This is a genomic window from Deinococcus koreensis (genome assembly GCF_002901445.1).
GTDB lineage: Bacteria > Deinococcota > Deinococci > Deinococcales > Deinococcaceae > Deinococcus > Deinococcus koreensis.
On sequence record NZ_PPPD01000001.1, the window covers coordinates 559,018 to 783,967 of the forward strand.

Sequence of the window (224,950 nt, forward strand, 5' to 3'; positions counted from 1 at the left end):
ACGAGCTTTTTGGCTCCTCCCCTCTTGTGGGGGAGGCTGGGACTCGGAGAGCTGCGGAGCAGAGGGGGGGAACGGAGATGACGTCCCAGACAGCACTAACGGAGTTGTTCTGCGATAGCGTTATGAAACTGTCCGCACCATTGCTCTGAAGGGAGCTGACTCTGCTCAGGCCTCGTCGGGCATGTGGCGCTCGGCGGGCACGCTCAGGTGGGACTTGTCCACCGATTCGGTGGCCGGAGACAACTCCGGCGACTCCTGCGAGAGCTTCCTCATCTCCTCGTCGGCCGCTCTGGAGACGTCCGGCGTCCACTCCCCGCGCTTGGTACGATTGTCGGAGCCTTTCGGATCGGGGGTGGAGGAGGTTTTCTTCATACCCCAGTCAAGCGCGGGGAACTGGCCAACGGACAAGAACCCGGCCTCCAGATGCGGAGCAAGGGTTCATGTCGGGCCGATCGGGGTTCTCGAAGTCCAGTCGGAAAAAAATGGGGACGCCCGCGAGCGTCCCACTTTCGTCTTAACTTTCCCCTATCTTCTACCTTTCACCAGCCAGGCGTGTTCCTCGATGCCCGCCGACTGGTTGGCGGCGCGGGCCATCACGAACAGCAGATCCGAGAGGCGGTTCAGGTAGACCTGTACCTGCGCGTTGGCGTCCTCCTCGTGCAGCAGGCGGATCACCTCGCGCTCGGCGCGGCGGGCCACCGTGCGGGCCACGTGCAGGGCGGCGGCGGCGGGCGTCCCGCCCGGATGCACGAAGCCCGTGAACGGCGGCGCGGCTTCCTGGTACCGGTCGATCATGGCCTCGACGAAGGCCACGTCCTGCTCGTCCATCCGGACGATCCTGGTCTCGTAGATGGTGCCGGGGCGGGTGGCGAGATCGGCGCCCACGTCGAACAGCGCGTTCTGCAGGTACTCCAGATCGGTGTCCAGCGCGGGGTCCGGCTTGTGGCTGCGCGTGTTGTGCGCCCGCGCCAGCCCGATGGCCGAGTTGAGTTCGTCCACGGTGCCGTAGGCTTCCACGCGGATGTTCGCCTTGCTCACGCGGTCGGCCCCGTAGAGTCCGGTGGTGCCGCCGTCGCCGGTTTTGGTGTAGAGCTTCATATGGACAGCCTAGAGCAGAGAGCGGAGGGCAGAGAGCAACATCTTTCGCCCTCTGCCCTCCGCTCTCTGCCCCCGGCGCCCTACCGTCCCGTTTCCTCCGTCAGCGCCCGCAGCGTGCTCGCCAGATCGGGGCGCAGGTCGGCGGCCGAGTAGCGCCAGGTCCAGTTGTGGTCGCCGGTGGTGCCGGGCAGGTTCATGCGGGCCTCGGTGCCCAGGTTGAAGATGTCCTGCAGCGGCACCACCGCCAGGTTCGCGCGGCTCTCGAAGGCGATGCGCGTGAGCTGGGGCGCGAACGTCTCCTCGCTGGGGTCGGAAGATGTGTACACGCGGAAGTTGTGCTTCTCCTGCTCCTCGGCGTGAACCCACCAGCCGCGCGTGGTGTCGTTGTCGTGGGTGCCGGTGTACACCACCTGGTTCTCGCGCAGGTTGTGGGGCAGAAAGTCGTTCACCGAGAAGTCGCCGCCGCCGAAGGCGAACTGCAGGACGGCCATGCCCGGAAATTCGAAGTCGTCGCGCAGCTTCTCCACGTCCGGGGTGATCACGCCCAGATCCTCGGCGATGATCGGCAGCACGCCCAGGGCCTCCCGTACGGCCTCGAACATGGCGTGGCCGGGGGCGGGCACCCAGCGCCCGTGGATGGCGGTCTCGGCCGGAAAGGGAATTTCCCAGGACGCCGCGAAGCCCCGGAAGTGGTCGATCCGGATGAGGTCGTAGAGCTTCAGGCTGCCCTTAAAGCGCTCGATCCACCAGGCGTAGCCGTCCTTCGCCATCTCGTCCCAGTGGTAGAGCGGATTGCCCCAGAGCTGGCCGGTTTCACTGAAATAGTCCGGCGGCACGCCCGCGACCACGGTGGGCTGGCCCTGGTCGTCGAAGTAGAACTGGCTGCGGCCCACCCAGGCGTCGCTGGAATCCATCGCCACGAAGATGGGAATGTCCCCGATGATCTGGATGCCGCGTTCCTGCGCGTAGGCCCGCACCGCGTCCCACTGCCGGAAGAACAGGAACTGGATGAACTGCACGCGCTCGATGGCCGGGGCCAGCGACTCGCGGGCGGCGGCCAGGGCCTGCGGCTGCCGGTCGCGCACGGGGGCCTCCCAGGCGTTCCAGGGCAACCCCCCGTGCGAGCCCTTGAGGGCCGTAAACAGGGCGTAATCGTCCAGCCAGGCGGCCTCGGCCTGCCTGAAGGCGTCGAAGTCGGCCCGCAGGGCAGGCACCTCGCCGGCCGCGAAATGGGCGTAGGCACGGGCCAGCATCTGGTTGCGCCAGACATACTGCAGGCCGAAATCGACCTTGGTGGGATGGAAGGCGGGCAGGCCCTGGAAATCCGTGTCCTGCAGCAGGCCCTCGGCCTTCAAGGTGGCGAGGTCGATCAGGTAGGGGTTGCCGGCGAAGGCGGAGAAGGCCTGGTACGGGCTGTCGCCGTAGCCGGTGGGGCCCAGGGGCATCACCTGCCAGTACTTCTGACCGGCGCTGTGCAGCCAGTCGACAAAGGTGCGGGCCTGAGCACCCAGTTCCCCGATGCCGTAGGGGCCGGGGAGGCTGGTGGGGTGCAGCAGTACGCCGCTGGAACGCTGGATCGTCATGGAAAACCTCCGGAAGAGTGGGGCGGGGAGTCTGGGTGGAAGGGTTTCCAGATGGCTCAGAGAATAATGCAAAGCTCGCCGCGCCGGCCCCCGCCTTCGGCCCCGGGCCGGAGGGCGGCGAGAATCAGAGGCTTGTGAGAAGCCCCGTGCTACCACGGAGGACGTGCGCCGTCTCCTGCTCTCCTCCCTGACCCTCCTGAGCCTCGGGGCATCGACCACGGCGCTCGCCGTCCCCACCGGGCCACCCGGCGCCCCGCCCTCCGCCGTGACGGGGGCGGACAGCGAGGTGCTGGCGGCCCTGCACCTGTACGTGGCCAGCTTCCAGCCGGTCGGCGGTGAGACGTCGCTGCTGGCCTACGCGCGGCGCGAGGCGCTGGACTGGACGGCCGTTCAGAACCTGTGGGCCAGCCAGTTCAGCGGCGGGGCGGGCCGTTTCCTGGAATGGCGCGGCCACAGCCAGACGCCGGGCGGCAGCGTGTTCACGACCCTGCGGGCGGCCCTGTACGGCACGCCGGGCAGCGGGCTGCTGGTCGTGAACCGCGAGTGGTGCAGCGCCGGAAGCTGCCAGGCCCGCACCGCCTTCGCCTGGCAGGACGCCGGCGGCCTGCGCGCAGTCAGGGACAGCACCGTCATCCCCCTGATCCGCGACGCCGATTTCTACCCCGGCGACGTCCCCGAGTGCCTGCAGGGCGTGGTGCTGAATGTGAGCTATGTGCCGTCCTGGCAGGGGCAGACCCTCTCGGCCACGGCGGTGCTTCCCCGCGCTAGTGCCCAGCGCTGCGCCGCGACCGGCGTCTCGCCAGAGGCGGTCACCCGGCCCCTGCGGCTGAACTGGACGGCCAGCGTGGGCAAGTTCCGCCGGGGCTGGTGAGGGGCCGGCCGCTCAGCGCGAGGCGATCTTGACCCGTTTTTCGAGCTGATCGGTGAACAGGGTCATGACCGTCGTGAGCGCGAGGTACACGACCGCCACGGTGGTCAGCACCGGGATGGGCTGGAAGCTCTCCGAACTCACCCGCGAGCCCGCCAGGGTCAGTTCGAGCAGGGCGATGCTGGACGCCAGCGAGGAGTCCTTGAGCAGCGCTACGAGGTTGTTCACCAGCGGCGGCACCACGATCCTGAGCGCCTGGGGCAGCACTACCGTATTCATGGTCTGGGCGCCGCTCAGGCCCAGGCTGCGGGCCGCTTCGGTCTGCCCGCGCGGAATCGCCAGGATGCCGGCGCGGATCACCTCCGCGTTGTAGGCGCCCACGTTCAGGGCCAGCGCGATCACCGCCGACCAGAACTCGTTGAGCTGCACGCCTATCCCGATGGATTGCAGGAGGGGCGGCAGGGCGTTGTACACGAACAGGATCTGCACGAGCAGCGGCGTGCCGCGCACCAGCCACACGAAGAAGTTGGCCGGCGCGCGCACCCACGCGCTGGCACTCGTCTTCTGGATTCCGGTGAGCATGCCCACCACCAGCCCGATCAGGCCACTGACCACCGTGAGCTGCAGGGTCATGCGCGCGCCCTCCACGAACAGGTCAGCGCGGGGGCCGATGGGGTCGGGCATCTGGCGCAGGATCACGGTGATCAGGAAGAACAGCGCCAGGAAGGCCAGCACCGCTCCACCGATCCAGAGCAGCAGCGAGCCGCCGCCCAGGGGCTGGGCGCGGGGGGATCTGGCCGTCATACGCCCGTCCTGGCAGGCCGGGAGACGCGCTGCGGAGCGAACCGGAACAGTGTGCAAGAGGACATTTCAGGGATCATCGCACAGAGGCCGGGGGTGGAGAAGAGGTCGGAGGGTTCGGGTCGACAACAACCTCACACGCGCCACCTCCGAATGAATCCAAAACGGCCCCACCCGTCAAGGAGTGTGAGGCCCAACCCCCCACCGCTCTCCCGTCCTCATCAGGACACAGCAAGCCGGGCGGCGCCCATCCAGACGCCGCCCGGCCCACTCCTGCGTCCTCAGCCCCGGCAGCGCACGTCCTGGCCGAAGTACTTGCCGCTCAGCTTGGCGTATGAACCGTCGCTGAGGCTCTTGGTCAGGGCCGAGTTCAGCTCCTTGAGCAGCCCGGTGTTGCCCTTCTTGACCGCCATGCCGATGCGCTCGTTGAACAGCAGCGCGCCCTGCATGACCTTGCCCTTCTGGGCCTTGACCAGATCGAGACCGGTGAACTTGTCGCCCACCCAGGCGTCGACCCGGCCCGCCATCAGCGCGGCCTGGGCGTCGGTGTCCTTGGGGAAGGTCTTGACCTCACCCACGCCGGAGACCTTCTGCACGTTCTCCAGATAGGTGGTGCCGACCTGTACGGCGACCTTCTTGCCGGCCAGCGCGGCGGCGGTCATGGGGCCGCCCGGCTTGGCGACGATGGCGCCGCCCGTGCAGTAGTGCGGGCTGGCGAAATCCACCGCTTTGGCGCGCTCGGGCGTGATGCCGTGGGAGGCGATCACGAAGTCGTAGCGATCCTGGTTCAGGCCGATCAGCAGGTTGTCGAAGGGCTGGGTCACCCACTGCACCTTGAGGCCCAGCTGCCGGGCCAGCCCCTCGGCCAGCTCGACCTCGAAGCCGGTCAGCTCCTTGCCCTTCAGGATGTTGAAGGGCGGGAAGGCGCCCTCGGTGGCGATCCGAACGGTGCCGGACTTCTTGATGTCGTCCCAGGAACGCGCCTGGGCGGTCGTGGCGAGCAGGGCGAGGGCGGTCAGGGTCAGCAGGGCTCGTTTCATGGGGCTCCTTGAGAACAGGTTCAGGCACGGAGACCTGGGATGTGGATGTGGGCGAGTCTAGCGGGCAGACCGGGCCGGGTAAAGGCCCAGCCCGCAGTGGCCCGTCTGGCACAGCAAAAACCGCCGCCCCCAGCCTCTGGGAGCGGCGGCCCTAAAGGGCGCTTCAGTCGGCGCTGACGGCGCCAGCGGCGTACTCGTAGCCCAGGCCGGGCGTGTCGGCCTGACCACGGGTGCCGGCGGGCGTGCCCCGGTCGATGGCGGCCTCGGTGGCCGGATCGAAGGCGTGCAATCTGGTCTGGTCGAGCAGGATGTCGATATCGTCGCCGGGCTGTACGAGGGCCTGACCCTCCACCTTCACGGTCATGTCCTGGCCCGCCACGTTGATGATCAGATCCGTCTGGGCGCCCAGCGGCTCGACGACCACGACCTTGCCGCGCAGCTGGTTGACGCCGTGGGGCAGGTCGGAGATGCCGGGCAGGCCGACGTGCTCGGGGCGCACGCCCATCACGACGTCCTTGCCCTCGTAGGCCTTCAGGCTCTGGGCGAGGCGGCCCATGGGCGCGACCTGCCCGTCGCCGATCACGAAGTTGCCGTTCTGCACGCGGGCGGTCAGCAGGTTCATGGACGGGCTGCCGATGAAGCCGGCCACGAACTTGTTCTGCGGGAAGTCGTAGAGGTTCATGGGCGTGTCGACCTGCATGATCACGCCGTCGCGCATCACCACGATGCGGTTGCCCAGCGTCATGGCCTCCACCTGGTCGTGGGTCACGTAGACGATGGTGGCGCCCAGGCGGCGGTGCAGCTGGCTGATCTGCGAGCGCATCTCGACGCGCAGCTTGGCGTCCAGGTTGGAGAGCGGCTCGTCCATCAGGAACACTTTCGGCTCGCGCACGATGGCGCGGCCCATCGCCACGCGCTGGCGCTGACCGCCCGAGAGTTCCTTGGGCTTGCGGCCCAGCAGATGCTCGATCTGCAGGATCTTGGCGGCGTCACGCACGCGGCGGTCGATGTCTTCCTTGGGGGTCTTGCGGAGCTTCAGGCCGAAGGCCATGTTCTCGTACACGTTCATGTGCGGGTAGAGCGCGTAGTTCTGGAAGACCATGGCGATGTCGCGGTCTTTGGGCGGCACGTCGTTGACCACCCGGTCGCCGATCTTCAGGATGCCGTCACTGATGTCCTCCAGGCCGGCGATCATGCGCAGCGTGGTGGACTTGCCACAGCCGGACGGCCCGACGAACACCATCAGTTCCCGGTCCATGATGTGCAGGTTGAAATCCTTGACCGCGTGGTGCTTGGTGCCGTAGCGCTTGTTGATGTGCTCCAGGACGACTTCTGCCATGCTCAGTCCCTACCTTTCGCCCCTACTCTTGCCCGTGAATGTGCGCCACCGGGGTGGACGCTGCTTCGGGCAACCGGGGTACGTGAACGAGAAACCCGGGGTGTACGCTGACGCCTTGCTGACAAGCGGCAGTGTACCACCCGGCGTTCGGGCATGAATTAGGACACGGAACCGGGGCCGGCGGGCGGCCCTCAGTACGCGGTGCCGGACTTGGTGACCATCAGCTTGAGTTCGTGCGGGCTGGTGGCGGCCGAGAGGGCCTCGTCCATGGTGATCAGGTGGTTGCGGTAGAGCTGCACCAGATGCTGGTCGAAGGTGTGCATCCCGCGGATGTTGTCCTCGATCAGCGCGTCCTTGATCAGGGGGGTCTTTTCCTCGTCCTTGATGTATTCCTGCACCAGCGGGGTGTTCAGCATGACTTCCAGCGCCAGCACGCGCCCCACGCCGTCCGATCTCTTGAGCAGCCGCTGGCTCACGATGCCCACCAGCGACTCGGAGAGCTGGATGCGGATCTGGTCGCGTTCGTAGGGCGCGAAGAAGTCGATGATGCGGTTGACCGAGCGCACGGCGTCCTGGGTGTGCAGCGTGGAGAGCACGAGGTGGCCGGTCTGCGCGGCCGAGAGCGCGGCCTCCACGGTGTCCTTGTCGCGCATCTCGCCGATCATGATGACGTCCGGATCCTGGCGCATGGCGTACTTCAGGGCCGAGCGGAAATCGCGGGTATCGCTGCCGATCTCGCGCTGCACCACGATGCTCTTCTTGTTCTTGTGCAGGATCTCGATGGGATCCTCGACCGTGACCACGTTGTAGGCGAAGGTGCGGTTGATGTGGTCGATCAGCGAGGCCAGCGTGGTGCTCTTGCCGCTGCCGGTGGGGCCGGTGACCAGGATCAGCCCGCGCGGGGCGTCGGCCAGACTGCGCATCAGGTCGGAGGGCAACCCCAGCGACTCGAAGCCCGGAATGGCGTCCGAAACGATCCGCATGACGATGCCGATGGCGCCGCGCTGGCGGAACACGTTGCAGCGGAAGCGGCCCAGCCCGGAGACCGAGTAGGCGACGTCCAGCTCGTGGCGGTATTCGAAGTCCTCCCACTGCTCGGCGGGCATCAGCGCCTGCGCGAGCATCTGGGTGTCGGGGGGCATCAGGGCCTGGGTGCCGAAGGGCACGAGCTGGCCGTCCACCCGGCCCATCGGCGGGCTGCCGGCCTGCAGGTGCACGTCCGAGGCGCGGCGGGTGACCATCTCGCGCAGCAGTTCGTCCAGGGTCACGCCGGGCCTCCGGCGCCGGCAGGGGCCGAGTCGTGGGCCGGCGCGTCGAGGGGGAGGGCGTCCAGAGGCAGGTTATCGATCAGGCGCACGCCGAACATCCGGGCAGCCACGAGCACGCGGGTCATGGGATCATTGTCCACACGCGCTCTTTCCAAGCTGTCACGGCCCTGCATGTCGCGGCCCACGATCTCCAGATACTCCACCTGCGCTTCAGGCTCCTGCGCGAGCACGTCCAGCCCCGCCTGACGCAGGGCCCGGGTGCGGCGCTCGCCCCCGGCGTAGGCCGCCTGAACGGCCCGGAGTGCGCGGATCAGCACCACCGCGCGCTCCCGCTGCCCGGCGCTGAGGTATGAGTTGCGGCTGCTCATCGCCAGTCCGGACGCCTCGCGCACAGTCGGCACGCCCACGACCTCCGAAACCACGTTCAGGTCGGTCACCATACGGCGCAGCACCGCCAGCTGCTGCCAGTCCTTCTCACCCAGGAACACCCGATCCGGGCGCACCAGATTGAGCAGCTTGAGCACCACGGTCGCCACGCCCACGAAATGGCCGGGCCGCGCGGCGCCGTCCAGCGGCTCGCTGACGCCCGAGACGACCACGCGGGTGTCGAAGCCCGGCGGATACATGGTCTCCACGTCCGGAAAGAACACGGCGTCCACACCGGCCTCGGCGGCCACGCGCAGGTCGCGTTCCAGGTCGCGCGGATAGCGGGCCAGATCCTCCCTGGGGCCGAACTGCAGCGGGTTGACGAAGATGCTGAGCACCACCGTGTCGCAGCCCTGCCGCGCCTGCCGGATCAGGGTGGCGTGGCCCTCGTGCAGGTAGCCCATGGTGGGCACGAATCCGACGACTCCTCGGCCCTGCAGGGCGGCGCGCAGCTGGGCCGGATCACGGTAGACGGCGGGGGTGGTCAGGGGCAGGGTCATGCGGGGCCGCTCAGTCCCGCGTGCCGTCGAGGCCCAGCGCGCCGACGATGGCGTCCAGCACCCAGGAGATGACCGTCAGGATCAGCGCGCCGATGATGGCCGCCCCGAAGCCGCTGACGTTCAGGCTGGTCACCGCCGCCACGAGATACAGCACCACGCCGTTGACGACCAGGGTGAACAGGCCCAGCGTGAGCAGGTTGATGGGCAGCGAGAGCAGCAGCAGCACCGGGCGAACCAGCGCGTTCACGATCCCCATGACGAACGCCGCGATCAGGATGCCGACCAGATCGGCACCCGGCGCGAAACTGACGCCGACGTACACCCGCGTGAGCAGATACAGGGCCAGGGCATTGACCAGCAGTCGGATGATGAATCCCATGGCGACAGGATACGGGATGGCACCCAGGGAAAGGCCGCTGTAAGACAGGGCCAGTCAGCATCGACCCACCATGAAACCGGTCATCCTGTGGGCTCCCTTCCTTCTGCTTGTTGCCTGCGCGCCAGCGACGACGACCACCTCCACCCTGCTGCCAGTCCAGCCCGGTCAGACCTGGCGTATCGAGGCGCAACCGTCCAGCGGCGGGACACCAGCGGCGATCAAGGTCGGTTCGATCGAGTCCGGGACAGGCGACCTGTCCTCCATGCGCTACAGCCCCAGCTTCGACGCGCTGTTCGCCCTCGCGTTCGATGAAACGGCCCCAGGCGCCCTGTCCTACAACACCCAGAACAGCGAACTCCGCTTTCTCTGGAGGATGGGGAATCCATCGTCGCTCTACACCTGCAAGATCACTCGGCCCGATGTGGCGGCCCGTCGATGGGCAGGCGAACTGCGGTTGGCGGGCGAGCCTGCCGGATCCTGTACAGCCACACTCCAATAACGACCTGACCTGGAGAGGGCCCCTGCAGGCTCTCTGGGCGCGCCTACAGCCCGAAGCGCCGGTAGATATCGTCCACGTGCCGGAGATACCACTGCAGGTCGAAGGCGGCGTCCAGATGCGCGTCGTCCAGGGGGTTTTCCGGATCGGCCCGCAGCAGGTCGCGCAGGCCCTCGCCGGTCTCCCAGGACTTCAGGGCGCTCCGCTGCACCAGGGCGTAGGCGGCCTCGCGGCTCATCCCCTGCTCGTCGATCAGGGCGTGCAGCACGCGCTGGCTGAAGACCAGACCACCCAGGTCGTTCAGGTTCCTGAGCATCCGCTCCGGGAACACGACCAGATCACGCAGGACGCCGGTCAGGCGGCGGGTGGCGTAGGAGGCGGCGCTCGTGGCGTCGGGCAGGATCACGCGCTCGGCGCTGGAATGGGAGATGTCGCGCTCGTGCCACAGCGCCACGTTCTCCAGGCCGGTGGTCAGGAAGCCGCGCAGCAGCCGCGCGAAACCGGTCACGTTCTCGGTCAGGATCGGATTCTTCTTGTGCGGCATGGACGAACTGCCGGTCTGCCCTATGCTGAAGGGCTCCATCGCCTCGCGCACCTCGCTTCGCTGCAGGTGGCGGATCTCCACCGAGATGCGCTCCAGGGTGGTGCCCAGGATCGCCAGGGCACTCAGCACCTCGGCGTGGCGGTCACGGGCCAGGGTCTGGTTGGTCACGGGCGCGGCCTGCCAGCCCCACATCTGCGCGACCTCCTCCTCCACCTGCGGGGACACGTGGGCGTAGGTGCCCACGGAGCCGGAGAGCATCACGACCTGCATCCGCTTTCTGGCCGCACCCAGGCGCTCCAGATCCCGGTCGAGGGTCGCCATCCAGTTCAGGAACTTCAGGCCGAAGGTCATGGGCTCGGCGTGGATGCCGTGGGTGCGGCCCACCGTGGGGGTGTGCCTGTAGGCCACCGCCTGCACGCGGCAGACCTCGCGCAGCGCCCGGACGTCGGTCAGGATCAGGCCCAGCGCCTCGTCGAGCAGCAGGTTCTGGGCGGTGTCCACCACGTCGGTACTGGTCAGGCCGTGGTGGATGAACCGGGCTTCGTCGCCGTAGCGCTCGCTGAGCGCCCGCGTGAAGGCCACGATGTCGTGGCGGGTCACGGCCTCGATCTCGGCGACCCGGGCGGCGAAGGCCTCGTCCAGCGGATCGGCCTGGCTCTTTCCGACCAGCACGGTGTGGGCGTCTCTGGGCACCTCGCCGTGATTGGCCTGGGCGTCCATGGCGGCCAGTTCCACCTTCAGCCAGGCGCGGTACTTGCCCGCCTCGCTCCACAGGGCCTTCATCTCGGGGGTCAGGTAGCGGTCAATCACGCCCGGAGCGTAGCACCCCCCCCGGCGGCCCCCCCTGGCCGTGGGTAGGCAGCGCGGTTCCTGCACAGACCGCGCCCGGCCCCCCCCTGCATACTCGGCCCAGACCCCCGGAGGTATCCATGAATGTCCGCGCCCTTGCCGTCCTCAGCGTGCTGAGCCTGCCCCTCGCCGCCGCCCAGACGGCGCCCCCGGTGCCCGCCACGCCCCCGGCCCCCACGGCCCCCGCCCCCACCCCGCTCCCCGGCCACGTGCCGGCCGGACTGACGACCACCTGGACGGCGTTCCTGGCGGGCGGCGGCACGGCCGAACTGCTGGGCGCGGACGGCAGCGTCATCGGCTCCGTGAATGCCGACGGAACCGTGACCCTGAGTGGCACGCTGACCCTGAGCGACGTGAAGGCCGTGCGCGTGACCCCGCCCACCGGCCAGGGCGACGCCACGACCTTCGCCCTCACGCGTGACCTCTCCAGGCCCGGCGCCATCAAGCTGGCCTGGACGGGGCCGAACGGCAAGCTGCAGTCGCTGCCCCTGCCCGCCCTGCTGCACCGTCAGGCCGACGGGAAAGCAGCGGACAAGCCCAGGGAGGAGGCCACCGCCCCCGCCGAGACGGAGGATCGGGACAAAGCTGCAGGTGGCAAAAAAGCCGGGGAGGCCCCGAAGGAGCCCCCCGCCCAGGGCAAAGGGAAAGGCAAGAAGTAGGTCGCCGTCACCCCAGGGCGCGGCCCACACCACGGTGGCCGCGCCCTCCCCTGTTCCCGCCCTTCCTCATGGCTCACAGCTCATAGCTCATGACTCAGCGCTCATACCTCAGCGCTCACCCCTCACACCCGCTCGACCGGCACCTCCAGCTCTTCCTGCGTGCCGACGACGGGCACGTGGCGGGTGGTGAGCAGGTCGCCGGGGCTGATCCGGCCGTCGCCGCTGAAATCCACGTGGGCGCGGATGGCGCACTGCCGGCCGCCCAGGTCGGGGACGTGGGACAGCGTGAACTCCACCCGGCCCCCCGCGAGCGCCACGTCCCGCAGGTCGGCCTGGGCCAGCAGCGGGGCGGGGGCGTCCTGCAGCCCCACGTCGCGCAGCTCGACGAGCACCCGTGCGGCGCGCTCCGGCACCGCTCCCTCCACAGGCCCCCCCGCCGGCCCGTCAGGCAGGCGCAGGTGGCCGCGCAGGGTGCTCATCCGGCTGCGCTCATACGCCGACCGGCTCCCGCACGCCGCGGTCGGCCATCGCGCACAGCTGATCGGCGACCGCCTGGCTGATGGGCAGGCCCGTGCGCTCCTCGACGAACATCCACTGTCCGGCGGGGTTCACCTCCAGGAACAGGTAGTCGCCGTCCGGGGTGCGCCGCATGTCGATGGCGCCGTAGACCAGCCCGAGCCGGCGCTGCAGGGCCAGCAGCTGGGCCTCCAGGCGGGCCGGCAGCTCCACCGGCCGGACTTTCGCCTCACCGATCACCATCCGCATGTCCACCGGGTACGAGGTGTCCTGGGCGTCCAGCTCGGCGGTGTAGAAGCGCTCCCCCACGTGGATGATCCGCAGATCGACGCCGGGCACGTACTCCTGGAAGATCACCGGGGCCAGCCGCACCGAGTCCAGGTGCGCCAGGTCGCTCTCCTCGACCAGCCTGGTCTCCCGCCACGCCTCCAGCATGGCGATGAAGGCCTTGAAGACCACCTTCCCCACGCCGATCTCAGCGATGAACGCGCGGGCGTCGTCGGGGCGGCTGGTGACCAGGGTGCGCGGCAGCTGCAGCCCTACCTGCCGGGCCACCGCCCACTGCAGCGGCTTGTGGTGGGCGGCGCTGTCGGCCTCGCGGGGGTTCATCCACGGGCAGCTCAGCGCGTCCAGCATCCCGCTGACCGCCTCGTTGGTCTCGCTCATGGCGAAGGCCATGGCGTCTGGATCACTCATCAGGGGGTCGAGGGTATGCGCCCGCACCCGGCGCCACCACGCGGCCCGCGCCCCGGCCAGATCGACCGTGCCGCCGGGCGTCTGGATGAGGTAGCGCTCGGGCGCCCCGACGTCCCAGGAGCAGCTCAGGCCGGAGGCGGCGGGAAAGTCGGCCAGGTCGATCCGCACCACGTCGCGCCCGGCCCGCTGCAGCCGGCCCACCACGTCGTCGGTGTGTTCCTCGCCGGGATAGGAGATGACCAGGATCACGCGTCCGGCCCCCCTCAACCCTGTCCGAGGGCCTGCACGGTCTGCACGGCGGCCTCGTAGGCTTCCAGCACCTGCGCGTAGTGCGCCTCGGCCTCGGCCAGCGCGGTTTCCAGTTCCTGCAGCTGGGCCACCGCCTGATCGTAGTCGCCCAGCATCCCGGCCTCGTCGTAGCCCTGGCCCGGGTAGCCCTGGGTGGCGTAGCCCTGGGAGTCGTACCCGGGGACGCGGCTGGGCGTGGCGAGCACGAAGGGGGTCAGGCCGGCGCCGTACTCACCCGCCCCGAAGTCCTGACCGGGGCGCGGCAGGAAGGGGCCGGGCAGGTCGCCGGCGGGGCCTTTGGGCAGCCCGTCGAAGATCGGATCCTTGCGGACTTCCTTGATCGTGTCGCGGATCGGGTCCTTGCGGATCTCCTTGATGGTGTCGCGCACCGGATCTTTGCGGATGTCCTTGATCCCGTCCTTGCGCAGATCCTTGATGGTGTCCTTGATCCCCTCCTTGCGGATGTCCTTGATGGGGTCTTTCACGCCGTCCTTGCGGATCTCCTTGATGGGATCCTTGACGGCCTCCTTGCGGATGTCCTTGATGGGGTCCTTGCGGATTTCCTTGATGGTGCCCAGGCCCGGATACATGGCCCGCACCCCCGCGATGTCGCCCGCCGAGAGCCCGCTGCGCTGGCCCATCACCACCCCGGCCGGCAGCGGCATGCGCGGCACGATGGTCGGCTGCCCGTTGACCGAGAAGGCGTTGGGCGGGTAGTGCATGATCGAACCGTAGTCGTAGGCGCCCAGGTCGTCGCCGTCCTGGATGTGCTGGGTGAAGTTGTGCTGGGTGGGCGGGTCGATGTTGGCCCAGCGGATCTCGATGAAGGTGTCCCTGTCCTGGCGGCTCTGTTCGTGCCACAGGCCCACGGTATGCCCGATCTCGTGGATGGCGTTGCCGGCCGAGCAGCCGTTCCCCAGCGTGATGTCCTGGCGGCCGCCCCGCATCCCCACCATCGAGGAGCAGCCGCCGCCGCCCACGAAACGTACCCAGTTGGCGTGGGCCGCCGTGCGCGGCACGAAGCGGATCGGCGTGTGGGCGTGCCAGTGCGCTATGGCGTCCGTCACGCGCTGCTGGTTGGGCATGGCGGCGTCGATCTCGAAGGGGATCTGCCCGCCCGGCCAGCGGAACTGCTGCCCGGTGATGCCGATGGACTGCAGCGCGGCGCCGGCCCCCTCACCACCCCCGTCGCCCTGGGCGCCCGCGAGTTCCTCGGCGCTGCCCAGGATGATGTCGCCCTCGAAGATCGCCAGGCCGTCCACCTCGGCGTAGGGCAGGCCCACTTGCGCGAGCTTCGGCCCGCTGACGAGCGCGGTGCCCGCGAGTGGCCCGCTGCGGAATTCGCCGCGCGTCTCGCCGCCGGACGGGGTGGAATCGTTGCTGGCGCGGCTGGCGGGGGTGGTCTTGCGTTTGGGATTGGTCATGTGACTGTCCTCCTGGGTAACCGTCCTCCTGGGACGACGGGGCTGGCCCACGCCAGCCCCGGTCCGGGGTCGGCGCAGCACCGGGTGGTGACCACAGCGGCGGCGGCAGGTCGCGGCGGCCCGTGGTCAGACGGACGTGGCCCGGCTGCAGGCGTGTCTCAGCTCCAGATTCGGTTCAGCAGATTCGGTTCAGCGGCCGAGATGCCTCAGCTGGAGCTACGGCTCCGCAACCAGGGCGGCGACAGGTTCGCCCTGTCCCCGCTCAGGCGGGCAGCGGGCCGGGTGGCCCCCACGGGCAAAGGTTCTTCCGGGGACGGACGACGACGGGCACGCTCATACCGGGCTGGCTGACAACGGGCTGTCTGACAACAGGCACTCTCAAGATGCTTCCCCCCTTCAGGTGCGGGCGTCCTCCAGGCCCCCCCGGGCCGCGCCGCACCTTGACCCGATCATCCCCTCCGGGCGTGATCAGGCCATGACCGACCCGGGGGCCAGTACAGGGGCCAGTGCAGGCCCGGTGGGCAGACCCCGTTCGCACACTCAGTTGGTCTTCAGACCCCGCACCTCGTCCAGCTTCCGCACGCCCACCCAGACGACCCTGTTGGTAGGCACGCCGAGGGCGCCGCCCGGCAGGTGGGCATTCCAGCGGGTGTTGCGCGGGACGACGTCCGGCAGGCCCAGCGCTCGCTGCAGGGCGTTCTGGTAGGTGGCGCAGTCGTAGGCGCGGTCTTCGCCGTTCAGCAGATAGGGCGCGCCGCGCAGCCGCTCGACCTGGGCGTCCAGGGCCGCGAGCTGACCCTCGCGCACCCCCACGTCCAGCACGAAGATCACGTCGCGGTCGAGCAGGCTCGTCAGGGGCCGGAGGCGAGCGCCGATGCCCAGGGCGCCGGTTTCCTCGCTCAGCAGCGCCGGCCCCACCTTGCGCGTGACATGGGTACACAGGCCCCACACGGCGCTGGGCTGCTGGCAGGCGACGATCACGCTGCCCAGCGGGGCCAGTTCCAGGGCCTCGGGCAGCGGGCGCAGCAGGCTGCGGGGCACCTCGCCGCGCTCCAGCAGATCGGCGGGCTGCCAGGGGCGCTGATCCGGGAGGGCCTGCAGGTTCAGGTGGCGGGGGCCGGGCAGGGCGGCGGGCGTACAGGCACACAGGCTCAGGCCGAGCAGCATCAGGGCGGGGCGCACAGCCCACAGTCTGCACATAAACTGGCCGGGTGAACATGGGCGGCGCGGGCGCGCTGGGGGGGGTGGGGGCATGCTGTTGGGTCTGCTGATCCTGGTGCTGCTGAGCGTGAACCTGGGCGGGATCTTCAGCCTGAGCATGCAGTTCGGCCGGGGCGAGTGGCTGGGCGGCCTGGGCTCGCTGGTCTTCCTGGCCGGGCTGGACGTGCTGGGCTTCTGGCTCCTGCGGGGTCTGCGCTCGGGCGAGTGAGCCCCCGCGGCCCCGGCGTTGGTGGGCCCGCATCCCGTGCGCCCAGGCGCCACGCGGCACAATCGACGCGTGCCGCCCGCCGCCCATCCCTTCCGCGCCTACTCCCCCGCCGACCACGGGTTTCCGCTGCCCGAAGGCCACCGCTTCCCGTACTACAAGTATGCCGGGGTGCGTGAGCGCCTGCGCCCGCTGCTGCCGGTGCTGGACACGCCCGCGCTGCCCTGGGCCGAGGCCGCCCGCACTCACGACCCGCACTGGCTGAGGCGCTGGCGCCGGGGCGAGGTCGGGCGTGCCGAGGAACGCGCCTTCGGCCTGCCCTGGTCGGCGGGAGTGGTGGAGCGGGCGCGCCGCGCGGCGGGCGGCTCGCTGGCGGCCCTGCACGACGCCCTGCGGGTGGGCTGGGGCGCCAATCTGGCGGGCGGCACCCACCACGCCTTCCGCGAGCGCGCCGAGGGGTTCTGCCTGATCAACGACGCGGCGCTGCTCACGCGCGTGGCGCTGGAGGACGGGCTGGCGCGGCGGGTGGCGATCATCGACCTCGACGTCCACCAGGGCAACGGCACGGCGGCGCTGCTGGGGGCCGAGGCGCGGGCCTATACCCTGAGCATCCACGGCGAGCGCAACTACCCCTTCCGCAAGGAGCTCAGTTCCCTGGATCTCGGCCTGGGCGACGGCGTGACGGACGCCCAGTACCTGGCGGTGCTGCGCGCGCAGGCGCTGCCGGCCCTGGACGCCTTCCGGCCCGATCTGCTGCTCTACCTCGCGGGGGTGGACGTGCTGGCGGGCGACCGCTTCGGCCGCTTCGCGCTCACGCTGGACGGCGTGCGCGAGCGGAACCGGGCAGTGCTCGGCTGGGCCCGCGCGGCCGGGGTGCCCGTGGTCACCATGATGGCCGGCGGCTACAACCACGACCACGCCCTGACCGTGGAGGCCCACGCCAGCGTGGTGCTGGACGGGCTGGACGTGCTCTCCGGGGGCTGACCTGGGCGAGCGGCTATCCCGCCCTGGCCGGGGCGGTTTCACCTAGCGGAACCCCACGGGCGAGTGGGCTGGATCGGACGGGCCGACAGGCTGCTGCTGAGGCGGCACCTCCCGCCGTCCGGTCTTCAGACGGGTTCATGACCGTCCTGATGGGGCCAACCGCCCCGGCCTTAGGCCGACGTTCAGACTTGCTCTCATGGTTTGACCTGGGTTGTACAAACCTTATACAGTCTGGGAACCAATGAGGTGACCGAACGTGACAGGTGCGGCCTCACAGGAGTGGATATGACGTATACCAGCCCTACCGCCCCGTCCTACCCCCACCACCCGGAGTTCACCACCCGCACCGTCCGCAGGGGCCAGACCCTGTACTACGCCGGAGATTCCGCGCCCAGCCTGTACCGCCTGGAAAGCGGCCTGATGCGCGCCGTCCGGCTGACCCCCCAGGGCCGCAACCTGACCGTGCGCCATATCCGTCCCGGCGACATTTTCGGTGAAGAGACCCTGCACGGCCAGGCCCGCGCCCATCAGGTGGTCGCCCTGACCGACGCCGTGCTGACCCCGATCCACCCGCAGCACCTGGGGCCGGCCGAGGTCTGGGATCTGACCCGCAGCCTCTCGGCCCAGCTCCAGCGCATGATGACCGACGGCGTGCACATCCAGGACGGCGACCTGCGCGAACGGATCGCAAGGTACCTGCTGAACCTGGCCGATTCCACCCTGGGCGGCCAGCACGCCGACGGGGTGCGCTACGTCCGCGCCACCCACGAACTGATCGCCGAGGGCACCGGCGCCACCCGCGAGAGCGTGAGCAAACTGATCGGGGAGATGCGCGACGACGGCCTGCTGACCCCCGCCTACCGCTGCCTGACCCTGACCGACGAAGACCGCCTGAGGATGCTCAGCGGCTACCACGGGTAAAAAGGGTCGAACAGTCCAAAGGTCGAACGGTCGAACAGGTGACACTGTTCGACCGTTCGACTGTTTGACCTTGAGACGCCCCGCCCCCGGCGGGGCTCCGAGCCTAGAATGGCTCCAATGAGAATCCGCCTCGACCCCTGGCCCGTGGACATAGAGGGCGGGCAACTCGCCCTGACGCCCTTCGACGGGCAACTGATCGATATCGAGACCGCGCGCTGGGCCGCGCTGCCCGTGCGCGCCATTCCCGAGCGCCTGCGTACCGTCTACGTGGTGGACGGCAAACGCCGCATGGAATCGCGGGTCTTCGTGGAGGATGACGACGGGGGGTCGGGCATGGGCGGCTTCGGGGCCTACGTGGTGGGCGCGGTGGAGCTGTGCCCGCACGGTTCGAAGCAGGCGGCCCTGAAGGACGTGAAGGCGAGGCGGGTGCTGGCCCACGCGCCGGGGCTGCGCCTCGACCCGGCCACCCTCTCGCCGCGTGACCCCCACACCGGCCACCTGACCTACCATCCGGTGCCCACCGGGGGGAACGACCCCCAGTCGCCGCTGCACACCCTGCAGGGGCTGATGCTGGCGGCCGAGCAGGAGCTGTCGCACGGGCTGGCCTCGGCCGTGCCCTTCGACGAGCAGGACGACCGCGAGTGGCTGACCGCGCTGACCGTGCAGGACGGCACCCTGCGGAGCACCAACCTGGGCGGCGCGGTGGTGGGCTGTGTCAAGACCATCCAGACCATGTATCTGCCCGCCGACCGGGTGGGGCTGCTGAGCCACCTGAAGCCCGGCGAGCGCACCCCGATCCTGCACATGACCTCCGAGCACGGGCGCACCACGCGCTTCATCTGGTACGTGCGGCTGTGCGAGGCGGCCTTCTACCAGCACCCCATGAGCGGTGTGATGCGCCTGGAGATGTACGCCCCGGAGGAACCCGACTTCCTGCCGCCCATCGTGCGGGCGGTGGCGAACCTCTCGGGCGCGCTGCTGTGTCGCCTGGGCAGCGCGCCCCACAAGGACGCCCGCGCGCCGCAGAACCTGATTCCCACCGCCGCCCTGGAAAACGCCATGGGCCGCGCGATGGGCAGCCCGGAACTGGTCACCCGCCGCATCCGCGCGCATATCGCCGCCGAGCACGGGCGGGAGGCGCTGGCGTGAGGGGGAGGGGCATGGTCGATGGTCGATGGTTGATGGCACAAGAGTTTTTGACGATCAACCATCGACCATCGACCATCAACGCGGCCCGGAGCCGCCCATGACCGCCCGCCCCGCCGCCATCGGCATGGTGCTGGGCACCGAGGACGCCACGCCGGTCGCGTTCTGGTTCTCGGTGCTACCGGGCTCAAGCGTGCAGCTCGATGATCTGGTGGTCGTGGAGACCCGCAAGCCGGACGGCGCCCCCGTACACTTCTACGGGCTGGTCGACCATGTCCGCACCCGCCACGAGGGCGTGAGCTTCGACTCCGATGTGCAGGACGTCATGGCGGGGCTGCTGCCGGCCTCCGTGAGCTACGCCGCGCGGGTGCTGGTCACGCGGGTCGATCCCGAGAACTTCATTCCGCCGCAGCCCGGCGACAGCGTGCGCCACGCCCGCGGCGACGACCTGAAGATGGCCCTGAGCGCCGACAAGATGAAGGGCGCGGGCTTCCCCGGTGGCCTGCTCGCCGACGGGCAGGTGCTGCCGCTGAACTACCGCTTCGTGAACGGCGAGAACGGCGGGCACATCAACATCTCGGGGATTTCTGGGGTAGCCACCAAGACGAGTTACGCGCTGTTCCTGCTGCATTCGATCTTCAGGAGCGGCGTGATGGGGGTCTCGCAGGGACGGGCGCTGATCTTCAACGTCAAGGGCGAGGATCTGCTGTTCCTCGACCAGCCCAACCGCGAGGTCGCCGCCATTGAGGCCGACATGCAGGTGCGCAAGGGTCTGTCGAAGTCCCGCTACGAGGTCATGGGCCTGCCCGCCCAGCCCTTCCGCGACGTGCAGTTCCTGGCGCCGCCGAAAGCTTCCGGCGAGGGCGGGGTGATCGTGCCCAACGTGGAGCAGCGCCAGGGCGGCGTCACGCCCTTCCTGTTCACCCTGCGCGAATTCTGCACCCGCCGGATGCTGCCCTACGCCTTCTCCGACCGCGACGCCAGCCTGAACCTGGGCTTCGTGATCGGCAGTGTCGAGGAAAAGCTGTTCCGGCTGGCCCAGGGCGCCGACACGCCCTACCTGAGCGTCGAGGACTGGCAGCCCGACGTCGAGCTGCTGCTGGACGACGACGTGAGCTTCGACGAGATGGGCAAGGCGCGCATCTCCAGCTTCTCGCAGCTGGTGTCGTACCTGGACTACAAGCTGCTGGAGCAGAACGACGGAGCGGGCGATCCCCGCTGGGTGGGCAAGCAGAACGCCGGCACGCTGATGGCCTTCATCCGGCGGCTGCGGGGCGTGCAGAAGCACCTCAACCCCCTGGTGCGCGGGGACATCAGCGCCGCGCAGGCCGAGCAGTACCGCCCGAATCCCCTCAAGCCCGGCATCCAGACCACGGTGGTGGACATCCACGCCCTGTCGGGTCACGGGCAGATGTTCGTGGTGGGCGTACTGCTGCGCGACCTCTTCGAGCACAAGGAGAAGGTCGGGCGCCAGGACACCGTGTTCGTGGTGCTCGACGAGCTGAACAAGTACGCCCCGCGCGACGGCGAGAGTCCGATCAAGGACGTGCTGCTGGACATCGCCGAGCGTGGCCGCTCCCTGGGCATCATCCTGATCGGCGCGCAGCAGACGGCCTCGGAGGTCGAGCGGCGGATCGTGAGCAACGCGGCCATCCGGGTGGTCGGGCGCCTCGACCTGGCCGAGGCCGAGCGGCCCGAGTACCGCTTCCTGCCGCAGAGCTTCCGCGCCCGCGCCGGCATCCTGCAACCCGGCACCATGCTGGTCTCGCAGCCCGACGTGCCCAACCCGGTGCTCGTGAACTATCCCTTCCCCGCCTGGGCCACGAGGAAGGACGAGGTCGACGACCTGGGCGGCCGGAAGGTGGAGGAAGTGGGCGAGGACTGGCTGCGCTAGGTGGGCGGGGCCGTTCCGGGCGTAGCCTGGGGCATGACCTCCTGGGTGCAGTACGCCGTGATCTCCATGGTCTTCGCCGGCTTCACGTCGGTGATCGCCAAGCAGGGCCTGAGCGGCATCTCCGGCGAGCTGGGCCTGACCGTCCGCACGGTGTTCGTCTTTATCTTCGTGCTGGCCTTCGCGCTGCTGTTCGTGTCCAGGCGGGAGTTCGCCGGGCTCCAGGCGCGCAACTACCTGTGGCTGGGCGCGTCCGGCCTGACCACGGCGCTGTCGTGGATCTTCTACTACAAGGCGCTCAAGGCCGGCGACGTGGCGACCGTGGCCCTGATCGACAAGGGCAGCGTGGTCGTGGCGATGATCCTGGCCGCGCTGGTGCTGCGCGAGCAGATCACGCCGCGCATGATCCTCGGCGCCGCGCTGATCGTCGGCGGCCTGCTGGTCATCGCCCGCAGGTAGGGGGCCGCTACACTCGGGCCATGACCCGCCTCCTGATCACCGGCATGTCCGGCACCGGCAAGACCTCGGTGCTCGGGGAGCTGCAGGCACGCGGCTTCGAGACCGTCGAGACCGATGTGGACGACTGGTGCGTGTGGGGCGCCCTGCCCGGATCGGCGGACGAGGGCTGGCTGTGGCGTGAGGGCAGGATGCGGGAGCTGCTGGCACGCCCGCGCACCCGCCCTCTGTTCATCAGCGGCTGCGTCGCCAACCAGGGGCAGTTCTACCCGCTGTTCGACCATGTGGTGCTGCTCAGCGCACCGGTCGACGTGATCCTTGAGCGGGTCAGGGCCAGAACCCACAATCCCTACGGAAAGACGCCGGAACAGCAGGCGGAACTCCTGAACCATCTGCGCGACGTGGAGCCGCTGCTGCGGGCGGGGGCCGATCTGGAGCTGGATTCGTCACGGCTGGGTGTGGGGGAACTGGCCGACGCGCTGATCGAGTTAAGCGCCCGCTAAAGATGGGGCCCCGGCGTCCTCTCAGAACCCTCAGGAACGATACGGGGGTCGCGCGACCTCGAACTCACGTCCTTCGTCTGTGCCAGCCCCTCTGTGCCAGCCGCCCCTCACACCTCGCCGGAGGTCTCCCCCGTGGATCAGTCCGACCTGCTGGCCCGCCTGCACGCTCTGTTCCCGGACGCCGAGTTTCTGCAGGCCGGCGAAACCGTGTTCGTGATGTACGACCCCGACCATCGCCTGACGCCCGAGCGGCGCCGCCCCTTCCTGACCCTGGTGGCCGACGACGCCCACGACCGCGCGTCGAACCTCTCGCGGCCCGGCGTGTACCGGCTGAACATCGAGCTGACGCCGGAGGAATACCGAGACCGTTTCGGCCCCCACCCACGCAGCGGGCCGGACGGGCTGGTGGACACCGGGCACGATTTCACTGCGCTGGACACGCTCATGCCGCATCCGGTCTATGCGCCGATGTCGTGGGCCTGCGTGCTGAGCCCCGGCGCCGCCACCCTGGGTCATCTGCTGCCGCTGATCGGGAACGCTCATGCACGGGCCGTGCGGCGGCATGGTCTGGCGGCACCGTCCACCGGCATCCCTTCTGGCGGCCCCGGCTGACCTACACTGCCTCCCGTGACCGACGCCGCCCCTCCCTTACACCTGATCGCCACGCCGGGCCGCCTGGACTCCGTGCTGTCTGCACTCACCGGCCAGAGCCGGTCGCAGGTGGCGGGCTGGATCGCGGAGGGGCATGTGCAGATCGACGGACTCCCGGCCCTCAAGCCCAGCCAGAAACTGCGCGGCGGCGAGGCCCTGGCGCTGCACATCCCGCCGCCGCCCGACTCGCGGGTGGAGCCCGAAGACCTGCCGCTGGAGGTGATCTTCGAGGACGAGCACCTGATCGCCGTGAACAAGCCGCCGGGCATGATCACCCACCCGGCGCCGGGGGTCAGCAGCGGCACGCTGGTCAACGCCCTGCTGGGCCGCATGGCCCTGCCCGAGCAGGACGGCTTCGACGGCCCGGACGGTTTCCGCCCCGGCATCGTGCACCGGCTGGACAAGGACACCAGCGGCGTGATCGTGGTCGCCAAGACCGTGCAGGCGCACGCGCGGCTGGCCGCCGCCTTCAAGGACCGGGACACCCGCAAGACCTACCTGGCGATCGCGGCCGGCACCTGGAAGGCCGATCAGCCGGTGCAGGTGGACGCGCCCATCGGGCGGCATCCGGTGCAGCGCCAGCGCATGACCGTGGGCGGCGTGCAGTCGCGCGAGGCGCAGACGCTGTTCACCCCGCTCGCCGCGCACCGGGACGGGCACGGCCGCACGCTGGCGCTGGTGCGCGCCCAGCCCCGCACCGGGCGCACCCACCAGATCCGGGTTCACCTGCTGCATCTGGGCAGCCCGCTGCTGGGCGACCCGGTGTACGGCCGGGCCAGCGAGATCATGGCCCGCCACGCCCTGCACGCGCAGTTTCTGGACATTCCCCATCCGGCCACCGGGAAGATGCTGCACCTGCACGCCTCCGCGCCGGACGACCTGCTGAGCGCCTGGATGGCGCTGGGCGGCGGTGTGCCGGAGAACCTGGAACGCCCCTGAGCGGCGGCGGGCGGGCCGGTCGTCTGCGGCCACCTTCCAGTTGACGTGCATGGATTAAGCTCAGATGAACGTGCACGCAGCCTCCGCATTGGACTCCCAGCGGGCGCCGGGCCTATAACTGTGAGTGTCATCACTACGGCATCCTGACCGCTTACAGCCACACCGCTGGCCGTAGGGACGACTCTTCGTTGTCCGGGAACGTCCTCCGTCTTCCCTGTGCGCCCCTGCGTGAGATCGGCTCCTGGCACCACCGGAGGCTGACAGACTCCTCGCGCCGCGCAGGCCGCGGGCTGGGGTCGAAGCCTGGGTTGAGGTGGAACCATGAAGCGAACGACGCCGTGGAGTTCCCGCACACCGACGCCGCTGGTTCAGGAGGCCCGCACCCGCAGGCCAGCCGGCCGCGGGCGGGGCCTGCTGGTCGCGGGGCTGGGTCTCGCCCTGCTCAGCGCGTGCAGCGCGCCCAGCCCGGACGCCGCGCAGCCCGCGGCCCTGGACAGCCTGATGGCCGCCGGGCGGCCGACCCCCACCTTCAGCGAGCCGGCCGCCTTCGACGTGTCGCCGGCCTTCGGCACGCTGGCCCGCCGGATGGGGCCGGCCATGCCCTCCGATCCCCTCGCCGAGCCACTGGACATCCGGCCGGAGCGCGGGCCGGTGCAACGAGACCTCGGCTTCTCCGGCGACGCCGCCCTGCGGGACGACACCAGCGCCCTGCGGAGTGCCCGGCCCCCGGCCAGCATCTCCGCGCCGCTGGTCACCTTCGAGGGCCTGAGCAACCAGGACAACTTCAACCTGCTGGGCTTCCGGGTCAATCCACCGGATCCGGTGGGCGATGTCGGGCCCAACCATTACGTGGAGATGACCAACCTGGCCTTCGCGGTCTACGACAAGCAGGGTCGGGTGCTGCTGGGGCCCTCCAAGATCGGTGACCTGTGGGCAGGCTTCGCCGTGCCGGACTGCACCGACGCCTCGGGCGACCCCATCGTGGTCTACGACCAGCTGGCCGACCGCTGGATTCTGAGCCAGTTCACCACGCGCGGCCTGAACGACCCGGCGCTGCCCTTCTACAACTGCGTGGCGATCTCGGCCACGGGCGACCCGACCGGCACGTACTACCGTTACGCCTTCACGAGCGGCAACTTCTTCCCCGACTATCCCAAATACGGCGTTTGGACCGACTCGTATATCCTGACCACCCGCGAGTTCGGGCCGACGGTCGAGTACGGCATCGGCGTGTACGCGCTGGAGAAGAACAAGATGCTGGCCGGCGATCCCAAGGCCCGCGCCGTGCGCTTTTTCCTCGACTCGGCCGTGGTGCCGATCAACCTGATGGGCGACGGCCTGCTCCCGCCCGACATCGACGGCACCCGGCGGCCTCAGGCGCGCATCGCCGCCCCGATCGTCGGCACGCAGGACGACGGCGGCCCCTACGGCGCTGACAAAGACGCCCTGAACATCTACGAGCTGAGCGTGCAGTGGAACTCCAAGCCGCTCGCGTCCTTCGGGCTGGCCGCGCAGGTGCCGGTGGCGGCCTTCGACTCGATCTTCCCCTGCGCTCCGACCTCCCGCGACTGTCTGGCCCAGCCGGGGCTGACCAATCCGGATCAGAAGATCGACATCCTCTCCTACCGTCAGCGGCCGACCTTCCGGCTGGCCTACCGCAATTTCGGCGAGTACGAAGCGCTGGTTACCGGTCAGTCGGTGGAGGCCCGGCCGGGCGTGGCCGGGATGCGCTGGTACGAGATCCGGCGCTCGGGCGGCCGCTACTCGGTCTATCAGCAGGGTACCCACGCCCCGGACGACGGCGTGCAGCGCTGGATGGGCTCGGTGGCCATGGACCGGGCAGGCAATATGGCCCTGGGCTACAGCGTCGTGAACGGCGTGGACGTCTTCCCCGGCATCCGTTACACCGGCCGCCTGCGGGGCGACCCCCTGGGCCAGATGACGCTGGGCGAGGGCACCATCATCAATGGTACGGGCGTGCAGCGCAGCGTCAACTCGCGCTGGGGCGATTACTCCTCCCTGAACATCGACCCCATCGACGACTGCACCTTCTGGTATGTCAACGAGTACTACAGCGCCGCCGGACAGGCCTCCAGCGTGGTCGGCTGGCAGACCCGCATCGGCAGCTTCAAGACCCCCGAATGTAAACGCAAGGAGGATTAGGGCGGGGTACCGTCCGACGCCTTCCAGAGTGGGTGAAGTTCAGTCCTGACCCTCTGGCAAGGGGCGGATTACGGCAATGGAACACCGCAGGAAGCGGGAACAGGCGACAGGCGCTGTTCCCGCTTCCTGTGTAGCGTTCAGCGCAGTGACCGGACAGCCCGGTGCCGGGGGTTGATCTGGCGGCCACCACCTTCACCGTCGCCCCCAACCTTAAAGTCGTCGGGGCGTTTCTCCCACCTGTGCAGGCGCGCCGCTGCCTATGCTCTATTCAGACAGTGCTCGGCCCAGACTCACCGCAGGAGGTACACCCCATGACCAGAAATCCTTCAGACCCCCAGGGCGGCCTGCCCGACGACGCCGGCAACGGCATGAGCGAGCGCAGCGGCTACACCGGCGACTCCGTGACCGGCATGACGGACACGCCAGTCGGCAGCGGCGCCCCCTCTGAACGCAGCTCACGGGGCGACCAGGCGGACAGCGACGGTTCGGGCACGACCTTCGATGGCGGCAGCGCCATGCCCGAGCGCTGACGGCAAGCAGACGGGCGCGCCGGCACGGTTGACCGGCGCGCCTTCCCTGTACACTGACGGGCTGATGGCCGCCTCGCCCGCCCACCTCCCCCACCGCCTGCCCCCGCACCGGCTCAGCGTCGCGCCGATGATGGACTGGACGGATCGGCACTGCCGGGTCTTTCACCGCACGCTGACCCGGCAGGCGCTGCTGTACACCGAGATGGTCACGACCGGCGCGATCATTCACGGCGACCGCGAGCGGCACCTGGGCTTCGACCGCGCCGAGCATCCGCTGGCCCTGCAGCTGGGCGGCAGCGACCCGGCGGCGCTGGCCGAGTGCGCCCGGCTGGCCCAGGAGTGGGGCTACGACGAGGTGAACCTGAACTGCGGCTGCCCCAGTGACCGGGTGAGCAGCGGCCACTTCGGCGCCTGCCTGATGGGCACGCCCGACGTGGTGGCCCGCGTCGTGGAGGCCATGCGCGGCGCGACCTCGCTGCCGGTCACGGTCAAGCACCGCATCGGCATCGACGACCTGGACTCCTACGCGCACCTCACGGACTTCGTCCGGACGGTGGCGGCGGCGGGCTGCGAGACGTTCATCGTGCACGCCCGCAAGGCGTGGCTCTCGGGCCTCTCGCCCAGGGAGAACCGCGAGATCCCGCCCCTGCGCTACGAGGTGGTGCAACAGTTAAAGGCCGATTTTCCGGCACTGACGGTGGTGCTCAACGGCGGGGTCCTGAACCTGGAGACCGCCCAGGACGCGCTGGGCTGGGCCGACGGCGTGATGATCGGCCGCGCCGCGTATTCCGACCCGTTCATCCTGGCGAGGGTCGACCAGGACATCTTCGGCGAGGCCACGCCCCCCGTGACCCGCCGCGGGGCCATCGAGGGGTTCCTGCCCTACGTGGCCGCCCAGCTGGAGGCCGGCCAGCCCCTGCCCCGCATGATGAAGCACACCCTGGGCCTGTTCGCCGGCCAGCCGGGCGCCCGGCACTGGAAGCGCACGCTCTCCGAGGGGGGGCACCGGCCGGGGGCCGGGCTGGCCCTGGTGCACGAGGCCCTGGCCGGCGTGCCCGATGGGGTGCTGGACGCGCGGCCCGGGCCTGGAGAAGTTCAGCCCGCCTGAAGCTCAGCGCAGGAAGCTGGGCGACTCCTCGACCCTCCGCAGCCACGCGGCGATGATGTCGATACAGGCCCGGACGTCGCGCACGTCGATCATCTCGCTGGGGCTGTGCATGTAGCGGTTGGGAATGCTGACCACGGCGGTCGGCACCCCGCCGCGCACCAGTGTCAGGGCGTCGGCGTCGGTGCCGGAATAGTTGCCGGAAGCGCTGAGGGTCAAGGGGATGCCGTCCTCGCGAGCGGCCTCGGTGAGCTGGCGCATGAGCACCGGGTTGGTCATGGGGCCCACGCTCAGGTTGGCGCCGCTGCCAAAGGGCACCACGCCGTACTTCTGCTCCTTCACGCCGGGCTGCTTGGTCTCGTGGGTCACGTCCACCACGATCCCGGCGATGGGGTCGAGGCGGTGCCCGCTGACCTGGGCGCCGAACACCCCGATCTCCTCCTGGCTGGTGCCGACCGCCACGATGCGGTGGCGCAGCGGCGCGTCCTGGATGGCCCGCAGCGCTTCGAGCACGATGAACGCGCCGATGCGGTTGTCGATGGCGCGGCTGACGATCCGCTCGCCGACCATGATCGGCGGCTGCTCGATCACGCCGTAGGTGCCCACGGGAATGCGTTCCTGCACCTCGGCCTTGTCCAGTCCGGTGTCGATCCACAGCTCGTCGAGCTTGCTGGCCTTGGCACGGTCCTCGGTTTCCATGACGTGGATGGCCTTCTTGCCGACCACACCGATCAGGTCGCCGCCCGGTGCCAGCAGCCGGATCCGCTGGCCCACCAGCACCTGGGGATCCCAGCCGCCGACCCCCAGCACGCTCAGGAAGCCCTCGTCGCCGATGTGCGAGACGATCAGCCCGATTTCGTCCAGGTGGCCCATCAGGGCGATGGCGGGGGCACCCTCGGGGCCGAGTTCGGCGTACACGTTGCCATAATGGTCCTCGCTGGTGCGGGCGAAGCCGGCGGCCTCACGCAGCCACACGTCCGCCGCACGGCGCTCGGCACCGCTGGGCGCGGCTTCCCGCAGCAGATCGAAGAGAAAGTCCTTGTTGATGGTCGTCACTCGGAAAAGTGTAGGGCACGCGGGTATGCTGACCACCATGAGCCGTCCCCCCGCACCGGACAGCCCGGTTCCCGATGTGCAGGTCAGCGTCGAGACCCGGCACTTGAGCACCCACAGCACGCCGGATCGGCAGCTGTTCACCTACCTGATCCGCATCGAAAATCGCAGCGACGAGACCTGGAAACTGCTGGCCCGGCACTGGGACATCCTCGACGCGACCGGGCGCGAGACGGTGGTGGACGGCGAGGGCGTGGTGGGCGAGCAGCCGACCCTGGCCCCCGGCGCGACCTTCGTGTACGACTCCTTCGTGACCGTGGAGGCCACGCCGGGCCGCATGGGCGGGTATTACGTGATGCAGGACGCCTGGGGCGCGACGGCCCGGGTGCCCATTCCGGCCTTCGTGCTGGACGTACCGGGCAGCCGGGTACTGAACTGAGCGCCGGACAGGGGGCCTAGGCCTGGGGCATCTCGGCCTCGATCACCGTGCCGTGGCCGGGCGCCGACAGGATGCGGTAGTGGCCGCCGCGCGCCTCGATCCGTTCACGCATCTGCATCAGGCCCAGGCCGCCAGCCGAGGAGACCCGGCCGCTGGTCTGCTCGGGGTCGAAGCCCACGCCGTCGTCCTTGACGCGCAGGGTAACCACCGCGCCGCCGTGCAGGGTCACGCTGACCTCGCGGGCGCGGGCGTGCTTGGCGACGTTGTTCAGGCTCTCCTGCAGGATCCGGAAGATCACGGCCTCGTCGCCGGGCGAGAGCTGGATCTCGCCGGTCACGTCCAGGGTGCTCCGCACGCCGTTCTGCTCGCCGAAGTCCAGCACGTAGCGGCGCACCGTCTCCAGCAGGCCGTAGCGTTCCAGGTCGATGGGCCGCAGCGCGAAGATCGAGCGCCTGACCTCGCGGATCTGTTCGCGCAGCAGGGCGGTGGCGCCCCGGATCTCAGCCTCGGCCTGGGCCGGATCGGCGCGCAGCTGCCGGGCGATCACGTCCAGCTTCAGGGCCGCGAAGGCCAGCGACTGCGCCACGCCGTCGTGGATCTCCCGCGCGATACGGGCGCGTTCGTCGCCGATGGCGAGTTCCTCCGAATACAGGTAGGCGCGGGCGTTGCGCACGGCCAGGGTCGCCTGCCCGGCCATCAGGGCCAGCAGGGGCAGCCTCGCGTCGTCGAAGGCGCCCGCGTCCGGGTGGCCGAAGACGAGCACGCCCACCAGCCCCTCGTCGTCGCGCATGGACAGGCCCAGCACGGAGCGCGAGCCCTGGAAGACCTCGCTGGCCGCCTGGCCCTCGCTGATCAGCGGCACGGTGGAGCGCGCGACCTGCTGGGCGAAGGCCGGGGCGATCATGCCGCCGTGCGCCTCGCCCGCCCGATCCTGGGCGTATTCGAGCCGCAGCACGCCGTCCTGGTCGCTCAGGTAGGCGGCGCGGGCATCGGCGCCCACGCGCTCGGCCATGGTGCGGGTGATGCGCGAGAGCAGGCGGCGCATGTTGCGTTCGGCGCGGATGCTCTGGTCGACCGAATACAGCGTCATCAGGTCCTGGGTGCGCTGCCGGGCCGCCTCAATGCTGGTGGTGACCTCGGCGGCCAGGGCCTGGGCCAGCGCGCGGGTGTCGGGCGTGGGCGGGGTCTCGAAGTGCAGCAGCAGGGCGCCGCCGCCCACCAGCCCCACGCTCAGCGGGTGCAGGGTGGCGCTGGGCGACGAGAGCAGGGTGTCGCCCCGGGCGCTGCCGCTCAGGCCGCCGGGCACGCTCAGGGTGGCGTGGGTGGCGCCGGTCACGCGCACGGCGCCGCGCACCGCGACCTCCAGCACCGCGCCCATGTCGGGGGCGCCGCCCAGGTCACGCATCAGTTCCTGCACGTCCTGCAGCCGCGCGTGCGAGGCGCTGAGCTGGCCGTAGAGGTCGCGCAGCTCGCGCTCGGCGCGCTCGCGGGCGCGGGTGCCCTCGGCAATCCACTCCACCGAGAAGTAGGTCACGGCCGGGCCGACCAGCCCGTAGAACATCAGGTGCGCCCAGAGTTCGCGGCCCGAGTCCGGCAGGCGGGAGATCAGGAACTCGACCAGCCCGACCACCAGGATGATCAGCGGCGGCAGCACATTGCGAACCACCCGCACGCGGTCGGACAGCCGGACGCGGGGTGACTTGGCCGGTGGGCCCAGCGGAGAGGGAGTGGTGATGGGGGCCTGCATCCTGGCCCGCAGTGTAGGCGTCAGGCGCCGCCCGATCTGTAGCCTCCGCCCGCCGGACAGGCCGCGAGGATCAGGCCCGGAAGCCGCTGACTTCAACCCGGCTGGTCGGGGCCTGGAACGCCGGGGCTGGGGCGAGCGGCGTCCGGCGGATCGGAGGTGCCGCCCTCCGAGGACGATGCCGGTGGCGGGCTCTCGTCGTCCAGCCCTCGGGCCACGTGGGCGGGCGCATTCTCCAGAGCCACCATCCCGCGCCGCGCCGCGTCGCCCACCTTCCAGTGGATCTGGCGCAGGAAGCCGCGGAACAGCCGGCTCTCGGCGGGGCTCATGAGGGCGCGGTCGAGCATGGCCCGCCACAGGCGCAGGGTGTGGCGCGCCCGCACGGCGTCGGTGTAGCCGATCAGGTGCATGGTCTCCTGCAGGTGGCCGTACATCGCCTCCATCTCCTCGCGGGTGGCCGCCCTGCGCGTCTGTTCAGGCGGGTCGTCCTGACCCTGTAGGAACTCGTAACACACCAGCAGCACGGCCTGGGCCAAATTCAGGCTGGCGTAGTTGCCGGTGGGAATCCGCACCGTGACCTGACACTGTTCCAGATCGCTGTTCGCCAGGCCGGATTCCTCGGGGCCGAAGACCAGCGCCGGAGCCGAGGCGGCGCGCACCAGCGGGCGCAGGCTGGCCGGGTGCCGGCCCGCCGGGAGGTCGGCCCGGATGCGGGCGCTGGTGCCCACGCTGAGGTCACGGTCGGCCAGGGCGTCACGCAGGGTCGGGTAGAGGCGGGCGGCACGCAGCAGCCCTTCGGCATGGACGGCCATAGCCACGGACTGCGAGTCCAGATGGTCGCAGCGGGGGGCGACCAGACGCAGATCGCTGGCCCCCATGTTCAGCATGGCGCGGGCCGCCGAGCCGATATTGCCGGGGGTTTTCGGGGACACGAGGACGACGGCGAGACTCACAGGGCGGATGCTAGCGCCTGCGGGGCCGAGCCCGGTGGAATGTCAGGCTCTGGAAGATCGGGGACAAGGCACTGAGCGGTGAGAGATCAGGGAGGAGGGCCTCAACACCAGCTCAGAGGTCGCGGCGCGGCCGAGAGTGTCGTTCGGCCCCGAAAGCGAGGGCAACCGGCGCCACAGGGGCCCCGTTCCCATGTCCAAAGGCCGCTTCTATCGAGCCCCGCCCCACGCTCAGCCCGACGCGAGGATGGGCGTCTCGTCCGTGACATGCAGGCCGAGCTTCAGGTCGTGGGCGAGTTCGGCGGGCGTGTCTCCCCAGGAATCCACGCTCAGCCGGGTCACGCCCTGGTGGCGCAGCCGGGCGTTCACGCCGCCGAGCAGCGCCCCGCGCAGGGCCGTGTGCCGCCAGTCCGGATGCACTCCGGGCGAATCGAGCCGGCCCTCTCCGCCCTCCAGCGCGACCCGGCAGATGCCGACGCCCCGCCCCTGGGAGTCCAGCGCGATCAGGCTCAGGTGCGAATCGAAGCCCCCGGCGCCGTCCAGCGCCGCCTGCGGGTTCACTGCGTGATGCCCGATGCGGTCTTCATAGGTTCGGAGCGCCTGCAGCCGCACCTCTTGGTCGGGCACGTCGGCCAGTGGGCGCAGCTGCACGCCGCCGGGGAGGTCGTGGTGGCGGTAGGGCACGCGGCCCGCGAGCCGGCGGTAGGCGCCGACCTCGCGGAAGCCCGCAGCCAGCAGCTCGGCCGGCGGAAACAGCGTGCCGTCCGCGAAGGCGTAGACCCGGCCGACTTCCTCACGCGCGGCCTGCGCCAGCGAGAGCGCCGCCACGACCTGCGCCGGGCCGGGAAAGGCCCCGCCGACCAGCTCGGCGCCGTGGTGGGGACTCGGGCGGGTGCCGACGGCGCCCAGCACCTCTCCCCCAGCGGGCAGATCCTCCGCCCAGGCCAGGAAGCCGGAGGTGCAGACCTCGGCCATCCAGGCCAGCTCCGTTTCCGGGGCGCCGTAGAGCTGCGCCAGGGCGGGCAGCAGCCCCACGGGCGGCACCTGCACCACCCTCACCGCAGCCGCCGGTACAGGTTCAGGTATTGCCCGGCGGGCCCGGCCCAGCTGAAATCCAGGCTCATGGCCTCCTCGACCCGCCGCCTCCAGTCGGCGCGGCGCTCGTATTCGGCGCGGGCCTCCCGGCAGGCGGCGCTCAGCCCCTGGGGGCTGGCCTCCGGGAAACGGAAGCCCACGTCATGCGGCACGGTGTCCACCAGACCGCCCGTCTCGCGCACCACGGGCAGCGTGCCGTAGCGCATGGCGATCATCTGCGACAGGCCGCAGGGCTCGAAGCGGCTGGGCATGGCGAAAGCGTCGGCGCCGGCGTAGATGCGGTGGGCCAGCGGCTCGTTCATGCCGCTCACGAAGGTCACGCGGGGGTGCTGCGCCCAGCCGGTCAGGGCCGCCTCCAGCAGCGGGTCGCCGCCGCCCAGCACGACCACGTTCCAGTCCTGCACGAGTTCCGGCAGCGCCTCGATCAGCAGATCCATGCCCTTCTGGTCGGCCAGCCGGCTCACGGCGGCCAGGAGCGGTGCGCCGTCCAGGCCGAACTCGGCGCGCAGGGCGGCGGTGGCCCTGGCCTTGCCGTCCGGGTTCGAGTAGGTCTCGATGTCGGGGTCGATGCGCGGATTCCAGCGCTCCTGATCCAGCCCGTTGATGATCCCGCCCAGGCGGCCGTCCAAGGTCAGCCGGATCAGCAGGCCCTCCAGGCCCTCGCCGTACTGGGGCGTGGTGATCTCGCGGGCGTAGGTGGGGCTCACGGTGGTCACCTGATCCGCGAAGACCAGCCCCGCCTTCATCAGGTTGAGGTCGCCGTGGAACTCCAGCGTCTCGGGCCCGAAAGCCCACTCGGGCAGGCCGGTCCAGCGGGCGCCCTCGGCGATGTTCCACTTGCCCTGGTACTGCAGGTTGTGGATGCTGAACACCGTCCGGAGACCGGCCAGATGGGCGTGCGCGACCACCAGCCCGGCCTGCCAGTCGTGGCCGTGCAGCACGTCCGGCACGGCCCCGACCCGGCGCAGCGCGGGCAGCACCGCCCGGCCGAACAGGCTGAAGCGCCAGACGTCGTCGGGGTGATACAGACCGGGCCGCCCGAACTCGCTGAGCCCCACGAAGAGGTAGCGCACGCCGCCCTGCACGATCTCGCCCACCTGCACCTCGGCCGGGCCCAGCCCCTCCGGCGGCAGCTCCGGCAGCGGGCCGCGCCAGATCTCGGCGGGGCGTCCTGCCAGACTGCCGTACCAGGGCGAGACCACGGTGACCTGCAGCGGCTCTCCACCCTGCCCCTGCTGCTCGCTCAGGGCGGCCTGCTCGGCCGGCAGCGCCCCCAGCACGTCCCCCAGCCCACCCGAGCGGGAGAACGGAAAGACTTCCGAGCCCACGTGTACGACATGCATGTACGCACTGTACCCAACCTGGAGCCGTGTTCAGACCAGGAGCGGGTTCAGACCAGGGCCGTGTGGGGCGTGGGGCGGATCACGGTCACCGGGCCGTCCACGCCCCGGGTTTGACAAGCACGCCCACCACTCGCTACACTTCCCCTCGCCTCAAAGGCGGCCTTACCGGCAGACGGGCTCTTAGCTCAACGGTCAGAGCAGTCGGCTCATAACCGATTGGTTGCCGGTTCAAATCCGGCAGGGCCCACCAAGCAGGCACAGCAGGTCAGGGCGGTTAGCTCAGTGGTAGAGCATTCGCTTCACACGCGAGAGGTCGTAGGTTCAAGTCCTATACCGCCCACCAACAGAAAGACCCCGGTAGAGCCGGGGCTTTTTCATTTTCAGGTCGTCCTGCACCACCCGAGCAGACCGGCCTTCAGCGCAGGTCTAGACACTCTCCAGATTCCGGCGGGACAGATGTCAGGAACACGGCGCTCTCAGCTCCTCCCCCTTCGGATACAAGAATGCTGACGCGCAGGAGCTCGGCGCACAGGGGCGAGTGGGAAGAGCGTCCCAGACAGCAGATTCAGGACGATCAACCGAACAGGCGACGATCCTGTCCGCACCATCGGTCATCCCGCCCTCCGGCGAGGCAACGCCGCTCAGGCCGTGGACTCGCCGGAACTGGCGGCGCGGCGGTTCATCTTGCTGTGGCGCCAGAAGTGCAGGAGATCCTCGACCTGCGCCAGAAAGGCCGTGAAGTTCTCGGTCTTCACCATGTAGGCGTTGGCGTACAGGGCATAGGCCCGCTGGATGTCGGCCGGGCTCGCGGAGGTCGAGAGCACGACCACGGGGATGGGCCGCAGCAGGGGGTCTTCCTTCATTTCGCGCAGCACGTCGAAACCCGAGACCCCGGGCATGTTCAGATCGAGGATGACCATGTCCGGCAGCGCCCGCCCGGGATCGCGCAGGTGAGCCAGGGCCTGGGCCCCGCCTTCACAGGTCTCGATACTGACCCAGGCGTGGTACTCGGAGAACACTTCACGGGCCAGCATCAGATCGGCCGAGCTGTCATCAACCACGAGGATGGAAAGCGACTCGGACATAGGGCGGCATGATACCGACCCCGGTCAGCGCGGCGCCACCTCTGGGGGGCCGATGTGAACTTTCTCTCGGGAGTGGACGTGGCTTCGCCTCATGGGGCGGTCAGCTCAGGCACCCGGATGTGGGGTGGAGATGAGCCGCTCAGTCGGCGGGCAGCCCGATCACGTCCGGCGAGGGCTGCTCTTCGGGCAGGTTGCGCCGCACCTCGCGCTGGGCCGAATGGATCACGCCCAGGGCCAGACTCATGGTGAGCATGCTGGAGAAGCCGTAGCTGACCAGCGGCAGCGGCACCCCGGTGACCGGAAAGATGCCGGCGGCGACCATCAGGTTCACGAAGGCCTGCCCGACGACCATGAACATCGCGCCCGTGGCGAGGATGCTGGCGCCGTGGATCTCGGCGGTCATGGGACGGATGCGCGCGGCCAGCTGCGAGGTCTCCAGGGCGGTCTGCACGATCAGCCAGTAGGAAAAGAGGATCATGACCACGCCCAGCAGGCCGGCGGTGAAGCCCACCGAGGCGATCACCATGTCGGTGTGCGCGGCGAAATACTGGAAGCGCAGGCCGTCCGGCCCCTGCCCCAGCAGGCCGCCGAAGCTCAGGTCGCGGTGCGCCATGCCGATCTGATCCAGCCCGACGCTCATGTCTTCGCCGCGCGTGGTGTGGCCCTGCCAGCGCTCCAGGATGTAGGGGTGCGTTTCCAGGTAGCGCCCGATCAGCGGGATGGACAGCAGTCCCAGCGCCAGCATGAACCCGGCGATGTTGCTGATCCGCACGCCCGCGCCGTACATCAGGATGATGCCCAGCCCGAACATCAGCACCGAGGTGCCCAGGTCGGGCTCAATCACGACCAGGGCGGTGGTGACCACGATCATCACGGTGGCGCTGATCAGCTTGTGCTGCACACCCCGCCGCGAGAAGAACGACGCCAGCATGAGCACCAGCCCCAGCTTCGCCAGTTCCGAGGGCTGGAAGCGCAGCGGGCCCAGGTCGAGCCACCGCTTGGTGCCCGGACTGGTCTCGGTGCCCACCCCGACAAAGAACACCAGCACCAGGAGCAGCAGGGAGAAGACCCAGGCGGCCGGGCCGAGCCTGAGAAACGCCTTGGGCCGCAGCCGGGCCACCGCGAAGGTCAGGCCCAGCGCCAGCAGCGCCTTGCTGCCGTGATCTCCGATCAGGTCGGGACGCGACGCCGCCACGCCCATCAGGCCCAGGCCCAGCAGCAGCACCTGGGCGATCAGCAGCTGCAGGTTCATGCCTTCACCCCTGGCCCGGCCGGTTCAGGAGGGCCGGCGGCGCACAGGGCCCGCGCCGCCCGGCGGAAGCTCTCGCCGCGCGACCGGTAATCCCGGAACTGGTCGAAGCTGGTGCCGATGGGGGCCAGCAGCACCGTGCCCGCGCCGTCCAGGGCCTGCAGGCCCGCCTGAACCGCGTTGTCCATGCTCTCGTCTCCGCTGGCGCCGGGCACCACGTCGTAGGGCAGACCCAGGGCGCGGGCCAGCGCCTCGCCGTCCTCACCGAAGGCGATCACGCGGGTCACGCGGCCCTGCGCGGCTTGCCTGAGCGGCTCCAGCTCCGCGCCCTTGTCGCGCCCGCCGACCAGCCACGCGATGGGCGCCGCCGCGCGTTCCAGCGCCGCCTGCACGGCAATGGTGCGGGTGGCGATGGAGTCCTCGACGAAGCGCACCCCGCCCAGCCGGGCCACGGTCTCGAAGCGTCCGGGCATGGGCGCCGCGCGGCGCAGGCCCTCGGCCAGGGTGTGGGCGGACACCGGGCGGCCCAGGTGCTCCAGCAGCGCCTCGGCGGCCAGCACGGCGGCGGCGGCATTGGCCGGGTGGATGCCCTCGGGCAGCTCGCCCACGGGCAGCACCTCCGCGCCGCTCTGCAGGGCGATCCGCGCCGCGCTGAAGCGGCGAACCTGGGCGCGCGTGGGCAGGCTCAGGCCCTGCGGCAGCACCAGCACGTCGTCGGCGAGCTGCCCGGCCGTGATGTTGCGCTTGGCCGCGTGGTACGCCTTGACCGTGCGGTGGCGATCCAGATGATCCACGCCCAGGTTGGTGATCACCGCGACCGGCAGGCGCAGCCCCGGCACGCGCTCCAGCTGGAAGCTCGACAGCTCCACCGCCGCGACCTCGGCACTGTCCACCACGTCCAGCAGCGGCGGGTCGATGTTGCCGCCCTCCTGCGCGCCCAGCCCGCAGGCCCGCAGCAGGTGGGCGATCAGCACCGTGGTGCTGCCCTTGCCGGCCGTGCCGGTCACGCCGACCATCGGCAGTTCGGGCCGCGACCGCGCCGCCAGCGCGACCTCACCGATGACCTCGGCGCCCCTGGCCCGCAGGGCCACCAGATCCGGGTGGTCGATGGGCACGCCCGGCGCCGCGATCACGGTCTCGTAGGCGTGGGCCGCGTTCCCCTGCTGCAGGCCCAGCTCGGCCATCAGGGCCAGATCCTCGCCCGAGGGGCGGGCGTCGAGCCAGTGGACGCCCTGCCCCGGGCCGGCGCGGCCCTCGCGCGCCAGGAAGCGGGCCACGCCGCGCCCGCTGCGGCCCAGACCGTAGATCAGCACCCCAGTGGCCGGATTCACGCCCACACCATAAGCGAAAACCGGCGGGGTTGATGAAAGAGGCGGGGAGGACACGGGCACGCACGCTGACCACGACGGTCACGGCCTGGCACGGTCGCCTGTCCGGACAGAAGAACCGGGCACCCAGCCGGCCGGCCGCACCGTTCCCCGAACCGCCCACGGGCACGGACATTTCCGACCCCTGCCGCTCAGGCGGAGGCGTCAGCGTGTCAGCAGGAGTACCGTCCCATTCCCTATCTCCGGCCTTGCTCCTGCTCTGCGATCCCGGCTGGTCGCCCCCCACCCGCAGGTGTGCGCGATGGGTTCGGAGTCCGTGTCAGCCGGACGTGACCGCCGCAGGGGACAGCGACACGGAACCGACGGGCTCGGGGCTCGCGGGCTCCGGGCTGACGGGATCGGGGCTGACGGGCTCCGGGATCACGCGCGCCGTCACCTCCAGACCCAGTTCGTCCTGGGCCCAGGCGCCGAACGCCTCCAGGCCCCGGCGGAACAGGATGGGGCGCTTCTCGCGCTTGCCGAGCTTGCGTACCTTGCCACTGGGCCCCGGCTCCGGTGCCGGGAGTTCGGGCACCAGCGCCCAGTTCACGTTCATGGGCTGGAAACCCTTCGGGTTGGCGCTGGCGAGGTAGCGCACCAGGCCGCCCAACATGCTCTCGGCGGGCGGGGTCAGCGGGCTCAGGCCGCGCGCCAGCCGGGCGGCGTTCGTCCCGGCCAGCCAGCCAGTCGCCGCGCTCTCCAGATAGCCCTCGGTGCCCGCCAGCACGCCGGCCACGAATTTCTGCCGGTCGGCGCGCAGCTGCAGGGTCGAGTCCAGCACCTCGGGCGCGTTCAGGTAGGTGTTGCGGTGCATCACGCCGTAGCGCACGATCTCGGCGTCACCTAGGCCGGGGATCAGCTGCACCACCGCCTTCTGGTCGCCCCACTTGAGGCCGGTCTGGAAGCCCACCAGCGACCACAAGCGGCCCTCGCGGTCTTCGCGGCGGAGCTGGGCCACGGCGTAGGGCCAGCGGCCGGTGCGCGGGTCGTCCAGGCCCTTGGGCGACATCGGGCCGAAGCGCGGGGTGTCCACGCCCCGGCGGGCGATCTCCTCAATGGGCATACAGCCCTCGAAGAATTCCAGCTTCTCCCAGTCGTGCGGGGTGTGCGCTCTAGCCTGTTCCAGCGCGCCGAAGAAGGCCAGGTACTCGTCCTTGGTGAACGGGCAGTTGATGTAGTCCGCGCTCTGGTCGTAGCGCCCGGCCCGCCACGCGATCTCCAGGTCGATGCTCTCGGCGGCGATCACGGGCGCGGCGGCGTCGTAGAAGCTCAGGCGCTCGGAGCCGGTCAGCCGCGCCAGATCGGCGGCCAGCGCGTCCGAGGTCAGCGGCCCGGAGGCGATCACGGCGACGCCCCCCGGCACAGCGGTGACCTCCTCGCCCATGACCTCGATGAGCGGGTGCTCCCTCACGGCCCGGGTCACGCGGGCGCTGAACTCGTCGCGCTCGACGGCCAGGGCGTTGCCGGCGGGCAGCTTGGAGGCGTCCGCCGCGCCCACGATGGCCCCGCCCACGCTCCGCAGTTCGGCCTGCAGCAGCCCCTTGCTCTGCAGCTCGCCCTCGCCGCCCAGCGAGTTCGAGCACACCAGTTCGGCGAAGTTGCCCGAACGGTGCGCCGGGGTCATCTTCACCGGCCGCATCTCGTACAGGCGCACGCGCACGCCCTGACGCGCCGCTGCCAGGGCGGCCTCCGAACCGGCGAGGCCCGCGCCGATGACGGTGATCGCTGGGATCGCTGGGAGTGCTGGGATCGCCCGTTCGCTGCTCATCAACCGCGCAGTGTAGTGGATGGATCGCGGGGCATTTGTGGCGGGTGGACCCCCCGGCCCTCAGCGCTCCGGCGTGCCGCCCAGTGCCGCCTTCAGGCGCGAGAGGCCCTCGTAGCTCAGCACCCGCAGCGCCCACAGGCGATCCAGCGGGAGGGGCAGGGTCTGGTCGAAGCGGAACTCCTGTGCCGGCACCGACACCACGTCCACGCCCTGGCGCCTGAACAGCGCGGCGGCGCGGCGCGAGTGGCTGGGCGAGGTCACCAGCAGCACCCGTGTCCAGCCGCGTGCGCGGGCCAGCTCCCGCACGCGGGCCGCCTCGTCGCGGGTGGTCGTCACATTCGGCAGGGTCAGCACCTGCGGGCCGCCGGAGGGGTACAGAGCGCCGATGTGCCGGCGTTCCAGCGCACTCATCTTCGGGCAGTCGGGCGGGCCGAGCAGCCCGGACTGCTCGGAGACGGTGACCACCGGGGCGTACCCGGCCCGCCACAGCTCCAGCCCGCGCAGCAGGCGGCCCAGGCTGGACGTTTCCAGCGTGGCCGCAGTGCACTGCACCCCGCCGCCCAGCACCACGATGGCGTCGGCCTTCACGGGAGGCTCCGCCAGGGTCAGGGTCGCCAGCGGGCCGCGCAGGACGGGCGTGAGCAGACAGGCGACCAGCGCCAGCGCCAGCACGGTCGCGGCGGCGTTCAGCGCGCGGCGGGTCGCCGGGAAGGCGCCCGCCAGCGCCCCGGCCAGCAGCAGGGCCAGCAGGACGGGCACGCTCCCGCGCACCTCACCCAGGAACGCCGCGAGCCCGCCCAGCGCCGCCCCGATCGCCGCGCCGCCCAGGAGGCCGGACACGGGGGCCGGCAGGCGACCGGGGCTCAGGTTCGTGCGCTGGGAGGAGTCGCGGGGCCTGGTCATGTCGGGCCCAGTGTAGAGGCAGGCCGGCCCCTATACTTCCCCGCGTGAACAGACGCGTCCGCACGCCCGCCGCCCTGCTGCTGCTCGCGCTGGTCGGCCTGGCCGCCCTCTTCTTCCTGCTGCCGGGCCGTACGGCTCCGGCCGAATCCAGCCGGGAGGTGCGCTTCGTGCGCGAGATGACCCAGCACCACGTCCAGGCCATCGACATGGCCACGCGGCTGCGCGACCGCACCCGTGACCGCACCCTGCGCTCGCTGGCGCTGGACATCATACTCTCGCAGCAGGAGCAGATCGGGCAGATGCGCGGCTGGCTGACCCTCTGGGGCCGGCCCTGGGGCGGGGCGGGCATGGACGCCGCACACGCCCGCGCCATGGGCATGGCCACCCCCGCCGAGGTGCAGAGTCTGGACACCCTGAGCGTGCCCCAGGCCGAGGTGAGGTTCCTGCAGCTGATGCGCCGCCACCACCAGGGCGCGCTGGCCATGGTGCAGCCTGTCCTGAGCGGCCCGCTGCGGCCCGAGGTGCGCGCGCTGGCCCGCCAGATCGCCGCCTCCCAGGGCGCCGAGATCCGCCTGATGGACTCGCTCCTGAAGGAAAGGGGGGCCACTCCCCTGCCCGCGCCGGGTCAGGACATGGACGGCATGGACATGGGCGGCGCCGGGGAGAAGCACGACCACTGAGGGGCGCCCACCGCGTTCCTCCGGTCGCACAGGCGTGCCCAGACGGCTCAGCCTGACTTATCGATGGTTCGGACGGTGTCCAGATGGAGTCACAGGAGACGCGACGAACACGGCGGCTTTCGCCCCTCTCCCTTGAGAGGAAAGGTTTGGAATCGGCGAACTGCCCTGGCCAGGAGGATGAACCTGCATCTGGCGCCGTCCCGGATGGACGGAACTTGGACGGCAGTCTGTGTCAGACGTCCTCGACGTCCTCCGCACGGGCGGCCCGGCGGGCGCGGCGGCGCTCCTCCTTGCCGACCTTGCGTTTGGGGCGGGGCGGCAGGGTCAGTTCATAGCTACGTTCCGGACGGCAGGGAGCCGGATGTTCGCCCAGGGTCTCACCGGGGTCGGCGTCCCGGAGATTTCCGGCCAGATGGGCGTGGCGTTCGCCGCAGTACGGGCACTCGTCGACCACCCAGAACATCACCTGGGTGCCGGGCATGTCCCGCAGCGTCACGAACGCGATCCTTGGCCCCTGGCGGTCTTTCTTGCCCATAGGCGCCGAGGCTAGCAGGGAGCAGGGCGGGCATTTGTATGCCCCGTCCGTGGGGGGCCGGCGCCTCCGGAACCGCCCCCCGCCTGCGGGCTACACCTCCTCGTCGCCCTCGCGGAGGTAGGTGACCACCGAGCGGCAATGGGTCAGGCCGGCGTGCGTGTAGAGCGCGCGGGCCGGCTGCATGTGGTCGTGGGCGCGGGTACGCAGGCGGCGCAGCTCCGGGCGGGTCTGGGCCTCGGCGGCGGCCAGGGCGAGCAGCAGCTGGCCGTAGCGCTGGCCGCGCTCGGCCGGGTGCACCGCCAGGTAGGTCACGTCGGCCCGGGCGTCGTCCGGGGTGAACTCCAGTTCCGCGAAGCCCACGGTCTGGCCTCCGCGCAGCAGCGCGATCAGGCGCACGTCGTCGCGGGCGAAGTGGGCGTCATATTGCTCGGGCGTCCAGTCCAGCCGGCGGGCCCAGGTGTCCTCGCTGGCGCGGTACAGGGCGCGGTATTCGCTGATGGGCAGGGAACGCCGGATCTGGTGGCCGGCGGGCAGCACGGCCCGCCGGGCCAGCGGCTCCAGCACCGAACTGTAGAAGTCTGTGGTGTGCATGGGCGAGAAGCCCGCCGCTTCCAGCGCGTCGCGCACCCCCTGGTTATCGCGGGCGCAGAAGGCGTAGACCGGCAGACCCTCGGCGTCCTGCACCGCGCGCACCACCAGCGCGGCCAGCGGGCCGCCGTCGCCGATGGGGCCTTCGAGCACCATGCCGTCGCGGAAGGGCGACAGGGCGCAGTAGGCCCGCACGCCCTCGTCGTCCTCGTGAACCAGACCGCCGCTGTCCTCGCACTCCAGCAGCAGTTCGCCGACCTCGCGGGCGTCGGGGGCGAACACCTCACGCTCCGGAGCGTCGTCCATCCAGTGCAGCAGGGCGAGCAGGTCGGCGGCGTCGGTGGTCTGCATGGGGCGGATCATGGCGGGCAACCTCCAGGGCGGTGACAGAGGACGGTACGTGACAGGAGTCCGTGCGTGGCAGGGGTCGGGCGCGAACCCGTACGGGAGCGGACGACTCCAGCACAGCGTAGGAGTCCGCCCCCCCCGCTGTCTCCCCCCTGCCTTACGCCGGCGATGTCCCCGGCGTGCTATGCTCAGGGCATGCCCTGAACAGGGTACGCCGCCTGCCTCCCACCAAACACGAAGCCGTGTTTGAGGGGATTTTTCTTTTTGGGCGGTGGAACTGTGATCGCCCCGACAGAGAGGCAGGCGGCTGGCTTTACCGGAGGTGCCGCCGTGACGAAACAGTCGAGCAAACCGCGCCAGGCCGTTCCCATGGGCCGCTCCCGCCGTCAGGACGAGACGACCGTCCTGGGCAGCAGTGAGGTGGGCACCGACCTGCTGGCCCTGCGGGCCCAGCTCCACCGCGCCGAGAAGGCCACCCGCCGCGCCCCCACGCCGCCGCCCGTGCGCCCGCAGCGCCCGCAGCCCGTGAAGCCGCAGCGCGAGGCCGAACTGGCCGGCGTCCTGACCGACGAATTCAGCCTGCACCGCGCCCACGCCAGACTGCGCGCGGCCGTCTACGACGGCGCCTACCACCTGTGCCCCCACGCCATAGGCCACGCCCGTGCCGAGGGCTTCCTGGAACACGACATCCTGAACGTGCTGCTCTCGGGCCGGGTGCGGGCCGTGTACCCCGACGACCACCGCTGGCTGGTGTGTGGACAGTTCGAGGCCTGCGGCGTGTCGTTGCCCCTGCACGTGGTCGTGCAGCACTTCCGCAGCGGGGTTGGGGGCGGGCACATCGACATCGTGACCGCCTTCGTGCCCCGGCACCCCCACCACGTCATCAGCCGCGCCCGGCTGGCCGTCATGCTGCGCTACGACGACGAACAGATCCGCACCCACACGGCGGCGCCCACCCCGAAGGCCGGCCACCGCAGCCGGGGCCGCTGGAAGAAGAGTTCGTAGCGCAGCGGGGTCGTCCCCGGCCCCAGGATCTGGGTTCCGAACGTCAGCTGTGGACAGGCCCCGCCCCCTCTCCCCTGCTAGCCTCTAGCGCGTGACGCGTACCGGCCTCTCGGACACCATCGCCGCCATCGCCACGGCGCCCGGCAGTGCGGGCGTGGGCATCGTGCGGGTCAGCGGCCACCGGGCGCTGGAGGTCGCGGACGGCCTGTTCCGGGGGAAGAGGCGGCCCTCGAAGACGCGCGGCGGCCGCTTTCTGTTCGGAGACCTGCTCGCAGCGGATGGCGAGCGGCTCGACGAGGGGCTGGTGCTGGTCTTCCGGGGCGGACGGTCGTACACCGGCGAGGACGTGGCGGAGTTCCAGACCCACGGCAGTCCGGCGGTGCTGGGCCGGGTGCTGGCCCGCACGCTGGAACTGGGCGCGCGGCTGGCCCGGCCCGGCGAGTTCACCCTGCGCGCCTACCTCGCCGGGCGCCTCGATCTGGCGCAGGCCGAGGCCGTACTGGGGCTGGTGGAGGCGCAGACCGAGGCGGCGCGGCGCCAGGCCACCCTGGGCCTCTCCGGCGCCCTGGGGACGCGGGTGGCGCGCATCGGGGCGAACCTCACGCGCACCCTGGCCGCCCTGCAGGCCATGCTCGACTACCCCGAGGAAGGCGTGCCCGAGGAAGACCGGGAGCTTCCCCTGGCGGCGGCCCGGCGCGACCTGCTGGAACTGGTGGGCACCGCCCGCGCCGGGCAGGTCGCCACGCGCGGCGCGCGGCTGGCCCTGATCGGCCGCCCGAACGCCGGCAAGAGCAGCCTGCTCAATGCCCTGGTGGGCTTCGAGCGCTCCATCGTCACGCCGCTGCCGGGCACCACCCGCGACTATCTGGAGGCCGGGCTGGAACTCTCCGGCGTGCCGGTCACGCTGGTCGACACCGCCGGCATCCGCGAGACCGGCGACGCCATCGAGGCCGCCGGGGTGCGTCAGGCGCTGAACCTGGCGGGCGGAGCCGATCTGGTGCTGGCCCTGGAGGACGGCAGCGCGCCGCGCGAGGCCCTGCCTGCTGAATTACCGCCGGGAGCCCGCGTGATCCGGATCCGCACCAAGGCCGACCTGAGCGCCGCCTGGACAGATCCCGGCGCGCTGGACGTGAGCGCGGTGACCGGCGCCGGACTGCCCGAACTCCGGGAGGCCATGGGCACGGCCCTGCTGGGCGACGTCTCGCGCGGGGAAGCCTGGCTGACCACCGAGCGGCAGGCCGACGCGGCGCGGCGCGCCCTGGCCCACGTGGACGCCGCGAGCGCGTTGCCCGACGACCTGGCGAGTTACGAGCTGGAAGAGGCCCTGGGCGCCCTCTCGGAACTCACCGGCCGGGACGTGCAGGAGGATGTGATCGACGCCGTGTTCCGGAATTTCTGCGTGGGGAAGTAAGGAGTTCTGAGCTATGGGCTATGAGCTAAGCGCGAAAGGTTCTCGCTCATAGCCTATAGCCCACAGCCCTATTTGCCTATTTGTTCTTCGACAGCCGTTCCAGCACCAGCCGGCTGACCGTCTTCAGCGTTTCGAACACGCCCACGCCCGTGCCGGCCATCGCCTCGAAGATCTGCAGCTCACGGCTGGGGTCGATCACCGAGAGGATCATGTCGGTGGGCAGGGCGTCGGGGAGGTCGCGTTTGTTGATCTGCAGCACGATGGGCACCTCGCGGACGTCGATGCCGTGCTCGGCCAGGTTCTCGCGCAGGTTGCGCATGCTCTCGGCGTTGGCGCGCAGGCGGCCCGGCGCCGAGTCGGCCACGAAGACGATGCCGTCCACGCCGCGCAGGATCAGCTTGCGGCTGGCGTTGTAGAAGACCTGGCCCGGCACGGTATACAGGTGGAAGCGGGTCTTGAAGCCCTGCACGGTGCCCAGGTCGAGCGGCAGGAAATCAAAGAACAGCGTGCGCTCGTCCTCGGTCGCCAGGCTCACCATGTCGCCGCGCAGGTGGCCGGGCACGCGCGAGAAGACGTGCTTGAGGTTGGTCGTCTTGCCGCTCATGCCAGGGCCGTAATAGACGATCTTGCAGTTGATTTCTCTGGCCGCGAAGTTGATGGTGCTCATGAAGGTGTCTCCTGTACCCGGCCGTGGGCGCGGGGCTGCGGGGAAAATCGGCTGGACATGTCAGCCGAGCAGATCGTCAAGCAGCGCATTGACGCCCTTGTTGAAGTCGTCCCCGAGCTGCACCGCCGGTACGTCTTTGAGCTCGTCGAGCACCGCGCTCATCTGCGCGACCGCCTTCTTGGCGTAGACCTTGACCTTACCCAGCGGCACGCTGGAATCGAAGATCAGGGTCAGCAGGGTCTGGTCGCCCACGGATTCCACGTAGAGCGTGCCGTTCTCGCCCTGGTGGATCTGCTCGCTGAAGGTGCGTTCACCCAGCAGGTTGGCCAGCGCGGCGGTGGCGGCGGCGTTGCTGGCGACCAGCGTGGCCACCGAGTCCAGCGCCGGAGGGCGGGGCGCCCACAGCGCCTCCTTGTGCGAGAGCACGAAGCCTTTGCGGTCGACCAGCAGGCCGTAGCGCACGCCGGTGGTGTCGAGGAGATCCTGGAGCTGCTGATCTACGCGTTCGTAAGCGTCGCCGTACAGCTCAAGTGAGGGTTCGATCATACGCGGGCCAGTATATGAACCCATCTCACACAAGAGCCTGACGGCGGGCCGGATCGGCGTGAGGAACTTCCTACCCGGCGGCTGCGCCGCGCCCCACCCCGGGACGGCGGGCCTGCAAGGCACAGATCTTCACGTCTCCGTCAGGCCCGGGCGTTACACTCGGCCCCGTGAGTGCGCGCAGAAGGGTTTGGATGGGGGTTCTCGTGGGCCTGGGGCTGGCGGGGAGCGCTCTGGCGAGGCCGGTGGCCATCGGCGGCCTGATGCAGCCCTCGAGCCTGGATTCGCGCCTGATCGCCGGCCAGGAGATGATGGCCGCCTGGACGCTCCCGCGCCTGGGCGTGGCCGTCCGCAACGATCCAGCCGACCTGCGGCTGCAGCTGGGACAAAGGGAGCTGCGCTACGCCCCGGCCACCGGCTGGCGGGCGCTGGGCTTCGCGCTGGGAGTGCCGTTGCCGCTGCCACAGCTGCAGGGCGGCAGCCTGTACGTGCCCCTGGAGGCCCTGAGGCTGCTGGGCGTGGGCGTGCTGGCCGATACGCCGGGCCTGCTGGACTTCGCGGCGCCCACGAGCGTGCCGGTCGCCACCCTGCCGCCTTCGGCGCCGCCCAGCGCCCCGGCCCGCCCCGCCCAGAGCGTGCCCGCGCCCTCGGCCCCGGTGCGGCCCGTGCCCGTGCAGCCGGCGCCTGGGCAGCCAGCGCCGGGACAGCCGGCCCCAGCCGTGCCTACGCAACAGGCGCCGACCCAGACCCCGCCGACTCAGCCCCCGCCGACTCAGCCTGCACCGCCGCCGGCCCCGGTGGAGATCCGCCCGGTCAGCCCCCCGGCGCCGGCGGCCCCACCCTCGCCCATGCAGACCGGGATTCCCCTGCCGGTGCCTCAGCTGAGCACCCGGGCGCTGGCCCACCTGGACACCGTGCGGGTCAGCCGTACGCTCTACCGCACGGTGGAGGTGCAGCGCGTGGTGCTGGAGTTCAACGACATCGCCCCCTACAGCGTGTCGCGGCAGAGCGCCGGGCTGAGCATCCTGATGCCGGGCGTGACCTCGCAGCCCCAGACCCAGACCCTGCCGTCCGGCGACTCCCTGGACATCCAGACCACCCCCACCGGCAGCGCCCTGAACCTCACGACCTCCGGCGGTCGCAGCACGGTCTTCACCCTGGACGAGCCCTACCGGATCGTGGTGGACACCGTGACCTACACCGACGACCGGGTGCCGCCGCCCGTGAACCCGGACGCCATCCCCGAGGGCGTGACCTACCAGCAGCGCGGCGCCCTGCACGTGCTGAGCTTCGACCCGGCCCGCTTCCGGCCCCGCGTGATCAGCGCGCCGCTGGGCCGCGCCTCGGACGTGGGCGAACTGGTGCGCTCGGTGGGCGGCGTGGCCGGCGTCAACGGCGGCTATTTCGACCCGGCGAGCAACCTGCCGGTCGATCTGGTCGAGCTCAGTGGGCAGATGACCTCCGGCAGCCTGGAAAAGCGCGGCACGGTGGGCTTCACGGCCCAGGGCGAGCCGCTGTTCGGCTATCCCCGCCCGCGCTACGTGCTCTCCGGCGCCTTTGGCAGCGTGACCGTGAACAGCGTGCGCGCCCGCCCGGACGCGGCCCTGCTGACCGCCTTCGTCGGCGACGGCCGCACCAGCGTGGGCGCAGGGAACCTGACCACCGTGCTGGTCGCCCCCGGCGCGGCCGTGATCGAGCGGGCCCAGAGCGGCGAGCTGGTACCGGGCGCCGGGGTGCTCGCTTTCACCTTCGACCCCGTGCGCTTTCCCGCCCTGCCCCGGCTGGCCGGCCTGCCCCTGAGCGTCAGCCTGAACTGGCAGGCCAGCGACGCCCCCTGGGCCAGCGCCGTGGAGGCGCTGGGCGCCGGGCCGCTGCTCGTGCAGGGCGGCCGGGTGGTGCTCGATCCGGTGCGTGAGGGCTTCAATACGGCGGCCGGCATCTGGAGGGCGACCCGGCAGGTGGCCTTCGGCATCCTGAGCGGCCAGAGCGCCATCTTCTTCCTCGAACACGGCACGCCCGAGACCTTCGCCGCCGCCCTGGCCGGAATCGGCGTGCGCGACGCCGTCCGGCTCGACAGCGGCAGCAGCGCCACGGCGTACCTGTCGGGGGGCTACGGCGGCATGGGCGGCTACCTGAACACGGTCTGGAGCCGTCCGGTGCCCAACGCCATCGTGTTCGTGCCCAGGAGCGCCGACGCGCAGAAGGCCCAGCCGCAGAAATCCTCGAAGTAGGAAATTGCGGCCAGAGGCCACACAGAGGAGAGTTCAAAGGGCCGGAGCTGGCCGCGAGCCCGCAGACAGGCTCCTGGCCGCGCCCGGCCGCTTCATCTCCCTGCCACCACGCCTCCGGGGGGCGGGACTACACTGGCCCCAGAGCGCCCGATGGACGCTCAGACGGACTGCCGCTCCATTCCGTCACATCCAGAGCCGAACTGGATGTTCCTCACTTGCGGCGAAATCCGTCTTTGTTCCTTCTCCCTTCGGTCGGATGGACTCCGAACACGGAACGGAATCCATCGGAACCGGTACCACTCTCCCCGCGTCAGCCGGGGCACAGTCTGGGGGGCCAGCATGAAAGAGCGGTTCATCGTGCTCAGGCAGGGCAACGTCGCACCTTCCGATACCTCAGGGCCTGCGGAGACCGGTTCCGTCCTGCCGCCCCGAGCCGGCGCCCGACCGGAGACGCGTCCGCGACCGGGCGCCGCCCGCCCCGCTCCAGCCAGGGCCCAGCTCGGGGTGGAGACCCTGGATCGCCGCGACCTCGCCGACCTGCTGGGCGAGCGGGATGTCCGGGCCGTCGCGCCCAGTATGCCCATGCGCCTGATCTCGCCCGTGAAACGCTCCAGCAGACCCGCCGCCCAGGCCAGCGGCTCCACCTGGGGCGTGCAGGCCGTGAAGGCCGACACCAGCCCGGTGACCGGCAAGGGCGCGGTCGTGGCCGTGCTGGACACCGGCATCGACAAGGATCACCCGGCCTTCGCGGGCATGACCCTGGTTCGGCGCGACTTCACCCCCGAGGGGGAGGATGTCGAGGGCGGCGTCGACGACGAGGGCCACGGCACCCACTGTGCGGGCACGATCTTCGGACGAGATGTGGGGGGCCAGCGTATCGGGGTGGCGCGGGGAGTCGAGAAGGCCCTCATCGGCAAGGTGCTCGGCAAGGACGGCGGCGGCAGCTCCGAGGGCATCGCCCGCGCCCTGACCTGGGCCACCGAACACGGCGCCCACGTGATCAGTATGTCGCTGGGCATGGACTTTCCCGGACTGGTGGCCCGGCTGATCAAGGGGGGGCTGCCCGCCGAACTGGCGACCTCACGCGCGCTGGTGGACTACCGCGCCAACCTGGAACTCTTCGCCGCCCTGGCCCGCTACGCCCGCAGCCTGGGCGGCGACGAGGTGCCTACCCTGCTGATCGCGGCCGCCGGCAACGAGAGCCGCCGCAACCAGAATCCCGACTGGGAGGTCAGCGTGGCCCCGCCCGCCACTGCCGAGGGCTTCACGTCGGTCGCCGCCGTGGGGCTGGGGCAGGGCGGCACCCCGGACGCGAACCTGACCGTGGCCCCTTTCTCGAACACCGGGGCGGTGGTGTCCGGGCCGGGGGTGGACATCGTGTCGGCGAAGATGGGCGGCGGCCTGGCCACCATGAGCGGCACCTCCATGGCTACGCCACATGTCGCGGGGGTCGCCGCGCTGTGGGTCGAGGCGCTGAAGAAGGACAACGACCTCACGCGCAGCACCCTGGAAACGGCCCTGCGCGGCCGCGCCACCCGCACGCCGCTGATCCGCACCGTGGACAAGCTGGACGTCGGCCTGGGGCTGGTGCAGTCTCCGCAGGCCTGAGATCGGGATACGAGATAAAGGAAGGGCGCTCACGGCACGCGCGGCCCCGGTCTGCTGGAATGCCTGGACATGAAAGCCCTGGCCTGCGCCCTCCCCCTGCTGCTGAGTCTGGTGTCCTGCGGCCTGCCGTCCGGCACCGGAGTCTCTCCCTCCTCTCCAGCTCCAGCGGCTCCCACCGCGCCCCCCGCCCCGCCCGCTGCCCCCTCCGGCACCTTCGCCGCGCGGGTGATGGAACTGACCAACGCCGCCCGCGCCCAGGCCCGGAGCTGTGGAGCCGACCGGTTCGCAGCCACCACCGCGCTGACCCCCAACGCGAAGCTGGCGCAGGCGGCCCAGGCCCACGCGGCCGACATGGCCGCGAAGAACTACTTCTCGCACACCAGTCAAGACGGCCGCACCCTGCGTGAGCGCATCGACGCCACCGGCTACAGCTGGTCGGCCATCGGTGAGAACATCGCCGCCGGGCAGGCCACGCCCGACGAAGTGGTGCAGGGCTGGCTGGGCAGTCCCGGCCACTGCCGGAACATCATGAACCCGACCTTCCGGGAACTGGGGGTCGGGTACACGCCGGCCAGCGGCGGCACGTACCGCACGTACTGGGTGCAGAACTTCGGCGCCCCCCGCTGAGACGCGTTGCGCTTCATTCCGCCCCCACCGGGAGAGCGCCGGATGTTCCTCCACATCGCGCAACGCGTCCTCCTTGCCTCTCCCTTCGGTCGGGTTGAATCTCTAAAGTCTTAGCGACTGGGCCGCAATTGGTATGAGACGACGAAAAAGGCGGCGAACCGGTGTCCGCCGCCTTTCCTGGCCTGAACGCTATGCCCCGAACAGCGTCCGGTACTCGCCGTACCCTTCGGCCTCCAGCTGCCCGACCGGGATAAAGCGCAGCGCCGCCGAATTGATGCAGTAGCGCAGGCCGCCCTGCTCCTGCGGGCCGTCCGGGAAGACGTGGCCCAGGTGCGAGTCGGCCAGGGGTGAGCGCACCTCGGTGCGGGCGTAGCCGATCTTGTAATCGGTGTTCTCGGTCAGAGTCTTCTTCTCGATGGGCCGGGTGAAGGAGGGCCAGCCGCAGCCCGCGTCGTACTTGTCGAGGCTGGAGAACAGCGGCTCGCCGGACACGATGTCCACGTAGATGCCGTCGTCGGTGGTGTCCCAGTACTCACCCGTGAAGGCGCGTTCGGTGCCCTCGTGCTGCGTCACCTGATACTGGGCGGGCGTCAGCCGCGCGCGCAGTTCGGCGTCGCTGGGTTTGACGAATGCTGCTCCGCTCGTGGCCTCGGTTTTGGTCATGAACCGAGTGTAGACGGGCCGGGCCGTAGCAACCGTGGTGGACGTCGCGGGCTCAGCCGGCCAGCCGCTCGGCTCTCTCCAGCACCTCCTTCGGGTTCAGCACGCCCTTGAACCAGACCACGCGGTCGCCGAAATCGCTGGGGTTCACGCCCGCCTTCTCCAGATTCAGCCGCTCGGACACGCACACGATCACGTCCGTGCGCCCGGATTTGCGCAGCAGCTCGAATTTCTTCCGCAGGTACTCGGGCCGCCAGTAGCCCACGATCTCCACCAGCACCGACCGCTCGCCCTGCACGAGCCGGAAGTCGGGCAGGATCACCCCGCCGGGCACCGGCACCAGGTCGACCTCGCGCTCCAGCACCCAGGGGGAGTCCAGCCGGGCGAACCGCTCGGTGAAGCCGCTCTCCAGCGCGGAATCGTGCTCATCGGGCGGTTTGTAGTGACTCACGTAGCCGTCCTCGCTGGTCAGGCCGTAGTGCCATTCCTCGTCGGCCGGATCGACCCAGGCGAGGTCGCGCCGCGGCTTCAGGGCCGCCGTGAGATCCCATTTCGTGACGTGCAGCAGCGCGGGCAGGAACTTCGCCATCGCCAGCCCGTAGCGGGTAGTGCCGCCGAACAGGCTGGTGGGGCCGTCCATGGTGAGCGTGAAGCCGAAGGTGGCGTCGCCCTCCACAGTGAGCATCAGGCCGAAGAGCTTGGTGTATTTCAGCAGCTGCTTGTAGCGCGCGGGCTCGTTGCGCCGGGCCGTGATGATCAGGCTGTAGGCCCGGTACAGCAGCCCCTGCGCCTGCGCCAGGTCGTAGCGCTGGAGCAGTTCAGTGGGAGTGGGCGGATCGAAGGCCACCAGCGTCTGCTGATCCGGCAGGTCGGCATACAGGGCGCCCTGCACCTCGGCGGGCGAGAGGGGGGAATCGGCGCTCAGGCTGCGCGACGCCTGTTCCAGCACGCGCGCCGCGTTCAGGCGGCTGGGCGGGTGGGCCTGCGCCAGCGCGAAGACCCGCTCGCGCACGAAAGCGGGCTCGACCGGGCCACCAGCCTCGAACTCACCCGCCTGGGTCAGCAGGTGCGCCAGCCCGCGCAGCACCCGGAAATCCGCGCGGCCCGCCTCCAGCGCCCGCAGTTCGTCGTCCAGTTCACTGCGGCGCCTACCGATGTGGCCCTCGAAGGCAGCTATCAGCGACTCGGCCAGCGCGAGGTTCGTCGGCGTGGGCCTGATCCGCTTGGGCTCGACCACGCCCGCCTTCACGCGGAAACTCAGCAGCTCAGTGGGCAGCATGGCTAATCCGAGGCATTGAGGTTCTCCCAGAAGCGGTCGTCCGGGGTCTCCCCCGGCGTCCACTGCCCGCGCCGCTGCCTGCTCACGCGCTCCTCGGCCGTGTTCTCGGTGATGACCTCGTACAGCACGGCGTGTTTGTCGGGCGCCCGGCGCAGGATGCGGCCCAGGCGCTGGATGTGCTCGCGCTCGGTCGCGGTGCCCGAGAGCACCACGGCCACGCTCGCCTCGGGCACGTCTACCCCCTCGTTCAGCACGCGGCTGGTGACCAGCGTGCGGTACTCGCCCGCACGGAAGCGTTCCAGCACTGCGTGGCGCTCCTTCGTGGGCGTCTGGTGCGTGATCGCCGGGATCAGGAATTCGCGGCTGATGCGGTAAACCGTGGCGTTGTCATCGGTGAAGATCAGGGTACGATCCTGCGGGTGCTCGGCCAGGATTTCCTCCAGCACGCGCAGTTTGCCCTCGGTGCCGTAAGCCAGCGAGCGCGCCTCCCGGTGGGCGAGCATGGCCGCGCGCCCCTGGGGCGAGCCGCTGCTCATGACGAACTGCTTCCAACCCTCGATAGACCCCAGCCGGATGCCCGAGAGCCGCAGGAACTCGTTGCGCCGGCGGATCAGGTCGTCGTAGAGGCGCTGCTCGCCCTCGCTGAGCCTCACGCGGATCAGCACCTCGCGGTAGGCCGAGAGCGTGTCGCCGGCCAGGTCTTCGGGCGCACAGGCATAGACCAGTGGCCCCACCAGCCCGTCCAGATCGCGCTCGCGGCCGTCGCTGCGCTTCAGCGTGGCCGAGAGGCCCAGGCGATAGGGCGAGAGCAGCATCTGGGCGACCACGCGGGTGAAGTCGCCGGGCAGGTGGTGGCACTCGTCGAACACGGCCAGCGCATAGCGCCCTGCCAGTTCCTCGGCGTGGATGGCGGCCGAGTCGTAGGTGCTGACCAGAATGGGCGTCTCATCGTGGCTGCCGCCGCCCAGCAGCCCCACGGAGGCGTCCGGGAAGGCGGCGACCAGCCCCGAGTACCACTGCTGCAGCAGGTCGAGGGTCGGCACGCAGACCAGCGTGCTGCGCGGCGTATCCCGCAGGGCGAGCTGCGCCAGGAAAGTCTTTCCGGCCCCGGTGGGCAGCTGCACCACGCCCCGCCGTCCGGCCGCCTTCCACGCCTTCAGGGCCTCCGTCTGGTGCGGGTAGGGCGCCTGCTCCTTGGCAAATCCCAGTTCCAGCTTCTGGAAGGCCGACGCCTCGTCGCGCAGTTCGTACCCTGCGGCCCGCGCCGCCTCCACGACCTCGCGGTACGCCTGCCCCGGCGCGCGGAAGCTCTGGCTCCGGGCATCCCAGGTAAACAGCCCCTCCAGCACGGCCGGCACCTCACGCATGACCAGCGTGCCGCGATCCAGGCGCAACGAAGGGGACATAGGGGCTCAGCATACGATTCTGTTGTGAACGGAATTGTTGTCTGGGTCGGGGTTGGGGGGACTTTGGTTGGCTGGTGTGCTCGGGCAGGCGGCGCGGAAGACGACCCCTCCGCCCCTTCGGGGCACCTCCCCTTAAAAGGGAGGCAAGGAAAAGCTCGACTGGCACGCCCTTCTTGGCTCCCTTCTAAGGGGAGCTGGCCGCGAAGCGGACTGAGGGGTCGCCTGGTGCTGGGGCGCTCAGCGCATCCCCCGCGACCCTGCCTGTGTTCCAGACGCCTCCAAGATCGACCGCAGCGACCTCCCGCCCGTCCTCTGACGACCACGACAAAGGCCCCGGCAACCCACGCCCGGAGCCTTCCGCCATCTGCCTTGAGCCTTCTCCCTCAGTCTGCCGCCTCACCCTTGGCGTACTGCAGCCGGTGCAGCTTGGCGTAGTACCCGCCCTTCGCCAGCAGTTCAGCGTGACTGCCCTGCTCCACGATCCGGCCCTTGCGCATGACCACGATGCGGTCGCAGTGCTCGATGGTGCTCAGGCGGTGGGCGATGATGATGCTCGTGCGGCCCAGCATGACCTTTTCCAGCGCGGCCTGAATCCGCAGCTCGGTCTCGGTGTCCACGTTGGCGGTGGCCTCGTCAAGCACCAGCAGGATGTCCGGGTTCTGGATCAGCGCGCGGGCGAAGGCCAGCAGCTGCTTCTGCCCGGTGCTCAGGGTCGCGCCGCGCTCGCGGACTTCGGTGTCATAGCCGCGTTCCAGGGTCAGGATGTAGTCGTGGACGCCCACGTACTTGCAGGCCTCGATCACCCGCTCCTGTGAGATCTCAGGGTTGTTCAGGGTCAGGTTCGAGCGGATGGTGCCGGCGAAGAGGAACACGTCCTGCAGCACCACGCCCACGTGGCGGCGCAGGTCGTACTGGGCGAGGTCGCGCACGTCGTTGCCGTCCACCTTCACGGCGCCGCGCTGCACGTCGTAGAAGCGGCTCACCAGGGCGGTCACGCTGGTCTTGCCCGCCCCGGTCGCGCCCACCAGGGCCACGCTCTCGCCGGGCCGGATGTCGAGGTTCAGGCCGCGCAGGATCCAGCGGTCGTCGGTGTCGGGGGTCTCGGCGGTCACCGCGCTGTCGTAGGCGAACCACACGCCGTCGAACTCCACCCGGCCGGCGAACTGCTCCAGGCGCCGGGCCTCCGGCTTGTCGGCCACCTCGACCTCGGTGTCCAGCACGCCGAAGATGCGCTCGGAGGAGGCCATCGCCGCCTGCAGGTTGTTGAACACGTCGGCCAGATCCTGGATGGGCTGGAAGAGCTGCTGGGTCCACTGCACGAAGGCGAACAGCGTCCCCACGGTCACGGCGCCGGCCACGCCCGTGCCCACCGCCTCGGCGCCCAGGATCTGGCGGGCGCTGAAGTACAGCACCAGCGCCACGGCGAGCTGCCCCAGCACCGCCACCACCGGCATGAACAGCGAGAACCAGTGCACCGAGTTCTCGTTGGCCCGCAGCAGCGCGCGGTTCGAGCGGTCGAAATCCAGGGCCGAGCGGCGCTCACGGCCGAACAGCTGTACGGTCAGCATCCCAGTGATGTTCTCGTTGAGCTTCGAGTTCACGATGGCCTGCTGGGTGCGCGTGCCCCGGAAGGCGTCGCGCAGCCGCGTGCGGAAGAAGTTGGTGGCGAAGTACAGCACCGGCAGCACCGTGAAGGCGATCAGGGCAAGTTGCCAGTTGATGCTGAGCATCACGGTCACGAAGACCAGGATCAGGAACGAGGAGGTGATCAGCGAGATCAGCCCGCCCGTGATGAACTGGTTGATGGCGTCCACGTCGCTGGTCACGCGGGTGATCAGGCGGCCCACCGGGTTCTGGTCGAAGTAGGCCAGGTGCAGGCGCTGCAGCTTGGTGAACACGTCGGCGCGGATGTCGCGCAGCACGTTCTGGCCCAGGTAGCCCACCGCGACCGTGGAGGCGTAGTTCAGCAGGAATTCCACGATCTTCAGGGCCACGTAGCCGCCCACCACGATCAGCAGGCCCCGGTACAGGGTGTCCACGTCGCGTCCGGCGCCCGCGCCCGGCAGCAGGTAGTTGTCGATGGCGTAGCGCTGCAGCAGGGTCGGCAGGGGCTGCACGGCGGCCGTGAGCAGGGCCAGCAGCACCCCGCCGGCCGCCAGAGCCCGGTATGGCCCGAGGTAGTTCAGGATGCGCCGCGTGAGCTGGGCGTCGAAGCCCTTGGCGTAGGCGTCCTGGGGATCGGGGGGCTGGGTCACTTCTGTACCTCGGGGATGCGGGAGGGGTCGGCAGGGGCGCTCTCCAGCCGGTCAGCGGCGGCCTGGGGATCTTCGATGGGTTCGTCGTCGCTGTCCAGGTCGCTGGCGAGACGCTGCAGACGTTCCAGTTCGGCGTAGTGGCCGCCCAGGGCCAGCAGGTCGTCGTGGGTGCCCTGCTCGGTCACGCGGCCCTCGTTGAGCACCACGATGTGGTCGGCGTGGCGCAGGGTGCTCACGCGGTGGCCGATCAGGATCACGGTACGGCCCTCGCTGATCTCGCGCAGGCCGTCCAGGATGCGGCGCTCGGTCTCGGTGTCCACAGCCGAGAGCGAATCGTCAAGGATCAGGATGCGCGGCTCACGCACGATGGCGCGGGCAATAGCGGTGCGCTGGCGCTGGCCGCCCGACAGGGTCACGCCGCGTTCGCCCAGCATGGTGTCGTATTTGTTCGGAAAATCCTCGATATCGCCCGCCAGCCCGGCCAGGCGCGCGGCGCGGCTGACCCGGCCCTCGTCCGGGCTCTGTGGGATGTCCTGCGGGAAGGGCAGGCCGACCACGCTGACCCCGGTGGGCACGACCGGCAGCTCCGCGTTGCCGGTGCCGAAGCCGATGTTGTTGGCGATGGTGTCGCTGAAGAGGAAGGGCTCCTGCGGCACCACCGAGATGGAGTCGCGCAGCACCTTGAGCGGAATCAGCCGGACGTCCTGGCCGTCCACCTTCACCACGCCGGAGGTCGGGTCGATGGAGCGGGTGATGAGCTGGCCCAGCACCGTCTTGCCGGCGCCGGTCGGGCCGGTAATGCCCAGGAAGGTGCCGGCGGGCACCTGCAGGTTCACGCCGTTCAGCACGTCCAGGGTGCCGTAGCGCACGCCCACGTTCTCGAAGGCCAGGTCGCCGCGGATGGCCTTCACGGTGGTGTCGCTGCGGCCGGGGTCGTCGTAGACCTGGGCGCGGGCGTCCAGCATCTCGCGCAGGCGCAGCCAGGAGCCCAGGCCGCGCTGCGTGACGCCGGTGATCCAGCCGATCATCAGCATCGGCCAGGCCAGACGTTCCAGGGTGATCAGGAATTGCACCAGCATCCCGGTCGTGAATTCGCCCCCCGGCGAGGTCAGGATCAGCCGGCCGCCGACCATCAGGATCAGCGCGAAGGCGATCCCCAGCAGCAGCGAGGTAAAGGAGCGCAGAGGCCCGTCCACGCGGGTCAGGGCCACGTTGCGCTTCAGGAGTTCCAGGTTCATGGCCCGGTAGTCCTCAATCTCGCGGTCTTCGATGGCGTAGCCCTTGACCACCCGCGCCCCGCTGAAGTTCTCCTGCGCCCGCGCGGCGATCAGGGAGTTCTGCTCCTGCGCCGCCTTGTGCCGGGTGTTGATCAGCCGCGCCAGGTACCACAGCACGCCCACGATGATGGGAATGACCGCGATCACGATCAATGTGAGCTGCCAGCTCAGGCTGAACATCACCGCGAAGGCCGTCACGAAGCCCGAGATGATGTTCACGATCTGCCAGGCCCCGAAGCCCAGCATCTCGCGCACGGCGCTCAGGTCGCCGGTCAGGCGGTTCATCAGGTCGCCGGTGCGGGCTCGGTCGTAGTAGTACTTGTCGAGCGTCTGCAGGTGGGCGAAGATGTCGCGGCGGATCTCATACTCGGTCTGGCGCGAGGCCACCACGATCATGCGGCGCATCAGCAGCATGAAGGAGCCCGCCGTCAGCGAGGCCAGCACGATGCCCAGCGCGTATAGCCCGGCGCGCTCCAGGGTGATGCCGGGGGTCGCGGCGCTCGCGTCGACCTGCCCAGTCAGGCCGTCGATGGTGAAGCGGATGAAGTAGCCGGGCAGCAGGTTGGCGCTGTTAGCGACCACCACGGCGAGCAGGCCGATGATGTACTGGCGCCGGTGCATCATCAGGTAGGGCCAGAGTGATTTCAGACTTTCCAAGGGCAACCTCGTTGGGCGGCCAGCAGTCGGGTGCCGGCGCGTCCGTGCGGGCGTCAGCATACGCCTGGGAGGGCGCGGCCAAATGCGCGTAATGGCGCATGGGGTGTGCCTCTTAAGGAACGATTGACACCCCTGGAGGCCGGTGCTACTATTCCCAGCCGGAAGGGAACGCGCAAGCGAGAACTTCCACGCTCAGGGGCGAAGGCTTCGCTCGGGCTTCTGCTCCAGGGACGGTGCCACCCTAGCTCAACTGGTAGAGCACCCGACTTGTAATCGGAAGGTTGGGAGTTCGATTCTCCTGGGTGGCTCCACCGAAGCTGGATCTGAGCTGGACTGCTGTTGGCTGGACGATTGCTGTGGGTAGGTGGCCGAGTGGTTAAAGGCGACAGACTGTAAATCTGTTCACGTACGTGTACGGCGGTTCGAATCCGCCCCTGCCCACCACCCCTTACCCGGGTGACCCCCCTGCGGGAATAGCTCAGTTGGTAGAGCGTCAGCTTCCCAAGCTGAATGTCGCGAGTTCAAGTCTCGTTTCCCGCTTTTCTTTTCCGCTTCTGTAGCTCAGTGGTAGAGCACTCCCTTGGTAAGGGAGAGGTCGTCGGTTCAATCCCGACCAGAAGCTCCACACCCGGCGCGGCCTGCAGATCCCTCTGTGGGCCGCTCCTTCTTTCCCGCCAGGCAAGGTGGACGCTTTGTGGCTCAGCCCTTTGCGTTTGCGGGGCAGGCGAGTACACTGTCAAGGCTTGTCCGCTTGCCGGGCACACCCATTTCAGGAGGAACAAGAACATGGCGAAAGGAACGTTCGAGCGCACCAAGCCCCACGTGAACGTGGGCACCATCGGCCACGTCGACCACGGCAAGACCACCCTGACGGCCGCCATCACCTTCACGGCCGCCGCGGCCGACCCGACCATCGAGACGATGGACTACAGCCAGATCGACAAGGCCCCGGAAGAAAAGGCCCGCGGCATCACCATCAACACCGCCCACGTCGAGTACCAGACCTCGGGCCGGCACTACTCGCACGTCGACTGCCCCGGCCACGCCGACTACGTCAAGAACATGATCACGGGCGCCGCGCAGATGGACGGCGCGATCCTGGTGGTCTCCTCGGCCGACGGCCCCATGCCCCAGACCCGCGAGCACATCCTGCTGGCCCGTCAGGTGGGCGTGCCCTACATCGTGGTGTTCATGAACAAGGTCGACATGGTCGACGACGAGGAACTGCTGGAGCTCGTCGAGATGGAAGTGCGCGAGCTCTTGAGCAAGTACGAGTTCCCCGGCGATGACCTCCCCGTGGTCAAGGGCTCGGCCCTGCAGGCGCTGGAAGTGCTGCAGAAGAACCCCAAGACCCAGCGCGGCTCGGACAAGTGGGTCGACTACATCTGGGAACTGCTGGACGCCGTGGACTCCTACATCCCCACCCCCGAGCGCGACACGGACAAGCAGTTCCTGATGCCGGTCGAAGACGTCTTCACCATCACCGGGCGCGGCACCGTGGCGACCGGCCGGGTGGAGCGCGGTGTGGTGAAGGTGCAGGACGAAGTGGAGATCGTGGGGCTGCGCGACACGCGCAAGACCACCGTGACCGGCATCGAGATGCACCGCAAGCTGCTGGACTCGGGCATGGCGGGCGACAACGTGGGCGTGCTGCTGCGCGGCGTGGCGCGCGATGACGTGGAGCGCGGGCAGGTGCTGGCCAAGCCGGGCAGCATCAAGCCGCACACCAAGTTCGAGGCGAGCGTGTACGTGCTGAGCAAGGACGAGGGCGGACGGCACTCGGCGTTCTTCGGGGGGTACCGGCCGCAGTTCTACTTCCGCACGACGGACGTGACGGGCGTGGTGGAACTGCCCGAGGGCGTGGAGATGGTCATGCCCGGCGACAACATCACCTTCATCGTCGAACTGATCAAGCCCATCGCCATGGAAGAAGGCCTGCGCTTCGCCATCCGTGAAGGCGGCCGCACCGTCGGCGCCGGCGTCGTCGCGAAAGTCATCGAGTAATCCGGACTGGATTCAGGAGGGGGAGGCCTGCGGGCCTCCCCCTCTTCGTCGGTTGGTAGCATCGGGCATGGCCAAGCAGCTTCCGGCGATCAGCGAGCACCTGCGCGCCTTCATCGGGCAGCAGCACCTGTTCTTCGTGGGCACGGCCGCGCCGGATGGCCGGGTAAACATCTCTCCCAAGGGCATGGACAGCCTGCGGGTGCTGGGGCCGAAGCGGGTGGCGTGGCTCAACGTGACCGGCAGTGGCAACGAGACTGCCGCCCACCTCCTGCAGCTTCCGCGCATGACGCTGATGTTCTGCTCGTTCCAGGGTGCACCCTTGATCCTGCGGCTGTACGGCCAGACCCGCATGATCCAGCCGCCCGACACCGAATGGGCCCAGTACGCGCCCCTCTTCCCCGCCCTGCCCGGTGCCCGGCAGATCTTCGTGCTGGAGGTCGAGCTGGTGCAGACGTCGTGCGGGATGGCGGTGCCCCTGATGGAGTTTCAGCAGGAGCGGGACGACCTGAACAGCTGGGCACGGCGGCAGACGCAGGAGGAGCTGGACGCCTACCGGCAGCGGAAAAACGCGCGCAGCCTCGACGGTTTCCCCACACGGCTCCCCGCGCCCGGAGCGGCCCCAGTGGACACCTGAGCCGTCGCTGTCTATAATCGGAATGTTGCCCGCCAGAAGGCGGGCTTTTACCAGCGAGACAGTTTCCCGCCCGGCGGGCGCTGGGAGCAGCACGAGCCCTCAGGGGCAGGCTGCGAAAGGAGTACGAGCATGGCGAAAGACGGCCCCCGCATCATCGTGAAGATGGAAAGCAGCGCAGGTACTGGCTTCTACTACACGACCACCAAGAACCGCCGCAACACGCAGGCCAAGATGGAACTGCGGAAATACGACCCCGTGGCCAAAAAGCACGTGGTCTTCAAGGAGAAGAAGGTCTGATCCGGCGTCCGGGCCACGCGGCCTGGGCAGGATCGGGCTTCTCTCGTGTTGTGACGCAGGTGAATGCATGAACTTGATTCAGTATTTCCGTGACTCGCGCGCGGAACTGGCCCGTGTATCGTGGCCCACCCGGGCGCAGATCATCGAGGGCACACAGGCCGTGCTGATCTTCGTCGTGGCCCTGACGCTGGTGACCTGGCTGATGGACGTGACCTTCGGGGCGCTGATCCGTCTGGTGCTCGAAGGACGGCTGGCATGAGCATCGAATGGTACGCCGTACATACCTACGTGGGTCAGGAAGACCGCGTGGAAGCCCAGCTGATGGATCGCGCCACGAAACTCGGCATGAAGGGCACCAAGATCTTCCAGGTGCTGCAGCCCACCGAGGACGCCGTGGAACTGCGCGAGGGCGGCAAGAAAGAGACCGTCAAGCGCAAGCTGTTCCAGGGCTACGTGTTCGTGCAGATGGACGTCGAGGACGACGACGCGCCCGGTGAACTGGGCGAGTCGTGGGAAGTGGTGCGCGGCACCAACGGCGTGACCGGCTTCGTCGGCACCGCCACCCGCCCCGTGCCCCTCTCGCCCGAGGAAGTGCAGCGCCTGCTGGCTTCCGTGGGGGTCGCGGCCCAGCCGAAGGTCGAGGAAGCGCCGCGCATCAAGGCCAGCTTCAAGGCCGGCGACATGGTGCGCGTGACCGGCGGCCCGTTCGCGGACTTCAGCGGCGTGATCAGCGAGGTCAACATGCCGCAGGCCAAGGTCAAGGTGCTGGTCAGCATCTTCGGCCGCGAAACGCCGGTGGAACTCGACTTCTCGCAGGTCGCCAAGTAAGGGCCTGTCCTTCCGCACTAGGCAGGACACCCCGCACGCAGTAAAATCGAAAAGTTGCTGTCAGACCGTCCCAGGGCGGCGCAGCGCTTAGCGTCAATACCCCAGCCGCCACGCGTGGCCCGGGGGAGCTAAGGAGGAACCAAATGAAGAAAGTCATGGGACTCGTCAAATTGCAACTGCCGGCAGGGAAGGCCACCCCGGCCCCGCCCGTCGGCCCGGCCCTCGGTCAGTACGGCGCGAACATCATGGAGTTCACCAAGGCCTTCAACGCCCAGACCGCCGATAAGGGCGACGCGATCATCCCGGTGGAGATCACCATCTTCGCCGATCGCAGCTTCACCTTCATCACCAAGACCCCCCCGATGAGCTACCTGATCCGCAAGGCCGCCGGCCTGCAGAAGGGCAGCCCGACCCCCAACAAGGCCAAGGTCGGCAAGCTCAACTGGGATCAGGTGCTGGAAATCGCCAAGACCAAAATGCCCGACCTGAACGCGGGCAGCGTCGAAGCCGCCGCGAACACCGTGGCCGGCACCGCCCGCTCCATGGGCGTGACCATCGAGGGGGCTCCCAATGCCTAAACACGGCAAGCGTTACCGGGCTCTGGTCGGCAAGGTCGACCACGACAAGCAGTACACCATCGACGAGGCCGCCGCGCTGGTGAAGGACATCGCCACCGCGAAGTTCGACGAGACGGTAGAGATCCACTTCCGCCTCGGCATCGATCCCCGCAAGAGCGACCAGAACGTGCGTGGCACCGTCGCGCTGCCCCACGGCACCGGGCGCACCGTGCGCGTCGCCGTGATCACCAAGGGTGAAAACCTGGCCGCCGCCGAGGCCGCCGGGGCCGACACCGTGGGCAGTGATGAGCTGATCGAGCGCATCGCCGGCGGCTTCATGGACTTCGACGCCGTGGTCGCCACGCCCGACATGATGGCCGCCATCGGCCAGAAGCTGGCGCGTCTGCTCGGGCCGCGGGGCCTCCTGCCCAACCCCAAGAGCGGCACCGTCGGCCCCGACGTGGCGGGCATGGTGCGGGGCCTCAAGGCCGGCCGCATCGAGTTCCGCAACGACAAGACCGGCGTGGTGCACGCGCCAATCGGCAAGGCCTCCTTCGATCCCAGCAACCTGAGCGCCAACTACGCCGCGCTGCTGGGTGCGCTGGAATCCGCCAAGCCCGGCACGGCCAAGGGCGTCTTCGTGCGCTCGGCTCACCTGAGCACCACCATGGGCCCCAGCATTCCGCTGACCCTGAGCGGCGCCTCGGCGTAACGGTGATGGTCGATGGTTGATCGTAGATGGGAAAAGACCATCAACTTCTGACCATCACCCATCCCCCTCCTTTCGGCACCCCGGTGCAACTGCTGTTCGCACCTTTCCAACACGCCCTCATTCCGGCACCAAAGACAGCGGGGACGCCTAAGCCACGTTTAAAGATCCCGCCGAGTTGCCAGGCTGCGACGCTCGTGTACAAGCACTGCGAACCAACTGCACCTGGACTTGTTCCCACCTAGGAGGTACTGCGTGGCGAACGAAAAGAACCAGCAGACCCTCAGCTCCCTGCAGAGCAGCCTGACGGACATCGAGACGTTCTACGTCGTCGACTACCAGGGCCTGACCGCCGGACAGCTGAGCAAACTGCGTAAGGACATCCGCGAGAAGGGCGGGCAGCTCATCGTTGCCAAGAACACCCTGATCAACCGCGCTCTTCAGGCTGGCGGCCGCGACTTCACCGACGCCCTGAAGGGCCCCAGCGCCCTGGTGCTGGCCCAGGACGACCCCGCTGGTGTGGCGAAAGCCCTCAGCGAGGCCGCCAAGGGCAACGACAAGGGCATCCCCACCATCAAGGGCGGCTTCGTCGAGGGCAACAAGGTCGACGTGAAAGTCGTCGAGCGACTGGCCAGCCTGGGCAGCAAGCAGCAGCTTCAGGCCGAACTGGTCGGCGTGCTCAGCGCGCACCTGTCGAGCTTCGTGGGTATCCTCGAAGCCTACAAGACCAAACTCGAAGAGCAGCAGGGCGCTTAAGGCCCCTGAGGCCCGCCCGCACCACCCATTTCAATTCCGGAGGACACACTCATGGCATACGACAAAGCAGCACTGATTGACCAGCTCGGCCAGCTCACCATCATGGAACTCGCCGACCTCATCGACGGCCTCAAGGAAACCTGGGGCGTCACCGCCGCCGTGGCGGCCGGCCCCGCCGCTGGCCCCGCCGCCGCCGCCGTGGAAGAGAAGACCGAGTTCGACGTCGTGCTGGTGGATGCCGGCGCTTCCAAGATCAACGTCATTAAGGAAATCCGCGCCATCACCGGCCTGGGCCTGAAAGAAGCCAAGGACATGAGCGAGAAGGGCGGCGCGCTGAAAGAAGGCATCAGCAAGGACGAAGCCGAGAAGATCAAGGCCCAGCTGGAAGCCGCTGGCGCCCGCGTCGAACTCAAGTAAGTCTCCCCTCACCGGAGTGCAGCCCCCGCCGAAAGGTGGGGGTTTTTCGTTGAGGTGAGGTCGAACGGTCTAAACGTCGAACTGTCGAACAGAAACAGCTTCACCACTTCCTTTCATGCCAGTTGCGGCCCAGAGGGAGGAGCAAAAGCACGTGCTGTGCGGTATGGAGGAACATCCGGTGCTTTCCTGGTGGGGGCGGAATGGAGCGCAGTGCGTATCATGCCCGCTGCGTCTGCTCCAGCACCTGCCGCACGAAGAGCGACGGGTCTCGGCGCAGGCGTTCCACGCTCGTCTGGGGCAGATCCCGGCGGGCCGCGACGTACAGCCGGACGCCGTAGTCCGCGTCGGCGCTGAGGGTGCTCAGCACGGCGGGGGGCAGCTCGGGCCGGGCCGCGATCTTCGCGCGCACCTGCCAGGCACTGTGGGCGGCCAGTCCGGTCACCTCGGCCTCGCTGAGCACGCGGTTGGAGGCCAGCGCGACCTGGAACTCCGACCGGGGATGGCCCACGGCGAAACGGCGCAGCCAGTCTGGGGCGAGGTCGTGGCGGATCAGGCGCAGCAGGGTCTCTTTTGGCCAGTCCTGGATCAGTCGAGGCTGAGCCAGCCGCAGGAGCGGCAGCCCCCGGTTGCCCAGCACCTCGCCCGGACACTCGGGGGCAAGGTCGCGCAGCACGCCAGGGGGCGTGTTCGGGTGGGCGGCGACGGCGCAGCGAACCTGCGGATCCGGGTGGGTGGCCAGCCGTTCCAGCTCCCGCGAGGTCGTCCCAGCGGTCAATACCGGAGCTGGATGGGGATGTTCAGTGTCTCCTGCCATAGCGTCAGCAGCTCCCTCAGGTCGTCGTGAGGCCGGGCCTCCGGGGTGGTCGGGGTCAGTTCGTCCAGCACCTCGAAGGTCAAGGTGCCAGGGCCACTCTGCTGCCAGTCGGCCTGGAGGGCCTTGTGCCGGCAGGTGCCGGTCTGCAACTCGAATCTCGTCCGGTTCAGGATGGCGTCCAGATGCACGCTCCAGCCCAGCAGGGTGCGGCCGCTCGGTACGTGGGTGATCCGGTAGACGCCCATGCGCGGCGCCGGATCTCTGGCGGGGCGGCTCATGGGTGTTCCTCGAATGCCGGGGCAGCGAGGTGCAGGGCGTGCAGGCGGACGTCCTCGGGCCAGTCCTGCACGAGCGTCCGGAAGGCCGCGCCGTCGCCGGCGTACAGGGCGCGGCTGGCCTCCTCGGCGCCGGGCAGATCGCCGCCCATGACGGTCAGGAAGCGGTCGGTGGGCAGGGTGGCCATGCGGCGGCGCTCGGCCACCGGATCAGCCTTCCTCGCCTCGTCGATCAGGCGGCGCAGCGCGGCCGAGGCGCCGTTCGGGTGGCTCTCCAGCCAGTCCCAGTGGCGGGGCAGCAGGGAGACCTCGCGCGAAACCACCCCGAGTTTCGGGCGACCGGGGCCAGTCTTCGCGGAAACCGGCGCCTCGCGGGCCAGCACCTCGTCCAGCGTGCCACTCAGGTTGAAATCCACGGTGCGGCCGGTCTGGTCGTTGAACACCAGCAGCGGCTCGTGGGTGCGCTCCAGTTTCGTCTTCAGGTAGGTCAGGACGTCGGGCAGGGGGGCGGTCAGCAGGCGCTGGCGGCCCAGGAAGATGGTGTAGTTCGCGGCCGTGTCCATGGCTGAATATTACCCGGCTGAAATAGGATTGGTCAATATCAGCCGGGTAATATCAATGGCCTAGAGGGGAGAGCGGGCGTTCGCGTGGCCGTGGCAGGCAGCGGCGGACGGGGACGCCATGCTCAGTCGAGCAGAGGCACTCCCTGCGGGCGGCTGGAGCGGATAGAGTCACCCGATGCCGACGAAGCTTCCTCCCCCTGCCACCTCCCTGGACGCCACGTGATTCCCTGGGTGCCGCTGGCCCGCGCCGCCATTCCCGGCACGACGCAGCAGCTGTGTCTGCACCGTCGGGGAGACCTGCTGGAGTTCTCCATCCAGATTTCGGGTTATGTCAGCGAGCTGATGAACAGCCGGATGCACGCTTCGGAGGACGCGCTGGCCGAACTGGGCTGCGCGGTGATCTCAGGCCGCCCCGCCCCGCACGTCCTCGTCGGGGGCCTGGGCATGGGCTTCACGCTCGCGGCGGCCCTGAAGGCGCTGGGGCCCGGCAGCAGGGTCACGGTGGCGGAACTCGTCCCGGAGGTCGTGGAGTGGAACAGAGGCCCGCTGGGCGAGTGCGCGGCCTACCCGCTGCACGACCCCCGCACCCACGTCCATGTGGGCGACGTGGCCGAGCTGCTGCGGCAGGGCCACGCCACCTACGACGCCGTGCTGCTCGATGTGGACAACGGCCCCGAGGGCATGACGCACCACGGTAACGACTGGCTCTACTCGCCGGCCGGGCTGGCGGCCGCCCGGCGCAGCCTGCGGCCCGGCGGGGTGCTGGCCGTGTGGTCGGCCACCCCGGACGAGCGCTTTACCCGGCGGCTGCGGCAGGCCGGCTTCCGGGTCGACGTGCATACGGTGCGGGCCCGGCCCGGCAAGGGGGCCCGCCACACCATCTGGCTGGCGCACCGGACGCAGGGAGCCCCCAGCGGCCCACCACGGGTCAGGCCCGCCGACTCACGCCGCTCGCGCTAGAGCGGCCGCGTCCCTTCTATTTCAGCTCCCGCCGCAGCCCCGCCGCCATCTGGAACCATTCGCGTTCCTGTCGGCGGTAGAGATTCGTGGCACGCTGCTCGGTCTTCGCCATCTGATCCAGGATGACTTTCGCCTCCCCTCCCCGGCCCTGACGGATCAGGTAGGCGGCGTAGCGGGCGCGCGGTTCCTCGGTGGTGGCGGCGACCATCGCCTGCCGGTAGGTCTCGTCGGCCTGCGGTTTGCTCTGCGCCTCCTGGGCCTGTCCCAACAGGGTCATGGTGCGGGTGCGGGTGGCCGCGCTGGTTCGCAGGTCGACCTGAGTGAGCTTATGTTCAGCGCCCTGCGGATCGTTCCGCGCCAGGTCGAGTTCGGCGCTGGTCAGCAGCACCACCGGATCATCGGAGTAGATGCCGGCCAGCAGTGGGTTCAGGGTGGCCTGGGCGTCGTCGAGGCGGCCCGCGCGGGCCTGCAGGGCGGCCAGGTCGGCGCGGTTCTGCAGCGTGTCGCTCTCGGTCAGCTGTTCCTGCGCGTCGCGGATGCGCAGGTCGAGCGGCTTCAGGGCGTCCACGCCGCGCGCCACCGCCCGCCCCGCCGCCCGGCCGCTGCCCCGCAGGCTGGGAATCAGCACCATGAAGGCGTAGGCCACGGCGCCGATCATCCCGAAGATGCTGCCCAGCAGCGCCCCGAAGCCCAGCAGGAACATCCAGAAGATCTGCTGACGCGTGGCGATGGCGTGGATCAGGCCCACAACCGCCAGCAGGCGGAGCACGTTGAAGATCAGCGGCAGGTAGGGTTGGAGGGCGTCCACACCTCCATCCTAAAGGCACACGGCCCGGTGCTGAACCGAGCCTAAGGAACGGTCATGGGCAGCCCACGACCCGTGACCCGGAGCGGCGCCTCCTCCGCCATGCGGCCGGCCCGGCGCCGAAGGGGGTGGCGGGGAGGTCGCTCATGAGATGAAAATGGAGCCAAGACCCCTCCCGAACCACTCCCAGCCGCTGCCGGGGGTCGCGGCCTCTGTCACTCGGACTCGGCCACGGGAACCCGGTTCGAGGCGGCCTCCGTGCGTTCCAGGGGCGCTTGACCCCTTACTCCCCCGGGGGGTATACTCGCCTTTGGCCGACCATGATGGGTCAGGCGGGAGTTCATTGGTCACAGCGGGACTTCACAACTAATTCTTATTGACAGGGACGCAACCGGGAAGGGTTGCGGTTCCGACTGCGCCTTTTTGGCCCCGGAAGAACGCAGTGACCACCCAGGGTGCGCCGCGAGGTGTGCATGACGCTCAACAAGAAAGAACCCCGCATCGAACGTTTCGGTGAGATCTCGGAAGTGATTCCGCTCCCGAACCTGACAGAAGTGCAGGTGAACTCGTTCCGCGCCTTCCTGCAGGCCGACAAGGCCATGGAGAAGCGCGACAACGTCGGTCTCCAGAGCGCCTTCAAGGAAGTCTTCCCCATCGACGAGACCGAGAAGGGCCGCTCGACCGGCCTGGTACTGGACTTCCTGGAGTACCGCCTGGGCGACGCGCCCTATACCCCGGAAGAGTGCCGCGAGAAGGACCTGACCTATCAGGCGCCGATGTACGCCAAGCTGCAGCTGATCCACAAGGACAGCGGGCTGATCAAGGAAGATCAGGTGTTCCTGGGCGACCTGCCCCTGATGACCGAGGACGGCTCCTTCGTCATCAACGGCGCCGACCGCGTGGTGATCTCGCAGATCCACCGCTCGCCCGGCGTGTACTTCACGTCCTCCTACAAGGGCATCAAGAAGATGTACACCGGCGCGATCATCCCCATGCCTAAGCGCGGCCCCTGGATCGAACTGGAGTTCGCCGGCGGCATCCTGGAGATGAAGGTCAACAAGCGCAAGTTCCCGGTCGCCATGCTGCTGCGCGTGCTGGGCTACGACGACGCCTCCCTCAGGGCGCTGTTCACCGAGTTCGAGCCCGAGATGGAACTGCCCGAGGACAAGAGTGCGGGCATGGGCGCCGATGAGGCCCTGCTGCGGCTGTTCACGGTGCTGCGTCCCGGCGACCCACCCAAGCGCGACAAGGCCATCCAGTACCTCTACGGCCTGCTGGCCGACCCCCGCCGCTACGACCTGGGCGAGCCCGGCCGCTTCAAGATGAACCGCAAGCTGGGCGTGCAGCGCAAGGAGCACACCCTGCTCAACTTCCAGGACGGCAAGTTCAGCGACGCCGGGCTGGTCGATACCATCCGCTACCTGATGGCGCTGCAGTACGGCCGCGAAACCGTGCCGATGCAGGGCGAGGGCGGCGTGGTGAGCGAGGTGCCGGTGGGCGAGGACGATATCGACCACCTGGGCAACCGCCGCGTGCGAACCGTGGGCGAGCTGCTGGCCGACCAGCTGCGCGTGGGCATGGGCCGCATGGCGCGTGGCGTGCGCGAGCGCATGCTGCTGGGCAACCCCGACGCCGCGACCCCCACCAAGCTGGTGAACAACCGCCCCATCGTGGCGGCCATGCGTGAGTTCTTCGGCCGCTCGCAGCTCTCGCAGTTCAAGGATCAGACCAACCCGCTCTCCGATCTCCGGCACAAGCGCCGCATCTCCGCGCTGGGGCCAGGCGGCTTGACCCGCGAACGCGCCGGCTTCGACGTGCGCGACGTGCACCGCACGCACTACGGGCGCATCTGCCCGATCGAGACGCCCGAAGGTGCCAACATCGGCCTGATCTCCTCGCTGGCGTCCTACGCCAAGGTGAACCCGCTGGGCTTCATCGAGGCCCCGTACCGCCGCGTGAAAGATGGCAAGGTCAGCGAGACCGTCGAGTACATGACGGCCGACATCGAAGACCGCTACACCATCGCGCAGGCCAACTCGCCGCTGAACGCCGACAACACCTTCGCGGACGAGCGCGTACTGGCCCGCCGCAAGGGCGATCCGCTGTGGTACACCCATGAAGAAGTCGATTACATGGACGTGTCGCCCAAGCAGATCGTGTCCATCAACACCTCGCTGATCCCCTTCCTGGAGCACGACGACGCCAACCGCGCGCTGATGGGTTCCAACATGCAGTCGCAGGCCGTGCCGCTGATCCGCGCCGACTCGCCCGCCGTAGGCACCGGGGTGGAAACGCGCGTGGTGACCGACTCGGGCACCTCGGTGGTGAGCGACGTGACGGGCCGCGTGACCTACGTGGACGCCCGCAACATCCAGATCACGCTGAGCGAGGACTCCGCCGCCGCCGGCATGGTGAAGGGCAACGTCCGCACCTTCGAACTGGTGAGATTTACCCGCTCCAACCAGGGTACCAACCTCGACCAGCACCCCATCGTGAACACCGGGGACGACGTCAGGGCCGGTCAGGTCATCGCCGACGGCCCGGCCTCCGACATGGGCCGCCTCGCGCTGGGCCAGAACATCACCATCGCGATCATGCCCTTCGACGGCTTCAACTTCGAAGACGCCATCTGCATCTCCGAGGGGCTGGTGCGCAAGGACTACTACACGTCCGTGCACATCGAGAAAGACGAGATCGAGGCCCGCGACACCAAGCTGGGGCCCGAGAAGATCACCCGCGACATCCCCGGCCTCAGTGAAGCCGCGCTGCGCGACCTCGACGAGGACGGCATCGTGCGCGTGGGCGCCGAGGTCAAGCCCGGCGACATCCTGGTCGGCAAGACCTCCTTCAAGGGCGAGAGCGAGCCGACCCCCGAAGAGCGTCTGCTGCGCTCGATCTTCGGCGAGAAGGCCCGTGAGGTGAAGGACACCTCGCTGCGCGTGCAGTCCGGCCAGGGCGGCATCGTGGTCAAGACCGTGCGCTTCCGCCGCGGCGACGAGGGCGTGGATCTCAAGCCCGGCGTGCGCGAGATGGTGCGCGTGTACGTAGCCCAGAAGCGTCAGCTGCAGGTGGGCGATAAGGTCGCCAACCGCCACGGGAACAAGGGCGTGGTCTCCAAGATCATGGCCCCCGAGGACATGCCCTACCTGGAAGACGGTACTCCCGTCGACCTCGTGTTCAACCCGCTGGGCGTGCCCTCGCGCATGAACCTGGGGCAGATCCTGGAGACCCACCTGGGCGAGGTGGCCCGCCTGACCGGCCAGAAGTTCGAGACCCCGGTCTTCGACTCGGTGACCGAGGCGACCATCAAGGAGATGCTGGAAGTGGCCGCCGCCGAGAGGCTGCAGGGCCTCAAGGACGAGGGCTTCGAACTCGACAAGCGCGAGCAGGAAGTGCTCGACCGCGCCGGCAAGGTCGGCGTCGTGGACTCGCCCAACGGCGACTACGAGCGTGCCCAGATGCAGCTCGCCCGCACCGGCAAGAGCATCCTGTACGACGGCCGCTCCGGTGAGCCCATCAGCGGCCCTGTGGTGGTCGGCACCATGTACGTCATGAAGCTGTACCACATGGTGGAAGACAAGCTGCACGCGCGCTCCACGGGCCCGTACTCCCTGATCACCCAGCAGCCGCTGGGCGGCAAGGCGCAGTTCGGCGGCCAGCGCTTCGGCGAGATGGAAGTGTGGGCGCTCGAAGCCTACGGCGCCGCGCACACCCTGCAGGAGATGCTGACCATCAAGTCCGACGACATCGACGGCCGCGACGCCGCGTACCAGAGCATCGTCAAGGGCGAGGAAGTCTCGGGCAGCACCATCCCCGAGTCGTTCAAGGTGCTCGTCAAGGAACTCCACTCGCTGGGCCTGGACGTCGAGGTGCTCGACACGCACGACAAGAACGTGGACATCTTCGAAGGGATGATGCCGAAGCGCTGAGGCGCTGACGCGCCTGTCGATCGTTGATGGATGATGGTTGATAGTCAAGACCGCAATCCATGTTTTCTCCATCAACGATCAACCATGAACCATCACCATTCTCCGAAGGAGAATCAATGAAAGATTTCAGTAAAGTCCGTATCGCCATCGCCAGCCCGGAGAAGATCCGCGAGTGGAGCTTCGGCGAGGTCGAAAAGCCCGAGACCATCAACTACCGCACCCTGAAGCCCGAGCGTGAAGGGCTGTTCGACGAGCGCATCTTCGGGCCGCAGAAGGATTACGAGTGCGCCTGCGGGAAGTACAAGCGCCAGCGCTACGAGGGCAAGGTCTGCGAGCGCTGCGGGGTGGAGGTCACCTCCAGCAAGGTGCGCCGCTACCGCATGGGCCACATCGACCTGGCGACCCCTGCCGCACACATCTGGTACGTCAAGGACACGCCCTCCAAGATCGGCACGCTGCTCGACCTGAGCGCCGGCCAGCTGGAGAAGGTGCTGTATTTCAGCTCCTTCCTGGTGACCGACCCCCGCAACGCTCAGAAGGACGGCCGCCCGCTCAAGCGCGGCGAGCTGCTCTCGGACGACGAATACCGTGAGCTGCGCTTCGGCCGCCAGGAGACCTACACCATCCCCAACGGGCAGGAAACGGTCATCCGGGACGGCGAGTACGTGACGCGCGGGCAGATCCTGGGCGGCACCGTGGCCGCCAAGATGGACGGCCTGGCCCAGTTCCGCTTCCCGCGCCGCGCCGAGATCGCCTACTCCGAAGCGGTGGAAGCCGTGCTGCCGCTGCCCGCTGATGGGCTGGTCGAGCAGGAGAGCTTCCGCGCCGGCGAGATCATCGCCGAGCTGGAAGCCGACGTGACGATCGCGGCCCCCGTGGCCGGCACCGCCTTCCTGCACGACATGGGCGAGGACTCCGTGATGGTCGAGCTGCGCGAGAGCGCCGCCGTGCCGAACGTGAGCGCCAGCGACGAGGACGAGGACGGCGAGGACGCCGAGCCCGCCGCCCCGACCCCCGCCGGTGAGGTCATCGCCCGCATCTACATCCCGCACGGCATGGACGTGCAGGTCGCCTACGGCGAGATCGTCGAGGCCGGCGCCGTGCTGGCCCAGGCCAAGTCCGGTCAGCGCCTGCGGGTCAGCCGCGACTCTTCCCTCAGCGCCGTCACCTTCCCCAAGAAGAAGGGGGACGTGACCCTGACCGCCCACTGGACGCGCCGCGCCGAGTACCCGATCAACCCCACCATGCACGTGCTGGTCGGCGACGGCAGCAGCGTCAAGAAGGGCCAGAAGGTCATCGGCGCCATCGACAAGGAAGAGGAGATCATCGCGCAGGCCGACGGCGTGATCTCGCTGCACGCGCCCGCCTCGATCATCGTCTCCAAGGCCAAGGTCTACCCCTACCAGGACGAGCCGCTGGTCGTGAACCTCGACCGCGTGGAGCCCGGCGACGAGCTGGCCGACTCCGGCAACCTGAAGAGCGAGATCTCGGGCCGCATCGAGATCGACCTGGTGCGCAAGCAGGTGCGCGTCATCGAGTCCTACGACTTCGAGGCCAAGATGGGCGCCGAGGCCGTCAAGGAACTGCTCGACGACCTCAACCTGGACGAACTGGAAGCCGAGCTGGGCGAGCAGATGAAAGACTCCTCGCGGCACAAGCGTGCCAAGGCCCGCAAGCGGCTGGAAGTCACGCGCGCCTTCAAGCGCAGCGGCAACAACCCCACCTGGATGATCCTGAACACCGTCCCGGTGATGCCGCCCGATCTGCGCCCGATGGTGCAGGTGGACGGCGGACGCTTCGCCACGAGCGACCTGAACGACCTGTACCGCCGATTGATCAACCGCAACAACCGTCTCAAGAAGCTGATCAACCAGGGCGCGCCCGACATGATCATCCGCAACGAGAAGCGCATGTTGCAGGAAGCCGTGGACGCGCTGATCGACAACGGCCGCCGCGGCAGCCCGGTCACCAACCCCGGCTCCGACCGCAGCCTGCGCTCGCTGACCGACCTGCTGGGCGGCAAGCAGGGACGCTTCCGCCAGAACCTGCTGGGCAAGCGCGTGGACTACTCCGGCCGCTCGGTCATCGTGGTCGGCCCGCAGCTCAAGCTGCACCAGTGCGGGGTGCCCAAGCGCATGGCGCTGGAACTCTTCAAGCCCTTCCTGTTCAAGGTGCTGGAAGAAAAGGGCGAGGTCACGAACATCAAGCAGGCCCGCAAGATGCTCGAACGCTACCGCGACACGCGCGATACCGTGTGGGACGCGCTGGAAGAGGTCATCGAGGACAAGGTCGTGCTGCTCAACCGCGCGCCCACGCTGCACCGTCTGGGCATCCAGGCCTTCGAGCCGGTGCTGGTGGAAGGCCAGAGCATCCAGCTGCACCCGCTGGTCTGTGAAGCCTTCAACGCCGACTTCGACGGCGACCAGATGGCGATCCACGTTCCGCTGAGCGCCCAGGCGCAGGCGGAAGCGCGCATCCAGATGCTCAGCTCGCACAACCTGCTCTCGCCCGCCAACGGCGAGCCGAACGTCAAGCCCAGCCGCGACATCATCCTGGGGATCTTCACGCTGACCCAGCTGCGCACCGATAACCTGGGCGCCGGCACCGCGTTCACCTCCGAGCAGGACGTGCTGCAGGCGCTGGAGGACGGCAAGATCGCGCTGAACAGCCCCGTGACCCTGAACGGCGCGGAGATCACCGCCGGGCGCCTGAAGTACCACTTCTCCAGCCCCGACGAGGCCATCATGGCCGTCGAGCGCGGCGGGATCGACTACCAGGATCACGTCCGGATCCGCCTGAACGGCGTGACCCACGACACCTCCGCCGGCCGCGTGATGTTCCGCCGGCTGGTGCAGGAAGCCCTGGGCACCCAGGCGCCGCTGGTGGACACCCTGGTCAACCTGGACACGGCCTATGAGAAGGACGCCCTCAAGGACATGGTCATGGCCTGCTTCAAGCACCTGGGCATCGAGGCCACCGCCGGGCTGCTGGACGCCCTGAAGGACTCGGGCTTCAAGCTCAGCACGTCCTCGGGCATCACCATCGGCATCGACGACATCGTGATTCCGCCCTCCAAGCCCGAGATCCTGGCCCGTGCCAACGCGCAGGTCGCCGAGATCGAGCAGAACTACGAGTTCGGCTTCATGACCGAAGAAGAGCGCTACAAGCAGGTCGTGCAGCTCTGGAACGACACCAAGGACGAAGTCAAGAACGCCATGTTCAAGAACTTCGAGCAGAACTACCCCTTCAACCCGCTGTGGATCATGAGCCAGTCGGGCGCGCGCGGGAACGCCCAGCAGATCACCCAGCTGGCCGGGATGCGCGGCCTGATGGCCCGCCCCGACGGCTCCACCATCGAGGTGCCGATCCTGGCCTCCTTCCGCGAGGGCCTGACGGTGCTGGAGTACTTCATCTCCACCCACGGGGCGCGGAAGGGCGGCGCCGATACGGCGCTCCGTACCGCCGACTCGGGCTACCTGACCCGCAAGCTGGTGGACGTGGCCCACGAGGTCGTCGTGCGCGACGTGGACTGCGGCACCACCGACTACTCGGCCATCGCCCTGGGCGCCACCGACGACCGCACCGGCGAGTGGCGGGCGCGCAAGGCCAGCGAGATCGAGACCTCGATCTACGGCCGCACGCTGACCACCGACGTGGAACTCTCGGACGGCACGACCCTGCGCGAAGGCGAGATGCTCTCGCTGGAAGACGTCAAGGCCGTGACGCGGGACGCCAAGGTGCTGCGCGAGATCTTCGTGCGCACGCCGCTGAACTGCCGCGTCAAGAGCGGCGTGTGCCAGAAGTGCTACGGCTACGACCTCTCGCAGGCCAAGCCCGTGAGCATGGGCGAGGCGGTGGGCGTGGTGGCGGCCGAGTCCATCGGCGAACCCGGCACGCAGCTCACCATGCGTACCTTCCACACCGGCGGCGTGGCCGGCAGCGGCGACATCACCATGGGTCTGCCCCGCGTGATCGAGCTGTTCGAGGCCCGCAAGCCCAAGGTGCCCGCGCTGATCGCGGATACCACCGGCACGCTGCACATCACCGAGGAAGAGGAGCGCTACCTGATCAAGGTGGAGGCCGACGACGCCCAGTACAGCGGCAAGCTGCACAAGGTCTCGCGCGCCACGCGCCTCGCCCCCGAGATCCGCGACGGCGTGCGGGTGGACGCCGGGCAGCAGCTCACGCGCGGCGCCGTGAACCCCCACGACCTGCTGGAACACAAGGACAACGAGTCGGCCCAGAAGTACCTGGTCGATGAAGTGCAGCGCGTGTACCGCTCGCAGGGCGTGAAGGTGCACGACAAGCACATCGAGATCATCATCCGCCAGATGCTGCGCTACGTGGAGATCGTGGACGGCGGCGACACCGACCTGCTCGAGGGCCAGACCGTCGAGCGCTGGGAAGTGGACGCCGCGAACGACGCCCTGCCGGAAGGCAGCACCCCGAGCAGCTGGAAGCCTGTCCTGCTGGGCATCACCAAGAGCAGCCTGACGACCAAGTCGTGGCTCTCGGCGGCCAGCTTCCAGCACACCACCCACGTGCTGACCGAAGCCTCCATGAAGGGTCAGGTCGACGACCTGATCGGCCTGAAGGAAAACGTCATCCTGGGCAAGCTGATCCCCGCCGGCACCGGCCTGCTCACTGTGCGCCAGATGCAGGTGGCCGACGACCGCACGCTGGAGAAGTACGGCGAGAGCAACAACTCGACCGACTCGGTCACGGGCGACCGTTCCTACGACGACACCCGCCCCGGTGTGGTCAACGAGAACGTGACGTACACGAACTGAGCGGAAGGCTGATGGCAGAAGGCTGAAGGCCAACAGCGCAAAGGCAAGCCCCCACCTGAGAACGGGTGGGGGTTTTTCGTATGCCTGGGAGTGGGCGGGGCTCGCCAGCATCGGGCGCCCAGACGGTTAGCCCAGGTCGAGCTGCACGGTGACGGTGTCGTCCTCGTCCAGGCCCTCCGCCCGTCTCACCATCACCTTGAGGGGCAGGACGTAGCGGCGATCCTTCTCGAACATCGAGGTCGTCCACTCGGTCTCCCCTATCCTCGCGGTCACCGGGATCATGCCCCAGCCGTAGGTGAGGAGCTTCGCGGCGGCCTTGATGGCCTGGCTCTGCTCGTCCGGAACGGTCACGAAATAGAACGGGGCCGGGCCACGCCACTGCCAGACCGGGCCGCTGAACTCGAGGGTCATGGACGGAGTGTAATGGAGACCTCTCCGGCCCGCTCCTCGTACAGCCCGGCGTAATGCTGGCCCAGGCCGACCAGGAACTGCATCTCCTCGCCCGTGGTGCGGGCGCTCAGGCGCATCTCGAAGCTGAGGGTCAGGGCGCCGAAGGCCAGGGCCGCCGAGCCCAGGATGGCCAGCAGGACGGGCGCCACACCGAAACTCTGCCCACGCCCCACCAGGCTGTCCGCGCCGATCAGGATGCTGGTCAGCACCAGCAGGGCCACGGCCAGGTACATGGCGGTCATGGCGCGCACCAGCAGGCGGCTGCGCCAGGCCAGACGCGGAAGCTGCTGCACGATCAGGCGTTTTTCCTCACGGGCCAGGGGCTGTTGCTGGCCTTCCTCTCCCACCAGCACCTTGAAGCGGGCCGTGAGCTGCCGGACGCGGTCGGTCACGCGGCCCACCCGGCTGCTGGTGCTCATGAGCAGGGTGCCGGCGCCCGAGATCAGCACGGCGGGCGTGATCATGGCCGAGAGGACTTGCAGACTGGGATCGGCAATAGGGCTCCAGGCTACTTCGAACAATCTGCACCCGGCATGAATCTTCCCTGCACGCCCGCCACGCATCCTCTGGTCAGGACGGGAGGCGGAGGCCAGTTGGCCCCGCGCCCGGACACCGAGGAGACCCACCATGAACAAGACCCTGACCGCGACCCTGACCGCCCTGACCCTCGCCGCGAGCACTGCCTTCATAGGCACCGCCTCCGCCGTCACGCCAGCCGCCCAGACCTTCGCCGTGGATGAGGAGGGCATGGCCTACTCCACCCTGTACACCGAAAGCTCGTGGCTGGCCGTTGAAGTTCCGATGGCGTCCCTGGGTGAGTCCTTGCCGCGTGACCTGAGCATCGTCGTGGACGGCCTGCCCGAGGGGACGACCATCACGCTGGATGACGTCACCACCCGCGGCGAGAGTGTGCTGCTGCATGTCACGGTCGAGCGGGAGAGCACCACGACCTTCGTCAACAGTGTGGCGAACATCGGTGTGAAGTCGGGAGACACGCTGCTGACCACCGTGAGCATTCCCGTGATGGGCGCGGCCACCGGCGAGTGAGATCGGCCAGGAGCAGGAACAGCGCCAGAGCGGGCAGGACAGCCCCGTGCCCTCTCCGGAGGGCGGTGCTCCCGGTTCGGGCCTGCAGGTGTCCCTGCTCGCACAACCCGGCGCCGACGCTCGGGTGCCGCTGCCCGGGTCAGGCCAACAGGCTCCAGACCGGCTGGCCGCCCACGTAGACCGCCTGCACATTCAGTGCCCGGTCGAGTACCACGACATCGGCGCGCTGCCCCACGGCCAGCTCGCCCCGGTCGCTCAGGCCCATGCTGCGGGCAGGCACGGCGCTGAGCATCCGGCTGGCTTCCGGCAGGGGAATCCCGGCCTGCACGGCCCTTCTGAGAGCCCCGTCGAGGGTCAGCAGGCTGCCGGCCAGCGAACCGTTCTCCAGGCGCGCGGCGCCGCCGCGCACCAGCACGCGCTGGCCACCCAGTTCGCTCTCGCCCTCCGCCTGTCCGGCGGCGCGCATGGCATCGGTGATCAGCAGCACGCGTTCCGGGGCGGCGGCGCGGGCGAGCCGGAAGGAGGTGGGATGGACGTGCAGGCCGTCCAGAATCACCTCCAGAAAGGCGTGCGGGTCAGCCAGCAGCGCACCGGGGACGCCGGGTTCACGGCCCTCGATGCCCCCCATCGCGTTGAACAGGTGGGTGGCGCAGGTGCGGACGCCCGCCTCACGGAGCGCGGCGAGAAAGGCGCTGACGGTCTCGGCGTCGGCGCGGGTGTGGCCCACCCCGATCCGCACGCCGGCCCGGCCCAGGCTCAGCGCGGCCTCCAGCGCACCGGGCAGTTCGGGCGCGATGGTCACGGCCCGCACCACGTCCAGGGCCAGCACCTGCCTGATCAGCTCGGGCGTGGGCAGCAGCGTGTCCGGCGGCTGCGCGCCCAGTCGCTGCGGGCTGATGAAGGGGCCTTCCAGGTGGGCGCCGGGAATGTCGGGGCCGCCCGCCAGTGGCCCCCGTGCCCTGACCTCGTGCACCGCCTGCAGCGCCTGCAGCACGCCAGGCCAGGGATTCGTGACCGTCGTGGGATACAGCGTGGTCGTGCCGTGCCGGGCGTGGAAGCGGGCCAGCCGGCGCACCGCGTCGGCGCCGTCCATGGTGTCCGCCCCGTCGCCGCCGTGGACGTGAGTATCGATGAAGCCCGGCAGGATCAGCAGGCCCTCGGGCGCGTCTCCAGCGGGGATGACGGCCTGGATGGTGGAAGCGAATTCCAGCCGGCCGGGCCGGAGCTGATCTCCGGTCACGAGCTGGCCGCTCAGGGTGGATGCTGACATGCGAACCTCGGCAGGTGGGGGCGGGGGCGGACTCTCGCTGCAGGATAGTGATTCCGGAGCGCGGTAACTCCGGGGGGTTGGCCCTGCGGGCCGCCCGCACGTCCTCATCCCGTCCAGCCCCCTTTCCCTCCGGGCTGGTTTGCTAGGCTGCCCGCATGTGGGCTTCCAGACGAGCTTCAGGGGTACCCGGCAGCGTGTTCGCCCTGATGGACGCCGCCAAGGGGCGGGCGCGCGCCGCCGGCCTGCAGATCATCGACCTGAGCATCGGCTCCAGCGACCTGCACCCACCGGAGGCGGTGCTGGAGGCGCTGCGGGAGGCCACCCGCGACCCGGCCACCTACCGCTATCCGCTGTTCAGCGACACCCGCCCGCTGCGGGACGCGGCGGCCGGCTACCTGACGCGGCGCTTCGGGCTGACCCTCGATCCCGACACCGAGGTGCTGCCGCTGATCGGCGCCCAGGAGGGACTGGCGAACCTGCTGCTGGCCGTGACCGATCCGGGCGACACCCTGCTGCTGCCCGATCCCTGCTACCCCCCTTACCTGGGCGCGGCGGCAGTGGCGGGGCTGAACGTGGTGACCCTGCCGCTGCGCCAGGAGCGGGACTTCCTGCCCGATCTGGAGGCCGTGCCGGAGAGCGTGAAGCCGCGCGTGCTGCTGCTGAACTACCCCAACAACCCCACCTCGGCGGTGGCCGACCCGGCGTTCTTCGGGCGGGCGGCGGCGTGGTGCCGGGCGCACGGCACCCTGCTGATCCACGACCATCCCTACGCCGAGATGACCTTCGGAAGTTACCGGGCCCCCAGCGCGCTGGCCGCAAGTTCGGTGGGAGTCGTGGAGCTGCATTCGCTGAGCAAGACGCACCACATGGGCGGCTTCCGGGTGGGCTTCGCGGCCGGTGACCGGGACGCGCTCGCGGCGCTGGCCCGCGTCAAGGGCGCCATCGACTTCCACCCCTACCTGGGTATCCAGCGGGCGGCGGCCCTGGCCCTCTCGCTGCCGGACGACCGCAGCGGCGCCGAGACCTTCCAGGCCCGGCGCGACGCCCTGGTGCCCGCCCTGCGCGCGCTGGGCTGGGATGTGCCGCTGCCCCAGGCGAGCATGTACGTGTGGGCGCGGGTGCCGGGGCTGCGCGACTCGGTGGCCTACGCGGTGCGGGCCGCCGAGCGGACCGGCGTGGCCCTCAGCCCCGGCCGGGCCTTCGGCGCCCAGGGCGAGGGCTTCGTGCGTTTCGCCCTGATGCAGCCCCCGGAAGTGCTGGAGGCGGCGGCGCGGCGGCTGGCGGCGGTGCCCGTGGAGGCCCGGATGCCCGCCGCGACGGACTGACGGCGGGCACCACACAGAGGCGACCGCTTTCCGGCTACACCGCCTCGGTGGCCGCCAGCCGCTCCAGCACGCTGGGGTCTTCCAGGGTGCTGGTGTCGCCCTCGATCTCCCGGCCGGCCGCGATCTGCCGCAGGAAACGGCGCATGATCTTGCCGCTGCGGGTCTTGGGCAGGGCGTCCCCGACGATGATCACATCCGGACGGGCCAGCGCGCCGATCTCCTTGCTTACGTAGGCGCGCAGGGCCACCGGGTCGATGGTGTGGCCACCCTGGGGCAGCACGAAGGCGACCACGCACTCGCCCTTCACGTCGTCGGGCCGGCCGACCACGGCGGCCTCCGCGACCGAGGGGTGGGCCACCAGGGCCGACTCGATCTCCATGGTGCCCAGGCGGTGGCCGGAGACGTTCAGCACGTCGTCCACGCGGCCCATCACGGTAAAGTAACCGTCCTGATCGCGGCGGGCGCCGTCACCGGCGAAATACACGTGCGGAATCTCGCCCCAGTAGCTCTTGCGGTAGCGCTCGTCGTCGCCGTAGACGGTGCGGAGCATGGACGGCCAGGGACGTTTGATGACCAGCAGACCGCCGTCGTCCGGGCCGAGCTCCTCGCCCTCGTGGGTCATCAGGGCGGCGTCCACGCCGAACATGGGCAGGCCCGCGGAGCCGGGCTTGCTGGGAAAGGCGCCGGGCAGCGTGGTCAGCATGATCGACCCCGTCTCGGTCTGCCACCAGGTGTCCACCACCGGGCAGCGGCCCCCGCCGATCACGCGCCAGTACCACATCCAGGCCTCGGGATTGATCGGCTCCCCGACCGAGCCCAGGAGCCTCAGGCTGCTCAGGTCGTGGCGGTTGGGGAATTCGTCGCCCTGGCGCATGATGGCCCGGATGGCGGTGGGCGCGGTGTACAGGATCGAGACTTTATGCTTCTGCACGATGTCCCAGAAGCGGCCCCAGTCGGGCTGGTTGGGCGCGCCCTCGTACATCAGCACGGTGGCGCCGCAAAGCAGCGGGCCATACACGATGTAGGAGTGGCCGGTGATCCAGCCGACATCGGCCGTGCACCAGTAGATATCGTCGTCGCGCAGGTCGAACACCGTGCGGGTGGTCAGGTAGGTGCCGACCATGTAGCCGCCGGTGGTGTGCTGCACCCCCTTGGGCTTGCCCGTGGAGCCCGAGGTGTAGAGGATGAACAGCGGGTGCTCGCTGTCCACGGGCACCGCCTCGTGCTGGTCGCTCGCCTGCCCCACCACGTCGTGCCACCACAGGTCGCGGCCCGCCTGCATGGGCGGGTTGCTGTTCCCCCGGTTCACCACCACCATGTGCTCCAGGCCGGGCGTCTGCTGCGCGGCCTCGTCGGCGTTGGCCTTGAGATTCACGAGCTGGCCGCGCCGCTGGCCGCCGTCGGCGGTGATCAGCACCCGGCTCTGCGCGTCGTTGATGCGGCCGGAGAGCGCCGACACCGAAAAGCCCCCGAAGACGACCGAATGCGCCGCGCCGATCCGGGCACAGGCCAGCATGGCAATCGCGGCTTCCGGGATCATCGGCAGATACAGGGTCACGCGGTCGCCGGCCTGCACGCCCAGGCCGAGCAGGGCGTTGGCGGCCTTCTTCACCTCGCGCAGCAGTTCGGCGTAGGTAAAGCGGCGCACCTCGCCGTCCTCGCCCTCCCAGATGATGGCCGTCTTGGCCCCCAGACCGCGCTCCACGTTGCGGTCCAGGGCGTTGTAGGCGATGTTCGTCTGGGCGCCCACGAACCACTGGGCGTGGGGCTCCTGCCAGTCCAGCACCTTCGTCCAGGGGGTCATCCAGCTCAGCTCGCCGGCCACGTCCCCCCAGAAGGTCTCGGGGTCGTCGATGCTCTGGCGGTACAGGCGGTCGTAGTCCTCGCGCGACACGCGCGCCCGCGCCACGAAGTCGTCGCTGGAGTGGATGACGCGGTGCTCGTGCAGCATGGCGTCGATATGGTCGGATGCGGGGGTGGTCATGGAGGCCTCCGGGGATGGGGATACTGGACGCGGGCCGCCGGCAGCGGGGTCTGGAGCACGGGGGCCAGGAGCAGAGGTGCGGTGTGGCCCCAATTTAGCGTGTCTCAGGTGGGACTCCGGCCGGTCGTCACCGCGGGGGTACTGAACCCGGTGTAAGGAGCAGGGAGCTGATATGGCGGCGGCGGGCCCGGCGGCCCGAGCCCAGGTCAGCACCTCCAGTCAGCACGCACCCCCCAGGCCGGCCGCCGGGAGGGTGCGGGAACGCTCGGGCTCGCTCAGTCGTGCGCGGCGACGCTGCCGTCGGCGCCCGCACCCGTGTAGGCGCGGAACTGCATGTCCTCGAAGGCGCGCTCGTCCTCGCCCTCGTTGCGGCGCGAGGCCCCGAGCATGGTGCCCAGCACCGCGAACAGGAAGCCGGCGGGAATGGACACGATGCCGGGGTTTTCCAGCGGGAAGATGGCGGGCGCCTGCACGAGGTGGCGGCCGGTGGTCTTCTCGGGCGGGTCGATGCCCCGGACGTTGGGGCTGACCGCGATCAGCAGCAGGCAGGTCAGGATGCCGCCCGTGATGCCCCACACCGCGCCGGTGGCGTTGAACCTCTTCCAGAACAGCGTGAACAGGATCACCGGCAGGTTGCTGCTGGCCGCGATGGCGAAGGCCAGCGCCACCAGGAAGGCCACGTTCTGCGTCTGCGCCATCAGCCCCAGGATGATGGCGACGATGCCGACCCCGACGGTGGCGAGGCGCGCGACCCGGAACTCCTCACGGTCGGTCGCCTGACCGCCCCGGAAGATGCCGTTGTAGATGTCATGCGTGAACGACGTGCTGGCGCTGATGGTCAGGCCCGCGACGACCGCCAGGATGGTGGCGAAGGCCACGGCGGTCACGAAGGCCAGCCCGAACTCGCCGCCCACCGTGCCGGCCCCGCCGAACAGCGCCTGGGCCAGCAGCGGCGCGGCCATGTTGCCCGCCGCGTTGGCGGCCGTGATGACGTCCTTGCCGACCAGCACGTTGGCCGCGTTGCCCATAAAGGCGGTCATGACATAGAAGGCGCCGATCAGCACCATCGCCCAGACCACGCTCTTGCGGGCGTCCTGCGCGGTGGGCACGGTGTAGAAGCGCACCAGGATGTGCGGCAGGCCGGCGGTGCCCAGCACCAGCGCGAGGCCCAGCGAGATCAGGTCGATGGGGTTTTTGTACTTCACGCCCGCGCCCAGGAACTCGGCCCCGTTTTTCGCCTCGGCCTGACCCAGCAGGTTCGAGAAGCTCCAGCCGAAGCGGTTCAGGATCAGCACGGTCATCAGGATCGTGGCGAACATCAGGAGCACGGCCTTGACGATCTGCACCCAGGTGGTGGCGAGCATTCCGCCCACCACGACGTAGATGATCATCAGGACGCCGACCAGCGGGATCGCCACGTTGGCCTTCAGCACGCCGCCCGAGAGCAGCGAGATGAGTGAGCCGGCGCCCACCACCTGCGCGATCATGTAGAAGGTGCTCACGACGATGGTCGAGATGGCCGCATACATCCGCACCTTGGGGTCTTTCAGGCGGTAGACCAGCATGTCGGCCAGCGTGTACTTGCCGAGGTTCCGCAGCGGCTCGGCCACGATGAACAGCACGGTCAGGTAGGCGATGAACCAGCCCACCGAGTACATGAAACCGTCGTAGCCGTTCAGGGCGATCAGTCCGGTGATCCCCAGGAAGGAGGCGGCCGACATGTAATCCCCGGCGATGGCGACGCCGTTCTGCCCGGCGCTGATCCGGCCCCCGGCCACGTAGAAGTCGGCCGTGCTGGTGTTGCGCCGGCTGGCCCAGAAGGTGATGCCCAGGGTGATGGCAACGATGATCGCGGCGAGCAGAAGAGTCATCGCTGGGCCTCGGCGGCGAGGCGGTCGAAGGTGCGGGCCTTGACGATGTACACGTAGGCCATGATCCAGCCCATGGCGAACTCCGCGAAGGCGAACACGTAACCGAAGGTGACGTTGCCGAACACCTTGGTCGCCATCAGCGGCTTGTTGTATCCGGCCAGGATCGGCAGGAGGAAATACAGCACCAGGAACAGCAGGGTCATGGACACCGTGAAGGAGTTGCGCTGGGCCACCAGCTCCTGGTAGGCCGCGTTGCGGACGGGCGGGGAACTGGACTGCGCCTGGGATACGGTCATACGGCCTCCTGGAGCGGTGACTATGCAGAGGAAACGACGGGCTCGGGATCGTCGGGAACGGAATTGTATGAACTGCCGCAAGAGTAGGAGCCCCCTCCCCCAAAATCAATGAACTCGGTTCAGGAAGTTTGTCTCCGGCAGCTGGGCCCGGCCTCACCCTGGACGGCGTGCATGCCGCCGAGCCTGATGGCAGGGTCGTTTTCCGGCCCGCCCTTTCCCTGTGACTCCTGTCTAGACCAACGGCGACATCGCGTGGATCTGTCTAGGGAACCCAGGGGCCGATCCGCAGCTGGGGTCAGGCTCCGGGCGCCCACCCCGCACCGGCTCCGCTGACCCCATCCCATCACCCGAATGGGGCCCCGTCTCCGGACAGCGGCCCGCTCAGCGCGTATGGTAGGAGCAATGCTCCTGGATCAGCTCGGCCGACCCCTGCGCGACCTGCGGATCAGCGTGACCGACCGCTGTAACCTGCGCTGTACCTATTGCATGCCGGCCGAGGTCTTCGGCCCGGAGTACGCTTTCCTGCCGCGCTCGGAGCTGCTGAGCTTCGAGGAAATCGAGCGGCTCGCGCGGGCCTTCGTCTCGCACGGGGTCAGCAAGCTGCGCCTGACCGGCGGCGAGCCCACCCTGCGACGCGATCTGCCCGAGTTGATCGCCCGGCTGGCCCGGCTAGGCGGCGTGGAGGATATCGCCCTGACCACCAACGGGCTGCTGCTGCCCCGTCTGGCCCCGGCCCTCAAGGCCGCCGGGCTGCACCGGGTCACCGTCAGCATCGACAGCCTCGATCCGGAGGTCTTCGGGCGTATGAACGGGCTGGGCATTCATCCCCAGAAGGTGCTGGACGGCATCGAGGCCGCCCTGCAGGCCGGACTAGGGGTCAAGATCAACACGGTGGTGCAGCGCGGCGTGAACGACGCCGGTCTGCGCGAGCTGTGGCTGGCGCTGCGCCAGAACGCGGTCGTCCGCTTCATCGAGTTCATGGACGTGGGGAACCACAACGGCTGGAACCTGGACAGTGTGGTGCCCTCGCGCGAGGTCATGGCCCGCCTGAGTGCCGACGGCACCGGGGCCGAGTTCCAGCCGGTCAATCCCGACTACCGCGGCGAGGTGGCGGCCCGCTACCGCGCCGAGGGCAGTGAGATCGGGCTGATCTCCTCGGTGACGGCGCCCTTCTGCGGCGACTGCTCCCGCGCCCGGCTCTCAGCCGTCGGGATGCTCTACACCTGCCTCTTCGCGGGCACGGGCACCGATCTGCGGGGGCCCCTGCGCGGGGGCGCGACCGACCACGAACTGCGGACGCTGATCGGCGGGGTCTGGGGGGCGCGCCGAGACCGCTACAGCGAGGAACGCGGCGAGGCCACCCAGACCCCCCGCGCCGACAAGGTGGAGATGTCGCACATCGGGGGCTGACCCCGCGTGGTGCCGCCTCCTGCCTGCCCCGGGCCTGGGTGCCTCTGTTGTCCCCAGTGCTGGAACAGCCCAGACAACCTTGTGTACACTGGACACTAACCTTAAGATGGGCTAAAGCGCCGCCTCCAGAGGTTGGCAAGCGGCAAGTGGAGGGACGCATGGCGAAGTACCCGCTCATCAAAAGCACCTTGAAGGAACGTCTGCTGGGTGGTCACTACACCGAAGGTCTCCCCCTCCCCAGCGAGCCGCAGCTGGCCCGTGAATTCGAGGTCTCGCGCATGACCGCCCGGCGCGCCATCGACGAGCTGGAGCGCGAGGGCTACGTGTACCGGGTGCAGGGTGCCGGCACCTTCCCGACCGGCAAACGCTTCCGGCAGGGCATGTTCCGGGTGCGCCCCTTCAAGGAGTGGGCCCGCCACCCCGATCACCGCACCACCGTGCTGCGCGCCATGCAGATCGAGGCCACGCCTGAGATCGCCATCGTGCTGCAGATCCAGCCGGGCGACCCGGTAATCTTCGTCCACCGCCTGCGCACCGCCGGGGACGAGGCGCTGGTCATCGAGAAGCGCTATATCAACGCCGCGCTGGTGCCGGGGCTGCTCGACCACAACCTGGGCGTGGAGAGCATCCACGAGACCATGGTGACCCTGGGCGTGCCGCTGGCGCGCGTGGAACAGAACCTGGAGGCGGTCAATCTGCGCCAGGAGGAAGCCGACCTGCTGCGCGTGCCGCTGGGCACCGCCGCCTTCCTGCTGCGCCGCACCACCTACAGCGGTCAGAAGCGCGCCAGCTACGTGAACTACTGGGTACGAGGCGACCGCTACGCGTTTCAGGACACGTTTGAGCCATGAGCTGTGGGCTATGAGCAACAGATTCTTTCGCTCATAGCCCACAGCTCAGAGCCGAAGAAAAGCGCCGCCCCCATCAATGGAGGCGGCGCACCCTTGCTCTGCTTACTTGCCGGTCTTCGCGGCGTCCACCAGGGCCTTGAAGGCCTCAGGTTCGCGGGCGGCGATGTCGGCCAGCACCTTGCGGTTCAGGTCGACGCCGGCGCGCTTCAGGCCACCGATGAAGGTGGAGTAGTTCATGCCGTGCAGGCGGGCGCCGGCGTTGATGCGCTGGATCCACAGGCGGCGGAAGTCACGCTTCTTGTTGCGGCGGTCGCGGTACTCGTAGGTGGCCGCGTTCAGCAGGGTCTGGAAGGCGTTGCGGTACTGCTTGGAGCGGCTGCCCCAGAAACCCTTGGCGCGCTTCAGGACTTTCTTGTGACGGCGGCGGCGGGTGATCCCGGTCTTGGTGCGTGGCATCTACTTCACTTCCCCTTCGGCAGCATGAGTTTCATACGCGCCCATTCGCTCTTGGCGAGGACGAAGCCCTTGCCCTTCCCGCGAATCTCGTCGCCGCTCTTGCCGGTGTTCTGGTGGCGCTTGCCACTCTTGAACGCCATAACCTTGCCCGTGCCGGTGATCTTGATCCGGCGCGTGGCCATCTTGTGGGTCTTCATCTTGGGCATAAGCCCTCCTTGCTAGTCCAGTCGCGCTTCCTCGGGAAGGCTCCTGTCTGGGGTGCGGGCCGCTCCGCGTTGGAAGCCGTTGGTCGCCCTGCCCCACTTGACCAAGAGAGAACTATACGCGACCGGGGGGGAAGGGGGCAAGGGGGCCAGGAGGCAGGACACCGGCGGCGAGTTACTTCCGCCCCGTCCGCTTGAGCGCTTCCAGCAGCCGGCCCACCGCCTGCGCCACGCTCTCGGCCTCGCGGCGCACGTCCGGGTCGCGCGACAGGTGGCTCAGGCGGTCGGCGACCTGGCGGGCCGCGCCCAGGAGGGCCGTGGTCGGGCTGACCGGGCGGCGCGGATCGCTCACCGCAGATCCCTCATCCGGTTCCCGCTCATAGGGTCATCGGAGCGGGCGTGAGCCACAGGGCGCGGTACGGTTCCAGGGTGACTGTCGGCCGGTAGAGGCTCAGGCCGTTGCCGGTCAGGTGATCCTGAGCAAATTCGCCCAGCGCGTCGCGGAGCATGTGGGCCGGGAACTGGATACGGTGTTCGCTGAAGTTGTAGACCGCCAGGAAGCGCCCGCGCGGGTGGTCGCGGCGCAGCAGCAGCACGCAGGGATCGGGGCTGTGCAGCGCCACCGACTCCACGCTGGCGTGCAGATGGGGCAGGCCCTGACGCACGCGGATCAAGTGCCGCAGCCCGGCGTTCACCTGTCCGGCGGGCGACGCGGGATCGGCCTGCACGGCCTCCGCCTTCGCCCAGTCCATGCGCGGGCGGTGAACCCAGCGGTTGTCGGCCGCGTGCTCGGGCGTGTCGCCATACCCTTCGTCGTTCAGCAGCGCGAGTTCGTCGCCCATGTAGAGCAGCGGCACCCCGCCGAAGCCCAGCACGACCGCGTGCGCCAGCAGCAGACGCCCCACCGCGTGGCTGGTGGCCACCTCATCCCCACTCTCCAGCGCCGCCTCCAGCCCCGCCAGACTGGCCCCGGAGCCGCTGATGCGCCGGTCGCCCGTATCCGGGTTGTACTGGAAGACCAGACCCCGCGCGAACGATCCCGGAAACTCGCCGCTGTAGAAGTCCGAGAGGAAGTGCCGGTGCGCCGCGCCGTCTAAGCCCACCCGCGCGGCGTCGGCGTCGGAGATGGCCCAGCCGATGTCGTCGTGGCAGCGCACGTACATGCCCCAGGTCGTGCTGGTCGGCTTGGGCGGAAAGGCCTGCAGGGCGGCCGTCATCAGCCGCACGTCGCGCGAGGCGAGGCTGCTCCAGATCTGCACCATCAGCGAGTTGTGGTAGGCCATGTCGCTGACCTTGCCGTGGTGCTCCCCGGTGCCCAGGTAGTGGATCAGGTCGGCGGGAGAGACGATCGCCTCGGCCTTGAAGGCCACGGCGGGCGCCACGATACGCGCACAGGCCCGCAGCGCCTGGGCCAGGTGATGCACCTCGGGCTGGTTCTGCGAGTCGGTGCCCAGCCGCTTCCACATGAAGGCGATGGCGTCCAGCCGGAAGACCTCCACGCCGCGGTTGGCGAGATGCAGGATGATGTCCACGAACTCGCGGAACACGTCCGGGTTGCCCCAGTTCAGATCCCACTGGTAGGTGTTGAAGGTCGTCCACACCCACGCCCGGGCCGACTCGTTCCAGGTGAAGTTGCCGGGCGCGAACTCGGGGAAGACTTCGGGCAGGGTCTGCTCGTAGGCGTCGGGCACCGTGCGGTCGGGAAACAGGTGGAAGTAGTCGCGGTACTGCGGATCGCCGGCGCGGGCCCTGACCGCCCACTCGTGCTCCTGCGCCACGTGGTTGAGCACCAGATCGAGCACCAGGGATATCCCCCGGCCCCGCAGGTCGCGGGCCAGCGCGGACAGGTCGTCCATGCTGCCCAGGTCGTCCCGCACGGCGCGGTAGTCGGCAACAGCGTAGCCGCCGTCGTTCTCGCCGTCACGGGGCTTCAGGAGCGGCATCAGGTGGAGGTAGCGCACGCCCAGCCCAGTCAGATAGTCCAGGTGTTCACCCACGCCCTTCAGGGTGCCGGCGAAACGGTCGGCGTAGGCGACGTAGCCGATCATCTCCGGCTCCTGCAGCCAGTCGGGGCGCAGCAGCCGGGCCTCGTCGAGCTTCTTCAGGTCGGCGGGGCGGGTGTGGAAGGCGTGCAGGAGCACCGGCAGCAGGTCGTCCAGCAGACGGGCGGTACGCTGCTCGCCGTAGACCGCGCGCAGGCTCCCTTGCAGATCGGGGCCGTAGCGATCCAGGCGCAGGAAGAAGGTATCGGCGTCGCGGTCGTCGTCGAAGGCCAGACGGAGCTGCGCGGCCAGCTCGGATTTCAGCATGGGCTACAGCATACGGTGAAAGTTGGAAGGGGTTCCATTCGCTGGATGGGACGATCACAGGAGGGTGCCGCACGGGATTAGCCCCAATCCTCAGCGGCTACCCGAAGACCGCCCGGAGCGTCCAGCTCTGCTCCCAGATCCGGTGGACAACCAGAGAAGCGGGCCAGGATCGCTCCCGGCCCGCCCCTTCCTGCTCAACACTGCTCAGGTTCAGCGCTTTACGAAGTCCAGCAGCACCCGGTTGAACTCCTCCGCGTGGGTACTGTTCAGGCCGTGCGGGGCGCCCTTCATCACATGGAGTTCAGCATTCGGCTGATACTGCGGCACGCGCTGCCCGCTGGCCTCCAGCGGCACGATGCGGTCGGAATCGCCGTGGACGACGAGGGTCGGCACAGTCAGCTTGGCGAGGTCGGCGCGGAAGTCGGTGGTACCGAACGCCCGCACGCACTCCTGGCTGGCGACCGGGGACGCCTGCAGGTACATGGTGGCGGCGAAATCCAGGAATTCGTCGCCCAGCGCCGCGCCGTTCTCGTCCCAGTTCAGGAACTCCTTCGTGAAACCGGCCAGGAACTGCGGGCGGTTGGCGGCCACCTTCGCCATCATGCCCTCCACGTCGGCCTCGGCCAGCCCCCCGTCCGGGTTGTCGGCCGTCTTGAGCAGGAAGGGCGCGATAGAGGCGACCAGCATGGCGCTGCGGAGGCGCTCGGTGCCGTACAGGCCGGCGTAGCGCGAGACCTCGCCGCCGCCCATCGAGAAGCCCACCAGCGTCACGTCGCGCAGGTCGAGGGCCCCCAGCAGGTCGTTCAGATCGGAGGCGAAGGTGTCGTAGTCGTAGCCCGTGGCGGTCTTGCCGGACTGGCCGAAGCCCCGCCGGTCGTAGGCGACGACCTGGTAGCCGGCGTGCCTCAGCGCGTCGATCTGCCTCTCCCACATGCGGCCCGACAGCGGCCAGCCGTGGATCAGCACCACCGGGCGGCCCTGCCCGTAAGTTTCGTAGTAGAGCTCGGTCGCGGGCGCGCGGGTGTGCTTCGTCTGGATGGTGGGCATGGCGAAACCTCCTGCAGGGGGAATGAGGGCGTGTCCTGCACGGGCGCAGGCTGCTCTGGGGAACCCGTTCGACGTCGAAGCGTGTAGACACACCCTATGACCTGGCGGCTCCGGTGGGCTGTGAACCGCCTTGACGAGACGCTGAACTTCCGCCGACCGGCAGCAGAAAGCGCCGACCCAGATGGCGTCGGCGCTCGTCCATGCGACTCAGGCCAGGCGACTCAGCTCAGGCTGCTGCGCTCGACGTTCAGGTATACAGCCACGTCGTCCATGCTCTCCACCTGCGAGAGCGGCACGTAATGGTGCTGGCCGTCCGGGGAATCCTTGCGGGTCAGCTTGATCTGCTCGCCCTCCAGATGATCGACGGTGCCGACGTGCTCACCGTTGACGTCCCTGACCTGCAGGTGCTCTCCGCCCTGCTCCAGACGGGCCTTCAGATCTTGCGCGATGCGGTCGGTGATTTCGCCGGGCTGGGTGTTCTGGGTCATGTCCCGAGTGTCGCCCCCGCCCCCTCCGATCCGATGACGGTCAGCTTCAGGCCACCGTTAGCCGACGTTGATCGAATCGTTAGACGGCACAGATCGGCGGCCCATCCAGCGATCTCACCCCCTCCCGCCGACCTGTCACCGGCCCCGCTATCATGGCCGGCGATGACTACGGACGGCGGTAAGGGCAAGGGCGGGAAGGCGCAGCAGTACGGCGTGACGCCTCAGAGCACGGATTTCAACGACTGGTACAACGAGGTCGTGAAGAAGGCCGATCTGGCCGACAACTCCCCGGTGGCGGGCGCCATGGTCGTGCGGCCCTACGGCAGCGCGCTGTGGGAGAACATCGTGCGCTGGCTGGACGACCGCTTCAAGGCGACCGGCCACGAGTCGCTGGTCTTCCCCACCCTGATTCCCATGGGCTTCATCATGAAGGAGGCCGACCACGTCGAGGGCTTCGCGCCCGAGCTGTTCACGGTGAACAAGATCGGCACCGAGGTGCTGGCCGAGCCCTACGTGATGCGGCCGACCAGCGAGACGATCATCGGGCACATGTGGGCGGGCTGGCTCAACTCCTACCGCGACCTGCCCTTCCTGCACTACCAGTGGGGCTCCGTGTTCCGCGCCGAGCTGCGCACCAAGGCCTTCCTGCGAACGAGCGAGTTCTACTGGCACGAGGGCCACACCGCCCACGCCGACGAGGCCGAGGCGAGGGCCGAGGTGCGGCAGCTGCTGGATATCTACCACGAGTTCTGCCGGGACGTGCTGGCGCTGCCCGTGGTGCGCGGCGAGAAAACCGCCTCCGAGCGCTTTGCCGGGGCGGTGGCCACCTACTCCATCGAGGGCATGATGCGCGACGGTAAGGCGCTGCAGAGCGGCACCAGCCACTACCTCGGCCAGAACTTCAGCCGCGCCTTCGAGGTCAAGTTCCAGACCCGCGAGCAGAAGGAGGAGTTCGCCCACACCACGTCCTGGGCGATCTCCAGCCGGATCATCGGGGCGATCATCATGACCCACGGCGACGACTTCGGCCTGATCATGCCGCCCCGCATCGCGCCCATTCAGGTGGTCGTGATTCCGGTGGGCCGTAAGGACAACTTCGACGAGATGGTCGCGGAGGGCGAGAAGCTGGCGGCCGAGCTGCGTGCCCAGGGCCTTAAGGTCAAGGTCGACAAGCGCGACGGCGTGACCAACGGCTTCAAGTACAACGACTGGGAACTCAAGGGTGTGCCCGTGCGGATCGAACTCGGGCCGCGCGACCTGGAGAGCGGCGTGGTGGTCGTGAAGAACCGCAACGGCGAGGAGAAGGAGACGCTCGGCCGCGACGAGGCCGTGAGCGGCATGCCTGCTCGCCTGGACGCCATCCACGACTGGCTGTATGGCCGCGCGAAGGATTTCATGCTCACGCACACGCTGGAGGTGGACAGCTACGACGCCTTCCAGGAGGCCATCGAGGCCTCCAACTGGGCGCGCGCCTTCCACTGCGGCGGCGCCGAGTGCGAGAAGGCCATCAAGGACGACACCAAGGCCACCACCCGCAACATTCCGCTGGACGACGCCGAGTTTTTCAACGAGGGGGGCGAGGGCGCGTGCGTGCGGTGCGGTCAGCCCAGCGCCTACGGCAAACGGGTGATCTTCGGTCGGCAGTACTGAGGGTCGGCAGGACGGAACAGCACTCACAACTGATCATGTAGCTCCTCCAGGGTGTCCTCGGCCTCAGCCCCGCGCTGTCCGGGGGCACGCTGCTATGGCGGCGGCGCGTGTGGCCGCGCACTCGTTCGTGGTGGGGCCTGGATGACGTGTTGGGCGTCGTCTGCATCCAGCTGACGTTCGATTTCGTAGCTCTTCTTGAGCTGCACTTGGACATCCGGGAGAGACCGCAGGGCAGACTTCCGGGTCGCCGTGCAGGTCTGGACGGTGATGGCCCTCGTGCTGGCCGGACTGCTGGTGGCGCTGCGGCGTGTATGGTTCCCCCTTCGTCCCACCTGAGCCAATTCGGAACAGGCTCCGCAGTTCAGGGTGCCTTCACACCATTTCAAGGCCGCCTCAAGTCCGCAAACTGAGCGCTGCGCGGTGCCGGAACCTCATAGCTGGGGTTCGGAGATGTGCGGAAGGGCCCGAATTCACGAAGTCTTGGTTCATGCCGTCCCCCTAGAGGTCACCTTCCGGACTGCTGAGAATCACCCCTACCAACACCGCCCCTGGTGGGGCCACGTTGTCGCCCGTTCGTGTTCGTCCGTAGGTCTTCCGTGCGTGCCCGCATCGGCGCGCGTCCTCCCTGGCGCAGAGGTGTCGGGGAGGCCCTGAGGAGCCCCACCATGACCCACTCGCCCGTCGCCCGGCCCGTCTGCCTGCTGCTCGTAAGCGCCCTGCTCGCGTCCTGCGGCTCGCCTCAGCCCTCTCCGAATCCGGCGCCGCCCGGCGGCACGGACACCCGGCCCGAAGGCGACTACACCGACCGCTGGACGCTGCAGGAGGCCATGCAGATCCCGCTGAACAAGACCGCGCAGACCGCTACCCCGGCGATCACCGACTGGCCGACCATCAATTTTCCCCAGCCCAACCCGCGCGGCCTGCAAAAGACCCTGCCCGGCTACCACATCTGGGACACCTGGGCGATCCGCACCCTGGGCGGCGGCGTGGCTGACATCCAGCTGAACGACGGCAAGACCTACAACGTGCTGATCCACCTGAGCGTGAAAGAGGACGTGCTGCCGGGCAAACGCCACGACATCGCCACCCTGCGCTATTCGTACGCCACGGACGGCAAGAGCTGGAAGCTGGGCGCCAATGACGGGCTGGTGTTCCCCAAACAGGACTCGTTCGGCTCGCGCAACTGGGCCGGCAGCGCCGTGATCACCGATGACGGTCAGGTCTTCGTGTTCTATACGGCCACGGGCGAGAAGGGGGAGGACTTCAACGCGGCCCTGCTGCCCAGCCGTGCGGGGCGGGGGGACATCAGTTCGTCGGCCCTGCGGGGGGGCCTCCTGCCGCTCAGTGGCAGCGGCGCCGGCGACATCCAGCCCGGCATCTCCTACGAGCAGAAGATCGCCGTGGCCTGGGGCCCGAAGCTGAAGGTGGTCGGCGGCCAGGTCGTGTTCGACGGCGCCTGGAAGCACAAGGTGATCCTGCGCGCCGACGGCACCTATTACCAGACCCTCCAGCAGTCGGATGTGGGAGATCTGTATGCCTTCCGCGACCCCTGGGTGTTCCGTGACCCGGCCGACAAGAAGCTGTACATGCTGTTCGAGGGCAACGTGGGCGGCATCAAGTCGCAGCAGAAGTGCGACCCCGAGGACATCGGCGACGCGGCCTACCGCGCCTCGGTGCAGGTGCCGGAGAACGCCCGCAACTGGAACGGGGCCCTGGGTCTGGCGGTCAGTTCCGGCAACAGCGGCACGACCGGCGCCGACCTCACTGCCAGCCTGACCAACTGGAAGCTGACCCCGCCGCTGCTGACCGCCAAATGCGTCAATCAGGAGCTGGAACGGCCGCACTTCGTGTTCAAGGACAACAGGTACTACCTGTTCACGAGCAGCCACGTCAAGAAGTTCGCCGAGATCGGGGATCTGCGCGCCCGTGGGGTCGAGGGGCTCTACGGCTTCGTGGGAAACAGCATCCGGGGCAACTACACGCCGCTCAATGCCGGGGGGCTGGTGCTGAGCAACCCCTCCACCCAGGACTACCAGGCCTACTCCTACGACGTGATCCCCACCACCGACCCCAGCCGCTACCTGATCACCAGCTTCATCGACTCGCCAGGCATCGGAGACCGGGATATCGGTGAATTCTCCTCCCTGACCCCGGAGCAGCAGTTCCGGGCCTTCGGCGGAACGCTCGACAAGACCCATGTGCTGGAGATCACTGGCACGGGCACCCGCCTGAACGGCCAGCTGGACTACGGGCAGATCAAGCCCTAGGAACGGGCCGAGCGCCCACCGAGAGCAGTGCCGGAACCCACATCGATCACCGGGTTCCGGCACTGCTGTTCGCGGGCGCAGACGTTCTCCCACCCTCAGCGGCCGGACGCCATCAGGGAGATGCCGACCAGCCGCGCCAGCTGTGCGGGTCGCGGAATGCCAGCACACTGAGCAGGAAGATGAAACCCAGGCTGGGGCGGTCAAGCGCGGCGACCCCGGCGGTGGGGCCGATCTTCAGGGCGGCGAAATAGGCCAGCCAGGAACCGGCGCCGCTGATCCCGACGAGCAGCAGCAACAGCCACGCGCGGCCGGATGATGCACTCGTGGCCGTTGATGACTTCTGCCCAGGGTCACCTCCAGCATCAGGCAAGCCATGATCAGGGCGCGCAGGGTGGTCGCCAGGGTTGAGGGCACCCCCTCCAGCCCCAGGCGACCGAACAGGGTCACGCCCGCCCAGCGCCGCGAGCAGGCCCAGAACGATCCAGCCGAGGGAGAGATTCATGGCCGCATGAGGCACGCAGACGAGCATGAAGCCGTGGTCAGATAGTTTACAAATCTACTCAACTACTCTGCTATCCTTCCGGCATGAAGCGAGTCCTCCTCCCCCTCCTGACCCTTTCCCTGATCGCAAGCGCCGGTGCCCAGCAGGCCAGAGAAATCCGCCTGGGAGTTTTTCCCAATATCACCCACGCGGCCGGGCTGGTCGGCGTGCAGCGCGGCCTGTTCCAGAAGGAACTGGGCAGCGGTGTGAAGCTGGTCGTCAAGGAATTCGCCAACGGCTCGCAGGTCAGCGAGGCCTTCGCGGCGGGCGCCATCGACGCCGCCTATGTCGGCCCCGGCCCGGCCATGAACGCCTTCCTGCGCGGCGTGCCCATTCAGGTCTACGCGGGCGCCGCGAACGCCGGGGCCGTGCTGGTGGCCCGCAAGGACGCGGGCGTGCGCGGCGTGAAGGGGCTGGCCGGCAAGAAGGTCGCGGTGCCCACGCGCGGCAGCACCCAGGACATCTCCCTGCGCCACCTGCTCCATGAGAACGGCCTCAAGGCCAGCGATGAAGGCGGCAACGTAACCATCGTGCCCATCGATCCGGCGAACATGCCCGCCGCCTTCGCCGCGAAGCAGGTCGACGCGGCGCTCGTGCAGGAACCCTGGGGCGCCGTGATGGAAACCCAGGGCGCCCGGCTGATCGCCAACGAAAAGGCCATCTGGGAGGGCGGGAACTACACGACCACGGTGCTGGTCGTGAACACGAAGTTCGCCGGGCAGAACCCGGAGGCCGTGAAAGGCCTTCTGCGCGGACACCTGGCCGCCATCCGCTTCATCGGGGGCAGCAACGCCGGCGCGCAGAAGGCCATCGCCGAGCAGATCTACAGCTTCACCGGCAAGCGCCCGAACACCGCTGAGCTGTTCAAGGCTCTGGCCCGCACGAAGGTCACCTGGGACATCAACCTCAAGACTCTGGCCGAGTACGCGCAGCTGAACAAGGAGGCAGGCTTCGCGCGGGACGTGCCCGATCTGAACCGCTTTGTGGATCTGACGCTGGTACGCTCGCTGGCGAAATGAGAGGGACTCCGAAAATGTCCGTTCCAGAAATGAAATTTTCCGAGCGGAGCGAGGACGGCCTCCGACGGGTTCCGGAAAGTAGGGGAGCACCGAGCGCTCTCCCAGGTGTTTCGCAGATGGACGGAAGCCGTCTATGGAGAACGGCGTAGGCCTGCATCAGTCTTAGTCTGACGAGCAGCGTCCAGCGCAGTACAGGGCTTTACCCACCGAGGCGAACCTGAGCCGTGTTCAATAAGCCCCGCCGCTGACCTCGTACACTTTTCCCTGAGAGTTCCTGCACATCCTGGCCTGGGCCGGGATGTCGGTCTATGGGGGCGGGTAGACTGCTGGGCATGACAGGGCCAAAGAAGGGTTCAAGGGGACGCGGCCCGAAGAAGAACACCGCGCAGGGACGCGGCGGCATCACCCGCGACACCGTGAAGCCGGCGCGCGAACGCCCCAGTGAACGCAGTACGGCCGAGCGGCCCCCCGCCGAGCGCACGACCGCGCGGGGCAGCGAGATCAGCACGAGCGGAGCAGGAAAGACGTCCGGGTCGCGGTTCAGCCGATCCGGAGGGGCCTCGGGCCGCAGCGGGGCCGCCGCCCGGCCGGGCGCCAGCACCAACCCGGCCCGCCGGAAACCGGCCGAGCGTGGCGATTCGGAGGGCGCCGCCCGTCCGAAGAAGGCAGGGGGCGGGTCGTCCGCTTCGCCGCGTCCAGGCGGCAGCTCCGGCTCGGGCCGCAGGCCGCCGCCCAAGGTGGGCCGCAAGCCCATGCCTGAGCTCAAGCGGGTGGTGCTGGACGCCCCCGCGCCGGACACGGTTTTCCGCGACCGCGACGGCGAGCCGCAGAGCTTCCCCGAGAGCAACCTCAAGCGGGTGGCCGCCCGAATCCTGAGCGAGAGGAACAAGGCCTGGCGCTACCGGCCCTTCTCGTTTCCGCTGTTCACGGACAAGGGCAACGAGCAGGCCTTCCACTTCGACTTCTATGTCTACGATTTCGAGGACAGCGTGATCCGCCTGATCCTGGTGATCCCCTTCGAATCGCGCGAGGTCTGGGACAGGGTCGGCCGCTTCAAACGGCAGTACCCGATGTACACCTATGAACTCTGGACGCCGGAAAAGCTGGCGCATCTGGATGGCCCGCGCGGGCGGCTGGAGTTTTAGAACGTCTCACTGATCCGGAGGCACCTTCGGCGTCCGGTATCCGGCAGCGGAGCAGACGTCTCTCCTCCCGATGGCTTCCAACCAGCCTCCCCGACCCTGACGTCCGGGAGGCTCGTTCAGGGGGGTAAGGGTGGCACCGAGCCCCCGCCCCTCACCTGAAATGTGGTGTAATGCCCACTTGCGGCCACGCACCCGATATGCTGGGTTCAGCTGATGACCCAACAGTCAGCAGCGCTCATGTCGCTTTAATACTTCAACTGAACCTGTAGCCTCTCCAATTTTCTGGATGAGAATCGTCTGGTAGCGTTTCCAGCACAGGTGAGCCACCGGGTCACTCCGGCCACCCCCTGATCCTGAATGACCCCCAGACCTGCGCCGGGCCGCGTCACCGCCCCCGAGGAGTTTCCTGCATGACCATGACCACTGAACCCACCCCGACCGTCCGCCTCCGACCCGGCGCTCCCTACCCGCTGGGCGCGACCTGGGATGGAAAGGGCACCAATTTTGCCCTGTACTCCGAGAACGCCAGCGCCATCGAACTCTGCCTGTTCGACGAGCAGGGCCACGAAACCCGCTACCCCCTGACCGAACAGACCGCCTTCGTGTGGCACGGCTATCTGCCCCAGGTCGGGCCGGGCCAGCGCTACGGCTACCGCGTTCACGGCGAATACGCCCCTGAGAAGGGCCTGCGCTTCAACCCGAACGTGGTGCTGCTCGACCCCTATGCCAAGGCGCTGGACGGCACCGAGCAGTTCGACGAGGGCGTCTTTGGCTACGTGCCCGGCGGCGACGACACGGTGATGCAGACCGAGGAGCAGCGCGGCGCGCCCCTGGGCATCGTGACCGACGGGGTCTCCTTCGACTGGCAGGGGGATCGCCGCCCGACCATTCCCTTCCACCAGGCGGTGATCTACGAGGCGCACGTCAAGGGCCTGACCATGACCCACCCCGACGTGCCCAACGAGCTGCGCGGCACCTACGCCGGGATCGCCACCGAGCCGATCCTGTTCTACCTGCGCGAACTGGGCATCACCAGCATTGAGCTGATGCCGGTGCACCAGCACGTCGACGATCCCTTCCTGCTCGACAAGGGTCTGACCAACTACTGGGGCTACTCCACGCTCTCCTTCTTCGCGCCGGACGTGCGCTACTCGGCCGAGGCGCGGCGCGGCAACCCGGCGGGCGCCGTAGACGAGTTCAAGGCGATGGTGCGTGCCCTGCACCAGTCGGGGATCGAGGTCATCCTGGACGTGGTGTACAACCACACGGCGGAAGGCAACCACATGGGGCCGACCATGTCCTTCAAGGGCATCGACAACCCCACCTACTACCGGCTGGTGGCCGGAGACGAGCGGCACTACTTCGACTACACCGGCACCGGCAATTCGCTGAACGTGCGCCACCCGCAGACTCTGCAGCTGATCATGGACTCGCTGCGCTACTGGGTCAGCGAAATGCACGTGGACGGCTTCCGCTTCGACCTGGCCTCGACGCTGGCGCGCGGGCTGCACGAGGTCGACCAGCTCTCGGGCTTCTTCACGATCATCCACCAGGATCCGGTCATCTCGCAGGTCAAGCTGATCGCCGAGCCCTGGGACGTGGGTGAGGGCGGTTATCAGGTCGGCAACTTCCCGGTCAACTGGGCCGAGTGGAACGGCATCTACCGCGACGACATCCGCGCCTTCTGGAAGGGCGACGGCGGGCTGGCCAGCGAGATCGGCTACCGCCTGACGGGCTCCTCCGACCTGTACCAGAACGACGGCCGCAAGCCCTACGCCAGCATCAACTTCGTGACTGCTCACGACGGCTTCACGCTGCGCGACTCGGTGACCTACGAGCAGAAGCATAACGAGGCGAATCAGGAGGGCGGCAACGACGGCCACAACCACAACCTCACCTGGAACTGTGGGGTGGAGGGCGAGACCGACGATCCGGCCATCGACGAGCTCAGAAAGCGCCAGCAGCGCAACTTCCTGGCGACCCTGCTGCTGGGCCAGGGCACCCCGATGCTGCTGGGCGGCGACGAGATCGGGCGCACGCAGGGCGGCAACAACAACGCCTACTGCCAGGACAACGAGATCAGCTGGTACGACTGGGCGAGCCTGGACGAGGAGCTGCTGGCCTTCACCAAGAAGGTGATCGGGCTGCGCAAGGCCCACCCCGCGCTGCACCGCCGCAAGTTCTTCAGTGGCCGCAACATCCGCGGCGAGGACGTGCGCGATCTGGTCTGGCTGCGCTTCGACGGCCAGGAGATGACCGACGACGACTGGACGAACGGCCAGACCCAGAGCATGGGCCTGTTCCTCGACGGCGACGGCCTGGACGACATCGACGAGCACGGCGAGCCCCTGCGCGACGACCACCTGCTGCTGCTGCTCTCGGCCTCGCACGTGGATCTGCCCTTCCAGCTGCCCGAGCTGGGCGGCTGCGGGGCCTGGGAACTGCTGCTCGACACCAGCGACGACGCGGCCAGCGGCACCGAGCAGGCCGGTGAGGAGTCCACCCTGCGCGGCCGCTCGGTCAAGCTCTACCGCTGCCAGCGGGGCTGAGTCCAGACAGGGCCGCCCACCGACCGCAGCGCTTCGCCCCCGGGGGGCCGGATCAACAGTCGTCCGGCCCCCCGTCCGTCTTCGCCCGTTCGTGCTCCCTCCCGTGCCCCCAGCCGCCGTGCCGGTCGTGGCCTGGCCTTCAGTCTCCGCTCACCAGACCCGCATCGCCGTTTTTATCCTGAAGTGTTGGCTGCCGCCCTGGCAGCCCTGGAAGGAGAGTTCATGATTGCCCCCCAGCGTTCCCCCGCACACCCGCCCGCCGCACTGACCGGCCGGCTGGGTGCCCAGCCCCTGCCGGACGGCTCGGGCACCCGCTTCCGGGTCTGGACGACCACCGCGGCCGTGGTGCATGTCCGGGTCGATGGCGAGACCCACCCCATGACCGACCTGGGCGAAGGCTTCTTCGAGGTCACCCTGCCCGTCCGTCCCGGCGCCCGCTACCTCTTCCTGCTCGACGGCGCAGCGCGCCCCGACCCCTACGCCCGCTTCCTGCCGAACGGGGTTCACGGCGAGGCCGAGGTCATCGACCTGAGCGCCTATCAGTGGCAGCATCCGGACTGGCGCGGTCTGGCGCTGGCCGACTGCGTGTTCTACGAACTGCACCTGGGCACGTTCACGCCGGAAGGGACGTACCGGGCCGCCCAGGAGAAGCTGCCGTACCTCAAAGACCTCGGCATTACGGCCATCCAGCTCATGCCGGTGGCGGCCTTTCCGGGACAGCGCGGCTGGGGCTACGACGGCGCGGCGCTGTATGCCCCCTTCGAGCCCTACGGCCGCCCCGAAGAGCTGATGGCCTTCGTGGACGCCGCGCACGGCCTGGGCCTGGGCGTGTTCCTCGACGTGGTGTACAACCACTTCGGCCCGGACGGCAACTACCTCTCGGCCTACGCGCCGGACTACTTCACGGACCGCTTCCACTCCGCCTGGGGCATGGGGCTGGACTACGCCGAGGGGCACATGCGCCGCCTGATCACCGGCAACGCCCGGATGTGGCTGCGCGACTACCGCTTCGACGGCCTGCGCCTGGACGCCACCGCCTCCATGCCCGACGACAGCCCCGTGCACATCCTGCAGGAGCTGGCGCAGGAGGTACACATGCTGGGCGGCACCCACCTGCTGCTGGCCGAGGATCACCGCAACCTGCCCGAACTCGTCACGGACTACGGCCTGGACGGCATCTGGGTGGACGACTTCCACCATGAGGTGCGCGTGACCCTCACGGACGAGCACGAGGGGTATTACGGCGGCTTCCAGGGCAGCGCAAAGGAACTCGCGCAGGTCATCAACCGGGGCTGGAAGTACGAGGGCCAGTTCTGGAACGTGAAGGGCGAGGAGCACGAGCGCGGGAAGCCGGCCGACGCCCTGGAGGCGCCCAGCTTCGTGTACTGCATCCAGAACCACGACCAGATCGGCAACCGCGCCATCGGCGACCGCCTCCACCACGACGAGAAGGTCACCCAGCAGGAGTACCGCGGCGCCTCGGCGCTGCTGCTCACGCTGCCCATGACGCCGCTGCTGTTCCAGGGGCAGGAGTGGGCCGCCAGCACGCCCTTTCCCTTCTTCAGCGACCACCACGGCGAGCTGGGAAAAATGGTCAGCGAGGGCCGCAAGAAGGAGTTCGCCTACTTCAGCTCGTTCGCCGGCGAACACGTGCCCGACCCGCAGGCCGAGAGCACCTTCCTGGGCGCCAAGCTGGCGTGGGACGAGCGGGAGGAGGGCGAGCACGGCACCACCCTGAACCTCTACCGCGCCCTGCTGAAACTGCGCCGCGAGGATCCGGTACTGGGCCAGCGATCGCGCCGGAACATCGAGGCGGGCCACGTGGGCGACGTGCTGTGGGTGCGCTGGCGCACCGCCCAGGGGGAGCGGGCGCTGCTCTGGAACCTGAAAAAAGAGGCGCTCCCCCTGGACAGCCTGGAGCTGACGCTGCCCCCCCAGGTCATGCTGCACAGCGAATCCGGGCTGACCGGCGAGCTGCCGCAGCCGGGCACGCTGGGGGCCGGCGAGGCCGCGCTCTTCGGGACGCCATGACCCAGGCCGCCTCTGTGCCGCTGGCGGAGCCCGCCCCGGACGCCCTGGACGCCGCGCCCTTCAGCACCCACCTGCCGGCCGCGACCTACCGCCTGCAGCTGCACGCGGGGTTCGACTTCGCGGCGGCGCGCCGGGTGCTGCCCTATCTGGCGCGGCTGGGCGTCTCGGACGTGTACCTCTCGCCGATCTGGGCCAGCACGCCGGGCAGCACCCACGGCTACGACGTCACCGACCATTCGCTGGTGAACCCGGAACTGGGCGGCCTGGCGGGGCTGCGGCGCCTCGCGGCCCGGGCGCGTGAACTGGGCCTGGGCATCGTGGTGGATTTCGTGCCCAACCACATGGGCATCCAGGGCGGCCACAACCCCTACTGGGAGGACGTGCTCACCCACGGGCAGGCCAGCCGCTACGCGCACTTCTTCGACATCTCCTGGCATCCGCTCAAGCGGGCGCTGGACGGCAAGGTGCTGCTGCCGCTGCTGGGCGACCAGTACGGCCGCGTGCTGGAGCGGCGCGAGCTGAGCCTGGAGCGGGACGGCGCGCAGTTCTCCCTGCGCTACTGGGAACGCCGGCTGCCGCTCTCGCCGCGCTCGCTGGCCGGGCTGCTGAGCAGCGTGACCGGCGGCCTGCCCACCCGCACCACCGACCTGACGCGCGCCGAACTGGCGAGCATCGCGCGCTCGGTGGCGAACCTGCCGCGCTCGACGGCCGGCGGCCTGACCGCGGCCGACCGGGAAGGCCGCGCCCAGGAGATGGAGGTCATGTCCCGGCGCCTGAACGCGCTGCTGGAGGGTTCCAAGACCCTGCGTGACCTGCTGGACGCCGCGGTGGCCGAGACCAACGCCGACCCCGAGCGCCTGGACGCGCTGGTGGGCGAGCAGAACTACCGCCTGGCCTCCTGGAAGGTGGCCTCAGAGGAGATCAACTACCGGCGCTTCTTCGACATCAACGACCTCGCCGCGCTGCGTATGGAAGACCCGCGGGTGTTCGACTGGGCGCACGCCACGCTCTTCGAGCTGCTGCGCTCCGGCGTGATCCAGGGCGTGCGGCTCGACCACACCGACGGTCTGTACGACCCCGCCGGCTACTTCCGCGAGCTGCAGGCCTGGGCGGGGGCGGCCCTGAACGCTCCGGCCGAGACCCGGCGGCCGCTGTACGTGGTGGCCGAGAAGATCCTGGAGCCCGGCGAGACGCTGCCGGGGGGCTGGGCCATCCACGGCTCGACCGGCTACGACTTTCTGGCCCAACTGAACGGCGTGTTCGTGGACGGCGCCCGCGAGGACGAACTGAGCGCCATCTACCGCCGCTTCACGGGCGACCGCCTGAGCTACGGCGAGCACCTCTACCGGGGCAAGCACCTGATCCAGCGCGTGAGCCTGCCCGGCGAGGTCAACGTGCTGGCCGAGCACCTGGAGCGGCTGGCCGAGGCCGACCGGCGGTCGCGCGACTTCACGCTGAGCACCCTGCGCGGCGTGATCCGCGAGGTGATCGCGTCGTTTCCGGTCTACCGCACCTACCTGCGCGCCGACGGCTCCCGTGAAAGCGGCGACAACGACAAGATCGCCCACGCCATCTCGGATGCCCGCGCCCACAACCGCCGCGAGGGCCGCCCCCTGGACGACAGCGCCTTCGGCTTCCTGACGGCCGTGCTGACCCTGGACGCCCCAGACGAGGCCACCCGCGCGGCCTGGGCCGACTTCGCCCTGAAGTTCCAGCAGCTGACCGGGCCGGTGACCGCCAAGGGGGCCGAGGACACGGCCTTCTACCGCTACGCCCGGCTGCTCTCACTGAACGAGGTGGGCGGCGATCCAGCGCTGTTCGGCACGCCCCTGCGCACCTTCCACACGGTCGCCCGGCACCGCGCCGAGCACTGGCCCCAGGCCATGCTGGCCGGCAGCACCCACGACACCAAGCGCGGCGAGGACACCCGCGCCCGCATCAGTGTGCTCAGCGAGATCCCCCAGCTCTGGGCCGGATTCCTGAGCACCCACGCACCGCTGCTGCTCTCGCTGGGCCGGGATCTCGAACTGGGCCGCGCGCCCACGCCGCTCGACCAGTACGTGCTGCTGCAGACCGTGCTGGGGGCCTATCCCCTGCAGGGCGAGCTGGAGGGCTTCGCGGGCCGGATCGGCGAGTACATGCTCAAGGCCGCGCGGGAGGCCAAGCTCAGCACCAGCTGGGCCTCGCCCAACGCCGAGTACGAGGAAGCGCTGATGGGCTTCGTGCAGGAGCTGCTGGGGCATGGCGAGTTCATGGACAGCCTGCGCGGCCTGCACGAGCGCATCAGCCCCCACGGTGCGCAGAACGGCCTGAGCGCCACGCTGGCCCGCCTGAGCGCCCCCGGCGTGCCCGACACCTACCAGGGTTCCGAGGGCTGGAACCAGAGTCTGGTCGACCCCGACAACCGCCGCCCGGTGGACTACCTGGGCCTGAACCGTGCGGTGGCCCGCCTGGAGAAGCGTCCCGACCTCGCGGCCGCCCGCACGCTGCTGGGCCGCTACGAGGACGGGGCGGTGAAAACCCTGGTGACCTGGGCCGCCCTGCAGGCCCGCAGGGCGCATCCGGAACTGTTCCGCCAGGGCACCTACCGCGCCATCGACGCCGGGAAGTACGTGCTGGCCTTCGCCCGCGAGCACGAGGGCGCGGTCGCCGTGACGGTCGCGCCGCGCCTGACCCTGACCCTCACGCGGGGGCGCACGCCCTGGGCGCTGGGCGAGGTCTGGGGCACCCGGCAGCTCAGCCTGCCCCGGGCCGGCACCTACGAGAACGTGCTGACCGGCGAACGGTTCCGCGCCCGCAGCAGCAGTATCCCGCTGGCCAAGGTGCTGGAGGACTTTCCCCTGGCCCTCCTGGTGGGCCGCTGAGGCCAGCCGGAAGGGCCAGACAGGCCCCTTGAGCTGATCTTCACCTCCGCCTGGGCTGCCGGAAACTTTTCAGGTCAGGGTGCCGTACTGTAAAGCGTATGCAGACCTATCCCACCACCACAGGCAAGACGGCGGACCTTGTCCGCACGTTCATGGCCCGTACCTACTCCTGGATGGCGGCCGGCCTGGCGCTCACCGCCGGCATCGCCTTCTTCACCGCGCAGAACGAAGCGCTGGCCTTTCAGGTCATGCAGTGGCGCTGGCCGCTGATCATCGCGCAGTTCGGCCTGGTGTTCTTCCTGAGCATGTTCGCCCAGAAAGTCAGCAGCACGGTGGCCGGGGGGTTGTTCATCCTGTACGCCGCGCTGACCGGTCTGACCTTCTCCTCGCTGCTCTTCGCCTACAGCCCCAGCGCCGTGACGGCGGCATTCGCCACCACCGCTGGTACCTTCGGCCTGATGAGCGTGGCCGGCTTCGTGATCAAGAAGGATCTGAGCGCGATGGGCCGCTTCTTCATGTTCGCGGTGCTGGGCCTGTTCGTGGCCATGATCGTGAACCTGTTCGTGGCGTCCTCGGGCCTGACCCTCCTGATCTCGATCGTGGGCGTGCTGCTGTTCGCCGGCCTCACCGCCTACGACACCCAGATGCTCCGCAACATGGCCCTGAGCGGCGTGAGCGGCGAGATGGCCGAGCGGGCCGCCATCAACGGCGCGCTGGCCCTGTACCTCGATTTCATCAACATGTTCCTCTTCATCCTGCGCCTGTTCGGCTTCGCGGGCGGCAGCAGCAGCAACGACTGAGCCGTCCCGACCTCGGCACCAGAACGCCCCGGCTCCGGCTGGGGCGTTTGCTTTGAGCGCTACGGCTTGTAGAACTCGCTGAAATAGGGCTGGCCTTGGAAGCTCAGGTCGCGCAGCTTCGCATAGCCCACGACCACCGGCTCGGCACACGCCTGGGCCACGTGCGGCAGGTCGGTCGGGATGAGCTGGAGCCCGCCCCTGAGCAGGCTGACCGTGTAGGCGGGCTGGCCTCGGGAGCCCAGGAGATCGCGGCACTCGGCCCCGGGGCCGGCCGGCAGGCTGCCCAGGTAGAGGCGGTGCTGCTCCCCCGGGGTCAGCAGCGGCCAGATGTCGTCAGGGCGCAGGGCCTCGCCGGTCAGCCGATCCAGGATGACGCCCTGCTGGCTGATATTCGGGTGCGCCCCGCCGCAGTAGAAGTCGGCCGTGTCCAGGAAGCTCAGCAGTTTCGCGCTCAGGAAACGGGGGCCCTGGTCGAGGCTGTAGTCGGTGTCCATACCGCTCCAGTCGCCCCCGGAGCGGCATTCCAGCGCGGCGATGGCGTGCATGGCCTGGCGATCCTGCAGGGCGCCGTTCAGGGCCGCCGACTCGCCGGGCAGCCGGGGGTAGGTCAGGCCTGAGCGGGGCTCACGGACGCTGGTGCCGTCAGAGGTTCGGTTCCAGGCGTGGTTGATCTTCAGGAAGCTGTAGGGGTCGTCGCGGCGCAGTTTCTGCAGGCCCGGCGTGACCGGCAGGGCGAAGGGGATGGCCGCGGCGTGCAGGCGACTCAGGGTCACGGGCATACCGACCTTCGTTCCCGCCTTCGTCCAGGTGCCGGCCCAGCCCCTGGCGCCCGGGGTCAGGCGCAGGCAGGCGCGGGCGCGGCGTTCCCCGGCCGCCCGGTCGGACACGCTCTCCTGGAGGATTAGCGTCTGTCCGCTGTGGAACGCCTCCAGATTGATGTCCAGCCCGGTTTTCTCGTAGGAGTAGCGCTCGTCGGCCCCCAGGCTCAGCACGGCCGGCTGCCCCGCCACCGTCCCCCGGAAGACGCCTGTCGCGGCCCCGGCGGGCAGACCCGGCTGGCCCCCGCAGGACTGCGCCGCCTGCGCTCCAGCCACCGGGAACCACAGCGCGCAACTCCATCCGACGAGCAGGCTCCACCACGGTTTCATGACTCAGCCTAGCGTGCCCCGCCCTCAGAACTCCCGTTCCGGCTCGCCGCGGCTGTCGAAGCGCCCCGAGCGCAGCAGCGCCTCCTCGAAGGCGCCGAAGGGGGAATTCGCCCGCGCCCAGGCCACCGCGCCGCCGACGTCGTAGGCCACGGCGCGGAAATCCACCGTCCAGCGGCCCGCACGCCACTCCAGCAGCGTCCAGCGGGCCCGCGGATCGCCGTCCACCTGATCGCTGACCGCGCCCGCGTTCACGACCAGCGTGTCGTTCACGCGGGTGGCGCCCGGCCGGTGGGTGTGGCCGCACACCACGACCTCGGCGGCCAGCGGCGCGACCAGTTGCCCCAGCTCCAGCGGGTCGCGCGACCGGTAGAAGCCCGGGCCGTCGGGCGAGTCCTGCCAGACCCACAGCAGGCTGTCCCAGGCGCTCTCCGGCGTGCCGTGGCAGGCGTACACGCCGCCGATGCGGGCGCCCAGGGGCAGGGCCGCCAGCCGCTCACGTGCCGGGGCGCTCACCTGGGTCTCCAGCCACGCGCCGACCTCCAGCGCCAGGGCGCCGCGCCGACCGCCGGGCCAGAGCTTCTCCTCGTTGTTGCCCCGCACCTCCACGGCGCCCAGTTCCGCCTGCAGCGCCGCCGCGCGGGCCGGGTCGGCGCTGCCCTCGATCTGGTCACCGAGGTTCAGCAGCGCGTCCGGGGCACAGGTCTGGACATCGGCCAGCACCGCCTCCAGCGCGAAGGCGTTGCCGTGTACGTCGCTGATGACCGCCAGCCTCACGCGGCCCAGGCTAGCGCGGCGGGGGACGCGGCACCTCACCAATGCTTTAGCATCGTGCCCATGAGCATCCTGCCCGACTGGCGTATCCGCGAACTGGCACTCTCGGGCATGATCGACCCCTTCGAAGACCGGCTGGTTCGCACCGCCGAGAACGCCCAGGTGATCAGCTACGGGCTCAGCAGTTTTGGCTATGACCTGCGCTGCGCCGACGAGTGGAAGATCTTCACCAACGTGAACTCCGCCGTGGTCGATCCCAAGCACTTCGACGAGCGCTCCTTCGTGGACATCCAGGCGCCCGAGATCATCATTCCGCCGAACTCCTTCGCCCTGGCCCGCTCCCTGGAATACATGCGGATTCCGGACGACGTGATGGTCGTGGCGCTCGGAAAATCGACGTACGCACGGTGTTTTTCCGGCGACACGCGGGTGGCCCTGGCTGATGGCCGCTCACCGACCCTGGAGGAGATGGCGCGCGGCGCGCAGGAAGGCGAGCTGTACTTCGGCTACAGCATCGGCCCCCTCGGTCAGGTGCTGGTCACGGAACTGACCGCCCCCCGGTATATCGGCCGCGATTCGCTGCTGGAATTGACGCTGGACACGGGTGAGACCATCCAGACCACCCCGGATCACGAGTTCCTGACCCGCGACGGGCGCATGGTGGCAGCCGGCGCGCTGACCCCCGGCGCCCCCTTGATGCCGCTGTACCGTTCGCTGCGCCGGGGCTACGAGATGACCTTCCAGCCCCTGACCGGGTACATGCTGGGCACCCACCGGATGGCCGACGAGTGGAACCTGCGCCACGGCGTCTACGAGTCCCAGCCGGGCACCCACCGCCACCACCTCGACGGCGACCGGCTCAACAACGCGCCCTGGAACATCACCCGTATGGAGGCCGGCGCCCATCTCCGGCTGCACAACGAGGTCACGTATGGCGAGGGCTTCCATCCGCAGGAACACGGCGCGGCCATCTCGGACGCCCTGACGAGACTGCGCGAGAACGACGCGTGGTACGCGCGCTACCGGGCAGCCCAGGCCACGCGCGCCCAGGAGTTCTGGACGGGTGACCTGCACGCCGCCACCCGCGCCGACCTGCTGCGCCGTCACCGTGAGCGCTGGACAGACGAGGAGCGGCAGGCGCAGCGGGAGCGGCTGGCCCGGTTCTGGGCCGACCACCCCCAGGCACGCGGGGTTCAGGGCGAACGTTCCCGTCAGGCCTGGCAGCGCGACGACGGCTCACGCCGCGCCGGACAGGCGAACCACGCCCGCACGTTGAAGCTGCGGGAGGACGTGACCGAGGCCAGCGTGCGCCGCGCCCTGGATCAGACCGGTTCCATCCGCGGCGCCGCCGGGCTGCTGGACGTGGATCGCAGCGCTTTCAGGCGCTTTCCCGACGTCCTGGCCGCCTTCCGTGGTCAGGCAGCGGACGCGGGTCGGCCGGTGGTGAACCATAAGGTTCTGAGCATCCGTGAACTGCCGGGTGACCATGACGTGTACTGCCTGACCGTGCCCGAGGCCGGGAATTTCGCCTTGGAGGCGGGCGTTTTCGTCTCCAACTGCGGCATCGTCGCCAACGTCACGCCGCTGGAGCCCGGCTGGGAGGGCCACGTCACGCTGGAGTTCAGCAACACGACGCCCCTGCCCGCCAAGATGTACGCCTTCGAGGGCTGCGTGCAGCTCCTGTTCTTCCAGGGCGAACGCCCCGAAGTGACGTACGGCGACCGCCAGGGCAAGTACCAGGGCCAGCGCGGCGTGACTCTCCCCCGGCTCTGACCGGGCGGTTGAGCGGGCCTTCATCTCTGAACACTGTGTCAACAGTGCCGGAGTGAATCCGGGAGCGTCACCTGTCAGCGTGGGCACATGCCGGACAAAGACGACAAGAACAAGGGCCACACCAGCCAGCCGCAGGACTACGACCGCAACAAGAAGGAAGTGCACGAGATCGAGCACGACAACAAGCCTTCCCTGAAGGGCGCCAACGACCGCGAGGCCAACGCGCCCCGTAACAACGACGATGGCCTGAGCCGCAAGGAACTGAAAGACCGCGAGGAAGCCCGGAGCGTGCCGACCAGCAAGTAAGACCAGGACGCTCTTGAAAGGTCGAGGCTGATTCGCTCAGCCCCGGCCTCTCGTCGTGACGGCGCTGGCCGGGTGGCCTGGAGGTGAGCATGGAACCGAAGCGTCCCTCCTGGGGCCTCGTCGCTCTGTCTGCACTGTTCGTGCTGGCGGGCAGCCTCCACTTTCTCCGGCCCGAGGTCTTCGATGGGGTCGTGCCGCCCGGCACACCGATGTCGGCCCGTACGGCCACGCTGCTCAGCGGCGCCGCCGAAATCCTGGGCGGCCTGGGCCTGCTGTACCCAGGAACCCGACCGGCCGCCCGCTGGGGACTGCTGGCGCTGCTGATCGCCGTGTTTCCAGCAAACGTCTTCATGGCGCAGCAGCCGGAGAAATTCGGGCTGCCCGCCTGGGCGCTCTGGACCCGCCTGCCGCTCCAGCCCCTGCTGATGTGGGCGGTGTGGCGGGCGGGCCGGCGCTGAACCGACAGGAAGCGCGGCTCAGCGCACGGTGTCACCATCGTCGCTGTCGTCCTCGTCCGAGTCGAAATCATCGTCAGGGGAGGCCGGGTCGTTGTCGCTGTCGTCCCAGTCGCGGCCCATGCTGGTGCGGCGCAGGTCGTCGCGCGGGGCACTCAGGCGCTCCTCGCCCTCGTCGTCGCCGCTCAGCACGGCCTGGGCGCGGGCGAGCACCGGCAGGTCGGCCGGGCTGGTCTCGTAGCGCTCGGCCAGATACGCCGCCACCCAGGCGCCAAAGTACCACAGGGCCAGCTGCGCCGGATACCCCACCGCGCCCTGCGGGTAGGGCACGTGGATGATCTCGTCGATGCGGCTTTCCAGGATCTCGCGGGTGAGCTGCAGGGTCTCGTCGGCGTCGCCCAGGATCAGCGCCACCCGGGCGTCGCCCTGCTCGTGGCGGGCCTCGAAGGCGCCGGTGCTGAGGGCCAGGGGATCGCCCAGCAGCGGCACCGCCAGCGTCTTGGCGATCCGCGCGAGCAGCTGCTGCCAGGCGTGGGGCAGGGCCTCGGCGTCGGGGGCGGCCAGCAGCAGGGGCAGGCGGCCCCACAGGCTCCAGGCCAGGTCGCGGGCGGGGTTGTTCTCGGTCACGTGCGGGGCGCAGCGGGCCGCCAGATCAGCGATCAGGGCGTCGGCGGCCTGGGCGTCCCCGGCATGACCGCTGGCGTGGGCCAGGTACTGCGCGAAGTGGTAGGTGGCGAGCGGGCCGCCCGGCATCAGCACGTTGATCTCCTCGGGGGCGCCCCCGGTACTGACATGCCGCACGCTGGCGCCTGCCACCTCGGCCAGATCGGCGTAGTCGGTCGCGGCGGCGCGGGCGTCGGGGCTGCTCAGCACGAACTGGGTGCCGCTGCGGGCCAGCACGCCGGGCACCAGGGTCTGCCCCAGGTGCGCGGCCAGGGTGCCCTCGCCTGCCCCCACCAGGCCGTAGGGGCCGCTTTCCGGGCGGGTGGGGCCGGCATAGGAGCCGCTCAGGGTTTCGAGCAGGCTGAGCAGATTGAAGGTCGGTGCAGTCATACCCTCCAGGGTACAGGCTCAGGGCCGCCGCCCTGCCCAGAGCACAGACCAAAATCACGCTTGGAACGCGATTTTCGGCTTCACGCCCGTTTAACCTTGCGTGCTAGAATCCTGCGCGTGTCTTTCGGAAGCCGGCCTCACCGTGTCAGCAGCAACGCAAACACCACCCCGCAGGGTGGCGTTGAGGGTGGTGCACTCGACTGGGCTCGAACCAGCGACCTTTGGCTTCGGAGGCCAACGCTCTATCCAGCTGAGCTACGAGTGCGGAGTCGGTCAGCACACAGTCGATCAGTTCAGAACCGACCAGTGCAGAGCCCAGATACCCTAGCACCTGGTATGAAGGAGATCAAGTGAAAAGAAAACCTCTCGTGAACGGCCTGCTGATCCTGCTGGCCCTCCTGCTGGTGGCCGGCATGGCCTACCAGTTCACGCCCAATGTCGGCTCACTGTTCAACAGCGGCCCCAAGGGCACCCCCGCCCTGAGCGTGAACGGCACGACCGTGACCGTAGAAGCCCTGGAGGAAGCCCGCCGGGGCAACCCGGTGCTGAGCAGCACGGACACCGGCGTGCTGGGCGACGACTTCAAGACGGTCGTGGTGCAGGGCAAGGTGCGCGAAACGCTGATCTCTCAGGCGGTCAAGGACATCCGGATCAGCCGGGACGAGGTGAACACGGAAGTCACCAAGATCCGCGAACAGAACGACCTGAAGGACAACAAGAAGTGGACGGACGCGCTGCAGAGCCGGGGCTTCACGGACTCCTCGTTCCGCGAGCAGGTGCGGGTGGGCCTGGCCTACCAGCGCAAGCTCGACGAGCTGAAGAAGGCCGTGCCCGCCGCCACCGAGGCCGAGGCGAAGCAGTACTACGACCTCAACCCCCAGGCCTTCCAGAGCGACGCGCGCATCGTGGGCCGTCAGATCGTGGTGACCGACAAGGCCAAAGCCGCCGCGCTGCTCGCGCAGGTGAGGGCTGGGGCGGACTTCGCCAAGCTGGCGGGTGAGAACAACGCCGCCGCCGACTTCAAGGATCGCGGCGGGGCGCTGGGCCCCATCGAGAACGGCGCTCCCCGCCCGGTCGCGCAGGTCGCCCTGCCCACCGAGGTCGGCCCGGCCGCCTTCGCCCTGAAAGACGGCGGCGTGACCGACGTGATTCCCTCGGGCGGCAAGTTCTACATCGTGAAGGTCGAGAAGACCCTGGCGCCCGCCGTGAAACCCTTCGCCGAGGCCAAGGCCGACGCGGTCACCGCCGTGAGCGAGCAGAAGAAGAACGCGGCGCTGGAAGCCTGGATCAGCGGGCTGGAAAAGGACGTCAAGATCGAGTACAAGGATCCGAACTGGAAGGTCGAGAACCCCACGGTCGCCACCGTGGGCGGCCAGAACATCCCGTACTCGGCCGTGCTGGAGCAGGTCGTGGGCAACCAGCAGTTCTCGCAGCTGCTGCAGCAGGTGCCGCCTGAGCAGGCCGCCGGGCTGGTCAACGGCATCCTCAAGCCGCAGGTGGTCGAGCAGCTGATCCAGGGCTACGCCGCACCCACCCTGGCCCAGCGCCTGAAGCTGAACGTGGTCGGCAGCCGCCAGGAGATCACCGCCGCGCTGGCCGCCTACGGAGCCCGCGACGTGAAGGTCACGGACGCCGATATCCAGGCCTATTACGACCAGAACAGGGCGCAGTTCCAGACCCCGGCCAGCGCCACGGTGGCCGAGGCCAGCTTCAAGGATCAGCAGAAGGCGCTGGCCTTCCGCACGGGCTGGAACGGCAGCGGCAGCTTTACCACCGCCGCCGCCAAGGCCGGCGGCACGGTGAGCGAGCGCGGCGCCGTGAGCGCCGGCGACGGCAAGCTGAGCGAGGAACTGAACGCCGCCGCCTTCAGCGCGAAGGCCCTGCGCGACGCAGGCGAGGGCAGCCTGAGCGATGTGGTGAAGGTCGGCGACCGCTTCTCGGTGCTGTACCTGACCGATCTGAAGGCCGCCGTGAACCAGCCGCTCAGCGCCGTGCGCTCCCAGATCGAGACGCAGGTGCTGGGCAGCAAGAAGCAGGAGGCCGGGCAGAAGTTCCTGACCACCGAGGTCGCCACCCTGAAGCCCGTGAACAGGCTCAAGGAAGTGCTGGCCGCGCAGGAGAAGCGCGTGGCCGCCGCCGCGCCGAAAGCCGCGACGCCTCCGGCCGGCACGGGCACGGCGACGCCGGCGACCCCGGGCACGGGCGCCACGGGTGAGGGCGCGACCCCGCCGGCCTCCACGCCCGCGACCCCGGCCACTCCCGCCGACAGATGAGCCTCACCTCCCTTCAGGACGGCCCGGCGAAATGCGGGCCGTCCTCTTCTTTGGTCTTTCTGCTCTCCGGTCTGACCCGTTCCGAGAGGCTCGTCGCGGCAGCTCCGACGCGTGACCGGCTCTGCACCCTGCTGCCCATAGCCCTGCCAACAGGCACACGGACGCCGCTACGTCCTGTCGTCCAGAAAGATCAATCTGATCGCCCTCTCTCCACCGAGCAACGCAACGACCCCGGACATGACTCTCCATACGGCCGCCCCGCCCTCCCCTGGCCGCCCGCTACAATCCGCTGTGTGAAGTCGCGCGTGTTTTCAGGAATCCAGCCCACCGGTGAGCCGCATATCGGGAACTACTTCGGCGCCATGCAGAACTACGTGAAGCTGGGCGAGCAGTACGGCAAGAACTCGATCTACTGCGTGGTCGATCTGCACGCGCCCACCAATCCCGGCGCCTACGACCCGGCCCTGCTGGCTCAGCGCACCCTGGACATGGCGGTGGCGAACATGGCGGTGGGGCTCGATCCGGAGAAGGTCATCTTCTTCGTGCAGTCGCAGGTGCCCGAGCACACGCAGCTGGGCTGGCTCTTTACGGTGATCACCCCCGTGGGCGAGCTGGAACGCATGACCCAGTACAAGGACAAGGCGGGAGCGCTGGAGAGCGTGCCGGCAGGGCTGCTGATGTATCCGGTGCTGCAGGCCGCCGACATCCTGCTGTACAAGGCCGACACGGTGCCGGTGGGCGAGGACCAGGTGCAGCATATCGAGCTGACCCGCGAGATCGCCCGCAAGTTCAACCAAGCCTTCGGCGAGACCTTTCCGGAACCCAAAGCCGTGCTGGAGAAGAACGCCCTGCGGATTCCCGGCGTGGACGGCCAGGGCAAGATGAGCAAGAGCAAGGGCGAGAGCAGCGTGCTGGGGCTCTTCGAGGCCATGGACTCGATCTGGGCCAAACTGCGCCCCGCGCCCACGGATCCCGCACGCGTGCGCCGCACCGATCCCGGCGACCCCGAGAAGTGCCTGATCGGCGACTACCACAAGCTCTTCTCGGACGACCAGACGCTGCAGGTGGTCTACGACGGCTGCCGCACGGCCGGCATCGGCTGCGTGGACTGCAAGAAAATGCTGATGGAGGGGGTGCGGCGCGAGCTGACGCCCATTCAGGAGCGGGGGGAACGGCTCCGCGCCGACCCCGACCTGATCCGCGACGTGCTGGCCCAGGGCGCCCGCGAGGCCCAGGCCATCGCCGCGCCGGTCATGGAGGAAGTGCGCCAGAAAGTCGGCTTCCTGAAGGTCTAGCGCATGACGGCCACGCCGCTTCCGGTGGGGATGAAGGACGGGATGGTGGCCGTCCCCGGCGCCCAGCGCGCCGGCCCAGAGCTGGCCAGCCCGCCCCACGCCTTCTCGGTCGAGCTGCCCGTGTTCCACGGCAGTCTGGCCGAACTGGCCTCGGCCCTGCGGACAGGCCGGATTCTGCCCACCGAGGTGCCCCTGCTGCGCCTGACACGCGAGGTGCTGGCCTGGGTCGAGGCGGTGGCCCAGCTGAACCAGCCGGAGCTGCTGCCGGCGCTGGCCACCGTGATCGCCGTGAAGGCCCGCCTGCTGCTGCCCCAGCCCGAACCGGACGACGACCCGGACGTGCAGGGCGACCTGCTGGACGAGGTGGTGGGCGGCGTCGAAGCCCTGGCCGAACTGGACGCCCTGGTGACCTTCCTGAGCGCCCGCCGCCGCGAGCGCGAGGGCCTGGTGCCCGCCCAGCCGGTGGCGGTCGATCTGCCGCGCCGCGAACGCCCCCGCAACCCGCAGGGCAGTCTGGCGCGGCTGGTGCGGGCGGCGCAGAACGCGGTGCGCCAGATCGAGGTGCCCCTGCTGGCCCGCGACCGCCTGACGCTGCAAGGCGCCCTGAACGCCCTGCGCTCCTTCGGCCTGCGCCTGCGCTCGTTCACCTTCCGGGGCATTCCCACCCAGGACTGGGGCGAGCGCACCACCTACTTCGCCGCGCTGCTGGAGGGAGTCAAGGAGGGCAGTTTCGAGGCCCGGCAGGACGAGGTCTACGGCGACATCGCCGTGACGTCGAACCTGAGCGAGGACTGATCCGGGGGAGGGGCGCGGTGGTCGCCCTGAGACCGCCACCCCCTCGTCATGCCGGGCGCAGCGAAGTCTCTCCCAGACGCTGTCCTTGAGAGCCTGCTCTGGGCTCAGGGGAATCCGGGTATCGGGCCGGCGCGACGTCGCCTCTATCCAGCATCCGGGGCGAGGCGTGGTCTGCTGGGGCGTGTCTCCCCTTCCCGCCGCTCAGGCCTCGCCGAAAGCGTCGCGCAGGGCGAGGGCGAAGACCTGAAAGCTCAGGCTGGGGCTGGCGTAGGCCTCCAGCGCCCCCTGCAGCTCGTCCAGGGCGGTGTCGGCGCGGGCCCGGCGGTGGGGCGGGCGGGTGCGCCAGGTGAAGCGCAGGGCCTCGGGGTGCCAGGCGGGATCGAGGCGTTTCTCCAGCGCCTCGGCGGCCTCCAGGGCACTCAGGAGACCCACATCCAGCGCCGTGTCGAACTCGCGGGCGTCCTGCAGCGCGGCCCGGACGGTCTCCAGGGCGTCGAGCACCCCGGCGCGGCCGGCGGCGAACTCCACCAGCTCGGGGTCGGCCTCCTCTCCGGCGCGGCTCAGGGCGGCCTCCAGGGCGCGGTCGCTGGCCGGGGCGACCCCCAGGCGGGCGCTGCGGCTGGAGATAGTGGGCAGCACGGCGCGCACGTCCTCAGCCAGGAACAGGAACAGGGCGCCGTGGGGCGGCTCCTCGACCAGTTTGAGCAGGGCGTTGGCGGCCTCCGGCCCCAGGTGTTCGGCGCCGTTCACGATCACCACCCGGCGGCGGTGGGTGGGCCTCACCTCCAGAAATTCATAGACGTGCGTCTCGTACTCGTGGGTCTTGTCCCGGGCGTCCAGAATGGCGCCGATGGGAATGAGCTTGCGCCGCGCCGCCTTGCCGGTGGCCGTGGTGGCGCGCGGCTCGACCTGCAGCACGTCCGGGTGGGCCCCGGTCGCCATCGCGAGGCACGAGGGACACGCCCCGCAGGCCTCGCCCCCGATGCCCCGGGTGCCGGAACAGTTCTGACCCGCCGCGATGGCCAGGGCCAGCCCCAGTTTGCCCACGCGGGCCGGGCCGCTGAGCAGCAGGGCGTTGCCCCGGAAGGCGCCGGCCTGCTCCAGCACGGAGGCGTGCAGCACAGCGGCCAGCCGGGCGGCCTCGAAGGCGCTGGGCCGGGGGCTCTCCGGTGTGGGGGCACTGGTCTTCGGAGCGCTGGCCTTCGGGGGACTGGACTTCGCCGCCACCGCGCCTACTTCCCGACCGCCAGACGGGCGGCGAGCACCTGGGGCAGGCCGGCTTCCAGGGCGGCTTCCTGGGCGCGCTCGATGTCGTAGTCCACGCGGAAGACCTCGTAGTACATGCGGGTGGAGTCGAAGACGGCGTAGCTGGCGCGCGGATTGCCGTCGCGCGGCTGGCCCACGCTGCCGGGGTTCAGGATCACGCGGGTGCTGGGCGGCAGCATGTAACTGCCGCCGTCATGGAAGGTCTGGGTCTTGATCCACTCGCCCACCGGGGCGTTCAGGGTGGCGTACACGGCCGGGATGTGGGTGTGCCCCACGAAGGCCAGCCGCCCGTGCCACTGCGCGAAGGCCTCGCGCGCCGCCGTGACGGAATCGGTGTAGTCGTCCAGGCTGGTGGGGGTGCCGTGCCGGTAGCGCGCCCCGATGTCCGGATCGTCCACGCCGTCGCGCCACAGCCGCACCCAGGCGATATCGCGCTCCGAGAGGCGTTCGAGCTGGTATTTCAGGGCCAGCGAGACCACCGAGTCCTTGGGCTCGCGCGTGCCGTCGGCGTACTCCAGGAGCATCTTGTCGTGGTTGCCCATGATGCACACGGCGTCCAGCTCGCGCAGGGTGTCGAGCACCTCGCGCGGGTGCGGGCCGTAGCCCAGCGCGTCGCCCAGGTGGATGACCTGGTCGTACCGGCGCGAATCGGCATCCTTCAAGACCGCCTGCAGGGCGGTGTGGTTGGCGTGGATATCGGAAAGCAGCAGGAGCCGCACGCCCGGCATCATAGCGCCCGGCTGCGCCCCGTACCGGGGATATCCGGCAGTGGATCAGCGGGTGGGCCAGCGGGGGTATGCAGGCCTGCCGGGCGGGATCGGGGCACCCTTGACCCTGCCCTGGAGGCCCGCGTCCGAGCCACATCCCGACGGGCGCCGGGTGCCCCCGATCGGGGGCGCGGCCCACTCCAGACGGCCGGGTCTCCGGGGGCGGCCACCCCCCTCAGACGCCTGATGTGAAATGAGAAGAACCGGCATCGGACACGGGATGGGACATAAGCGTCCAGTGCGAGGGCGAGCTTCGCCCGCTCCCCCCCTCTGCTTTGCAGCTTTTCAAGTTCCCAACCCTCCCTGCGAGCTGTCCCAGTCCCCCCCACGGAGGGAGGGAGGAAAAACGGCGATTGGGACAGCCTACGCTGTGATTCACATCACGCGTCTCAGGGCGCGGGCCGCCACATCCAGTCTTCCGCCAGGCTTCGTCCCTCCCGCCGAACGGCGTCCGGCTGCCGGCCCCAGCACTGGAAACCGTGGCGTTCGTACAGCCGCCGGGCGGCGGGCTGGGTCTCCATGACGGCCAGATGCAGCGAGGTCACGCCCGGCCAGCGGGACACGGACGCCAGGGCCGCCGCCATCAGCGCGTCGCCGCAGCCCCGGCCGCGGGCCCCTGGGGCCACCGAGACGCCGTACACGTTCACGCGGTGGGCCAGGATCGGCGCCGCCTCGCGGGCCAGGGTCAGCAGGCCCACCAGCCGGCCGTCCAGAACAGCCCCGAAGGTCACGGCCTGGGCGCTGGGGCGCAGGCGCGCGGCTAGATCCTCCAGCGGGCGCGCGGCGAACTCCTCGGCGGTGGTCAGGAAGGCCAGCGGATCGCGGCGCAGCGCGGCCAGCCGCACCTCCCGGTACTCCGGGGCGTCGGCGGCGTCCAGCACGCGAACCGCCACCGCTGAGCGATCAGCCAAGCGCGGGCACCCCGAGGTGCACGACCTCGGCGGACGTGGGGCGTTCCTGGCCCGCCACCCGGTCGCGCCAGTTCAGGACGTGGCCGTCCACCCGGACATGCCGGATCAGGCTCAGATCCAGTTCCGTGACCAGCCAGCCCGGCGTGTTCCACTCTCCCTGCGCGACGATCCCGTCCTCGGGCAGCCCATCGTCGGAGGGGGCGTAGATCCCGGCCCGGCCGTGGGCGTCCTCGACGGCGTAGGTCCAGGGCGCGTCGGCGATCAGGGGAGCGTGCAGGGCGTACAGCTGGTTTTCCAGGGCGCGGGCCATGCTGCCCACGCGCACCCGCGTGTAGCCGCGCGGCGACCCGGTGAAGCTGGGCACGACCAGCAGTTCGGCGCCGGCCTCGGCCATCCGGCGGGCGAGCAGGGGAAACTCCGAGTCGTAGCAAATCGCCACGCCGAAGCGCACGCCCGAGAGCTCGAAGACCCGCACCCCCTGGCCCGGCGAGATGTCCCACTCCTCGGCCTCGAAGCGGGTCATGAGCAGCTTGTCCTGAAAGCTGACCGAGCCGTCCGGGCCGAACACGTGGGCGCGGTTCACGAAGCCCGGCCCGGCCGCCACCGGCAGGCTGCCCGCCACGATACAGACGCCGTGCTCGCGCGCCAGCCGGGCGTGCAGCGAGAGGATGTCCGGCACGAAGGCCTGCAGGGCCGGCCGCATGGCCAGCACGTCGTGGTGCAGTTCCCGGGGCAGCAGGCTGACCAGTTCCAGTGCGGCGTATTCCGGGAACACCAGCAGCGTGGCGCCCTGAGAGGCCGCGTCCCTGACCCAGCCGCCGATCCTGGCCTCGTAGCCCGCCCAGTCCGGCAGGAACTCCACCCCATACGCCGCGACCGCCACCTTCACCACTGTCATGGACAGAGTGTAGCGGCGGCGGCGGCACGGAGATCAGCCCGGCGGGGTGCTGCGGCCGCCCGCTCCTGCAGCCCGCCTGGGGTCAGCCCTGCACGTCAGTGGACGCTCTGCCAGTCCTTGACGAAGCCCTCCAGCAGCTCGTCGAGCAGATCGGCCGCCTCCAGGGCGCCGCCCCCCGCCTCCATCGAGCCGAAGATGTTGTCCTGCCACAGGGTGGGGCCTTTGTAGGGGCCTTCGCGGCTCAGCCAGCCGTCCAGCACCGAGTTGAAGATCCTGCCGTCCTGGGTGGAGATGAAACTGAAGTACAGGTTGAGCTGCCCGCTGCTGCTCAGCCCCTTCTCCTGACAGGGCGAGTCGGCGGCCTTGATCCTGGCGCTCTCCAGGGCGGCGTAGAGCCGCTCGATCAGTTTCGTGCGGATCGCCTCGTTCTCCTTGCCCTGTTCCTCGAAGCCGGCATTCACACACACGCTCCTGAAGCCCCTGAGGTTCTCCGGGGTGCGGTCGGCCAGCGCCCATCCGGGCAGCAGCAGGGCGGCGAGCAGGGGCCTGAACAGCACACGGATCGTCACATGAACCTCCACGGAAACTGGGCGCACGGTCTCTGGGCTCGGGTCTCTGGGCTCGGGTCTCTGGGTCGCTGGTCGGGTGTCCGGCCTCATGGTACGGGCTGCCCCGCCGCCGCGCTACGGTAGACCCGTGACCGACGCCGATCCCCTGGCCACGAGTGCCGGCGCCTACCGCGAGCAGGTCTGGACGGCCCTGATGCGTGCCCGGGCGTGCGCCTACCCGCTGCCGCCCCACGGGCACCACCCGAACTTCACCCAGGCCCGGGGGGCGGCCAGGGCGCTGCTGGGCCACCCCCGGGTGAGCGCTCTGGGCGTGCTGGTGGTCGGCCCGGAGCGGGTGCTGTACCCCCTGCGCCGGCTGGCCCTGCAGGCCGGCGTGATCCTGTACGTGCCTCACCAGAAAAGGAGCGGCTGGTACTGGCGCCTGAGCGACCCGGCGGGCGCGAGGCTGAGCGCCATGCCCGCCGTGGGCGAGCCGAAACTCCGGCCCGACGGCGCGCAGGGCGTGGTGCTGGCCTGCGTGGCGGCCGACGACCGGGGCGGGCGGCTGGGCAAGGGCTTCGGCTGGGGCGCGCGCGGCCTGGGCCTGGGCCTCCCGGAATTCACCCTGGCCCACCCCCTGATGATGAGCCGCTCCCTCCCCTGCCCCGCCGACTCGCAGGTCAGTCTGATCGGCACGCCGGACGGGGTGATCGAGTGCGGCCCCCCGGGCACGGGTTCCGGCGAGCGGGAACCCTGAGCAGGCCGGGCGCGTATCTCCCACATGGCCTCTCCCCGCAACAAGATGCTCGTTCCGACCCTCGCCACGGCCCTGGGGGTCGGGGTGGCCGCCGGGGCCGCGTACCTGGCCCGGCAGCGGCGGGGCGAGGTCAAGGAATTCGTGGTCTCGCGCGTGCTGGAGGCGCCGGCCGGGCGCAGCTCGTACACCGATCTGGGCCAGAGCCTAGAGCGGGCCGGAATGCACCTGGCGGGCCGCGCCGCCCGCGCCGCCGACACCCAGGCCAACCGGGACGTGCTGATCCACATCATCTCGATCGAGCGCTGGGGGCAGAACCGCCTGCGCGCCCTGCTGGGCCAGCGGAGGTTCGAGTCCGACGAATCCCGCGACTACCGCCCGCCGCAGGACACCGCCCTGGCGGAGCTGCGGAGCCTGCTCTCGCAGACGCGCTCGGGCACCGTGGATCTGGCCCGGCAGCTGCACGCCCGCCCCCCGCAGGACGACCTGACGGTGGCGCACAACAGCCTGGGGCCGCTGACGGCCAAGGCCTGGCTGCGCTACCTGACCCAGCACGCCGATCTGGAGAGCCGCCGCCTGCGCGCCGACCGGGGCCCGGAAGGCGGGGTGCAGGGCGAGCCCCTGGCCGCGCCGGGGCAGCGTTCCGGCTGAGGGCCGGGTAACCGGCGGCGCTGAACAGGGCGGATCAGGCCGGCGGGAGGCCCCCGGTCGGCGTGCGTCCGGCCGTAGAAAACTGTAAGAGCCCAGCCCCTACGCTGAGTGAACGATGAGTGTTCTGAACAGCGTACTGACCGCGATAGTCAAGGATGGGGCCAGCGACGTCCACCTGCGCGCCGGCACCCCACCTGCGGGCCGCGTGAACGGCGAGATCAAGCGCTACGGCGAGAGCCGGCTGAGTCCCGAACACGTGGAGGCCTTCGCGCGCGAGATGATGACCACCAGCATGTGGGAAAATTTCGCCGTCAAGCGCGAGGCCGACTTTGCCTACGGCATTCCCGGCCTGGCCCGGTTCCGCGTGAACGCCTACTACCAGCGCGGCAGCGTGGGGCTGATCATGCGGGTCATCGAGGACAAACCCATTCCCACCTTCGAGGAACTGGGGCTGCCCCAGGCCACCTTCGAGGCGCTGGCGCAGCACGAGCGCGGGCTGATCCTGGTGACCGGCCCCACCGGCAGCGGCAAGACCACCACGCTGGCCAGCATCCTGGATCACATCAACGCCACCCAGCCGGTCAACATCGTGACCCTGGAAGACCCCATCGAGGTGCTGCACCGCGACCGCGTGGCGATGGTCAGCCAGCGCGAGCTGGGCATGGACACCCTGAGCTTTTCCAACGGCCTGCGCGCCTCCATGCGGCAGGATCCGGACATCATCCTGATCGGCGAGATGCGCGACAAGGAGACTGTGGAAGCGGCCCTCTCGGCGGCGCAGACCGGCCACCTGGTCTTCAGCACCCTGCACACCCAGGACTCCATCCGCACGGTCAACCGCATCATCGATTTCTTCGCGCCGCACGAGCGCGACCAGATCCGCCAGGGTCTCTCCGAGAGCATCGTGGGGATCATCAGCCAGCGGCTGCTGCCGCGCGCCGGGGGCGGCCGGGTGCTGGGCATGGAGATCCTGCTGGGCACCCCCACCGTGCGCGAGTGCATCAAGGATTCCGAGCGCGTGGAGGAGATCAAGCAGGCCCTGCTGGAGGGCAGCTCGCGCGGCATGCAGACCTTCGACCAGCACCTCGCCGAACTCGTCGCCTTCGGCAAGATGACCGAGGAGGACGCCATGGCCTCCGCGACCAGCCCGCACGAACTCAAGATCATGATGATGCGCCAGCAATTCGCGTAAAAAGGGTGATGGTCTACAGTTGATGGTTGATGGAGCGAGCAGTTGACCATCAACCATCAACCATTGACCATCTACACTGCCCCCATGATCGTGAAGTACGGCGGCAATGCCATGAAGAGCCTGGAACTGCGGCGCGCGGTGGCGGGCGAGATCGCGGGACTGCGCGCCGGGATGCCGGTGGTGGTGGTGCACGGCGGCGGGCCGGTGATCGAGCGGGAACTCGCGGCGCGCGGGGTGGGCAGCGAGTTCCGGGGCGGGCTGCGGGTGACCACGCCGGAGGCCATGGACATCGTCGAGATGGCGCTCTGTCAGCTCAACAAGCAGCTCAGCCAGGATGTGGGGCAGGCGGTCGGCCTGATGGGCCGCGACTCGCAACTCCTGAGCGCCGAAGTGCTCGACCCCGACCTCGGCCGGGTGGGCCGGGTGACCGGGGTCAACGCGGCGCTGCTGCGAACCCTGCTGGGCGCCGGCCTCACGCCCGTGCTGGGCTGCGTGGCGGTCGGCCCGGACGGCGAGGCCCTGAACGTGAACGCCGACACGGCCGCGGGCGCGGTGGCGGGCGCCCTGAACGACGGCGTGGTGTTCCTGACAGACGTGGACGGCGTGTACCGCGACTTCCCCGACCCTCAGAGCCGCGCCGCGCAGCTCAGCCGCGCCGAGGCCCTGGCGGGCATAGAGGCGGGCTGGATCGCCGGAGGCATGATTCCCAAGGTGCGCGCCGCGCTGGACGCCCTGCAGAGAGGTGCGCCCTTCGCCGTGATCGCCAGCGGGATGCAGGCGGGCGTGCTGGCCCGGGCGGTGAGCGGCGAGGCCGGAACGCGGATCGTGCCGTAGAGCGCAGAGGGCCGAGGGCTTAACAGCGAAGGTCTTCTCAGCGCGTCCGGCTGAAGACCAGCGTGTCGCGCAGTTTCGAGTGATCCTGAGCGTCCACGTCGTCGTTCACCAGCCGGGCGTCCAGGCGGTAGCCCAGCGCCTGCGGAATGCGGGCCGAGCGTTCGTTGAGGGGGTCACAGCGGATCTCCAGGCGCCGGAAGCCCAGCGTCTCCAGGGCCAGGGTGGTCAGCGCCTGGGTCACCTCGCGGGCGTAGCCCTGGCCGGTGTGGGGCGTGGCGATCCAGTAGCCGATCTCCCCCTTCGGCACCCGCCAGTTCAGCGCGTGCAGACCGCTGGAGCCGACCAGTTCGGTGCCTGCCGCGTTCCAGACGTGGTAGCGCAGGTTCTCGCGGCTGTCGAAGCGCTCGGCCACCCCCTGCAGGTTCTCGCGGGAGGCCTCCAGCGTCATGGGGGCCTGCGCCCAGTGCATCCAGACCTGCAGTTCGGGCAGCGAGGCGTCCACGGCGGCCACCAGCGCCCCGGCGTCGGCGGGATCCGGGCGGCGCAGGAGCAGGCGGGGCGTGCGGAGTTCAGTGGGAACGGGGGGCGGAGCGGGCTCGGTCATACGCAGCAGGCTAGCCCAGTCCCGGCCCCCCAGGATTCAGAGCCGCCTGTCCTTCGGATTGACCCCGTACACGGCGCCCCAGGGCTGGTAGACGCTCTTCAGGGTGTCCTTGCGGATCACCTTGCCCCCCACCTTCACCGTGCGGGTGATGGCGCTGCTCATGCCCTGCATGGGCGTGTCGAGCAGGCGGCGGCCCCCGGCGGCCACGCGAGCGTCCGGGCTGTAGCTGGGGCTGGCCGGCGCCTTGAAGTTCGTGATCACCGGCCGGCTGATGTTCACGGTGCGGCCGGTGTTGGCGCCGAAGACATCGAAGCGCAGGGTGTCGGCCGACTTGTCCCAGGCGGCCTGGATGAACAGGTACTTGCCGGTGTCGTTCTTCATCCGCAGGTTCTTGTCGGGCGCGTAGACGGTCGCCTCGAAGCCCACGGGGTCGTAGTACTTCACCCGGTGGCTGTGTTCGTGGCGCTCGGTGACCGGCAGACCCGCCTGGTACAGCGCCCGGAACACGGTCGTGCTCACCTGGCAGATGCCGCCGCCGTCCTCCTTGGTCAGGGTGCCGCCCGAGATCACGAAGCCCTTCACGAAGCCGGTGCTGGCGTCGATCTGGCCGATCTCCCGGTTGAAGTCGAACTCGTGGCCGGGCGCGATGAAGAAGTTGTCGAGCTTGCTGGCCCCGACCAGGATGTTCTTCTCGCGGAAGGCCGGGCTGCCGCGGTAGCTGCTGGTGCCGGTGGAGACGTGCCCCAGCACGCCGCGCGCGGCCAGCGTCGCCACCGACCGCTGGGGCTCGATGCGCTTGTAGGCGACCTCGGCACTGCTTCTGCCCGACCGGATGGCCTTCAGGAGCCGGGCCTTCGTCGCGTCGCGGTCGAAGACCCAGCCGGTCTGCCCGGCCGCCACCCAGGAGCCGCCCACGTTGCGGAACACGGCGGGCCGGGGCTTGCGGGCGTTGACCGCCTTCTCGATGCGATCTATCACCGGGGTCAGGGTGGAACTCACCTTGCCGGCCTTCTGACTCACCTTGATCCCAGCGGCCGGGAGCGTCCACGACTTGACGACCCCATGCTTCGTCACCTCGCCCTTCTGGATCTTCTGTTCGCTGGCCCGGAGGATGAGTTTGAAGGGAGTCTGGGCCGGAGTGGTCTGGGCCTGGGCGTGTGCAGTGGCCGCCAGGGACAAGGTCAGCAGGGACAGCAGGAGGGGCTTCACGCCGCTCAGGCTAGGGTGACGCTCCTGACGCGCCGTGAGGCCGGGTTGGGCCGGCGTTTACCCGCGCTTGGGGGGCGGTTCAGGCTTCGGGGGCAGCGCTTCCCCAGTTCTAGGGAATCAACGCTTCCAGGGTGGTCAGCCGCCGGCGCAGCGTGTCCAGATCGGGCGCCACGAGATTCACGTGCCCCAGCTTGCGCCCGGGGCGCCACGCCTTGTGGTAGAGGTGAACGCGCGTGCCCTCCAGGACGTCGATGCCGGCCCAGTCGGGCTCCTGTGGCTGACCGTCAGACCTTGCCACGCCGACCACGTTCACCATCGCGCAGGGGTGCAGGGGGCGCCAGTCGGCCAGGGGCAGGCCCAGTACCGCGCGCACCTGGGCCCCGAACTGGCTGAGACCGCCCCCGTCCTGGGTGAGGTGCCCGGAGTTGTGGACACGCGGCGCGACCTCGTTGACCAGCAGCCGCGTGTCCGGATCAGGGCCGCCCGGCAGCTGGAAGAATTCCAGGGTCATCAGCCCTTCTAGGCCCCAGGCCCCGGCCACCGCGCGCGCGATCTCGCGGGCCTCCTCCTCGGTGCCGCCCGGCACGTCCGGCGGGTACACCGAAGTCCGCAGGATGCCGCCCCGGTGGACATTCTCGACCAGCGGCCCGAAGGCGACCTGCCCGGACGGCGAGCGCGCCACCCCCAGACTCAGCTCGCGCTCGAAGGGCACCAGCCCCTCCAGCACGCAGGGGACACCCCCCATGGACGCCCAGGCGGTCGCCAGTTCCGCCGGCGTGCCCACCCGCGCCTGGCCCCGGCCGTCGTAGCCCAGCTCGCTGGTCTTGAGGATGCCGGCGCCGCCGACCCCCTCCAGCGCCCCCACCAGATCGGCCTCCGATTCGATGGCCACGAAGGGCGCGGTTCGGGCCCCGGCGGCCCGCAGCGCCTCTTTTTCCCGGACGCGGTGCTTGCTGCGCGCGAGCAGGCCCGCGCCCGGCCGCAGCGGCACGCGCCCCTGCAGCGCGGCCAGCGCCTCCACCGGCACGTTCTCGAACTCCAGGGTCACGGCGTCGCACCCGGCCAGGGCGTCCAGGCCCGAGGGGTCGGTGTACGGGGCCTGCAGGTGTTCGGCGCACAGCCGCGCCGGGGCCAGGGGGTCGGGCTCCAGCACGGTCACGCGCACCCCCAGCGGGATCGCCGCCAGCGCCAGCATCTGCGCCAGCTGGCCGCCGCCCAGGATGCCGAGGTGGCCAGAGGGCGTCATTCGGCCCCTGCCGGGGGGTGACCCTCGAAGAAGGGATCGTCCAGCACGGCCCGCGTCTGGGCCTGCCGGAAGGCCTCCAGGGGGGCGCGCACCGCCTCGTCGGTGGTCGCGAGGATCGCGGCGGCGAACAGGGCGGCATTCTTCGCACCCGCCGCGCCGATGGCGAAGGTCGCCACGGGCACCCCGGCGGGCATCTGCACGATGCTCAGCAGGCTGTCCTGGCCCGAGAGGGCGCGCGACTGCACCGGCACCCCCAGCACGGGCACGCGCGTGAAGGCCGCCAGCATCCCCGGCAGGTGCGCCGCGCCGCCCGCCCCTGCGATGATGCAGGCCAGGCCCAGGCGTTCGGCCCTCGCTCCGTAGGACGCCAGCAGCGCCGGGGTGCGGTGGGCGCTGAGCACGCGCACCTCGTAGCCGATGCCCAGGTCACGCAGCACGTCCAGCGCGCCCTGCATGGTCTCGAAGTCGCTGCGGCTGCCCATCACGACGCCCACGTGGGGGGCGGCCCCGAATGCTGGTTCCGTCACGGCCCGCATCCTACCCGGCCGGGCGGGCTTCCGGTGCGCGCGCCACTCCACACGACGGCCCTGAACGCGCTAGCGTTGCCGCGTGACGCCGGACGCCCCCCCCGATTACTCCTGGCTGTTCGGCCGCACCCGCTCGGGCCGGGCGCGCGGGCCGGCCGGGGCTCAGGCCCTGCTGGACACGCTGGGTCGCCCGGACAGGACGTTCCGGGCGGTTCGCGTGATCGGCACCAACGGCAAGGGCAGCACCTGCGCCATGCTGGAAGCCGGGCTGCGGGCCGCCGGCGTCCGCGTGGGCCGGTTTACCAGCCCGCACCTGCGCGACTACGAGGAGCGTATCCGGGTGGACGGCGTGAACCTGAGCCCGGCCCGCACGGCGGCCTTCATCCGCTGGGCCCAGGCGCACGCCCCGGACGCCGCCTTCTTCGACCTGACGCTGGCGCTGGCCTGTCAGGTCTTCGCCGAGGCCGGCGTGGAGGTGGCCGTCATGGAGGCCGGCGTGGGCGGCCGGAGCGACGCCACGCAGGCGCTGGAGAACGTGGTCGCCGTGGCGCTCACGAACGTGGCTCTGGATCACACAGGGGTGCTGGGCGAGACCGTGCAGGCCATCGCCCGCGACAAGGCCGGGGCCGCCCGCGCCGGCGTGCCCCTGCTGACCACAGCCACCGCTGAGGCGCTGGACGTGATCCGCGAGGTGGCCCGGGCGGCGGGGGCGCCGCTCCTGACCCCGCAGACCCACCCCGGCCTCTTCGCGCTGCCGCACCCGCCCGCGTTGCAGGGCGCGCACCAGGCCCAGAACGCCGCCCTGGCGGCCGCGACCCTGCGGACGCTGGGGTACGGCCAGGGGGTGGAGGCCGCGCTGGGAGCCGCCCACCCGGCCCGCCTGGAGCGGGTGAAGGTGCGGGGCCGGGCGGTGCTGATCGACGGCGCGCACAATCCCCACGCCACCCGTGCGCTGGCCGCCGCCGTGCCCCACGCCGACGTCCTGCTGTTCGGCAATCTGGCCCGCAAGGACACCGCCGCCACGCTGGCGCCGCTGCTGCCCGTGGCGCCGCGGCGGGTGTTCACGGCGCCCGGCGACCTCGCCACGCCCCCGGCCGACCTGGCCGCGCGCTGGGGCGGCGAGGCGCTGCCCGACCCCCGGGCGGCGCTGGCCCACGCCCTGGCCCTGACCCCGGCGGGCGGCACCCTGCTGGTCGCGGGCAGCCTCTATCTGGCCGGCACGGTTCGAGAGGCGCTGTCGGAAGAGGTTCCTGGAGGGATCTGAGCCCCCCCCTGAGGAGCAGGTCAAGCGACCCGAAATCTGCAGCGGCCGCCCGCGCACTACCGTGGAGCATGACCTCTGCACTCCAGCTGGCCCGTGCCCTGCTGCGCCGTGACCCTCCGGCCTCTCCCGCCTACCGCGGCGCCCTGATCGGGCTGGCGGCGGGCGCGGCTGGCACCCTGATCATGGGCCAGTACTGGGTGCGGGTGGCGCCCCTGCTGAGTGGCCCGGCCCAGGAGCAGCCGGAGAGCGGCGAGGGGCAGGATGCCGGGCCTCAGGGCGACCAGGACATCATCAGCCCGCTGGGCCAGACCCACGAGAATGGAGAGAGCAGCACGGCCGCGCTGGGCCGGCACCTGTACACGGCCTTGACGCACCGGGTGCCGGAGCCGGGCACCCGCGCGGCCCTGAGCGAAGGGGTGCACTGGGCCATGGGCGTGTTCGGCGGCGCGGCCTACGGCGCCCTGCTGGCCCGGCGTCCGGGGCCGCCGAGTGGTCTGGCAGTGAGCGGCCTGCTGTGGGGCGCCGCCCTCTGGCTGGTCATGGACGAGACCGTGACCCCCCTGCTGGGCCTGCAGGACGGCCCCCGCGCCGGCGACGCCCGTACCCACGGCAACCGCCTGGGCGCGCACCTGGGCTACGGCCTGGGCCTGGGCCTGAGCGCCGCCGCACTGAACCGCGTCCTGCCACGCTGAGCGGCCGGTGGGTGGAACCCTGTCTTCGGCCCTGCCGCCTTGACAGTGTGGGGAGACCCTGCCTATACTCCGCTACGCCCGGTGCGCCGTGTGCTCCCGGATCGTTAGCTCAATTGGCAGAGCAGCTGACTCTTAATCAGCGGGTTGTAGGTTCGATTCCTACACGATCCACCAGTAAAACCCCCGTCCAGTGCGGGGGTTCACTTTTGACCAGGGCGCTGGGCTCAGTCCGTGTGCAGGAAGTCCAGGATCGCCCGGGCCAGTCCCTGCGCGAGACGCTCCCGGTAGGCGGCCGTGGCCAGTTTCGGCCCCTCGACCGGGTGAGTCCCGAAACCCACCTCGACCAGGATGGCCGGGGTGGTGGGGTTGCGGATCACGTAGAAGGCGTCGGTCTGCACACCCCGGTTCACGGCGCCGGTGCTGCTCACCAGACTGCTCTGCACCCGCCGGGCCAGATCACGGCTGAAGGTCAGTTTGGCCTGCGCCAGAATGTCGCCCAGCAGGCTCTGGGCGGTGTTGGCGGCGCGCCGGGTCAGTTCCTCACCCACGCTGCCGCCCCCGTTCTCGGCCACGGCCAGACTGCGGTTCGAGCCGGCCAGCGGCTTGCCGAAGTAGTACGTCTCGATGCCCTGGGCGGAGGCGCCCGCCGCGTTCACGTGGATGCTGACGAACGCGCTGACAGTGCCGTTGCTGGCCATCTTGGAGCGCATGTCCAGATCCCTGCTCTTGCTGGTGCTCAGGTGGCGGTCGCTGGCGCGGGTCATCACCACGTCGACGCCGTGCCTCACCAGCTCCGCGCGGGTACGCAGGGCCACGTCCAGCGTCACGTCCTCCTCCGTGACCCAGCGGCTGCCCATGCCCGGGTCGATGCCGCCGTGCCCGGGGTCGAGCACCACGCGGGGGCGCTGCACGGTGGCCGTGCTGGCGGGGCGCGTGACCGGCCGGGAGGTCGGCCGGGAGACCGGTGCGGAGGGACTCGACGCGGCGACCCGGCTGGCCGCGTCCGTGAGCACGTCGACGATCAGCCGCGCCTTCTGGCCCCCGCTCGCGGGCAGGACGCTGGCCTTGGCCCGGCGGTAGCCCTGGGCGAAGGTCACGGTCACGGTGCCTCCAGCCACGGCGTAGGCGGTGACGCCGGGAGCCTTCAGGGCGCCCTGCTCGGCTTTCAGGGTCAGGGGCAGCCTGACGGTCACGCTCTGGCCGGCGATGCTCACGCTGGGCTGGGCCTTCTGCGCCTGGGCGCCCTGCGGGAGATCGAACACCAGCCGGGTGTAGCCGTCGTGGGTGCCGACCCGGGGCGCCGCCTCCACCGGGGGGGTGAGCAGCGTGAGGAGGAGCAGCGGGAGGGCCAGCACTCGCCCGGAGAGGACTGGCCCCGAGAGGACTGGCCTGGACAGGACGCGCCTGGGCCACGCCGCCGGGCGCCGATCGAGAGGAAGGTCGCCGTTCACTGGGCAGAGTGTACAGCCCCGAATCCTCCGTCTGGATGGGAAGCCGTGAGAAACGCGCCGCGCCACACGGCTCCTGCACGGCACTGGGCGGCCGCCCGTTCCGAGGTGAGCGGCCCCATGTCCGCCGTTTGCCGTCCTGAAGCCAGGGCCGAGCCTCCGGCCTCCTCCGGTCAGGGTCGTGGTTCAGCCGGATACCCCCACCGGGGCTGTCCGGCTGGGCCGCCTGGACGGCGCCGTCCAGCTCCACCTGAAGCCGGTCTGACCGCCCTCCTCACGCCCCTCAGTGGCCCGGACGCTACGGTGGCGCCCATGTCGTTTCCTGCTGTCCGCCGCGCCGTGCTCGCCGCCCTGCTCCTGGGGGCCGCCCAGGCCATCACCTTCGGGGGCCTGACGGTCACGCCGCGCGGGCCGCAGACCCTGAACCTGGAGACCGGGGTCACCGATCTGCCCCAGGGCGGCAGCGCCACCGACAGCCGGGGCGGCCTGAAACTGAGCGCCCAGAGTATGCAGCTCCGGCCCGGGCAGACGCTCCTGGCACGCGGCGCCACCATCACGACCAGACAGGGCGGCACCCTGAAGGCCGCGCAGGTGGTCTACGACCTCAGGGCCGGCACGGTCACGGCGACCGGAGACCTGAGCTACACCGACGCCCGCTTCAGGAACCTGAGCGCGGCCCAGGTGATCCTGCACGTCGGCAGCGGCTTCGTGACGGCCACGGGCAGCGTGAAGGCCAGCGCCCCGGCCCTCAGCGGCGCGGCGCTGGCCTTCGACCTGAGCACCATGCAGGGCGTCCTGACCGGCCCCTATCAGGCGCGGCAGGGCACCCTGAACGCCTCGGGCGGAGCGGGCGAGCGGCTGCTGATGGTGTTCAGCGGCACCCGGGTGATCCGCTCCTCGACCGCTCCGGACGCCGACAGCCTGGCGCGTTTCCTGCCCTACCTGAAATAAGGCCGGCCTGAAGCTGCCTGCCTCAGGCGTTGGGCTTGAGCAGATGGCCCAGGCAATGCCCGTAGGACACGCCCTGGCGGGCATCGATGACCAGATCCTGCACGCTGAACTCCTGCAGCACGCCCAGCATGGCGTCGCGCATGCGGGTGTAGACGGTCGCGCGCGCGTGGCAGCGTTCCTCCTCCACGCAGGGTTCGTGCCAGTTCAGGCTGATGCAGCTCAGGGGCGCCACCGGGCCGTCGATGGCGCGCACCACCTCGCACAGAGAAATCAGCGCCGGCTTGCGGGCCAGCGCGTATCCACCGCCGATGCCCTTCTTGCTCTTGACCACGCCCTTGGCGGTCAGGGCGGCCAGAATCCTGACCAGGTACGGGCGGTGGACGCCGGTCGACTCGCTGATCTCGTCGCTGGACACCCAGCGGGTCAGCTCCTGAGACCCCAGGAAACCCAGGGCCTGGAAGGCGTACACGTCCGTCGCGGAAAGCCGCATGGGCAGAGTCTACCGTGCCCCAGCGGCCCGGCCGCGCCGGGGAGGGGGCGGCGCCCCAGGGCCGGTGTGGCGGCGTAGCATCGGCCCATGCGGCTCAAGGCCTGTCTGAACGGCTCCCGCGAACCCGGCGCCCACCCCCAGCTTCCCCTGACACCCGGGCAGCTGGCGCGGGCCGCCGCCGACGCGGTGGTCGCAGGCGCCCAAGCCCTGCACCTGCATCCGCGCGGCTCCGACGGCCTGGAGAGTCTGCAGGCGGCAGACGTGGCGGCGGCGCTGCGGGCCGTCCGGGCCGCCTGTCCGGGCGTGCCGGTGGGCATCTCCAGCGGCTTCTGGATCCTGCCGGACGTGGCCGCCCAGCTCCGCGCCGCCCAGCGCTGGGGCGAGCTGGAGCAGGCGGGGCGCCCGGACTTCGTGTCGGTGAACGTGCACGAGCCCCACGCCCGGGCGCTGGCCGGCACGCTGCTGCAGAGCGGGATCGGGGTCGAGGCAGGGCTGTGGACGCCCGACGCCGTGGACACCTTCCTGTCGTGGCTGGAACGCCACCGGGCCCTGAGGGTGCTGGTCGAGCTGCCGGACGAACCGGAGGCAGTGACCGCGCCGCAGGCGGCCGCCATGCTGGGGCGGCTGGAGGCGGCGGCGCTGAACCTGCCGACCCTGCTGCACGGCCTGGGCCGCAGCGCCTGGCCGATGGTGAGTGAAGCCGGGCGCCGGGGCCTGAGCACCCGGATCGGCCTGGAGGACACCCTGAGCCTGCCGGACGGGTCTGCGGCGCCGGACAACGCCGGCCTCGTGCGCTCAGCGCTGGCCGTGTTAGCCTCGGCCCGATGACCTTCGCCCAGGCCGTGACCGAGCGCACCCGCCGCCTCCAGACCCGCCTGTGCGTGGGGCTCGACCCGCAACTCGGCCGCTACCGGGACGCCGGTCACTTGCGAACCCACACGCTGGACGTGCTGGAGGCCACCGCGCCCTTTGCCGCCTGCGTGAAGCCGCAGCTGGCCTTCTACGAGGCGCTGGGCCTGGAGGGCCTGCAGATTCTGGAGGAGGTCTGCGCCGCCGCCCGCACCCTGGGCCTGCCGGTGCTGCTGGACGGCAAGCGCGGAGACATCGGCTCCACGGCGCAGGCCTACGCGCAGGGCTGGCTGAGCGGCCGCCACGCGGGCGCCGCGCTGACTGTGAATCCCTTCCTGGGCTTCGAGACCCTGACCCCGTTCGTGGAGACGGCCCGGGCGAACGGCGGCGCCGTGTTCGTGCTGGTCAAGACCAGCAACCCCGGTCAGGCCGACCTGCAGGGCAGCGGCGCCAGCGAGCGGATAGCCGTGGAGGTCGCCCGGCTGAACGCGCCGGAGGGGGCGGGCCGGGAGCCGGAACCCGGATACGCCTCGGTGGGCGCCGTGGTGGGCGCCACCCACCCGCAGGAGCTGGCGCTGTACCGCTCGCTGATGCCGCGCGCGCTGCTGCTGCTGCCGGGGCTGGGGGCCCAGGGCGCCGCTGCGCGTGACCTCGCGGACGCTTTCGATCCGGGTGGCGTGGGCGCGCTCGCCAGCGCCAGCCGGGGCGTGCAGTACGCCGCCGGCCTGGACGTGCAGGCCAGCGTCGCCGCCGCGCGGAGCTTCCGGGACGAGCTGAACAGCGTCCTGGGCTAGCTCGCCCGGAGCCGACCCTCGTGGGTTTAGCCCCGCAGTCCGGCCAGCAGCCGCTCCACGTCGTCCAGGGAGGTGTAGTGCGCGATGCTGGCGCGGATCACACCCTGCGGGTACAGGCCCAGGTCGCTCAGGGGCTGCACGGCGTAGAAGTGCCCGGCGCCGACGTCCACGCCCTGCGCGCTCAGACGGGCGGCGGTGGTGTCGGGCGCCTCGCCGACAATCCGGAAGGCGACGGTGCCCACACGGCCCTCCAGGCTGTGTGGGCCGAACACCGTCACCCGGTCGAGGGCGAGCAGCCCTTCCAGCAGGCGGGCCGCCACGGGCGCCTCCAGTTCGGCGATCCGCGCCGAGGCCCGGACGAGGGCCGCCCGGTTCAGCTCCTCTCCCCCGCCCGACCCGGAGCCGCCCAACACGTCGCCGCCCAGCTCCCGCAGGTAGTCCAGCGTGCCCAGCCAGCCGGCCAGCAGCTCATAGGGCGCGGTACCGTGCTCGATGCCCGTGATGTCGCCTTCCGGGACGAAGCTCAGGCGCGGCCAGGGCAGCTCACCGCGCAGCTCGGGCCTGATCCACAGCGCGCCCAGGTGCGGGCCGAACACCTTGTAGGGGCTGAAGGTCACGAAATCCGCGCCCCAGGCCTGCACGTCCGGAAAGGCGTGCGGCGCGGCGTGTACCGCGTCCACGACCGTCCAGGCGCCGGCCGCGCGCACCTGCGCCGTGATGGCGGGGATGTCCGGGGTCACGCCCAGCACGTTGCTGGCCGCCGTCACCGCCACCAGCCGGGTGCGCGGCGAGAGCAGCGCCGCCAGGTCGTCCGGGTGCAGGCGCATCTCGGGGCGCCGGGCGTGCCACACATGCACCGTCACGCCCTGGCGCTCCAGTTCGCGCCAGGGGCTGGCGTTCGCCTCGTGCTCCAGACCCGAGACGATCACCTCGTCGCCCGGCCCCCACAGGCGGGCGAAGGCGGCGGCCAGCCGGAAGGCCAGCGCGGAGGCGCTCGGCCCCAGCGCCACATCCTCGGGGTTCGCGTTCAGGAACAGCGCCGTGCCCGCACGGGCCTGCGTCTTGAGCCCCAGCACCGCCTGTCCGGGCTGGTGGCTGCTCATGGCGTTGGTCGAGCCGTACCGGGTCAGGTGGGCGGTGACCGCCTCGATGCTGCGGCGGGGCAGCAGGCCGCCGGCCGCGTTGTCCAGGTAGGCGCGGCCCGACTGCAGGGGCGGAAACTGGGCGCGGAGCGGCTCGGCAAGCAGGGTGGGCATGTCCAGCAGCATAGAGCCCACCAGAGCAGGGCGGGCCGCCCCCGGTAAGTGGGGCGGCCCGCTCTGGGAAAGGAAGCGTCAGCTTTCGCGGGTGGTCGGGCTGGTCGGAGCCGTCGGGTCGGACTGGCTCTCCAGCGCGGCCTGACCGGTCTCGTGCGGGCGGCTCGCCAGCGGGTCGATGTGGGGGGTCTCCTTGCTCACGGAATCGAGCAGGATGTCCAGCACGTCGCCGTCGCGGGCGGCCTGCACGGCCTTGTTGGTCACGATCTCGCCGATGTTGAGGATGATCGTGTCGTCGGGCGCCAGGATCACGCGGTTGACCGGGCGGCCCAGGGCGTCCCGCACGCGCTTCTCCTGCATCTCCTGCTGGCGCTCGTCGATGGCGGCGCCGGCCTCCTCGCGCTTGTCGCCCAGCCAGCTCTTGGCCTTGTCGAGCAGGCTGCTCGCGCCCTCGGACACGGAGGCGAGGCCCCCGGCCACGGCGGCGCCGGCGCCCGCACCGGTGGAGGCGCCGCGGGTCGCGGCCAGCAGCTGCGCCTCCACGCCCAGGTGGCGGGCACGCTCCAGGATGGCCGGCGTCACGATCTGCCCCTGGGCCGCGACCAGGCTGCCGCCGGGCGCACGTACGTCGGTCTGCACGCGGCGGCCGATGGCGGCCTCGGGGTCGTTGGGGTCGAGCTGGGCCCGCTCGCGGAGCTGCTGCACCCCGCCGCTGATGGCGCCGCCGGTGGCCGCCGCCGTGAGCGCGGCCAGCTTGCCGGCCTGCTCGGCCCGCTCGGCCTGGTGCTCGGTGACCACGGCGTCCTTCATCACGATGACCTCACCGGTGTCCGTGGCGATCTCGCGGCTGGCGGTCTTGCCCACCACGTAGGCCTTCTGGCGCTCGGCGGTGGCGTCCTTGACGTCCTCGTAGCGCTCCTGTACCCGGTCTTTGACACTGCCGTAGGCCTCGGCCAGGGTGCCGCCGGTGGCGGCCGTCGCCAGCGCGCCCAGCTTGCCCGCCGCCTCGGCCTGGTCGGCCTGCGTGGCCGTGATGGTCTCGCCCTTGTGCACCAGCACGCTGCCGTCGTCCAGGGTCAGGTCGGCGCCGGCCGTCTTGCCCACCGCGAACTCCTTCTGGCGCTCCTTGGTGGCCTCGGCGATGTTCTCGTAGGCGCCCTTGACGCTCTCGGAGGCCGACTGGAAGGCCCCTTTCAGGCCGCCCGGCTCCTGCTCCTGCATCGCGGCCGCCACCGAGATGGGCACGATGGCCGCGTCGGTGCCGATCTGCACGTCGGTGGGCGCCGGCACGAAGGTGCGGCCGCTGCTCAGGTCGGAGAACAGGCCGCCGGTGGCCTCGTAGCCCTCGACCTTGCCCGTCTGCTCGTCGAAATACACGTCGGCGATCTTGCCCAGATCCTGACCGTCGGAGGTCAGCAGGGTCATGCCGATCAGGCTCTGCTTGGCCTCCAGCGCTTCTTTCAGGCGCACGTCGTCGCGGCTGGTGGTGATGTCCTCGGCCGAACCGACCATCACCGCGTCCTCGCCGAAGGAACGGATGGAACCGAACGGCACGGCCTTGGCGGCGCTGAACCAGCCGCCTTCATCAACCAGCAGGGCCAGCACCTGGTTGGCCTGGTGGTCGAACACCACGTCGCGCACGGTGTCGAGCCGCTCGCCGTTGCTCACGGCGACGATGTGCCGGCCGAGAATGTCTTTGCCTTTGATCATGGAAGTGTCTCCTTCGGGAAATCGAAAAATGGATGTCGGAGCCTGCGTCCGGGGCCGGAACCGTGAATCTGCGGGAGCCCCCGGGGGTTCAGCGCCTCAGGAACCCGGCACGGGCAGGGCCCCGACGATCAGATAAAGCCCAGGTCGAGCAGGCCCTGTGGCTTGAGGTACAGGAAATAAGCCAGCAGGAACAGCACGATCAGGATCAGGATGATCAGCCACCAACGGCCCCCACCCCCAGAACTGCCTTTCAATCGCGTCATAGTGCCTCCTTTGGTCAGTCTAGGAAGCCCGGGCCGACGCTCAGCGTGAGAACGCCTTACCCCCACTTGACTGAACCTTGCGGAGGTCTTTAGACAGGCCAGCCTGTAGCGTACAGGGGTGATTCCCAGCCCCCAGCTGCCCTTCCTGCGCGCCGATCCGGCCCCGCCCGCCACCTTCGAGGCCCGGCTGGGCGAGCTGTCCCTGACCGTGCTGGTCGGGGTGACCGGCGTGGGCAAGAGCACGGCGCTCGCGGCCCTGAGCGGCGAGCGCCTGCGCGTCCTGCCGGACCGGCGACGGATCGCGGACGCCGTGATGATCCTGCCGCTGGCCGGCCAGAGCGTGACCGACCGCGAGGAGCGCTTCCGCCTGACCGCCCTGTACCGCCAGACCCACCCCGGCGGCATGGCGCAGGCGCTGGGCTCGCTGGTGGCCGACACCCGCCACTGGGGCCAGCGCCCGGTCTTCGACGGCCTGCGGGGGGAGGCCGAGGTGCGCTACGCGGTTCAGCATTTTCCGGCGTGGCGCTTCGTGGCGCTGGGTGCCCCCGATCTGGTGCGGGTGCGCCGCCTGCTGGGCCGGGCCGACGCCTTCGACCGGGTTCGCGGCGCGGCCCCCGAGACCGACCTGCGCGCCGCGCTCCAGGCGCTGCCGGGCGTGGGGGCGGTGTTTTCCCGGGCCCAGCTGGACGAACTGGCCGGGCTCGCGGGCGCCCACAGCCCGGCCGAGGTGCTGGCGAAAGTGCGGATCGTGGTGAGCGAGCGCCGGCAGTACGATCCGGCCGCCGCCGAGGCGCTGCTGCGGCCCCTGGGTCGCGGGCGCGCGCTGCTGCTCGACACGGTGGAACTCAGCCCGGCCCAGGTGGCCCAGGCCCTGCGGGACTGGGCGTGAGGCCGGGTGGCGAGCCCGTGGAGATCACGCCGCAGCCGTCAGAGATCACGGAGCAGCCATCAGGGATCACCGTGCAGCGGGTCGAGGGCTGGCCCTTCCGCCTGCCGCTGACCTCGGCGCTGGCCTGGGGAGCCCACTCCACCATGAACGCCGCCGAGCACGTGCTGGTGCGCGTGACCCTCTCGGACGGCACGGTGGGAGTCGCGGAAGCCACGCCCCGCCCCACCATCTACGGCGAGACCAGCGCCAGCGTGGTCGCCATCCTGGGGCACCTGGAGGGCGGGCTGCGCGGCCTGGACATCGCGGACGAGGCCGCGCTGAACCGGGTGCGGCACTCGGTGGCGAACAACCACACGGCCCGAGGCGCGCTGGACATGGCCCTCCACGACGCCCGCGCCCGCGCCCGGGGGCTGAGCCTGTTCGACACGCTGCTGGGGCCCCGGGAGCGCGTGCGCGTGAGCTTCATCCTGGGGATCGCCCCGCCCGCCGAGATGCTGGCCGAGGCCGCGCAGGTCGTGGAGGCCGGCGTGCGCTGCCTGAAGGTCAAGGTGGGCCGCGCCTGGGAGCAGGATCTGCGCGTGATCCGCGAGCTGCGGGCTAAATACGGCGATGCGGTGGCGCTGTACGCCGACTCCAACGAGACCCTGACCCCCGAGACGGCGCCGGCGGTGCTGGCCGCCCTGCGGGACGCGGGGCTGCTGTACGTGGAGGAGCCCCTGCCCGTGCGGGAGCTGAAGGCCCGCGCCGCCCTGCACGCCCAGGGCACCCTGCCCATCGTCGCGGACGACTCCGTGTTCACGCCCGCCGACCTGGAACGTGAACTGGCCTTCGACACCTTCGATGTCCTGAACGTCAAGACCGCCCGCAACGGCTTCACCGACGGCCGGGCCATGCTGCGCCGCGCCGCCGGGCAGGGCCGGCTCGGCATGGTGGGCTCGCAGGCCAGTTCCGGCCTGGGCACCCTGCACGCCGCCCTCCTGTCGACCCAGGCCGAGGTGACCGAGCCGTGCGAACTGAGCTTCGTGCTCAAGCTGAGGGGCGATCTGCTGAACCGGCCCATCTCGTTTCACGACGGATGGCTGGACGTGGCCGCGCTGCGGGGGCATGAAGTCGATCCGGCCCGGCTGAGCCGCTTCCGGCTGTAGGGACTCCGGCCGTAGGGGCTCCGGTAGAGCGGCCCCAGACCAGCGCCCAAGACGCCCCTATGCAAGTCAGAACATTGAAAGGTCGGATTGGCAATAATGAGGTATGGGTTCAGAAATGCTTAACGCACTCTTCTTTCCGCTGCTGTTCAGCATGAGCGCCGGCACCTATGCCTACCTGAAGTTCAGTGATCGCCGGCCCCGCGCCCTGCTGATCCTGACCCTCTTCCAGCTGCTCGGCGCCTCCGCCTACGCCCAGCAGCCCGACCAGGGCCTGTTCGCCATGCTGGCCGTCCACGCCATCCTGGTGTTCTTCCTGCTGCTGCACCACCTGCAGACCCCCGCCCTGGCCGCCGAGCAGCGCCGCCAGCGCTGAGTCTGCCGCGCCTGACCGACCACTGAGCAGGGCCGACCTTGACGACACGAATCCCGCCCGGGAGCACCGGGCGGGATTTTGTCTGGATGATCTGGCGACTGGATGTCAGGCTTCTCACCGCCAGGGGCGCCGAGCCTGACGAGGCTCAGCTGCGGGCAGATGTAGGCCACGAGGGGGCTCTGCTCCGAACAGTGCCCGCCGCCGCACCGTCCCGGCTCAGCGGGTCGCGGCGCGGACGGCGGCCTCGGCGTCCAGCATGGGCAGCTTGTTCGCCTTGTTGAGGCTGCTCAGCAGCAGGGTTCTGGTCTGGGCCGCGCTCAGTCCGGGATTGGCCGCGCGCATCAGCGCCACCACACCGCTCACCAGCGGAGCCGAGAAGCTGGTGCCGGCCGCCAGTTCGTACTGATCCTCGGGCGCCAGCAGCAGCATGTCCTGGGTGGCGGTGGTGCCCGGACACCGGCCGTAGCCGGCTCCACCCGGCGCGACCACGTCCAGCGCCCGCTTGAAGACGGTGTTGGGGCGGGCGCTGTAGCAGGCCAGGGCCGTGTCGCTGTTGCCCAGCGCCCCCACAGCCAGGACATCCGGATGGCTGGCGGGGTAATACACGCCGTCCTGGGCCGTGTTCCCAGCCGCCGCCACCAGCACGGCCGATTTGGCCGCCGCACTCAGGGCGCTGTTGAGCACGCTGTCGCCGGGGTCGGTCGGCTTGCTCGGATCGCGCGCGCCGCCCAGGCTCATGTTGATGACCCTGGCCCCCTTCTCGACCGCGTAGTTCAGCCCCCTGGCCAGCACGGCGGTGGTGGTGCCACTGGTGCCCAGCACCTCGACCGACATCAGCGGCACGTTCCAGCTCACCCCTGCCAGCCCCTTGCCGTTGTTGGTGGCGGCGCCGATGGCCCCCGCCGCCGCCGTGGCATGGACGTTCGTGGTGGTGCCGGTCTCGACGTTCAGGAAGGACGCCTGTTCCGCGATCCGCCCGTTGAGTTCCACGTGTCCGGCGTCCAGCGCCGAGTCCACCACCGCCGTCTTCGCACCCACAGGGGTCTTGCCGCAGCCCGCCAGGAAATTCCAGGCCTGTGGGGCCCTGATCCGGGTCAGGTAGGTCTGGGTGACCTGCTGGTCGCCGCTGCCGGTGGCGATGGTCACCCCACCGTTGCCCGGAAAGCCCGGGTCGTTGGGCGTGGCCAGCGCCCGATACACGAAATTCGGCTGCACCCGGAGGCCCGCCGCCGCCAGCCGCGCCGCGAACGCCTGATCGGTCTCCCCCGCTGGCGTGAAGGCCCGGCTCAGGCTGCCCAGCACGCCCTGGGTGCGGACGCCCGACAGCGCCGCGAGCCCCTGCGCGCTCAGGCCGGACGTCCCGGCGCCCCCGGCGATGACCAGCACCTCGCCGGGCACGTGCGGAGCGTCCCAGTCCACCGCCCCCGGAACCGTCGCTGCCAGCGCCCTGAGCACGGCGCCCGGCTCAGCTCCGGGAGCGCTCTGCCCAGCCGGATCGGCGGCCAGCGAACTCAGCCCCTGCGGGCAGACGACGACCGGCGGGGTGGGGGGCGCCGGACAGGCCGTCAGAACTAGGGTCAGACTGAGCAGCGGCCAGGCCAGGCGGGAGGTGATCATGCTCCACGTATACCGCACAGACCTGATACCACCCTGAAGGCGGGCTGGAGCGTTCCCTCAGGAGACGCGGCGGGCGGGGAGGCCGGCTGCTCTCCGGCGGGGCATACCCTGCGGCATGACCTTCCTGCGCCACCAGGCCGCCTGGCTGCTGCTGGGCCTGCTCCTGAGCGGCGTGTGGTGGCTGATGACCCATACCGGGGGCGCCGCCCCGGCCCCCAGCACGCCCGCCACGACGTCTGCCGCCCTGAGCCTGAGCACGCCGGCCCGCCTGACCCTGAACTCCGGCGAGGTCGTGGGCGGCGTGATCAGCGGCGCGCAGGCGCTGTGCCCGTCGTGGAACGCGCAGCTGGCGGCCGGCGACCTGACCATCACGCTGCCGGACGGACGAAGCCTGCGGGGGGGCGACGTGCGGGCTATCGACGCCGCGCCGGCGACGCTGGGAGGGCTGGCCGAACTCGTGAACACCACGGCCTGCGGCGACACGCTGACCCTGCACACGCCTTAGGTCGGGGCCATGACCTCCCCACGGCACCTCGACCATGCTGGAGGCCGGGGCAGTGAACAGGGGCGGGAGCGGGGACTGGCCCGCTTCTGCGCCTCCCACTGCACCCGCGTCCCGCTCGCCTCCGCGCCGAAGGAGACGATCACGTCGATGCCCTCCCCGATCATGGGCGTGCCGGGCCTATAGAACCTCCCGCTCGGCGTGTGCCAGGACGGGTTCTGTGCGAGCGTATCCTCCCGCGCGGCCACCGGGGCTCCGGAGGGCGGAACCACGCCGACCGCCGGGGTGTCGTCTGGCAGTTCCTCGATCCAGGGGCTGAGGTCGTTGACGATCTCGTGCAGGAAGCGCTGCTCGGTGCCTGTCTTCCAGGCGTAGGTCTGCGCGTACGGCCCGCTGTAGAACTCGTCGTCAACCTCCAGCGCGAGGATCCGTGCATGGAAGGCGTCCCAGCTCAGGCGCACGGTCGGCCGGGCCGGCTCCGGGGCGTCGGCGTCGATCAGCTCGACGAGCAGCCCCCGTTCGGAGTGGAAACGCTGCTCGACGCGCGTGACCAGCGGCCACCGGAACTCCCCAACCACTGCGCGCAGCCCCTCGTCCGGCCAGCGCACGAACTCGTACTTCAGGAAGCGCTCCAGCGGCCCATGCCCCGCTCAATGCACCCGCACGCCCTTGCTCAGCGGCTGTTTCTGCACCCATTTGACGAACTTCTGCACCTCTTCCCTCGCCAGAATCGCCTCGACGGTGTTCAGCTCGTTCGCCAGCTCGGCGTTGCTGAAGGTCTTGCTGAGGTAGCCCTGACACGCCGGGCACATCTTGACCGTGGGGATGTCGCCCAGCCTGACGCCCTGGCGGCGGCCCTGCGACTTGGGCACCAGATGGTGGTCGGTCAGGTTCGGGGCCTCGCGCCCGCACAGCACGCAGACTTCGGGGGGCTTGGGTTCGGCGTACCAACTGGACTGATCCTGCTTCCGGGCCATGGGGGACAGGATAGGGCGCGGCCCGCTCTCCCCCGGCGGGCGGAAGGCTGGCGCCCCGGCCCCGGCAACTTCTGCACACACGGCCGCGTAATGAGAAGCATGTGGAACTCCTGTACACCCGGGTGGCCGCAGGTGACGGACGCGTGTAAGAACCCGTCGGCTACCTTTAGGTCTGTGACCCGAAGGAGAAGCGAGGCCCCGGCGTGGGGCGGCGTCGGCATGGGCCGTGCAGGCCACCGGGACCCGGGCGGCTTGCGGTGACGGCGTTCCTGCAGACCGCCCTGAGCTTTCCCACGGTGCTCTGGAGCGTACTGTTCGCCTTCTGCGTCGTGGCGTGGGGCCTGGTGGCGGGGGGTCTGCTCTCCAGCGGCGAGGACGGCTGGGCCGGAGGGGACGGCGACGCCGCGACCTCGGCCGGAGTGCTGGGGCGCCTGGGCCTGGGAGGCGTGCCGGCCCTGCTGGTGCTGACGCTGCTGAGCTTCATCGGCTGGGTGCTCACGTACCTGCTTCAGCTGCTGCTGTGGCCGGGGCTGCCCGCCGCGCTGCGGCTGCCCGTGGGCCTGCTCACCCTGCTGGGCGCGCTGGTGGCGGCCACCCTACTGACCTCCTGGCTGCTGCGGCCCCTGCGCCGGCTGCTGCAGAAGGTCGAACCCGGGCAGCCGCGCTCGCTGGTGGGCCGGGTGGGACAGGTGCTCTCGGCCCGTGTGGACGAGCGCTCCGGCCGGGCCGCCGTGGAGGATGGAGGCGCGGGCCTGATCCTGCAGGTGCGCGCCCAGCCGCCGGATCAGCCACGGCGCGGCGAACGCGTCGTGCTGCTGGACTACGACCCCGCCGAGAACAGCTACCTGGTGGTCTCCGAAGACCGCTTCAACGCCTGACCGAATCGCCGTCCGACTTCTGCACCGCCTGACGGCCGCCCCGCCCGAGCCCCCCACCCCTGCAAGGAGCCCTGCCATGACCCTCTCCATCTTCCTGCCCTTCCTGATCGGCCTCGGCGCGCTGCTGATCGTCGCGCTGGGCCTGATCGCCATCATCCGGGCCTTCTACCTGAAAGTCGAGCAGGGCACGGCGCTGATCGTCAACGACATGAGCGCCCGCCCGAAGGTGCGTTTCACGGGCGCGCTGGTGATCCCGGTGCTGTACAAGGCCGAGATCATGAAGATCAGCCTGATCACGCTGCAGGTCGACCGGCGCGGCAAGGAGGGCCTGATCTGCCGCGACAACATCCGCGCCGACATCACCGTGGCCTACTACCTGCGCGTGAACGAGACCACCGAGGACGTGCTGAAGGTCGCCAAGGCCATCGGCGCCCACCGCGCCTCGGACCGGGCGGCGGTCGACGAGCTGTTCAACGCCAAATTCAGCGAGGCCCTCAAGACCGTGGGCAAGAAGTTCGAGTTCATCGAGCTGTTCGAGAAGCGCGAGGAATTCCGCGACGCCGTGATTCACGTCATCGGCCGCGACCTCAACGGCTACGTGCTGGAGGACGTGGCCATCGACTACCTGGAGCAGACCCCCAAGGCCCTGCTCGACCAGAACAACATCATGGACGCCGAGGGCATCCGCAAGATCACCGAGCTGACGGCCGCGCAGAACGTCGTAACCAACGAGCTGGAGCAGAACGAGCGGCTGGCGATCACCAAGAAGAACGTCGAGGCCCGCGAGTCCACGCTGGCCCTGGAACGCCAGCAGGCCGAGGCCGAGGCCCGCCAGAAGCGCGAGATCGAGACCATCCAGGCCCGCGAGCAGGCCGAGACCGCCAAGGTGCAAGAAGAGCAGCGGCTGCTCTCCGAACAGGCCCGCATCCAGACCGCCGAACAGGTGCAGATCCGCGAGCAGGAGCGCCAGCGGCAGGTCGAGATCGCCGAGCAGGGCCGCCTGCGCGCCGTGGCCATCGAGGCCGAGCGGGTCGCGCGGGCCACCCGCATGGAGGCCGTGACCACGGACCGCGAGGTCAAGCTGCAGGAAGTCGAGCGCGACAAGGTGGTCGAGCAGGGCGTGATGGACGTGGCGAACATCACCCGCGAGCGCATCTCCATCGACAAGACGGTCGCGCAGGAGGAGGAGCGCATCAACGAGGTGCGCGAAGTGTCGGCCGCCGACCGCGCCCGGCAGGTGCGCGTGCTGGCCGCCGAGGCCGTGGCGCAGGAACTGATGGTGAAGGAGGTCAAGGCCGCCGAGGGGGCCGAGACCGCCGCCAAGCACCGCGCCGCCGAGCTGACCACCATCGCGCAGGCCGAGTTCGACGCCGCCAGCCGGCAGGCCGAGGCCAAGAAGATCCTGGCCGACGCCACGCGCATCGAGCAGGCCGCGCCGGGTCTGGCCCTGGCCCTGGTACAGGAGGCCAGCGCCAGCGCCATCGAGAAGATCGGCGCCGCCGAGGCCCGCGTGATCGAGGCCAAGGCCGAGGCGAACTACAAGCAGGGCAGCGCCGAGACCCGCGTGCTGGCCGAGCGCCTGAGCGCCGAGGCCGATGGCGAGGCCCGCCTGGGTCAGGCCCGCGCCAGCGTGACCGAGGCCCAGGGCAGCGCCGAGGCCGCCGCCACCGGCAAGAAGATGACCGCCGAGGCCGAGGGCCTGAGCGCCAAGTTCGGCGCCATGGGCCAGATGAGCCCCGAGGCCCGCAGCCACGAGGAATACCGCATGGCCCTGGAAACCAGCCTGGAGGAGGCGCTGGCGTCCCTGGAGGCCGACAAGGCCGTGTCCAGGGAGAACGCGTCCGTGCTGTCCAGCGCCCTGAAAGACGCCAAGATCGATCTGGTCGGCGGCGAGGGCGGCATGTTCGAGGCGCTGAGCAAGGCCGTCTCGCTGGGCAAGGCCGTGGAGGGCTTCACCGCCAAGAGCCCGCTGGTGCAGGATCTCATGGAGCGCTACCTGGGGGTCAGACCCCGCCCGGCGCCCGTGCCCACGCCCGCGCCCCGCAGCGTGGTGGAGCGCTGAGTCCGGGCCGCGCCCTCTCCCGGGGGAGTGGGGCGTGCTGCACGCCCGATCCCTCCGGCGCGGCGCGCGTGACCCCCTGTAGACGGGCGGCCGGAAGACCCCTGGCTCCCCTGAGGGAGAACTGGCCGGGCAGCGGATTGGCCCGCAGAGCTGCCAAGCGGCGCGGTGGACATCGCCCCACCGCACCGTTCCGAGGACACCCATGACCGAACCCACCGAGAGTCCCGCTGCCCGCGCAGCGGCCAGTCCCGCAACCAGCCCTGTGACCAGTGCCAGTCCCGCAGCAGAGGGGGGCACCGACGAGGCCGTCGCGCAGGGCGGGGCCTACGAGGTGCTGAGCCGGCGGCTGGGCGCGCAGGGCCAGCGGCTGCAGGCGGTGGCCGACGACCTCAACGCCCGCCGCCTCGCCGAATTCGGCGACAGCACCCTGGCGCTGCTGGGACGAACCCGCATCCGCACCGAGAACAACGGCGTGGGGCGCGACATCGTTCAGGTCGGCGGGGTTCAGGTCGGCGGGGTTCAGGTGGGCGGGGTTCAGGTGGGGGGCGGGGTGCAGGCCGGCGAGGCGCTGCTGTTCGGCTTCAACGTCTACATCGGGCTCCGCTCGCAGACCCGCGTCGAGGACGTGTTCGGCCTGTACCGGCTGGTCGAGGAGGGCGGCAGCTACGACCTGCAGCCCCTGCCCCTGGCCGGCAGCTTCCTGGCCGAGCCGGCCTTCGTGCGCGATTTCGAGGAACTGTACGCCTACTACAAGCACGCCCGGCTGCTGCAGCTGGCCACGCAGGGCGAGAAGCTGCTGGCCGCCTTCCAGATCGGCGAGCGCAGCAGCGACGTGCGGGTCTTCCGCTGGGCGCTGTCGGCGGCGGGCGAGGCCAGCTACCTCGACGCGCGGGGCGAACGCGACCTCGCGCCGCCCGCCCCCTTCGACTTCGAGTGGGTCAGGGCCGGGCGCGAGCTGGAGGTCAGCGGGCGCTTTCCGCACCTGAACATCCTCGACACGCTGTTCGTGGAGACCAGCGGCGGCGACCTGACGATCAAGGTGGAGAACAACACCGAGACCGGCGAGGGCATCTTCAGCGAAAGCGTGGAGGACAGCACCCAGTCCATCGACGACGCCACCTTCGAGTACGCGCGGGTGGGCTCGCTGATCCTGCTGCGGGTGCGGCCGTACCGCGAGCAGGCGTGGCGCGGGCTGGTCTACAACACCCGCAGCCGCAGGGTCGTGCGCCTGGACGCCATCCTGCAGGCCTGCGTGCAGCTGCCCGAGGATCACGGCATCCTCTTTCCCGGCGGCTCGTACCTGCAGAGCGGCGAGTACCGGGCCTTTGACGCCTCCATGCAGGGCATGGAGTTCCGGCAGATGCTCCGCTCGCCCAACGGCGAGGACGTGCTGTACGTGTTCTACGAGCGCGAGAGCGGGCGGACGGCGCTGTTCGTCTACAACCTGATCCAGCGCCAGCTGCGCGCGCCCATCTTCGCCCACGGCTTCGCGCGGCTGCTCGACGGCCGCATGGTGCTCTTCCAGGCCGAGTCGCCGGAACCCACCCGCGTTCACCCCATGCAGGTCTGGCAGACGCCCTTCACCAGCGACGAGTACGCGGCGAGCCGCCCGCCCGGCAGCTCCTTCATGGGGCGGCTGGGCAACGCCGAACTGGTGCGCGCGGTGTCCGACCTGTACGACCTGGCGCGCGAACTCGGCGCGGCGGAGGTCTCGGCCGGGCGCTACGAACGGCTGGGCGCCCAGACCCGCCGCCTGCACGAGCAGCACCCCTGGTTCGACGACGACCACTGCGGCGGCCTGCACACCCTGCTGCGCGAGATCACCGCGACCGGCGAGGCGATGCTGGACGAGTTCAGCAAGGTGCAGAGCATCCGCGCCCAGTCGGAGGCGGCCATGACCCAGGCGCGCGCCGCGCACCACGCGCTGCTGGGCCGCCTGCAGCCGGAGAGCTGGACCCAGATCGCGGAGTACACCCAGGCCCTGGGGGAGATCAGCGCCCTGCGCGGAAAGGTGCTGACCCTGCGCGGCGAGCGCTACATCGACACCGCCGCCATCGACGCCATGAGCGCCGAGCTGCAGGAGGCCCACTCCCGCATCGGCGCGGCCACCGGCGCGTTCCTCTCGGGCGAGCAGGCCCTGGCCCCCCTGGCCGGACGACTGGACACGCTGGAGGCGCAGGCCCAGGCGGCGGGTACGGCGCGCGAGCTGGCCGGGGGCCTGCAGGACATGGCCGCGCTGGCCGCCGACCTGGACGTGCTCTCGGAACTGCTGAGCAGCCTGAAGGTGGACGACGCCACCGGGCGCACGGCGGTGGTGGAGGCGATCTCGGCCCTGTACGCCCGCCTGAACGGAGCGCGCGCCCGCAGCGAGGGCCGACGCAAGGCGCTGGGGGCGGGCGAGCTGGTCGCGCAGTTCGCCGCGCAGTTCGGGCTCTTCGGGCAGTCGGTGGCGAGCGCCCTGAGTCTGGCGACCACGCCCGAACGCGCCGACGAGCAGCTCGCCCGGCTGCTGGTCGGCCTGGAGGAACTGGAGGGCCAGTTCGGCGAGCACGAGCAGTTCCTGAGCGACCTGCTGAGCAAGCGGGAGGAACTGCTGGAGGTGTTCAGCGAACGCCGTCAGGCGCTGCTGGACGAGCGGGGCCGCCGGGCGCAGGCGGTCATGGACGCCGGGGCCCGCATCCTGGGCGGGTTGACAGGGCGCGCCGCGCGCCTGGGCAGCCCCGACGAGCTGAACGCCTTCTTCGCCGGCGACCCGCTGATCCTGAAGCTGCGCGAGCTGGCGGGCCGCCTGCGCGACCTGCAGGACGCCGTGAAGGCCGACGATCTGGAGGCCCGCCTGAAGGCGGCGCAGGACGCGGCCGTGCGTGCCCTGCGCGACCGCAGCGACCTGTTCGAGGACGGCGGCGCCGTGATCCGCCTGGGGCCGCGCTGGCGCTTCTCCGTGAACACCCAGCCTCTAGACCTGACCCTGCTGCCGCGCGAGGGCGGGCTGGCCGTGCAGCTGACCGGCACCGACTACCTGCAGCCGCTGGATCATGCGGGGCTCAGCGAACTGCGCGCCTTCTGGCCGGTCACGCTGGAGTCCGAATCGCCCGAGGTCTACCGGGGGGAATACCTGGCGGGTCAGCTGCTCCAGGCCGCCCGGGAGGGCCGCGAGGGGCTCAGCCTGGACGCCCTGGAGGCCCTGCTGGAGCCGCCGGAGGCCCTGACCCGCCGGGTGCGCGACTTCGCCGCGCCGCGCTACCGCGAGGGCTACGAGACCGGCGTCCACGACCACGACGCGGCGCTGATCCTGCGCGCCCTGCTGCCCCTGAGCCGCGCCGCCGGCCCGCTCGCGCACCCGCCGGCCGTCCGCGCGCTGGCGGTGCTGACCTGGGCCAGCCACGCCGGGCAGCAGGCCGCGTGGCGGGACACGCTGGGCCATGCCCACGCCCTGCGGCGCCTGTTCGGCACGGCAGACGCGCTGGGGGCGGCCGTGCAGGCCCTGGGGGCCGAGATCGCGAACTTCCTGACCGCCCAGCACATCGGGCACACGCCCCAGCAGACCGCGCAGGCCGCCGCGTACCTCGCCGATGAGATGGCCCACGAGTTGACCGATGAGCTGGCCGACGAACGGCAGGCGAGTGGACGGGGGGAAGGCGGGGCCGTCTTCGGGTTCACTCGCGCCGCCGCCGAGCTGGTCGCCGCGCTGGACGCCCGCCTGGACGCCGCCGGCATGACCGGCACCTTCCGGCAGTCGCTGGAACGCCTGGAGGGCGACCTCGCCGCCCGCTGGACGCTGGCGCAGCAGTGGCTGGACGCCCTGACGCGCACGCCGGAGCTGGCCCGCCACGCCCGCTTCGTGCCGGAGGCCGCCGCCCTGAAGCTGTTCGGCGCCGCGCTGCCCCACGAGATCCGGGACGTGACGCTGCGGGCCGACCTGGGCGGCCTGCTGGGCGAGCACCCCCGCCTCCAGTCCGGCACCCTGAGCCTGGAGATCGACGACACCCTGGCGCGCCTGCACACGCACCGCACCCAGTTCGTGCCCGCCTTTGGGCGGTACCAGACACTTCGCCAGGAGGTCATCGCGCAGGAGCGCGAACGCCTGCGCCTGAGCGAGTACCAGGCCCGGCCCCTGACCTCCTTCGTCCGCAACCGCCTGATCAACGACGTGTACCTGCCGATCATCGGCGACAGCCTCGCCAAGCAGATGGGCAGCGTGGGCGAGGGGAGCCGCAGCGACCGGATGGGCCTGCTGATGCTGATCTCGCCGCCCGGCTATGGCAAGACCACCCTGATGGAATACGTGGCGCACCGGCTGGGGCTGGTGTTCATGAAGGTGAACGGGCCGGCGCTGGGCCACGCGGTCCGCTCGCTCGACCCGGCGCAGGCGCCCGACGCGACCTCGCGCCAGGAGCTGGAGAAGCTGAACCTCGCACTGGAGATGGGCAACAACGTCATGCTGTACCTCGACGACATCCAGCACACCCACCCGGAGTTCCTGCAGAAGTTCATCTCGCTGACCGACGGCACCCGCCGGATCGAGGGCGTGTGGCGGGGCCAGAGCCGCACCTACGACCTGCGCGGGCGAAGGTTCGCGGTCGTCATGGCCGGCAACCCCTACACCGAGTCCGGCGAGGTGTTCAGGGTGCCCGACATGCTCGCCAACCGCGCCGACATCTACAACCTGGGCGACGTGCTGGGCGGTATGGAGGACGCCTTCGCGCTGAGCTACATCGAGAACAGCCTGACCAGCAACCCGGTGCTGGCCCCGCTCGCCACCCGCGACCTGAACGACCTGTACCTGCTGGTGCAAAGGGCCCAGCACCAGTCCCGCGGCGAGTCCGGGGGCCAGTCCACAGGGCAGGACGTCTCGCTGAATGCCCTGAGCCACGCCTACAGCGGCGCGGAGGTGGCCGAGATCGTGGCCACGCTGCAGAGGCTGATGCAGGTGCGCGACGTGCTGGCGCGCGTGAACGCCCAGTACATCGCCAGCGCCGCCCAGGCCGACGCCTACCGCAGCGAGCCCGCCTTCCGGCTGCAGGGCAGCTACCGCAACATGACCAAGCTGGCCGAGAAGGTCTCCCCCGCCATGAACGACGCCGAGCTGCAGCAGCTCATCAGCGACCACTACCAGGGCGAGGCGCAGATGCTCACGGGCGGCGCGGAGGAGAACCTGCTGAAGCTGGGCGAACTGCGCGGCACCCTGAGCCCCGCCGAGCAGGCCCGCTGGGAGCAGATCCGGGCCGACTTCCGCCGCCGCAGGGCCATGGGCGGCGACGACGCCGACACCGGGCAGCGCATGGTCGCGCAGCTGGCCGACATCGCCAGCGGCCTGCAGCACCTCGGCACGCTGAACTCTCCGGAGCAGACCCCGCCCGCCCCGCCGACCGACGCCCTCCACGATGCCCTCCCCGACGCCCTGCGCGCCAGCCTGGGGCCGCTGCTGGCCGACATCGCCAGCGGTCTGCGCGAAGCCCGTGACCCGCCAGAGAACCACCCCGCCCTCAGCGCTCTGCCCGAGACCCTGCGGGCCACCATCGAGCCGCTGCTGGAGGGCCTCGCCGTGTCGGCCGGGCGCCAGGAGCAGGTGACGGCCGCCCTGCTGGAACTCGTCGAGGTGATCCGCCGGCGACAGTCGAGCGTGGTCAGGCCCGTTGGAGCGCCGGGGCCGGTGGGCCGCCCCGAGAAGGGAGAGTAGGCGCGGTGGTCAAAGGGGTGTCCCCTCCCGGATGGCCACCTCCACCGCCCCACACACCGCCTGGAACTCGCCCTCCACATCCCCGTTGCTCAGCCGCAGCACCCGGACACCACCCGCCTCCAGCACCCGCGTCCGCTCGGCGTCGTACGCCTGCGCCCCTTCGCCGTCGTGGCTGCGGCCATCCAGCTCGATACACAACCCGACGGACGGCGCGTAGAAGTCGAGGATATAGCCGTGCATGGGTACCTGACGGCGGAACTTGACCGGGTGGGTGCGGAGGAAGAGAAACCAGAGCTTGCGTTCGGCGGGGGTCTGCTCCCGGCGCAACTCCTTTGCCCGTGGGACAAGTTTTCTCGTGTAGGTGTCCCGCATAGGTGGAAGGTTAACCCCTCAGTCACCTTCGGTGCCAGCTCCCCTCAGGGGGAGCCAAGGTACTTCTTGCCTCCCCTTGAGGGGAGGTGCCCCGCAGGGGCGGAGGGGTCATACGCCGCGCCACCGCCCACTCCCCGCAGGCTCAAAATGTCTACCCGATACACTGCTTTCATGACCGACCCCACCCGCCGCAGGCTCAGCGAGGAAGAGTACCTGGCTTTCCTCGCTGCCAGCGACGTGCGGTACGAGAGCATAGACGGCTTCCTGGTGCGGCAGGAAGATGCCCAGTCGAAACATGCCCTCATCGGGGGCAACATCGCTGTGGCACTTCACCCGGCGGCCAGACAGTTGGGCGGCTTCGTCTATAAATCGAACCTACGCCTTCGTCTGGCTCCACCCGTCCTGCCGCATGTGACCCACTATTTCCCAGACGTGATGGTCAGTTTCGATGACAGCCCAATGGACGCCCTGTACATCAGCTTGCCATGCCTGATCGTGGAAGTGGTCAGCGAGCGCACCCGAACCATCGACAACGTGTTCAAGGCGAGCGACTATCTGCGGATTCCCAGCCTGCACGGGTATCTGCTGGTCGAAACCGCCACGCGCGCCGCCCGCCTGTACACCCGGAGCGGAAAAGAGTGGGCCGAACAGTACGCAGAAGGCGAGGGGACGCTCAGCATTCCCTGCCTGAACATCCCCCTTTCCCTCGACGCCATCTACCGCAACGTCCCCCTCTGACCCCACCCCGCACAGGCGCAGGCTTTGGCTAGTAGCTCCACCATTTCTCAATTTTTGGTAGCAGATGAAATCAAATTTAAAAAGTCTTGAATAACTGGAGATTTTATCACAACACCCAGCCCCATCGGTAGTTCTACTTCAATATCCATTTGAGAGCCGAACGGTGCTAAGACCTTCGTGGTGAGGAGTTCTACAAATATTCCAACGAGATACAGTTTCTGATTAAACTCAGTAAATACGGGGCTCCCACTTGAACCACGATATGAATGTGTGTCTATCAAAAACAGCTTACGGTTATTGTAATCCAATGTGGGATAGGATGAGATAATACCTTGTCTCAAAAGTGGTAGATTATTGTATTCATCAAATCTGCCATCTGGGTAGCCAAGATACGCCACTTCCTTACCTGGCCAAAGTTCATCGAAGCTAGGGATAAATTGTTCTGGAACCCAAAATTTTACATATGGCCCACTAGGTTCCCAAACGCAACTAGTAATATCTATTGCTGCTAAGTCATACTCCGGATGGTAAAAGCTTTTTATAGATGACATGTTTATATTAGTAACTGCTCTATCTCCTATTATTATTTGTCCATCTTTAGATCTCGAATTTAGGGATAGATTTACAGACATATCCTGTTCCGGTATCACATGTCTGTTAGTAACCAACATTAACCTAGAGTCAGGCGTGTCGTGATTTAAACAAATCAGAAATCCCGTTCCTTCGCCGCCCGACATTCCGTCCAACGATGTTGCAGTTATTCTACATATTGAAAAGAAGGCGAACTCAATGGAGTAACGCATAATAGGTCTGCCGCCAATGTTCTCAAGCATTTTACCTCCATATTTTGAATTTATAATTCTCAACTTGGATATTAAGTAGCCCCGCCTGGGAGACTGGGCGGGGCTTGTTTAACTCAGGTTGTCTGGCTCCGGCTTACGCCTTCACTTCGCCCTTACTCCGCTCCAGAATGCTCCGCAGCACCGTCTGCAAGATGCCACCATTCTTGTAGTAATCAATTTCCACGGGCGTGTCGATGCGGCACTGCACGGTCACGTCGCGGCTCACACCGTCCTTCGTCACGCGCAGGGTCACGTCCTGGCGGGGCTTCAGGTCAGCCGGCAGGATCACGTCGAACACCTCGTCGCCGCTGATGCCCAGCGAGTCGGCGGTGTCGCCGTTCTTGTACTGCAGGGGCAGCACGCCCATGCCGACCAGATTGGAGCGGTGGATGCGCTCGAAGCTCTCGGCAATGACCGCCTTCGCGCCCAGCAGGAAGGTGCCCTTGGCGGCCCAGTCGCGGCTGGAGCCCATGCCGTAGTCCTTGCCCGCAAAGATCACCAGCGGGATGTTGCTGGCCTTGTAGTTCTGGGCGGCGTCGTAGATGGAGCTGACCTGCCCGGTGGTGTAGTCGGTGGTGAAGCCGCCCTCGGTGCCGGGGGCCAGCTGGTTCTTCAGGCGGATGTTGGCGAAGGTGCCGCGCGTCATGATGCGGTCGTTGCCCCGGCGGCTGCCGTAGGAGTTGAAGTCCTTGGGCGCGATGCCCCGGTCGGTCAGGAACTTCCCGGCGGGCGTGTCGGCCTTGAAGGAGCCGGCGGGCGAGATGTGGTCGGTCGTCACCGAGTCCCCGACCTTCACCAGCGCGCGGGCGCCCTCGATGCTCACGATCTCGGAGGGGCCGCCGGCCAGGTTCTCGAAGAAGGGCGGGTTCTGGATGTAGGTGGAATCTTCCTTCCAGTTGAACAGCGCGCCCTCGGCGACCGGGATGGCGTTCCAGTCGGCGTTGGACTTCTCGATGCCGTCGTAGACCTTGCGAAACATCTCGGCGTTGATGGCGCTGTCCATGACCGTCTGGATTTCGGCGGTGGTGGGCCAGACGTCGCGCAGGTAGACGGGCTGGCCGTCGGAACCCGTGCCGATGGGGTCGTTCACGATGTCGTTCACGACCGTGCCCGCCAGCGCGTAGGCCACGACCAGCGGAGGGCTTGCCAGGTAGTTGGCGCGGATGTGCGGGTTGATGCGGCCCTCGAAGTTGCGGTTGCCGCTCAGCACGGAGGCGGCCACCAGATCACCCTCCTGGATGGCCTGCACCACGGGCTCGGGCAGCGGGCCGGAGTTGCCGATACAGGTCATGCAGCCGTAGCCGACCGTGTTGAAGCCGATCTGGTCAAGGTAGGTCTGGAGTCCGGCGGCTTCCAGATATTCGGTGACCACGCGCGAGCCGGGGGCCAGCGAGGTCTTGACCCAGGGCCGGCTCTTCAGGCCCTTCTCGACGGCCTTCTTGGCGACCAGCCCGGCGGCGATCAGCACCGAGGGGTTGGAGGTATTCGTGCAGGACGTGATCGAGGCCAGCGTGACCGCGCCGTGCCCGATCTTGATCTCCGTGCCGGCAATGGTGCCCTGGGCGTCCAGTTGCGCGGGGCTCAGCTCGAAGCCGCGTCCCTTCACGGGGGCGGTCAGGGCGTCGGCGAAGACCGTGTGCATATCGGACAGGTTCACGCGATCCTGCGGGCGCTTGGGGCCGGCGAGGCTGGGGACGATGGTGCCCAGGTCGAGTTCGATGGTGTCGGTGAACACGGGGTCGGGCGTCTCGTCGGTGCGGAACATGCCCTGGGCCTTGTAGTACGACTCGACCAGTTCGATCTCGTCCTCCAGGCGGCCGGTGCGGCGCAGGTAGCGCAGGGCTTCCTCGTCCACCGGGAAAAAGCCCATGGTGGCGCCGTATTCGGGGGCCATGTTGGCAATCGTGGCGCGGTCGGGCAGCGTCATGTTGCTCAGGCCGGCGCCGTAGAACTCGACGAACTTGCCCACCACGCCCTTCTCGCGCAGCATCTGGGTCACGCGCAGGGCGAGGTCGGTCGCGGTGGCGCCCTCGGGCATAGCGCCCGTGATCTTGAAGCCGATGACTTCGGGCATCAGCATGTAGATCGGCTGGCCCAGCATGACCGCCTCGGCCTCGATGCCGCCCACGCCCCAGCCCACGATGCCCAGGCCGTTGATCATGGTCGTGTGCGAGTCGGTGCCCACCAGCGAATCGGGGTACACGACCACGCCGTCATCTTCCGGGCGGCTCTGCACGCCCTTGGCGAGGTACTCCAGGTTGACCTGATGCACGATGCCGGAGGCGGGCGGCACGACGCCGAAGTTGTCGAAGGCCTGCTGGCCCCAGCGGAGGAACTCGTAGCGCTCGCGGTTGCGCTCGAATTCCAGGGCCATGTTGTTCGCCAGCGCGAAGTCGGTGCCGAACTCGTCCACCTGAACGCTGTGGTCGATGACCAGATCGACCGGAATGAGCGGATTGATCTTCTTGGGATCGCCGCCCAGCGCGACCATCGCGGTTCGCATGGCGGCCAGATCGACCACGGCGGGCACGCCGGTGAAGTCCTGGAGGATCACGCGGGCGGGCTTGAAGGGAATCTCCAGTTCGGCGTTCTTCGGGTTCCAGCCGGCGACCGTCAGCACGTCCTCGCGGCGCACGTCGTAGTCGTTGGCCTCGCGCAGCACGCTTTCCAGCAGCACCTTGATGCTCACCGGGAGCTTGCTGATGTCGTGGCCCTGCTCCTGGAACTTGTTCAGGTTGTAGAAGTAGAGTTTCTGGCCAGATTTCGTGGTGAGCGTGTCGCGCGCTCCGAACAGATTCATCGCCATGTGGGCATCCTCCTTGGCCCCGGAGAGTTGGACTGCTGGGCCTGATTGCCCGACCATCATAAGCCGGCGCCGTGTGGTACGGCCGTAACCCGGACAGGCACGAGGGCCGGAAATCTGTCACCCCCCTGGAGACAACATTAGGATTCTGCTATCGTCCACCGGACATCTCCCCCATCCGAGGTTTTCTGCATGAGCACCGAACTTGAACCCCACCAGAAGCACCGTCTGCAGTCCCTGGAACAGACGGTCAAGGACGGCCTGCGGGATTTTCAGCGCACCGGTCAGGCCCTCAGCGAGATTCGCGACAACGGCTTCTACCGCGAACGGTACGAGAGCTTCGAGGCGTATCTGGAACAGCGCTGGGGCTTTTCGCAGGCGCAGGCGGGCCGCCTGATCGACGCCAACGAGGTCGCCAAAGTCCTCTCTCCGCTGGGGATCGAGCCCCAGAGCGAGAAGCAGGCCCGCGCCCTGAAGCCCGCCGCGAAGATCCTGACTGAGCTGGAGCCCGAGCAGCAGCGCGTGGTGGCCCGCATGGTCGAGGAGGCCCCCTGGGAGGACGCTCCCGAGCCCGCCGAGCTGCGGATCATGGCGAACGTGGTTCAGAAGATGGCGCCCGACACGACCGTCCACCACCCCGAAAGCGGCGACGAGGTGCCCTTCGATTCGCTGAGTGCGCCCCAGCGCTACGAGGTGATCCGCACCCATGTGGATCAGAAGACGCAGGCGTACCACGAAAAGCAGGAGGCGAAGGCCAATAAGGCGCCCGCCGAGAGCGTGAACTGGGCCGACTGGTGCCTGAACTACGCCGCGCAGGGCATGGGCCCCGGACAGCGCCTGGAAATCGTCGTCGAGCGCGACGGCAGCGGCGCCGCGCGGGCGCAGGCGCGTGTGGTGGACGGCACCAGCGGCGAGGTGCTGGCCGAGGGGCAGGGCGCCCCGTTCCTGAAGAAAGCGGTGCTGAATCTGGTGGCGGAAGTGAAATAAGGAGCTCTGGGCTCTGAGCGGTGAGCTATGAGGCGAGCCAGAGCCTCAGCTTCAGCCCTCGCCATTGATCAAAGCCCATAGCCCATAGCCCAGAGCTCACAGCCCCGCTACCCTGTTCCTATGCCCGACTTCCTGCTCACCGACCGGCCCGGCTTCACGCCCATGATCTCGCGGCTGGTCGGGATGATGGACTATGCCCGCGCGACCACCCTCCAGGCCGTGCAGGGCCTGAGCGTGGAGGAACTGGACACCATCCCGCCCGGCTTCGGCAACAGCGCGGGCATGTTGCTGGAGCACTTCGCGGCGGTGGAGGTGTATTACCAGCACGCGAGTTTCGACGTTCCGGCCTATCCCGAGACGCTCATTGACCCGCGCTGGCTGCCGGGCCTCGACCTCGGTGAACTGGGCCGTGAAACCATCCGGGGCCGTCCGCTGCGCCATTACCTGACCCAGCTCGCCCAGGTACGCGCCGAGACCCTGCGGCTGTTCGCCCAGCGTGACGACGCGTGGCTGGACGAGCCCCTGCCGTTCTGGGGCAGCACCGGAAATAGGCACTTCATGTGGTTCCACGTCTTCGAGGACGAGATCAACCACCGGGGCCAGATCCGCCTGATCCACAAGTCCATTCCGCGTCTGGCGGGGCGGGGCATGCTGGGCGCCGGCTTCGGGGCGGCGGGCCCCGACGGGCAGGGCATGGTCTGTCTGACGGTCGCCCCGGACAGCCCCGCCGGCGTGGCCGGGTTGCAGGTGGGGGACCTCGTGCTGGCCTACGACGGGCAGGACGTGACGGAAATGCTCTACGACGAGGTGGCGCTGGCCCAGCCGGCGGGCGTGGCGAGCCGGTTCCGGGTGCGGCGCGGCGATCAGGAGCTGGAGCTGGACGTGACGCGGATGGCGCGGCCCTCCTGAGCGGAACTCCGCCGGGTCGAGGACGAGGCCGGGCCAGGCGAGCCCGGGAGAGAACAGGACTCGAGCGGTGCCAGGGCCGCGCCCGGCGGGCTTGACCTCACAATGGAGAGTATGGCCGGCCCCCTGCAAGGCTTCACCGTCGTCTCGCTCGCCCTGAATGTGCCGGGGCCGGTCGCGGCGGCCTCGCTGCAAGGGGACGGCGCGCGGGTCGTGAAGGTCGAGCCGCCGGCCGGCGATCCGCTGTCGTGGATGGCGCCGGGCTGGTACGCCGAACTGCACCGGGGCGTGGTGGTTCACACACTGAACCTGAAAACCCCGGCGGGAGCGGCCGAACTCTTCAACCTGCTGGCGGGCGCCGACCTGCTGCTCACCAGTTTCCGCCCCTCGGCGCTGGAGCGGCTGGGCCTGGGGCGCGCGGCGCTCGCGGAGCGCTATCCCCGCCTGTGCCGGGTGTCCATCGTGGGCGACACGCGGGCGCCCGAAGACCCCGGCCACGACCTCACCTATCAGGTGGAAGCCGGGCTGATCGACCCTGCCGCCCCGGCGATGCCGCGCACGCTGCTGGCCGACATGATGGGCAGCCGGGAGGCCTACGCGGCGGCGCTGGCCCTGCTGCTGGGGCGCGAACGCGGAGCGCCCCAGCGCGGGCGTCTGGTCGGGCTGGGAGACTCGGCCCGGCTCGCGGCGCGGCCCTTCACGGCGGGCCTCACGGCGCCGGGGGGTGTCCTCTCGGGCGAGCAGGACATCTACCGCCTGTACCGCACGGCCGACGGCTGGGTGGCCGCCGCGCCGCTGGAGGCCCGCTTCGCCCAGCGCTGGGCCGAGGTGATCGGACCGCAGCCGGAGGCTCGCCTGCGGGAGCAGCCGACCGCGCACTGGCTGGCGCTGGCGCGCGAGCACGACCTGCCGCTGGTGGCGGTGGGGTAGGGGCCTCCGGGAGCGGGGGGCCCAACTCGCAGCGGAGGGTGCGGCAGCGGCCCCCGGCAGTCCTCGCCATCGGCCCAATCCCGACTTTTCCACTCCGATTCGTGCGTTGAGTTGAGGGGAGGGGCAGGGTAGACTGGGCTTACTGAGAATCATTCCCATTAGTAGCCCCTCCCCTGCCCTGGAGTCCACATGACCACCGCCACCACGCGCCCCGCCGCGTCCCGCCGCACGGCCCCCACCTTCACGCTGACGCCCGAACTGCGTACCGCCATCACGCTGACCGCGCTCACCCTGCTGGGCCTGCTGACCGGGCTCACGGGGCAGCACCTGCTGGACAGTCCGGCCATCATGTGGGGCGGCTACGGGCTGGCGTACCTCGCGGGCGGGATTCCGGCCGGGCGCGAGGCGCTCCGCAGCTTGTTCAGGGAACGCAAGCTGGACGTCGACCTGCTGATGGTACTGGCCGCGCTGGGCGCCGCGAGCATCGGGCAGATGGCCGACGGGGCGATCCTGCTGTTCCTGTTCAGCCTGAGCAACACCCTGCAGGACTGGGCCATGGGCCGCACCCGCAACGCCATCCAGGCCCTGATGAACCTGAACCCCGAGGGGGCGACCGTGCGCCGGGGCGGCGTGGAGAAATGGTGCGAGCTGGGCGAGATCCGCATCGGCGACCTGCTGGTCATCCGGCCGGGCGAGCGCATCGCCGCCGACGCGCGGATCACGCAGGGCCAGACCAGCGTGGACGAGAGTCCGATCACCGGCGAGAGCGTGCCGGTCGACAAGGAGCCCGGCGCGGCGCTGGCCTCGGGCACGGTCAACCTGAACGGCTCGGTGGAGGCCGAGGTCGTGCGCCCGGCCGGCGAGAGCACCCTGGCGCGGCTGGTGGGCCTGATGGAGCAGGCCCAGACCCAGAAGAGCCGCACCGAGAGCGTGACCGAGCGCTGGGAGAGCCCCTACGCGCTGACCGTGCTGCTGTGCGTGCCGCTGGTGTACCTGCTGCTGCGCTCCGGCTTCAATCTGCCCACCGATCAGGCGTGGTACCGCGCGATGACCTTCATGGTGGTCGCCTCGCCCTGCGCGGTGGTGATCTCCACGCCCGCCGTGATGCTCTCGGCGATGGCCGCCGCCGCGCGGGGCGGGGTGCTGTTCAAGAGCAGCGCGGCGCTGGACGCGCTGGCCGGCGTGCAGACCGTCGCCTTTGACAAGACCGGCACGCTGACCCAGGCGAAGATGACCCTGACACGGGTGGTGGCCGGCGACGAAGGCGCCGCGCTGGCCCTGGCGGCCGGGCTGGAGGGGCACAGCGAACATCCCATCGCGCAGGCGATCGTGCGGGCCGCCCAGGAGCGGGGGGTGGCGCCCGAGCATGTGCAGGGCGCCCAGGCCATCCCCGGCCACGGCATTGAGGCGCGGCTGCCGGATGGCACCGCAGTCTGGGCGGGCAACGAGCGGCTGGCGATGCGCCAGGGGGCAGCGCTGGACGGGGCGCAGCGCTCGGCCCTCGCGGCGCTGGCGGGCCAGGGCAGCTCTACCGTGATCGTGGGGCGCGGGGCACAGGTGATCGGCGTCATGGGCGTGGCCGACGCGCTGCGGCCCGGCATCGCGGGGGCCATCGCGGCGCTGCGCGCGAGCGGGATCGCCCACCCGGTCATGCTGACCGGCGACAAGCGCGAGGTCGCGCAGACGGTGGCCGCCGAGATCGGCCTGCAGGAGTTCCGCGCCGAGCTGCTGCCCGAGGACAAGCTGAGGATCATCGGCGAGCTGAGCACGACTTCGGGGGGTGGCCCCGTGGCGATGGTCGGGGACGGCGTGAACGACGCGCCCGCGCTGGCCCGCGCCGATCTGGGCATCGCGGTCGCCTCGGGCACCGACGTGGCGATTGAAAGTGCCGACGTGGTGCTGATGCAGAACGACCTGGGGAAGCTGGCGGGAGCGGTCAGGCTGGCCCGCGCCGCGCGCCGGACGGTCATCACCAATCTGGCCTTCGCCTTCGGGATCATCCTGATCGTGGCGCCGCTGGCGGTGGCGGGTCAGGTACCGCTGCCGCTGGGCGTGATCGCCCATGAGGGCGGCACGGTGTTCGTGGTGTTCATGGGCCTGCGGCTGCTCCGGCACCGGCTGTGAGGGCTGGAGCTGGGGGTGGCGGTGAGGGTTCGGCCAGAGCCTCCACATCCGCCCGCTGCCCCGGCGTGGGGAAATCGGAGACACGCCCGCCCGACAAGGAGTCCCCATGCGTCTGAACCGTTCCCGCCGCCCGCTGCTGCCCCGACTCATGCTGGGGCTGCTCGCCCTCTTCGTGCTGATCCAGCTCGTGCCCTACGGCCGGGCGCACAGCAACCCGCCCATTCAGGTTCAGCCTGGCTGGATCGACCCCGACACCAAGGCGATGTTCGTCCGCGCCTGCGCCGACTGCCACAGCCACTCGACCGTCTGGCCCTGGTACTCGAACGTGGCCCCGGTGTCGTGGCTGCTGGAGCGGCACGTCAGAGAGGGGCGGAGCAAGTTCAACATCCATGTCCCCGGCTACGGCAAGGAGGCTGGGGAAGCCGCCAAGACGGTTCGCAACGGCTCCATGCCCGACCGCTCCTACCTGCCCATGCACCCGGAGGCCCGCCTGAGCGCCAGCGAGAGGGATCAGCTCGCGCAGGGGCTGGAGGCCATGTTCGGCGGGAGTGAGGGCCGGGGCGGTGAGTCCGGGGAAAGCAGGGAGGGCGGCGCGGAAGGGGGCGAGAGGTAAAGCGGCCGTCATCCACGTCCCACCCGCTCTCCCCGTCTCCGGCCTAGCCTGGAGGCAGCCAGGAGGTTCACCATGACCGACAAGCCCACCCCCGCTGTCCACCCGACCCACGAACAGGGCGGCCAGAAAGACACCAACGACCTGCACGACGTGAAGAAGGTGCCCGCTCCCGGCATGGCCGAGAAGGGCCGTCAGGTCGAGAACACGCCGAAGCAGGTCACGGGCGAGCTGGACGGATCCCAGCCGGCGATCCGGCGGCGGTAGGCCGCGCCCCCGGCTTCCGCAAGCTCTCGTAAACGCCTACCCACCCGCCCGGGGCCGGTGGGCTCTACGCTGATCTCCTGCACAACTCGACCGTCCCCGGCTGCGGGGCAGACCGCGGGAACACAGGAGGCGATCATGGGAGAAGGCAAGCCAGGCAGCGAGGCCCACGCGAACGTTTCGCAGGGCACCATCATGGATCAGGGGCAGTGGAACACCGGAACGCCCAAGAGCACCGGAGACGCGACCACGCAGGGCATCTACCAGGATGCCAGCGACGAGAACGCGGACGCCGGCCAGGGCACCTCGCAGGCGCAGCAGGTCAGCGCGACCACCGATCCGCGCCCGGTGGCCCAGGGCGGCCACGACGCCAACCCCAGCACCTACGGGGGCATGAAGGACGGAATGCCCGCCAGCGGCGCGGCGACCAACCCCGACAAGACCGTGGACGGCAACGACGGCGCCTGAGCCTTCAGGAGCTGAGGGGCGCGGCCCGCAGGCCGCGCCCCATACCGTTACGCCAGATCCAGCAGCACGTGCTCGGCGCTGAAGCCCGGCCCCATGGCGCTCAGCAGGGCGCGGCCACGGGAGCGCGCCCTGAGCACTTCCTCCAGCACGAACAGCACGGTCACGGAACTCATGTTGCCGAAGCGGCACAGCACCCGGCGGCTGGAATCGAGGGCGCCGGCCGGCAGCTGCAGCGCCTCCTCGTACGCCGAGAGCACCTTCACCCCGCCCGGATGCACGATGTACGTGCCGACCTGCCCGGGACTCCAGCCGTGGGCCGCCAGCGCGTCCTGTACGTTGCCGCGCATCATGGAGCGCACCAGCGTGGGGATGTCCCGGCTGAAGCGCACCTTCAGGCCGTCGTCCACCACGTCCCAGCCCATGATGTCCTCGCTGGCCTCGATCAGGGTGGAGTACGCGCCATGCAGATCAGCCAGCGGCGGGGGGCCGGGCACGTCCGGGGCCGTGACCACCAGCGCCGCGCCGCCGTCCGAGAACAGCGCCGTGCCCACGAAGTTGCTCTTCGACTCGTCGCCGCGCACCAGGGTCAGTGAGCACAGTTCCACGGCCACGAACAGCACCCGCCGGTAGCCGGCCCGCACGAGGTCGGCGGCGCGGGCCAGCCCCGCCGCTCCGCCCGCGCAGCCCAGCCCCCACACGGGCAAGCGGGCCGCGTGTCGGTTCAGGCCCAGGAACCCGATCAGATCGGCGTCCAGACTGGGCGTGCTGAGGCCGCTGGTGTTCACGACCACCACGGCGTCGATGTCCGGCGGAGCGACCCCCGCCCGCGACAGGGCCTCGGCGGCCAGCCGGCGGATCAGCGTGCGGGCCTCGGCCAGAAAGACGTCGTTCTTCTCGCCAAAGCCGCGCTGCTGCAGGTACCACTCCAGCGGCCGGGCCAGGGCGCGGGTCTGGATGCGGGCGTTGTCGAACACGTCGAGCATGTGGGGGCGCGCGGCCATGCGGGGAAAGAGGGTGCGCGCGGCCTCGCGCAGGTCGGCCTGGGGCACCAGGTAGGGGGGCGTGCCGGTCACCAGCGAGCGCAGGACGGGCACCACGGAAGAAGGCATAGGGGCCATTGTGGCGCCCGCGCCGTGACGTTCATGGTGGGGGAACGTTCAATGGCCCGGCAACGACAGGAAAAGGAGCGTCCAGTCCGTCTCCGGCCACGCGGGGGCCGACCCAGCGAAAGAGGACTCGGACGCCCGTGGCCCGAGTCCCCTGAAGACGGTGATGGCCTGGATCAGTCCTTCTGCCTGGCCCACTCCTGCCGGCCCACTTCGTCCAGGGCGCGGAAGTCCTCGTCGCTGAGGTGCAGGCTGGCGGCGGCCACGTTCTCCTCGAGGTGCCTGACCTTGCCGGTGCCGGGAATGGGCAGCATGACCGCGCTGCGGCGCAGCACCCAGGCCAGCGCGACCTGCGAGGGGCTGGCCCCCAGGCGCGCGGCGACCTCGGAGAGCACGCTGCCCTCGCGGGCCAGGCTGCCGGCGGCCAGCGGGAACCAGGGGATGAAGCCGATGTTCTCGCGCTCGCAGTAATCCAGCACGTCCTCGCTGCCCCGGTTGACGAGGTTGTAGAGGTTCTGCACGGTCGAGACCGGGATGACCTTGCGGGCGGCCTCGATCTCCTCGACGCTCACTTCCGAGAGGCCGACGTGCCGGATCACGCCCTCGTCCATCAGTTCCTTGATGGCGCCGAACTGCTCGTCACGGGGCACCTTGGGATCGATGCGGTGCAGCTGCCACAGGTCGATGCGCTCGACGCCCAGCCGGCGGCGGCTGAGGTGGGCCTGCTGCTTGAGGTATTCGGGGCGGCCCACGGGAATCCAGACGTCCGGGCCGGTGCGGGTGAGGCCCCCCTTGGTGGCGATGACCACCGAGTCGTAGGGGTGCAGCGCCTCGCGGATCAGTTCCTCGCTCACGGCCGGGCCGTAGGAGTCGGCGGTGTCGATGAAGTTCACGCCCAGTTCGGGCAGGCGGCGCAGGGTGGCCAGCGAACCCTCGCGGTCGTCCGGGTCGCCCCAGATGCCCTGGCCGGTCACGCGCATGGCGCCGAAGCCCAGGCGGTTGACGCTCAGGTCGCCGCCGATGTCGAAGGTGCCGCTCTGGGCGGCGTTCAGGGCGTTGTGATGCTCGGAAGTCATGGTCATGGTGAACCCTCCTGCGGCATTGTGCGCCCCGTCATTTGGAGGTAGACGGTGGCCGCGCTGAGGCTCCCTTCACGCTTGGGCCCGCTCAGCCCTCCTGCTCCGGCGCGGCGCAGGTCTCGCGGAAGACGAACTGGTTCAGGCGCTTGCGGTGGCGGCTGCTCCAGTCGATGGACGGCCGGGCCTGCTCGGTGGGCAGGTAACCCAGGCGGTAGAGCGCCATCAGCTCCAGTTCCGGCGGCACCTGCAGCAGCGCCTGGACGGCCGCCCACTGCCGGGGAATCTCCATCGGCGTGGAGACGAACTGGATGCCCATGCCCAGCGCCCCCACCGCGTTCCAGATGTTCTCGATGGCCGCGCCCAGCCCGAACACCGAATAGAAGCCGCTCAGTTCGCCGGGGCGGTACTCCCCCCGGTCGAGCAGCGCCGCGAGCAGCAGCGGACTGCCGGCGACCAGCTTGCGGTTGTCCTCGCCCAACTTCCGGGGCACGCCCAGCTGGCGCATCAGCTTCAGGCCGGCGTCGGAGAAGATCTGGCGGGTGAAGGGGCGCAGCGGCCCCGGCAGGTGGTCGATGTGAATGCCGTCGCGCCGCTCGTCCATCTCCGAGTGCGAGAAGCGGAAGTAGCGGCGGTAGCGCTCGAAGAACACGCCCGCCTCGATCAGCTCGGTCATGCTCTCGCCGCTGAGCTGCGCGATCCGCTCGATGGTGGCGCCCTCCTCGATCAGCACGAATCTCCAGGGCTGCGAGTTGAAATGGCTGGGCGCCGCCTGCGCCACGCGCATGAGCAGGTGCTGGTGCTCGCGGCTGACCCGCTGGGCCAGGAAGGGGCCGTTGGTGGTGCGCCGCGCCAGCATGCCGTCGAGCAGGGCGCGGGCCTGGGAGTCCAGAGTCATGGCCCCAGGCTAGAGCATGGGGGCGCGGCGGCCGTCCCTGGCGGGGCCACTGCGGGGCGTTACCCCCTCCAGGCCAGCGCCGCCCCCAGCCCGTAGGCCGCCGCGCCGACCAGGGCCAGCCGCCAGTGCCCCGCGCGCCCCGGCCGGGTGCGGGTCATGCCCAGCAGCAGCGCCAGCGCGGGCAGCAGCGCCCACCAGCGGCTGCCCGCCAGCGCGCCCAGCGCAACCGACAGCACCGTGCCGGCGCACACGGCGAAGAACAGCGCGTGGTGCGGCCAGCGCGCCCGGTCACGGCGCCAGCCGAGCTGCAGGGAGAGCCCCAGGCCCAGCAGAAGCAGCAGCAGACCGCCCGTGGTCAGCAGGGACAGGTGCAGGGCGTTCACCGGCCCATGCTCTCACGGCGGGGCCGGGATGTGCGGCTCGCGGGATGTTCGCCCATGCGCCGGAACCCGGCGGCGGATATCGTGCGGGCGTGACCCGCCCTCCTCCCCTGCCCCTGCTGGTGGCCGCCCTGCTCACGCTCGCGCCGGCCCTGGCCTCCTGCCGGCGCGACACCCGGGCCGACACGGACCTGAGCAGCCGGGTGCTGTTCACGGCCAGCGGCTCCTTCGATGCCCAGGCCGACCGGCGTGAGCGCGTGGGCGGGGGCCGGCGCGAGGTGAGCTGGACGACCCGCCCCCCGCTGGACGCCGCCGCCGTGAGCGTGCAGTTCAACGGCGAGGCGCGGGGGCAGTCGTGGGCCCTGGAGATCACCCGGCCGAGGTTCACGGCCCGGACGCTGGCCGGCGCCCAGGCCCGCCCGGTGACCACGCCGCTGGGCGAGGGGCTGCGCCCGGCCCCGCCCTCGAAGCTGGCCGACACCCTGATCCTGCCCACCGCCGATGGTCTGCGGGTGCTCACGCGCGGCTACGTTACGCAGCGCCAGCCCGAGCTGCTGGGGGCGTTCAGGGCGCCCTGAGGGGGCGACGCAGGCCCAGGCTCCTGCGGCCCCTCAGCGCACGGCGTTGCGGCCGGAGCGTTTGGCCTCGTACATGGCCATATCGGCGCGCCCGAACAACTGATCGGCGGTGTCGCCGGAACCCCGGTAGGAGGCCACGCCGAAGCTCGCGGTCACGTCCAGGCCGGCCAGCGGGGTCTCGCCGACCTCGCGGCGCAACCGCTCGGCCAGCACCAGGGCGTCGGGCTTGGCGAGGCCCGGCAGCAGCACGATGAATTCCTCGCCGCCCCAGCGTCCCACCATCCCGCCGATCCCGCCCACGTTGCGCCGCAGCCGCTTGCCCACGGCGCGCAGCACGTCGTCGCCGAAGGCGTGGCCGTAGCGGTCGTTCACGCTCTTGAAATGGTCGATGTCGGTGACCACGATGCTCAGGGGCGAGTTGGTCTTGCGGGCGTGCTCCATGGCGTGGGTCAGCTCTTCCTCGATGGCGCCGCGCCCATAGACGTCGGTCACGGCATCCTGGCGGGCGGCGCGCAGTTTCTCGCTGTCCTGCGCGTGCTGCAGCAGGTTGTTCTCGATGAAGGTCATCAGGATGTAGGCGATCACCCCGGTCACGCCCATGACCACGCTGGCCGTGACCCAGTCGGAGAGCTGGGCCGCGGCGAGCGGGCCCCGCACCACCAGGGCCACCAGCATCACCCCCAGGCTCAGCAGGTTCAGGCCGGCCCCCTGGCGCGAGCCGAAGACCACGAACGACACCAGCACGTTCATGGTCAGCCACAGCGTCAGGTGCATGGGCATCTCGCCGTAGGCCACCGAACGCGGCACCTCGAACACGGTGACCACCAGGTAGCTCAGGCAGGTCATCAGGTAGATGCGGCGCAGGCGGTGGGGCAGGGTCGCCACGGCGATCACGGTGGCCAGCGAGAACAGCGCGGCCCAGTATTTGGGCACCTGATAGGCCAGGGGAAAGTCGCCGGGCGAATTGATCAGCGCCGTCAGCAGGGCATACAGGATGTAGCCCACGTTCGAGGCATACACCACGTACTGCTGTGTGCGGAGCAACAGCCTCTGGAGCGGAGAGATCACCCTATGCATATCCCTGGCGGGATGCTACCTGGGCCTTCGTCACAAAGACCTTGCACCCGGCCCCGGTCTGCGGCGTCCTCATCGGCACTTTTCGGGGGGAGGAGGCCCCCCATAGGCCGCCCGGAAGGCCCGCCGGAGCCCCGGTGGGAGCCCGACCGGTGGCTGTCCTGCCTCCTGGCGCGGCCGTTGCCGGCCCGGTGGCGGACACCACGGCGGAGGACAGCCACGCCACTTTCCGGCGTCGGCGCACGCAGGCCATGAAAATGCATACCGCTCTGTCCACGGTATGCACTTCTGGCCACGGTCTGCAGGGTGCGGGCCCCCGGAGCGGCCCGGCGTCACTCCAGCAGTTCAGACGGCTGGAAGAACAGGCCCAGTTCACGCTCGGCGCTCTCGGGGCTGTCGCTGCCGTGCATGACGTTCTCGCCCGTGGTGGTCGCAAAGTCGGCGCGGATGGTGCCCGGCGCGGCGTTGGCGGGGTTGGTGGCGCCCATCATGGCCCGCCAGCCGGCGATGGCGTTCTCGCCTTCCAGCGCGATGGCGACCACCGGGCCGCCGGTGATGAAGTCCACCAGCTCGCCGAAGAACGGCCGCTCCCGGTGCTCGCCGTAGTGGGTCTCGGCGGTCTCGCGGGGGATGACCATCTGCTTGAGGCCCACCACCCGGTAGCCCTTGCGGGCGATGCGGGAAAGAATCTCGGGGGTCAGTCCACGGCGAACGCCGTCGGGCTTGATCATGGCAAAAGTACGTTCCATTTCGCGGGGGAGCATATCAGAGCCCGGCGGTGGGGCGGGGCCAGGCGGGTGGGCGCGCCGGTTCCGCGCCCCTGCCCCCCTCCACCCGGCCCTTATACAATGGCGGGCGTGACCCACGTTCCTGCCCCTCGCCCCTCCCCGGACGCGGCCCGAATTGCGTTGATCGCCTGCGCGGTGGGGGCCGCCGGTCTGCTGCTGTTTCCTCTGGCCACCCTGGGCCGGGGCTTCAGCGCGGACGCGGTGCTGCTGCACCTCAGCGGCTCCGTTCTGAACCTGTCGGCCAGCCAGCAGCTGCCCCTGCCCAGCACCGGCACCGTACTCACCCTGGGCTGGGCCACCCTGGCAGCCATGCTCGCCACATTGATCGGCGCGTGGCGGCGCACGAACTGGTTCTGGCTGAGCGCCCTGCTGGCCTTCGGGCTGGCCGTGGCCGCCGTCTGGGTGCTGGGCGGCCTGATCGGCAGCGAGCTGAGCCGCGTGAACGCCGACACCACCCTGCGCCCCGGCGCCAAGCGGCAGCTGCGCAACTTCTACGACGGCGGCGGCATGAATCTCGGCCTGTTCCTGCCCATCGTGGCCGGACTGGTGGCCGCCGGCGCCGGCCTGAGCGCGCGCAGCGCCTGGTGGGAGCGCCTGAACCGCCTGCGCGGGCTGCTGGTGCCCACGGTGGCCATCTCGCTGGCGATCCTGGTGGGGGCCATCGTGGTGCTGGTGGTGCAGCCGCTGGTCAACCAGAGTGGGCAGCCGCTCTCGCTGTGGGGCGCCTGGCTCGCCAAGACCGACCTGATGTACTTCGTGTACTCCACCCTGTTCGCGCCGGTCACCAGCCTGAACCCGCTGCTCGACTCGCTCAAGCTGGCCACCCCGCTGATCTTCACCGGCCTGAGCGTGGCCTTCGCCTTCCGCACGGGGCTGTTCAACATCGGCGCGCCGGGGCAGCTCACCATGGGCGCCATCGCGGCGATGCTGGTCGGGGTGTACGGCCCGGCCGGCCTGGGCGCCCTCCTGCTGCCCCTCTCGGTGATCGCGGCCGGGGCGGGGGGTGCGCTGTGGGGCGCCATTCCGGGCTTCCTGAAGGCGCGTTTCGGCTCCAGCGAGGTCATCAACACCATCATGCTCAACTACATCGCCTCGGCGATCTTCATCTTCCTGATCGGCAACGAGACCTTCCCCTTCCTGGGCCGCACCTACACGCTGGGCATCAAGGCCGAGGGCTTCGAGCCGCGCAGCGACCTGCTGCAGGAGGGTGCCCGCCTGCCGACCCTGCTGGGCCTGTTCAACGTGGGCCAGGGCGGCGCGGTGGCCGTGAGCATCGGGCTGCTGGTGGCGCTGGTGGCCTTCCTCGTGGCGCGGCCGCTGCTGCGCCGCACCCGGAGCGGCGGCCTCATCGCGCTGGGCGTGGCCCTGCTGGCCGGGGCGCTGACCTGGCGGATCGGCATTCCGGTGAACATCGCGGGCTCGCAGCTCAACGCCTCGTTCCTGATCGCGCTGCTGTGCGTGGCCTTCTTCGGCACGCTGATGTGGCGCACCGCCACGGGCTACGCGCTGCGGGCCGTGGGCCTCTCGCCCAAGGCGGCCGAGTACGGGGGCATCAGCGTGGCGCGCGGCACCGTCCTGGCCATGACCATCGCCGGGATGTTCGCGGGGCTGGCGGGCACGCACTACGTGAACGGCGGGGCGCTCGACGAGTACCGCCTGAAGGGCAACATGCCCGTGAACGTGGGCTTCGACGGCATCGCGGTCGCCCTGATGGGCCAGAGCACGCCCGGCGGGGTGGTCGCCGCCAGCCTGCTGTTCGGCACGGTCGACACCGGCGGCATCGACGTGGATCAGAAGCTGGAGAACGTGAACAAGGACATCGTGACCGTGCTCAAGGCATTGATCGTGCTGTTCATCGCGGCCGGGGGCTTCCTGAGCCGGCGCATCACGGATCCGCCCCCGCCGCAGCTGCTGGCAGCCGCCGCGCAGGGCCTGAAGCCCGAAGACGTGACCCTGCCCTCCGGCGCCGCACGCGCGGAACGGGCCACCCCGCTGCCGAACGTCGCGCCCCGCGCTGAGGGACACAGCCAGGCACCGAACACCAAAGAAGGGGGCGAGAACTGATGGACGGCCTGCTGACCCAACTGTTCACGGCCGCCTTCCTGGCCACCTTCATCCGCTCGGTCGTGCCGCTGCTGCTCACCGCCCTGGGCGGGCTCTTCAGCGAGCGCGCCGGCGTGGTGAACATCGCGCTGGACGGCCTGATCATCTTCGGGGCGCTGGCCGGCGCGGTGGGCGCCAAGCTGCTCGAACCGGCCTTCGGGCCGCTGGCCCCCTGGCTGGGCTGGCTGTGCGGCATGGCGGTGGGCGGCCTGATCGCCTGGATCCACGCGCTGGTGTCCATCAAGTATCGCGCCGATCAGGTCATCAGCGGCACGGCCATCAACCTGCTGGCCTCGGGCGTGCCGGCCGTGATTCTGACCGCCCTGTACGGCTCCTCGACCGAGAGCCCCAAGCTGGCGCAGGGCCTGCCGCTGTGGGGCGTGGGGGAACTGCGCTTCTCGCCGCCGGTCTACTTCGCGTTCCTGGCGGTGGCGATCAGCTGGTACGTGCTGTACCGCACGCCCTTCGGGCTGCGCCTGCGCGCCACCGGCGAACAGCCCCAGGCCGCCGCCTCCATGGGGATCAACGTGCGCCGGATGCGCTACAGCGCCGTGATCCTCTCGGGCATGCTGGCCGGCACGGCGGGCGTGTTCCTGAGCGTGGGGAACCTCGACTCCTACGTGCGGAACATCAGCGCCGGGGGCGGGTTCATCGCGCTGGCGGCGCTCATCTTCGGGCAGTGGAAGGCGCTGGGGGTGCTGGGGGCCACCGTGCTGTTCGGCTTCCTGCAGGCGCTCTCGATCGCGCTGGGCGGCTCCGAACTGCTGCCACCCACGCTGGTGAGCGCGCTGCCCTACCTGATCACGGTGCTGGCCCTGATCTTCACGGGCCGCAGCCGCGCGCCCAAGGCCCTGGGCCGCCCGTATGACGGCTGACAGACCTGCTCCCTAGCTCCGGGAATGGAAAAAGGATAGGGTGGTTCTCATGAGTTTTGGCTCAACGCTTAAACAAGCCCGGGAGGCCCAGGGCTTCAGCACGCAGGATCTGGCGCTGCGAACCAAGATCCGGGGCGACTACCTGCGCGCCCTGGAAGAGGGCAACACCAGCCTGCTCCCCGAGCGCACCTTCGCCCGCTCCTACCTGCAGCGCTACGCCCGTGAACTGAACCTCGACCCGGCCCCCCTGATGGCGGAGTTCGACCGCACGATGCCGGTCTCCGCCGAGATCGCCCAGAGCCTGCGCGGCGCGGGTGGTCGTGAGCGACCGGCCACCCCGATGAATCCGGCCGTCCTGGCGGGGGGCCTGACCGCCCTGATCGTCGTGGGGGCCGCCGGATACTACGCCTACAGCACCTTTCTGAGGCCGGCGCCCGTGTCGACCGTGGTCGCGCCGGCCGCCACCCCTTCGCGCGCCGTGCCCACGCCCCCCCCGCCCCCCCCGCCCGCCGCGCCGCGCACCGTGCGCCTGACGATCAGCAGCGTGCCCGCCGGCGCGCGGGTCTATCTGGACAACCGCGATCTGGGCGTGACCCCGGTCAAGTCCTTTCCCGTCGCGGCGCGCGATCAGGCCGAACTGCGGGTCGAACTGGGCGGCCGCCAGGGGCTCAGGCAGTCCGTAAGTCTGGTGCAGGGACGCAACCTGCGGGCCCAGTTGCCCGTGGCCGGGCAGGGGAAAGCCGTGCTGGCGGATCTGAACACCCCGGCGGGCACCCCGAAGCCGGCCACTCCAGCCCCGGCCGGAGCGGTGCCAGCAGGAGCCGTGCCGGCAGCGACAGGGCCGGCCGGAACCCCACCCACCGCCACCACGCCCGCCACGCCACAGGCCGCCGTCCGGGTGACCTTCAGCGGCGAGTCCTGGACGCGGGTGACCGGCCCGTCCGGACAGGTGCTGTACCAGGGCACCCCGCCCGTGGGCAGCGTCAAGGGGTTCCCGGCTGGGGTGACGGTTCGTACCGGCAATGCCGGAGCCGTGCGGGTCAGCGTGAACGGCGCCCCGGCACAGGCCATGGGCCAGTCGGGTCAGGTGCTGACGAAAAGCTATTGAGCCCCGCCCGGGAAAGCGGAGCGCCCCCAGGTCGCCCGGGCGTCCCCAGGCGCGGTGACGTACAGTGGACAGCACCGTGAGTATCCCACCCCTGTCCAGCCCGAATGCCCTGCGGGAACAGCGCCCGCCACACGCCTTCGCGCACGCCTGGCGAAGCCCCTGGGTGCGGCTGATCGTCTTCGTACTGGCCTTCTACCTGGCCTACCGGCTGGTCGGCCAGATCCGCTCGGTGCTGGTGGATTTCGCGGTCGCCTTCCTGATCGCCTACCTCGCCAACCCCCTGCTCAACTGGCTGCAGCGGGGCCGGGTCAAACGGGGCCTGGGCGTGTTTTTCGTGGTGCTGATCTTCCTGGGCATCTTCACGCTGGCCGGCGCGCTGCTGGTCACGGTGAGCGGCCAGCTCGTGCAGCTGTTCCAGAAGCTGCCGGATCTGATCGGCTCGCTGGGCACCACCTTCAATGCACTGACACGGTGGCTCGGCGGGCTCGGCGTCTCCGGCCTGGACGATGTCCAGACCCAGATCACCAACGCCGCCCAGAACTATGTGAAGAACCTGGGACAGAACATCGTACCGATCCTGCAGAACGCGCTGAGTTCCACCAGCACGCTGCTGGGCACCCTGCTCTCGATCGGTGGGGTGGTCGGCCAGGTGCTGCTGATCCTGCTGCTCAGCATTTACCTCATGCTGGACTACTCGCGTGTGAACGCCACCCTGCTGGCGGTCTTCCCGCGCCCCTGGCAGCCGCGCGTGATGGAACTCAGCGAGCTGACCGGCACGGCGGTCGGCGGCTACGTGCGCGGACAGCTGCTGATCGCGGCCTTCATCGGCGTCTTCGTGTGGCTGGGCCTGACCGTGGTGGGTATTCCCAGCGCCGCCGCCATCGGCTTTCTGGCGGGGGCGTTCAACATCGTGCCGTACCTGGGGCCGATCATCGGGGCGGCGCCGGCCCTGCTGCTGGCGCTGACCATGCCGGGCGGCGTCCTGAAGGCCGTCCTGGTGATCGTGGTCTTCGTGGCCGCCAACCAGATCGAGGGCAATTTCCTGAGCCCCTACATCCTGAGCCGCACCACGGATCTGCACCCGGTCACGGTACTGGTCGCCATCCTGATCGGGGTGGCCCTGCTGGGCTTCGCGGGGGCGCTGCTGGCCGTGCCCACGGTAGCGCTGGGCAAACTGCTGATGCAGAAGTACTACTACCCCAGCCGCGTGTATACCGAAGGGCCCTAGCCCCACTCTGGGCCCCGCTCTAGCCGTCGGCCTCCAGCAGCTCCACCTGCCGGCCGTCCGGGTCGAGCACGAAGGCCATCGGCCGCCCGCCCGGGCTGGGCTGCAGGTCGCGCGTAACGGTCACGCTCGCGGCCTGGAGGTCGCGCAGCAGTTCGGGCAGGGCCGGCACGTAGACGGCGATGTGCTCGGCCCAGTGCCCCTGCGGCGTGGCCACCTCGCCCGGAATCTGGAAGAACTGCAGCCGGCCCTCGCCCAGCCGCAGCACGCCGCGCCGGTAGCCTTCCGGGGTCAGGGTGTCCTTCTCGACCACCGCGCCCAGGCGGACATAGAACTGCAGAGCGGCGCTCAGGTCGCGGGTCAGGAAGGAGACGTGTTTGAGCATGGGGGCAGGGTAGCGCCTGAAACAGTGTGGAGAAGGTCAGGCCGATAATGACCTCTCGGCGAGGTCTCAGCCCCTGTCTGGCCTCGAAGGCCCCCTTCATCAGGGCAGCCTCAGGGCGCCTTCCTGACGGCCAGGTAGGTATAGGCAGTGAAATAGCCGGGCAGCCGGTAGCCTGCGAAATTCGAGGCGGCGGCGTAGAAGCCGAGCGTGGTCTCGTTCACAAAGGCGGGCAGGTCACCCACCACCTCGTAGTCCCGGCGCATCGTGCCGCCATCGCCGTAGGTCGTGCCGATCGGCTGTATCCACCCTTCCTCCCCCTGGGTGTAGGGAACGGCCGAGATCTCCGTCAGGCTGTCCAGAGCGGGCGACACCCTGACCACCAGCGTCACTCTCGGCCTTGTTCCAGGCACCAGCAAGACCGATGCCGGTTCGAAGGAGGTCTGAACCAGGAGCAGCTTTTCCTTGATCGTGACCGGGGCGCTGGCCAGGTCAATGCCGTTCTGGCTGACGATCAGCGTATACGAGCGTGGCCCCGGACGGAGGGAGTAGTCGGATGGGACGTCAGGCGCCGATATCCTGATGTTCTGGGGACTCGCGGCGCCAGGGAGTATGAGACTGGTCGTCTCCAGCTTCAGGCCACTGGTCTCGCCCTCAGCGACCACCAGCCGCAGGTCGACCGCCCCGCTGACGTTCTTGAAGGTGGCCGCCAGGGTGGCGCTCTGCTTATGAAAGATTTCCAGACTGCTCTGCCCCAGCGTCAGGCTGGGCTGGGCCGAGGCCACGCAGGTGATCCTGGGATTGGCCCAGTCGGCGTGGTCGAAGTCCTTGCCGTTGCCGGCGTCCGTGACCACCAGTCGCAGTTCCTGCTTGCCGGTGATGTCCAGGCTCGGCCGCTTCGTCGCGCTGCTCCCCGTCATCGTGCCCGAGTCGTAGGCTTTCACCCCGTCCAGGTACACCTGGAACACCACGCTGCCCCTGCTGCCCACTTCGTCGTCCACGCCGATATCGGCGGTGAAGCGCACACAGCTGGCCCCCGTCCCCTTCAGGCTGTAGCGCACGTCACTGCCGGCATGAACGCCTAGACCTTTCTTGTAGGTCACGCCGTTCAGGGTGATGACCCGGCCGTCGTTCGCTCCCTGTTCGCCGTTGGAACGGTCGATCTCCAGGGGGCCCCAGCCGTTGGTGGCCGAGAGGATCGGCTCGTAGAACAGCGTGTTCTCGCCGGGCGTCAGGGCCTGGGAGGTGAGCTGGGTGTCTGGCCGGGTGTAGGTCCACGGGTAATCCGCCCCGTTCGCGTAGGGGTTTTCCGAGGCTGGAGTGGGGCTCTGTGAGCAGCCGGCGAGGAGGGTTGTCACGACGAGACCGGAGGCGAGCAGAGGAGGTCGTAGCATGGTGCTCCTTGTGGCCGGGGGGCCGCGTCGAACAGACGCCTGGAAAACATGTCTGTCGGTTGTTTCGTCTCTGGCTCTTCGCGCCGGGCACTGCTTCCACGGGGCGGGGTGATGTGGATCGTCTCTCAATTTACCCCTCTCCTGCTTGTCTCGTCGGCTCGTCTCGTCGGCGGGGCCCACCGCAGGCTGACGTGGTCGATGGATGGCAACGAAGGTCGGCCCTGTCCTGGAGCCGGGGTCGAGATCAGCCAGGAGAGGTGATCCAGAGGGCAAGAAGACACTCGGATCAGACAGGGAGGTGACCGCACGAGACGTTGGACGCAGGAACCCGCTCTGAGGCCCCAGTGCTGCCAGGTTCCAGAACCACCATCTGAGCTGCCCAGAGTCTGTGGCACCACAAGATTCAAACCTGGCGACAGGAAAGCGGGCAGCCGTCAGGTTCACAGCTGCCCACAGAGATCAGGGCACGTTCAGGGCAGGAGGCGGATGGTTTCGCTCCCGGTCACGACGATGCGGTTCTTAGAATCGACTTTCACATCGCCAGCGCCCTTCGGCGGGAAGACGAACCCTGTGCCGCTGGTGCCGAAGCTCAGATCTTGAGACAGGGTCGGGGTGAAACGAGCGAGAACCCCGCCACTCGGTGATCCGGCCCCAACAACAACCTTGCCGTCAGTCTGAAGGGCCAGTGAGCTCACACTGTTGGAGTCGTAGGCTTCGCCAGAGCGGAACTCGGCTGTTGCAGTGGGTGCACCGTTGGGCGCACGCCGTTCAATGTAGCTTGTTGTGTTGCCCCGACCAACCGAACCGCCTATATACATCCCGCCATCAGAGGCCACAGCGACAGCATTAAAAGTGCTGTAACTGTACTGATTAAAGCCTCCGCTCCCCAGGAACGTGAGGTCGAGCTGTCCATCCCTGGTGAAGCGGACAACGGCTGCGGCGGAATAGAACTCATTGGATTCGCCCACTCCTACAATTCTGCCGTCAGGGGACAGGGCGGCAGCATAGAACTGGTCATTGGGCCGGATCTTATAGGTCGAGTTGAATGCCGTGCCATCTACAAACGTGACACCCGCTGTTCCGAAGGTGGCGTCCAGGGTTCCCTCAGGCACCAGACGGGCCACCATGAAATCGCGTGAAGAATAGACCGTGCCCACAGGGTTGAGATAAGACCGGGATGCCGAGCCGATCAACACGATGTTTCCGCTCTGCTGCACCACTACATCACGCAGTTCGGCACTCTCCGTGCCGGCGAACACCGGCCGAACCACGCCCCCCACTCCTAAGGTGGCATCCAGAGTCAGATCGGTCTTGAAGCGGACGACGACCGGGGCATTGTTCTGCTGCCCCACCACCACCAGCTTGCCATCGGGCTGACGGGCGACGCCGTAGGCGCTCAGGGTGCCGGCCAGATTCGCACTGCCACTGCCCACCACTGCGCCACCGGTCGAAAGCCGCTTGAGGCTGAAATCGCTGCCCAGCACGACCACCGAATCGCCCGGCTCGACCACCGAGTCCACGCCACTCACGGCCACCCGGCCCGCCACACCGAACCCCGGATCAAAGGTGCCGGAGGGGCCTGTCGTCGAGGCCACGCAGGTGATCCTGGGGTTGGCCCAGTCGGCGTGGTCGAAGTCCTTGCCGTTGCCGGCGTCGGTGACAATCAGCCGCAGTTCCTGCTTGCCGGTGATGTCCAGGCTCGGCCGCTTCGTCGCGCTGCTCCCCGTCATCGTGCCCGAGTCGTAGGCTTTCACCCCGTCCAGGTACACCTGGAACACCACGCTGCCCCTGCTGCCCACTTCGTCGTCCACGCCGATATCGGCGGTGAAGCGCACACAGCTCGCCCCCGTCCCCTTGAGGCTGTAGCGCACGTCACTGCCGGCGTGCACGCCGAGACCTTTCTTGTACACCATACCGTTCAAGGTAATGACTCGGCCATCGTTGGGGCCCTGTTCACCGTTGGAACGGTCGATTTCCAGCGGGCCCCAGCCGTTGGTGGCCGAGAGGATCGGCTCGTAGAACAGCGTGTTCTCGCCGGGCGTCAGGGCCTGGGAGGTGAGCTGGGTGTCTGGCCGGGTGTAGGTCCACGGGTAATCCGCCCCGTTCGCGTAGGGGTTTTCCGAGGCTGGAGTGGGGCTCTGTGAGCAGCTATACAGCGAGAGCGATACGAGAAGGCCAATGACGACTTTGTGCGGGGATCGGGACATGGTGCTCCTTATGGCTAGAGGCCGCGCCCGTGAGGCGCCTGGAATTTGAGAGTTCGGAATCTCACTATGCCTCCGAGGCCACTGGCCCACTCACCCATCTGGGGGCAGAAGTGTTGGGTTTTTCTCAATCGCCTTCCCACGAATCCGTCAGGACGGTGGGCCATCCATCCCCTGCTGAGCGTGAAATAGTGCCGGGCATGGATAAGCGCAAGCTTTTGGGCACCGATCTGACCGTCAGCGCGGTCGGCTTCGGGGTATGGACGGTCGGGACGACCTGGTGGGGCGTGAAGGACGAGGAGATGGGCAAGGGCCTGCTGCGCCGCGCCTTCGACCTGGGCATCACCTTTTTCGACAACGCCGACACGTACGCCTCGGGCCGCGCCGAGGAGCTGCAGCGCGAGGCCCTGGGCGACGTGCGGGAGCAGATCGTCATCGGCACGAAGTTCGGCTACGACATCTACACCCACCCGGATCGGCCGGGACAGCAGGAGCGGCCGCACGACTGGTCGCCCCAGTACCTCCGCAAGGCGCTGGAGGGCAGCCTGAAACGGCTGGGTACCGATTACATCGACTATTATCAGCTTCATAACCCGCGTATGGACGCCATCCGGGCGGATGACCTGTGGGCGGAACTGGAGAAGGCGAAATCCGAGGGCCTGATCCGCGCCTACGGCACGGCGCTGGGGCCGGCCCTGAACGAGCGGCAGATCGAGGAAGGTGTGGCCAGCCTGAAGGAGCGCCGCGCGCCGACCCAGATCATCTACAACCTGCTGGAGCAGATGCTGGGCGAGCCCATCCTGGCCGCGGGCGAGCAGGAGGGCGTGGGCGTGATGGCCCGCGTGCCCCACGCCTCCGGGCTGCTGGAGGGGTACATGACCCTGGAGACCGAGTTCGAGCCCGGCGACCACCGCAACTGGCGCATGACCACCAACGCCCGCCGCAAGGCCTGGATGGAAGACGGCCTGAAGAAGGTCGAGCAGCTCAGCGCCGAGTTCGTGGAGGGGCGGGGCCGCACCATCGGGCAGCTGGCGATCCAGTTCGCGCTGCGCTCCCCGGTGATGGCGAGCGTGCTGCCGAACATCTATTCGGCTGCCAATCTGGAGGAGTACGCCGCGACCTTCGGGGCCGCGCCGCTCACGGACGCCGAGTATGACGCGATTCAGGCGCTGTATCGGGACAACTTCGGCTTCGAGCACGATCTGCGTGGCCAGGCGGTGGCCCAGTGAGCGGCCGCCCAGACGACGCATCCCCGCCGACCCCGGCCCCCGACGCCGCGCCGCCCACCGGCCGTCCGGCGCCCGCACCCGGAGGCCGACCCAAGATGATGGTCGATCTCGACCCCAGCGGGCAGGTCACGGGGCGCGAGGCCGACCGGGCCAACCGGCAGTTCCTGAACTACGCCTTCTTCAAGCTCGATCCGGCGTTCCGCCGCCTGCCGGGCGCCGAGCGCGAGGAACTCAAGGCCGAGTTCCTGGCCGCCGCGCAGGGCTGGGTGGGCGACGCCCCGGCGGAAAAGGGCCTGATCCTGCGCCCCTACTCGCTGGTGGGCGTGCGGGCCGACGTGGATTTCATGCTCTGGCGGATCGCCTTCGACGTGCGCGAGTTTCAGGACGCCCAGGCGCGGCTCAACCGCACCCGCCTGATGGGCTACCTGACCCAGCCCTTCAACTTCGTGAGCATGAACAAGCGCAGCCAGTACGTGAACCGCATCGAAGGCAGCGGGCACGGGCTGGAGATCCTGCCGGGGCAGGGGCAGTACCTGTTCATCTACCCCTTCATCAAGACCCGTCCCTGGTACGACCTGACGCCCCATTCCCGCCAGGGCATGATGGACGAACACATCCACGCCAGCGCGCCGTTCAAGGGCGTGCGGATCAACACGAGCTACTCCTACGGCATCGACGACCAGGAGTTCGTGGTGAGCTTCGACTCCGACCATCCGCAGGAATTCGTCGATCTGGTGCACCGCCTGCGCTACACGGAAGCCAGCATGTACACCCTGCGCGACACGCCCATGTTCACCTGCGTGAAGAAGGAACTGGCGGGCGTGCTGGACGATCTGGGATAAGAGGCGATGGGCTGTGAGCTGTGGGCTATGAGCACCGCCTCGCTCATAGCCCACAGCTCATAGCCCCCGTCCCTCACACCTCGACCCCGTCCAGACTGGCGATGCCGTGCTTGAGCGCGTACAGCGCGGCCTGGGTGCGGCTGTCCAGGCCCAGCTTGCTCAGCAGGCGGCTCACGTGGGTCTTCACGGTCGCCTCGGAGACGTCCTGGTCGCGGGCGATGTCCTTGTTGGAATAGCCGTGGGCGATCAGCTGCAGCACGATGGTTTCCTTGGGGGTCAGGGTCTCGCGCATCTCGCCGCCCCGGAAGTCACGCACCAGGCGGCGGGCCGCTTCCGGGTGGAGCCGCACCTCACCGCGCGCGGCGGCGTGGATGGCCTCGGCCAGCGTGTCCGAGGAGGCGTCCTTGAGCATGTAGGAGATCGCGCCGGCCTCGATGGCGCCGTTGACCTTGTGCTCCTCCAGGGTGCTGGTCAGGGCGATCACCTCGGTCTCAGGCAGGCGGCGGCGCAGGTGCCGGGTGGCGGTGATGCCGTCCATCACGGGCATCATCAGATCCATGATGACCACGTCGGGGATCAGCCGCTCGGCCTCGGCCAGGGCTTCCTCGCCGTTGGCGGCCTCCCCGACCACCTCGATGAGCGGGTCGAGGCCCAGGAACAGTTTCAGCCCCTGGCGCACGACGGCGTGGTCATCGACGAGCAGGACACTGACGGGTGGGTTGGCGGGTAGGGTCATGGGGCGGGCCTCCTGGGGAAAGGTGAAGAGGGTCAGGGTCTGGAGCTGGAGCCGGGCGGCACTTCGGAGGGCGCCTCAGGCGGAGGCGGAACCTCGACCGGCTGGCCGTCCAGGGTCTGCAGGGCGAAGTCGCCGCTGCTGCTGTCCACGAACACGTCGAGCTGCGGCGCGGTGGCGGGCGGCGTGCCGGGCGGGAGGGTGAGGGTGTCGCGGTCGGTGAAGCGCACCCGGACGCGCAGGGTCGGGGGCACGCGCAGGGTCACGTCCCCGCTCTGGGTGCGGATGTCGAGGTTGCCGCCCAGGGTGCCGGGCGGGGCGCTCACGGTCACGTCTCCGCTGGCGGTCGTGACGCTGCCCCGCTGGTGGACGCCCGGCAGGGTCAGGCGCACGTCGCCGCTGAGGCTGCCCACGCCGAGCGCCTGCAGCCGCGCGCCCGCCAGGTTCAGGGAGAGGTCGCCGCTCTGGGTGTTCACGCGCAGCGCCTCGGGGCTGGCGCCGGGGCTCGCGGTCACGGCGATGTCCCCACTGGCGCTGATCAGCGAGAACGGCCCGCCGGCCCGGCCCGGTAGGGTCACGGCCTGGCTTCCGCTGGAGGTGCGAACCGTCAGGGCGCGCAGCCGCAGCGGCACGAGGTTCAGCGTCTGGGCGCCGCTGCTGGTCTGGGTGCTCAGGGTGAGCGGAATGCGGCGGGTCAGGGCCAGGCTCAGGCGGTGCTGCAGGGGTTCGGGGCCGCCCACGACCACCCGACCCCGGTCAAAGGGCTGGCCCTGCAGCGGCTGGACGCGCAGCCCCAGCGAGGCGCTGAGCTGCCGGCCACGGCGCTGGGCCTCCACGCTCAGGGGATTGCGGTCGCGGTGAACCGCGCGGCCGCTCAGCACCTGCGGGCTGCCCGGCGGCAGGGCCCCCAGGTCGATGTCCACCCGGTCGCCCTCCAGGCGCAGGGTGGCGGAGCCGGCGAGGTCGCGGGGCAACGGGCCGTCGAGCGGCAGGGAGACGGGGGTGGTCACGCCCAGCAGGCCCGGCGTGGGCACCGGCGTGACGCCGCGCCAGGTGAGCACGCTGCCCAGCCCGGCCAGCAGCAGCCCCAGCGCCATGCGCGCCAGCACGGGCGGCAGCGGGCGGGTCGGCGGGCTGAAGGTCACCGTGACCCCCGGGGGGCGGGCAGGTCGGGGGCCGTGCTCCCGGAAGCGGCACTGGGCTCACCACTGGGCGGGGCGGACTCAGGGCCGGGGGGCAGGCGCAGCTCTGCCTGAACAGGGGCGTCCACGGGCAGCCGCAGCGTGACCTGCGTGCCGGCGCCGGGCGCGCTGCGGACCTCCAGCCCGCCGCCGACCCCCGCCGCCCGCTCGCGCATGGACCGCTGGCCCAGGGTGCCGCTGCGCGGGGCGGCCGGGTCGAACCCCCGCCCGTCGTCGCGCACGCTGAGGATGACCTGCTGGCCGTCCTCGTGGACATCCAGCCAGACCTGGGTGGCCCGGGCGTGCTTGACGATGTTGTGCATGGCTTCCTGGGCCACCCGGTAGGCGGCGGCCTGGGCGTCGGGGCCCAGGCGCGGCTCGGTCTTCAGCTCGGCATGCACGGTGAGCCCGTGGCGGGCCTCCAGGGCGTGGGCGTGCTGGCGCAGCGCGGCGACCAGGCCGCCCTCCTCCAGCGCGTCGGGGCGCAGGCTGAAGAGCAGCGCCTTCATCTCGGAGACCCCGCCCTCGGCCAGCCGGATGGTGTATTCCAGGCTGGCGCGCGTGCGCTCCGGGTCGAGTTCCAGGGTGGCGCGGGCGGTCTTGGCCCCCAGGGTGATGCCGTACAGCGCCTGGGCCACCGAGTCGTGCAGCTCTCGGGCCAGCCGCGCCCGCTCCTGTTCGCCCGCCCGCGCGCCCGCCCGCTCGATCAGCTGCGCGGCGTGCAGGGCCGTGCCCGCGTGATCCGCGATGCTCAGCAGAAAGGCCAGCTCCTCGCTGCCGGGCCGCACGCCCGGCGCATACAGGGCCCGCAGCACCCCGCCGTCGGGCACGCCCGCCGAGGGGGGCAGGGCCACCGGCAGGGTCGCCAGCAGCGCGCCGTCCACGCTGCGGCGCACGTCGGCCTCGCCGGGGGCCGGTCGGCGGTCGGGCCGCCCGCCCAGCGCCTGGGCGTCGGGGCCGCTGCCGGCGCGCAGGGTGCCGTCCGGGGCTACCAGCGCGACGGCGTGGGCGGTGCTGGCCGCGCGGGCCTGGGCGGTCAGGTCCTGCAGGGTGGCGCCCAGGTCGTCGCCCAGGGCCACCCGGCCGGCGGCGCGGCGCAGGGCCACCACCTCGCGGCGGGCGGCCTCGGCGCCGGGGTCGCGGGCCAGCAGCGCCACCGCCAGGCGCGTCCACATCCGTCCCAGCAGGTTGACCACCCCGGCCGTGACCACCAGCCCCCCCGCCCCCAGCAGCAGCAGCCCCAGGACGCCCAGCGGGCTGGGCCGCAGCGTCCACTCGCCCCACATCACCGGCAGAGCGCCGGGGTTCATCAGCCACAGCGGCGAGGCCAGCCCCAGCAGGCACACGGCCGCCAGCGTGCCGACCACCAGCCAGCACAGCAGCGCCAGCGGCAGCTGGATCAGGTGGAAGAGCAGCGTGCGGTAGGTCACGGGGTCGGCCAGCGTGGCGCGTAGCCAGGGCAGCACGCCCGGATACTCGGGGGGCAGGGGCCGGGCGAAGCGCACCCCCAGCAGCCCGGCCAGCAGGCGCTGCAGGTCGCCCAGGCCGCCCACCAGCCACAGGGTGCCCAGCAGGAAGGCGGCGCCGATCAGCAGCCAGAGCGTCAGCACCCCGGCCACCACGCCCCCCACGAGCAGCCCGGTGATCAGCCCGCCAGCCGGCAGGGCCAGCAGCAGGTACAGGGCCGTGCGGTAGGTGCGGGCGTCGAGCAGTTCGGCCAGCAGCCCGCCGGCGCTGCCCAGGCGGCCCTCCCCTGCTCCAGTCCCGGTGCCCATCCGCTCCATCATGCGACGTAGCGTAGGGGAAGCGCGGCCCGTGGGCGTCCCCCGAAAGGCGGAACGGGGCCGGCCTCCAGGGTCAGATCAGCCCGGAATCTTCAGCTTGTCGCCGGGGTGGATCAGATCCGGGTTGCTGATGTTGTTGTAATGGGCGATCTTCTTGTACTGCATGGGGTCGCCGTAGTACTTCTGGGCGATCGCGCTGAGGCTGTCGCCGGGCTTGACGGTGTACACGGTGTCGCCGCTGGCCTGATCCTTCTCCCTGGCCAGTTCCTTGGCCCCCTGGGCCACGCGCACGCCCGACATGTCCACGCCGGCCACGCCGCTCACGCCGCGCGCCGTCTGCTCCAGCAGGCGCAGTTCGTGGTCGTTGTCCACCACGCCGCGCAGGATCACGGACTTGCCGCTCTGCAGCACGTCCAGCGGGTCGTCGGAGAGTTCGCCGTTGCTGCGGATGGCGTGGTTCACCGCCTTGGCGACCTTGCTGGACTCCTCCAGCTCCTTGATCTCGGCGTCGCTGACGTCACCCCCGGAGGAGGCGTTCATGTTGCCGGTGCTTACGGAGCGCTGGGGCTGGATCTCCGGGCCGCTGTCCACGCTGGGGGTGGGCGCTGCGGGCGCGGCCTGGGCGGGGGCGCTGGCCGCCCGCTCGGTGGTCTGCTGAAAGCTCACGCCGCTGGTGTCGACGTTCTTCACGCCGCTGATGCCCTCCGCGACCACGCGGATCAGGCTGATATAGCGCTCGTTGGGCACCGCGCCGCTGACCATGACGTCGCCGCCCTGACCGCTGACCTTGAGGCCCAGTTCCTTGAGGCGGGGCTGCTCCCAGAGGGCGTCGTTGACCCGCTCTGCCGTGCTCTTTCCGAATGGCCACATAGGTCGAGAGTACACCAGACCGCCGGGGGTCGGGGCCGGGTTCTGTGAATTCGGCTACTTTCTCTAAGGCCGGCTCAAGGCTGGGCGGCGGGCCGGGCCAGCACCGGTAGCGGGGGCAGGGTGGGAGACTCGACCCAGACGCGCAGCACCGTCTGTGCCACCGGCCCCAGTTCCTGGCGGGTGAAGGCCAGCAGGTCGGCGGTGCGGACGGGCCGCGTGGAGAACTGCGCCACGTAGGCGCGCAGGAAGCGCCGGAAGGCGTCGTCGCCCACCGCCGAGCGCAGCGCATGCAGGGCCAGCGCCCCGCGCACGTAGGCGCTGGTATCGAACAGCTCGCCCTCGCGGCGGGCCACCAGCGGCCGGGTGGCCTGATCACGCACGCGCTCGTACCACGCGGCCACGACGCTGGCACCGTTCTCACCGCGCGACTCCAGCCACAGCAGTTCCGCGTAGGTGGCGAAGCCCTCGTTCAGCCAGACGTCGGCCCAGTCGCCCAGCACCACCCGGTCGCCGAACCACTGGTGGGCCGTCTCGTGCACGATCACGCGCTCGAAACTGGAGGCCAGCGGCATGGTCATCAGGGTGGCGGTCTCCAGCGCGGGCACGCGGGGCGAGATCACGGCCGCGCCGTGCGCCGCGAAGGGAAAGGGCCCGAACCATCCCGAGAGCACCCCCAGCATGTCGCCCAGGCGCAGGTAGGGCGCGCGGATGGTGCCGTCGGCGGCGGGGGGAAAGTAGTCGCGGCGCTGCACCCCGGCGCCGCCGACCCCCACCGGCACGGCCGGCGCCTGAACCGTCTGGAACTGGTTGACGTGGATCGCCAGGGCGTAGGCCGGAATGGGCTGGGCCTGCTCGAAGGTGAAGACCCGCCCGCCGGGCACCGCTTCCTCGGCGCGCAGCACCCCGCTGGCCGCCGCCACGTAGCCGCGCGGCACGGTGATGCGGGTGGTGAAGGTCGCCGGATCGGAGGGATGGTCGTTGACCGGCAGGAAGGTGCGCGCGCCGTCGGGCTCGCTGAAGGTGTAGTTGGCGGCGGGCTGCGAGGGGCCCGCGGGGACGCCCTGCCAGCCCAGACTCAGGTTCAGCTCGGGGTCACGGCGCGTGCCCGCCTGGCCGGCGTAACGCACGGAGAGCTGCGCCGTGCGGCCCGGCTGCAGGGCGGCGGCGGGCGTGATCCGCAGTTTGCCGGCCGCCCTATCCTGCTGCCACGCCACCGCCTGCCCGTTCCAGCGCACCTCCTGCACCGCCGGCCCCAGGAAGTCCAGGCTGACCTGCTCCAGCGGCCGCGTGGCGGCCAGGGTCAGCACGGCGCCCACGCGCAGGCCCAGCGTGCCCGGCTGATCCACCTGCAGGCTCAGGTCGTAGTGCCGCACGTCCAGGCCCGCCTGTCCCAGCGCCGGGAAGATCGAGTCGCCGATGGGCTGCGCCGGGTTGGCGGCGGGCGCCAGGATGGACGGCAAGGCAGGCACGGCCAGCTGGGCAGGGCCCGCCTGTGAGATGAGGGCCTGCGCCCCCACGGGCCCCCACGTCCCCAGGCCCGCCAGCAGCGCCGGCCGCCACCACTGCGCCAGCCGCCTGCGCGCCCGGGCCGTCATCTCAGATGGGGTAGTAGGCGCGCGGCGTGCCCCGGACGAAGTCGCGCGTGGGCACCCAGATCAGCGGATTGCGCTCCTCGACCTCGGGCGGCGGGCCGTAGCGCACCAGGGCCTCGACCTGCGCCATCGGCACCCATTTCAGGCCCACGACCTCGGGGTCGCTGGGGCTCAGCTCGCCGGAGAACTGAGCCGTGAAGCGCCCGAAATTCGCGTAGCACTCGTTGCGCGTGCCGGTCAGCAGCTCCCCTTCCAGCAGGCTGACGAAGGCCAGATCGGTGACGGTCAGGCCGGTCTCGTACAGCACCTGACGCACGGCGGCGTCGCCCAGCGTCTCGCCGGCATGGGCCTTGCCGCCCGGCAGGCCGTAGAAGATGCTGCCGTCGTCCATGCGCTCCTCGACCAGCAGCAGGTGGGCGTCCTGAACCAGATACACGTGCGCGGCGCGCTTGATGGGCAGGGTGCGCGACAGATGACTCATGTGCGGCGCAGTCTAGAGCATTTGTCCGAATGACGGCCCACCAGAGACCGCTGCCGCTGCCCTTCTCCCGACTCCTCCGTAGGGCCCATTCACTCCGTCCGGTGAGGAGTGGGCTGCTCGTTCGGCCCCGGCTGGAGCGCGCGCCAAGCGTCCGGGCGCGGAGCCACCTGCCGGCCCCGGCGCCCGGACGACGTTCACGGCTCTCCGGCGCCCAGCAGCGCCAGCACGTCGTCGGGCAAGCGGGCCGGGCGGTAGCTGCGATCCGTGGCGATGTGGCGGGTCTCCCCGGTGGCCAGCAGCTCGTCGCCGCGCACAACCCGGTAGCCGAAGGTCAGGGTGCGGCTGCGGAGCGCCGTGAGCGCGGTGGTCACGGTGAGTTCGTCGTCGTAGCGGGCCGCGCGGCGGTACTCCACGTTCAGGCCCGAGAGCATCAGGAAGTAGCCGCGCGCCTCGATCTCGCGGTAGGGCAGGCCCAGGGCATGCATCAGCTCGGTGCGGCCGACCTCAAACCACACGGGATAGTTCGCGTGATGCACCACGCCCATCATGTCGGTCTCGGCGTAGCGCACGTGAATCCGGGTCTGGTGACTCCGGGTCTGGGCACCCGGTACGGGATCCACGCTCACCAGACCTTCCCGCCGGCATCGAAGAACTCCAGCGTGGGCGTGCGCCGCAGCCGCACCTGGTCGGCCACCTGCCGCTGGAGGTAGCCGCGCGCCTGGTTCAGCGCCTGCAGCAGGTCGTCCATGTTGCCGGTCATGGCGCTCACGTACACGCGCGCCTGCCCGTAATCGGAGGTCACGGCCACGCGCTCGATGGTCACGATCAGGGGCACCCGCGGATCGCTCAGGCCGGAAATGGCCTCGCCCAGCACGCGCGAAAGCTGGGACTGCACCTGCTCGGGCTTCATGAGCGCACCGGGGCGCCGGGGGAGGTGGAAGAAGGGAGACGGGTCATCCCGACATGCTACCCGTCGAGGGCAGGAGCGAGGCGATGGGGATGAGTGATGAGGAGGACGATTGCCGCTCTTCCTCATCACTCATCCCCCTCGGCCCCCATCACTCCCCTCCCCCCTCAGCGCACGTAGCGCCGGCCGGTGTAGTTGGTGAAGACGCCGATGCCGTAGCTGACCTTACGCACGCTGTCCAGCGCCGCCGAGCCGTTCCAGGCGATGCCGGCGGAGGAGCCGCCGTCGAGCAGCAGGGCGTCGCGGATCCCCAGGCGGGCCATGACCTTGCCCATCTCGGTGGGGGTGAGTTTGGCGTGGGTGGTGACCAGCACGAGGTCGCGGTTGCTGACCAGCCCCACGGCGCTGCGGGACGCCCGGCCGAACAGGGCGGGGTCACGGAAGACTGAGTTGTACAGGGTGCTCAGGCGGCCCCGGGTCAGGATGCGTGGCCCGGTGGCGACGACGGTTTCCATGCCGGCCCAGGTCGTGTCGAGCGGCCGGCGCAGCAGGGGCGTGGTGGTGGCGCGGATGGTGGCGCGGTTGTCCGGAGTGATCGCCAGCGCCATGGGAATGCGGCCCCAGGCCAGCATCCGGCCCTGCATGACGATGTCGCCGGCCGGCGCGTAGCTCTGCGGGTGGAAGTACCCGCCGTTGATCAGGGCGCGCGCGCCGCTGCTGCGGGCCAGCTGCGAGACCCGCGCGCCGCGCTCGAAGGTCAGCCGCAGGTTGGGCAGCACGGGCGCGATCATCACGTTGCGGTGCCGCAGGTCGACCGTGATGATCTGCACCCGCACGCCCAGGGGCCGCAGCGCCTTGAAGGTGACCGGGCGGCGCAGGGGAGCGGGCGGAATGGGCACCGGGATGCGCGCCGGCACCAGCAGCTTGCTCCCCGGCATCATGGCGAAGCGGGTGCTCAGGCCGTTCAGGCGGCGCAGGTGATCCACGCTCAGGTGGTAGCGGCGGGCCACGGAATCGGCCGTGTCGCGGGGGCCCATGCGGATATAGGTGTACATGGTGCGGATCTCGGTGGTCGGCCGGGGGCGGGGGGCAGACCGGGCCGGAGCGGCGCCGGGCGCCGGGCGCCGGGCCACCACAGCTGCCGCGCTGCGCGCCGGAATGATCAGGTTCTGGCCTGGAGTGATCATCGATGTCCGCAGCCTGTTGGCGCGCTGCAGCGCCCCGACGCTCACGCCGAACTTCCGGGCGATCTTGTTCAGCCACTCGCCGCGCTTCACGGTGTACAGGCCCTGGGGGGCCGCCGGTCTGGACAGGGCTGATCTGGCCGGGGCTGGTCTGGACAGGGCAGGCGCGGGCGTGACCTTCAGCACCTGCCCCACGCTCATCGCGTCGTTTCTGAGGCCATTCAGGGCCCGCAGCCTCGCCACGCTGATGCCGGCGCGGGCCGCGACCTGCACGACCGTCTCCCCTTTCCTGACCGTGGTGGTGTTCGGCGTGGTGCTGGACGCTGCCAGCGCAGACCCTGCGAGCAGCAGGCCGATCAGGAGAAGACGCAGTGGCATGAGGAACTTAATCTAACCATAACGACCTGACTGAAATATGAATCTGACGTCCAGAGCGGGCTGAATTCTCTACCGACCACCCCGGCTGCGGTTCATGAGCCGCCGAATCCTCTGACAGAACCACCGTTATTCGAAGAGGAGGGTGAGGTTTTCCGTCCTGTCAGACAGCGCTGCGGGCGCCCTCCTGAAAGATGAGAGGGCAATTAAGGCCACGATGCGGTCGGTCAGAGAGGAGCCGGATTCAGACCCGACGGCGCGGGCACCCTCAGCGGAGCCGCCGCCGGGAGGGCGTGGCCCGGCCCAGAGACGGCGCCGGTCAGGTGCCCGGAGTGCTGCCCGGGAACACCGCCACGCGGGCGATCATGAACGCGCAGCCGTACATGAACAGGGTCACGACCGGCAGGTACCGCAGGCCACTGCGGTGCTCCACCATGCGGCCCCTGACCAGCACCTCAATGACGTACAGGCTGAGCAGCACGAAGGCGGTGTACATCCAGTGCTCCCAGTCGCGGCTGGGATCGACCGGGAAGCCGTACTTCGTGGTGCCCGCGCCCGCATCGGTCGCGCTGGGCACCTTGAGGCCGCCCACCGCCAGCACGATGCCGGTCACCGCCGGGAGCAGGAAGGCCGCCCAGGTCAGGCGCAGCCACACCACGAACGACCCGCCCACCGCGCCCTTGATGGCCGGGCCCAGACTCCACAGGAACAGCACCAGGGAGGCCGCCACCAGCGGGTTGGAAAAGTAGATGCCCAGGGGCGTGTCGAAGCGGAAGTTGTGGATGGCGCGCAGAAGCTCCATACGCGCAGCCTAGCGTCTGCAGGGGGTGCCGCCCGTCCCCGCCCCGGCCCGGCTCCCCGGCCCAGCTCCCCGATCCCGGCCTTCAGTCCTGGGGATCGGGCAGATCGAGGGTCACCGCCGCGGGCAGGTAGGTGCCGGGCGTGACGGGCGTGAGTTCACCCAGGCGGCGCACCGTGAGCTGCGGGGGCAGGTCGACCAGCAGCACCCGGCCGCCGGTACCGCTGGTGCTCAGGCTCAGGCCGTTCAGGGCCGGCGCCTGCAGCGTCGCCCCCAGATCGGTCAGGCCCGGGGCGAGGGCGAGCACGTGTTCTCCGTACGGCCCGACGAGGTGCAGGGTGAGGTGCTGGGTTCGCAGCGTGAGGGGCAGGCCCAGCCCCGCCAGCGAGCCCAGCGGGGTCTGCGGCGCGCGCGAGGGCCGCGCCACCGCCACGCCCAGCAGCGTGCCGGGCCGCACGATGTCCCCGGCCCGCAGCAGCCGCGCCCCCTGGCTGACCTCCAGATCGGGCGGGATCTGGTTGCACTTCAGGCCGTGGCGATGCTGCTCCAGCCGCAGGCCGCTGAGGTGCGGCACGCGCGCCAGGTGGCCCAGGTCGAAGGGGCCGTCCAGCGGGGTGACCACGCCGGTCACGTCGCCGCTGGGGCTGACCAGGGCCAGCAGACGATCCTCGCTGTACTCGATGCCCTCGACCGTCGGCATCGCCGGAGCGGCGGGCGCGCGCGGGGGCGCGGCGACCGGGCCCCTGCGCCGGCGCAGCCCCAGCAGCAGTGCCCCGGCCAGCCCCAGGGCTGCCAGGATCAGCAGGCCCCACACCACCCGGCGCGGCAGCCGGGGCTGACCCTGCAGGCTGCTCGGCGCCTGCCCGGCCTGAGGGGGGGCCGTCACGGGCCCAGTGGCGGGCCCATTCGCTGACCCGGCCGCGGGCGCAGCGCCCACGCGGCCCCCCGCCGCCGCCCGGATGGCGGGCAGGGTGGTGGCGGCGCCGCCGGGCAGGGTCAGGGTGGGCGTCACGAGCGTGCCCGCCGTCAGGCCCCGATTCAGCAGCCGGATCTCGAACTCGCGGGAGGCCGGCAGCCGGCGCACCTCGGCCCGCAGCTTCGGGGGCAGGCCCGAGAGCCGCAGCCCCTGGAGCCGCTGACCGGGCGCGGCGCGGTAGCGCAGGCCGACCTCCTCGCCGGCCGCCAGCACCCGGTCGGCGCCGGGGTTCAGCCAGCGCAGCGGCCACGTGCCGGGCAGGTTCAGCCGCAGGAGCACCCGGCGGGGCTTGCCCGCCACGGTGCCCGACCCTGTGCCGGCCCCCGGCCCCCGGTTCCCGGCGCACAGCAGCGCCGCCGAGCCGTAGGGCAGACGGCCGGCCACCTTCAGGCCGATGCGCCCACCCTGCACCTGCGCGGGCTGGAGCTGCAGGCCCCGGGCGCCCGCCAGGCTCAGCGGGGTGCCCTCCGGAAACGGCACGGGCACCCGCGCGGCGTCGGTGACCGTGACCAGCCCCCCCTCCAGCCCGGCGCCGCGCAGATCCGGCACCTGGCCCAGCGGGACGGTCAGGCCGTCGGCGTAGGGGCTGGCGGCCAGGGCCTGCCGGGCGTCCGCCGGAATCGCCGCGCCCAGCGCCAGATAGTGCAGCCGGTCGAGCGGCCCGCGCCCTCCGAAGGCCGCCAGCGCCTGTCCGGGCGTGAAGGCCCGCGCCGGATCGTTGTCGATCCCGTCGGTCAGGACGAACACCGTGGTCAGGTACGCCCCGGCCGTCAGGGGGCTCAGGGCCGCGTGCAGGCTGCGGTAGAGGTGGGTGCTCTGCCCGTCGGCCCGCAGGGCGCCCAGGGCCCCGTTCCAGCGCGGGGTGCCCGCCGGGGCCGCGAACCCCTGACGAGACCGCACGCCGGAATCGAAGGTGAGCAGTTCCACGCGGTCTGGCCGGGCCTGGCGGACATAGGTGTTGATGCTGGCCTTGACCCGCCCGAAGATATCGGCCCGGCCGTCGCCCAGCCCCCGCATGGAGCCGCTGGTATCGAGCACGAAGACCGCCCGCGTCAGCGTGGGCAGTGGGCCGGGAGGCAGCTCACAGGGGGCCGGGGACACGTCCGCACCCTGGAGAGCCTGACCAGAGACAGACCGTTGACCAGAGACAGCGCCCCCGATCAGCAGGGCGGCGAGAAACATGAAGGCGCGGCACATCCGCTCCCATTCTGACCCGTCCGGGCCTCAGACGACCACGGCCTCTCCGGCCCGCCTGCTCACACGAGCAGTCGAGGCCGATTCAGACGCGCTTTCCAGATCCTGAACCGGGAGCGATTGATTACGCTAATAACGTAATTTATTTGACCCGTTTCAACTGCGGTAGTATACTGGGCAGACGACAGAGTGGCCCCTCCGGGTGCCATGTCCCCTCCCTCTCATCTCCATCCAAAGACCGCCCCAGACTGTCGGGGCGCGGCGCAGGAGCCACATGACGCAACTGGACGACAAGAGACCAAGCGATCTTTCCAACGATCTGGTCGAGGAAATCGGCACCAACACCCAGCCCGACGCCGAGTACAACGCCAGCCACATCTCTATGCTGGAAGGGATGGACGCCGTGCGCAAACGCCCCGGCATGTACGTGCAGGGCGGCACGGGCATCGACGGCTACCACCAGCTGCTGACCGAGATCATCGACAACGGGATCGACGAGGGGCTGGCGGGCTTCGCTACCGAGATCCACGTGACCATGCACGCCGACGGCTCGGCCACCGTGACCGACGACGGGCGCGGCATTCCCGTGGACATCATGCAGAGCAAGGGTCGCCCGGCGATCGAAGTGATCTTCAGCGAGCTGCATGCGGGCGGCAAGTTCGGCCAGGGCGCCTACAAGGTCTCCGGCGGCCTGCACGGCGTGGGCTCGACTGTGGTGAATGCGCTCTCGACCTTCCTGGACGTGACCGTCAACAAGGGCGGCAAGCTGCACCACATCCGCTTCGAGAAGGGCGTGCTGGTCACGCCGCTGCACGTGGTGGGCGAGACCCCCAAAGACGTGAAGTGGGCGACCTCGGTGAGCTTCCACCCCGACGTGACGATTTTCAAGGAGTTCGACAACCAGTTCAACTACGACCGTATCCGCAGCCGGATGCGCGAGCTGGCCTACCTGACCGGCCTGAAGATCGTGATCCGCGACGAGCGCACCGAACTGCACGCCGGCGAGGTGCGCGAGGAGGTCTTCCACGAGAAGGGAGGCATCGCCAACTTCGCCCGCGCGCTGGTCACCGACGACACCAAGCTGATCTACGACCAGCCCATCGTGATGCGCGGCAAGAACAGCGATGTGGAGGTCGAGGTGGCGTTCATCCACGCCAACACCTACGCCTCCGACAACATCCTGACCTACGCCAACATGATCCGCACGCGCGACGGCGGCACCCCGCTGACCGGCTTCAAGACCGCCTACACGCGCATCCTGAACAAGTACGCCAAGGACAAGAACCTGATTAAGGCCGGCAACCCGGTGCCCAGCGGCGACGACCTGCTGGAAGGGATCTACTGCGTGGTGTCGGTCAAGCTGGGCGAGCCGCAGTTCGAGTCCCAGGCCAAGGTCAAGCTGCTGAACTCCGAGGCGCAGACGGCCGTGAATGCGGTCGTGGGCGAGAAGTTCGCCGAGTTCCTGGAAGAGAACCCCAAGATCGGCAAGACCATCGTGGAGAAGGCCGCCGAGGCCGCCCGCGCCCGCGAGGCCGCCCGCAAGGCGAGAGACATCGTGCGCCGCTCCAACCCGCTGGAGAACGACGACCTGCCCGGCAAGCTCGCCGACTGCTCCAGCCAGGATCCCGCCGAGTCCGAGATGTTCATCGTGGAAGGGATCTCGGCCGGTGGCTCGGCCAAGGGTGGACGTGAACGCCGCTTCCAGGCGATTCTCCCGCTGCGCGGCAAGATCCTGAACGTGGAGAAGGCCGAGCTGAACAAGATCCTCAAGAACGCCGAGATCCGCGCGCTGATCGCCGCGATTGGCGCCGGGGTGGAGGGCACGGGCGACCGCATGCACTTCGACCTCTCGAACCTGCGCTACCACAAGATCATCATCATGACCGACGCCGACATGGACGGCGGGCACATCGCCACGCTGCTGCTCACCTTCTTCTACCGCTACATGCGCCCGGTGGTCGAGGCCGGCTACCTGTACATCGCCCAGCCGCCGCTGTACCGCATCATGGTGGGCCGCGAGAAGAAGGGCACCTACCTGTACGACAACGACGCCCTGAAGGTGGCCGTGGCCGCCGCCAACAAGGAAGGCAAGAAGTACGACATCCAGCGCTTCAAGGGCCTGGGCGAGATGAACGCCGACCAGCTCTGGGACACCACCATGAATCCCGAGACGCGGGCGCTGAAGCGCGTGGGGATCGAAGACCTGATCGTCGCCAACGAAGTCTTCGAGAACCTGATGGGCATTGAAGTGGCGCCGCGCAAGCTGTTCATCCAGGAGAACGCGCGCTTCGCCGAGATCAGCGTCTAAGGTTCAGCAGGATTCTGGAGGCCGCCCCCGATAAGAGGGGCGGCCTTCTCCCTGTGGTGGTTAGGGACAGGCGTTCAGGACGGATGCAGGCAATGGATTCTGCCCTGGCGTGGTGATCAGCGGCATGAACGGGACGCCCGGCCTGCACGACATCCAGCTCGCCAGCAGGCCGGACACGACCGGGGCCGCGAAGGAGGTGCCGAAAAATGGCGTGTCTGTCGGGCCGGCCACCAAGGGCACTTTGAACCAGAATTCACCCGGCGCCTGCACGCTGGGCAGGGCGTTGAGTGCCCACGGCACCACCGCTGTGCGGTTGTAGGTCGCGTACTCCTTATTCGCCACGTCCCAACCCGCGACACTGACCAACATGGTGGGAGCGCCCGTTGCGGTGCCCAGGGCGAAGTTCTTCGTCCAGTCGGCCGGGTAGTGGCTGCACAGATCGCCCAAGGCCATCCCAAAGCAGTCGTCTCGGTTGCCGAAGGACGCAGCGGTCGGTACCCCGAGGGTCGCCAGTTCGTTCAGGGCCAACAGGAGGCCGAGGCTCGGGTAGGCACCGCCGATGCTGAGGTTCACAACATGCTTCCCGCCCTGCCGCGCTTCCTGTGCCACCGCGCACAGGGCTCTGACCACGGTCAGCGTCTTGCAGGTGTTGCCCTGGCAGACGTCCTGGTAAGCAATCTTCGCATTGGGCGCAACGGCCTGCGCAATGGCGCCGACGATGGAACCGTGTCCGGGGCGGGCCGGATAAACCTCGTTGTAGTAGTTGACATCAATATCCATGACAAACGAGTCGGCGGAGCTGTCAGCCGTGTCCAGGACGTGAATGGTGACGCCCTTGCCATTGCCGGAGGTAAAGCCCAGCGTGTCTTTCAGAATGTCTGTGGGTGGCTCACCCTTGTGCGGAATGGGGCCAGTGGATTGAGTAGGGTGTCCCCCAGACGTGGGATCGACTCCCATCTCGCCCCAGAACAGCAGGTTCAACAGACCGATAGAGCGCCCTGTTGGCAGGCTGCCCAGCAGCAGGCGGCCAGACAACTGACTGCACAGCGCTGTGCCCTGAGCAGAGGTCAGCAGGGCGCCGTTCACCACAGGAACGCGCAGGAGCGAATTCAAGCGGGCAGCGTTCAATACCTGCGAATTGATGGGGATGACCGAGGGCAACGGTCTGGAGAGGGGCTGTCGGGCTAAAGGCAGGTCGGTGCCGGGCCGCTGTCCAGCCCCCCCAAGCGGTTCTAATCCTTCAATTTTGGTTCCTGAAAGCTGCTTGATCGTGTCGGTCAGCTCGGCCGGACACAGGCGGGCGCAGGCCGCTGCAAAGGCCAGCAGGCGCTCGCGGTAGCGCTGCTGGAAGTCGGCTCCCAGATCGGCCCGCAGATAGACGGCCAGTTCATCTCCCAGCGCGTCTTCGGGAACGACCGTCAGGCGCAGGGTGCCGGGGGAAGCTGGGCCGACGAGACTGACACTCTGCGAACCCCCTGGCACCCCTTTCGGTACCTCGAAGGCATACCAGCCGGGCGGGTCAGTGCGCGTAAGGCGGGCCGGGTGCCCCCCCACCCAGACCACCGTCCCATCTTTCAAGGGGGCCTTGCTGATGATCCAGGCCCGTTCGGCGGGAGCGGCCACAGGCGGGAAAACAAAAGTGCTGTCTATCGCGGCCCGCATAGGCTGAGCGTGAACGGTACCCGCAAAGACGTTGAACAGCAAAATCGCAACCCACGCCAACCCTGAAATCAGCAGACGCCACCAGCTCAATTCCACCTCTGATCTAGGCACTCCCCGTCGCTTCATCCTTGACCTCCTGTAGGCACACTGACTGAAGACCCATGATCAGGGCATGACCAGAGGGGAAGGATCAGGAATGCATCGCAGCGCTGGTGGGTTTGGAGGTCATGCTGGCGTTGCGCCTAATTTGGAGTGCCAGTTCTCCCTGCCCAGCCCGTTCCAGCATGTTCAACACGTCCTCAAAAGTACTTAGATCGCCTTCGATTTCGCTGAGGTTGCTTAGTGCTAATCCCAAAGTACGGACGCTCCCTGTACCGCGAAGGCGCGTGATGGCCTGACGATAGAGGGCCGCAGCCTGGGCCAATTGGCCTTCAAGGTGAAGAAGCACCCCCCGGTTGACCAATGCCTGGGCATGACCCGGCAGATCGCCCGCTCGCTCTAAATCTTGAATCGCCCCATCAAGAAGTAGGGCTGCACCATGCGTATCACCTGTTTGCTCAAGCCTCATGGCGTAATTGAGCAGGATGGCCCCCCGAACATTCAGAAACCGCTCCGCCTGGGGCAGCACTTCCCGGAAGGCCTCGTCAGGTGCCGTGCCCAGGTGTGACCGTGCCCAGGCCACAAGCCCAAGCTCAGAGACGCGCTGCTCGTCTTCGCCCTCTATCTGCCAGAGATCGGCGGCTATCTGGCTGAACCGCCGCGCTTCCTCCCATTGCTGCCGGTTGCGCGCGGCGTGGGCCAGAACGCTAGCTGCACGAGCGGCCTCGGCTCCGCTGCCCGATACCCTGCCAGCCAGTTCAGCCGCATCCTCATTCCGGCCCATCCGCACCAGTGCCGTCGCTCGGGCCACCAGCGCCCCCACCATCTGCTGCTCGTGCGGGGTCAGGGTTTCCAGTCGTCTTAAAGCCTCGCTGTAGCGCCCAACCCCCAGCAGGGCCCAGGCGTGCTGCACGGCCAGTTCGGGGCGCTCAGCGAAGGCGTCCAGCAGCGCGGCGGCCTGCCCCGGGTACCCGCGCCTGAGCAGGGCGGCGGCGCGCAGGCTGGCGGCTCTCGCGGCGCGTTCCTCGTCGGCGTCTTCCCAGAGGTCACGGGCGGCGTCGTAGTCGGGCCAGGCGGCGCTCTCGGGCAGGGCGCGGGCCAGTTTCAGGTGCAGCAGCTTGGCGTGCACCGGCACCTGGGCCAGCTGCTCGCGGGCGGCGGCGGCGGCGTAGACGTGACCGCCCTCGGCCGTCAGGCCCTCCTGGGTCAGGTGCGAGAGGGCCAGCGCGAACTCGTCGGCGCTCAGGCCGGCGGCCTTGCGGGTGGCGCGCAGATCCGGGTGATCCTGCAGGGCCAGCATCAGGTAGGTGTCGCGGATGGGGCCGGGCAGGGCGCGCACGCGGGCGCCCTGGCGCACGTCCAGGGGCTGACCGCGCAGGGCGGCGGCGACCAGGGTGGGGTGGCCCTCGGTTCGCTCGAACAGGCCCGGATGCCCCCGCAGGTCGTGCGGATCCAGTACGTCCAGATGCAGATGCGTGTCGACGTCGAAGGGCGGGTGCAGGCGCGCGGTGACCACGATGGCGGCGCCGGGACGCTGGCGGGCGGCCAGCGCGATCACCGCCTGGGTGGCCTCGTCGATGGTGTCCCAGGCGTCGAAGGCCACGCGCAGCCGGGGGTCGCGCAGGGCGGCCAGGGCGGCGCCGGCGCCCGTGGGCGGGGTGCGCGTCAAGGGTTCCAGGGTGCCGTAGGGCAGCCCCGAGCGCGCGTGCAGCACCGTCCAGCCGCCCGTGCGCGACAGGGCTTCGAGCAGCGCCGTCTTGCCCATGCCGGCGTGCCCGCTGATCCAGGCGACCTGACCGGGCGGCAGGTGGGCCAGGGTCTCCAGATGGGCCTCCCGGCCCACGAAGGGAGCGGGGGGCGGCGCGGGGGCGGCGTCCAGGTGCAGGCCCAGGTCGCGGGCCTCGCGCTCCACCTGGGCGGCGAGCGGGTGGCCGGTCAGGCTCAGGAGGTGGTGCAGTTTGGGCAGTTCCAGCTCGTCGGCGGGCGGGGCGCCGGGCAGGGTCAGGGCGCGGGCGGCCAGCTCGCCGGCCTCGGCCCCCTGACCGTGGGCGGCGGCGTTGGAGGCCAGCGCGGTCAGGGCACCCCGAACCTCGCGGGCCACGGCCTCGCGGGTGTCGTAGACCCATTCCTCCAGGTCGGCTCCCAGGGGAATGGTCAGGGCGTCCAGAAAGGGGCCGCCGTACTCCCGCACGGCGTCGGCGGCGCGGCCCTGGCGGGCGGCCTCGCGCAGCGCACAGACGTCGCAGCGAATGCGGGACTCAACCCGGCTGCCGTCCTCGCGCAGCACGTCTCCCAGCCCACGCAGATGAACGAGATGCTGCGCCAGGGAATTCATGGGGTTGGCGGCCTCGGGCCAGAACAGCTCGGCCAGGCGCCGGCGCACCTGGGGCCCCTCGACACACAGATAGGCCAGGAGCAGCAACACCTTCTCCCGCCTGAAGGTCACGCCCTCCACGGACAGACCCCCCAGAGTCCGCAGATTCATGAGGGCATTGTGGGCGCCCCCACGGTTCGGCGCAATATGCCGGATCACGTATGAACCCGGTGCAGAACGGCGCTGGCGTGCGGGGTTTGCTGAACTGGGAGGGAGAAGTGCCGTGTGGGCCGCCGGGCCACGGGTGCCGGTGCCCCGCTGCCGCTCAGTGCAGGAGGTGGGCGGGAGGTGGAATCATGGGCGCATGAGCCTGAGCTTCCCGCACGACGTCTCCCGCGCCCTGACCCCCGGCCACCCCAACTGGCCGGGCGACGCGCCCCTGGTGGTGCAGCCGGGGCTGCGGATCGCGGGCGGGGACTCCGTGAACACGGGCATCCTGAGCACCTCCACGCACACCGGCACCCACGTGGACGCCCCCTGGCACTACGACGACGCGGGCGCGCGGCTGGAGGCCATACCGCTGGACGTGTGGGTGGGGCCGTGCCGCGTGCTGGACGTGCGGGGGCGGGCCGAGGACGGCCTGATTCCCGGAAGCGTGCTGGAGGGCCTGCCGCAGCAGCTCCCCGCCCGACTGCTGCTGCACACCGGCCAGCCCGCGCACTGGGCGCAGTTTCCGCGCGACTTCGTGGCCCTGGCTCCGGCGCTGATCCACGCCGCCGCCGCCCGTGGCGTGCGCCTGATCGGCACGGACAGCCCCAGCGTCGATCCGCTGGAGAGCAAGGCGCTGGACGCCCACGGGGCCTGCCGGGACACGGGCGTGCTGATCCTGGAGGGCCTGAACCTGAGTGCCGTGCCCGGCGGGGACTATGGCCTGGTCTGCCTGCCCCTGCCGCTCTCCGGCGCGGACGGCGCCCCGGCGCGGGCGATCCTGCTGCCGGCGGGCACCCTCTAGGACGAGCGCCCTCTAGGAGAAGCCGAAGCGCTCCAGCACCGCCGCCGGCGTGCGCCTGGGGCGCCCCGACACCGGATCGACCCAGACCCAGTCGGTGCGGCACTCGGTCAGCCGCACGCCGGCCGGGGGATCGGCGGCGTTCACGCGGTCAATGGTGTACACGCGGACGCTCCGCACGCCCGCACTCTCGGTGAGCAGGGTGCGGACGCGCAGGCGGTCGCCCAGCACGGCGGGCAGGTGGTAGGTGATGCGGTGCTCGCGGGCCACCGGCACGGCGCCCAGCGCGCTCAGGGCGGGGGTGTCCAGGCCCAGGCGGGAGGCGTGCGCGCGGGCGACCTGCTCGCACCACGCCAGATACACCACGTTGTTGACGTGGTTCATCTCATCGAGGTCGCTGTCCTGCACGGTCAGCCCCAGTTCGTGGCGGCGCGCCTCCGGAAGCGCTTCCCAGTCGGCGTGCGCCCCGGGCAACTCCAGGCTCATTCGCCCAGCAGGCCGTTGACCGCCCCGGCCCCCTGGATGTCCCGCTCGGTCACGCCCCCGGCGTCGTGCGTGAAGTAGTTGAGCCGGACGCGCCTGTAAAAAATGAAGATGTCCGGGTGGTGGTTCTGTTCCTCGGCCAGCGCGGCGACCCGCACGGCGAAATCCACGCCCGCCTGGTAGCTGTCGAAGGTGACTTCACGCCACAGACGGCCGTCGTCGCCCCACCAGCCGGCGGGCTTGCGGGCCTGCACGTCGCCGTCGGAGAGTTTGCGATCCGGGTCGTAGCCCATGCGGGGGTCGTAGGTCATGGCCCCATGCTAAGGACGTCGCCGCTGACATGACGAGCGTCCGGGAGGACGCCGGAATCTCTCCATTCCCGCTGCGACGTCCTTTTCACGGTACCCGCTCCGCCCGGTTAATCGAAAGCTTAACTTCGACCTCCCTGGGTGCGGAGGCGGGCGCCCGCAGGGCGTCACCCGACACCCATTCCGCTCTGCACATAACGCTCTGCGCTATCCTGCCCCCTATGCGGGCCCAGCCAGCGCAAAGTGTTCTCAAAGGTACCGGCAGCGGCGCCCTGCCGCCCATGCTGGAGCAGTACGTCCGGATGCGCGACGAGGTCGCGGCGCAGCTCCCCCACGCCATCCTGCTCTTCCAGGTCGGTGACTTCTACGAGACCTTCGGCGAGGACGCCGAGCGCGCCTCGCGGCTGCTGGGGCTGGTGCTGACCCACAAGAGTTCCAGGGATTTCAGCACCCCGATGTCGGGGATTCCGCTGCGGGCGCTGGACTCGCACGTGGAGCGGCTGCTGGCGGCGGGCCTGTGCGTGGCGGTGGCCGACCAGATCGAGGAGCCGGGCAGCGGGCTGGTGGAGCGCAAGGTCACGCAGCTGCTGACGCCCGGCACGGTCACCGAGGAGCGCCACCTGAGCGTGGACGAGAACTACCTCGCGGCGGTCGCCACCGGGGACGGCTACGCGCTGGCCCTGCTGGACGTCAGCACGGGCGAGTTCCGCTGCGCCGCCTTCCACACCCGCGCGGCGCTCTACGACGAACTCTCGCGCTGGCGGGCGCGCGAGGTGCTGCTCTCGCCGGAACTCGCCGGCAACGCGGCGCTGCTCGCGGACTTCCAGGGCCGCTTCCCGGTCATGCTCTCGCCGGCCAACTTCGGGGAGGAGGGCTGCTGCGCCGAGCTGGTCGCCGCGCTGGGCGAGGTGCCGGGCACGCTGGGCTCATCGGCGCTGCGGCGGGCCTGCGGAGCGGTGCTGGGCTACGCCCGCGTGACCCAGCAGGGGCAACTGGAGATGGTGCGCCGGGTGGTGCGCTTCGAGCCCGGCGCGCACATGCGGCTGCCCGAGTCGGCGGTGCGGGCGCTGGAGGTCTTCACGCCGCAGTCGCCGCAGGGCGTGACCCTGATGGACGTGCTGTGCCAGACCCGCACGGCCGGCGGGCGCCGGCGGCTGCGCGCCTGGCTGCGCTCTCCCCTGCTGGACGAACTGAGCATCCGCGCCCGGCTGGACGGGGTGGAGGCCCTGACCCGCGCCGCCGACCTGCGCGGGGGGGTGCGGTCGCTGCTGTACCGCGCGCACGACCTCGAACGCCTCGCCGCGCGGGTCGCCACGCGCCGCTCCGGCCCCCGCGAGGTCGCCGCGCTGGCCCGCACCCTGGAACTGCTGCCCGAGGCCACCCGGCTGTTGGACGGCCAGGGCGGCCTGCTGGGCACCCTCTGCGCGCGGCTCGGGGGGCTGCCGGACGTGGTCACCCGCATCCGCGCCGCGCTGGTCGACGACCCGCCCCTGCGGCTGGGCGACGGCGGCCTGATCCGGGACGGCTTCCACGCGGGCCTGGACGAACTGCGCGCCGAGGCGCTGGGGCACCGGGCCTGGCTGGCCGAACTGGAGAGCAGCGAGCGGGCGCGCACCGGCATCGGCAACCTCAAGGTCGGCTACACCACCGTCTTCGGCTACTTTCTGGAGGTCACCGGGCCGCACCTGGGTAAGGTGCCCGCCGACTACCGGCAGGTCGCCACCCTGAAAGACCGCGCGCGCTTCACCCGCCCGGATCTGCGCGAACGCGAGCGCGAGATCGCCCGCCTGGACACGGCCGCCGGGCGGCTGGAGGTCGAGGCCTTCACCGAGCTGCGCGACTCGCTCGCCGCCCACGCCGAGGCGCTGTCCGAGGCGGCGGGCGCCCTGTCGGAACTGGACGTGCTCTCGGCGCTGGCGGAGATCGCCGTGGACTGCTCGTGGGTGCGCCCCCAGACCACCCCGGACGCCGAATTGACGCTGACCCAGGCGCGGCATCCGGTGGTCGAGCAGGCGACGGGCGGCAAATTCGTGCCCAACGACGCCCGGCTGGACGGCGGCCGCTTCGTGCTGCTGCTCACCGGGCCGAACATGGCGGGCAAGAGCACCTACCTCCGCACCGTGGCGATCTGCGCGCTGCTGCACCAGATCGGCTCCTTCGTCCCCGCCGACCAGGCCGAGCTGCCGGTGTACGACGCCATCCACACCCGCATCGGCGCCAGCGACGACCTGGCGGGCGGCCGCTCCACCTTCATGGTCGAGATGAGCGAGCTGGCGGCCATCCTGCACGGCGCGACCCACCGCAGCCTGGTGATCCTGGACGAGGTCGGGCGCGGCACCTCCACGCTGGACGGCCTCGCCATCGCGCAGGCGGCGCTGGAGCACCTGCATGTCACGCGGGCCCATACGCTGTTCGCCACGCACTACTTCGAACTCACGCGGCTGGAGGCCGAGCATCCGGGGCTGATCAACCTGCACGTGGCCGCCGAGGAGGACGCCGCGCTGAACGGCGGCGTGGGCGGCCTGACCTTCTACCATCAGGTCGTGCCCGGCGCCGCCCGCCAGAGCTACGGCGTGGAGGTCGCCCGGCTGGCCGGCCTGCCCGCCCCCGTGACCGCCCGCGCGGCGCGGCTGCTCACCGCCCTGAACACCGGCGGCGACGACCGCACCCTGGTGCGCGAGCTGGCGGCCCTGGATCTCTCGCGCCTCACGCCCATGGGGGCGCTGGAGGTGCTGCACCGCTGGCAACGGGAGGCGGCCGAGGGCGGGGGGCCGAGGGCCGAGGGCTGGACGGTTCAGTCCGAGCCGGTTCAGCCGGAAGAAGCCTCGTGAAGCCGGAGGCGCTGGCCGCGCTGCAGGCCCGCTTCGCCGAGCAGCTCTCCACCGCGCCGGCCATCCTGCAGGCCCACGGACGCGACGAGAGCCACCCCACGGTTCACCCGCCGCACGCGGTGCTCTTCGCCCGGAGCGAGACCGACGTGGTGGACGCGCTGGGCCTCGCCTCCGCGCACGGCTTCCCGGTCACGCCTTTCGCGGTGGGCAGCTCGCTGGAGGGGCAGGTCATCCCGGTGCAGGGCGGGCTCTCGCTGGACGTGAGCTCCATGAACGCCGTGCTCGCCCTCGAGCCGGGCGGCTTCCAGGCCACCGTGCAGCCCGGCGTGACCTATCCGGAACTCAACCGCCGCTCCCGGCCCCACGGGCTGTTCTTCCCGGTCGATCCGGGCGCCGAGGCCTCCTTAGGCGGCATGGCCTCCACCAACGCCTCGGGCACCGGCGCCGTGCGCTACGGCACCACCCGCGACAACGTACTGGAACTGCGCGTGGCCCTCATGGACGGCTCGGTGATCCGCGTGGGCAGCAAGGCCCGCAAGACCAGCGCCGGCTACGACCTGAAGCACCTGTTCATCGGCGCCGAGGGCACGCTGGGCGTGATCACGGAACTGACCGTGAAGCTCTGGCCGCTGCCGGGGCACGTGGCCGTGCTGCGGGGGCATTTTCCGGGCGTGGAGGCGGCGGCGACCTGCGCCGTGCAGGTGATGGGCGCTGCGCTGAGCCCGGAGCGCCTGGAGCTGATGGACGCCGAGCTGATGCGCGCCGTGAACCGCCATGAGGGCGCCGCGTATCCGGAGGCGCCGACGCTCTGGATCGAACTCGCCTCGTCCAGCGCAGTGGGGCTGGGAGAAGCGCTGGGCCTGTGCTCCGAGATCATGGCGGACTCTGGCGGGGGGGGGCTGGAGGTCGCCCGCTCGGCCGCCGACCGCGCCGCCCTGTGGGAGGCCCGGCACCACGCCTACTACGCGCTGGGCGCCCTGTACCCGGGGCACGACCGCCTGAGCACGGACATCTGCGTGCCGCTGCAGCATCTGCCCGGCATCATCGGCTTCTCGCGGGCGCTGGCCGGTCAGGAGGGCCTGCACGCCAGTTTCGTGGGCCACGTGGGCGACGGCAATTTCCACGTGCTGTTCCACGCCCCGCCGGACGACGGGGCCACCTGGGCGCGCATCCACGGCGTCTACGACCGCATGATCGGAGAGGCCCTGGCGCTGGGCGGCACCTGCTCCGGCGAGCACGGCATCGGCCTGCACAAGCGGGCGCACCTGGCCCGCGAACACGGGGACACCCTGGCGCTCATGCGCGCCATCAAAGCGCTGCTCGACCCAAGCGGGCTGCTCAACCCGGGCAAGATCCTGCCCTGAGCACGGGTTCGCTCGTCCAGCCCCCAGAAGCCAGCCGCCGCCGGTCGAGCAGAGAAATGACCGGCCGCACAGCTCTGCCGGGACAGGTGAGCCACGGCGGATGAAAAGAGCGCCCGGCCCGATTGACCCTCCCCTCACGAGGACGGGAGGGAGGCGCCGGACAGTGGTCAGAGTGTGACGCCCACCCCGAGTGCGCGGCGTGACGCAGGAGGCCCCCCGATGCCCGACCCCCCTGATGCCCGACCCCCTGGTGACGATCCTATGACCCCGCTCCCCCCGCCCCTTTCCCGGCGCCGCCCGGGTCTGGCGCTGCTGCTGGGCGCCCTGCTGTGTGCCTGCGATCAGGCGCCCGCCGGTACGGCCCCGCCGACCCCGGAGCCGCCCGTTCAGGCCTCGCCGCAGACCAACTGGGAGAAACTCTTCAACGGCACCGATCTCCGCGGCTGGTCGGCCTGGTTCCCATCGAGCGGCAGGGGCGGCGATCCCAGGGGCGTGTTCAAGGTCGAGGACGGGGCGCTGCACGTCCTGGATCTGCCGCCGTCCGGCGCCGAGCAGGAATTCGGCTATCTGGCGACCGACCAGCTCCACAAGGATTACCGGCTGCGGCTGGAGTACCGCTGGGGCGGCAAGAAGTTCGCCCCGCGCGCGACGGAGCCCCGCGACGCTGGGCTGCTCTACCACGTCAGCGGCCCCGATCAGATCTGGCCCCAGGGGCTGGAGTTCCAGATCATGGAGGGCAGCACGGGCGACCTCTGGACGCTGGACGGCACCAACTTCAGCAGCACCGTGCAGGACGCCAATGCCGCCGAGCTGCAGTACGACCCCCTGGGCCGGGCGCACACCACGGCGTTCGGTGACGACAGCTACAAGCGCCTGATCCGCAGCGGCACCCCCCCGGAGCAGGCGCAGGGCTGGAACGCGCTGGAGCTGGTCGTCTCCGGAGATCAGGTCGTGCAGATCGTGGGCGGTCAGGTGGCGGCCCGCGCTTCCCGGCTGCGCGGCGCCGACGGCTCGCCGCTGACCGGCGGGCGCATCCTGCTGCAGGCCGAGGGGGCCGAGGTGTATTACCGCGCCATTGAGCTGAGGCCCCTGGCCTACACCCCACCCCCCGCCGGGGCGACGGTGCTGCTGGGCAGCGGCCCCGGCGCCAGCGCGGCCGCGTGGCAGGGCCGCACGGGCGCCCCCGCCGACTGGCCGGTGCAGGACGGCGCCATGACGGTGCGCCCGGCCAGTCTTCAGGTCGGCGGGAAGGCCGTGAGCAACGACATCCGCACCCGCGAGGCCTACGGCGATCTGCGGCTGCATCTGGAATTCCAGCTGCCGGTCACGCCCGGCGCCCTGCCCGAACAGGATCGGGGCAACAGCGGCGTGTACCTGCAGGGCCGCTACGAGCTGCAGCTGCTCGATTCCTTCGGGGGCGCGCTGAGCGGCAAGAACGATCTGGGCGCCATCTACGGCCAGCGCGACGCCAGCAGCAACGCCGCCCTTCCCGCCGGCACCTGGCAGACCTACGACGTCGAGTTCCGCGCCGCCCGCTGGCAGGGCGGCCGGAAGACCGACGACGCCCGCATGACGGTCTGGCTCAACGGCGAGAAGGTGCAGGACGACGTGCCCCTGAGCGCCAGCACCTTCCTGGGCGAGCCCGAGGCCGACACGCCGGGGCCGCTGGTGCTGCAGGATCACGGCAACCGGGTACAGTTCCGCAACATCTGGCTGCTGCCGCGTTAGGCGGGACTCGCCGGAGCGTGGGGGCAGGAATCCGGGCCTGCCGGAGTGGCCGCCCGCAACTGGAAAAGCCCCGCATTTGCGCGCCTGGGCGTGCGCTAGGCTGCGTCCATGATCCAGGTGCTTCCGCCCCACGTGGCCCGGCTGATCGCCGCGGGCGAGGTGGTGTCGCGGCCGCTGGACGTGGTGCGTGAACTGGTGGACAACGCGCTGGATGCCGGCGCCTCCCGTATCGAGATCGAGGTGGAGGGCGGCGGCCTGGGGCTGGTGCGGGTGCGCGACAACGGCTCGGGGATCGACCTGGGCAGCGTGGAACTCGCGGCCGTGCGCCACGCGACGAGCAAGCTCGCCCCGGAGGTCTCGGCGGTGGATCACGTGACCACCCTGGGCTTCCGGGGCGAGGCCCTGTGGGCCGCCGCGCAGGCGGGGCAGCTGCATCTGGTGACCCGCCCCGCCGCGCAGGTGGGCGCCGCCGAGGTGCTGGCCCACGGCGAGGAGGTGCACGTGAGCCGCGCCACGGCCCCCGCCGGTACCACGGTCACGGTTCGTAACCTGTTCCACACGATGCCCGCCCGCCGCCGCACCCAGGCCTCCCCGGCGAGCGAGGTGCGCGAGATCACGGCGCTGGTGGGCCGCTACCTGCTGCACCATCCGGGCCGCCACTGGCGCCTGAGCGTGGACGGCGATCCCCGGTTGACCCACGCCCCGGCCGACCACCGGGGGGCGGTCGCCAGCGTCTACGGCCCGGTCAGCGCCAACCGGGTGCTGAGGGTGGAGGCCGAGGGCGTGCGCGGCGTGGTGTCGCGCCCGGAACTGACGCGCTCGCGGCGTGACCGGATGCACTTCAGCGTGAACGGGCGTCCGGTGCTGGCCCCCCCGGAGCTGGAAAAGGCCGTGATCTCCGGTTACGCGGAATTGCTGCCCGGCAGCGCGGCGCCGCTGTGCGTGCTGGACATCACCGTTGCCCCGCAGGATCACAACCCGAATGTCCACCCGGCCAAGCAGGTGGTGGCCCTGGCCGACCTGAGCGGGGTGGCCGCGCGGGTGCAGGCCGCCGTGGCCGCGGCCCTGGCCCAGCACCCGCTGGCCCGCGCCGCCCCGCTGCTGACCCTGCCGCCGGAACCCGCCAGCACGCCCAGAAGCGGCTCCTTTCCCGTGCTGCATCTGGTCGGGGTGTACCAGAGCCTGTACCTGCTGGCCCAGGGCGAGGGTGACCTGTGGGTGGTCGACGCCCACGCCGCGCACGAACGCGCCCTGTACGAACGCCTGAGCCGTGAACTGGGGGCCGCCCCGCCGGTGGAACTGCCGGAGCCCGAACTCCTGCACCTGAGCGCCGAGCAGACCGCGCGCCTGCACGAGCGCCAGGCGGAGCTGCAGGCCTGGGGCCTGGAACTGGAGGATTTCGGCGCCGGGCTGGCCCGCCTGCGGAGTCTGCCCGCCACCCTGGCCGCCCTGCCGCTGCCCAGGCTGCACGAGACCATCGTGGAGGCCGCCCTGGGCGACTCGCCCGACCCCCGCCGCGACGTGCTGGCGCGGCTGGCCTGCGCCCCGGCCCTGAAGGCCGGAATGCTCGATGCTGACCGGGGCGAGGGCGTGCTGGCTGCGCTGGCCGACTGCGAGCACCCCTGGGCCTGCCCGCACGGCCGCCCCACGGTGCTGCGGCTGCCCGAGCGCGACCTCGCCCACGCCTTCGGGCGCCGGGGCGTGCGCGACGTGGCGCGGGGCCGGGACGCCGAGCGGAACGCCGCCGTACGGGCCCTGCCCAGCGAAGCGGAGTGAGCGCACCCCCGACCTGAGCCCGGACGGAACCGGGAATCGGGCGGCCGCGCCCCTACAGCGGCTGCGTGAGCCGCCGCGCCGCCGCCACGTACAGCTTCAGGCCGTGCTCCAGCGCCCGCTCGTCAAAGTTGAAGCGTGGGTGGTGGTGCGGCGCCTGCCCGTCTCCCCCCGCCCCGACGATGATGAAGGTGCCCGGCGCGCGGCTCAGGTAGGCGCTGAAGTCCTCTCCGCCCATGTTGGGCTGGCCGGGGTGGATGGTCACGGCGTCTCCCAGCGTCTGGGCCGTCACCTCGCGCAGGAGCGCGGTGGTGGCCGGGTCGTTGATGGTGGCGCGGTAGCCCTGGACATAGTCGAAGGTGTAGGTGGCCCCGTAGGCGGCGCACAGCCCCTGCACGATCTGTTCCATGCGCCGGGGCATGGCCTCGCGGAGCGCGGGGTCGAGCGTCCGCACCGTGCCGCCCAGCTGGGCGCTGTCCGGGATGACGTTGTGGGCCGTGCCGGCGTGGATGGTGGTCACGCTCAACACCGCCGGCTCCAGCGGGTCGCGCTGGCGGGAGATCACGGTCTGAAAGGCCAGGATGACCTGCGCGGCGAGCACCACCGGGTCGACGGTCTCGTGCGGGTTCGCGCCGTGCCCACCCTGGCCGTGGATGGTCAGCGTGAAGGCGTCCGGGGCGGCCAGCAGCGCGCCGTCGCGCAGGACGATCACGCCGGTAGGGATCTGGCTCATCAGGTGTTCGCCCACCGCCACGTCCACGCCGTCCATCACCCCGGCGTCCACGAGCTGCTGGGCGCCGCCGGGAAACAGCTCCTCGGCGTGCTGGAAGAGGAGGCGCACCTCGCCGTGAAGGGTCTCGCGGCTGTGAGAGAGCACCTGCGCGGCGCCCAGCAGCATGGCGGTGTGGCCGTCGTGGCCGCAGGCGTGCATGACGCCGGGGGTCTGGGAGGCGAAGTCCAGGCCGGTGTCCTCCTGAATGGGCAGGGCGTCCATGTCGGCGCGCAGCAGCACCGTGCGCCCCGGCCCCGCCGTGCCCCGCAGCACCGCCAGCACGCTGGTGGGCGTCGGGCGGCTGAGGTTCAGGTGCGGGAAGCCGCGCAGCACGGACTCGACATACCGCGCGGTCGCGTGCTCCTGAAACGACAGTTCCGGATGCCGGTGCAGGTGCCGGCGCCAGGCGACGACCTGCTCAGGGAGGCCGGACTCCATCGGGTTGGGCTCCGTCGGGGTGGGCTCAGTCGGGGCGGCGGACGGAGGGGTCTGCGTCGGACGGGTCTGCGTCATGGTGACCTCGGGGGCGGGTGGGGCGGGCTCCGGCCATGCTAGCCGACACCCGCCCCCGGCGTGCCCCCGTCAGGACGCCGCGTGGGGAGGCAGGGAGGCAGGGGGCGCGCTCAGGGCGGGCCGCTCCATCTCCGGCGTCCAAGTGTCCAGCCCCGCCAGCGCGGGCGAGCGCATCTCGGCTTCCCGCAGGGTCAGCAGGCGCATCAGGAAGGTCGGGACATCCACCGAGGGAATCCGCAGGCCCGCGGGCCCGAAGAGGCGGGTGCCGTACGGCCCGTGCCGGAAGCGGCCCAGATGCTGGCGGGCGGCGCCGGTCAGCCGGGCCCGCAGCGAGGGCGCGCTCAGGCCGGAAAGCAGCGAGCGCACGGCGTCCGGGTCGATCAGGTCGTCCAGTCGGCTGGGCTGGGCGCGCATGGCCTCCCAGACCGCCTCCCGCTGGCCCCTCAGCTCGGCCGCCCAGTCGGGCTCGTAGCCCATGCTGGACGCGATGGGCACGCGCAGCAGTTCGGAGTCGAGGTGGCGCAGCGCGTCCTTGAACAGCGCCTTGTCGGCCAGGGCTTCCAGGGGCACCCGCTGCAGGAATTCCAGCACGTCGGTGTCCAGATAGGGCGTGTGTACCCGCGCGGCGTGACCGGCGAAGCGCTCGCGCCAGGGCAGCAGCACGTAGGGCAGACTCTGGTCGAGGGTCAGGGCCAGCTCGCGCTGCAGCGGGCTCTCCCAGTGCAGCGTGCGGGCCACGATGGTCTCCAGCTCGCCCTGCCAGGCGTTCTCCAGATGCCCGAAGGCGCCGTCCGGAAGCCGCCCGGCCAGCCAGTTCAGGGGATAGAAGCCGGTCAGGTGATGGTTCTTGAGCTGCTCGGGCACGGTGTTCAGGGGCTTGGCGCTGAGTTCGAAGGCCTGCTCCCCCACGAAGATGTCGCCGGGCGACCTGCCGCCCAGGTGCTCGCTCAGCTCCGCCCAGGCGTCGGCCTCGTCGCAGAAGTGGGTCACGCCCTGGCCCCACCGGGCATTGCGCCGCACCGTGCTCAGCAGGTCGCCCCGGTAGGCCGTGAGCACCTGATGTCGGGCGCCGTACTGCGCGGCCAGCCGCTGGGCGACCGTGGGATCCGACCCCCGGGCCGGCGTGCCCAGCGAGTACGAGAAGGTCTCCAGGCCGTGGCCCCTCCCCGAGAGCAGGCTCAGCAGGCCGCGCGAGTCGTAGCCGCCGCTCAGCGAGATGGTGGCCGGCGCGCCGGGGGCTGGCAGGCGGCGCTCGACCGCCCGCCGCAGCAGGGCGGCCAGCTCCGCCCGCAGATCCGGCAGGGAGGCGCGTCCGGCGCTGGGCTCCGGCGTCAGCGTCCAGTAGTCCTGGCGCATCAGCCCGTCCGGCGTGAGTTCATGGACGGTGGCCCGGTCGAGCGACCGCACGCCCTGATAGAGGCTCAGGCCGTTGAACATGTTGCCGGTCGCCAGGTAGCCGGCCACCCCGGCCGGGTCGAGGGGGCGCCTGCGGAAGGCGGGCCAGTCGACGCGGGTCGCCAGATCGACCCGGCCTTCCCCCTGCGCCAGCTCCTGCGCCACGTAGAGCTTGTGCGAGCCCACCCGGTCGGTGATCGCCAGCACGCGCCCCGAGCGCAGGTCGAGCAGCACCAGCACGAAGGCGCCCTCCAGCTGCCCGGCGAGCTGCGCGCCGTGCTGGCGGTACAGCTGCGGCAGCTGCCGGGGCGCGGTGCCGTAGAGGTGACCGCTCAGGATCGCCACGACGCCGCTCTCCCGGCAGACGACCGGCCCACTCCCCTCCGGTGCCCGCAGGCCCTGGGTGAAGCGCACGGCCCAGCCGCCCACCCGGAAGGGCAGCCCCAGGTCGTCCGGGCAGCCCTGCCCACGGTCGGCTGCCGTGCCGACCCAGTCGAGCCGCAGCGCGAAATCAGCCGACATGAACCGCCACGGCAGAGGGCGCCCAGCCACCAGACATCCGATCGCCGGACGTCCGGCGCCCGGGCGTCAGCGCCTCTGGCCCGCTGCTGAGCCTGCTCCTGAAGACAAGGATGGCCACCATGCATTCATAATGTTCATGTTCGGCTCACGGGATTCTGACAGGCGGGCAGATGAAGCGGACGGGGCCAGCTGGGCGCCCCGTCCTCGTGTGTCTGGTTGTCAGCGCGGCCCTGTCTGGCCGACGCGGAATGGACTCAGGCCGACTGGCCGAACTGCATCCGGAACACGAATTTGGTGACCTCGCCCTTCAGGGTGTCGATCATCTCGTTGAACATGTTCGTGGCCTCGAACTTGTATTCGGTGAACGGGTCGCGCTGGCCGTAGCCGCGCAGGCCGATACCCTGCCGGAGCACGTCCATGCTGTGCAGGTGCTCCTTCCAGTGCTGATCCACGACCTGCAGCAGCACGTAGCGCGCCAGGGAATTGAGCATGGTCGGCCCCAGCTCGTCCTTGCGGGCGTCGTAGGCGTCGGCCACGGCCTGCAGCAGGGCGTTCTGCACCTCGGCGGGCGTGCGGCTGCGCAGACCCTCGAAATCGAAGCCCTCGAGCTGCGGCACGGCGTCCAGCACGGCCGTCTGCAGACCCTCGATATCCCAGGCGTCGGCGTTCTGCTCGATGGGCACGTAGGTGGCGAGCTGCATGTCCACGAAGTCCGCGATCATGCCCTCGGTCGATTCCTCGACGTCCTCGTCTGGCCCCAGCAGCACCTCGCGGCGCTGGGCGTACACCGTGTCGCGCTGCTTGCTCATCACGTTGTCGAACTCCAGCAGCTGCTTGCGCGTGCTGAAGTTGCGGTCTTCCACGCGCGCCTGCGCCTTCTCGATGGCGCCCGTGACCATCTTGGCCTCGATGGGCTGGGTGTCGTCCATGCCGAGCCGGTCCATCATGGCGACCACGCGGTCGTTGGCGAACAGGCGCATCAGGTCGTCCTCGAAGGACACGTAGAAGCGGCTGGAGCCCGGATCGCCCTGACGCCCGGCGCGGCCGCGCAGCTGGTTGTCGATGCGCCGCGACTCGTGGCGCTCGGTGCCGACGATGTGCAGCCCGCCCAGCTCTTTCACGCGCTCGTGGTCGGCCTTCACGTCGGCGTGCAGCTGCTGGGCCTGGGCGATGAACTCGGGCGTGATGCCGGGGATCAGCGTGCCCAGGTGCGCGGCCTCCGGGTCTTCGCGGCTGATGGCCTTGATGAAGTTCTCGGCCTCGGGTGAGAAGCGGCTGATGCCCAGCTGCTGCTCGATGGACTCGCCGATGATCGATTCGCTGTCGCCGCCCAGCTTGATGTCGGTGCCGCGCCCGGCCATGTTGGTGGCGATGGTCACGGTGCCGCTGCGGCCCGCCTGCGCGATGATGCTGGCCTCCTGGGCCTCGAACTTGGCGTTCAGCACTGAATGCGGGATGCCGGCGTCGGTGAGCAGGCCGCTGAGCTGCTCGCTGGTCACGATGGAGGCGGTGCCGATCAGGATGGGCCGCCCCGAGGCGTTCATGGTCTTCACTTCCTCGACCACCGCGCGGTACTTGCCCATCTTGGAGCGGTAGACCAGATCCTCGGCGTCCTTGCGGATCACGGGGCGGTTGGTGGGGATCACCAGCACGTCGCTGCCGTAGATGTCGAGGAATTCCTTCTCCTCGGTCTTGGCGGTGCCGGTCATGCCGGCGAACTTGCTGTACAGCCGGAAGAAGTTCTGGTACGTGATGGTCGCGAGCGTCTGGTTCTCGTTCTCGATCTTCACGCCCTCCTTGGCCTCGATGGCCTGGTGCAGGCCCTCGCCGTAGCGGCGGCCCGGCATCGAGCGCCCGGTGAACTCGTCGATGATGATGACCTCGCCCTCGGCATTCACGATGTAGTCCTTCTCGCGCTTGTACAGCTCGGCGGCGCGGATGGCCTGGGTGATCATGTGGGCCTTTTCCATGCTCTCGGGGCTGTACAGGTCGTTCAGGGACAGCAGCCGCTCGATCTTGGAGATGCCCTGCTCGGTCAGGTGCACCTGCTTGCTCTTCTCGTCGATGGTGTAGTCCTCGGTCGGCTCGGTGCGGACTCCGGGCTCGGCGGGCAGGCCCTTTTTCAGGCGGCGGATCAGCTTGGCGTACACGTAGTACAGGTCCGTCGCCTTCTCGGCGGCGCCAGAGATGATCAGCGGCGTGCGGGCCTCGTCGATCAGGATCGAGTCCACCTCATCCACGATGGCGAAGTTCAGGGGGAAGTCGGCGCGCAGCGAGAGCGCTTCACGGCTCTGGGCCATGTTGTCGCGCAGGTAGTCGAAGCCCAGTTCCGAGTTGGTCACGTACGTGATGTCGCAGGCGTAGGCGGCCTGCTTCTGCGCGGGCTGCAGTTCGCGGCTCGACAGGCCCACGGTGAGGCCCAGCGTGCGGAACAGCAGGCCGTTCTCCTCGGCCCCCACCCGCGCGAGGTAATCGTTCACGGTCACGAGGTGGCAGCCCCGGCCTTCCAGCGCGTTGAGCGCCAGCGCCAGGGAGGCCACCAGCGTCTTGCCCTCGCCGGTTCTCATCTCGGCGATGCGGCCCTTGTGCAGGGCGTAGCCGCCGATGAGCTGCACGTCGTAATGGCGTTTCCCGATCGAGCGGCGCCCGGCCTCGCGGATCAGCGCGAAGGCCGGAATGATCACGTCATCCAGGGATTCCCCTCCCTCCTGGACACGGCGGCGCAGCTCCATGAACGCGGCGGCGAGATCTTCGACCTTCATGGTCTCTTCTTCCAGGGCATTGACGGGCTGGACAATCGTCTTCACGATCTGCGCCACATCACGCTGGTTGTTATCAAACAATTTGTTCAGGACACGGAACATGACACGCGAGTATAACGCGCCTGACCTGACGCAGACCTCACGACCTCAGCACAGGGGGCGTAGGCAAATTGAGTGGAGGGGACTCAGGGCGGGGGGCCGGGCGGCCAGCGGGGGCTGGAGCCTGTCTGGCCGGCCCCTGGTCGGTGCACCGCCAGCGGGCCAGACGGCCCCATGGAGCCCTCATCTTCGCTGGCATCCTCATCTGAGGCCCGTATGCTGCGGGCATGTTCAAGCCTGCCCTGCTGCCCCTGGCCCTGACCCTGCCGCTCCTGGGTTCCTGCGCGCCCCTGGCCTCCCTGCTCTCGAACTCCGACGGCCCCGCCCCACGGCGCGCCGGCCCGCTGGTGGTCGGCCAGACCTGGACGGTCAGCGGGCTGGTGGACGGCCGCAGCGTGAGCGCCACGGTGGGCGTGCCCGATCTGGTGGACGTGCAGGACACCTCGGCCACCTTCAACGCGCGCGATCAGTTCGACGCCTTCTCGGTCAGCCGGGCCGGCTTCACGGTGGCCGACTACGACTCCACTCGCCGCGTGGCGCGCTTCCGCTGGGTGGGCGAGTCGGCGGGTCTGAGCTACACCTGCCGGATCGAGAACGTGATCTCGGCGCCGCTGCGCGGGGTGCTCACCTTCGAACGCGGAGGGCAGACCGTGGCGCGCGGCACCTGCGAGGCCGTGATCAGCCAGAGCGCCGGCTGAGCCGACCTCCTCCCTACCAAACCTGATTCCAGACATAGCGCTCCGACCATGCCTCGCCTCGCCGGATGAAGGGCGCGCGGCTGCCCAGCACGCGGTGGCCGCCCTTGACCGCCGCGCGCACGATCACGCGGGGATCGAGGGCGGGGTACAGCGTGCGGGCGAACGCCACGTCCTCGCGCACGTCCAGCGACTCCCCGCTGGCGACCGAGTCGGTGCCCAGCGCGACCTCCACCCCCGCCGCCGCGAAGGCCGCCCAGGGGAAGGTGCCGCACTCCAGATGATGGTTGGAGCGCGGGCAGGTCACGACCGCGCAGCCCGCTCTCGCCACCCGTGAGATGTCGTCCGGGGTCACGTTGACCATGTGGATCAGCGTGGGCCGATGCGCGAGGACGCCCAGTTCGTCGAGATACCGCACGGGGGTCAGGCCCGCTTCCGGCTCACGGCCGATAACCTGGGCGAAGGTCTCGGGCATGAAGGGACGGAGGCGGTGCTCCCACAGCGGGCCGCCGCCGGTGGCGAACAGTTCCAGCTCACTGGGGTGCTCGGCCACGTGGATCTGCAGGGGCAGGCCCTCACCCGCCGCGTAGTCGGTGACCAGACGCATCAGGCGGGAACTGACGGTGAACGGCGTGTGGGGGGTGAGGCCCAGGCGCAGGCGATCCGAACCCAGCCGATCCGGGCCCAGGCGCCCACGCCAGCCCTCGATGCGGGCACGCACCTGGGCAAAGCGCTCCTCGGCCTGCTCGGGAAAGGCGCCCAGCACCTCGAAATACAGCACGCCGCTGAGGTCGCCTCTCTCCAGCAGGGCGTCCATGACCTCCGGGGAGTACACGATATCGCCCACGCCGCCGACCCCAAGCCGCGCCAGCTCCTGTACGCCCGCCAGCGCGCCGGCCACGCCCCGCAGCTCGCGCTGGGCGACCACGACTTCCGGCAGCCAGCGGAAGTACGGCAGGGCCTGGAAGTCGTAGGCGCTCATGTCCAGGTGCGTGTGGGCGTTCACGGGCGGCGGGGCGATCACGCCGCCCACATGCTCCTCGGTGGCCTGCGGGTACTGGCGGCGCAGCTCGTCCGGATGCCCGGTCGCGGCGACGGTCTCCCCCACCACGACCACCGCTCCCGGTGATTGCGCCCCGCCCAGCCCGGTGTACAGCAGGTCGCACACGAGCAGGCGGGGGGTGTGGGGATCGGCCGGAAGGGTCATGGAGGGATTAGAGCATTTGTCCGTATTCCAGCCTCAGACGAAAGGCGTCTGAGCTTCCATTCCTCCCAATGCCCGGTCAACTTCACTCGCTCCGGTCGGTCATGAAGGACAGGTCTCTATGACAGATGCTTCAGAACACCCGCCGCCGGGTCTGGCCCGACCTACATCAGTGCCCTGATCCTCTGCTCCAGTTCGCGGGCCACCACGTCCGGCCCGGCGGCCAGGGTCTGGGCCGCAAGATGCCAGCGCCCCCGCTGCTCGAACTCGGAGGTGAACATGCTCGCCAGGCCGGTGGCGCGCCTGTCCACCTCCAGAATCACCTCCAGGCCGCCGCCAGAGGGCAGCATCATCATCTCGATCTCGGCGATGCGGTACTGGCCGTAGGGCGGGCGAAAGGCCAGTTCCTGCACGATCTGGCCCCGGTGGTACTCGACCTCGCTGCCCGAGAGCTGGAAGCCCAGGCGCTGGGCGGCGCCGATCAGGATCTCCTGTTCGCGGCTGGGCAGCACCTGCAGGAAGTCCTGGTCGCCGGGGTCGGCGGCGCCCGCGATATCGGCGTCGGTGGCCAGCCAGACCTGCGTGCCGGGCAGGCTCAGCGGCGTGTTCAGCGGCACCGGGAGGGCGAAGGGGAACTCCCGGGTCTCGCCGGCCCTGAGCTCGAAGCCCGGCACCACCGCCTGCTTGGACAGCTGGTGGGTCACGTAGCTGTCTTCGTGCCTATAGCGCGTGGCGACGCCCAGGTTGATGCGCTCGATGCGCTGATCCACGCTGCCCCCCTGGATCACCACCACGCCCGAGACCTGTTCGCCCACCCGCACGCTGGCGCTCTCCAGGCGAGCATCGACCCGCGCGCCACCCACACCGACCGCCGCCATCATTCGTTTCAGGAATCCCATACGGCACTGTCTACGGGCTCACTCTGTCCGGAGTTCCCCCGGCCGGATCGTGACCCCTCCCGGCGGTGCAGAGAGAGTCGAGGATCTACTTCCGGGGCGTTGCCGGTTTGGACGCCGCCTTTTTCACCGCAGCACTCTTCATGGGCGCCGTCACGGCCGCAGCTGGCTTTGCCGGACGGGACGACGCAGGTACAGCCGGCTCTGCCACGCCCGGAACCGCCTGCGCGGCCATCATGGCGGCCCCGATGATCCCGGCCTCGTTCTGCAGCTGGGCGGGCACGACCCGGCTGCGGCTCACGGTCAAGGCCGGCAGCCACCTCTCGGGCCGTTTGCTGACCCCGCCGCCGATAATGAACAGATCCGGGCTGAACAGCAGTTCCAGGTGCTGCAGGTAGGAGCTGACCCGCTTGGCCCACTGCTTCCAGTTCAGGTCGTCGCGTTCCCGCGCCCGGTCCGAGGCCCAGGTCTCGGCGTGTTTGTCGCGCAGCCACAGGTGGCCCAGCTCGGTGTTGGGCACCAGCACGCCGTCCAGGATCAGGGCGCTGCCGATCCCGGTGCCGAAGGTGAGCACCAGCACCGTGCCCTTCACGCCGGCCCCCGCGCCGAATTTCGCCTCGGCCAGCCCGGCGGCGTCGGCGTCATTGATGAGGTGGATGTCGCGCCCGGTGGCCCCCGTGAAGGCGGCGTCGGCGTCCAGGCCGATCCAGGCCTTGTCCACATTAGCGGCGCTGAGGATATGGCCGTGCTGCACGATGCCGGGAAAGGTCACGCCCACCGCGCCGGGCAGGGCGAAGTGATCCACGAGCTGCCGCACGACCCCCTGCACGTCGGCGGGCCGCGCGCCCTCGGGCGTGGGGATGCGGTAGCGCTCGCTCAGCAGCTGGCCGGTGTCGGTGTCTACGGGTGCGCCCTTGATGCCGCTGCCGCCAATGTCGATGCCCAGGATCACACTCATGGACTACAGGGTAAGCGAGGACGGGCCCGAAGTGGTCAGGAGCGCCCCGCACTCCAGGCCACGCTCGGGGCCAACCCGGACACTCACACTGGCCGGCCCCGAGCATGAGTACTGCTTGGACGTGGTGCAATTTTGGACTGCCCACGGTATAGGCTGTGCTCATGGATTCCTCGTCCCTGCGTGAGCGTCAGAAGGAGCGGCGCCGCGCCCGCATCTACACCGTGGCGATTGACCTGTTCAAGCGGGGCGGCTTCCAGACCACCACGGCCACCGACATCGCGCGGGCCAGCAACGTGTCACGCGGGACGTTCTTCAACTACTACCCCTACAAGGAAGCCGTGCTGCTCGACTACGGCTCCGAGGTCATGGATCGCCTGCGCGAGCACGCCGAGAGCCGCCTGCAGGAAGGCGCCGCGCCCCTGAGCGTGCTGTACGAGGTCTGGGATCGCCTGGCCGACGAGAACACCCGCGAACGCGACCTGTTCCCGCCGCTGGCCTACGAGGTCATGAACCCCAACCCCGAACGCGCCCGCACCGCGTATCAGGCCCTGCCGCTGAGCAAGGTGATCGAGCTGATCCTGCGCCCCCTGCACCAGTCGGGGCAGATGCGGACGGATCTGAGCCTGCTGCGGATCAGCAACCTGATCGCCGACACCTACCTGATGGTCGCCCTGCGCTGGAGCGCCTACGGCACCGAGCGCCCGCTGCAGGACGAGATGCGGCTGGCCCTGAACCTGCTGCTGGACGGCGCCGTGAAAAGGGAAGCCGGACGGAACTGAGCGGGTTGCACTGGGCGAGTTGCACCGGGGGGGTTGCACTGGGCGGGCAGCTCCACCTGAAAGCTGGACACGGACGGGCGCAGACCATGGCTCGACGCTGTGCCTGATCTGGATACTGTGCCCGATCTGGACACTGTTTCTGATCTGGACACTGTTTCTGATCCGGACACCGTGCCTGCACATCATTCAGTCCTCTGTCAGACCCTGGGAGTAAACTGAGTCCAATCCGCCCCAGGAGGTCAGGCCCATCACCCAACCGGAACTTCGCATCGGCACGCCGCGCCACGCCTTCCCCTTCAGCCGGGGCCTGGTCGTGGAATCGCTGGTCAACGCCGGGGCGACGGCCAGTGGGGCCGCCGCTGCCGGACGCCGGGTCGAGCAGCAGCTCCGGCTGGCCCGCCGCACCCTGGTCAGCCCGGCTGAGCTGCAGGCCCTGCTGGTCGAGATCGCCCGCGACGTCTCCGGCCCGGAGGTCGCCGAGGCCGCCGCGCGCCAGATCCCGGCCTTCGTGGACATCCTGGTCACGGCCAAGAAGGGGCACCTGCCGTTCAGCCGGGGCGTGCTGGCCCGCACCCTGGAAGACACGGGCCTGACCGGCCGCGAGGCCTACGCCACCGCCAGCGCCGTGGACGTGCAGCTGCGCCAGAGCGGCGTGCGTACCCTGAGCGCCGAGGACATCGACGCCCTGACCGAGCAGGTGCTCTCCGAGAGCTACGGCGAGCACCTGCGGCTGACCTACCGCTACCTGCGGCAGAACCGGGGCAAGCTGGGTGTGCTGAGCGGCGAGGGGGTGCCCGCCCCCTTCTCCAAGGGGATTCTGGTGCAGTCCATGCTGGCCGCCGGGGTGGCGCCGGACGTGGCCCGTAAGGTGGCGCGCATCACGCAGCGTGAGCTGCGCGGCACCGAAGACCGGGTGGTGACCAGCAGCGCCATCCGTGAGAAGGTCGAGACCCTGCTGCGCGACGAGGTCGGCCCGGACATCAGCGCCCGCTACCGGCTGCTGCGCGTGATCCGCCGCCCGCCGCGCCCGGTGATCGTGCTGCTGGGCGGCGTGAGCGGCACCGGCAAGAGCTTCCTGGCCGCCGAGATCGCCTACCGCCTGGGGATCGCGCGGGTGGTCAGCACGGACTCGATCCGCGAGGTCATGCGCGCCATGGTCTCGCCCGCCCTGCTGCCGACCCTGCACGCCAGCACCTTCAACGCCTGGGAAGCGCTGTTGCCCCCCGGCACCCGCCGTCCCGAGCAGGCCGGGCGCGAGGCGCTGCTGGCCGGCTTCCGCGATCAGGTGCAGCAGGTCAGCGTGGGGCTGAACGCCGTGGTGCAGAGAAGCGTGCAGGAGGGCAGTTCCCTGGTGCTGGAGGGCGTGCATCTGGTGCCCGGCTACCTGCGCGCCGAGGCCTTCGCCGGGGCGCTGGTCATTCCCATGCTGGTCTCGCTGCCCGACGAGCAGGAGCACCGCCGGCATTTCCAGTCGCGCGACGAGGAAACCGCCGCGAGCCGCCCCATGCACCGCTACATGGGCTACTTCCGCGAGATCCGCATGATGCAAGAAGAGCTGGAGAACCTGGCCCGGCAGCAGGACGTGCCCCTGCTCGACGGTCTGACCCTGGATGAAAGCGCCGATCAGGCGGTGGACGTGGTGCTGCGCCGCGTGATGATCGCCCTGACCGCCCAGGAGCGCGCGGCCCTGCTGGGCGAGGAGCTGACCGACGCCGCACTGGGCGTCCCGGGAGCAGCCGAGCGGTAGATCCTGATTCTGGAGGCAACACCAGTCACCCGGAGCGGAGGGTCTCGACGCGGCCCGAACGTGGCCTCCCGGACACGACACTCCCTCTGCACCTGACCTTACGGCGATCCGCCCGCCCCGATCAGCCGGAAGGCGGGCGGCTGAGCCGGCGGAGGGTCAGCGGACGCTGAGGCGCACGTCCACGTTGCCGCGCGTGGCAACCGAGTAGGGGCACACCCCATGCGCGGCGTGCATGAGTTCCAGACCCTGCTCGGGGCTCAGGCCGGGGAAGTGGCCCTCCAGTTCAATGTCCAGCCCGAAGCCCAGGCCGCTGCGCTGCAACCCCACCCGCGCGGTGATGGTGCTCTGGTCGCTGAGTTCGATCTTCTGGCGGCGGGCGATCACGCCCAGCGCGCCCTGGAAGCAGGCCGCGTAGCCGGCGGCGAACAGCTGTTCCGGGTTGGTGCCGGGGCCGTCGTCGCCGCCGATGCTGGCGGGCACGCTCAGCGGCAGGTCGAGGCGCCCGTCGCTGCTTTTCGTCGTGCCGGCGCGGCCGCCCGTGGCCGAGGCTTCGGCGGTGTAAAGGTTACTCATGCGGGCAGCATGGCGGGTGGGGCGCCGGCGGAAAGCGGGCTGACCTACACAGCCTGGGCGGTGGATGGGTGAATCACGGCATCAGGCGGTCGATCTGCCAGCCTTCCCCGGCCCGCACATACCGGAAGCGGTCGTGCATCCGGCCCTGGCGGCCCTGCCAGAATTCCCACTCCTGCACCTGCACTCGGTAGCCGCCCCAGAAGGCCGGGCGGGGAATGACGGTGCCCTCCGGGTACTGGGCCGACAGCGCGGCGAACTTCGCCTCCAGCGCGTTCCGGTCGGCAATCGGCGCACTCTGCGGGTCGCTGGCGTGCGCGGCGAGCTGGCTGTCCCGTGGACGGACGTGGAAGTAGGCGTCGGCCTCGCTATCGGGGAGGCGCGACACCGGGCCATAGGCGCGCACCTGCCGCTCCAGCGCGGCCCAGTAGAAGATCATCTCGGCCTGCGGATTGGCCGCCAGATCGCGCCCCTTGTGCGACTCGAAATTGGAGTAGAAGCTCAGCCCCCCGGGGCCCGCCCCCCGCAGCAGCACGGTGCGGACGGAGGGCCGCCCCGAGGCGTCGGCGGTCGCCAGCTGCAGCGCGTAGGGCTCGGGTAGATCCGCCCGCAGCGCGTCTTCCAGCCAGCCCTGGAACTGCGCGAGCGGATCAGCCTTCAGGTCGGCCCGCCGCAACGACCCTTGCGTGTACGAGACGCGCATGGAGGTGAGGTCAGTCATGGGCGGCGCCTCCCGGCGCGCAGAGGGCAGACGGCAGAGAGCTACACATCGGTCTCGCCCTCTGCTCTCTGCCCTCGGCTCTCTGCGCGAAGCTGCTGGCACTTCGGGCAATAGTGCGTGCCCCGCTGCGCCAGCACGGTCTTCACGATCTCGGTGCCGCAGCGCGGGCAGGGGTGGCCGTTGCGGGCATAGGCGTTATGGGCGAACTGGAACGCTCCGGCCTCGCCGTCGTGCTGCCGGTAGTTGCTCACCCCGTCGCCCAGGGTGCTGCCACCGGCCTCCACCGCCCGGCCCATCACCTCGCGGATGGCGTGGTACAGGCGCCTGGCCTCGGGCGCGCTCAGGCGGGTCTGGGCGGGGTGGATCTTCGCCATCCACAGCGCCTCGTCGGCGTAGATGTTGCCCACGCCGCTGACCGGCTTCTGCGACAGCAGCCAGGGTTTGACCGCCGGGGCCGTGCGCGCCAGGGCCACGAAGGGCGCCTCGTGGAAGTCGTCAGAGAGGGGTTCGGGGCCCATCGCGGCCAGGGTGGGCATGGAGGCGTACTCGCCGGGGAGCACGACCGCCATCTTGCCAAATCTCCGGGCGTCGTCGAAATGCAGCAGCCCCGCGTCGGTTTCCAGGATCACGCGCGTGTGCTTGCCGCGCTCCAGCCGGAAGCCCCCGGTCATGCCCAGGTGCACGATGAACTCCAGGTCGTGCGGGTCGCCCTCGGCGGCGCCTTGCGCGGCCAGCTGCAGCATCAGGTATTTGCCCCGGCGCGAGAGGCCCTGCACGCGGCGCCCCACGGCCAGGTGCGTGTCGCGGTACTTGTGCGGCGCATCGTGCTCCACGCGCAGGATGGTGCGCCCGCGCAGCAGCGGCTCGATCTTGCGACGGGTGGTCTCGACTTCCGGCAGTTCCGGCATAGGGGTGAGGATAGCCCCTGCGGGGCGGCGCGAAGGTGCCCGATCCCTCTCCCGTGGGCGCTCTACAAGTCATCCGGAAAATCGGCAGGTTCTCCACTGATGTTTGGGGCTAGCGTTTTTGGGAACAACCGCCGACCCTCCAGCGATGACTCATCTTCGAGGACTAGCCACGTGTGAACGGCATAAAAGCTTTGGCCACCTTCCAGGGGAACAGCACGTCTTTCAAAGGCAGTCCGATTGTGAGTGAAAAGAGCGACAGAGTGAACCACAGCAGCACGAGTCCACGTCCAAGAGACAGTGCTGTGTTCTGTGGCCAGTGGACGCCTCGGTGCACAACCGCCTGGTTGGGTTGGCGGGGATTAATATAGACCTGTTGTACTGGGTAAGAAATCCAGTTCTTGACGTCCTGCCCGCAGTCTTTGTGATAGACTCTTAAGTTCCACCCCGCACCATAAGGAGAAACGACGCCCAAACGTGTGCCGGGTGGGAGCGTAGGGACAAAAGCGTTAAGGTTACTACGGCTCGCAGCAACATAGGTCTGCCCCTGATAGCGATACGTCACTGTGAGACGGTGAGAACTTCCATTCTTCGATTTCCCGCATGTCTCTCCCGAAGCGTCAATGACCCGTGCTTGAACCGGGCTCCAAGCCATTGTCCTCACATTGGTAGGAAGACCGAAGAGCCAGATCGGCAGAAGAATGGCACCTTGGACAAGATAGATAAAACTGAACGCCCCTAACACGACTTCAACAAAGGGAATAATGAACAGGACTGGTTCAGCACCACCTTCAGCTTGAGGACGAACCCAGGAATCATGGGACTCGTGTAGCATGACGCTTTTTTCGTCACGCCCCTCAGGTGGGAGCGTGGACGATCTAGCCGGAGCAGGATGGGGATGAGTTCCTGAGCTCAGGATCCCGAGCAGACCAACACAGAACAGCACAATGCACAAAATCGCCAACCACATCTCTCCTTGGCTGAGGCTCCAAATTGTCCCGACAACTGCAACTCCAGTGAATGCAACCCACAAGAAGCCCCGCTTCCCTTTCATGTCCGTAGTCTGCACCCATGGAAGGGACACACCCTCCGGATCGTCACCGATTGTGGTCGCGAATCAGCGTGTGTCTCCAGATAAGATCCTGTCAATCTCTCTATGCTTCACGGTCATATGGACAGAACCCGGAGCATGATGAGGATGCAGGCGAGGTGCACCATGCCCAGGAAGTTTTCGGCCTTCGCTGCGTCTCGCGTTCTGACCCGGCGGAAGCTCTGGAGCCAGGCGATGGTGCGTTCCACCTTCCAGCGTCGCTTGAAGCGGCGCAAGGGCCGACCGTCTTGTGTCTTTTTGCGATTCTTGCGATTGGGCGCGATCATCTCGATACCGAGCGCGGCGAGTTCCATGTCCAGGCCGTCACTGTCGTAGGCTTTGTCACCGATGAGCCGCTGAGGAAAGTCCAAACTGAACGAGGCGTCGAGCGTGTCATACCGGACTAACATGAATTCAGGGCATGGCGTATCCAGGGGAAAGCGGTCAGCGACTGCACTTCGGACGGTGACGCCATCAAGCGCTGGCACTCGTGGCTCAAGACGTCTTGCACGTCATCCAGGGTCGTGAAGGTTCGGTTCGCCAGGGGACGCTTGACTCGACCGACCAGCGGTTCTGCTGGGGACAGCTCCGGGGTGTAGGGGGGAAACGTGACCAGCAGCATCGTGGGGGGCACGGTCAGCTGCGGGCTGGTGTGCCAGCCCGCACCATCCAGCAACAGCACGATGATGTCCCGCCCAGTCGGATTCACCGCATCGTTGAAGGCCGCCAGGGCCACCTGCATGACCGCCGTGCTCACTGTCGGCAGGATCAAGAAGTCACTCGTGCCGGTGACCGGTTCCACGAAGACATAGACGTAGAGCCACTGGAACCCCCGATGCTGCACCGCGATGGGTCGCTGGCCGACCTTGGCCCACACCCGCATGAGCACAGGTTTGAGCCCAGCGCGGCCTTCGTCCTGAACAAACAGGCGTACCCGCTGGTGCGGGTACGCTGCCTGCGCCGTGCGCAATGTTTGGGCTACTTTTTTTTGAACGCCGCCTGCACGTCTGGATCGGCCGCCAGATGGTGACGGGGACGTGGCAGCTGCACACTGAACCCCAGGCGTTTGAGATACCCCCACGCACACACCTCGGTGATCGCCACCGCAAAGTGCTCGTAGATGTACGCCTGGGCGGTGCCGCTCGTCCACACCCCGCCCCTGGGCGGGGTCTCCATCAGCGCCTCCGAGAGCTGCCGCTGCTGATCGGGGGTCAGGGCGGGGTCGGAGTGGTTGTCCTGACGTTTGTCGCGCACCGCCTCAGGGCCGTGCTGGTTGTATCGGCGCACCAGGGTGCTGATGGTGTTGCGGTTGTACCCCGTGGCATCAGCGATCTGGCGCGGGGGATACCCTTTGGCTTTAAGCCACAGGATGTGCCAGCGGGAGCGTTCGACCGGACGGTGGGCCGATCGATACGACGCTTCAAGTTCCGTGACGGTTCGGTACGGGTGCAGTGGCAGCGTGTCCATGCTTG

General features: G+C 69.7%; 201 protein-coding genes, 8 tRNA genes and 1 pseudogene. 99 read left to right on the top strand and 111 right to left on the bottom strand.

Going from position 1 to position 224,950, the window contains the following annotated elements; all coding sequences use genetic code 11:
- Positions 1-165: 165 nt before the first annotated feature.
- The 3 genes from CVO96_RS02600 to malQ form a co-directional block, all read right to left on the bottom strand.
- Complete coding sequence (locus CVO96_RS02600; RefSeq protein ID WP_133161729.1) at positions 166-372, bottom strand: hypothetical protein; 207 nt, start codon at positions 370-372, stop codon at positions 166-168.
- A gap of 153 nt (positions 373-525) precedes the next feature.
- On the bottom strand, positions 526-1,098 hold the full coding sequence (locus tag CVO96_RS02605; protein ID WP_103310012.1) for a cob(I)yrinic acid a,c-diamide adenosyltransferase: 573 nt from the start codon (positions 1,096-1,098) through the stop codon (positions 526-528).
- 80 nt (positions 1,099-1,178) lie between these two features.
- Entirely contained in the window at positions 1,179-2,681 is a 1,503-nt protein-coding gene (gene malQ / locus CVO96_RS02610; RefSeq protein ID WP_103310015.1) for a 4-alpha-glucanotransferase, read from the bottom strand.
- Positions 2,682-2,844: 163 nt separating this feature from the next.
- Here malQ and CVO96_RS02615 point away from each other — a divergent pair, with 163 nt between their 5' ends.
- Positions 2,845-3,552, top strand: a complete 708-nt coding sequence (locus CVO96_RS02615) for a hypothetical protein (protein ID WP_103310018.1) — start codon at positions 2,845-2,847, stop codon at positions 3,550-3,552.
- A 12-nt stretch (positions 3,553-3,564) separates the two neighbouring features.
- Here CVO96_RS02615 and CVO96_RS02620 read toward each other — a convergent pair whose 3' ends face one another.
- The 6 genes from CVO96_RS02620 to CVO96_RS02645 form a co-directional block, all read right to left on the bottom strand.
- A complete protein-coding gene (locus CVO96_RS02620) occupies positions 3,565-4,353 on the bottom strand; it encodes an amino acid ABC transporter permease (protein ID WP_103310021.1) in 789 nt (262 codons plus the stop codon).
- A 278-nt stretch (positions 4,354-4,631) separates the two neighbouring features.
- Positions 4,632-5,390 carry an ABC transporter substrate-binding protein gene (locus CVO96_RS02625; protein ID WP_103310023.1) on the bottom strand — a complete coding sequence of 253 codons (759 nt, stop codon included), beginning with the start codon at positions 5,388-5,390 and terminating at the stop codon, positions 4,632-4,634.
- Between the two features lie 163 nt (positions 5,391-5,553).
- Positions 5,554-6,729, bottom strand: a complete 1,176-nt coding sequence (locus CVO96_RS02630; RefSeq protein WP_103310026.1) for an ABC transporter ATP-binding protein — start codon at positions 6,727-6,729, stop codon at positions 5,554-5,556.
- A gap of 191 nt (positions 6,730-6,920) precedes the next feature.
- The gene (locus CVO96_RS02635) at positions 6,921-7,997 is read right to left on the bottom strand and encodes a type IV pilus twitching motility protein PilT (RefSeq protein WP_103310028.1); all 1,077 of its coding nucleotides are present in this window, start codon (positions 7,995-7,997) and stop codon (positions 6,921-6,923) included.
- Positions 7,994-8,923: a pantoate--beta-alanine ligase gene (gene panC, locus CVO96_RS02640; RefSeq protein ID WP_103310030.1), complete on the bottom strand. Its 930-nt coding sequence runs from the start codon at positions 8,921-8,923 to the stop codon at positions 7,994-7,996. The genes CVO96_RS02635 and panC overlap by 4 nt, the downstream gene beginning before the upstream one ends.
- Positions 8,924-8,933: 10 nt before the next feature.
- Positions 8,934-9,302 carry a phage holin family protein gene (locus CVO96_RS02645; RefSeq protein WP_103310032.1) on the bottom strand — a complete coding sequence of 123 codons (369 nt, stop codon included), beginning with the start codon at positions 9,300-9,302 and terminating at the stop codon, positions 8,934-8,936.
- 70 nt (positions 9,303-9,372) lie between these two features.
- On the opposite strand from CVO96_RS02645, the gene CVO96_RS02650 reads away from it, so the two are divergent.
- Positions 9,373-9,801 (top strand): hypothetical protein, encoded by a 429-nt coding sequence (locus CVO96_RS02650; protein WP_103310034.1) that lies wholly within the window; start codon positions 9,373-9,375, stop codon positions 9,799-9,801.
- A gap of 43 nt (positions 9,802-9,844) precedes the next feature.
- On the opposite strand, the gene purB is transcribed toward CVO96_RS02650, so the two are convergent.
- Positions 9,845-11,152, bottom strand: a complete 1,308-nt coding sequence (purB, locus tag CVO96_RS02655) for an adenylosuccinate lyase (RefSeq protein WP_103310036.1) — start codon at positions 11,150-11,152, stop codon at positions 9,845-9,847.
- Positions 11,153-11,271: 119 nt separating this feature from the next.
- Here purB and CVO96_RS02660 point away from each other — a divergent pair, with 119 nt between their 5' ends.
- On the top strand, positions 11,272-11,850 hold the full coding sequence (locus CVO96_RS02660; protein WP_103310038.1) for a hypothetical protein: 579 nt from the start codon (positions 11,272-11,274) through the stop codon (positions 11,848-11,850).
- Between the two features lie 122 nt (positions 11,851-11,972).
- Here CVO96_RS02660 and CVO96_RS02665 read toward each other — a convergent pair whose 3' ends face one another.
- From CVO96_RS02665 to CVO96_RS02680, 4 genes are all read right to left on the bottom strand, one after another.
- Positions 11,973-12,329, bottom strand: coding sequence for a hypothetical protein (locus CVO96_RS02665; RefSeq protein WP_103310041.1), 357 nt, complete (start codon positions 12,327-12,329; stop codon positions 11,973-11,975).
- 10 nt (positions 12,330-12,339) lie between these two features.
- Complete coding sequence (locus tag CVO96_RS02670) at positions 12,340-13,311, bottom strand: MvdC/MvdD family ATP grasp protein (protein ID WP_103310043.1); 972 nt, start codon at positions 13,309-13,311, stop codon at positions 12,340-12,342.
- A 14-nt stretch (positions 13,312-13,325) separates the two neighbouring features.
- The gene (locus CVO96_RS02675) at positions 13,326-14,774 is read right to left on the bottom strand and encodes a M12 family metallopeptidase (protein ID WP_103310046.1); all 1,449 of its coding nucleotides are present in this window, start codon (positions 14,772-14,774) and stop codon (positions 13,326-13,328) included.
- A gap of 540 nt (positions 14,775-15,314) precedes the next feature.
- Complete coding sequence (locus CVO96_RS02680; protein WP_103310048.1) at positions 15,315-15,956, bottom strand: hypothetical protein; 642 nt, start codon at positions 15,954-15,956, stop codon at positions 15,315-15,317.
- A gap of 70 nt (positions 15,957-16,026) precedes the next feature.
- Between CVO96_RS02680 and CVO96_RS20970 the strand changes: the two genes are divergently transcribed.
- The 12 genes from CVO96_RS20970 (at position 16,027) to dusA (ending at position 27,492) form a co-directional block, all read left to right on the top strand.
- The gene (locus tag CVO96_RS20970) at positions 16,027-16,203 is read left to right on the top strand and encodes a hypothetical protein (RefSeq protein ID WP_165795180.1); all 177 of its coding nucleotides are present in this window, start codon (positions 16,027-16,029) and stop codon (positions 16,201-16,203) included.
- A 69-nt stretch (positions 16,204-16,272) separates the two neighbouring features.
- Positions 16,273-17,184 carry a histone deacetylase family protein gene (locus CVO96_RS02685; RefSeq protein ID WP_103310050.1) on the top strand — a complete coding sequence of 304 codons (912 nt, stop codon included), beginning with the start codon at positions 16,273-16,275 and terminating at the stop codon, positions 17,182-17,184.
- 285 nt (positions 17,185-17,469) lie between these two features.
- Positions 17,470-18,105: a Crp/Fnr family transcriptional regulator gene (locus CVO96_RS02690; protein WP_103310052.1), complete on the top strand. Its 636-nt coding sequence runs from the start codon at positions 17,470-17,472 to the stop codon at positions 18,103-18,105.
- 108 nt (positions 18,106-18,213) lie between these two features.
- Complete coding sequence (locus CVO96_RS02695; RefSeq protein ID WP_103310054.1) at positions 18,214-19,254, top strand: DNA double-strand break repair nuclease NurA; 1,041 nt, start codon at positions 18,214-18,216, stop codon at positions 19,252-19,254.
- A 97-nt stretch (positions 19,255-19,351) separates the two neighbouring features.
- Entirely contained in the window at positions 19,352-21,145 is a 1,794-nt protein-coding gene (locus tag CVO96_RS02700) for an ATP-binding protein (RefSeq protein ID WP_103310056.1), read from the top strand.
- Positions 21,146-21,178: 33 nt separating this feature from the next.
- Entirely contained in the window at positions 21,179-21,601 is a 423-nt protein-coding gene (locus CVO96_RS02705) for an EamA family transporter (RefSeq protein ID WP_103313256.1), read from the top strand.
- Between the two features lie 20 nt (positions 21,602-21,621).
- On the top strand, positions 21,622-22,101 hold the full coding sequence (locus CVO96_RS02710) for an AAA family ATPase (RefSeq protein ID WP_103310058.1): 480 nt from the start codon (positions 21,622-21,624) through the stop codon (positions 22,099-22,101).
- A 132-nt stretch (positions 22,102-22,233) separates the two neighbouring features.
- Positions 22,234-22,713 carry a DUF6194 family protein gene (locus CVO96_RS02715; protein WP_165795182.1) on the top strand — a complete coding sequence of 160 codons (480 nt, stop codon included), beginning with the start codon at positions 22,234-22,236 and terminating at the stop codon, positions 22,711-22,713.
- Positions 22,714-22,728: 15 nt separating this feature from the next.
- Positions 22,729-23,691 (top strand): RluA family pseudouridine synthase, encoded by a 963-nt coding sequence (locus CVO96_RS02720; protein WP_243398135.1) that lies wholly within the window; start codon positions 22,729-22,731, stop codon positions 23,689-23,691.
- A gap of 321 nt (positions 23,692-24,012) precedes the next feature.
- Positions 24,013-25,854 (top strand): hypothetical protein, encoded by a 1,842-nt coding sequence (locus CVO96_RS02725; RefSeq protein WP_103310064.1) that lies wholly within the window; start codon positions 24,013-24,015, stop codon positions 25,852-25,854.
- 311 nt (positions 25,855-26,165) lie between these two features.
- Complete coding sequence (locus tag CVO96_RS02730; protein ID WP_103310067.1) at positions 26,166-26,384, top strand: hypothetical protein; 219 nt, start codon at positions 26,166-26,168, stop codon at positions 26,382-26,384.
- A gap of 64 nt (positions 26,385-26,448) precedes the next feature.
- Positions 26,449-27,492 carry a tRNA dihydrouridine(20/20a) synthase DusA gene (gene dusA, locus CVO96_RS02735; RefSeq protein WP_103310070.1) on the top strand — a complete coding sequence of 348 codons (1,044 nt, stop codon included), beginning with the start codon at positions 26,449-26,451 and terminating at the stop codon, positions 27,490-27,492.
- Between the two features lie 3 nt (positions 27,493-27,495).
- Here dusA and CVO96_RS02740 read toward each other — a convergent pair whose 3' ends face one another.
- Positions 27,496-28,584, bottom strand: a complete 1,089-nt coding sequence (locus CVO96_RS02740; RefSeq protein ID WP_103310074.1) for a M42 family metallopeptidase — start codon at positions 28,582-28,584, stop codon at positions 27,496-27,498.
- On the opposite strand from CVO96_RS02740, the gene apaG reads away from it, so the two are divergent.
- Positions 28,583-28,981, top strand: a complete 399-nt coding sequence (gene apaG, locus CVO96_RS02745) for a Co2+/Mg2+ efflux protein ApaG (RefSeq protein WP_103313258.1) — start codon at positions 28,583-28,585, stop codon at positions 28,979-28,981. The two genes, CVO96_RS02740 and apaG, sit on opposite strands and share 2 nt — an antisense overlap.
- 16 nt (positions 28,982-28,997) lie before the next feature.
- Here apaG and CVO96_RS02750 read toward each other — a convergent pair whose 3' ends face one another.
- From CVO96_RS02750 to CVO96_RS02765, 4 genes are all read right to left on the bottom strand, one after another.
- On the bottom strand, positions 28,998-30,728 hold the full coding sequence (locus CVO96_RS02750; RefSeq protein ID WP_103310077.1) for a GAF domain-containing sensor histidine kinase: 1,731 nt from the start codon (positions 30,726-30,728) through the stop codon (positions 28,998-29,000).
- Positions 30,729-30,820: 92 nt separating this feature from the next.
- Entirely contained in the window at positions 30,821-31,678 is an 858-nt protein-coding gene (locus tag CVO96_RS02755; RefSeq protein ID WP_103310080.1) for an RNA methyltransferase, read from the bottom strand.
- 228 nt (positions 31,679-31,906) lie between these two features.
- Entirely contained in the window at positions 31,907-32,725 is an 819-nt protein-coding gene (locus tag CVO96_RS02760) for a hypothetical protein (protein ID WP_243398137.1), read from the bottom strand.
- A 5-nt stretch (positions 32,726-32,730) separates the two neighbouring features.
- The gene (locus CVO96_RS02765; RefSeq protein WP_103310088.1) at positions 32,731-34,113 is read right to left on the bottom strand and encodes a glycogen synthase; all 1,383 of its coding nucleotides are present in this window, start codon (positions 34,111-34,113) and stop codon (positions 32,731-32,733) included.
- A 174-nt stretch (positions 34,114-34,287) separates the two neighbouring features.
- Here CVO96_RS02765 and CVO96_RS02770 point away from each other — a divergent pair.
- Both CVO96_RS02770 and CVO96_RS02775 read left to right on the top strand, forming a co-directional pair.
- Positions 34,288-34,363 (top strand) — tRNA-Ile (locus CVO96_RS02770).
- 18 nt (positions 34,364-34,381) lie between these two features.
- A tRNA-Val gene (locus CVO96_RS02775) sits at positions 34,382-34,456 on the top strand.
- A gap of 298 nt (positions 34,457-34,754) precedes the next feature.
- Here the strand turns inward: CVO96_RS02775 and CVO96_RS02780 are convergent.
- The 5 genes from CVO96_RS02780 to CVO96_RS02800 form a co-directional block, all read right to left on the bottom strand.
- Complete coding sequence (locus CVO96_RS02780; RefSeq protein WP_103310091.1) at positions 34,755-35,198, bottom strand: response regulator; 444 nt, start codon at positions 35,196-35,198, stop codon at positions 34,755-34,757.
- Between the two features lie 139 nt (positions 35,199-35,337).
- Complete coding sequence (locus CVO96_RS02785; RefSeq protein WP_103310093.1) at positions 35,338-36,450, bottom strand: FtsW/RodA/SpoVE family cell cycle protein; 1,113 nt, start codon at positions 36,448-36,450, stop codon at positions 35,338-35,340.
- Positions 36,447-37,778, bottom strand: coding sequence for a UDP-N-acetylmuramoyl-L-alanine--D-glutamate ligase (murD, locus tag CVO96_RS02790; RefSeq protein ID WP_243398138.1), 1,332 nt, complete (start codon positions 37,776-37,778; stop codon positions 36,447-36,449). Before murD ends, CVO96_RS02785 begins: the two co-directional genes overlap by 4 nt.
- 316 nt (positions 37,779-38,094) lie before the next feature.
- Positions 38,095-39,582: a methylenetetrahydrofolate--tRNA-(uracil(54)-C(5))-methyltransferase (FADH(2)-oxidizing) TrmFO gene (gene trmFO / locus CVO96_RS02795; RefSeq protein WP_103310096.1), complete on the bottom strand. Its 1,488-nt coding sequence runs from the start codon at positions 39,580-39,582 to the stop codon at positions 38,095-38,097.
- A gap of 60 nt (positions 39,583-39,642) precedes the next feature.
- On the bottom strand, positions 39,643-40,485 hold the full coding sequence (locus CVO96_RS02800) for a YdcF family protein (protein WP_103310097.1): 843 nt from the start codon (positions 40,483-40,485) through the stop codon (positions 39,643-39,645).
- Between the two features lie 44 nt (positions 40,486-40,529).
- On the opposite strand from CVO96_RS02800, the gene CVO96_RS02805 reads away from it, so the two are divergent.
- Complete coding sequence (locus CVO96_RS02805) at positions 40,530-41,165, top strand: DUF305 domain-containing protein (protein WP_103310100.1); 636 nt, start codon at positions 40,530-40,532, stop codon at positions 41,163-41,165.
- A gap of 232 nt (positions 41,166-41,397) precedes the next feature.
- On the opposite strand, the gene CVO96_RS02810 is transcribed toward CVO96_RS02805, so the two are convergent.
- Together CVO96_RS02810 and CVO96_RS02815 are read right to left on the bottom strand one after the other, a co-directional pair.
- Positions 41,398-41,700 (bottom strand): hypothetical protein, encoded by a 303-nt coding sequence (locus tag CVO96_RS02810; protein WP_103310103.1) that lies wholly within the window; start codon positions 41,698-41,700, stop codon positions 41,398-41,400.
- Positions 41,701-41,790: 90 nt separating this feature from the next.
- A complete protein-coding gene (locus tag CVO96_RS02815; protein ID WP_103310106.1) occupies positions 41,791-42,651 on the bottom strand; it encodes a GNAT family N-acetyltransferase in 861 nt (286 codons plus the stop codon).
- 354 nt (positions 42,652-43,005) lie between these two features.
- On the opposite strand from CVO96_RS02815, the gene CVO96_RS02820 reads away from it, so the two are divergent.
- Together CVO96_RS02820 and mnmE are read left to right on the top strand one after the other, a co-directional pair.
- The gene (locus tag CVO96_RS02820) at positions 43,006-43,641 is read left to right on the top strand and encodes a DUF4258 domain-containing protein (protein WP_103313260.1); all 636 of its coding nucleotides are present in this window, start codon (positions 43,006-43,008) and stop codon (positions 43,639-43,641) included.
- Between the two features lie 91 nt (positions 43,642-43,732).
- Positions 43,733-45,052 (top strand): tRNA uridine-5-carboxymethylaminomethyl(34) synthesis GTPase MnmE, encoded by a 1,320-nt coding sequence (mnmE, locus tag CVO96_RS02825; protein WP_103310109.1) that lies wholly within the window; start codon positions 43,733-43,735, stop codon positions 45,050-45,052.
- Between the two features lie 76 nt (positions 45,053-45,128).
- Here the strand turns inward: mnmE and mglA are convergent, their stop codons facing one another.
- Positions 45,129-45,719 (bottom strand): GTPase MglA, encoded by a 591-nt coding sequence (gene mglA / locus CVO96_RS02830; RefSeq protein ID WP_103310112.1) that lies wholly within the window; start codon positions 45,717-45,719, stop codon positions 45,129-45,131.
- Between the two features lie 60 nt (positions 45,720-45,779).
- Positions 45,780-46,265 carry a GTPase-activating protein MglB gene (mglB, locus tag CVO96_RS02835; RefSeq protein ID WP_103310115.1) on the bottom strand — a complete coding sequence of 162 codons (486 nt, stop codon included), beginning with the start codon at positions 46,263-46,265 and terminating at the stop codon, positions 45,780-45,782.
- 167 nt (positions 46,266-46,432) lie between these two features.
- On the opposite strand from mglB, the gene CVO96_RS02840 reads away from it, so the two are divergent.
- From CVO96_RS02840 to CVO96_RS02850, 3 genes are all read left to right on the top strand, one after another.
- A complete protein-coding gene (locus tag CVO96_RS02840; RefSeq protein WP_341476159.1) occupies positions 46,433-48,493 on the top strand; it encodes a phosphodiester glycosidase family protein in 2,061 nt (686 codons plus the stop codon).
- Positions 48,494-48,832: 339 nt separating this feature from the next.
- A complete protein-coding gene (locus tag CVO96_RS02845; protein ID WP_103310119.1) occupies positions 48,833-50,101 on the top strand; it encodes a S8 family peptidase in 1,269 nt (422 codons plus the stop codon).
- 69 nt (positions 50,102-50,170) lie between these two features.
- A complete protein-coding gene (locus CVO96_RS02850; protein ID WP_103310122.1) occupies positions 50,171-50,728 on the top strand; it encodes a CAP domain-containing protein in 558 nt (185 codons plus the stop codon).
- A gap of 189 nt (positions 50,729-50,917) precedes the next feature.
- Here CVO96_RS02850 and msrB read toward each other — a convergent pair whose 3' ends face one another.
- From msrB to CVO96_RS02875, 5 genes are all read right to left on the bottom strand, one after another.
- Positions 50,918-51,391, bottom strand: coding sequence for a peptide-methionine (R)-S-oxide reductase MsrB (gene msrB, locus CVO96_RS02855; protein ID WP_103310124.1), 474 nt, complete (start codon positions 51,389-51,391; stop codon positions 50,918-50,920).
- 52 nt (positions 51,392-51,443) lie between these two features.
- A complete protein-coding gene (locus CVO96_RS02860; protein ID WP_103310127.1) occupies positions 51,444-52,667 on the bottom strand; it encodes a DUF790 family protein in 1,224 nt (407 codons plus the stop codon).
- 2 nt (positions 52,668-52,669) lie between these two features.
- On the bottom strand, positions 52,670-54,073 hold the full coding sequence (locus tag CVO96_RS02865; RefSeq protein WP_103310129.1) for a DEAD/DEAH box helicase family protein: 1,404 nt from the start codon (positions 54,071-54,073) through the stop codon (positions 52,670-52,672).
- 383 nt (positions 54,074-54,456) lie between these two features.
- The gene (locus tag CVO96_RS02870) at positions 54,457-56,328 is read right to left on the bottom strand and encodes an ABC transporter ATP-binding protein (protein ID WP_103310132.1); all 1,872 of its coding nucleotides are present in this window, start codon (positions 56,326-56,328) and stop codon (positions 54,457-54,459) included.
- Entirely contained in the window at positions 56,325-58,226 is a 1,902-nt protein-coding gene (locus tag CVO96_RS02875; RefSeq protein ID WP_165795351.1) for an ABC transporter ATP-binding protein, read from the bottom strand. The genes CVO96_RS02870 and CVO96_RS02875 overlap by 4 nt, the downstream gene beginning before the upstream one ends.
- A 271-nt stretch (positions 58,227-58,497) precedes the next feature.
- On the opposite strand from CVO96_RS02875, the gene CVO96_RS02880 reads away from it, so the two are divergent.
- From CVO96_RS02880 to rplL, 13 genes are all read left to right on the top strand, one after another.
- A tRNA-Thr gene (locus CVO96_RS02880) sits at positions 58,498-58,573 on the top strand.
- A 47-nt stretch (positions 58,574-58,620) separates the two neighbouring features.
- Positions 58,621-58,706 (top strand) — tRNA-Tyr (locus CVO96_RS02885).
- A gap of 23 nt (positions 58,707-58,729) precedes the next feature.
- Positions 58,730-58,802: transfer RNA gene (locus CVO96_RS02890), tRNA-Gly, on the top strand.
- A 10-nt stretch (positions 58,803-58,812) separates the two neighbouring features.
- Positions 58,813-58,887 (top strand) — tRNA-Thr (locus CVO96_RS02895).
- A gap of 161 nt (positions 58,888-59,048) precedes the next feature.
- On the top strand, positions 59,049-60,266 hold the full coding sequence (gene tuf, locus CVO96_RS02900; RefSeq protein WP_103310138.1) for an elongation factor Tu: 1,218 nt from the start codon (positions 59,049-59,051) through the stop codon (positions 60,264-60,266).
- Between the two features lie 67 nt (positions 60,267-60,333).
- Positions 60,334-60,900 (top strand): pyridoxamine 5'-phosphate oxidase family protein, encoded by a 567-nt coding sequence (locus CVO96_RS02905; RefSeq protein ID WP_103310140.1) that lies wholly within the window; start codon positions 60,334-60,336, stop codon positions 60,898-60,900.
- A gap of 129 nt (positions 60,901-61,029) precedes the next feature.
- Positions 61,030-61,197, top strand: coding sequence for a 50S ribosomal protein L33 (gene rpmG, locus CVO96_RS02910; RefSeq protein WP_022800165.1), 168 nt, complete (start codon positions 61,030-61,032; stop codon positions 61,195-61,197).
- Positions 61,198-61,264: 67 nt separating this feature from the next.
- Positions 61,265-61,456, top strand: coding sequence for a preprotein translocase subunit SecE (gene secE / locus CVO96_RS02915; RefSeq protein ID WP_103310142.1), 192 nt, complete (start codon positions 61,265-61,267; stop codon positions 61,454-61,456).
- Positions 61,453-62,025: a transcription termination/antitermination protein NusG gene (nusG, locus tag CVO96_RS02920; protein ID WP_103310144.1), complete on the top strand. Its 573-nt coding sequence runs from the start codon at positions 61,453-61,455 to the stop codon at positions 62,023-62,025. The genes secE and nusG overlap by 4 nt, the downstream gene beginning before the upstream one ends.
- A 143-nt stretch (positions 62,026-62,168) precedes the next feature.
- Positions 62,169-62,603, top strand: coding sequence for a 50S ribosomal protein L11 (rplK, locus tag CVO96_RS02925; RefSeq protein WP_103310147.1), 435 nt, complete (start codon positions 62,169-62,171; stop codon positions 62,601-62,603).
- The gene (gene rplA / locus CVO96_RS02930) at positions 62,596-63,294 is read left to right on the top strand and encodes a 50S ribosomal protein L1 (RefSeq protein ID WP_103310149.1); all 699 of its coding nucleotides are present in this window, start codon (positions 62,596-62,598) and stop codon (positions 63,292-63,294) included. The genes rplK and rplA overlap by 8 nt, the downstream gene beginning before the upstream one ends.
- A 252-nt stretch (positions 63,295-63,546) precedes the next feature.
- Positions 63,547-64,047, top strand: a complete 501-nt coding sequence (gene rplJ, locus CVO96_RS02935) for a 50S ribosomal protein L10 (RefSeq protein ID WP_103310151.1) — start codon at positions 63,547-63,549, stop codon at positions 64,045-64,047.
- Positions 64,048-64,098: 51 nt separating this feature from the next.
- Positions 64,099-64,464, top strand: coding sequence for a 50S ribosomal protein L7/L12 (rplL, locus tag CVO96_RS02940; RefSeq protein WP_103310153.1), 366 nt, complete (start codon positions 64,099-64,101; stop codon positions 64,462-64,464).
- 217 nt (positions 64,465-64,681) lie between these two features.
- On the opposite strand, the gene CVO96_RS02945 is transcribed toward rplL, so the two are convergent.
- Genes CVO96_RS02945 through CVO96_RS02955 form a run of 3 tightly spaced genes read right to left on the bottom strand, consistent with a single transcriptional unit; the run spans position 64,682 to position 66,116 of the window.
- Positions 64,682-65,239, bottom strand: coding sequence for a hypothetical protein (locus CVO96_RS02945; protein WP_103310156.1), 558 nt, complete (start codon positions 65,237-65,239; stop codon positions 64,682-64,684).
- Complete coding sequence (locus tag CVO96_RS02950; protein WP_103310158.1) at positions 65,236-65,556, bottom strand: GIY-YIG nuclease family protein; 321 nt, start codon at positions 65,554-65,556, stop codon at positions 65,236-65,238. Before CVO96_RS02950 ends, CVO96_RS02945 begins: the two co-directional genes overlap by 4 nt.
- Entirely contained in the window at positions 65,553-66,116 is a 564-nt protein-coding gene (locus tag CVO96_RS02955; RefSeq protein ID WP_103310161.1) for a DUF2239 family protein, read from the bottom strand. The genes CVO96_RS02950 and CVO96_RS02955 overlap by 4 nt, the downstream gene beginning before the upstream one ends.
- Positions 66,117-66,335: 219 nt before the next feature.
- Between CVO96_RS02955 and CVO96_RS02960 the strand changes: the two genes are divergently transcribed.
- Positions 66,336-67,076, top strand: a complete 741-nt coding sequence (locus CVO96_RS02960; protein WP_103310164.1) for a spermidine synthase — start codon at positions 66,336-66,338, stop codon at positions 67,074-67,076.
- A 16-nt stretch (positions 67,077-67,092) separates the two neighbouring features.
- Here CVO96_RS02960 and CVO96_RS02965 read toward each other — a convergent pair whose 3' ends face one another.
- Positions 67,093-67,884, bottom strand: coding sequence for a hypothetical protein (locus CVO96_RS02965; RefSeq protein ID WP_103310167.1), 792 nt, complete (start codon positions 67,882-67,884; stop codon positions 67,093-67,095).
- Between the two features lie 470 nt (positions 67,885-68,354).
- On the opposite strand from CVO96_RS02965, the gene rpoB reads away from it, so the two are divergent.
- Positions 68,355-71,810 (top strand): DNA-directed RNA polymerase subunit beta, encoded by a 3,456-nt coding sequence (rpoB, locus tag CVO96_RS02970; protein WP_103313261.1) that lies wholly within the window; start codon positions 68,355-68,357, stop codon positions 71,808-71,810.
- Positions 71,811-71,926: 116 nt separating this feature from the next.
- Positions 71,927-76,600 carry a DNA-directed RNA polymerase subunit beta' gene (gene rpoC / locus CVO96_RS02975; protein ID WP_103310169.1) on the top strand — a complete coding sequence of 1,558 codons (4,674 nt, stop codon included), beginning with the start codon at positions 71,927-71,929 and terminating at the stop codon, positions 76,598-76,600.
- A 126-nt stretch (positions 76,601-76,726) separates the two neighbouring features.
- Here the strand turns inward: rpoC and CVO96_RS02980 are convergent, their stop codons facing one another.
- Both CVO96_RS02980 and CVO96_RS02985 read right to left on the bottom strand, forming a co-directional pair.
- Positions 76,727-77,011 (bottom strand): DUF1905 domain-containing protein, encoded by a 285-nt coding sequence (locus tag CVO96_RS02980; protein ID WP_103310171.1) that lies wholly within the window; start codon positions 77,009-77,011, stop codon positions 76,727-76,729.
- Positions 77,008-77,547 carry a DUF2721 domain-containing protein gene (locus CVO96_RS02985; protein ID WP_103313262.1) on the bottom strand — a complete coding sequence of 180 codons (540 nt, stop codon included), beginning with the start codon at positions 77,545-77,547 and terminating at the stop codon, positions 77,008-77,010. The genes CVO96_RS02980 and CVO96_RS02985 overlap by 4 nt, the downstream gene beginning before the upstream one ends.
- A gap of 130 nt (positions 77,548-77,677) precedes the next feature.
- On the opposite strand from CVO96_RS02985, the gene CVO96_RS02990 reads away from it, so the two are divergent.
- Entirely contained in the window at positions 77,678-78,097 is a 420-nt protein-coding gene (locus CVO96_RS02990; RefSeq protein ID WP_103310173.1) for a hypothetical protein, read from the top strand.
- A gap of 139 nt (positions 78,098-78,236) precedes the next feature.
- Here CVO96_RS02990 and nagA read toward each other — a convergent pair whose 3' ends face one another.
- The gene (nagA, locus tag CVO96_RS02995) at positions 78,237-79,367 is read right to left on the bottom strand and encodes an N-acetylglucosamine-6-phosphate deacetylase (protein ID WP_103310174.1); all 1,131 of its coding nucleotides are present in this window, start codon (positions 79,365-79,367) and stop codon (positions 78,237-78,239) included.
- 155 nt (positions 79,368-79,522) lie between these two features.
- Between nagA and CVO96_RS03000 the strand changes: the two genes are divergently transcribed.
- Entirely contained in the window at positions 79,523-80,692 is a 1,170-nt protein-coding gene (locus tag CVO96_RS03000) for an aminotransferase class I/II-fold pyridoxal phosphate-dependent enzyme (protein WP_103310176.1), read from the top strand.
- 34 nt (positions 80,693-80,726) lie between these two features.
- On the opposite strand, the gene acs is transcribed toward CVO96_RS03000, so the two are convergent.
- The 3 genes from acs to CVO96_RS03015 all read right to left on the bottom strand — a co-directional run bounded on the left by acs (position 80,727) and on the right by CVO96_RS03015 (position 84,843).
- On the bottom strand, positions 80,727-82,676 hold the full coding sequence (acs, locus tag CVO96_RS03005; protein ID WP_103310179.1) for an acetate--CoA ligase: 1,950 nt from the start codon (positions 82,674-82,676) through the stop codon (positions 80,727-80,729).
- Positions 82,677-82,951: 275 nt separating this feature from the next.
- Entirely contained in the window at positions 82,952-84,547 is a 1,596-nt protein-coding gene (locus CVO96_RS03010) for a solute symporter family protein (RefSeq protein ID WP_103310182.1), read from the bottom strand.
- A complete protein-coding gene (locus CVO96_RS03015) occupies positions 84,544-84,843 on the bottom strand; it encodes a DUF485 domain-containing protein (protein WP_103310184.1) in 300 nt (99 codons plus the stop codon). The genes CVO96_RS03010 and CVO96_RS03015 overlap by 4 nt, the downstream gene beginning before the upstream one ends.
- A 402-nt stretch (positions 84,844-85,245) precedes the next feature.
- On the opposite strand from CVO96_RS03015, the gene moaA reads away from it, so the two are divergent.
- Both moaA and CVO96_RS03025 read left to right on the top strand, forming a co-directional pair.
- On the top strand, positions 85,246-86,253 hold the full coding sequence (moaA, locus tag CVO96_RS03020) for a GTP 3',8-cyclase MoaA (protein ID WP_243398139.1): 1,008 nt from the start codon (positions 85,246-85,248) through the stop codon (positions 86,251-86,253).
- Between the two features lie 158 nt (positions 86,254-86,411).
- The gene (locus CVO96_RS03025; RefSeq protein ID WP_103310193.1) at positions 86,412-87,104 is read left to right on the top strand and encodes a GntR family transcriptional regulator; all 693 of its coding nucleotides are present in this window, start codon (positions 86,412-86,414) and stop codon (positions 87,102-87,104) included.
- 102 nt (positions 87,105-87,206) lie between these two features.
- On the opposite strand, the gene rplT is transcribed toward CVO96_RS03025, so the two are convergent.
- The 6 genes from rplT to CVO96_RS03050 all read right to left on the bottom strand — a co-directional run bounded on the left by rplT (position 87,207) and on the right by CVO96_RS03050 (position 91,607).
- Positions 87,207-87,560: a 50S ribosomal protein L20 gene (rplT, locus tag CVO96_RS03030; protein ID WP_103310195.1), complete on the bottom strand. Its 354-nt coding sequence runs from the start codon at positions 87,558-87,560 to the stop codon at positions 87,207-87,209.
- A gap of 5 nt (positions 87,561-87,565) precedes the next feature.
- Positions 87,566-87,766 carry a 50S ribosomal protein L35 gene (rpmI, locus tag CVO96_RS03035; RefSeq protein WP_103310197.1) on the bottom strand — a complete coding sequence of 67 codons (201 nt, stop codon included), beginning with the start codon at positions 87,764-87,766 and terminating at the stop codon, positions 87,566-87,568.
- Positions 87,767-87,938: 172 nt separating this feature from the next.
- On the bottom strand, positions 87,939-88,115 hold the full coding sequence (locus CVO96_RS20975) for a hypothetical protein (RefSeq protein WP_165795183.1): 177 nt from the start codon (positions 88,113-88,115) through the stop codon (positions 87,939-87,941).
- A 25-nt stretch (positions 88,116-88,140) separates the two neighbouring features.
- Positions 88,141-90,072, bottom strand: a complete 1,932-nt coding sequence (locus CVO96_RS03040) for an alpha-amylase family protein (protein ID WP_103310199.1) — start codon at positions 90,070-90,072, stop codon at positions 88,141-88,143.
- Between the two features lie 210 nt (positions 90,073-90,282).
- Positions 90,283-91,119, bottom strand: a complete 837-nt coding sequence (locus CVO96_RS03045; RefSeq protein ID WP_103310201.1) for an alpha/beta fold hydrolase — start codon at positions 91,117-91,119, stop codon at positions 90,283-90,285.
- A 221-nt stretch (positions 91,120-91,340) separates the two neighbouring features.
- Positions 91,341-91,607: a DUF2171 domain-containing protein gene (locus CVO96_RS03050; RefSeq protein WP_103310204.1), complete on the bottom strand. Its 267-nt coding sequence runs from the start codon at positions 91,605-91,607 to the stop codon at positions 91,341-91,343.
- Positions 91,608-91,769: 162 nt separating this feature from the next.
- On the opposite strand from CVO96_RS03050, the gene proS reads away from it, so the two are divergent.
- A complete protein-coding gene (proS, locus tag CVO96_RS03055) occupies positions 91,770-93,257 on the top strand; it encodes a proline--tRNA ligase (protein WP_103310207.1) in 1,488 nt (495 codons plus the stop codon).
- 665 nt (positions 93,258-93,922) lie between these two features.
- Positions 93,923-95,524 carry a glycoside hydrolase family 68 protein gene (locus CVO96_RS03060; protein ID WP_103310209.1) on the top strand — a complete coding sequence of 534 codons (1,602 nt, stop codon included), beginning with the start codon at positions 93,923-93,925 and terminating at the stop codon, positions 95,522-95,524.
- Between the two features lie 112 nt (positions 95,525-95,636).
- On the opposite strand, the gene CVO96_RS21375 is transcribed toward CVO96_RS03060, so the two are convergent.
- Positions 95,637-95,819, bottom strand: coding sequence for a hypothetical protein (locus CVO96_RS21375; RefSeq protein WP_243398140.1), 183 nt, complete (start codon positions 95,817-95,819; stop codon positions 95,637-95,639).
- 290 nt (positions 95,820-96,109) lie between these two features.
- Here CVO96_RS21375 and CVO96_RS03070 point away from each other — a divergent pair, with 290 nt between their 5' ends.
- The 6 genes from CVO96_RS03070 (at position 96,110) to CVO96_RS03095 (ending at position 106,473) form a co-directional block, all read left to right on the top strand.
- A complete protein-coding gene (locus tag CVO96_RS03070; protein ID WP_103310212.1) occupies positions 96,110-97,084 on the top strand; it encodes an ABC transporter substrate-binding protein in 975 nt (324 codons plus the stop codon).
- A gap of 332 nt (positions 97,085-97,416) precedes the next feature.
- Positions 97,417-98,229 carry a hypothetical protein gene (locus tag CVO96_RS03075; RefSeq protein ID WP_103310214.1) on the top strand — a complete coding sequence of 271 codons (813 nt, stop codon included), beginning with the start codon at positions 97,417-97,419 and terminating at the stop codon, positions 98,227-98,229.
- A gap of 410 nt (positions 98,230-98,639) precedes the next feature.
- A complete protein-coding gene (gene glgX, locus CVO96_RS03080) occupies positions 98,640-100,778 on the top strand; it encodes a glycogen debranching protein GlgX (RefSeq protein ID WP_423739354.1) in 2,139 nt (712 codons plus the stop codon).
- A gap of 222 nt (positions 100,779-101,000) precedes the next feature.
- A complete protein-coding gene (gene treZ, locus CVO96_RS03085) occupies positions 101,001-102,809 on the top strand; it encodes a malto-oligosyltrehalose trehalohydrolase (protein WP_103310217.1) in 1,809 nt (602 codons plus the stop codon).
- The gene (gene treY / locus CVO96_RS03090; protein ID WP_103310219.1) at positions 102,806-105,673 is read left to right on the top strand and encodes a malto-oligosyltrehalose synthase; all 2,868 of its coding nucleotides are present in this window, start codon (positions 102,806-102,808) and stop codon (positions 105,671-105,673) included. The genes treZ and treY overlap by 4 nt, the downstream gene beginning before the upstream one ends.
- Before the next feature lie 98 nt (positions 105,674-105,771).
- A complete protein-coding gene (locus CVO96_RS03095; RefSeq protein ID WP_103310221.1) occupies positions 105,772-106,473 on the top strand; it encodes a Bax inhibitor-1/YccA family protein in 702 nt (233 codons plus the stop codon).
- A gap of 59 nt (positions 106,474-106,532) precedes the next feature.
- On the opposite strand, the gene CVO96_RS03100 is transcribed toward CVO96_RS03095, so the two are convergent.
- Together CVO96_RS03100 and CVO96_RS03105 are read right to left on the bottom strand one after the other, a co-directional pair.
- The gene (locus CVO96_RS03100; protein WP_133161730.1) at positions 106,533-107,621 is read right to left on the bottom strand and encodes a hypothetical protein; all 1,089 of its coding nucleotides are present in this window, start codon (positions 107,619-107,621) and stop codon (positions 106,533-106,535) included.
- A gap of 24 nt (positions 107,622-107,645) precedes the next feature.
- Entirely contained in the window at positions 107,646-108,395 is a 750-nt protein-coding gene (locus tag CVO96_RS03105; RefSeq protein WP_103310225.1) for a metallophosphoesterase family protein, read from the bottom strand.
- Between the two features lie 60 nt (positions 108,396-108,455).
- On the opposite strand from CVO96_RS03105, the gene CVO96_RS03110 reads away from it, so the two are divergent.
- The 3 genes from CVO96_RS03110 to CVO96_RS03120 all read left to right on the top strand — a co-directional run bounded on the left by CVO96_RS03110 (position 108,456) and on the right by CVO96_RS03120 (position 110,929).
- A complete protein-coding gene (locus tag CVO96_RS03110; RefSeq protein WP_103310227.1) occupies positions 108,456-110,165 on the top strand; it encodes a dCTP deaminase domain-containing protein in 1,710 nt (569 codons plus the stop codon).
- 87 nt (positions 110,166-110,252) lie between these two features.
- Complete coding sequence (locus CVO96_RS20980; protein WP_165795184.1) at positions 110,253-110,471, top strand: hypothetical protein; 219 nt, start codon at positions 110,253-110,255, stop codon at positions 110,469-110,471.
- An 89-nt stretch (positions 110,472-110,560) separates the two neighbouring features.
- Positions 110,561-110,929 carry a DoxX family protein gene (locus CVO96_RS03120; protein ID WP_103310229.1) on the top strand — a complete coding sequence of 123 codons (369 nt, stop codon included), beginning with the start codon at positions 110,561-110,563 and terminating at the stop codon, positions 110,927-110,929.
- Between the two features lie 18 nt (positions 110,930-110,947).
- On the opposite strand, the gene CVO96_RS03125 is transcribed toward CVO96_RS03120, so the two are convergent.
- Together CVO96_RS03125 and CVO96_RS03130 are read right to left on the bottom strand one after the other, a co-directional pair.
- Entirely contained in the window at positions 110,948-111,979 is a 1,032-nt protein-coding gene (locus tag CVO96_RS03125; RefSeq protein WP_103310231.1) for an SIS domain-containing protein, read from the bottom strand.
- Between the two features lie 188 nt (positions 111,980-112,167).
- Positions 112,168-112,244 (bottom strand) — tRNA-Arg (locus CVO96_RS03130).
- 85 nt (positions 112,245-112,329) lie between these two features.
- Between CVO96_RS03130 and CVO96_RS03135 the strand changes: the two genes are divergently transcribed.
- From CVO96_RS03135 to CVO96_RS03145, 3 genes are all read left to right on the top strand, one after another.
- The gene (locus tag CVO96_RS03135; RefSeq protein WP_103310233.1) at positions 112,330-114,252 is read left to right on the top strand and encodes a peptidylprolyl isomerase; all 1,923 of its coding nucleotides are present in this window, start codon (positions 112,330-112,332) and stop codon (positions 114,250-114,252) included.
- 293 nt (positions 114,253-114,545) lie between these two features.
- On the top strand, positions 114,546-115,547 hold the full coding sequence (trpS, locus tag CVO96_RS03140; RefSeq protein WP_103310235.1) for a tryptophan--tRNA ligase: 1,002 nt from the start codon (positions 114,546-114,548) through the stop codon (positions 115,545-115,547).
- A gap of 42 nt (positions 115,548-115,589) precedes the next feature.
- Entirely contained in the window at positions 115,590-116,342 is a 753-nt protein-coding gene (locus CVO96_RS03145; protein WP_103313264.1) for a segregation and condensation protein A, read from the top strand.
- A gap of 201 nt (positions 116,343-116,543) precedes the next feature.
- Here the strand turns inward: CVO96_RS03145 and CVO96_RS03150 are convergent, their stop codons facing one another.
- From CVO96_RS03150 to CVO96_RS03170, 5 genes are all read right to left on the bottom strand, one after another.
- On the bottom strand, positions 116,544-117,473 hold the full coding sequence (locus CVO96_RS03150; protein ID WP_103313265.1) for a DNA polymerase III subunit delta': 930 nt from the start codon (positions 117,471-117,473) through the stop codon (positions 116,544-116,546).
- 101 nt (positions 117,474-117,574) lie between these two features.
- The gene (locus tag CVO96_RS03155; protein ID WP_103313266.1) at positions 117,575-118,336 is read right to left on the bottom strand and encodes a metallophosphoesterase family protein; all 762 of its coding nucleotides are present in this window, start codon (positions 118,334-118,336) and stop codon (positions 117,575-117,577) included.
- Between the two features lie 428 nt (positions 118,337-118,764).
- Positions 118,765-119,286, bottom strand: a complete 522-nt coding sequence (locus tag CVO96_RS03160; protein ID WP_103310237.1) for a GNAT family N-acetyltransferase — start codon at positions 119,284-119,286, stop codon at positions 118,765-118,767.
- Complete coding sequence (locus CVO96_RS03165; protein WP_103310239.1) at positions 119,279-120,184, bottom strand: carbon-nitrogen hydrolase family protein; 906 nt, start codon at positions 120,182-120,184, stop codon at positions 119,279-119,281. The genes CVO96_RS03160 and CVO96_RS03165 overlap by 8 nt, the downstream gene beginning before the upstream one ends.
- A gap of 95 nt (positions 120,185-120,279) precedes the next feature.
- Positions 120,280-120,753 (bottom strand): hypothetical protein, encoded by a 474-nt coding sequence (locus tag CVO96_RS03170; RefSeq protein WP_103310241.1) that lies wholly within the window; start codon positions 120,751-120,753, stop codon positions 120,280-120,282.
- Positions 120,754-120,880: 127 nt separating this feature from the next.
- On the opposite strand from CVO96_RS03170, the gene CVO96_RS03175 reads away from it, so the two are divergent.
- The 4 genes from CVO96_RS03175 (at position 120,881) to argB (ending at position 124,163) form a co-directional block, all read left to right on the top strand.
- On the top strand, positions 120,881-121,489 hold the full coding sequence (locus CVO96_RS03175) for a 5-formyltetrahydrofolate cyclo-ligase (RefSeq protein ID WP_243398141.1): 609 nt from the start codon (positions 120,881-120,883) through the stop codon (positions 121,487-121,489).
- Positions 121,490-121,513: 24 nt separating this feature from the next.
- Positions 121,514-122,137 (top strand): DinB family protein, encoded by a 624-nt coding sequence (locus CVO96_RS03180; protein ID WP_103310247.1) that lies wholly within the window; start codon positions 121,514-121,516, stop codon positions 122,135-122,137.
- 115 nt (positions 122,138-122,252) lie between these two features.
- The gene (locus CVO96_RS03185; RefSeq protein WP_103310250.1) at positions 122,253-123,329 is read left to right on the top strand and encodes a PilT/PilU family type 4a pilus ATPase; all 1,077 of its coding nucleotides are present in this window, start codon (positions 122,253-122,255) and stop codon (positions 123,327-123,329) included.
- Between the two features lie 84 nt (positions 123,330-123,413).
- Entirely contained in the window at positions 123,414-124,163 is a 750-nt protein-coding gene (gene argB / locus CVO96_RS03190; RefSeq protein ID WP_103313267.1) for an acetylglutamate kinase, read from the top strand.
- 37 nt (positions 124,164-124,200) lie between these two features.
- Here the strand turns inward: argB and CVO96_RS03195 are convergent, their stop codons facing one another.
- From CVO96_RS03195 to purE, 4 genes are all read right to left on the bottom strand, one after another.
- Positions 124,201-124,767, bottom strand: a complete 567-nt coding sequence (locus tag CVO96_RS03195) for a GNAT family N-acetyltransferase (RefSeq protein WP_103310253.1) — start codon at positions 124,765-124,767, stop codon at positions 124,201-124,203.
- A gap of 36 nt (positions 124,768-124,803) precedes the next feature.
- Positions 124,804-125,976 (bottom strand): VanW family protein, encoded by a 1,173-nt coding sequence (locus CVO96_RS03200; protein WP_103310256.1) that lies wholly within the window; start codon positions 125,974-125,976, stop codon positions 124,804-124,806.
- A gap of 109 nt (positions 125,977-126,085) precedes the next feature.
- Complete coding sequence (gene purK / locus CVO96_RS03205) at positions 126,086-127,222, bottom strand: 5-(carboxyamino)imidazole ribonucleotide synthase (protein WP_103310258.1); 1,137 nt, start codon at positions 127,220-127,222, stop codon at positions 126,086-126,088.
- Positions 127,219-127,758, bottom strand: coding sequence for a 5-(carboxyamino)imidazole ribonucleotide mutase (gene purE / locus CVO96_RS03210; protein ID WP_103310261.1), 540 nt, complete (start codon positions 127,756-127,758; stop codon positions 127,219-127,221). Before purE ends, purK begins: the two co-directional genes overlap by 4 nt.
- Positions 127,759-127,831: 73 nt before the next feature.
- On the opposite strand from purE, the gene CVO96_RS03215 reads away from it, so the two are divergent.
- The 3 genes from CVO96_RS03215 (at position 127,832) to CVO96_RS03225 (ending at position 129,879) form a co-directional block, all read left to right on the top strand.
- Positions 127,832-129,013, top strand: a complete 1,182-nt coding sequence (locus tag CVO96_RS03215; RefSeq protein ID WP_103310264.1) for a glutamate ligase domain-containing protein — start codon at positions 127,832-127,834, stop codon at positions 129,011-129,013.
- 68 nt (positions 129,014-129,081) lie between these two features.
- Entirely contained in the window at positions 129,082-129,705 is a 624-nt protein-coding gene (locus CVO96_RS03220; protein WP_103310267.1) for a hypothetical protein, read from the top strand.
- Between the two features lie 98 nt (positions 129,706-129,803).
- Positions 129,804-129,879: transfer RNA gene (locus CVO96_RS03225), tRNA-Lys, on the top strand.
- 50 nt (positions 129,880-129,929) lie between these two features.
- On the opposite strand, the gene CVO96_RS03230 is transcribed toward CVO96_RS03225, so the two are convergent.
- On the bottom strand, positions 129,930-131,060 hold the full coding sequence (locus CVO96_RS03230; protein ID WP_103310270.1) for an N-acetylmuramoyl-L-alanine amidase family protein: 1,131 nt from the start codon (positions 131,058-131,060) through the stop codon (positions 129,930-129,932).
- A gap of 405 nt (positions 131,061-131,465) precedes the next feature.
- Here CVO96_RS03230 and CVO96_RS03235 point away from each other — a divergent pair, with 405 nt between their 5' ends.
- Positions 131,466-132,104, top strand: a complete 639-nt coding sequence (locus tag CVO96_RS03235; RefSeq protein ID WP_103310273.1) for a hypothetical protein — start codon at positions 131,466-131,468, stop codon at positions 132,102-132,104.
- A 22-nt stretch (positions 132,105-132,126) separates the two neighbouring features.
- Here the strand turns inward: CVO96_RS03235 and CVO96_RS03240 are convergent, their stop codons facing one another.
- On the bottom strand, positions 132,127-132,594 hold the full coding sequence (locus CVO96_RS03240; RefSeq protein WP_103310276.1) for an Rrf2 family transcriptional regulator: 468 nt from the start codon (positions 132,592-132,594) through the stop codon (positions 132,127-132,129).
- 87 nt (positions 132,595-132,681) lie between these two features.
- Between CVO96_RS03240 and CVO96_RS03245 the strand changes: the two genes are divergently transcribed.
- A complete protein-coding gene (locus CVO96_RS03245; protein WP_103310279.1) occupies positions 132,682-133,422 on the top strand; it encodes a 3-keto-5-aminohexanoate cleavage protein in 741 nt (246 codons plus the stop codon).
- A complete protein-coding gene (pyrF, locus tag CVO96_RS03250) occupies positions 133,419-134,237 on the top strand; it encodes an orotidine-5'-phosphate decarboxylase (protein ID WP_103310281.1) in 819 nt (272 codons plus the stop codon). The genes CVO96_RS03245 and pyrF overlap by 4 nt, the downstream gene beginning before the upstream one ends.
- A 26-nt stretch (positions 134,238-134,263) precedes the next feature.
- Here the strand turns inward: pyrF and CVO96_RS03255 are convergent, their stop codons facing one another.
- The 3 genes from CVO96_RS03255 to CVO96_RS21555 all read right to left on the bottom strand — a co-directional run bounded on the left by CVO96_RS03255 (position 134,264) and on the right by CVO96_RS21555 (position 137,466).
- A complete protein-coding gene (locus CVO96_RS03255; protein WP_103313268.1) occupies positions 134,264-135,493 on the bottom strand; it encodes a cysteine desulfurase-like protein in 1,230 nt (409 codons plus the stop codon).
- Positions 135,494-135,571: 78 nt separating this feature from the next.
- Positions 135,572-137,203: a PRC-barrel domain-containing protein gene (locus tag CVO96_RS03260; RefSeq protein WP_103310283.1), complete on the bottom strand. Its 1,632-nt coding sequence runs from the start codon at positions 137,201-137,203 to the stop codon at positions 135,572-135,574.
- Positions 137,204-137,331: 128 nt separating this feature from the next.
- On the bottom strand, positions 137,332-137,466 hold the full coding sequence (locus CVO96_RS21555) for a hypothetical protein (protein WP_279326989.1): 135 nt from the start codon (positions 137,464-137,466) through the stop codon (positions 137,332-137,334).
- Positions 137,467-137,587: 121 nt separating this feature from the next.
- On the opposite strand from CVO96_RS21555, the gene CVO96_RS03265 reads away from it, so the two are divergent.
- The 3 genes from CVO96_RS03265 to CVO96_RS03275 all read left to right on the top strand — a co-directional run bounded on the left by CVO96_RS03265 (position 137,588) and on the right by CVO96_RS03275 (position 139,873).
- Positions 137,588-138,355, top strand: a complete 768-nt coding sequence (locus CVO96_RS03265) for an ATPase (protein WP_103313269.1) — start codon at positions 137,588-137,590, stop codon at positions 138,353-138,355.
- A gap of 23 nt (positions 138,356-138,378) precedes the next feature.
- Positions 138,379-139,500, top strand: a complete 1,122-nt coding sequence (locus CVO96_RS03270) for an enolase C-terminal domain-like protein (RefSeq protein WP_243398435.1) — start codon at positions 138,379-138,381, stop codon at positions 139,498-139,500.
- 115 nt (positions 139,501-139,615) lie between these two features.
- Positions 139,616-139,873 (top strand): hypothetical protein, encoded by a 258-nt coding sequence (locus tag CVO96_RS03275; RefSeq protein WP_243398142.1) that lies wholly within the window; start codon positions 139,616-139,618, stop codon positions 139,871-139,873.
- A 216-nt stretch (positions 139,874-140,089) separates the two neighbouring features.
- Here the strand turns inward: CVO96_RS03275 and CVO96_RS03280 are convergent, their stop codons facing one another.
- A complete protein-coding gene (locus CVO96_RS03280) occupies positions 140,090-141,490 on the bottom strand; it encodes a S8 family peptidase (protein WP_243398143.1) in 1,401 nt (466 codons plus the stop codon).
- 115 nt (positions 141,491-141,605) lie between these two features.
- Here CVO96_RS03280 and CVO96_RS03285 point away from each other — a divergent pair, with 115 nt between their 5' ends.
- Positions 141,606-141,995: a hypothetical protein gene (locus tag CVO96_RS03285; RefSeq protein WP_103310288.1), complete on the top strand. Its 390-nt coding sequence runs from the start codon at positions 141,606-141,608 to the stop codon at positions 141,993-141,995.
- Here CVO96_RS03285 and CVO96_RS03290 read toward each other — a convergent pair.
- Positions 141,992-142,600: a hypothetical protein gene (locus CVO96_RS03290; RefSeq protein WP_103310290.1), complete on the bottom strand. Its 609-nt coding sequence runs from the start codon at positions 142,598-142,600 to the stop codon at positions 141,992-141,994. The two genes, CVO96_RS03285 and CVO96_RS03290, sit on opposite strands and share 4 nt — an antisense overlap.
- A 42-nt stretch (positions 142,601-142,642) precedes the next feature.
- Positions 142,643-142,969, bottom strand: coding sequence for an HNH endonuclease (locus CVO96_RS03295; protein WP_103310293.1), 327 nt, complete (start codon positions 142,967-142,969; stop codon positions 142,643-142,645).
- Positions 142,970-143,226: 257 nt separating this feature from the next.
- Here CVO96_RS03295 and CVO96_RS03300 point away from each other — a divergent pair, with 257 nt between their 5' ends.
- The 3 genes from CVO96_RS03300 to CVO96_RS03310 all read left to right on the top strand — a co-directional run bounded on the left by CVO96_RS03300 (position 143,227) and on the right by CVO96_RS03310 (position 151,589).
- Complete coding sequence (locus CVO96_RS03300; RefSeq protein WP_165795185.1) at positions 143,227-143,847, top strand: hypothetical protein; 621 nt, start codon at positions 143,227-143,229, stop codon at positions 143,845-143,847.
- A gap of 76 nt (positions 143,848-143,923) precedes the next feature.
- Positions 143,924-145,909, top strand: coding sequence for a flotillin family protein (locus CVO96_RS03305; protein WP_103310298.1), 1,986 nt, complete (start codon positions 143,924-143,926; stop codon positions 145,907-145,909).
- A 202-nt stretch (positions 145,910-146,111) separates the two neighbouring features.
- Positions 146,112-151,589, top strand: coding sequence for a DNA repair ATPase (locus CVO96_RS03310; protein WP_103310300.1), 5,478 nt, complete (start codon positions 146,112-146,114; stop codon positions 151,587-151,589).
- A 9-nt stretch (positions 151,590-151,598) separates the two neighbouring features.
- Here CVO96_RS03310 and CVO96_RS03315 read toward each other — a convergent pair whose 3' ends face one another.
- Positions 151,599-151,961 carry an endonuclease domain-containing protein gene (locus CVO96_RS03315; protein ID WP_103310302.1) on the bottom strand — a complete coding sequence of 121 codons (363 nt, stop codon included), beginning with the start codon at positions 151,959-151,961 and terminating at the stop codon, positions 151,599-151,601.
- Positions 151,962-152,132: 171 nt separating this feature from the next.
- Here CVO96_RS03315 and CVO96_RS03320 point away from each other — a divergent pair, with 171 nt between their 5' ends.
- On the top strand, positions 152,133-152,699 hold the full coding sequence (locus tag CVO96_RS03320; RefSeq protein ID WP_165795186.1) for a Uma2 family endonuclease: 567 nt from the start codon (positions 152,133-152,135) through the stop codon (positions 152,697-152,699).
- 47 nt (positions 152,700-152,746) lie between these two features.
- Here CVO96_RS03320 and CVO96_RS03325 read toward each other — a convergent pair whose 3' ends face one another.
- Positions 152,747-153,532, bottom strand: coding sequence for a S1 family peptidase (locus CVO96_RS03325; RefSeq protein ID WP_103310307.1), 786 nt, complete (start codon positions 153,530-153,532; stop codon positions 152,747-152,749).
- A 103-nt stretch (positions 153,533-153,635) separates the two neighbouring features.
- Positions 153,636-156,347 (bottom strand): aconitate hydratase AcnA, encoded by a 2,712-nt coding sequence (gene acnA / locus CVO96_RS03330; protein ID WP_103310309.1) that lies wholly within the window; start codon positions 156,345-156,347, stop codon positions 153,636-153,638.
- 189 nt (positions 156,348-156,536) lie between these two features.
- Between acnA and CVO96_RS03335 the strand changes: the two genes are divergently transcribed.
- The 7 genes from CVO96_RS03335 (at position 156,537) to CVO96_RS03370 (ending at position 162,633) form a co-directional block, all read left to right on the top strand.
- Complete coding sequence (locus CVO96_RS03335) at positions 156,537-157,331, top strand: hypothetical protein (RefSeq protein ID WP_103310311.1); 795 nt, start codon at positions 156,537-156,539, stop codon at positions 157,329-157,331.
- Between the two features lie 120 nt (positions 157,332-157,451).
- Positions 157,452-158,240 (top strand): mycothiol transferase, encoded by a 789-nt coding sequence (locus CVO96_RS20985; RefSeq protein WP_165795187.1) that lies wholly within the window; start codon positions 157,452-157,454, stop codon positions 158,238-158,240.
- Between the two features lie 111 nt (positions 158,241-158,351).
- Positions 158,352-159,167, top strand: coding sequence for a CoA transferase (locus CVO96_RS03345; protein ID WP_103310314.1), 816 nt, complete (start codon positions 158,352-158,354; stop codon positions 159,165-159,167).
- Positions 159,168-159,356: 189 nt separating this feature from the next.
- Positions 159,357-161,291: a heavy metal translocating P-type ATPase gene (locus tag CVO96_RS03350; RefSeq protein WP_165795188.1), complete on the top strand. Its 1,935-nt coding sequence runs from the start codon at positions 159,357-159,359 to the stop codon at positions 161,289-161,291.
- A gap of 106 nt (positions 161,292-161,397) precedes the next feature.
- The gene (locus tag CVO96_RS03360; protein WP_103310320.1) at positions 161,398-161,904 is read left to right on the top strand and encodes a heme-binding domain-containing protein; all 507 of its coding nucleotides are present in this window, start codon (positions 161,398-161,400) and stop codon (positions 161,902-161,904) included.
- A 72-nt stretch (positions 161,905-161,976) separates the two neighbouring features.
- Complete coding sequence (locus CVO96_RS03365) at positions 161,977-162,168, top strand: hypothetical protein (protein WP_103310322.1); 192 nt, start codon at positions 161,977-161,979, stop codon at positions 162,166-162,168.
- A 135-nt stretch (positions 162,169-162,303) separates the two neighbouring features.
- Entirely contained in the window at positions 162,304-162,633 is a 330-nt protein-coding gene (locus tag CVO96_RS03370) for a hypothetical protein (RefSeq protein WP_103310324.1), read from the top strand.
- Between the two features lie 47 nt (positions 162,634-162,680).
- On the opposite strand, the gene CVO96_RS03375 is transcribed toward CVO96_RS03370, so the two are convergent.
- The 4 genes from CVO96_RS03375 to CVO96_RS03390 form a co-directional block, all read right to left on the bottom strand.
- On the bottom strand, positions 162,681-163,742 hold the full coding sequence (locus tag CVO96_RS03375) for a type III polyketide synthase (RefSeq protein ID WP_423739355.1): 1,062 nt from the start codon (positions 163,740-163,742) through the stop codon (positions 162,681-162,683).
- Between the two features lie 173 nt (positions 163,743-163,915).
- Positions 163,916-164,821, bottom strand: a complete 906-nt coding sequence (locus CVO96_RS03380; protein ID WP_103310330.1) for an aldo/keto reductase — start codon at positions 164,819-164,821, stop codon at positions 163,916-163,918.
- An 85-nt stretch (positions 164,822-164,906) separates the two neighbouring features.
- The gene (locus CVO96_RS03385; RefSeq protein ID WP_103310333.1) at positions 164,907-165,713 is read right to left on the bottom strand and encodes a nitroreductase family protein; all 807 of its coding nucleotides are present in this window, start codon (positions 165,711-165,713) and stop codon (positions 164,907-164,909) included.
- Positions 165,714-165,772: 59 nt separating this feature from the next.
- Positions 165,773-166,096: a hypothetical protein gene (locus CVO96_RS03390; RefSeq protein WP_103310335.1), complete on the bottom strand. Its 324-nt coding sequence runs from the start codon at positions 166,094-166,096 to the stop codon at positions 165,773-165,775.
- A gap of 89 nt (positions 166,097-166,185) precedes the next feature.
- Between CVO96_RS03390 and CVO96_RS03395 the strand changes: the two genes are divergently transcribed.
- Positions 166,186-166,671: a hypothetical protein gene (locus tag CVO96_RS03395; RefSeq protein ID WP_103310337.1), complete on the top strand. Its 486-nt coding sequence runs from the start codon at positions 166,186-166,188 to the stop codon at positions 166,669-166,671.
- Between the two features lie 33 nt (positions 166,672-166,704).
- Here CVO96_RS03395 and CVO96_RS03400 read toward each other — a convergent pair whose 3' ends face one another.
- Both CVO96_RS03400 and ndk read right to left on the bottom strand, forming a co-directional pair.
- On the bottom strand, positions 166,705-167,715 hold the full coding sequence (locus tag CVO96_RS03400) for a GGDEF domain-containing protein (RefSeq protein WP_243398144.1): 1,011 nt from the start codon (positions 167,713-167,715) through the stop codon (positions 166,705-166,707).
- Positions 167,716-168,077: 362 nt separating this feature from the next.
- A complete protein-coding gene (gene ndk / locus CVO96_RS03405) occupies positions 168,078-168,494 on the bottom strand; it encodes a nucleoside-diphosphate kinase (protein WP_103313273.1) in 417 nt (138 codons plus the stop codon).
- A gap of 99 nt (positions 168,495-168,593) precedes the next feature.
- Here ndk and CVO96_RS03410 point away from each other — a divergent pair, with 99 nt between their 5' ends.
- The 4 genes from CVO96_RS03410 (at position 168,594) to CVO96_RS03425 (ending at position 173,847) form a co-directional block, all read left to right on the top strand.
- Positions 168,594-170,597: an ABC transporter permease gene (locus tag CVO96_RS03410; protein WP_103310340.1), complete on the top strand. Its 2,004-nt coding sequence runs from the start codon at positions 168,594-168,596 to the stop codon at positions 170,595-170,597.
- The gene (locus CVO96_RS03415; RefSeq protein ID WP_103310343.1) at positions 170,597-171,511 is read left to right on the top strand and encodes an ABC transporter permease; all 915 of its coding nucleotides are present in this window, start codon (positions 170,597-170,599) and stop codon (positions 171,509-171,511) included. The genes CVO96_RS03410 and CVO96_RS03415 overlap by 1 nt, the downstream gene beginning before the upstream one ends.
- A gap of 49 nt (positions 171,512-171,560) precedes the next feature.
- A complete protein-coding gene (locus CVO96_RS03420; protein WP_103310346.1) occupies positions 171,561-172,619 on the top strand; it encodes a RodZ domain-containing protein in 1,059 nt (352 codons plus the stop codon).
- A gap of 76 nt (positions 172,620-172,695) precedes the next feature.
- Positions 172,696-173,847 (top strand): AI-2E family transporter, encoded by a 1,152-nt coding sequence (locus CVO96_RS03425; RefSeq protein WP_243398145.1) that lies wholly within the window; start codon positions 172,696-172,698, stop codon positions 173,845-173,847.
- 19 nt (positions 173,848-173,866) lie between these two features.
- Here the strand turns inward: CVO96_RS03425 and CVO96_RS03430 are convergent, their stop codons facing one another.
- The 3 genes from CVO96_RS03430 to CVO96_RS03440 all read right to left on the bottom strand — a co-directional run bounded on the left by CVO96_RS03430 (position 173,867) and on the right by CVO96_RS03440 (position 177,827).
- Complete coding sequence (locus CVO96_RS03430; protein WP_103310349.1) at positions 173,867-174,229, bottom strand: VOC family protein; 363 nt, start codon at positions 174,227-174,229, stop codon at positions 173,867-173,869.
- 110 nt (positions 174,230-174,339) lie between these two features.
- A complete protein-coding gene (locus tag CVO96_RS03435) occupies positions 174,340-175,620 on the bottom strand; it encodes an NPCBM/NEW2 domain-containing protein (RefSeq protein ID WP_103310351.1) in 1,281 nt (426 codons plus the stop codon).
- Positions 175,621-176,090: 470 nt separating this feature from the next.
- Positions 176,091-177,827 (bottom strand): NPCBM/NEW2 domain-containing protein, encoded by a 1,737-nt coding sequence (locus CVO96_RS03440; RefSeq protein WP_103310354.1) that lies wholly within the window; start codon positions 177,825-177,827, stop codon positions 176,091-176,093.
- 197 nt (positions 177,828-178,024) lie between these two features.
- Here CVO96_RS03440 and CVO96_RS03445 point away from each other — a divergent pair, with 197 nt between their 5' ends.
- Both CVO96_RS03445 and CVO96_RS03450 read left to right on the top strand, forming a co-directional pair.
- Positions 178,025-179,053 (top strand): aldo/keto reductase, encoded by a 1,029-nt coding sequence (locus CVO96_RS03445; RefSeq protein WP_103310357.1) that lies wholly within the window; start codon positions 178,025-178,027, stop codon positions 179,051-179,053.
- Positions 179,054-179,148: 95 nt separating this feature from the next.
- Complete coding sequence (locus tag CVO96_RS03450) at positions 179,149-179,895, top strand: chlorite dismutase family protein (RefSeq protein WP_165795353.1); 747 nt, start codon at positions 179,149-179,151, stop codon at positions 179,893-179,895.
- 73 nt (positions 179,896-179,968) lie between these two features.
- Here CVO96_RS03450 and CVO96_RS03455 read toward each other — a convergent pair whose 3' ends face one another.
- The 11 genes from CVO96_RS03455 to CVO96_RS03505 form a co-directional block, all read right to left on the bottom strand.
- Positions 179,969-180,631 carry a response regulator gene (locus CVO96_RS03455; protein WP_103310363.1) on the bottom strand — a complete coding sequence of 221 codons (663 nt, stop codon included), beginning with the start codon at positions 180,629-180,631 and terminating at the stop codon, positions 179,969-179,971.
- A 32-nt stretch (positions 180,632-180,663) separates the two neighbouring features.
- A complete protein-coding gene (locus tag CVO96_RS03460) occupies positions 180,664-181,773 on the bottom strand; it encodes a DUF4097 family beta strand repeat-containing protein (protein ID WP_243398146.1) in 1,110 nt (369 codons plus the stop codon).
- Positions 181,770-183,596, bottom strand: coding sequence for a sensor histidine kinase (locus tag CVO96_RS03465; protein ID WP_423739356.1), 1,827 nt, complete (start codon positions 183,594-183,596; stop codon positions 181,770-181,772). Before CVO96_RS03465 ends, CVO96_RS03460 begins: the two co-directional genes overlap by 4 nt.
- A gap of 75 nt (positions 183,597-183,671) precedes the next feature.
- Positions 183,672-184,463 carry a BON domain-containing protein gene (locus CVO96_RS03470; protein WP_103310367.1) on the bottom strand — a complete coding sequence of 264 codons (792 nt, stop codon included), beginning with the start codon at positions 184,461-184,463 and terminating at the stop codon, positions 183,672-183,674.
- A gap of 74 nt (positions 184,464-184,537) precedes the next feature.
- A complete protein-coding gene (locus CVO96_RS03475) occupies positions 184,538-186,058 on the bottom strand; it encodes a M1 family metallopeptidase (RefSeq protein ID WP_103310369.1) in 1,521 nt (506 codons plus the stop codon).
- Between the two features lies 1 nt (position 186,059).
- Positions 186,060-186,536 carry an NUDIX domain-containing protein gene (locus tag CVO96_RS03480; protein ID WP_103310372.1) on the bottom strand — a complete coding sequence of 159 codons (477 nt, stop codon included), beginning with the start codon at positions 186,534-186,536 and terminating at the stop codon, positions 186,060-186,062.
- Between the two features lie 194 nt (positions 186,537-186,730).
- Positions 186,731-187,156: an acyl-CoA thioesterase gene (locus CVO96_RS03485; RefSeq protein ID WP_423739369.1), complete on the bottom strand. Its 426-nt coding sequence runs from the start codon at positions 187,154-187,156 to the stop codon at positions 186,731-186,733.
- Between the two features lie 2 nt (positions 187,157-187,158).
- Positions 187,159-187,446, bottom strand: coding sequence for a 30S ribosome-binding factor RbfA (gene rbfA, locus CVO96_RS03490; RefSeq protein WP_103310375.1), 288 nt, complete (start codon positions 187,444-187,446; stop codon positions 187,159-187,161).
- Positions 187,447-187,610: 164 nt separating this feature from the next.
- On the bottom strand, positions 187,611-189,005 hold the full coding sequence (locus CVO96_RS03495) for a LysM peptidoglycan-binding domain-containing protein (RefSeq protein ID WP_103310378.1): 1,395 nt from the start codon (positions 189,003-189,005) through the stop codon (positions 187,611-187,613).
- 316 nt (positions 189,006-189,321) lie between these two features.
- The gene (locus CVO96_RS03500; RefSeq protein WP_103310380.1) at positions 189,322-189,804 is read right to left on the bottom strand and encodes a hypothetical protein; all 483 of its coding nucleotides are present in this window, start codon (positions 189,802-189,804) and stop codon (positions 189,322-189,324) included.
- Between the two features lie 82 nt (positions 189,805-189,886).
- On the bottom strand, positions 189,887-191,878 hold the full coding sequence (locus CVO96_RS03505) for a vWA domain-containing protein (RefSeq protein WP_243398147.1): 1,992 nt from the start codon (positions 191,876-191,878) through the stop codon (positions 189,887-189,889).
- A gap of 367 nt (positions 191,879-192,245) precedes the next feature.
- Here CVO96_RS03505 and CVO96_RS03510 point away from each other — a divergent pair, with 367 nt between their 5' ends.
- Positions 192,246-194,279, top strand: a complete 2,034-nt coding sequence (locus CVO96_RS03510) for a DNA gyrase subunit B (RefSeq protein ID WP_103310385.1) — start codon at positions 192,246-192,248, stop codon at positions 194,277-194,279.
- Between the two features lie 60 nt (positions 194,280-194,339).
- Here CVO96_RS03510 and CVO96_RS03515 read toward each other — a convergent pair whose 3' ends face one another.
- Together CVO96_RS03515 and CVO96_RS03520 are read right to left on the bottom strand one after the other, a co-directional pair.
- Positions 194,340-196,067, bottom strand: coding sequence for a S8 family serine peptidase (locus CVO96_RS03515; protein WP_112778676.1), 1,728 nt, complete (start codon positions 196,065-196,067; stop codon positions 194,340-194,342).
- Between the two features lie 64 nt (positions 196,068-196,131).
- Positions 196,132-198,525 (bottom strand): AfsR/SARP family transcriptional regulator, encoded by a 2,394-nt coding sequence (locus CVO96_RS03520; protein WP_133161732.1) that lies wholly within the window; start codon positions 198,523-198,525, stop codon positions 196,132-196,134.
- 193 nt (positions 198,526-198,718) lie between these two features.
- On the opposite strand from CVO96_RS03520, the gene CVO96_RS03525 reads away from it, so the two are divergent.
- Positions 198,719-199,366 (top strand): cyclase family protein, encoded by a 648-nt coding sequence (locus tag CVO96_RS03525; RefSeq protein WP_103310393.1) that lies wholly within the window; start codon positions 198,719-198,721, stop codon positions 199,364-199,366.
- Between the two features lie 12 nt (positions 199,367-199,378).
- Here the strand turns inward: CVO96_RS03525 and CVO96_RS03530 are convergent, their stop codons facing one another.
- Complete coding sequence (locus tag CVO96_RS03530) at positions 199,379-199,849, bottom strand: acyl-CoA thioesterase (RefSeq protein ID WP_103310396.1); 471 nt, start codon at positions 199,847-199,849, stop codon at positions 199,379-199,381.
- On the bottom strand, positions 199,846-200,157 hold the full coding sequence (locus CVO96_RS03535) for a 4a-hydroxytetrahydrobiopterin dehydratase (RefSeq protein ID WP_103310399.1): 312 nt from the start codon (positions 200,155-200,157) through the stop codon (positions 199,846-199,848). The genes CVO96_RS03530 and CVO96_RS03535 overlap by 4 nt, the downstream gene beginning before the upstream one ends.
- A 218-nt stretch (positions 200,158-200,375) precedes the next feature.
- On the opposite strand from CVO96_RS03535, the gene mutS reads away from it, so the two are divergent.
- From mutS to mutL, 4 genes are all read left to right on the top strand, one after another.
- Positions 200,376-202,985, top strand: coding sequence for a DNA mismatch repair protein MutS (gene mutS, locus CVO96_RS03540; RefSeq protein WP_103310402.1), 2,610 nt, complete (start codon positions 200,376-200,378; stop codon positions 202,983-202,985).
- Positions 202,982-204,349 carry an FAD-binding oxidoreductase gene (locus CVO96_RS03545; RefSeq protein WP_103310405.1) on the top strand — a complete coding sequence of 456 codons (1,368 nt, stop codon included), beginning with the start codon at positions 202,982-202,984 and terminating at the stop codon, positions 204,347-204,349. Before mutS ends, CVO96_RS03545 begins: the two co-directional genes overlap by 4 nt.
- A gap of 261 nt (positions 204,350-204,610) precedes the next feature.
- Positions 204,611-206,077 carry a 3-keto-disaccharide hydrolase gene (locus CVO96_RS03550; RefSeq protein WP_165795189.1) on the top strand — a complete coding sequence of 489 codons (1,467 nt, stop codon included), beginning with the start codon at positions 204,611-204,613 and terminating at the stop codon, positions 206,075-206,077.
- A gap of 108 nt (positions 206,078-206,185) precedes the next feature.
- Positions 206,186-207,853 (top strand): DNA mismatch repair endonuclease MutL, encoded by a 1,668-nt coding sequence (gene mutL / locus CVO96_RS03555; protein WP_103310411.1) that lies wholly within the window; start codon positions 206,186-206,188, stop codon positions 207,851-207,853.
- A 52-nt stretch (positions 207,854-207,905) separates the two neighbouring features.
- Here the strand turns inward: mutL and CVO96_RS03560 are convergent, their stop codons facing one another.
- The 3 genes from CVO96_RS03560 to secA all read right to left on the bottom strand — a co-directional run bounded on the left by CVO96_RS03560 (position 207,906) and on the right by secA (position 213,916).
- Positions 207,906-209,060 (bottom strand): M20 family metallopeptidase, encoded by a 1,155-nt coding sequence (locus CVO96_RS03560; protein WP_103310414.1) that lies wholly within the window; start codon positions 209,058-209,060, stop codon positions 207,906-207,908.
- 144 nt (positions 209,061-209,204) lie between these two features.
- Complete coding sequence (locus CVO96_RS03565; protein WP_103310416.1) at positions 209,205-211,052, bottom strand: asparagine synthase-related protein; 1,848 nt, start codon at positions 211,050-211,052, stop codon at positions 209,205-209,207.
- Between the two features lie 254 nt (positions 211,053-211,306).
- Positions 211,307-213,916, bottom strand: a complete 2,610-nt coding sequence (gene secA, locus CVO96_RS03570; RefSeq protein WP_103310419.1) for a preprotein translocase subunit SecA — start codon at positions 213,914-213,916, stop codon at positions 211,307-211,309.
- A 224-nt stretch (positions 213,917-214,140) separates the two neighbouring features.
- Here secA and CVO96_RS03575 point away from each other — a divergent pair, with 224 nt between their 5' ends.
- Complete coding sequence (locus CVO96_RS03575; protein WP_103310421.1) at positions 214,141-214,611, top strand: hypothetical protein; 471 nt, start codon at positions 214,141-214,143, stop codon at positions 214,609-214,611.
- A 13-nt stretch (positions 214,612-214,624) separates the two neighbouring features.
- On the opposite strand, the gene CVO96_RS03580 is transcribed toward CVO96_RS03575, so the two are convergent.
- From CVO96_RS03580 to ppgK, 3 genes are all read right to left on the bottom strand, one after another.
- Positions 214,625-215,815 carry an amidohydrolase family protein gene (locus CVO96_RS03580; RefSeq protein WP_103310424.1) on the bottom strand — a complete coding sequence of 397 codons (1,191 nt, stop codon included), beginning with the start codon at positions 215,813-215,815 and terminating at the stop codon, positions 214,625-214,627.
- A gap of 161 nt (positions 215,816-215,976) precedes the next feature.
- Positions 215,977-216,711 (bottom strand): sporulation protein, encoded by a 735-nt coding sequence (locus CVO96_RS03585; protein ID WP_103310426.1) that lies wholly within the window; start codon positions 216,709-216,711, stop codon positions 215,977-215,979.
- A gap of 85 nt (positions 216,712-216,796) precedes the next feature.
- The gene (ppgK, locus tag CVO96_RS03590; RefSeq protein ID WP_103310428.1) at positions 216,797-217,666 is read right to left on the bottom strand and encodes a polyphosphate--glucose phosphotransferase; all 870 of its coding nucleotides are present in this window, start codon (positions 217,664-217,666) and stop codon (positions 216,797-216,799) included.
- A gap of 161 nt (positions 217,667-217,827) precedes the next feature.
- On the opposite strand from ppgK, the gene CVO96_RS03595 reads away from it, so the two are divergent.
- Both CVO96_RS03595 and CVO96_RS03600 read left to right on the top strand, forming a co-directional pair.
- Positions 217,828-218,445, top strand: a complete 618-nt coding sequence (locus CVO96_RS03595) for a TetR/AcrR family transcriptional regulator (RefSeq protein WP_103310430.1) — start codon at positions 217,828-217,830, stop codon at positions 218,443-218,445.
- A 247-nt stretch (positions 218,446-218,692) separates the two neighbouring features.
- Complete coding sequence (locus CVO96_RS03600) at positions 218,693-220,192, top strand: ATP cone domain-containing protein (RefSeq protein WP_103310432.1); 1,500 nt, start codon at positions 218,693-218,695, stop codon at positions 220,190-220,192.
- A 156-nt stretch (positions 220,193-220,348) separates the two neighbouring features.
- Here the strand turns inward: CVO96_RS03600 and CVO96_RS03605 are convergent, their stop codons facing one another.
- From CVO96_RS03605 to CVO96_RS03630, 7 genes and pseudogenes are all read right to left on the bottom strand, one after another.
- Positions 220,349-220,765: an organic hydroperoxide resistance protein gene (locus tag CVO96_RS03605; RefSeq protein ID WP_103310434.1), complete on the bottom strand. Its 417-nt coding sequence runs from the start codon at positions 220,763-220,765 to the stop codon at positions 220,349-220,351.
- Between the two features lie 73 nt (positions 220,766-220,838).
- Entirely contained in the window at positions 220,839-221,483 is a 645-nt protein-coding gene (pdxH, locus tag CVO96_RS03610; RefSeq protein WP_103310436.1) for a pyridoxamine 5'-phosphate oxidase, read from the bottom strand.
- Positions 221,484-221,524: 41 nt separating this feature from the next.
- On the bottom strand, positions 221,525-222,391 hold the full coding sequence (locus CVO96_RS03615) for a DNA-formamidopyrimidine glycosylase (protein ID WP_103310439.1): 867 nt from the start codon (positions 222,389-222,391) through the stop codon (positions 221,525-221,527).
- A 163-nt stretch (positions 222,392-222,554) separates the two neighbouring features.
- Positions 222,555-223,442 carry a DUF3592 domain-containing protein gene (locus tag CVO96_RS20625; protein ID WP_133161733.1) on the bottom strand — a complete coding sequence of 296 codons (888 nt, stop codon included), beginning with the start codon at positions 223,440-223,442 and terminating at the stop codon, positions 222,555-222,557.
- Between the two features lie 113 nt (positions 223,443-223,555).
- A pseudogene (locus tag CVO96_RS03620) lies at positions 223,556-223,876 on the bottom strand (transposase); the annotation flags it as partial.
- A 5-nt stretch (positions 223,877-223,881) separates the two neighbouring features.
- Positions 223,882-224,565, bottom strand: coding sequence for a transposase (locus CVO96_RS03625; protein ID WP_341476161.1), 684 nt, complete (start codon positions 224,563-224,565; stop codon positions 223,882-223,884).
- Entirely contained in the window at positions 224,457-224,945 is a 489-nt protein-coding gene (locus CVO96_RS03630) for a winged helix-turn-helix domain-containing protein (RefSeq protein ID WP_103310445.1), read from the bottom strand. Before CVO96_RS03630 ends, CVO96_RS03625 begins: the two co-directional genes overlap by 109 nt.
- Positions 224,946-224,950 lie beyond the last annotated feature (5 nt).

What these genes read in the sequence shown, in the direction of transcription:
- CVO96_RS02765 (WP_103310088.1), bottom strand. Translation starts at nt 34,113, where the DNA reads ATGCATGTCGTACACGTGGGCTCGGAAGTCTTTCCGTTCTCCCGCTCG.
- rpoB (WP_103313261.1), top strand. Translation starts at nt 68,355, where the DNA reads ATGACGCTCAACAAGAAAGAACCCCGCATCGAACGTTTCGGTGAGATC.
- malQ (WP_103310015.1), bottom strand. Translation starts at nt 2,681, where the DNA reads ATGACGATCCAGCGTTCCAGCGGCGTACTGCTGCACCCCACCAGCCTC.
- CVO96_RS02690 (WP_103310052.1), top strand. Translation starts at nt 17,470, where the DNA reads ATGACGTATACCAGCCCTACCGCCCCGTCCTACCCCCACCACCCGGAG.
- CVO96_RS02820 (WP_103313260.1), top strand. Translation starts at nt 43,006, where the DNA reads ATGGGCCGCTCCCGCCGTCAGGACGAGACGACCGTCCTGGGCAGCAGT.
- ndk (WP_103313273.1), bottom strand. Translation starts at nt 168,494, where the DNA reads ATGGAACGTACTTTTGCCATGATCAAGCCCGACGGCGTTCGCCGTGGA.
- CVO96_RS03245 (WP_103310279.1), top strand. Translation starts at nt 132,682, where the DNA reads ATGCGGCTCAAGGCCTGTCTGAACGGCTCCCGCGAACCCGGCGCCCAC.
- CVO96_RS02675 (WP_103310046.1), bottom strand. Translation starts at nt 14,774, where the DNA reads ATGACCAATCCCAAACGCAAGACCACCCCCGCCAGCCGCGCCAGCAAC.
- CVO96_RS03435 (WP_103310351.1), bottom strand. Translation starts at nt 175,620, where the DNA reads ATGCTACGACCTCCTCTGCTCGCCTCCGGTCTCGTCGTGACAACCCTC.
- CVO96_RS03525 (WP_103310393.1), top strand. Translation starts at nt 198,719, where the DNA reads ATGAGCCTGAGCTTCCCGCACGACGTCTCCCGCGCCCTGACCCCCGGC.
- purE (WP_103310261.1), bottom strand. Translation starts at nt 127,758, where the DNA reads ATGCGGGCCGTGACGGAACCAGCATTCGGGGCCGCCCCCCACGTGGGC.
- CVO96_RS02815 (WP_103310106.1), bottom strand. Translation starts at nt 42,651, where the DNA reads ATGATCCGCCCCATGCAGACCACCGACGCCGCCGACCTGCTCGCCCTG.
- rpmG (WP_022800165.1), top strand. Translation starts at nt 61,030, where the DNA reads ATGGCGAAAGACGGCCCCCGCATCATCGTGAAGATGGAAAGCAGCGCA.
- CVO96_RS03450 (WP_165795353.1), top strand. Translation starts at nt 179,149, where the DNA reads ATGATGGTCGATCTCGACCCCAGCGGGCAGGTCACGGGGCGCGAGGCC.
- CVO96_RS03575 (WP_103310421.1), top strand. Translation starts at nt 214,141, where the DNA reads ATGTTCAAGCCTGCCCTGCTGCCCCTGGCCCTGACCCTGCCGCTCCTG.
- ppgK (WP_103310428.1), bottom strand. Translation starts at nt 217,666, where the DNA reads ATGAGTGTGATCCTGGGCATCGACATTGGCGGCAGCGGCATCAAGGGC.
- CVO96_RS02850 (WP_103310122.1), top strand. Translation starts at nt 50,171, where the DNA reads ATGAAAGCCCTGGCCTGCGCCCTCCCCCTGCTGCTGAGTCTGGTGTCC.
- CVO96_RS03050 (WP_103310204.1), bottom strand. Translation starts at nt 91,607, where the DNA reads ATGACCCAGAACACCCAGCCCGGCGAAATCACCGACCGCATCGCGCAA.
- msrB (WP_103310124.1), bottom strand. Translation starts at nt 51,391, where the DNA reads ATGACCAAAACCGAGGCCACGAGCGGAGCAGCATTCGTCAAACCCAGC.
- purK (WP_103310258.1), bottom strand. Translation starts at nt 127,222, where the DNA reads ATGACGCCCTCTGGCCACCTCGGCATCCTGGGCGGCGGCCAGCTGGCG.
- treZ (WP_103310217.1), top strand. Translation starts at nt 101,001, where the DNA reads ATGATTGCCCCCCAGCGTTCCCCCGCACACCCGCCCGCCGCACTGACC.
- CVO96_RS03520 (WP_133161732.1), bottom strand. Translation starts at nt 198,525, where the DNA reads ATGAATCTGCGGACTCTGGGGGGTCTGTCCGTGGAGGGCGTGACCTTC.
- CVO96_RS03465 (WP_423739356.1), bottom strand. Translation starts at nt 183,596, where the DNA reads ATGATGGAGCGGATGGGCACCGGGACTGGAGCAGGGGAGGGCCGCCTG.
- apaG (WP_103313258.1), top strand. Translation starts at nt 28,583, where the DNA reads ATGAGCCGTCCCCCCGCACCGGACAGCCCGGTTCCCGATGTGCAGGTC.
- CVO96_RS03455 (WP_103310363.1), bottom strand. Translation starts at nt 180,631, where the DNA reads ATGACCCTACCCGCCAACCCACCCGTCAGTGTCCTGCTCGTCGATGAC.
- CVO96_RS03240 (WP_103310276.1), bottom strand. Translation starts at nt 132,594, where the DNA reads ATGCGGCTTTCCGCGACGGACGTGTACGCCTTCCAGGCCCTGGGTTTC.
- moaA (WP_243398139.1), top strand. Translation starts at nt 85,246, where the DNA reads ATGCTCCTGGATCAGCTCGGCCGACCCCTGCGCGACCTGCGGATCAGC.
- CVO96_RS03580 (WP_103310424.1), bottom strand. Translation starts at nt 215,815, where the DNA reads ATGACCCTTCCGGCCGATCCCCACACCCCCCGCCTGCTCGTGTGCGAC.
- CVO96_RS03430 (WP_103310349.1), bottom strand. Translation starts at nt 174,229, where the DNA reads ATGCTCAAACACGTCTCCTTCCTGACCCGCGACCTGAGCGCCGCTCTG.
- CVO96_RS03095 (WP_103310221.1), top strand. Translation starts at nt 105,772, where the DNA reads ATGCAGACCTATCCCACCACCACAGGCAAGACGGCGGACCTTGTCCGC.
- CVO96_RS03445 (WP_103310357.1), top strand. Translation starts at nt 178,025, where the DNA reads ATGGATAAGCGCAAGCTTTTGGGCACCGATCTGACCGTCAGCGCGGTC.
- CVO96_RS02875 (WP_165795351.1), bottom strand. Translation starts at nt 58,226, where the DNA reads ATGCACCGGCGCCAGTACATCATCGGCCTGCTCGCCGTGGTGGTCGCT.
- CVO96_RS03380 (WP_103310330.1), bottom strand. Translation starts at nt 164,821, where the DNA reads ATGACCATGACTTCCGAGCATCACAACGCCCTGAACGCCGCCCAGAGC.
- CVO96_RS03385 (WP_103310333.1), bottom strand. Translation starts at nt 165,713, where the DNA reads ATGACTCTGGACTCCCAGGCCCGCGCCCTGCTCGACGGCATGCTGGCG.
- panC (WP_103310030.1), bottom strand. Translation starts at nt 8,923, where the DNA reads ATGACCCTGCCCCTGACCACCCCCGCCGTCTACCGTGATCCGGCCCAG.
- CVO96_RS03535 (WP_103310399.1), bottom strand. Translation starts at nt 200,157, where the DNA reads ATGACCTACGACCCCCGCATGGGCTACGACCCGGATCGCAAACTCTCC.
- CVO96_RS03015 (WP_103310184.1), bottom strand. Translation starts at nt 84,843, where the DNA reads ATGACCGTATCCCAGGCGCAGTCCAGTTCCCCGCCCGTCCGCAACGCG.
- tuf (WP_103310138.1), top strand. Translation starts at nt 59,049, where the DNA reads ATGGCGAAAGGAACGTTCGAGCGCACCAAGCCCCACGTGAACGTGGGC.
- CVO96_RS02620 (WP_103310021.1), bottom strand. Translation starts at nt 4,353, where the DNA reads ATGACGGCCAGATCCCCCCGCGCCCAGCCCCTGGGCGGCGGCTCGCTG.
- CVO96_RS02695 (WP_103310054.1), top strand. Translation starts at nt 18,214, where the DNA reads ATGGCTCCAATGAGAATCCGCCTCGACCCCTGGCCCGTGGACATAGAG.
- nusG (WP_103310144.1), top strand. Translation starts at nt 61,453, where the DNA reads ATGAGCATCGAATGGTACGCCGTACATACCTACGTGGGTCAGGAAGAC.
- CVO96_RS03305 (WP_103310298.1), top strand. Translation starts at nt 143,924, where the DNA reads ATGACCCTCTCCATCTTCCTGCCCTTCCTGATCGGCCTCGGCGCGCTG.
- CVO96_RS03475 (WP_103310369.1), bottom strand. Translation starts at nt 186,058, where the DNA reads ATGACGGCCCGGGCGCGCAGGCGGCTGGCGCAGTGGTGGCGGCCGGCG.
- pdxH (WP_103310436.1), bottom strand. Translation starts at nt 221,483, where the DNA reads ATGACTGACCTCACCTCCATGCGCGTCTCGTACACGCAAGGGTCGTTG.
- CVO96_RS03345 (WP_103310314.1), top strand. Translation starts at nt 158,352, where the DNA reads ATGGCCGGCCCCCTGCAAGGCTTCACCGTCGTCTCGCTCGCCCTGAAT.
- CVO96_RS20985 (WP_165795187.1), top strand. Translation starts at nt 157,452, where the DNA reads ATGCCCGACTTCCTGCTCACCGACCGGCCCGGCTTCACGCCCATGATC.
- CVO96_RS03440 (WP_103310354.1), bottom strand. Translation starts at nt 177,827, where the DNA reads ATGTCCCGATCCCCGCACAAAGTCGTCATTGGCCTTCTCGTATCGCTC.
- CVO96_RS02605 (WP_103310012.1), bottom strand. Translation starts at nt 1,098, where the DNA reads ATGAAGCTCTACACCAAAACCGGCGACGGCGGCACCACCGGACTCTAC.
- CVO96_RS03025 (WP_103310193.1), top strand. Translation starts at nt 86,412, where the DNA reads ATGGCGAAGTACCCGCTCATCAAAAGCACCTTGAAGGAACGTCTGCTG.
- dusA (WP_103310070.1), top strand. Translation starts at nt 26,449, where the DNA reads ATGGCCGCCTCGCCCGCCCACCTCCCCCACCGCCTGCCCCCGCACCGG.
- CVO96_RS02730 (WP_103310067.1), top strand. Translation starts at nt 26,166, where the DNA reads ATGACCAGAAATCCTTCAGACCCCCAGGGCGGCCTGCCCGACGACGCC.
- CVO96_RS03320 (WP_165795186.1), top strand. Translation starts at nt 152,133, where the DNA reads ATGACCGACCCCACCCGCCGCAGGCTCAGCGAGGAAGAGTACCTGGCT.
- CVO96_RS03155 (WP_103313266.1), bottom strand. Translation starts at nt 118,336, where the DNA reads ATGCCGGGCGTGCGGCTCCTGCTGCTTTCCGATATCCACGCCAACCAC.
- CVO96_RS03595 (WP_103310430.1), top strand. Translation starts at nt 217,828, where the DNA reads ATGGATTCCTCGTCCCTGCGTGAGCGTCAGAAGGAGCGGCGCCGCGCC.
- CVO96_RS03280 (WP_243398143.1), bottom strand. Translation starts at nt 141,490, where the DNA reads ATGATCACCTCCCGCCTGGCCTGGCCGCTGCTCAGTCTGACCCTAGTT.
- CVO96_RS03185 (WP_103310250.1), top strand. Translation starts at nt 122,253, where the DNA reads ATGAGTGTTCTGAACAGCGTACTGACCGCGATAGTCAAGGATGGGGCC.
- CVO96_RS02780 (WP_103310091.1), bottom strand. Translation starts at nt 35,198, where the DNA reads ATGTCCGAGTCGCTTTCCATCCTCGTGGTTGATGACAGCTCGGCCGAT.
- rbfA (WP_103310375.1), bottom strand. Translation starts at nt 187,446, where the DNA reads ATGAAGCCCGAGCAGGTGCAGTCCCAGCTTTCGCGCGTGCTGGGCGAG.
- rplT (WP_103310195.1), bottom strand. Translation starts at nt 87,560, where the DNA reads ATGCCACGCACCAAGACCGGGATCACCCGCCGCCGCCGTCACAAGAAA.
- rpmI (WP_103310197.1), bottom strand. Translation starts at nt 87,766, where the DNA reads ATGCCCAAGATGAAGACCCACAAGATGGCCACGCGCCGGATCAAGATC.
- rplA (WP_103310149.1), top strand. Translation starts at nt 62,596, where the DNA reads ATGCCTAAACACGGCAAGCGTTACCGGGCTCTGGTCGGCAAGGTCGAC.
- CVO96_RS03350 (WP_165795188.1), top strand. Translation starts at nt 159,357, where the DNA reads ATGACCACCGCCACCACGCGCCCCGCCGCGTCCCGCCGCACGGCCCCC.
- treY (WP_103310219.1), top strand. Translation starts at nt 102,806, where the DNA reads ATGACCCAGGCCGCCTCTGTGCCGCTGGCGGAGCCCGCCCCGGACGCC.
- CVO96_RS02710 (WP_103310058.1), top strand. Translation starts at nt 21,622, where the DNA reads ATGACCCGCCTCCTGATCACCGGCATGTCCGGCACCGGCAAGACCTCG.
- CVO96_RS03480 (WP_103310372.1), bottom strand. Translation starts at nt 186,536, where the DNA reads ATGAGTCATCTGTCGCGCACCCTGCCCATCAAGCGCGCCGCGCACGTG.
- CVO96_RS02650 (WP_103310034.1), top strand. Translation starts at nt 9,373, where the DNA reads ATGAAACCGGTCATCCTGTGGGCTCCCTTCCTTCTGCTTGTTGCCTGC.
- CVO96_RS03060 (WP_103310209.1), top strand. Translation starts at nt 93,923, where the DNA reads ATGACCCACTCGCCCGTCGCCCGGCCCGTCTGCCTGCTGCTCGTAAGC.
- trmFO (WP_103310096.1), bottom strand. Translation starts at nt 39,582, where the DNA reads ATGAGCAGCGAACGGGCGATCCCAGCACTCCCAGCGATCCCAGCGATC.
- CVO96_RS02660 (WP_103310038.1), top strand. Translation starts at nt 11,272, where the DNA reads ATGAATGTCCGCGCCCTTGCCGTCCTCAGCGTGCTGAGCCTGCCCCTC.
- mglA (WP_103310112.1), bottom strand. Translation starts at nt 45,719, where the DNA reads ATGAGCACCATCAACTTCGCGGCCAGAGAAATCAACTGCAAGATCGTC.
- CVO96_RS03605 (WP_103310434.1), bottom strand. Translation starts at nt 220,765, where the DNA reads ATGAGTAACCTTTACACCGCCGAAGCCTCGGCCACGGGCGGCCGCGCC.
- CVO96_RS03550 (WP_165795189.1), top strand. Translation starts at nt 204,611, where the DNA reads ATGACCCCGCTCCCCCCGCCCCTTTCCCGGCGCCGCCCGGGTCTGGCG.
- CVO96_RS03375 (WP_423739355.1), bottom strand. Translation starts at nt 163,742, where the DNA reads ATGCCTTCTTCCGTGGTGCCCGTCCTGCGCTCGCTGGTGACCGGCACG.
- CVO96_RS21555 (WP_279326989.1), bottom strand. Translation starts at nt 137,466, where the DNA reads ATGACGCGATTGAAAGGCAGTTCTGGGGGTGGGGGCCGTTGGTGGCTG.
- CVO96_RS03260 (WP_103310283.1), bottom strand. Translation starts at nt 137,203, where the DNA reads ATGATCAAAGGCAAAGACATTCTCGGCCGGCACATCGTCGCCGTGAGC.
- secE (WP_103310142.1), top strand. Translation starts at nt 61,265, where the DNA reads ATGAACTTGATTCAGTATTTCCGTGACTCGCGCGCGGAACTGGCCCGT.
- CVO96_RS03285 (WP_103310288.1), top strand. Translation starts at nt 141,606, where the DNA reads ATGACCTTCCTGCGCCACCAGGCCGCCTGGCTGCTGCTGGGCCTGCTC.
- CVO96_RS03125 (WP_103310231.1), bottom strand. Translation starts at nt 111,979, where the DNA reads ATGACTGCACCGACCTTCAATCTGCTCAGCCTGCTCGAAACCCTGAGC.
- CVO96_RS02810 (WP_103310103.1), bottom strand. Translation starts at nt 41,700, where the DNA reads ATGGGCAAGAAAGACCGCCAGGGGCCAAGGATCGCGTTCGTGACGCTG.
- CVO96_RS03360 (WP_103310320.1), top strand. Translation starts at nt 161,398, where the DNA reads ATGCGTCTGAACCGTTCCCGCCGCCCGCTGCTGCCCCGACTCATGCTG.
- CVO96_RS03560 (WP_103310414.1), bottom strand. Translation starts at nt 209,060, where the DNA reads ATGGAGTCCGGCCTCCCTGAGCAGGTCGTCGCCTGGCGCCGGCACCTG.
- CVO96_RS03235 (WP_103310273.1), top strand. Translation starts at nt 131,466, where the DNA reads ATGTCGTTTCCTGCTGTCCGCCGCGCCGTGCTCGCCGCCCTGCTCCTG.
- CVO96_RS03365 (WP_103310322.1), top strand. Translation starts at nt 161,977, where the DNA reads ATGACCGACAAGCCCACCCCCGCTGTCCACCCGACCCACGAACAGGGC.
- CVO96_RS03120 (WP_103310229.1), top strand. Translation starts at nt 110,561, where the DNA reads ATGGAACCGAAGCGTCCCTCCTGGGGCCTCGTCGCTCTGTCTGCACTG.
- CVO96_RS03040 (WP_103310199.1), bottom strand. Translation starts at nt 90,072, where the DNA reads ATGCTGAAATCCGAGCTGGCCGCGCAGCTCCGTCTGGCCTTCGACGAC.
- mutL (WP_103310411.1), top strand. Translation starts at nt 206,186, where the DNA reads ATGATCCAGGTGCTTCCGCCCCACGTGGCCCGGCTGATCGCCGCGGGC.
- CVO96_RS03110 (WP_103310227.1), top strand. Translation starts at nt 108,456, where the DNA reads ATGAGCATCCTGCCCGACTGGCGTATCCGCGAACTGGCACTCTCGGGC.
- CVO96_RS02700 (WP_103310056.1), top strand. Translation starts at nt 19,352, where the DNA reads ATGACCGCCCGCCCCGCCGCCATCGGCATGGTGCTGGGCACCGAGGAC.
- CVO96_RS03530 (WP_103310396.1), bottom strand. Translation starts at nt 199,849, where the DNA reads ATGAGCCTGGAGTTGCCCGGGGCGCACGCCGACTGGGAAGCGCTTCCG.
- CVO96_RS03630 (WP_103310445.1), bottom strand. Translation starts at nt 224,945, where the DNA reads ATGGACACGCTGCCACTGCACCCGTACCGAACCGTCACGGAACTTGAA.
- CVO96_RS02705 (WP_103313256.1), top strand. Translation starts at nt 21,179, where the DNA reads ATGACCTCCTGGGTGCAGTACGCCGTGATCTCCATGGTCTTCGCCGGC.
- CVO96_RS03255 (WP_103313268.1), bottom strand. Translation starts at nt 135,493, where the DNA reads ATGCCCACCCTGCTTGCCGAGCCGCTCCGCGCCCAGTTTCCGCCCCTG.
- nagA (WP_103310174.1), bottom strand. Translation starts at nt 79,367, where the DNA reads ATGTCAGCATCCACCCTGAGCGGCCAGCTCGTGACCGGAGATCAGCTC.
- CVO96_RS03420 (WP_103310346.1), top strand. Translation starts at nt 171,561, where the DNA reads ATGAGTTTTGGCTCAACGCTTAAACAAGCCCGGGAGGCCCAGGGCTTC.
- CVO96_RS02950 (WP_103310158.1), bottom strand. Translation starts at nt 65,556, where the DNA reads ATGAGCCGCCCCGCCAGAGATCCGGCGCCGCGCATGGGCGTCTACCGG.
- CVO96_RS03310 (WP_103310300.1), top strand. Translation starts at nt 146,112, where the DNA reads ATGACCGAACCCACCGAGAGTCCCGCTGCCCGCGCAGCGGCCAGTCCC.
- CVO96_RS03325 (WP_103310307.1), bottom strand. Translation starts at nt 153,532, where the DNA reads ATGCTTGAGAACATTGGCGGCAGACCTATTATGCGTTACTCCATTGAG.
- CVO96_RS03075 (WP_103310214.1), top strand. Translation starts at nt 97,417, where the DNA reads ATGACAGGGCCAAAGAAGGGTTCAAGGGGACGCGGCCCGAAGAAGAAC.
- acnA (WP_103310309.1), bottom strand. Translation starts at nt 156,347, where the DNA reads ATGGCGATGAATCTGTTCGGAGCGCGCGACACGCTCACCACGAAATCT.
- argB (WP_103313267.1), top strand. Translation starts at nt 123,414, where the DNA reads ATGATCGTGAAGTACGGCGGCAATGCCATGAAGAGCCTGGAACTGCGG.
- CVO96_RS03165 (WP_103310239.1), bottom strand. Translation starts at nt 120,184, where the DNA reads ATGACAGTGGTGAAGGTGGCGGTCGCGGCGTATGGGGTGGAGTTCCTG.
- CVO96_RS02630 (WP_103310026.1), bottom strand. Translation starts at nt 6,729, where the DNA reads ATGGCAGAAGTCGTCCTGGAGCACATCAACAAGCGCTACGGCACCAAG.
- CVO96_RS03275 (WP_243398142.1), top strand. Translation starts at nt 139,616, where the DNA reads ATGCTTAACGCACTCTTCTTTCCGCTGCTGTTCAGCATGAGCGCCGGC.
- CVO96_RS02860 (WP_103310127.1), bottom strand. Translation starts at nt 52,667, where the DNA reads ATGCTGCCCACTGAGCTGCTGAGTTTCCGCGTGAAGGCGGGCGTGGTC.
- CVO96_RS03010 (WP_103310182.1), bottom strand. Translation starts at nt 84,547, where the DNA reads ATGACTCTTCTGCTCGCCGCGATCATCGTTGCCATCACCCTGGGCATC.
- CVO96_RS03370 (WP_103310324.1), top strand. Translation starts at nt 162,304, where the DNA reads ATGGGAGAAGGCAAGCCAGGCAGCGAGGCCCACGCGAACGTTTCGCAG.
- CVO96_RS03000 (WP_103310176.1), top strand. Translation starts at nt 79,523, where the DNA reads ATGTGGGCTTCCAGACGAGCTTCAGGGGTACCCGGCAGCGTGTTCGCC.
- CVO96_RS02750 (WP_103310077.1), bottom strand. Translation starts at nt 30,728, where the DNA reads ATGCAGGCCCCCATCACCACTCCCTCTCCGCTGGGCCCACCGGCCAAG.
- CVO96_RS20970 (WP_165795180.1), top strand. Translation starts at nt 16,027, where the DNA reads ATGCTGTTGGGTCTGCTGATCCTGGTGCTGCTGAGCGTGAACCTGGGC.
- CVO96_RS03515 (WP_112778676.1), bottom strand. Translation starts at nt 196,067, where the DNA reads ATGAAGCGACGGGGAGTGCCTAGATCAGAGGTGGAATTGAGCTGGTGG.
- CVO96_RS03410 (WP_103310340.1), top strand. Translation starts at nt 168,594, where the DNA reads ATGGCGGGCGTGACCCACGTTCCTGCCCCTCGCCCCTCCCCGGACGCG.
- rpoC (WP_103310169.1), top strand. Translation starts at nt 71,927, where the DNA reads ATGAAAGATTTCAGTAAAGTCCGTATCGCCATCGCCAGCCCGGAGAAG.
- CVO96_RS02905 (WP_103310140.1), top strand. Translation starts at nt 60,334, where the DNA reads ATGGCCAAGCAGCTTCCGGCGATCAGCGAGCACCTGCGCGCCTTCATC.
- CVO96_RS03500 (WP_103310380.1), bottom strand. Translation starts at nt 189,804, where the DNA reads ATGGAGCTTCTGCGCGCCATCCACAACTTCCGCTTCGACACGCCCCTG.
- CVO96_RS02725 (WP_103310064.1), top strand. Translation starts at nt 24,013, where the DNA reads ATGAAGCGAACGACGCCGTGGAGTTCCCGCACACCGACGCCGCTGGTT.
- CVO96_RS02845 (WP_103310119.1), top strand. Translation starts at nt 48,833, where the DNA reads ATGAAAGAGCGGTTCATCGTGCTCAGGCAGGGCAACGTCGCACCTTCC.
- CVO96_RS02740 (WP_103310074.1), bottom strand. Translation starts at nt 28,584, where the DNA reads ATGGTGGTCAGCATACCCGCGTGCCCTACACTTTTCCGAGTGACGACC.
- CVO96_RS02800 (WP_103310097.1), bottom strand. Translation starts at nt 40,485, where the DNA reads ATGACCAGGCCCCGCGACTCCTCCCAGCGCACGAACCTGAGCCCCGGT.
- CVO96_RS03510 (WP_103310385.1), top strand. Translation starts at nt 192,246, where the DNA reads ATGACGCAACTGGACGACAAGAGACCAAGCGATCTTTCCAACGATCTG.
- CVO96_RS03100 (WP_133161730.1), bottom strand. Translation starts at nt 107,621, where the DNA reads ATGAAACCGTGGTGGAGCCTGCTCGTCGGATGGAGTTGCGCGCTGTGG.
- CVO96_RS03315 (WP_103310302.1), bottom strand. Translation starts at nt 151,961, where the DNA reads ATGCGGGACACCTACACGAGAAAACTTGTCCCACGGGCAAAGGAGTTG.
- acs (WP_103310179.1), bottom strand. Translation starts at nt 82,676, where the DNA reads ATGACCACCCCCGCATCCGACCATATCGACGCCATGCTGCACGAGCAC.
- proS (WP_103310207.1), top strand. Translation starts at nt 91,770, where the DNA reads ATGACTACGGACGGCGGTAAGGGCAAGGGCGGGAAGGCGCAGCAGTAC.
- rplL (WP_103310153.1), top strand. Translation starts at nt 64,099, where the DNA reads ATGGCATACGACAAAGCAGCACTGATTGACCAGCTCGGCCAGCTCACC.
- CVO96_RS03220 (WP_103310267.1), top strand. Translation starts at nt 129,082, where the DNA reads ATGACCTCTGCACTCCAGCTGGCCCGTGCCCTGCTGCGCCGTGACCCT.
- secA (WP_103310419.1), bottom strand. Translation starts at nt 213,916, where the DNA reads ATGTTCCGTGTCCTGAACAAATTGTTTGATAACAACCAGCGTGATGTG.
- CVO96_RS03070 (WP_103310212.1), top strand. Translation starts at nt 96,110, where the DNA reads ATGAAGCGAGTCCTCCTCCCCCTCCTGACCCTTTCCCTGATCGCAAGC.
- CVO96_RS02645 (WP_103310032.1), bottom strand. Translation starts at nt 9,302, where the DNA reads ATGGGATTCATCATCCGACTGCTGGTCAATGCCCTGGCCCTGTATCTG.
- CVO96_RS20625 (WP_133161733.1), bottom strand. Translation starts at nt 223,442, where the DNA reads ATGAAAGGGAAGCGGGGCTTCTTGTGGGTTGCATTCACTGGAGTTGCA.
- CVO96_RS03195 (WP_103310253.1), bottom strand. Translation starts at nt 124,767, where the DNA reads ATGACCGAGCCCGCTCCGCCCCCCGTTCCCACTGAACTCCGCACGCCC.
- CVO96_RS03295 (WP_103310293.1), bottom strand. Translation starts at nt 142,969, where the DNA reads ATGGCCCGGAAGCAGGATCAGTCCAGTTGGTACGCCGAACCCAAGCCC.
- CVO96_RS02980 (WP_103310171.1), bottom strand. Translation starts at nt 77,011, where the DNA reads ATGACCCTCGAGTTCAGCGGCCCGGTCTGGCAGTGGCGTGGCCCGGCC.
- CVO96_RS02990 (WP_103310173.1), top strand. Translation starts at nt 77,678, where the DNA reads ATGAACAAGACCCTGACCGCGACCCTGACCGCCCTGACCCTCGCCGCG.
- CVO96_RS03495 (WP_103310378.1), bottom strand. Translation starts at nt 189,005, where the DNA reads ATGCCACTGCGTCTTCTCCTGATCGGCCTGCTGCTCGCAGGGTCTGCG.
- rplK (WP_103310147.1), top strand. Translation starts at nt 62,169, where the DNA reads ATGAAGAAAGTCATGGGACTCGTCAAATTGCAACTGCCGGCAGGGAAG.
- CVO96_RS02665 (WP_103310041.1), bottom strand. Translation starts at nt 12,329, where the DNA reads ATGAGCACCCTGCGCGGCCACCTGCGCCTGCCTGACGGGCCGGCGGGG.
- CVO96_RS03335 (WP_103310311.1), top strand. Translation starts at nt 156,537, where the DNA reads ATGAGCACCGAACTTGAACCCCACCAGAAGCACCGTCTGCAGTCCCTG.
- CVO96_RS20980 (WP_165795184.1), top strand. Translation starts at nt 110,253, where the DNA reads ATGCCGGACAAAGACGACAAGAACAAGGGCCACACCAGCCAGCCGCAG.
- CVO96_RS02600 (WP_133161729.1), bottom strand. Translation starts at nt 372, where the DNA reads ATGAAGAAAACCTCCTCCACCCCCGATCCGAAAGGCTCCGACAATCGT.
- mutS (WP_103310402.1), top strand. Translation starts at nt 200,376, where the DNA reads ATGCGGGCCCAGCCAGCGCAAAGTGTTCTCAAAGGTACCGGCAGCGGC.
- CVO96_RS03415 (WP_103310343.1), top strand. Translation starts at nt 170,597, where the DNA reads ATGGACGGCCTGCTGACCCAACTGTTCACGGCCGCCTTCCTGGCCACC.
- CVO96_RS02625 (WP_103310023.1), bottom strand. Translation starts at nt 5,390, where the DNA reads ATGAAACGAGCCCTGCTGACCCTGACCGCCCTCGCCCTGCTCGCCACG.
- CVO96_RS02955 (WP_103310161.1), bottom strand. Translation starts at nt 66,116, where the DNA reads ATGGACACGGCCGCGAACTACACCATCTTCCTGGGCCGCCAGCGCCTG.
- CVO96_RS03615 (WP_103310439.1), bottom strand. Translation starts at nt 222,391, where the DNA reads ATGCCGGAACTGCCGGAAGTCGAGACCACCCGTCGCAAGATCGAGCCG.
- mglB (WP_103310115.1), bottom strand. Translation starts at nt 46,265, where the DNA reads ATGATCGAACCCTCACTTGAGCTGTACGGCGACGCTTACGAACGCGTA.
- CVO96_RS03180 (WP_103310247.1), top strand. Translation starts at nt 121,514, where the DNA reads ATGGCCTCTCCCCGCAACAAGATGCTCGTTCCGACCCTCGCCACGGCC.
- CVO96_RS03565 (WP_103310416.1), bottom strand. Translation starts at nt 211,052, where the DNA reads ATGTCGGCTGATTTCGCGCTGCGGCTCGACTGGGTCGGCACGGCAGCC.
- CVO96_RS03470 (WP_103310367.1), bottom strand. Translation starts at nt 184,463, where the DNA reads ATGTGGCCATTCGGAAAGAGCACGGCAGAGCGGGTCAACGACGCCCTC.
- CVO96_RS03045 (WP_103310201.1), bottom strand. Translation starts at nt 91,119, where the DNA reads ATGCCCACCATCCAGACGAAGCACACCCGCGCGCCCGCGACCGAGCTC.
- CVO96_RS03585 (WP_103310426.1), bottom strand. Translation starts at nt 216,711, where the DNA reads ATGGGATTCCTGAAACGAATGATGGCGGCGGTCGGTGTGGGTGGCGCG.
- pyrF (WP_103310281.1), top strand. Translation starts at nt 133,419, where the DNA reads ATGACCTTCGCCCAGGCCGTGACCGAGCGCACCCGCCGCCTCCAGACC.
- CVO96_RS02785 (WP_103310093.1), bottom strand. Translation starts at nt 36,450, where the DNA reads ATGAACCTGCAGCTGCTGATCGCCCAGGTGCTGCTGCTGGGCCTGGGC.
- CVO96_RS03145 (WP_103313264.1), top strand. Translation starts at nt 115,590, where the DNA reads ATGGTGGCCGTCCCCGGCGCCCAGCGCGCCGGCCCAGAGCTGGCCAGC.
- glgX (WP_423739354.1), top strand. Translation starts at nt 98,640, where the DNA reads ATGACCATGACCACTGAACCCACCCCGACCGTCCGCCTCCGACCCGGC.
- CVO96_RS02865 (WP_103310129.1), bottom strand. Translation starts at nt 54,073, where the DNA reads ATGTCCCCTTCGTTGCGCCTGGATCGCGGCACGCTGGTCATGCGTGAG.